This is a genomic window from Corynebacterium choanae, from assembly GCF_003813965.1.
Taxonomy (GTDB): Bacteria; Actinomycetota; Actinomycetes; order Mycobacteriales; family Mycobacteriaceae; genus Corynebacterium; species Corynebacterium choanae.
The window spans coordinates 1-230,686 of sequence record NZ_CP033896.1; the positions used below are offsets into that span (position 1 = coordinate 1).

Below are 230,686 nucleotides of genomic sequence, written 5' to 3' on the forward strand. Positions count from 1 at the left end.
GTGACTGACACCGCCACTTCACCGGAGCATGTGTGGAGCCAAGTCTTCACCGTGCTGTTGACGTCGCATCCCGGTGCGGCTTCGCTGTCAAATGAACAACATCGGGCGTTGGCCGATATCACCCCGGTGACGTTACTGCCCGACATCGCGGTGCTGCAGGTCACGAGCCAAGCGGCGAAAGAAGTAGTGGAGAAGTCCTTAAGTGAGGCGATTGCTGATGGTTTCGCCACCGTCACTGGGCAACGCTGCGCGATTGTGGTCTCCGTTCACACTGCTGCGGCTACACCTCCCCAACGTGGCGGGGCACCAACGGATGCAACTGGCGGGGATCATCCGGCGTCAACTAGCGGCACTCCCGCAGCAACTGGTGTCACTGGTGCAGCGGCAGCAGGGGAGGAACATTCCCCTGTTGAGTCAGGCACGGATGTGACACCAGAGACCAAACCGGCCGATGCGCAAGCGGCTTCGACAACTGATGATGCCGCCGCCATGAACTATCCACTGACCAACCTCATCAACGAGGTAAACCAGGCGGCGGCCAGTGGCGATACTGCGAAAGAAACCCAGCTGCGGGAAAAACTCGCCGAAGCCGAAGCAGCCCTTGCCAGCGGCAAACTGCCGATTGTCGACTTTTTGAAAATATATAAACGCCCACCGGGGGCGTTTGCTGATCCGGCTGTGGAAGCGGAAGCCGCCACTGTTACCTCACCGATCAGGCCGCAACCCGGGTGGGAAAAACCGACGAACACCACAACTGAGCCCCCGGCAGCCGACCCGCACACCCCGCTCACGCAGCCTGTTCCTGCCCCCGCCGCGGCAGCCCCCTCCACCGCGGGGGCGCGTCTGCCTAGGGAAACTGCCACCCGCAGCGGCGAAGGCATGCTCAAACCCGACGATCGCTACACCTTCGACACCTTCGTAAAAGGTCCGTCGAATAACTTCACCTGTGCAGCGGCGATTGCGGTGGCCGAACAGCCGGCAACCACCTACAATCCGCTGTTTATCTACGGGCCGTCAGGGTTAGGGAAAACCCATCTGCTGCGGGCAACAGGGACCTATGCCAAGTCGCTGAATCCGAAACTTCGCATCAAATACGTCTCCAGCGAAGAATTCACCAACGACTACATCAACTCCACCCGGGACGACCGGCAGGAATCCTTCAAACGCCGCTACCGGGAACTCGACATTCTCATGGTCGACGACATCCAATTCTTGGCCGGGAAAGAACTCACCCAGGAAGAGTTCTTCCACACCTTCAATTCGCTGTTTCTTGCCGACAAGCAGATCATTTTGACCTCTGACCGGGGACCGAAAGAACTCACCACATTGCATGATCGGCTCGTCACCCGCTTCCAACAAGGGCTGATCACCGATATTCAACCCCCAGACTTGGAAACCCGCATCGCTATCTTGTCGAAGAAAGCGCAGCTTGAACATATTCATGTGACCCGGGATGTGTTGGAATTTATCGCCCAGCATTTCAAATCATCGATCCGGGAACTCGAAGGGGCACTCATTCGGGTTTCGGCGGCAGCGTCGCTGAACAACGAGCCGCTGACGGTCGACAGCGCAAAACATGCACTCAGCCATATTCTTCCCGACGAAGCCGATATGCAGATCACCCCAGAGGTGATCTTGGAAGTCGCTGCCGAATATTTCAACCTGTCGACCGACGAGTTGACCGGACCGGGGCGCACGAAACGAGTCACTCATCCTCGCCAGTTGGCAATGTATTTGTGTCGGGAGCTCACCGACTTGTCGCTGCCCAGTATTGGCCGAGCATTCGGCGGCAGGGATCACACCACAGTGATGTATGCCGATCAGAAAATTCGGGAAAAGCTTGCCGCAAACCGGGACACGCTCGACGAGATTCAGCAGCTCACCCAGCAAATCAAACAGCAGGCACGCGGCTAACCTATCCGCCTGCGTCTCCTACTGGCAGCCCGCGCCGCTGCGCCACCTTAAACCCCGATAACGCCGAAGACCGCACATCGTGTTGTCTTCGGCGTTGCGCAATTTCTACGGATCTTGCCAATAACGATCACCGGCTTGCGGTAGTAATCCGGGCGCCTGCACGGTGAGTAACCGCCGACGGACAGCGACAAGGCCACTGCAGCTGCTAGGAGGCCGCCTTGGCACAGTTTGCGTATTTACCCAGGTCGCACTGTTTCGGGGGTGATGAGTAGGGGGATGTGGAGAAAAAAATTTTTTCTTCACCGCACGCTGCAACGACGTTATCCACAGGCTTATGCACAAGTGTGTAATTACAAGGATGTAATTCCGTCACACAGATCACAGGCGCCCCGGATGAGCTGGGGAAACATAATGTGCAAAACTTGTGGACAAGCGCCAAAATTCTGGGGATAACTACCACCCCTATTGTGGATAACCAGAAAGCCGGCCGGTCCATCCACAATTTTGCCGAATTTTCCACATGTTCTCCACACCGGAAATCACAGTCTAACTTCCTAGATAACCTGGGCTGATACGGTGAATTCACAGTTTGCACAGGACCTACTGTTATTACCAACGAAATCAATCAGTTCTCTTGGGTAAAAATGGGCACTGGGGAAGCAGATTTGCAGCCCCAGATGGCACAGAGACCGAGTTGCACCGGGCTGTTTTCACAGACGGTGATTGGCAGGTAGTTTTTTCTAGTGTCACAACAACCGGTTCGTGGCCGATAGCAAACACCGCAACCATCATGTGGTGTAGCGCCATCGCGGCCGTTGATGCTCACCTACCCTGGAGTAAGTGATCTCCTGCAGGGGATGGTGCACAGGTAACTGATTGGTCGTTAGTGGATGCTGAGAATGAAAAGGAGCGGTGGGAACAGCAATGGATGTTGATCAGATTGCGTTTGAGGTAGCAAATAGCGAACTTGCACAGGCGGTGAGTTGGGTTGCCCGTAAACTGCCGTCAAATCCAGCACAGCCGGTGCTCAAAGGCATTCGCATTGTTGCCGAAGATGATGTTTTAGAGATCTCCGGATATGACTACGAGGTCTCGAATCTGGTGCGGATCCCCGCTGATGTGGAATCCCCCGGCAAGATCGCACTTGCCGGTAAGTTGCTTTCCGATATCACGAGCAATTTGCCGAAGGAGACGGTGAAGTTCGACTGTGATGGTTCACTGATCACCGTGGATTGCGGTAGCGCCCACTTCGAGCTTCCAGCGATCCCTATCGATGATTATCCCGCGTTGCCAGTGCTGCCAGAGCCCACTGGTTCTGTTGATCCGCAAGGTTTTGCGTGGGCTATTCAACAGGTTGCAGTTGCTGCCAGCAACGACGATGCGCTGCCGATGCTCACCGGTATTTACATTGCGATCACCGGCGATGAGATGCTGCTGGCAACCACCGACCGGTTCCGGATGGCGGTCCGGAAACTTTCTTGGAATGCCCTCGATAAAACCCTCGACACGCAGCTGCTCGTACCGGCGAAAACCCTCCTTGATTCGTCGAAAACGTTAAGCTCTGCCTCCAGTGAAGATGTGGTGTTGGCTGTCAGCGACGCGGAACAAGGCCACCGGCTGCTCGGCCTGCAATCCGGTGATCGGAAAACCTCGACGCGGCTCATCGATGCGGAATATCCCAACTTCCGGCCACTGCTTCCGGAACGACACACTGCCACCGCAACTGTGGCAATTGATCAACTGCTGCAGGCGGTGAAACGGGTGTCGTTGGTTGCTGACTCAGCCGGCCAGATTCGGCTGCAGTTTACCGACGGTGAACTCATTATCAGTGCTGGTGGGGCGGATGCCGGAAAGGCACAGGAATCCATCCCGTGCGCATTTTTTGGCGACACAATTGTTACCGCTTTCCGCACCCAGTATCTTCGCGAAGGCCTGCAGGTTATGGCTTCCGATCGGGTATTTTTCGGATTCACCGAGCCACATCGTCCCGTGCTGCTTGCCCCCCAACCGGAGGAACTCCCCGAACAGACAGAAGATGGGTTCTTCCCCGCCCCGCAAACCGATTTCCAATATGTGCTGATGCCTGTTCGCACTAGCTAGTCGCCCAATGCTGCACACCCCTGGTCATTGGGGGCGGTGATGATGCATCATCCCGCCCCTGCCACCGGGGTCGTGGCGTGTTGCGCGCTTCATGCCCGCTGCGAACTTGCACGAATTGGTGAAGGATCTCCTCACAAATATGCGTATCACCCAGCTTGCCTTGCAGGATTTTCGTTCCTGGGACACGTTTTCCTGTGAACTGCCTGCAGGTGTCACTGTGTTTGTGGGACGCAACGGGCAGGGCAAGACCAATATTGTGGAAGCTGTCGGCTATCTTGCCCATTTGCAGTCGCATCGGGTGTCTCACGATGTGCCGCTGGTTCGGGAAGGCGCAACAGCGGCACGGATTAGTGGGGTCGTGCAACATGAAGGCCGGGAACTTACCGCCCATGTGCTGATTAAACCGAAGGGCAGTAATCTCGCGCAGATCAACCGCACCCGGCTCGATTCGCCCCGGCAGCTGCTCGGGGTGGTGCGCACCGTGTTGTTTGCCCCGGAAGATTTAGCACTTGTCAAAGGTGAACCAGCTATTCGTCGCAGCGCTATCGACGAGATCATTGCCACCCGTACCCCGCGGCTGGCAGGGGTGAAACATGACTATGACAAGATTCTGCGGCAACGAAACGCACTATTGAAATCAGTTGCCGCCCAGTCCCGACGCAGCTGGATGCATGATGAAACAACCGTCACCACTTTAGATGTGTGGGATAGCCAACTTGCGGCACTTGGCGCCCAGCTGATGGTGGCACGCACAGCAGTGTTGCACCAGTTGGGCGGTCTTGTGCATGCGGCGTATGCGTCGATCGCCCCAGAATCGCGTCCGGCTGGAATCCACTATGTGCCCAGTATTGCGACCACGTTGCAACAGTTCGGCAGTCCACATGCCACTTCCAACACGGATACAGCTGGGCTGCAGGAACTCTATGAGGCAGCCTTGTTGACCGCGCTTGGGCAGGCGCGCAGCAAAGAAATTGATCGAGGAATGACCCTTGTCGGCCCGCACCGCGACGATGTAGAGCTGTTGTTAGGCAGTCAGCCGGCAAAAGGGTTTGCCAGCCATGGGGAAACCTGGTCGATGGCGTTGGCGTTGCGGATGGCTACCGCCGAACTGTATCGCGGTGACGGGGTGAATCCGATTGTGATTTTAGATGATGTGTTTGCCGAACTTGATGCACGTCGTCGCACGCTGCTGGTCAATACGTTAAGCGATAGTGAGCAGGTGTTGATTACTGCGGCTGTGGGTGATGATCTGCCGCGTGAATTGGATGCTGCAGTTGCTGCAACGCATATGGTGAGCACTGTGTATAGTGCCGGCAGCCGGGTATCCCGCTTGGATGCACCTGCGGCAACTGGTGAGGCTGACGCTGCCCAGACGGTGAATGCTAGTGGGGATACCGATGCTGCGAGCAGGAGCAGCACAGCCAGGGACAACAATGACTCGGGGGAGGAATGACCGTGCAGAACTCTCGTGGCACCACACCTCACCCGCACAAGCGCAGTGCTCCCGCACAGTCCGCCACTGATGGCACCCGCTCTGCGGGGGGATCTGCTCGCCAAGAATCTGCTTCCGTGCAGGGGGAACATCACGATTTGGTCGATGGGGCGTTTGCTGCTGCCCGGTCTATGGCGAAAGCTCGCGGTGGACGACTGCCGTCACTGCGTTATCAGGGCACCCCAGCGAAAACCATTACCGGATTTGGGCACACCTATCAGCAGGAGCCGCGGCGGCTTGCTGCTGCTGATCCTCAGCAAGAACGCATTGCATCGATTCTTGCCGCTATGACAGAACCGGCAGGTGATGCGGCCAGCGGTAAAGACTCGGAGGAATCGTCCTCCGGCGGGAATCCTGTTACTGCCACTGTGTCTGCTGCAGATGATCGCATAACGGCAGTTGATGAGCCGGCAAATGGGGACGATGCTGCAACAGCGAAGGACACACCGCCGCTCGACGAGATAACCGTCGCGCAATATGTGCTGCACAATATGGGGGAAATCCCACCGTCGCTGCTGGAGTCGATCAGCCGCATTCAGCTGCATGCCACTGATGCCAGTGGGCGTCGCCGGAAACGCCACCAGGAACTGGAGAAACTCGGTGACGTGTTACAGCGGGAGATCGCTGATCGGGGATGGCGGCAAGGGATCTCGAGCGGGGTGATTATGGGTAATTGGCGCTCGATTGTTGGCGACACGATCGCTGATCACACAAAAGTCGAAATGATTAAAGAAACCACCTTGTTTCTGTCGACAGATTCGACAGCGTGGGCGACGAACCTGCGGCTCATGCAGCCGATGCTACTGCAACGTATCGCAGAAAAAATTGGCGACGGATATATTACGACGCTGCATATTTTCCCACCCCGCACCAGCGGTGGCTCGCGGCGTGGCCGCTGGCAGTCATCGAACACTCGCCGCCGCTAGCCGGGAAGCATAGAGCCAGTCACCGCTTTTATAACAATGTCTGCACGAAAGGGGTCGCAACAGATAATAGTTGGCGAGGTTGTTGGTGTTCACGAGGAATCGGGGTGGTTGCCCGGTTGGGGTGGTGGCAGTGGGGTTTGCCGGACAGAACAGTTCTCCATGGTGGATTCATTGCGGTGGTAAAGAAGGTGAGAACTAACAACCAGCGGGTGGCAGATCGTCTCTCTTGGCTTGCGCAGGGCTACCCAAGAAGAGTTTTCTGCAGGTTTTCTGCAGGGAAAGAAAGAGGCAGGTGGGTGTGCCCGTGTGGTGAGAAAACGCACTGCAAACAGTGTAAGATAGAGGGGAAAAACGTCTGCTTGCGACCCCAGGGACTACCCCTGGTTCTTTCTTTGCAGTGACCAGTCTTGCGACTCATCATGTTGTGGCAGGTCAGCTGGTAAAAAATGGTCTGCCTGGCAGCAAACCGCAGCAGCGGTGATTTGTTCGACATCGAAGATCCCAAGGAGCGTCGCCACTCGTGACCGCTACAGAGCACAAATATGACGGTAGTGCGATCACTATCCTGGAAGGGCTGGAAGCAGTCCGGAAACGCCCAGGTATGTATATCGGCTCAACCGGCGAAAAAGGTTTGCACCATCTGGTGTGGGAGGTTGTCGACAACTCCGTCGATGAGGCGATGGCAGGTTATGCCGACAAAGTTGATGTCACCCTGCTGGCTGACGGCGGTGTTCAGGTCGTTGACAATGGTCGTGGTATTCCTGTTGATCTGCACCCGTCAGGTCCGCCCACGATTCAGGTGGTCATGACCCAGCTGCACGCCGGTGGCAAATTCGACTCGGAATCCTATTCGGTTTCCGGTGGTTTGCACGGTGTGGGTATCTCGGTGGTTAACGCCTTGTCGACGAAGGTAGAAGCCGATGTGAAACGCGACGGCTATCACTGGATTCAAAACTTCACCAATGCAATCCCTGATCCGTTGATCCAGGGTGGGAAAGCTCGCGGCACCGGGACGACGATCCGGTTCTGGCCGGATGCGGAAATCTTCGAAACTGTCGATTTCAAATTTGATACGATTGCTCGCCGCCTGCAAGAGATGGCGTTCCTCAACAAGGGGCTCACGATTACCTTCACTGACCTGCGGGTGAGTGAGGAAGAAGCAGCGCTTGACGAGTTAGCAGAAAATGTTGACAAGGTGAGCTTGGAAGATGAACAAGCCGCTTTGGATGCTGCGGAAGCTACAGCTGATTCCGATGATGAGTCAGCTGAGCCGGCAGCGAAGGCCAAGCCGAAAGTGAAAAAGCGGGTCTTCCACTATCCGGACGGGTTGAAAGACTATGTCCGCAATATCAATAAGACGAAAACCCCGACGCATCCGACGATCATTGCTTTTGATGCTAAGGATGAGCACAACGAGCTCGAGATCGCGATGCAGTGGAACACCTCCTATTCGGAGTCGGTGCACACCTTCGCCAACACCATCAACACGATGGAGGGTGGCTCCCATGAGGAAGGGTTCCGGGCGGCAGTCACCTCGTTGATGAACCGCTATGCGCGGGAACACAAGCTGCTGAAAGATAAAGAACCGAACCTTACCGGTGATGACTGCCGGGAAGGGCTCGCAGCAGTGGTGTCTGTGCGGATCGCTGACCCACAGTTCGAAGGGCAGACGAAGACGAAGCTGGGCAACACTGAGGTGAAATCCTTTGTGCAGCGCAGCGTCAACGAGCAGCTTACGCACTGGATGGAAGCGAATCCGGCTGAGGCAAAAGAAATCATGAATAAGGCGATTTCTTCCTCTCATGCCCGGCAGGCGGCACGGAAAGCCCGCGAACTGGTGCGCCGGAAGTCGGCAACCAATCTTGGTGGATTGCCTGGTAAGTTGGCGGACTGCCGGTCGAAGGATCCGAAGAAGTCGGAGCTGTATCTTGTGGAGGGTGACTCTGCTGGTGGTACCGCAAAGTCGGGGCGTGATTCGCTGTATCAGGCGATTCTGCCGTTGCGCGGCAAGATCCTCAATGTGGAGAAAGCCCGACTGGATAAAGTGCTGAAAAACAATGAGGTGCAGGCGATTATTTCTGCCCTCGGCACCGGTATTCACGACGAGTTTGATATCAACAAGCTGCGGTATCACAAGATTGTGCTGATGGCCGATGCTGACGTCGACGGTCAACATATTGCTACGTTGCTGCTAACGCTGCTGTTTAGGTTTATGCCGCAGCTGGTCGACAATGGGCATGTGTATTTGGCGCAGCCGCCGCTATATAAGTTGAAGTGGCAGTCCGGTTTGCCTGGGTTTGCCTACTCGGATGCGGGTCGTGACCAGCAGCTGGAGGAAGGTCTGGCGCAGGGTCGGAAGATCAACAAGGACGACGGTATTCAGCGCTATAAGGGTCTGGGTGAGATGAGTGCGAAAGAGCTGTGGGAAACCACGCTCGACCCAGAGACCCGCACCTTGCGGCAGGTGACGATGGAAGATGCGAACGCCGCCGATGAGATTTTCTCGATTCTCATGGGTGATGACGTTGTTGCACGCCGCTCATTTATTACTCGTAACGCTAAGGATGTGCGGTTCCTCGACGTGTAATCGTCACCGCAGGTAGCGCGCAACCCCTATGCCGACACGGTGGTGTTGTGCGCCTGCGGTGTCACACCTGCAGGAATGCGTTGCTTGAATCCTGCGCACTCCATGTACACCCCAAGGAACAGTGGACTGGTAGTTTTTCGCCTATCAGCTGCTGTTTTTTGGGGTGTTGTGCTTGGTGCTGTCTTGGGCATCGGGGCAAAGTCACTGGCACTCGATGCCTCCCGGTGACTATCTGTCACTGGTCACAGTGGCGGCTGCTAGACCTGTGGCGCGTAGCGTTGCACGATCGCTGCCATCGGGCCTAGTGCTGGTTTCAATAGTGGGACTGCCCGGTTCCGCAGTGAGGCATAAAGTTTCGCTAGTGCTTTGTTGTTTATCCGGTCAGTGTGTTTATCGGCATGTGACAGCAGATAGTCGGCAACATTATCCGGGTCTTGTAACACATACGCGGAGAAGCTTTCCGCGGTGTTGTCTGCGGTGTAGGCATCCCACAGCGGCTGCATCGCATCAGCGAATTCGGGGATGACCGCTTGCACGCTGCGGTTGATGAGATTGGGGTCAGTTTTCTTCACTGCCCCGACGGTGGTTTTGATTGCGGTGCCGGTAAATCCCTTGTAGCCGGCGATCGTATCGTCGATGAGGGTAACAAGTTCGGCCGCAATCTTTGGTCGCTGTTTCGAGGTAAACGCTTCACGCAGGGTAGTCACAGCGTGTCAGTGTAGTTTATTGTTCCCGCACAAGTGGCGGGCACCGTTGTGGCTGGGACGAGTGCCTCCTGCCACGCGGGGGTGCTGTTGTAACTGTTTTATTCCAGGCAATACGGCAATGCGGCAGGTGGGGCAGTATTGCAGCAACCCTTGCCAAACGTTGCCTGAAGTTGGCGGCGGGGTTCGACAAGGGTTGCTGTTTTTGAGAATTTGCTGTCGTGATTCTTCCTCACACAGTCGATGACTCAGCGCACACGAGTGCCACATCAGCCACAGCTATTCACTGCAATCACAACAGTCACTTATGTTACACATTGTTGGAACACAGGCAAAGACTTTCCCGAAAAAGCAGCGGTTCACCTGCTATCCAGTGGGGGTATCACGGGCCGCAAAATCACTAGCCCGTCGTAGATATACTGCCGCGGCAAGCTTGGCAAACAAGGCATTGTCCTGCGACAACGGGGTAAGTTTGAGCAAAGTTTCTGCTAACGCGGCGGCAGCCTCGTCCGGGGTGGGAAACAGGGGCACACCATGTAATTTCGCCCCGCACACACTTGCCGCGGCCACCAGTGCCGCATGATCGACAATGCTGGCCGGGGTTTCAGCACAAAACACCTGCGCCACGCGGTATAGCTGGTCAGCGGGGAAATCCACCGCCGGTATTGCTGCACCCGCACGCGGCGTGGCAGCGATAAGCGGCAGCGGGGAGTGGTTTGTCATCTGGGACACCTCAACATCTCCTCGGCGGATACATGAAAAGTTGGAACTCCATCAAACGTCATTGTTGCCAGGAGATGCTGATTGCCCCGAACCTTCAGACCCGAACCTTCAGGCAGGTGCAACACCTGGGGAATCGGCCGATGAGTGACACCGGGATGGTGTTGCACCATCACCAAACATTGGCAACGACAATGGTGTTCAAATTGGCAACGACACCAGGGTTCTTTCAGCCCTAGTGCAGTGTGTTGCCTGTCCTAGTGCAGTGTGTTGCCTGCCCTAGGGCCGATGTTTCGCTTTGGCTTGGGTGATTGCTTGTTGGGTTTCCCGATAGTCGGCCAGCAGCTCATAGGCCAAATGATGCACTTCACTGTCAAGCAAGCTGCGTGCTGCAGCCGCCACAATGGCGCGCACCGCCGCATCATGTTTACTGCGGCCTTGCGCCGCAGCCAACAGCGTTAACGCCCGATCTTCTTCCGCGGAAAGCCGCAATGTCATGGCCACCAGCATTAATCCTTTCATCACCGTTGGACGAACGTGCTGCAGCTGGTTGCCGCGTTTTGTGGCGCCGTGTGCTGCCCCTGTTCGCCAATATGGTATCACTGTGATACCAAGCATCGTGGGGTAAAACGGTCAAATACGCCCTCAACGGCCCTGTAGCTGCCAAAGCGTGCCACAACCACGTAGAATAGTGACGTTGTGTGTGTACACACCACGCACATGGTGACACGGATCTGTAATTGACCACCTGATCGCAATATGCACCGGAAACAACATTGCTGCGGCTCTGGCTGTCAAGGTGCAAGGCAAAACCACAGTGCCGCGGACAGGCAGCATGCCGTGCGAAATACAACCTACCTGTGCAACATCAAATAACTCGTGTGCAAGTAGTCGCATCCTGTGCGGCGACTGCACAACGAACAAAAAGACATCCCAATTGGGAAGGAATAACAACCAGTGAGCGACGACATTCACGGCGGAGAAACCTTAACCGACCGTATTCAGCCGATTGATATCGCTGAAGAAATGCAGTCCAGCTATATCGACTATGCCATGTCGGTGATTGTTGGCCGTGCCCTTCCAGAGGTGCGTGACGGGCTGAAACCAGTGCACCGACGCATCCTCTATGCGATGTTTGACTCCGGCTATCGTCCGGATCGCTCCTATGTGAAGTCTTCCCGCCCAGTGGCAGACGCCATGGGTAAATTCCACCCGCACGGCGACTCGGCAATCTATGACACCCTGGTGCGTCTCGCGCAGCCATGGTCGATGCGGTATCCGCTCGTCGACGGACAAGGTAACTTTGGTTCCCCCGGTAATGACGCGGCGGCGGCGATGCGTTATACCGAGTGTCGTCTCACCCCGCTGGCGATGCAGATGGTGCGCGATATCCGCGAAGACACTGTCGATTTCCAGCCCAACTATGACGGGAAAAACCTCGAACCGGTAGTGTTACCGGCCCGGGTGCCCAACCTGCTGATGAACGGCTCCGGCGGTATTGCTGTCGGTATGGCGACCAATATTCCGCCACATAACCTGCGGGAACTGGGCGAAGCTATTTTCTGGCTGCTGGAAAACCCTGATGCGGAGCCAAAAGAAGCACTGGAAGCATGCATGGAACGTGTCCATGGACCAGACTTCCCAACCGCTGGGCTTATTGTTGGCGATTCAGGTATCAAGGACGCATACACCACCGGTCGTGGATCGATCCGGATGCGGGGTGTCACCGCCGTAGAGCAAGAAGGCTCCCGCCAGCAGATTGTTATCACCGAACTGCCATACCAGGTCAACCCGGATAACATGATCTCCTCGATCGCGGAACAGATCGAGTCAGGCAAACTTACCGGCATCTCTGATATTCAAAATGAGTCATCTGACCGTATCGGTATGCGGATCGTGATTTATCTCAAGCGGGATGCGGTACCGCGGGTGGTGCTCAATAACCTGTATAAGCATTCACAGCTGCAAACCTCTTTCGGTGCGAATATGCTCTCCATCGTCGATGGGGTGCCCCGCACGCTGCGGCTGGATCAGATGCTGCGCAACTATGTCAAGCATCAGATCGAAGTGATTGTGCGGCGTACCCGCTACCGGTTGCAGGAAGCGGAAAAGGAAGCCCATATTCTGCGTGGCCTGGTCAAAGCCCTCGACATGCTCGACGAGGTTATTGCTTTGATTCGGCGATCCTCGACACCGAATGTGGCACGCACCGGCTTGATGGAATTGCTTGATATCGACGAGATTCAAGCAGACGCCATTTTGGCGATGCAGCTGCGTCGCCTGGCGGCAATGGAGCGGCAAAAGATTATCGACCGCTTAGCTGAGATCGAAGCGGTTATTGCTGACTTGAATGACATTCTTGCCCGCGAAGAACGGCAGCGGGAAATCGTGCGCGACGAGCTGAAAGAGATCGTCGACAAATATGGTGATGATCGCCGCACAGAGATCATTGCCGCAACCGGCGATGTCACCGAAGAAGATCTCATCGCCCGGGAGAATGTGGTGGTCACCATCACCTCCACTGGCTATGCCAAGCGCACCAAAGTTGACGCGTACCGTTCCCAAAAACGCGGCGGGAAAGGGGTGCGTGGCGCTGAACTCAAACAAGACGATGTGGTGCGGCACTTCTTTGTCTGCTCGACCCACGACTGGATTTTGTTCTTCACCAACTATGGTCGGGTCTACCGGTTGAAAGCCTACGAATTGCCGGAAGCCTCCCGGACTGCCCGCGGTCAGCATGTCGCTAACCTGCTGAGCTTCCAACCAGGGGAAACCATTGCTCAGGTCATCCAGATTCAAAGCTACGACGATGCTGACTATTTGGTGCTTGCTACCGCCCAGGGCAAGGTGAAGAAGTCGAAGCTTACCGACTATGACTCTTCCCGCTCTGGTGGGTTGATCGCTATCAACTTGGCAGAGGATGATCGCCTCATCGGTGCGGCGTTAGCCAGTGCTGATGATGATCTGCTGCTGGTCTCTGATCAGGGGCAGGCGATTCGTTTCACCGCTTCTGATGAGGCGCTGCGTCCAATGGGTCGTGCCACCGCCGGTGTGCGCGGTATGCGCTTTAGGGGCGACGATCAGATGCTGGCCATGTGCGTGGTGCGTGAAGGCGGTTCGCTGCTGGTGGCTACCTCCGGTGGCTACGGTAAACGCACCAAGCTGGAAGAATATCCGACCAAGAACCGTGGCGGACTGGGGGTGGTGACCTTCAAATACACCCCGAAGCGCGGGAAACTTATCGGTGCACTCACCGTCGACGACGATGATCAGATCTTCGCGATTACCTCCGCAGGTGGGGTGATCCGCACCGAAGTTGGCCAGATTCGTCCCTCGTCCCGGCAGACTATGGGGGTGCGGCTCGTCAACCTGGAAAAGGGTGTGGAACTGCTGGCGATTGACCGGAATGTGGAAGAAGAAGGCGAAGAAACTGCCGAAGCCGTCGCGCACGGTGAACAGCCAGGTCGACAACGGGGCGCGGAGCAGACCGTTGACGACGCCGTAGAAACCATCACCCCGGCAACCGCAACAGAAAAGACGGACGCCTCCGGTGTGCCGATCGACGACAGTGGTCAAACACCTGAGGTACTCGAATCGACCGAGCATGGCACGAGTTTGCTCGACGAGGATGGCAATCTCGCCGATACTGACGACGAACAGGAATAACAACCTAAGTATCACCGCCTAGCGGATATGCCCATCAGTGAAGCATGTCCGCTAGGGGGACTGCTCCTGTTTCAGATCAGATGCTCGAAGTGGATATTTTTATCATCTACTCACAACACCTGCCGCGGCTAACACCACCGCGGCAGGTGTTTGCCGAAAGTGGCACCGCTTGTGCTGCGCTACGGTATCGGTTTTTGCGTCCAGTTTCCTTGTATCCGGCAACGACCCGGCTAGAGTAGATGTGACAGCCCCATCAACAAGGTGGTTTTGCCCGCAAGGTTTTCTGCAGCGGCAAGGAATCCCTCTGGTGGTTGCGGCTGGGGACACCGGTGGTGGGCAACCATCGACGGTTGTTGATACCCGCACAGGCAGCATTCCCTGGTGTCAGCTCAGCTGCCTTAATCGTTGGTTTACTCGTCAAGGAGCATTGTCGAATTATGCACACGCTGCGCAAGGTCGCTATTCACCGGATTTCGCCGCTGTCTGCGTTCCGCACCGGCTTAGCGCTGTCCCTGGCAGGTCTTGCTGCCTGGATTTTGTGCGTCATCATTTTGTATTTTGCCCTCGACTCGGCAGGAATCTGGGCCAAACTCAACGAAGTCATTGGTGGTGCCGGCGGCGATGAGATCGTCACCTTCGGTACCGTGTTGTCGATCGCCAGCCTGCTGGGGTCGCTTGCCGCCATTGTCACCACGGTGCTCGCACCGCTTATTGCGGTGATCTACAACGGTCTTGTGGAACTCTTTGGTGGAATCACACTGCACGTCGACATGCTGGACTAGCTGCGAACCACCGACAAGGTGATGATGCCGCGGATCCACCACACCACCGAACAGTGGGTAACCGACGCTGCCAGATGACTTCGGCAAAATTGCATCACTGCAGTTCAGGGCGGGTATTGCGGCGCCATGTTTTGCCGATTTGCCAAAGTTTACGGCGACACTGTAAAGTTTCTTCTCGTTCAAGGGGCCTATAGCTCAGGCGGTTAGAGCGCTTCGCTGATAACGAAGAGGTCGCAGGTTCGAATCCTGCTAGGCCCACCATGAATAGTATGGTACACTCCATAACGTTCATGATCTTGGGGCATTAGCTCAATTGGTAGAGCACCTGCTTTGCAAGCAGGAGGTCAGGAGTTCGATTCTCCTATGCTCCACAATCAGTCCCCTACCTGATAGCAGGTAGGGGACTTTTTCGTCCCCTGAACACTTCGCCACCAGTAAGTTCGGTTGCAAGGACACCAGGGGGACTTAGGGGTTTGGGGGACACAATGGGGGCGCTTCCAGCGTTCGTGGCACCTCGGGTGGCAAGACTTTCGTATCAGTGCAAAGCACACATCGGTATCACTTGCCGGGTGTGTGATTGCTGAGCTACTCCCTTCTACATATGCGCCATAGAGGCCTAGCCCTGCCTGGCGGGATCGAAAGTTGGCTCTAAGGTCTGCCAGTTGCGGATACTGGTGCACAGGTGGGTGTCTGCCCTGCCACATGGGTGGATTGCCGTTACAGTGGGGCTATGACTCACTCCGCCCCCGCATCAATTGTTGCCTGCGTCTATGCGGACACGGACTGCACTCGGATGGATCTGCAGCGCACCTTCGCCTCCCTGTTGAAACAAACCATTCCACCACACGGTGTCATCGTGTTCGCGGCTGAACGCTTGGACGGGGATTGTGAACGAATCATCCACGACACCGGTGGTGTTGCCTACTACTATCCGGGCATGGGAGGGGCACTTCCCAGCGATCTGGGGATATTGGTTGCCCAAGCGATCCGGCAAACCACAGCAGAGGTTGTGCTGATTATCGCGGCCGGTGCCGTCGCGAATCAGGAGCGAATCGCCCAACAACTCAGCCACTGGGAGTATCGGGAAGCACTCGGCAAACCGGTGGGGCTAATCGGGAGCGCCTACTATGAATTCCCAGCGGCAGTGGAATTTAGCGATCCCCTTGATCTGGTAGCACACAATCTTGGGGTGCGCTCATCGGCGGCAAGTGTTTCCGCCGCCCAGCTGGCCGCAGTCTCCGCGGAGCAGCTGACAAAACTCACCCATCCGGGCACCTGGTTGATCACCCCTGCCGGAATAAAGACACTCGTTGCGCTGCCACCTTCAGATTTTGCCGGCGAGTCGTTTCTTCACCTGTGGCATAAAGTAGCAACCCAGCTCGCGACAGCTACCGCAATGCACCATGTGGCGCAGCCATTGACCTGGATACCGGTAGTAACACGGCAAACCAAAAAGCTGCGCCACAAGCGCAGCAAAGCACAGGCGAAATCAAACCGATCAACCATCATGGTTGGGCAAAAAATAGCCAGGCGCCGGGCACTTGCTAGTGAGACTGCCACGCAGCAGGAAACGATCCAATCACCGGCTCGTGCATCAGGGCAGGAACCGTCCTTACCACCGCACCCCACTGGAAGCCGCCCTAACCCCTCCGAGCATGCCCGCCAATCGTCGTGGCTCAAGCGGCTATTGGGACGCTAACTCATATACCGATGCAGTAAGTATGTATATGCCAATGCAGGAAGTATGCCGCAGCCTGATCTGATGACTGCTGGTGCGGCATGTCGGGTGCGATTCCACGAAACCGGGTGACGGCGGATGATGGGTCAACATCAGTCACACCAGTTGGTTGCGACTATTGGCCGGGGGCCTGCGGCGCGTCAGCGGAAAGGAACCTCTGCGATTGTGCGCCGTAATTTTCTGGTGTGCAGCTTACCCGGTTTACTAGCCAGCTTCTCGACGGTCAACAATGCACAGGCAACATGGTCACGCTTGGACGAGGCATAAAAATTCTGCGCCTGGGCGGGAAGTTTCGGCACATTATGCAGCGGCAGATCACTCACTGACAACAACGTGCCATACGGCACCCGATAGCGGTAGCCATTGGCGGCCAACGTTGCCGACTCCATATCCACCGCCACCGCAGTTGAAGCAGTCAGTAACTTCCATAATTTCTCCGGGGTATGCCATTCCCAGTTGCGATCATCGGTGGAAAGCACCGTGCCGGTGCGCAGCAGTGACTGGCTGCTGCCAAAAACCTGTTGCACAGCTTTTTCCAGGGTGCGTTGAATCTCTGGGATGGCTGGAATCGGAATATCGCCGGAAAGATGATGATGCAAAATATGGTCATGCCGCTGATAGGCGTTGCCGAGGATCAAATCCCCAATGCGCATCCGTCCATCAAGTCCGGCACAGTGCCCAATCATGATCCAACATTCGGGGCGAAGCACAGCGACACAGTCGGTGATTGTTTTCGCATTTGACGGACCTACCCCAATATTGATCAGCGACACCCCGGTGCTGTCATTGGCAATAAGATCCACCCGTGGCATTTGCCGATTCGTGGCGGCAGCTGCCGTGACAGCAGCGATCGTCTCATCGGCGGGTGCATCGGCAGGAAACCGGGTGAGCACCTGCTCCCGGGTGAGGAGTTCCCCATTAGGCAGGCGCAGCCCCGTGTAGCGGGTGGTCGGGTCGGCAAGCCGGTCGAGCGCGAGATGCACAAACTGTTCTGTGTGCATCGCATAGTTAGTAAACAGCAAATAGTGTTGCAAATCTTCCACCGGATTGCCGGTGTAGTGCATGATCCGCTGTAATGCGATATCAACCCGGGCGGGTGAAAAATGAAACAGTGGCTTGTCGCCGTGGTGGAAGGCCTCCCAGCTGCCGTCGATAATGCCATCATCAACATCATCCAAACTTGGGTGAGCAATTGCAGCTTCCCCGGTGGCGGTTTGTTCCGCCCGCCAGGTAGTAATCCGATCAACCATGGTCGAATGCAGCGGCAGTGGTAAATATTCCACCGGGATCCGTTGCTGCGAGTTGGTGACAGTGACTGCCGCAGGATAGTTGTGCAGGAGATGGGTGAGCTGGTTGATGAAATATGGTGCAAGCAGCTGCGGGCGGCTGAGGATGGCTGTATAGCGCCCTGGTGCATCGACATAGCCATAGGGGGCGGTGCGATCAATTGGTCGCCAGCGGGTAATGGTGACGGTCAGCTGCGGATAGGTCACCTGCTGCCAGCGTGTACCAGCCTCCCCGCAGCTGAGGGTGGTGTCGTTGATAATAGCCTCGGCGGCGTCAACACTGCGCTGATAGCGGTCTTCCAATTCGGCGACAATAGCTGTGGCCTGAAGGCGGGCTTGGTCCCAGGTGAGTGGATGAGCTGGGGCATCCCAAGTCGCTGCTGAGGTGGCATGGTTTGCTGGCTGTGCACTGCGGTCGGATGGTGTGGGGGCTGTGCTGTGGGGGGTTATGTGCTGATTCATCTCCTCTTTGATGCTAGTAACAACTATCCGCAAAGCGATAGCAGATGTTGGCAAGATTTGGCCGGAAATTCACCTGCCGTTCGCCCAAGGTGGGCGAGCAATGTTGTGACCGTTGTGCCTTTGCCAGTGCAACCAGATGTGTGTTGCCTGAATGCAATAACGGGAAGGTTGCCAGAGCCACCAGGGGGAAAGGTGGGGCGGTGTGTGCACGGTGACTATATGAGCCTGCGGTCATCTACTAGCCATTGTTTGCGGTGCCTTTTATGATGAAGGTGCAGCACTGGATACTTCTGCACACCGCTTGACACTGTAGGCTTGGCTGCTAGTAGACACCCCTCGTTGTGAAACACAGCTGTGGCTACCCCGAAGAAGCATCAGCCTTGCAGGGTGGATGGTGGTGGGTGTTTCTCTCAACGACAATACGACAGATATGAAGGCAGATTCGATGGGCAGCAATCCCGATATTGTGGTGACATCCCCGAGCGATGGGCGGGTGGTCGGTACCCTGGCCGCACATGGTTTAGAGGATGTAGATATCGCGTTTCAGCGATCCCGCAAAGCCCAACAGCAGTGGGCGGAAGTCCCGGTGCGGCAGCGGGCAAAAATTGGGTTGCGGCTGCACGACTTGGTGATGGAAAACCAGTCCCGGCTGATGGATGTGATCCAGGCGGAAACTGGGAAGAACCGTTCGAGTGCCTTTGAAGAGATCCTCGACACTGCGAACACTGCCCGGCATTATGGTTTTTCGGCCCCGCGGATTTTGCGTGATCGTCGCGCCCGCGGGCCGATGCCGCTGCTCAATCGGACAGTGGTGCAACGCCGCCCGGTGGGGGTGGTCGGGGTGATCGCCCCATGGAATTATCCGTTGTCGTTTGCGGTCGCCGATGTGATTCCGGCACTTATTGCGGGCAACGGGGTGGTGCTGAAACCTGATGTGCACACCCCCCACACAGCACTTGCTGCCGGTGAGCTGCTGTTGAAGTCAGGTGTGCCGGATGGTCTGCTTCATGTGCTGCCAGGTATTGGTATTGAAGTGGGGCAGGCTATTGCCGCCCAATGTGACTATTTGATGTTTACTGGGTCGACGAAAACCGGCCGGATTTTGGGGCAAGTCGCCGGGGAGCGGCTCATCGGTTATACCGCGGAATTGTCCGGTAAGAATCCGATGATTGTGTTGCCGGATGCAGATATCGCTGAAGCATCCCGCGGTGCGCGGCATGCGGCGTTTTCCGCCTCGGGGCAGATGTGCATCTCCGCGGAGCGGATCTATGTGCACACCGATATTTATGACGAGTTCAAACGTAGGTTCCTCGCCGATGTGAAGCAAATGTCTGTCGGTATCGGTAAATCCTGGGAGATCGACATGGGTTCGCTGATTTCGGCGAACCACGTTGAGGAAGTCGACGGGGTTGTTCAAGATGCGGTGCAGCGCGGTGCCACGCTCCTTACCGGCGGGGTGCGGTTGAGCAATATCGGTCCGGCATTCTATGCCCCGACAGTGCTAGAAAATGTGCCGCATGATGCTATTTTGCGGACTGAAGAAGTTTTCGGTCCGGTGGTGTATTTGCAGCGGGTGACCTCTGTTGATGAGGCTGTTGAGCTGGCTAACGAGAGCGAATATGGCTTGAATGCTTCCGTGTTTGGTTCCCGGAAGCAGGCGCTTGCAGTGGCGCAGCGACTCAATAGTGGTTCGGTGTGTATCAACGACGGCTATGTGTCGGCGTGGGCTTCGGCTGATGCGCCGATGGGTGGATGGAAGCAAAGCGGTGTGGGGCGCCGCCACGGTGATCAAGGATTATTGTCCTTCACCGAAGCGCGCACTATCGCTGAGCAGCGGTTTATGCCGGCATTGGTGCACAAACCGGAAAACCTCACCGGCAGCACCTTTAGCACCGGGTTGTCGAAGTTGATGAAATACGGCAAATATGTGCTGCGCTAGGAGCAGTCACGTGCTGCTGTGCTAGGTGCACACCGGAAGGTGCACTACTGCCGCAGGAAGAACTCGAACACAGGAAGCGATCGCTGGCCGGCGACCGCTTCCTGTGTTGTTTTTGTGTCACCCTGTGCCGGGGAAGATGCGTAACATTGCCCGGCTGCGGGCAGATAGTTGAAGTATTCCCGCCTGCCCGTCCACATTTGCCTGTCGGGGTGGTACACCCACTGCGGTGTGGTGCAGCGAAAGCAAGCAGTGGCTTTTTCTCTTCACGGGGTACCTGCACGGTGCTGTTGCTCGTCACAACAACATTGTTTGCTGGCGCTATTGCTGCGGCCGCGCATAGTTGCTTTGTGTGGTGGATCGGTGCTGCTGTTTCGATGGGGTGTGGCGGGTATGTGTTTGTGCGCCGTGTCAGATGACAGGTTGCCACCCAGCCAAGTAAGGTGTAACACCATGAACATCCATCACATCAGTCACACCCGTCACACGGGTGTTGGGTCACTGGTCGGTCTGTCGGCACGGCCAGTTCGCTGGATACTCGCCGCGCTGCTCAGCGTCGCTGTGGTCGCCGGCCTGGTCACCCCCGCCCAGGCTGCCGGCAACCGGGACTGGCTACGCCCCGGCTGTGACTGGGATGTCCACGGCCACTGGATCCAAAAATGCTGGGTGTGGTCAAACGCACACCAGCGCAACATGCCAGTGCTCGTCCTTCCTGCGAAATACGGGGGCGACGGCGGCCTGTGGCTCCTCGACGGACTCGAAGCGCCAAAAGACGACAACTATTGGGCGCGCACCCCAGCAATGGACACCTTTATTGACGACAACGTCACCTTGGTGATGCCCGGTGGTGGGGGCGGCCAATTCTATGCCGACTGGGCAATGCCCGGCCAAGCAATCTCTTCCGGGGTATCCACGGAAGGCTCCGGCCAAATCCTGCCCGTCGAAGTCCACCTCTGGGAGACGTTCCTCACCGGGGAGCTGCCCCACTGGTTGCATCAACACTTCGGAGTCAACCCGCATCGCAACTCGATCGTGGGGATCTCCATGGGGGCGCTGCCAGCATTAACACTGGCAGCCCGCCACAAGGATCAATTCGTGCAAACCACCGCACTGAGCGGCTTCATCGACCCGCGGGTGTTCTCTAGCTTGCTCTATGTGGTGATGGTGCAGCTGACTGCTTCCCTGTTTGGCGGCGGACAAGTGTGGGAGCTCTACGGCTCCTCCGGGTTCTCCTCCAATATGGAGAAAATGGATCCCGTCGCCTCTATTCCGGCACTCCACGGCCTTGATGTCATGATCTATGCCGGTGATGGCACCTTACCTCCCGGGGATCACTATCCCGGCCCGACCGCTGTCGTGCAGTCCATTGTGGGGGAACGCCTCATCCGTATCGCCACCGACTCCTTCGTCGATAAAGCTCGCCGGCAAGGCGTGCCACTCGAATACTATCCATCCCGCGGGTTACATACCTGGGAACCATGGGTGCGCTTCCTCGCTGAACACAAGCACCGCTACTTGGAAAAAGTTGGCTAACCCAACAGCAACAACCGGCACAACAGCATAAATACGGCATCTGGCCACAGTCTCTTGTCGTATGACCTGCCAGGAGTGACAAGCAACAAAAGAAACGTGTGCATCCTCCACCCGCCGGTGATCGTCGCACCAAGGCACACTTCACAACTTAAAAAAACATCAGCGGCTGCCGCCTCAGCATCAAGTGCTTGGCCGGCAGCCGCTGTGTTGCTATGGTGCGGTATAACCCGCAGTCAAGGGTGCTATTTGCCTACAGCAGATTAGATAAAAACGCTTGGGTACGCTGCTGCTGCGGATGATCCAACACCTGCTCAGGTGGGCCTTGTTCCACCACCACACCGCCATCCATAAACACCACCGTGTCTGCTACTTCCCGGGCGAATCCCATCTCATGGGTGACAACGAGCATCGTCATACCATCCGCGGCAAGATTCCGCATCACAGCCAACACTTCACCCACCAGCTCTGGGTCGAGCGCGGAAGTCGGCTCGTCAAAGAGCATCAGCTTCGGTTCCATAGCGACTGCCCGGGCAATCGCCACTCGCTGCTGCTGCCCGCCAGAAAGCTGAGCAGGATAGGCATCGGCCTTGTGCGCTAAACCAACGAGATCCAACAGTTTGTGCGCATTGGCTTTCGCCGCTGCGACCGGCTGCTTCTTCACATGCACCGGGGCTTCAATAATGTTCTCCAGCACGGTGCGATGGGGGAAAAGATTAAAGTTTTGAAACACCATGCCAATATCGGCACGCTGCTTGGCAGCTTCCCGATCCGACACCTCATAGAGTGTCCCATTTTTCCGGGTATAGCCCATCAGCTCCCCGTCGACATACAGCTCGCCGCCACTGATTTTCTCAAGATGATTCACACACCGGAGAAACGTTGACTTCCCCGACCCGGAAGGGCCGATGAGGCAAGTCACTTCGCCCGGATTGACGGTTAATGTAATGCCGCGCAGCACAGTCAACTGACCGAAGCGTTTCTCAACATTACGGGCATCAATCATCGGGATAGTCGGATTGGTCATCGCTAAAACATCCTTGTCGCGAAATGGGTGGTGATCAGTTGGCGCACACTAGTGGGGGGAGGACACCTTCGAAGGTGCTGCCCGCAGGTGAGCAAAGAGGCAAGTCGGCGTTGTAATGCATTAGCTCGACACTTCCACATTGGCTGGGGGTTTCCCTTCAGCATCGGCGAGGGCAGCTAACTGCCGGGCGGTAAGCTGCCGGGTCGCCCCCCGGGAGAAATACTTCTCTAAATAGAACTGGCCCACCATGAGCACGCTCGTAATCGCCAAATACCATGTTGCCGCCACGAGCAGCAGCGGAATCGGCTCAAACAAACTATTGGCAATATCCATGCTGCGGCCAAACAATTCGCCAGTGTAAGGGATCGCCACCACCAGGGAAGTGGTCTTTAACATGCTGATGAGTTCATTGCCGGTCGGTGGAATAATAATGCGCATAGCCTGCGGCAGGACAGTGCGGCGCATCGTCTGCCACCAGCTCATCCCCAACGCTTTCGAAGCTTCAGTCTGTCCTTCGGGGACGGCCTGAATACCCGCGCGAACGATCTCAGCCATATAGGCTGATTCGTTTAATCCCAGCCCCAGGCCGGCAAGAATAAACGTATTCGACAACACCGACTCGAGGCTGATCTGGGTAAACCCGAGATTAATCGATTCATAGATCGCCCCCAGCAAACCCCAAAACACCAGCTGCACATAGACCGGGGTGCCGCGGAAAATCCACAAATAAGCCCACGAAACCATGCGCAGAATCGGATTCGGCGACATCCGCAACACTGCCAGGATTGCCCCCAAAACGACACCGATCACCATGGCGATGAGCGTCAGCGCAATGGTGTGCGTGGCAGCAGCTGCGACCCGGGTATCAAACAGATATTGCCGATAGGTTTCCCAGCCATAGGCCGGGTTTTTCGCGGCAGAGATAACAAAAAGCACCACGAGGATAAGCAGCACAATCGCACCGATCCAGCGGCCCGGATGCGGTTGCTGTTTTGCCTGGATAGTGGCGGAAACACCATCGTGAGGAGGGTTGTCAGTCATCGGAGAACACCAAGTCTTGTGAAACGAGTAGGAATGAAAAATACCGTGGGAATGGAAGATAAAAAACCAAGAAAGATACGGTGCAGCAGTTCATCTGCACCCAACAGCATCAGCCGTAACGCAGGAGCAATAACGACCACGTAGCAAGAAAGAACAAGGCGCATCATGCCGCAGACACCGCCCTGCTGGTGCGTGGTTGGGCACGTCCACACCTGGGAGTATGGCTATCGCAAACAGCTAGGTCAGGTTGCCTGCACATGCCCGCTAGCGGGGTGGCACCCCGTCGGTAGTGCCGTTAATGCGTGCTTCCGAAACCAGTCCTTCGCTGATACCCCAGGTTTGCAGGATGCGCGCATACTCCCCGGAAGCAATAAGCTCATCGAGTGCAGCAGCAAGAGCAGGGGCAAGCGGGGAATCCTTTTTCACCGGCCACCCATAGGGGGCAGCATCGAAAATTTCCCCGACAAGCTCAATTTTTCCCTCCGAGCGGGCAACCGCATAGGCGGCAACCGGCGAGTCGGCGGAAAACGCATCAGCACGACCCAAGATCAGCGCTGTGGCGGCTGCGTCGGAACTTTCATACGCAAGTTTCGTAATCGGCGGTTGCCCTGCGGCGACGCACGCTTCTGATTTGGCGGTCACATCGTCGGTGTCAGAGACTGTGGCGCGCTGCACCGCAACGGTTAACCCACACGCATGGTCCGGATCAACTGGCTGACCGGTGCGTGCCGCCCACTGAATACCGGCGGTTAAATAGTCGACAAAGTCAAAGGACTTGCGGCGTTCCTCATTGTCGGTAAACCCGCTCGCACCAAAGGTGACCGTACCAGCGTTGACGGCAGGCAGGATCATGGCAAAGTCTTGATCCTGAACGGAAAGCTCAAGACCCATCACCTTGGCAGCAGCCCGCGCCAAATCAATGTCGAAACCAATGATGGTGCCGGCAGAATCTTTAAACTCTGCGGGGGCAAACGGCGGATTCGTCCCAATAGAGACCACCCCTTGTGCCCGGATATCCTCCGGCACAAGATCAACCACCCGGGCAACAGGTGCCGGATTGGGTTCTTGCCATCCGTCGGGCACCCCATGTTCCTCATTGGTGACACACCCGGTTGCTGTAGCCACCGCGACAAGCCCCGCCCCGAGCAGGGCAAACCAGTGCCGCAGCTGTCGGCCGGGGGAAAAAGACGCTTCCATGGGGGTTAAGTTTACTAATACTTAAGTCACTTTTAAAAAACTTCATAAGGTGGGTTTCGCCGCACTGCGATTGACCCCAACCCGTGGGGAAGACGATTCGCCCCATAAACCCGCGACACGTGGCGCTGCAACGCTGGACAATACACAAGCAGGTGGCCGATGACCGGCAGAGGGGCGATCGGCAGATGGGTGATCGGCAGAGGTGGTGACCGGGTGTGTTGGCAGTCGACCTAGTCGTCGTGGCAGCAATCCCCGCAAGCAGGTGCTTTCGCCCCGGCCGGATCAAGCATCACCCGCATACCAGTGGTGGCACAACTGTCACCGGCAAAGGCTTCCCGCCCCTCACGCAAGGCTAAATAGGCGATACACAAGCCGGCAAGTGGATCAGCCCACCACCAACCCAGCCAGGTATTCAGGAGCAGCCCCACGAGCAGTGCCACTGAGAGATACCAGCACACCATAAGCTGACGGGAATCGGCGACCACTGCTGCCGAGTTGAGACGCCTCCCGGTGGTGCGCTCAACGGCGGCGATCGTGGGCATAATCACCACACTGGCGATCGCGATGATGATCCCTAACGTGCTGGGACGTGGCTGGGTCACAATGCTGAAGAGTACCGCCAACGATATGACTGCCACATAGGCGGCAAGCAGGAAGAACGCGATCCCGATACCACGTAACGCTTGCTGCTCGTAGCGCTCCGGATCTTTGCGGCTAAATTGCCAAGCCACCACCGCCGCGGAGGCGACTTCGACGACAGAATCGAGACCGAAGCCAACCAAAGCAGTAGAATCGGCGCGACCCCCTGCGATCAGCGAGATCACCGCCTCAGCGATGTTGTAGAGGATCGTGAACGCCACAATTAGCCGCACGCGCCGCTGGAGCGTCGTGCGCTCCTGTGCAGACAGTGCTGGAACAGCAGAACCATTCGACATGTCAGCTTCTCATCCTTATCCGCTCGTAAGTGGGACACAACTCGCACGTATTGGTGACGTGCAGTAGTGCCGATGACAGTCCGTTTATCACCGTAGCTTCGTGACGGTGACTATGTAACCGAGGCTTTGTGACGGTGGCTTTGTGACTGTGACTGCGGGTAGCAAAAGAGAAGTTAGCGCAGCACCACAGCCAGCATGGTGATGGTAATAATCGAACCGGCAACAAAGTTGTAGTACAAGAAGAACTGCCAGCCGCCCCTGGCCCTGCTACACTGCCGATCAGTAAGACCAATAAACCGCGCCGCGTTGAGCGCATAGGGGGTGATTGCTAAAGCGACAATCTGCGACGGCCACGGGCACAACGCCACAATGACCACAGCGAGCACGTACCACACGGTCGTAACCAGCGCAGTTTTCGCCGCCCCGAGCACGGTTGCAATAGAGGCAAGCCCCGCCGCCCGGTCACTGGTCACATCTTGAATAGCACCCAAGGCGTGGGATGCCATCCCCCAAAAGAAGAAACTCACCAACGCGGCAATAAACCAGCCGCCAAGCGGCTGACCTGTCATTGTCGCGCCCACTAGCGCAGGGGTGACAAAGTGCGCCGACGAGGTAATCGAATCAAGGAAGGGAATCTCTTTAAACCGCAGCCCCTTCATCGAATAGGCAACCACCATAAACGCACTGATCAATAGCCACACCGCGGAAGTTGCGGTACCCGCAAACAACAGCACGACAAGAAATGGCAGGGTGGTCACCCACGAGGCGCGCAACAAAAGCCGGTGAGCCGACTTCGGGATGACCGTGCCCTCAACGCCGCCTTTGCGCGGGTTGCGGATATCCGACTCGTAGTCGAACACATCATTGATGCCGTACATGGCGATGTTGTAGGGGATGAGGAAAAATACGGTCCCGATAACGAGTCGCCAATCAAACCCGCCGCCGCTGAGCAGATAGGCGGCGGCAAACGGAAACGCGGTATTCACCCAGCTAATTGGCCGCGATGCGCCGAGCACCAACAGCCACGGGTGGGTTACACGGGCGGAAGAAGCAACCATGAAGGCCACCACCTTTTCGGATTGTGCTGTGAGAACAAAGGGCAGACAAACAACGTCGCAGTGACGAGCCCACCCTACAGTTTGCGGGTCGGTGTAGCCGGACGACCAGTGTGCGGCCACAATGCGGGAACCACCAGGGCAACAGCAATCGAATAGGTGAGATCCTCAATCGGCATGAAGCCGATTGTGAGCCCACTATTGTTCGCTGGATGGTATCCGACCAGACCAGAGGCGATCATGAGATTGTCAAAGATCGTGGTCAGTACCACCAAAATGAGCATCACCAGGCCAGTGACCTGGCGATATCGGCGCCGCTGTAGGGGCACAAGGCGCCGGTAGCCGATAAGCCACACCGCTGCCGCAACGAGCAGGAAAGGCACACTAATGAGTAAATAGGTCATTGCACTACCCGTCCTGGCTGGGCGGAATCACTCCTGGTAGCAGGCGGATTGAGTTCATCCCAGGGAGTCACTAGCAGCCGCATCAGCCCGGTGAGGTTCAGCGTTAAATACGTGAGGAAGATCAAAAAGATCGGTTCCTCAAGGGGCATCTCGGGGAAGAGTTCAATGCCAGTCATATACGGCGAATCCCCGCGGAAGAACACCCCGGTGGCAATACCGGCAGCATCCCACAGCAGAAAACCTATGAGCATGCCACCGATGATTGCGGCTGCCCGTTTGGGGTGTTGAAAGAAGGTGAGCTTCCACCGGAAATCACACAGTCCCATTGCGAACAGCGAACCAACGAGCATCGCTAAATACCACAAGTGCATACGGTGGCTCCTTTCCGCTGAATGTGGCGCATCGACATGCAACGACACCCTACCCTCTCTTGAGCAACAGCAGGGTATCTGGTGCAGCTAGCTGCATTCCAATGCACCTTGCCTGTCCGCGGCGGCAGGGCGTTAGCGCAGCGGGCGCAGTGGTTCTTCTAACCGATCCGGGGTACGATCCCCGCGCAGCCGCTTCACCACATTTTCCGCAGAGATCAAACACATTGGAATACCCACCCCGGGAGCAGTCGTCGCACCCGCATAATACAAGTCATCGACCAGCGCCGATTGGTTCGTACCACGGAAAAACGCCGACTGGAACAGCGTGTGTGCAGGTCCAATCGACCCGCCGCGGAACGCGTGATATCGCTCGGCAAAGTCCGCAGGTCCTGCCGTATAGCGGGCAACAATACGATCCTGCAGATCGTCGATCCCACACCAGGTAGCAATCTGCTCAATTGCTGCATCAGCAATCGATTCCACCAGCGGCGACGGCTGATCAGAAAACGCCGAACCGCGGCCAAGATTCGGATCAGCTGGCACCGGGATAAGCACAAACAGATTCTCATGCCCAGCGGGAGCCACATCCGGATCCGACTTTGATGGACAGGAAATATAGATCGACTCGCTGCGTGGCAGCTTCCCGCCAGTCACCCGGTCATACACCACTTGAAAATCGTTATCCCAATCCCGGCTAAACAGCAACGTATGATGTGCCAGCTCCGGCAACTCACCCTTCACCCCGAGATACACCAGCACCGTTGAAGGACCTGGATCACGCTTGCCCCAAGTCCGCTCCGGATAGGTGCGTAAATCGCTAGGTAACAGTGCCGTTTCCGTGTGGTGTAAATCAGCACAAGAAACCACCGCGTCGGCGGTGATCGTCGTAACGGAACCATCCGGATTCCGTACCGTCACCCCGGTTGCTTTCGCAACTGGTCGCCGCAGATTTGCTTGCGGTCCTGGCAGGGCAGAGAGCACATTAGCGAGTTTTTGCACCGGTGCAGGGGTCGGTGCTGCTGTCGATTCGGTAGTAATCGCTAACACTTCCGTGTTGAGGAGAAACTCCGCCCCGCAATCCTGTGCCAGACGTTCCATCGACTCCATCACCGCAGTGAACCCACCCACCGGATAACGCACACCTTGGGTCAAATCAGCATGGCTCATCAGGTGATACAAGCTGGGAGCCTTCGACGGTTCGCTGGAAAGGAACACTGCCGGATAGGTGAGAATCTGCTGCAGTCGCACATCGGAGACAAACCGCTTCGCAAATGACTCCATCGACTCGGTGAGCAGCCGATAAAGTATTGGCGACTTCCGCACCACTTCGCTGGTCACAATCTCCCGCAGCGAGGTAAACGTGGTGTAGAGAAAACGCCGCACCGCAATGTCGTAGGCGTCAGCCGCCGAGGTGAGATATTCGTCAAGTTTTTGCCCGGCACCTGGTTCGATGGACTCGAACAACTCCACGGCAGCCTGTCGGCCGTGCGGCACATCAACCTTTGCGGCACCTTCCGGATACAGGCGATATGCCGGATCAAGCATTTTCAAATGCAACTGCTCATCGGTAGAGGTGCCCATCATGGCATAAAAATGATCGAACGCATCCGGCATGAGATACCAGGAAGGACCTGCATCCCAGCGGAACCCTTCCGCATCGTCTTTCGTCATGGAAAAAGCTCGGCCGCCCACCTTCTCAATTCGGTCAACAACGGTGACCTTGATGCCACTTTTTGCCAGCAGACAAGCCGTGGCCAGCCCAGCAGCACCAGCACCAATGACCACCACGGAAGAAGGAAGCGAAGCAGAGAAACGATTCGGCGTGCGCGCCATAGTGGAAAACCTCACCTAGAACTATGCAAAAAAGAAACGAACGAAACAGAACGAAGAATCATGCAAACACTGCTGGGGAGTATATGGTTCGCTGTGCAATACCCCGCGGCGATCGGCGCCAATAGCGGTAGCGGCGATCGTCAGCACTGCCCCTGAGGGTACACATCAGTTCGCCGTAGACCGCGGCACGCACACCAACAGCACCTGGGAATCTGCGCTATAAGCAGGATATTTATACAGACAGCCCGGTCACAGATGTGGGCAATCTCCTATTTCATCGCAGATGAACGAACCTGCTCGGCAACCGCATCAGGGAGCACCCCACGCTCCGCAAGACGCACCCACGGTGCCTGCTTGCGCCAATTCACCACAATGGTGTGCATCCCCCGGGCAAAGCGGCGCACAACCTGTTTGCTACCAACAAGTGCCCGGGCATCCATTGGCAACACCAAATCATGCTGCACCCACACCGTCTCATCGGGGCGAACTGCAAATGAGATATGCATATCTTCATGCACCTCGGTATCGGTGAAATCCACTTCGGTGGACACCCGTGTCCAAAACGCCCGCGTCAGACAATAGTTGGTGCCAAACAGCGGCTGATGGCCAAGGGCAAAGCCGACTGCTTTGCGATAGGCACCCATATAGGCGTTGGTCGCCAACTTTCCCCGCCACCCGGGCAGCAGAAACCTACCATCACCGGTTACCCCAACCACCGTGCGGCCGGCCGGATCAGCTGCCGCAGTCGCAGCAACGAAATCCCACGCCTGGTGCAGGCGTAACACAAAATCTGGTGCCGGCACCACATCGGTGTCGGTACGCAACAGCACATCGCCGGAGGCTGCATCAAAACCAGTCTTTGTGGCAAAAGTGATTCCCCGTCGCGGCTCGTTCACAACTGTTGCCCCGAAACGCTTCGCGACCTGCGCAGAATGATCAGTTGAGCCGTTATCAACCACGATGATTTCATCGGCAGGCACCTGCTGTTGAGCAAAGGCCTGCAAACAGGTTTCTAATAAGGCTGCATCGTTCAGGCAGGGGATAACGACCGATAGCCGACGGGACGGGGTGTAAGCGCAAGAAGTGGGCATAGAAAAAATCCTCGAAAAAACGGCTACGGCACAGCTATGCGTGACGCCGCGGGGAGTATGAGCAGGACGGATAAAACCTAGAAAAACCAGCACACCTAGAACAACAGCAACAAGCACGATCAACAGCGGTGCCAATAGTGCTGTGCTTTCCAGGGTACGGTGTTGGTCGTCCAGAGCAACCTTGCACCGGGGGCTAGCTGCCCGTACAGGACATTGCACCACTGCTCAATGCTTCGCCAAACTACTCAACTGAAACTAGTGCGACGACCACGAGAATCCGCCCCTGATAGGTAAGTGTTGCAATGATCACTAGAATCCGCCCCGCATATGCTGACAACGCGAAACCCCCGCAAGATTATTCTTGCGGGGGTTTCATATTGTGGGCGAAGGGGGACTTGAACCCCCACGTCCTATAAGGACACTGGCACCTGAAGCCAGCGCGTCTACCATTCCGCCACTCGCCCGAGGGGGAAACACGCTAATTTGTTTCAGCGATTTATGACTCTAGCACGCCAGCTTGCCTTCACTACAAATCGGCAGGTGAAAGGCGACATCGGAGCTGGCTTTCTTTTCTGCTGTGCCAGATACTGTGGCGGAAGTTCACTGTGGAACACGCCCTAAGGTGTTGGTTTTAGGTGCCGCGTGTGGAAATATCACCATACGTCTCTATGCTCTCGAAGTTTTTGTGGGCAAGATCGCCTGAGTCGCTTGCCACGGCACCGGCCTCTTATCTGCTGTCAGGAGGGCGTCGTCACGCAAAAGATATCTGCTCGTTGTGTTCAATTAGCAGCATGGGATGTCTTTCTTGGCTGCCGGTTATATCTTGATCGGTGTACTTGGCGCCTGCGGGTGAAGTTCCCACCTGACTTGCGGGCGCACTACCGCTTCGTGCGCTGTTGTTTTTGAAAGGAGTGACAGTCACCATGTCGCTAGGGGATAAATTCGCCCGCATTGATGATTCGTTACACAAGCTAGACGGGAAACTGCAGCGCGGTCTCAATAACTCGTTTGCGTTCTTCCTTGGGGGGAAGCTGGTTGCCAGCGAAATTGAGCAGACACTGCGCGGCGAGATGGAAGAAAACATCACGCAACAGCCGGGCACCCAAGTTGATGATGCAGTGGTTGATCAGGCACCAAATAGTTTCACTGCCCGGGTGAGTGGGAAAGATTTTGCCCACCTGTCGCAGGAAAACAGCAAACTACCAGCTAATGCAGCTGACATGCTCACCCGGTTTGCACGCTCCCAGGGGTGGCAGCTGCAAGGGCCGGTGACGGTCACCATTGTGGAAGATTCCTCGTTGCGCACCGGGCAGTTGAATTGTGCATCAGCGGTGATGTCATCACCAACCACACCGAGCAGCTATATTGCGGCCAACGGTGGTATGCCGGCGACAGTCGATAGTGACGCAGGGGCGTCAAAGGTGCCAATGGTCGAAACGGTGAAGACACCTGACTCAGCTGCAGGAGCATACCGGCCGCAGCCGCACAGGTCTCCTGATGCGCAACCCTATGTTGATTCGAGCTGGGGACAACCCGCTGCAGATCACAGCGCGGCAGGGGAGATGGGATCTACCACAGCAACTCCGCAAGAATCATCACCGGTAGCAGGCCAGCAGCATGCAGCATCGCCTACTCAACAGGATGTGAACTGGGATGAGTTTGCTGCCCTAACGGCCGGAACAGCAGGTGCCGCAGGTGGCTATGGGGTTGCTGCCGCGAATATGGATGCGAAAACAACAGCTTTCTCACGCACCGAAGAGTATTCCGAGCCGCACTATCAGCCACCAACTGTGACATTGCTGCTGCAGGATGGTTCTTCCCGCAGCTATCTGGTCATGGAAGGCTCAAATATTATCGGCCGTGGCAGCGATGCCGATTTCCGACTACCTGACACTGGTGTGTCTAGGCGGCATGCGGAAATTATCTGGGACGGTATCGATGCGGTGCTTGTCGATCTCCAGTCCACCAACGGCACCCTGGTCGGTGATGTTCCCATTGATAATTGGCTGCTTGCCGATGGTGACGTCATCACTATTGGGCATTCTTATATAGAGGTACGTATCACCGGCGGGCAACAGTAACAAATGTGTCGGAGGTGCGGACTTGGCACACCTTCTAGTGTTGTACGCGTCACAGCAAACAACCGATGGGGCTTCGCTGCGGTCTCATGACACTATGAACCTGTTGCCAGATTCGTAGTTGTTTACTCACCGTGGTGGGACTGTCTGCTGCTGCCGATGGGATGGAAGATGACAAAACCTGCCGGTTTGCTGCACAATGCTGCTTTTAACGTGGTGTGAGTGACAGGTGATTGCCAGCTGCAGTAATTCCGCCTGGCAGCGTAGCGTGCTTAACTGGAAGATAATTATGATCAACAGCGGCTATAGATACGTTTTCACCATCGTTTCGTGAAGCTGATCATCGCCCGCGAACGTGATGCGTGCACTTTCATCTACGTCAGTACCCCGTCGGAGAAGATATAACCCATGGAATCCAATATTGTGCTCGTCGGCCTGCGGATTGCGCTGCTTGTCGCACTGTGGCTCGTTGTGCTGCTCGTGGTGAAGTCCATGTATGTAGCGGTGCGCAGCGTTGATCCGGCTAGTGCTCGGCCGGTGAAAAAGCTGCGTGGACGGGACAAACAGCAGGCAACGTCGCTGCTGATTGTTTCCGGGCCGCGCACCAATATGGTGTTTGACATGTCCGGGTTATCGTCGTTGACGCTTGGTCGCGGGGCGGATTCCACCGTCGATTTGGGTGACGACTATGCGACGAAAACCCATGCACGGCTGTTTACTACTGCTGGTGGCTGGTATGTGGAGGATCTCGAATCCCGCAACGGCACGCTGGTGGGGGGTCGTAAGATTACTGAACCTGAACCAGTAGGTGTTGGCGACGACATCACTATTGGCCAGTCGATCGTGAGGTTGATGCCGTGAGTTTGCGTTTTGATTATGCGATTTGCTCCGATCGGGGTTTGGTACGCGGAAATAATGAGGATTCTGCCTATGCCGGGCCGCATCTTATCGCCTTAGCTGATGGGATGGGCGGTCATGCCGCTGGTGAAGTTGCCAGCCAGCTGATGATTAATAAGCTGCGGGTACTTGACGCCGATCCGGAAGATAATGACATGTTGGCGCTGCTGGGTAGCGTCGCTGATGACGGCTCCCGGGCGATTGCCCGACATGTGCGGGCAAATCCGCAAACCAACGGCATGGGGACGACGTTGACAGCGCTGATGTCTAATGGCAGCCAGCTGGGATTGATCCATGTGGGTGATTCCCGCGGATTCCGTCTGCGGGAAGGAAAACTCACCCAGATCACCGTCGATGACACGCTCGTGCAGCAAATGGTGCAGCGTGGCGAGATTCAACCGGAGGATGTGTCCACACATCCGCGGCGATCCCTGTTGTTGAAAGCCTATGACGGGCGGGCAGTTGAACCCCACCTGGAGACGATGACGCCCCAGGTTGGGGATCGGTATTTGTTGTGTTCCGATGGGCTCACCGACCCGGTGTCGGCATCCACCATTGAAGAAGCACTACACAATGCTGCCACCCCGCAGGCGGCCTGTGACCGGCTGGTGGAGTTAGCATTGCGCTCCGGTGGACCGGACAATGTCACCGTGGTTGTCGCCGATATTGTGGATGCGGACATCCCCGGCGACCATCCGCTGCCGGTGACCCCGGTAACAGCTGGTGCGTTAAATGCCGACGAACCTGAAAAAGCCCGGCCTGATACTGCGGCTGGGCGGGCTGCAGTGATGACTGCCGGTAACGCGGCAACCCCGGGTGCGGCGCCCGGCCGGACACCTGCCGCCGCCGCTACCACCGACGCCACAGCAGGCAGCCAGCCACAGCAGTTAACCGCCGGTTCAGACACAGCGAAACGACGTCGCCGCAGCTGGCCGATGATATTAGCACTGGTATTAGCGGTTGTGCTGCTTGGGGTGACTGCCACCGGCTGGTGGGTGAACACTCAGGTGAAAGACCAATATTTTGTCACCACCAACGACGATGGGGTGGTGATGGTGCAGCAAGGTGTGCAGCTATCCCTCTTCGGACACGACTTTTTTAGTCCATACCAGGCAACCTGTTTGGACGACAATGATCGAGTTTCCCTCACCGAAGTTGCAGCAGTGGAAAACAACACTCTTCTGCCGGAAGGGTGCGTACTTTTTACCCGCGATGATCTCCAGCCTGCCGACCGGGAGAAAATCGCTGGACTTACCGCCGGCACCTATGACGAAATCGTCGGCCAAGTGCAATGGCTCGCCTCCCGGGCACTGCCGCTGTGTGTGACCCGCACCGATGAGACGAACGCCGCTGCCGAAGACAAATCCGATAAAGCTGCTGCGGCAGACCAGTCGAAAACAGCGAGCACTTCCGCGTCGACCACGGCTACATCTTCCACCGCAACACCGTCAACCACTGCGGCAACAACCGCCAGTGACTCCTCCTCAGTTGCAGCGTCCACCTCGGCCACCTCTTCGTCATCGACGACAGCCCGTGGTCGGGATGGGGATCGCACCCAACCTGGGGTGGATTGTCGAAAGGCCGGTGACACGGTTCGATGAGTCTGTTGGAATGCTTGCGGGCACGCCGCACTGAAGCACTGCTGATGCTGGCAGGACTCGTCGTCGTCGCTTTAGCTCATGCCGCTGTTGCCGGCGCCACCACCGGTGCCACCTTCGCCCCAGAAACCTGGATTCCGATAGTGATCGCAGCAGTGGTTTGCGTAGTCATACACGTCTTTATCGCAGTGACCGCACCCACCGCCGATCAGGTGATTGTGCCCTGTGTGCTGCTCCTCAACGGGCTAGGCATTGTCATGATTGGGCGGCTTGACTATGCCCGACAACAAGCCGGTTCCGAACTTTCCCTCGCCCACAACCAGGTGAAACTCACCATTATTTCCCTTGTCGTTTTCGGTGCAGTGCTCCTGCTCGTCCGCGACCATCGGCGGCTGTCCCGCTACTCATATCTGCTCGGCGCAGCAGGACTGTTCCTGCTGGTGCTGCCGGTGATCTGGCCATTCGGTCGACCAGAAGCTGTGGAAGAAGCAAAAATCTGGATCAGCATCGGCAGCCTGTCTGTACAGCCAGGCGAATTCGCCAAAATTCTGCTCATCTTATTCTTTGCGAAACTCCTCGCCGACAAACGGCAACTATTTACCATCGCTGGCACGAAACGCTTCGGGATCATCTTTCCCCGCTGGCGGGACATCGCCCAGATCGTTGCTGTGTGGTTTATTGCCATGGGGGTAATGGCAGCAGAAAACGACTTCGGACCAGTCCTGCTGCTCTTTGGCACGGTGCTGCTCATGCTGTACATGGCAACATCACGCATCTCCTGGATCATGATCGGCGGTCTACTTATCGCCATTGGTGCGCCGATTCTGTATCTCATCTCGGCGAAAATCCAAACCCGTGTCGCCAACACGATCAACCCGCTCGCGGACTTCGACGGGGCAGGTTTCCAGCCCTCCCAGGCACTCTTCGCCTGGGCGGACGGGGACTCACCGGCACCGGTTTAGGACGTGGCTATCCACAACTCGTGCCAGTCGCCCACAGTGACTATATTTTGGCGGCCTTCGGTGAAGAGATCGGTCTGATCGGGGTAGCCGCATTAATCATGCTGTTTACCGTGATCGTCACCCGTGGCATGCAGATCGCCCTGGTCACACAGGATTCCTTCGGCAAACTTGCCGCCAGCGGCCTGGCAATGACCATGATGATCCAAATTTTTACCGTCGTTGCCGGGATCTCCTCCCTGCTGCCAATGACTGGTTTGACCACCCCGTTTATCTCCGCGGGTGGCTCCTCGTTGATGGCAAACTATATGCTCATCGCACTGCTGGTGCGGATTTCTGCCGCCTCCAATTTGGAACAGATCGCCGCCCCCGACCAACCGGCATCCCTGCCGGTTGCTGCCGCACAAGAGTTGGCTGCCGCCCGCGCCGGGGAGGTGCCGGCCTGATGAACCGATCAATAAGAGTTGTTGCCATCCTCGCGTTGCTGCTGCCGCTGGTGCTCATCGCCAATCTGACCCGAATCCAAGTGGTTGACCATACGGAACTCTCAACTGATGCACGCAATAAACGCGTCACCTATCAGCTGAAATCCACCGAACGTGGGATGATCACCGCCGGTGGGGAAGTGCTCGCGAAAAGCGTGCCAGGCGCCGACGGATTCTATCGCCGCGTCTATGGGGATGATCCGGCCGTTTTCGGTCCGGTTATCGGCTATGCATCAGATATTTATGGACTCTCCGGGGTAGAACAATCCCGCAACGCACAGCTTGCAGGCACCGATCTTGCAGTAAATATTTCCACGTTGACTCAGCTGTTTTCCGACGGACCTCACCGTGGCGCCAGTGTGGAATTAACGCTGGATCCAGCTACCCAGCGCACCGCCTATCAGGCGATGACTGAGCAAGGCTACACCGGGGGTGTGGTGGCGGTTCGCCCCTCCACCGGGGAGATCCTTGCGATGGTTTCCACGCCAAGTTTCAGCCCGGCGCCACTAGCCGATAATGACACTGCGGAAGGCTATTGGAATGAGCTGCTAGCACAAGATGATGCCGGCAAACCACTGCTGAACCATGCCACCCAAAACCCGCTGCCACCCGGGTCGACATTTAAAGTGATTACCACTGCGGCGGCGCTCACAGCCGGATTAATCAACCCGCAGTCACCGGTGACTGCCGCCCCACAGATCACCCTGCCTGGCACAAATGTCACCTTGGAAAACTATGGCGGCAGTGTGTGCGCTGGTGGCGGCACCACAACTGTGGCAGTGGCATTCGCCCAAAGCTGTAACACTGCATTCGCCGAAATCGGGGCGAATCTGTCGGCGGAAGATTTCGCCACAATGGCGCAAGGCTTCGGCACCACCGACGCCTACCAGCTGGCGGTACCTACCGCCGCTGGAACTATCGGCGACGTCCACGACGCTTCGGTGCGCGCCCAATCCGCTATCGGGCAACATGATGTCACCATGACTGTGTTAGAAAACGCGATGGTGGCAGCTACCGTCGCCAACGGGGGCGTGCGAATGGCGCCACAGTTGGTGTCCCGGGTAACCGGACCGAATTTAGAGGCAATCGCCACCGCCAGTCCGAAAGAACTTGCCACCCCTATTACGAAACCAGTCGCTGACCAGCTCACCGAACTGATGCGTGGCAGCGAACAGTATTCCGGCGGCCGGGCAGATATTGCTTCGAAAACAGGTACCGCCGAACATGGGGCAAACTCGCGGGAATCAGCGCCACACACTTGGTATATCGCGTTTATGCCCGACCGGGATGTGGCCGTCGCGGTACTCGTGGAAAACGGCGGCAACCTTGGCCAGGCCGCCACTGGGGCAACAGTTGCCGCCCCCATTGGTCGGCTGGTCCTTGATGCGGCGGCTGCCGCAGTTGCCCGGAAGGCAGGGCAGTAAACCATGCACATCCCTGACCCGAATCTGGATCCGGTTCGCGACTCCTTGCAGCAGCTTATCGGCGCCGACTATCAGCTGCAGCGGGTAATCGGCGAAGGCGGCATGTCGACGGTGTGGCTCGCCGACGATGTTGCCCATCAACGGCCGGTGGCATTGAAAATTTTGCGCACCGAATTCTCCTCCAACCACGAATTCCTCACTCGTTTCCGCAATGAGGCGCAAACCGCCCGCGAACTCAACTCGCCCCACATTGTGGCAACCTACGACTATCGGGAATTCACCGGCACCGGCGGCACCATATTTTGCTACATCGTAATGGAATATGTGCACGGCCAATCAGTAGCTGACCTTATCGCGCAGCGTGGCGCCCTGCCGGAAACTCTCGGGCTGCGGATTTTGCACCAGGCTGCTGACGGCCTCGGCGAAATTCATGCCCGCGGCCTGGTGCATCGCGACATCAAACCAGGCAATCTCCTCATCACCGATGACGGAATCGTGAAAATTACCGACTTCGGGATTGCGAAAGCCGCCGCCGCTGTACCGCTCACCCGCACCGGCATGGTTGTGGGAACCGCCCAATATGTTTCCCCCGAACAGGCGCAAGGCCACGATGTGGACTGTGCCAGCGACATTTACTCCCTCGGGGTGGTCGGCTATGAACTGCTCAGCGGTCAACGTCCCTTTGACGGGGATAGCCATGTGAGTGTGGCAATCGCCCACATCAACACCCCCACCCCGCAACTGCCGGCATCTGTGAGCACGAACACCCGGGAACTTGTCGGCATTGCGCTGCGCAAAGATCCGCACCGCCGCTACCGAAACGGTCAAGAATTCGCGCAGGCCATTGCGACAGTAGCCGCCGGGCGGCGTGCCCCCCAACCGGCACATGTGCCCCCCAGTCTGGGCACCGGTGCCGTCGATGACCATTCCAAGGTGGCCGGCATCGCCGCGTCACAACCTGGCCGGCAGTCCACCACCGCGCAGCGGCAGGGGAGCAAACCGCCGGCCACAGCAGCCACTTCTATTGGGCGGTCTGCACCGGGACGAGGTGCAACCACTGCCACGCACACAGGGCAGGCAGCTTCCCGTCCAGTAGCAGCATCTGCCACCGCCCGATCCGGTAAAGGCAAAATCATCGGCTTCGGGCTGGGCTTACTGGGCGTGTGTGCCCTAGGAATTGGGGTGGCAATCGCCTGGTATGCCAGCACTGAACAATCCACCCCACCGCTGCCATCAACCACCGTGGAACAGTCCCCTGCGTCAGAATCCGATCCTGCTAACGGCACTGCACCTGCGCCAGTAGCGCCAGTGGCACCGGTAGCACCAACCAATAGTGCGCCTACCAATCCTGCCAAACCGGCGGAACGCACCACCACTGTCACCGCCACCACTACCGTGTCCACCCCGGACGAGGACAACACTCGACCTGCGGTCACTGACGGCACAGGGCGGCCGGCAGAAAAACCTGCCACCAGCACACCCACTTCGTCGAAACCGCAACCACCGGCAGGTAATTCGAAACCCACCACCACCAATCCGCCCGCACAGCCAACCACGCAACCAGCTGACAAACCGGGTGCGGCTGACAGTGGTGCCAGCGGCACCACCACTGGTAGCGGCAATACCAGCGGTACCACTGGTGGTACCTCGACGGGAAAGCCCAGCGGCACTGATAGTGGCAGTACGAAACCCAGCAAAACCACCGCCGGGGAACAGTCCGCCGGAGACACCAACACCACCGGCAACGCTGCCGGAATCACCCCGCGCACAACCACCGGCACTATCGGAACCCGCGTTTCACGCGCCGAAAACTGTTCCGGTTCCAACAGCGGTGTGGCTGTGATCTCGCGGGTATTCCATCACACTGCTACTATTCCGGCAGGTTTATCCCCCGGTGGGGCAGCAAGCCTGTGTACGACACTGGGGCACCCCACAGCGATAAATTCCATCACTGTTGCAGCACCCCGTACGCTTAACCCAATTCCCACCATTCGACAGACTTCGTTAAAGGAGCGATGATGACCGCAGATCTTCTCGCCGACCGCTATGAGCTCGGCACGATCATCGGCACCGGCGGTATGTCGGATGTGTATGCCACCACCGATACGCTTCTCGGGCGTGAAGTGGCTGTCAAAATGATGCGAGCCAATCTCGCGCACGACACCACCTTCCGGGAACGATTCCGCCGAGAAGCACAAAACGCTGCCCGGCTCAACCATGGCGCAATCGTGCAGGTGTACGACACTGGCGAAACCGTCATCGGTGGGGTGACCGTACCCTACATTGTGATGGAACGGGTACATGGCCGCACCCTGCGGGAAATCGTTCGCCAAGACGGTCCACTCTCGCCACCAGAAGCTGCACGAATCCTTTTACCGGTGTGCGAAGCACTGCAGCATTCCCATGAGGCAGGCATTATTCACCGGGACGTGAAACCTGCCAACATCATGATCACCAACACTGGCGCGGTGAAAATCATGGACTTTGGTATTGCCCGGGCAATAGGGGATGCGGCCACATCGATGACGCAAACCTCTGCAGTGATTGGCACTGCACAATATCTTTCCCCGGAACAAGCCCGTGGAAAATCGGCTGATGCCCGCTCAGATGTGTACGCCTTGGGCTGTGTGCTCTACGAAACCGTCACCGCGAAACCTCCGTTTGAAGGGGAATCGCCGTTTGCTGTGGCCTTCCAACATGTGCAAGACAACCCACCGGCACCGTCGACATTAATCGCCGGCCTCACCCCCACAGAGGCAGTCAATATCGATGCAGTTGTGCTCACCGCGATGGCGAAAAATCCCGCTGATCGCTACCAGTCCGCGCGGGAATTCGCCCAAGATCTAGAATTGGTCAGCCGCAACGCGGTGAGCCATGCGGCGAAATCCCATCTGGTTACCCCCCCAACCGAATCGTTGGCCGACGGGGAACAAACCACTGTTATTCCTGCCTATAAGGATGATCAGCATGGTGAACCGGTCGCTCCGGTGGCGCCAGCACCGGTAGCTGCCACCGCACCACCGGTGTCCCCAACCCCGCCGCCACCGGCGAAGGCGCAACCAGCTCCCAGCCCGGAACATGCCGCAAATAACCAAGATTCGCAGCAGCGTTCCCGGCCAATCGCGTGGATGATTGTCGCAGCTGTGCTGGGGGTGGCAGTGATAGCTACCGGTGCAGTCTTTGTGTGGGACTATTTAGCGAAAGAAGACCAAATCAGTCAGCCCTCGACTGTTGCGGTGCCACAGCTCACCAACTCCTCCGAGATGGAAGCTACCGCCCAACTTGAGGCATTAGGGCTGAAAATCGAAACCCAGCTGGCAGCCAATCCGGAAATCCCCAAGGGATATGTGATTGATACCAACCCCGGTCCTGGTTCGAAGCTGCAGCGTGGCTCCACAGTGACATTGAATGTGTCCAGCGGTCAGGAAGAAACCGAGGTTCCAAATCTCACCGACCGCACCACGAAACAGGCCACTGAGTTGTTGGAGGCTGTCGGGTTAAAACTTGATACCCAAGTCAAGGAAGAATCCGACGACGAAATCGAAGAGGGAAGAATCATCACCCAACAGCCCCGCCCTGGCGACATGGCTCCGAAGGGCTCGAAGGTGACGATCACCGTATCGAAAGGTAAAAAAGCCGAACGGGTACCGGTAATTACCGGTCAGCAGTGGAGTTTGGCGCAAACCAATCTCACCGCCGCCGGCTTCACCCCAGAGGTTCGTTTCGTCGACGCCCCCCAGCCGGAAGGGGTGGTGGTGTCGTGTGCGAATGAAGGCCAAGAAATCCCGCACGGATCCACCGTCGTTGTTGAAGTGTCCCGTGGCAACATGATCACCATGCCTGACCTCACCGGGTTAAACCCTGGGCAAGCCCAGCAGGCTCTGCGTGCAGCCGGTTGGACTGCGCCCCCGACCTCGCTGACGGAAACCCCAGTGAAAACTGGATCACTAGTCGACTCTGGACTGGTACAAGGCCAAACCCCGGCACCTGGTGACAAACTCCTTGCCGATGCACTGGTCAATATTCAGGTTGCAAACTTTGATCCGCTTGCCGGGCTTATCAACTAGTGAGCGCAGCAATAGTAGCCAACCCCTGGTTGTTTGCTGACAACCATCCGCGAATCATCCCGGCTGCCAACAGTAACTTCACCAATGCTGCTGCGGCTGCGCCGGCACGGCTGCTTCACCACAGATATTTCGCTGATGGTGAGGCATTGTGCCGGGTGGCCTGCCGTGCATGGCTGGGGCTATCTGGCGGGTTGCTTCCAAGCCAGTCGGTGCGGAAATCCCACCGTGAAAGGTTTTTGTTTCTTCACCAGGCGCGGTAGGGTAGCGAATGTTTTTACATGCTCCGATGCGCCATCTACCACGACCGGCACAACCTTGATCGGTCTGGTGTGCCACCACTGCAGGATCCCCCGGCAGTGGTGTGTGCAAGTTGGCTGTATTGTTAGAGCACTACCGCACAATACCAATCATTCATATCGTCGGCGTGTTGGCATATCACCCTGCCAGGCCGACGAGTCATTGCAAGGAAACGCTATGCCAAAGTCAAAGGTCAACCGTTCGAGTATTCCCACCACCGGTTCGGTGAACCGTACCCCGGTGAAGATTAACTCTTCTGGCACCCCAATGTGGTACAAGGTGCTCATGTTCGGCTTTATGCTGCTCGGGTTGATGTGGCTGGTTGTGAACTATCTTGCCGGTCCGTCGATTCCATTCATGGCCGAATTAGCGCAGTGGAACTATGCGATCGGTTTCGCTTTCCTAATTGTTGGTCTGCTGATGACCATGGGTTGGCGTTAACCCGCTCACCGGTACACGCAATAGCTGTCGGCTGGGGCACATGGCTGCTGTCGGCCACAGCACCGGTGCCAAATAGCCCCCGGTTTGCGCCAGTAAGCAATTATCGACGCAGGCTTGTTGTGGAACGGTTTCCGGTATGGTGCTACACCGCACCGTCCCAATAGTGTGATGGCGGCTGCCAGCACACTTGCACCGGTGTGTGGGGGATACACGCCGCCTTGTGCAGAAACGCTGCAGCACCCACATATTGCTTCATGTCGGCACTGAATCCTGCCGCTATCAGGTGTTCCCCTGGTAGGTGATAGACCACCGGCGGCGGGGTCTGTGGCGGCCAGTCGGTTGAGAGCAGCACCGCATATGGGTGCTGACTGGTGACCAGGCTTCGACTGTCGATAAGCGCACTTGCCACATGGGGGCTATGTGTTGATGCCGGCAGCCGTGGCAACGCCGCGGTAAGACCGGCGGCCGCTACTTGTGCACGCCACTGTTCCAGCAGCGGATCAGGCTGTTGTTGTAGTTTCACCATGGTTTCAAACAGTGCCCACTGGTGTGCTGCTGTGGGGGTGGGGAATGCTTGCGGCAACACACTATCGATCCCTATCGGCTGGTTGCTCATCGCAACCGCAACAATCTCGTGGCAGGCGGTGGCTGTTACTGATATTCCCGCCAGCTGTGGCGCCCCATGTGGCTGGGCACAGCTGGGGCAGCGGCGGTCAACCGCTACCTGTTGTGGATCCTCGTCGCACAGCTTCCCGGCGAGCAGTCGCACCAATACACGACCTAGTAGTGCCCGGCCGCTGGCCGCTGTGCCGCCAAGACTTTGCACATAGCGGTGTTCTTCGCTGTTGACCAGCGTTGCCAGCGCAATATGTGCTGCCGAAAGTGTCACCGTGGTCAACCAAATAGTGGCAGGAGAAGTAGCAGACAGCGGCAGCATCGAGCTTCCTAGCGATGAAAATGTTAAAGATTGCGCTTACTCTACAGAACCGCGAACGCGCGATGTGTGCACCACATCAGCGACACCGCCCGCTGTGATCCCCCACAAAGGAGACAGTGACTTTTCAACAGAATACAGTAAGGCTACGCTATCTTTTGCATGTTGCATGCTGCACGATTCACTGCTCACCCTTTTTCTTCATCATTACGGGCAGTTAGTACCGCAGAAGAATAACCACAACTGCGCGACACCACGCGCCTGATATGCAGATTGGTGCACCACACGCACCCGGACGACAAGTGCCCAACCAACCACCCCACTTGCTCGTCAGGCTCTGGAGGATAAGGGTTTGTCTATTGATCTCAGCGCTGGCGGTTTGCTGCCACCAGTCGATCCAGCGGCAGGAACCCGCCCGGCACTCCTTGACGATGCCGGCAATAGTCTGAGCCACAGTGAACTTCGGGATCGCATCTATCAGCAGGCAACCATGTGGCAGGAAGCTGGTTTGTCCCCGGCGCAAGGCATGGTGCATCTGCCGTTTCGGATCACCATCGATCACATCATCAGCTACTATGCACTACGCGCATTAGGGATAGCGGTACTCATCACCGCCCCAGACCCCATCCACTATGCCGGGATTGTGACCCAATTCGTGCCCGCAGCAGTCATCGACGACTCCGGCACACTGCACTGGTCAGATACATTATCGGCCGGCACCGCAACACCGCTGCCGGAACACACTGCCACCATCCCACAGCCGGTAGCTACCCTGCCGGCTGCTGTGCATCCGGCAACCGCCTTACTGCTGTCGACCTCCGGGTCGACTGGGGCGAAAAAACTGGTTCGCCTTTCCACGGCGAATGTTGCCGCAAACACCCGCGACATTGTTGACGGGCTTAACCTTCGCCCCACCGACCGGGCAATCACCGCCCTACCGCTGCACTACTGTTTCGGGCTCAGCGTGCTGCACACACATCTCTATGTGGGTGGTTCGGTAGTGGTCAGCCAAGTCAGCATGGGGGATCATCTGCTGGTTGATCTCGTCCAACAGTATGCCGTCACCACCTTCGCTGTCGTGCCCCACATGCTTGACCTGGTGGAAGCCACCGGCGGCTGGACTGAACAGATGAGCCCTTTGCGGCTGATCTGCCAGGCCGGCGGCAAATTAAGCACCCCAAAAGTCACCTTGTGGGCGCAACGCGCCGCCGCCCAACACATCGATTTTCGCCCCATGTATGGGCAAACCGAAGCCACCGCACGCATGGCTATCATGCCCCAATCGGCAGCACTCACCGCACCGCAAGCTGCCGGACTTCCCGTCGGCAGCGGGAAATTCCGGATCGAAAACCCGGATAGTGACGGCATCGGGGAGCTTGTCTACAGCGGACCCAATGTGATGATGGGCTACGCCCTCACCGGGGAAGAACTCGCCCTAGGGCCGATGTTGGACACCCTGCACACCGGTGATCGTGGCTATCTTGACGAGCACGGATTTGTGGTGTTAGCCGGCCGCCGGGATGACTTCTTCAAAATCGCCGGTCTACGGATAGCCGCCGAACCTATAGCAGCAATGCTTGCCGAACATGGCGTCACCGCCCACATATTCGGCGACGACCGTGGCCTCGTAGTGCTGGCCAGTGCACAAACCTCCACCACCACCCTGGCTGCCGACACCATTGTGCAACTTGTTGGCGAACTCACCTCGCTGAGTGCCGCCCAAATCATGGCCGCATGGATACCCGCATTCCCACTGCTACCAAACGGCAAAATTGATCGTCGCCAACTCCAACACACCGCCAACCAGTACCTTGAGCGGCAACCATCCGCACAACCCACAGCAATTGCCACCCCGCAACAGTCTGCAACAGCAAACCATCCCGACCAATTAGCAGCTGAACTCGCCACAGTCTGTGCAGTGATCGGCACCGCTGTCGGCCGTGGCGTCATCGACCCTCGCCAATCATTTGTCCACAACGGGGGCACCTCCCTGTCCCAAGTCACCTGTTTTGCCCAACTGGCACAACATCTTGGACCGTTACCCCGCCGCTGGGCACAAACCCCCATCGATGAACTGCTCGCCACCATCCACGGCATGACCCTAGCCGACTACCGGCAAGCAATCACCACAGCACACGGCACACCGGATACATCGCAGCAAACGACAAGCCGCCGCGGGATCACTGCACACCAGGTGATCCCCCAGCAGGCGGCGGCACAGTCGAGTGCGGCGCGCCGGGGCTGGCGGCGACTGTCTGGTATCCCGGCCGCCAAGAGTGGCTCATCATCGCCCTGGGCATCAATTCCGGTGGATGTGTCGCTGCTGATTCGGGCAATTGCGGCGATCACTATTGTGGCGACCCATACGCGGGTGCTGCATTTGATGGGTGGGGCGCACAGTCTGTTAGTAGTTGCCGGTTTCAGTGCGGCACTGTTTGCGTTTTCCATACCGTCGGCCAGCATGCGGCTGCACACTGTGGGAAGGACACTGGCGCAGGTTGCGATCCCTACTGCGGTGATCGCAATCTTTGGCTGGTGGTTTGCAAACCAGTACAGTGTGGCAAATATTTTCCTCATCGACTGGTTGTGGCATCGCGATAACGGCAACGGGTCGTTGTGGTTTATCGAATCCTATTGCACCGTGCTGTTGGTGCTCGTGCTGCTGCTCGCCCACCGGGGAATCTATGCCTTGTATGCGCGGCAACCATTTTTGGTGAGCGCTGCTGCTACTGCTGGGGCTGTTGGGCTGCGGTATCTCGGATGGTGGTGGTTGTTACCGCATCATCACACCGCACCGTGGGCGGTGGCGTGGCTGGTAACCCTGGGGGTGACGATTCTGCACGCCCAGCAGCGATGGCAGCAGGCGATAGTGGTGGGTTTGTTTGCTGTCGGCGGCTCCGGTTTTTTCTTCTTCGACCATCAGCACACCTATGTGGCGGCGGTGGTGGCGGCGTTGCTGTGGCTGCCGCAAGTTCGTATTCCGCAGCTGCTGCTTCGCCCGGTTGCGGCAATCGCCAGCGCCAGCCTGTATATCTATCTGCTGCAGTTCACCGTGTTTAATTTCACCGGCAGTGACACACTGCGCATTGTCGGCTCAATCCTGCTCGGGATCGGGGTGCGGCATCTTGTGGATGCGATAACTCGCGTGTTCAAGGGCAAGACAGGAAACGCTACCCGGCAGCCCACCACTACCTAACCCCCAGCAGCCCGCCACTACCTAACCACCGGTAAGCTGCCAACACCGGCGGATAGGTGGTGGCGGCAGGGACGTTGCAGATTCCGCTTGGCGGCGGTGAAGTTCCAGGTGCCGCTAGGAGTTGGTGGCTGCTGGTGGATGCATCGTGATGGTGGTGTCGGCGAGTACTTCCGCATCAGCCATGTCGTGGGTGACGAGCATCGCTGTGACACCGGCATCCTCGATGAGGGAGCGAATATCGGCACGGACTTGGGCCCGCAGATCAGCATCCAGATTGGAAAATGGTTCGTCGAAAAGCAGCACATCGGGGGCGGGTGCAAGCGCCCGCGCCAGGGCGACACGCTGCTGTTGCCCCCCGGAGAGTTGATGCGGATAGCGGTCATCCATGCCGGCGAGTCCGACGAGTTCCAGCGTGTCACGAACGACAACCTGTTTGGTTCGCTTGTTGACTTTCCGCAGCCCATAGCCAACATTGGCGGCCACAGTCATATGCGGGAACAGGGCATAGTCTTGGAAGATAAAACCGACTTTCCGCCGTTCTGGGGCGATGAAATGATGTTCGTCAACCATGGTGGTGCCACCGATGGTGATGCTTCCCTGTTGGGGGCGTTCCAATCCGGCGATCAGCCGCAGCACGGTGGTTTTAGCGCAGCCGGAAGGACCTAACAGGGCGGTGCATTGCCCGGCTGGTGCGGTAAGGGAAAACCCGGCCAGTTGGGGGCTAGTCGACCCCGGATAGGCGAAGGTGATCCCTGATACAACAATATCGGTCACCGTGTGCTCCTTTGGATGGTTGAGTGATTGGGCAGTGTGCTGCTAGCTGCTGTGCGTCGGCGGTGATCCGTGGTGCTGTGCAAAAGGCGGCAGCGCATTGCTGCTGCCGCTGGGCACTGCATCGGCGGATGTACTGCTGAGGGGGGATCCTGTATTGGCTGTCGGCGGCTGCTGGTCACCGGTGGTGGTTTCCCGGGCCACTAGCAGCGCTACTGGGATACATGCCAGCGCGATAATCATCAGTGATGGCAGTGCCGATTCGGGGATCTGTTCATCGTTGGCGTATTGGAACACGGTGGTCGACAAGGTGGCGAAGTTAAACGGCCGCACGATAAGCACAATGGGCAGTTCTTTCACCATGTCGATAAACGCCAGCAGGAATGCGCCGATGGTTGCTGATCGCATCATCGGTAAATCCACTCGCCATAACGCCTGGGCGGGCGTGTCGCCGCTGGTGCGGGCGGCTTCATGGTAGCGGATGCCGATGCGTTCACAGCCTGATTCGATTGACTGCATCGACACTGCAAGATAGCGGATCACATAGGCGAGGACGATCACTGCCGGGGTGAGGGTCAGTGGCGCCCCGAAGGTGGTGCTGATCCACACCAGAAGGGAGACAATCGATAAGGCAATCACGGTGGAGGGGACTGAATATCCCATCACGGTGATGCGGGCGAGAAGGCGGGCGAGCCGGGATGGCCATAGGCGTTGATGTTGGGCGACAATCATCGCACAGATGGTGGCCACCAGTGCCCCGCAGCCGGCGACGATAACCGAGTTCGCTACCGCTGTCCAAATCCCGGTGAGGCGAATATTGTCCAGTGATAGCACCGCCCACCACAGCATTTGGGCGACTGGGATGATGAGCGACACAGCGAAGATAAGCCAGCAAAACCCGGGGATGAGGATTTTGCCGACGCCGTGGGGGCGGCTGCGCCGCAGCGGGGTAACCCGCGGGGAGGCGTAGGCGTAGGAGGCTCCGCCGCGGAGTGCTTTTTCCCCAACGGATACTAGGGTGACGACGACCAGTAGGATTGCGGCAAGTTTCAGGGCGGCTGCCATGTCGGTGAGCCCAAGCCAGGCTTTGAAAATGGCGGTGGTGAAAACTTGCAGCCCGAAATAGGACACCACCCCATAGTCGGAGAGCACTTCAAAGGCCATCAGCGTTGCCCCGGCGACCACCGCGTTCCGGGTGAGGGGGGCGATGACTTGCAGATAGGCGGTGGTTTTGCTGGCGCCAAGGACCCGGGCAGCCTCGAGGAGTTGTCCAGCTTGCCGGTCGAGGAAGGCGCGAACCACTAAATAAATATAGGGGTAAAGGAACAGGGTGAAGATAGCGATGGCACCACCCATGTTCTGTAGGTCAAGGAATCCGGGGGGCAGGGTAATACCCAGATGGTCGCGCAGAAACACCTGCAACGGACCGGTGTAGCCAGTCATCGACACATAGGTGTAGCCGGCAATATATGGCGGGATCGCTAAGGGAAGCACCAGCGCGAAGGAGAGGAATTTGCGGCCGGGAAATTCGTAGGCGGTCACAAACCAGGCCAGCAGGGAGGCGATGATAATTCCTGCGCTGAGCGAACCGACCAGCAGTATGGCGGTTTGTCGAATATAGTCGGCCAGCAAATAGTGTTGAATGTGTCGCCAGGTGTCGTTGACTGGGGTGAGAATCCCGGTGAGGATCCCGATCAGCGGCAGCATCATGGCGAGCACGATCACGATGCTGGCAATAAGCCACGGCATTTGGGCTTTGGAACGTGATGCCACAGATTTTCACCTGGTTTCTTCGGCTGTGGATGGGAAGCGACAACTCAGCGTGCCGTCGCTGCGAACTGCAGTTGTGGCCGGATGATCTAACCGGTGCTGCACCCTTGACGGCGACAAGGTTTGTATAGCCGACCCTAAATACTACTCGCTGGAGGAGGTGGTGTCTGCGGGTGGCGCGGAAAAACCGGCAGGAACGAGGCAATAATGACCGGCCCCAAGTGAGGCGGGTGCGCCCCGCTGTGTCTCATCGATGGATGATGGACAGGCCTTTGTGAGTGCACAAAATGCCGGGAAGTACCTGGATGGAGCGTTTCCACGGCGGTATTTCCCGGCATTGAGCTGTGTTGATAACGTTGACTGTGGTGCGGGGATGCCGCACTGGCCGATGAACGGTTACTTCCAGCCAACCTTGTCGAAGATGATGGTGGCTTCCGGCTTGTTGTTGCCGAAGGTGGCGAAGTCCAAGTCTTGGGTGGTGAACTTGCCCCAGGAAGCCTGCGGCTCAGGGAGGGTAACCTGCGGATTCAGTGGGAATTCGCCGTTTTCCTTAGCAATCTTTTCCTGTACTTCAGGGGAGGCCATAAATTCGAGGAATTTGATGGCGTTTTCCTTGTGCTTGGCGCCCTTGAGCAGTGCCCCATAGGACAGGTTCATGTGGGTGTTTTCCGGGAAGACAAGTCCAACTTTTTCGGTGACTTTGGCGTCTTCCGGATCGGAAGAGTTCGCCAGCCGTGCCCAATAGTAGGAGTTCATGATGGCAACATCACCTTCGCCGGCGGCAACAGCCTTAGCCTGGTCGATGTCGTTGCCTTTCGGCTCCCGGGCAAAGTTGTCCACAACGCCTTGTGCCCATTCAGTGGCTTTCTCTTCACCCCACAGGTCAATAAAGGAGGCGAGCAGTGCCTGGTTGTAGGACGAGGAAGAGGAGCGGGCAAGGACTTTACCCTTGAACTCTGGGGCAGTGATCGACTCGTAGGTCGTCAAGGTTGCCGGATCAACCGTGTCCTTGTTATACGCCAGGACGCGGGCACGAGCCATCAACCCCACCCAGTCGTCGCCGCGATACTTCGGATCGATGCTCGACTCGAGGGTCGGGGAGGTAGTTTCCTCGATGAGGTCGTTGTTTTTCAGCTGTGCGATCGACTCGGCGCCGACAGTGAGCAGCAGGTCAGCCGCAGGTGCTGCCTTTTCCCGGTTGATGCGCTCGATGAGTTCGTCGGATTTACCCTCGACAACATTGAGTTCAAGACCGGTCTTCTCCCGGAACATTTCGTAGAGCTCTTTGTCGACGTCATAGTGACGGCTGGTGTAAAGGTTCACGACATTGTCGCCGTCGCTGAAGGTGACAGCGTCTTCGGCGGTATCGGCAGCGTCGCTGGAACAAGCGACCAGTCCGAGAGCAAGGCAACTAGCGGCAGCGGTGGCAAGAAGTCGGCGCACGCGCACTCCTAACAGTTGGATGTGGATGGATTGCAACACCGGTAGTGGGCATAGCAGTAACCACAACAAGTCCTGCCATATCGCCATCCGATGAACTTTGCACAGCCTACCCAACTTAGGCAAACCTTGCATCATCGCGTGATAGTCATCACAAGTTGCTGTGGGTTTCCAGAAAAGAAAACACGCTGCATGCCCCGGCGGGGACTCTCCACAGTCACATCAGTCACATCCGTTACTTTATTCACAGGGTTCCACGGAAAATCGGGCACAGTTCACCGCATGGCGTGCCCCCATCCCCGCCCTGTGGAAGAGGTTATACCCAGGCCTGTGGAAACTTATGTTTATCCGAACACTTGTCCAGAAATCCTGCATATCAGCGCATTTTTTGCCACTGACTCATCCTCACTCCAGTGACTTACACGCCTGTAACTATCCACAGTTTCCACAACCGGTTGTGGAAAACCTCATCCTGTGGATAACTTCGCTAACGGCCGTGGAAAATTGTTGATAACTCCCCAAGATCTGTGGAATATCGGTGGAAAACTTTGCTCCGCACCCCACCGAACATTCCTCACAGCACCCCGCTAACCCCACCACAGCGGCACCCCACGCCAATGCGGGCACCCCGAAAAGAAACAGCACCCGCCCTAATCCAAGCCCCCTCGGTGCGGCAACCGCGGCAGCTAGCCAACACCTGGTGACAACCCGGATGGCCACCTCGGGGAAGCCCGACACGCTGCTAGACCCCACCTTTTGCCGAGTGCTTCCTCCCGGCAAGCAGCAAACCCGCAGCGGGTTACAGCATGGCCACTACAACCAAGCCAACCGCAATAGCGGTCTCGCCCAAGATCACCAACCAGGTGGTTTTCCAACTAGCCCCGAACGCAATCGCCGCCCCTAGCACCGCACCAAACGCCAACCCGCCAAGATGGCCAAAAAGCGATATTCCCGGCACGAGCAGTGTAAACCCCAAGTTAAGAACAATCAGCACCACCAGCGGTTTGATCTCAGCACGAGCCCGCAGTGACATTCCCACCGCAATCGCCATAAACGCATATAGCGCCCCGGATGCGCCAACAGTTGCCGACAACGGGTTTTCCCACACAATCACCGCCGCAGAACCCACCGCACCCATAAGAAACATTGCCGCCAGCATCCAGCGGCCGGTAAACCGCTCTAATTCACGGCCAAATAAATACAGCATCAATACATTCATCAATAGATGAGAAGGGCCATTGTGCAGCAGCGCATAGCCGACTACCCGGCCGATCCCGACAGGATGGCCGATCATGTCAGGGAGAAAAAGAATCCAACGATCAGCAATCCAGCTACTGCGCAGATTCGACACAAGCGAGCGTGACTCTAACGCCGTGACCAGATAAACCAGCACACACAGGCCGGCCAACACACTGCTCGCGGGCGCCTGCCGATAGAGGCGACGCAACGTGGACTGTTCCATAAAACACCAATGTCCTTCCAGCGACGAAGAAGAAAAAATCACCACACCCGCGGCTTTCCGCAACCGCACCATCGGTGACTTACGGAAATACACCTGCCCGGGGTTCTTTTCCATTTGTACACTTACCGGTTGCTCGCACTACAAGAGAAAACAGTAGCGAACACAATGCACAGACACCCCGCCGGTTGACGCACGTCGCGCCCCGGCGGGGTGTCAGGATTGAGCGAAGATTTACGCTTCGCGAAAATTATTCGGTGATCTCTACCGATTCAATCACGACCGGCTCCAGCGGACGATCCATCCGATCGGTCGGGGTCGTGGCGATAGCGTCAACCACCTGCTGGGAGGCAGCATCGGTGACTTCACCGAAAATAGTGTGCCGGTTGTTCAGGTGCGGGGTTGGTGCCACCGTGATGAAGAACTGGGAACCATTGGTGTTTGCACCAGCGTTCGCCATGGCCAACAGGTACGGACGATCAAACGACAGTTCCGGGTGGAACTCGTCATCAAACTGGTAGCCGGGGCCGCCAAAGCCCTTACCCAGCGGGTCGCCACCCTGAATCATGAAGCCATCAATTACCCGGTGGAAAATGACACCGTCATAGAACGGGCCTTCCATGTCACCCTTCGCATTCGGGGCATGATATTCCCGAGTGCCCTGTGCGAGGCCAACAAAGTTTGCCACCGTCGCCGGTGCATGGTTACCAAACAGGTCGATCGCGATATCGCCACGGTTAGTGTGCAGAATCGCGGTTGCGGTCTTGGAAGTCATACCCGCCATGCTAACCGAAAACTCCTGCCAGTGTTAGTTACGGCCACCTTGGTCAGCGCTGCCACAACCCCACCACCAACCGGGGTAAGCCAGCGGCAGGTGTGGCAACTGTTGTCTGCTCCAGGGGAGCCTGCTGCTGATCACTAGCCCCGATCAGCGGGAATACCAGGCTGTAGAAAATTTGAGTCGCAGGCCGTAGGAGCAATCTCGGGAACGTAACAAACTGATACCAAAGGGATGATGATTTCCCATTCGAGCTGCTCAAATAGATAGCGATGACATATGTTGCAGTGGCAGGACTACAGGTTGTCGGTTATTGTTTGAGACAACGCGTCCTGCGTCGGTTTCGCACGCGCAACTGCAGGACGCCTCACAAAAGGCGCGTGACTATTGAATGGCCATGCTGCGCCGTACATCCGCTGACACCAGCTTGTGCCGCACAGCTTTGGACAACAACGCAGGAGCAATCAACGTTGAATCCCTCAACCATCAAACTCGCCCTTAGCCTGGGTAAGAAGGCTTATGGCGCCCTCAAAGACACCAAAGAACAAAAAGCTAGCGAATTCTACGACGAAATTGAACAGCTGAAGAAGCACGCTGTTTCCGCAGGGGAGCAACTCTCTGACGACGCGCAAGACTTCGCGGCCGATGCCCATAAACAGGGCAAAGCACTGTCTCGGCAGGCTGCTCACCAGTCCCGCAGGGCAAAGAAGCAAGCTGCGAAAACCGCTGCTACTTCTGTAGCAACAGCGAAAGCCCTGGATAAGAAGGCCACCAAGAAAGCAAAGAAGGCGCGTGCCCGCGCCGAGAAAGCCTTGGCGAAGCGGAATAGCAGCAAAACCAACGGCCTATTTACCTTTATCTCTTGGGTCGTTGCCTTCCTCGGCCTTGGTGTTACCGCCTACTGGTGGGTAACCAAGAAGGAAGCCAACACCGTGCCAACCAACCCACCACGGGTGGAAGACCAGCACGGCTTTGCCGCACCGTCCGGTGCTGCTGCTCGCCCGGCCGCTCACACCACCAGCAGTGACGTTGTTGATCAGGTGAAAACTGCAGCCGCTGCAGCAGCCGACAAAGTTTCTGCGGTCGCCGATGAGGCGAAAGCAAAAGCCGCCGAACTCACCGACGAACTTGCTGATCGCTACGCTGACGCCAAAGACAAGGCTCAGGATCTTGCAGCTGATGTTGCCGACAAAGCCGACGAGTTGAAAGACCAGGCCGCGGACAAGGCAGCTGATCTGAAAGACAAGGCAGAAGACACTGCTGCTGATCTGAAAGATAAGGCCGATGATGTTGCCGATCAGGCAGCTGAGAAAGCCGCTGACCTGAAAGACACTGCCGAAGATAAGGCCGCTGAGGTGAAGGCTGCTGCGTCGAAGAAGGCTGATCAGGCTGCTGATAAGGCTGGTGAGCTGAAGGAGAAGGCTGAGGACAAGGCGAAGGACGTCAAAGACGCTGCCGAGGACAAGGCTGCTGAGGTGAAGGCTGCTGCGTCGAAGAAGGCTGATCAGGCTGCTGATAAGGCTGGTGAGCTGAAGGAGAAGGCTGAAGACAAGGCGAAGGACGTCAAAGACGCTGCCGAGGACAAGGCTGAAGAAGTCAAGGCTGCTGCGTCGAAGAAGGCTGATCAGGCTGCTGATAAGGCTGGTGAGCTGAAGGAGAAGGCTGAGGACAAGGCGAAGGACGTCAAAGACGCTGCCGAAGATAAGGCTGACGAAGTCAAGGCCACAGCTTCCAAGAAAGCCAACCAGGTCGCTAATAAAGCAAAAGAAGCTAAACCAGCTGCTAAAACCGGCAACCAGCAGTCACAGCGTGGCAAGAAAACTGGCCGGCAGACCACCACTAAGAAGCCTGCAACCACCGCCACTCCGCTGTACGCAGCTACCAAAAAAGCTGTCGACGCTCAGGTTGATCCAGTTACCCCAAAGAAAGACAACAAGGCAGGCGGCACCACCGACGACCTGCTGCGGGACTGGGTAGACGCCAAGACCGACGACAAAATCGTTGATCCGCAGAGCCGTCCAAAGCATGCGCTCGACGATGACAAATAATCCCTAGCAAGGTTTTTCCGGCTAGGCGAAACGCATAACGCCGCGACCACCAGAACATCCTGGTGGCCGCGGCGTTGCCGTATTTCAGTCGGCCAAGAAACCGCTTTTTCAAGGTTTGAAGCCCCTACAGGTTGCCCACAGGCTCACCGATCCTCTAGCTGAGTAGGGAAAATTGTCACCAAAAGCACGCTGGGCCGGCGACAACAGGTCGCGGTGCAACAATCGACTAGTGCTGGCCGACGATGGCCATTGCACCCACCCCGGTTACCCACAGCAGACAAAATGGGATGAGCAGCCACACGATTCCTAGCCACGGCTGCCAATACCGATCCTGCGCCCACTGCCGCCAAGTAATTGCACCCGCCCCCAGCATGCCCCCAAATGAGATAAGCCCCGGCAAAATTGGGAACAACAACTCATCTGTACGGGTACAAATCCAGGTTGAATAGCCTGAATCGCAAATAGGTCCGCCGTGGGATCGTGACAGCAAAGCGATAACCGCACCGGTAACTAGCGTAATGATCGGAATCATTGCCGCATACATGATGGCGTGCTTGACCGATCGACGATTATCTTCCAGTCGCAGCAATGGGTCTGCCTCCAAGTCGAGGCGGCTGGGTTTGCGTTTTGGTCGATCAAGTTTCGGATCAAAGGGGATTGTCGGATCAGCCGGCCGGGACAGATTGCGTTGCTCTGTCCACCGTGGCAGATGGCCGCCGAGCGGCGCTGGGCGGGATGGTGGCGTGTCCCCGCGCGGATCGCCGCCACGTAAACGTCGCAACACTGTTTCTTCATCTGCTGGTGAACCATTAGCTGCAGGCATGTCTGACGAACCAAAAGAATCCTGCGGATCCCGCGGTTGCGGGGAATCCTCTGCCGGTGACGTCGACATGGGCACATCCAATCTGGGGCGGACTTACAAACACAAAGCAGACTTGGTCGCCATTGTATGCCAGCCGTTGTGCTGCCGCTGTCGGCTTGCCACTTGCGACAGGAGGATTTTGCTATCAGCAACCCTTGATGAGGGGCATGATTGCCCGTGTGTGTGAGAGTGGGCGACCACATCAGTGGCGAACGCCATGCGACGCAGGAAACTGCTTCCTGCTTGGGTGGAGCGGCCACACCCAAGGCAGCACTGTCGACCCCACCGGAGCGAAGGTTGAAAGGGGAAATCACAAAACGAGTGAAGGAAATGACGTTTACGCCGTATTACCTTCACTCGAACTTCACTAAACCCTGAGACAAATGCCGCACGTGAGCAGCATGCAAACCTTAGGTTGCTTCCATCCCATAGCGTTCCGCAAGCGTCTCAATCAAGGGAACAAGCTCGGAGACTTCGTTGAGCTCGTCTTGATCCCAGTAAGAAAACAGCTGTGCGAGATAGCGGGTACGTTCCTCGCCGACACGCGCCAGTTCGGAGATGCCGAATTTCGTTAGCTGCACGCGAACCCCACGCCGATCTGAGGTGTCCCGGATACGTTCAATCAAACCGCGGTGCTCCAGCTGGTGCAGAGCATTCGACGCGGTGGGCATACGAATACCCTCTTGCCGAGCTACTTCCGAGATACGGGAAGCACCATGCTCTTGTAGCCGGGTCATGATGGTGATCTGCGGACCCGTGAGATCAGACTGTTCAGCCATGCGGAAGTACGTGACGTACAACTTCGTCAAAGCTGGGCGGATCCTGGCGGCAAGATCCTGAGGGTCGGCGGTCATACAATCCATCTAACGTCAGTATTGGTAGTTGATGCAACCTAACCATTATCCACCTCACGGGGCACTGCTTCCACTAGGGGGAGGAATTTGCGTCGAATTGCCCACAAATATGTTCCTATAGTGACACCATCACAGGGAAACTATGAGGTATTTCTCACCCGGCTGAAAAGGTGACATGGCGGGGGAGAACTTCCTCCGTCATTGCGGACGCTGCTGGAAGGCGCTACGAACAGAGTCGATAAGAAAACTGCCAGCTCGTCGCTAGCGAAACCGGAGAATAGTCAATTGCAATCCGGGTTTAGGGCTACCGGGAGGCGATTAGGAATATACCCCTTAGCTATTTTTAGCAGGTCTGCTGATTGTGTCTGTTCGGGCATGGATAAGCGGACGAAGAAAAATCCCCCACGGTGACTTTTCCGCCCATGTGGGGGTAATTGCGATCGGGGGTAACCATTGCGGCTGTGCAGACCTCATTATCCGAACCTGCCGGGGTGTGTCTGGTCGCTGTGGCTGACCAGATACACCGTCGCCAGCGCTGGACGCTCCCAGATTGTTTGGACGCGGGAAGAAGCACACCTACTTGCCCCACCCGCCGATTGGAATTGACTCGCCAAACAATGCGCTGAACTGCAGATACCAGCGTTTGCATTCGCAGGAACGGCAGCACCTGGCCGCAGAAGGCAGGCCGGTGATCTCCCAGCTGTATCAGTCAGGCTGATTCGTGATGCTGTTCAGTCACTGCAAAACACCGGTAACGGTTGGGTAGTTGTTGCAGGTTGCTGTAGTCTTTTCGGGCAGAACTGACCAGTGCGTATCGGGCGGAATCCCTGCCACTCAACGGATGCGCACATTCTGCGTACTATCAATAGGTAGCACCAGCAAGGTGTCGGCATTATCTCCTGCAAGCTTGTCCATTAGAGGGGCTGTTGTTTCACAGTGACTAGTTCAACGCCAGAAGAAAAAAGCCCACGGCGGCGGCGCGCCCGGAATCGCCACCGGCAGCATTCCAAGTGGCGGGTCGCGTTAGGCACCTTTGCAGCAGTGATGGCACTGGTGTTGGCACTGCCAATCATTCTGTTCACAGCAGCTTATATCGTCACCGATGTGCCTGAGCCGGAACAGCTCGTCACCAAACAGGTGTCGACAATCTATGCGGCTGACGATAGAACCGAATTGGCACGCATCGTCCCGCCGGAGGGCAACCGTGAAACGGTGAGCCTCGACAAGATACCCCACTCCCTTCAAGTGGCGGTGATGTCCGCCGAGGATCGCGAGTTTTACTCCAACCCAGGGTTTTCCATCTCCGGGTTTACCCGGGCCGTGCTGGGGAAGCTCACCGGTAATGATGCTGCCGGTGGTGGATCGACGATCACCCAGCAATATGTGAAGATTGCGGTTGTCGGCAACGAACACAGCATCCGCCGGAAGCTGCGGGAACTCGTGGTTTCCACGAAGATGACCCGCGAATGGACCAAAGACGAGATCCTGCAGGCATATCTCAACACCATCTACTTTGGCCGCAACTCTTATGGTGTGGCCGCGGCGGCGCAAGCCTTCTTCAACAAGCCACTCGGTGAGCTCACCCCCGCCGAATCGGCGGTACTTGCAGCGAGTATTCAGCGCCCCTCCCAGCTGGATCCGTGGGTAAACCGGGAAGAAGCCGAAGACCGCTGGAACTATGTGGTTGACGGCATGGTGAAAATGGGAGAGATCACCCAGGCGGAACGCGACGCCATGGTGTATCCAGAAGTCACCGACCCGGCGTTAAATGCTCCATATGTTGAAGCTGAAGGCACCAACGGGTTGATTAAAAACCAGGTGGTGAAAGAGCTTGCGCGCCTTGGTATCGACGAATCCGAAGTGGAGACAAAGGGGCTACGCATCGTCACCACGATCGATCCAAAGGTGCAAAACTCGGTGCTTGCAGCCATCGAAAACAACAAGCCAACCTGGGATGATCAGATTCGGCAAGCAGTGGTCAGTATTGATCCTCGCACCGGTGCAGTCAAGGGCTACTACGGCGGCCAGGATGCGGAAGGCTGGGACTTTGCTGACGGTCCACGCCCGACCGGTTCGACGTTTAAAATCTTTGGTCTGGCAGCCGGTTTGCAGCAGGGTATTCCGCTGACCCAATACTTCTCTTCCGCACCGGTGACCACCGGGTCGATTACGATCACGAACTCTGATGGTGAATCTTGCGGTGTGTGCTCAATTGCGCAGGCGCTGAAAATGTCGCTCAACACCTCGTTTGTGCGGTTAGGGAAGTCCCTCGAAAACGGTCCGAAAGATGTCGCCGACATGGCGCATGCCCTCGGCGTGGCACGGTCGCTGCCGTCGATCCCGCAAACCCTAACCGAACCGGGCAAGAACGAGCCGTATGAGGGCATTATTCTTGGCCAGTACGATTCGCGTCCTTTCGATATGGCGATTGCTCTTGGCACCCTGGCGAATGCCGGGGTGTGGCATCAGCCGCATTTTGTGCAACGGATTACTGATGCTGACGGCAATGTCGTCTATGAGCACACCCCATCCCCGGGGCAGCGGCGAGTCTCGGCGAATGTCGCCAATTCGGTGATGTACGCTATGGCGCCGATCGCCGCCTGGTCGAACGGAAACGTGCTGGCCGGTGGACGACCCTCTGCGGCGAAAACCGGAACGGTGCAGCTTGGTGACACCGGAGCGAACAAAGACGCCTGGATGATTGGTGCCACCCCGCAGTTGGCCACAGCCGTATGGGTAGGAACCGAATTAAATACCCCACTGACCAACAGTTGGGGTGGGTTGATGTACGGCGCAGGCATGCCCGCCACGATTTGGAAACAGACCATGGACGGCGCACTGGAAGGCGAACCGATCGAAACCTTCCCAGAGATTCAACCGTTGGGATACTCCAGTCCGAAACCGGCCTATAGTGACGGCACCGGCAACTGGGGATATAACTACAACAATGGCTACGGCGGCACCGCTTCGACCGCACAAGCAACCCCAACCGAAGAACCGGTAGCCCCAGCTGACCCGGTTCCTGCACCTGCTCCAGCAGTTCCTGCCGTACCCGAAGCGCCACAAGAAATTGAGATCCTGCCCGGGGTCAACATTCCAAATCCGCTTGCACCACCGCCACCACCGGCGGAAGTACCGGCAGAATAGTTGCAGTCCTCATTGTTGCGGATCGCCGACTAGCGCGGTGAACACTACCTAGCTGCGAAGGGGAAAGCAGCAGCCAATTTTTACCAACCGCATCAACACCTGTGCCGCGGTACAGATGTTGATGCGGTTACTGCATGTGGGGGCAGGTGTGAAGAATGCACAAAGCAAGTCCTACTTCCAGCCACGGCACCGGCGAGAGCAATTCGCCGACTTGCCACCAGCTGCGGTTGAGCGAACTACACTGAAGTGTTCACGCCTGCGCAAACCGCGGCATCGCAGCAGCAGGCAGTACCCCGGTGGGGCGCTTGCCGCGGCACCGCAGACAACCGTGGATTCGCCCTGTCACGACACTGACAGTGCTACTTGCCGCCCCATTACCCAACCGCTGGAGGATTTAGATGGTTAACCTCACCACCCTGCTTGGCATCGTCAGCATCGGGATTGGATTCTTCCTGTTTATGGGTTCGTTTCTGTGCTACTACTACGAAAAACCCCGGCAGGTCACCTGGACACTTTTCGGTGTGGCAATCGTATTTCTCACCGTCATTCCAGTCACGTTGGCCGTGTTCTTCGCCTCGGTGCCGTCGACCTACCAATAGGCGAGTACACCAACACTAAAACAAGGACGATAGCCATAGTTGGCATGCTGGCTGGGGCCAATGCCAACCAAAGACGCAGCCCCAATAAGGACGGCCAACTTCTGGGTTGACCTTGCTTTCCTGTCGAAATACCACTGGTGGGAACCATTCTCGGGGTGGGCAGAGTCAAAGCTGCTACATCAGGCATTGTTGCCCACACCTGTTCCCATTGCGGAGCGGCAACAACAGGCCCACACCTCGTATCTGAAACGGACAGGCTATACAGATTGCCTGCTGCGGGGGACAGATTTCGGGGATGGGTGCATTGACGTGGGAAAAGAATTCCCATTTCACCACTTGTGGTGTACATTGGTGGGGTTGCTTGACGCAACGACCCTCCTGCCGCGCTTACCGAAGACCGAGCGCGGCCGATTTTTCCAATTACTAGACCACAGGAGGTGATGAGGTCCGTGCGTCATTACGAACTCATGATCATTCTCGACCCCAACCAGGACGAGCGCACTGTAGCCCCGTCCCTGGACAAGTTCCTCGACGTCGTCCGCAAAGAAGGCGGCAAAGTCGACAAGGTTGACATCTGGGGCAAGCGCAAGCTGGCCTACCCGATCAACAAGAAAGATGACGGCATCTACGCTGTTCTCGATCTGACCTGCGAACCGGCAACGGTCCAGGAGCTTGATCGTCTGCTCAACCTCAACGACGGCGTGCTGCGCACGAAGGTTCTCCGCCGCGAGGCCTAAGTCGTTCTCGTCGTTCGGGTTGGCGAGCATCTCTGCCCGTCATCCCAACCCGCTAACTCCCAACAGACAGCAGTAATCGTTCCGATTACACACTGCTCTTGCCAGAGTTTCCGGTTTCTTGACTTCAACAGTTGCACACAGGAAGGCACCACAAATGGCTGGAGAAACTCCTATCACCGTGGTTGGCAATCTTGTCGCTGATCCAGAACTTCGCTACACCCCAAGTGGGGCTGCAGTGGCGAATTTTCGGATTGCCTCGGCATCACGTCGCTATGACTCCCAGACGAATACTTGGGTGGACGCGGACACGCTGTACTTGACGTGCAATGTGTGGCGCCAGGCCGCAGAAAATGTCGCGGAAACCTTGCATAAAGGTGTTCGCGTGATTGTCAGCGGTCGGTTAAAGCAGCGGAGCTACGAAACCCGCGAGGGTGACCGTCGCACAATCTACGAAGTGGAAGTCGACGAGGTCGGACCATCATTGCGCTATGCGAGTGCGGTCATTAACCGCAATCCGAGCCAAGGTGGCGGCGGTAATCAGGGTTATAACGGCGGCGGCCAATCCGGTGGATACAACGGTGGCAACCAGCAAAACAATTACGGCGGCGGCTATAACGGCGGAAATAAGCAACCTTCTCAAGGTGGCGGAAACCGTAACGATATGCCGGAAGCTGATCCTTGGGCTAATGCGCAAGAAGCTGGTGGCTACAACAACACCATGGATGAGCCTCCGTTCTAACACATCCGTAACCCAAACGACGAAAATCGAACATCAATGTGTGAGGGCAGCTGATAGCAGCTCTCCTTCTTGAAACGGTAAACCGTGTCCGCTGTGCGAACAGCGCTCAACTGATGCAAAGCGAAGGTGTCTGAGACGCTTCCAACTGATCGGTTGAACCCCAAGTCGTTGTTCGTACAAACTCGGTGGCCGGTACAGCCGAAGCAACACTTTTCCCAGCGTGGACAGTGGAATGTGGTCGCTGACTGGGATGTTCAACATCCTAAAAGCAGCGTTTTCACACTTCCTGATTCACCTGTAGTGGAGAAGACGGCTGTGCTGTGGGATCAACTACCGGGTGCGTGTACTTGCGCATTGCGTGAGCGGCGGCACGATTTTTCTTAACACATCACACACAGGAACTTAAACGAAAGGCAGGGATCATGAAGCTGATCCTCACCGCTGCCGTGGATAACCTCGGTGTCGAAGGCGACATCGTTGAGGTTAAGCCCGGTTACGGACGTAACTACCTGCTTCCGCGGGGCCTGGCTGTTGTAGCCACCAAGGGCTCCCAGAAGCACGCTGAAGAACTCATTCGGGCACGCCAGTCCAAGCTGGTTCGTGACCGTGACCACGCTCGTGAACTGAAAGAGCAGCTCGATGCGCTTGAGGGTGTTTCCATCACCGTCAAGACCTCTGAAAAGGGCAAGCTGTTCGGTTCTGTCATGGCTTCCGATGTTGCCAAGGCTATCGCCGAGGCTAACGGTCCGACCGTCGACTCCTCCATGATCAAGCTGGACAAGGGTCATGTGAAGACCACCGGTTCGTTCTCCGCACCGGTTGTCCTCGCCTCCGACATTGAAGCTGTCGTGAACTTCGAGGTTGTTGCTAGCAACGCAAAGTAATGCTTTGTGAAGCACCCGAAAAGCAGCTATCACGTTGATGCTGCAGCTCGGGTAACAACAGTCGGGATGCTAGTTCCAGGTGACGCTGGATCTGGTGGCCACACAACGCGCAATACTCGATGTTGTGCCAGGTATCGCACCGCAACAAATACCGTGTTGGTTTGACACCCAGCATGGCTGGTAAGCGGTGTGTACGCTGCAGGTGACGCTGTAGTTTGCGGCACAACTATCCAGATACTTGCATTGTTGTGGGTCTGCACCGTCCCGCCACGATATGCCACCGCGGAGGATGCCTGAATTGGCTATTCTTCGCAGATAAAGAAAATTTTCGCTTCGACAACAGCAAAAGATTCTTTAGAAACAATCTGCACACCGGCATTGCGCCAATGTTTCCTAGGGTGACTCCTAGGTAATGTTGCCGCAATGCCGGTTTTGTTTATGCCAGTGACCGTGCAGCAACGAAGCTGGCGCGACTAGACCCGGATTTTGGATCATGATCGACTTGATCTGGTGGTGTGAAGAAATCTTCTGCCGGGGGTTGGGGGATATGTCTAACCCGTGTTGGCCACCCCGGCTTTGCGTGCTGCTTTGCTGTATCCGCACTTGTCGGTCTGACGGTGACATTCCTGGCACCGGGTTGCGAAATGGCCAAAATGTGAACCAGGAAACGGTCACCGCAACGGGGGTAGTGGAAGGGTCTGGTTCAGTGAATAATACGCCATATTGGTGTCCCAGCGATCGCTGAGTAGCGGCGAAGTTGCCTTACAGGTTCATCTTCTGTTTACCGCAATAAACGGGGAAACACCCCGGAAAACTCACTGTGGACAACTATCAGCAACCTGTGGATAACTACTGTTGAAAGTGTTTTCAACGATACGCAAATCAATGCTCCTTACCGGGTGTAGAACGAGTGCTTGACCGTTTGAAGGTTGCCGGTCGGCTGACCAGTCATCTCCGAGATTAATGTTGCTTGACCTGCAAGAATAGAATCTTGCCCGCGGTGATGTGACGGGAAAATTCGCATTTACCCCGGTGAATGCTGACTGTCCACAGGGTTTCCACAACACTCCACAGCGTTTTCCACAACAGCCTGTGGATAACTCGTGGGATAGTTGTGGTGAATTGGTGGCTGTGTGCATGTTGAGCACACCACAGGTCGTCTGTTCGCTGCCCCGCAATGGTGCGTGGGAGAACTGCAGGCTGCCCGTGGTGGTGACACGCCGAAGGGAACCGGGCAGGGGGTAATGAACGTCAAACGCAGTGCAAAGGTTTACCCACCAGCTCACAGGTACGTGCAGTGGGAACACGGCTTTCTCCCTGATCGTGAAGGAGGAGCTCTACGCCGGATTCGTCAGATCCGGTAGGGTTATCTTTTGCCCCGCAGGCGCTGCCGGATGGATATTCCGCAACATCTCTGGCCGCGTCACTGCCGGTAACGCCTTGGCTAGACCACTGGGAAAGCACGACAGGAAAAGGAGTCTCATGGCGATGACACAGCCGTATGACCGCGGAGAGTTTGAAGCAACTGACTCCTATAGTGAAGCCCGCCTCGAACGACAGATGCCTTTCGATGATGAGGCTGAAAAAGGTGTCCTCGGGGCGATGCTGCTGAGCCAAGACGTCATTATCGACGTTATCGGGGAACTCACCGAAGACAGCTTCTATCGGATCAAGCATCAAATCATTTTCCGCACGATCATTGCGCTGTTCAGTGAGAACATCGAAGTTGATCCGGTGATCGTCAGCAACCGTCTGCAGCGGGACAATCAGCTAGAGCAGGCCGGCGGTGCCCCATATCTGCACACGCTCATTGACGCGGTACCAACCACTGCGAATGCACAGTATTACGCAAAAATCGTGCAGGAAAAGGCCCTCCTCCGCCAACTGGTGGGTGCCGGCACCAAAGTCGTACAAATGGGCTATGAGGGCATCGAAGGCACCGACGCGGAAACCGTGATCGACCTTGCGCAGCAGGAAGTCTTTGCGGTCGGCACCCGCGGCAAAAAAGAAGACTATGACGTTCTAGCGGACCTGCTGAATTCCACGATGGAAGAACTTGTCGCATTGGCGCAAACCGGTGGAAAAGCCAACGGTATCGCCACCGGGTTTGCTGACCTCGACAAGATCACCAACGGACTATCCGCCGGGCAGATGATTATTGTGGCTGCTCGCCCAGGTGTGGGTAAGTCGACGCTTGCAATGGACTTCATGCGATCTTGCTCGATTAAACAGGGGAAAGCCTCCGTGCTGTTCTCTTTGGAAATGAGCAAAAACGAGATTGTGCAGCGTATTTTAAGTGCGGAAGCACAAGTGCGACTGACTGATATGCGTGCCGGTCGACTCGATTCGGAAGCCTGGGAGAAACTTTCAACCACCATCGGCAAAATTGAAAAAGCGCCGATCTATATTTGTGACACCCCATCGATGACGATGATGGACATTCGGGCGAAAGCCCGCCGACTCGCACAGAAAGAACAACTGTCGCTGGTGGTAGTGGACTATATGCAGCTGCTGTCCTCGGGGAAGCGAGTTGAGTCGCGGCAGCAGGAAGTGAGTGAATTTTCCCGCCAGATGAAACTGCTGGCGAAAGAGCTGGAAGTGCCGGTGGTGGCGATCTCACAGCTGAACCGTGGCCCGGAATCCCGTACCGATAAACGCCCACAGCTTGCTGACCTTCGTGAATCTGGATCGCTGGAGCAGGATGCCGACATGGTGATGCTGCTGTACCGTCCAGATTCGCAGGATAAGGAAGACTCCCGCGCCGGTGAGGCAGACATTATTTTGGCGAAGCACCGTGGCGGTCCGATCGGAACCGTTGAAGTTGCCCACCAGCTGCACTACAGCCGTTTTGTCGATGTCGCCCGCGAACCCTAGCCCGATACACAGGTGGCTGAGAACTTTCGGGTGTTCGGCCAACTCACGCTGCACAAGACCACAGCAAGCAATCATGCTTGCCGGGGGAAGTTGGCAGGCCGCAGCAAAAAACAACACCCACCTTGGCGTCTCTTAACGAAGTATCATTTGGGCGCCATGATGGGTGCGTGTTCCACCGCACAGTTGTTCAGTGATGTCGGCCGGATGCCCGCAAGTAGACCGCTCCGAACAACGGTGCGGGCTAACGTTCTGGCAAGGTAAACCTTTTCAGCCGCAGCGAATTAGTCACCACAAAGATTGACGACAGTGCCATTGCGGCACCGGCCAGCATCGGATTGATCAATCCTAAAGCGGCAAGCGGGATAAGTGCCACGTTGTAGAAAAACGCCCAAAACAGGTTGGTTCGGATAGTTTTCACGGTGCGCCGGGCGAGCGCAATAGCAGTGACCGCATCGTGTAAATCATCACTCATCATGGTGATGTCACTAGCGGCGATTGCCACATCGGTGCCGGCACCCACCGCAAGACCCAAATCGGCGGCTGCTAGTGCTGCAGCATCATTGATCCCGTCGCCGGCCACAGCCACCTTCCGACCTTGCGCCTGCAACTCGGTGACTAATTCCGCCTTCCCGGTAGGGCTCACCGCAGGATGCACCTGCTTACTGGGGATACCGACCTGTTGCGCAATCGCATGGGCGGCATGAGGATTATCGCCGGTCACCATCAACGGGGTGAGCCCTTGAGCGGTTAACGCCGCAATCGACGAACGAGCTGACGGTTTCGGCACATCGTTGACCACCAGCACCATCACCGGGATGTCAGCAATACGCAACACCACCGGGGTGGCACCCTGCTCCCAGGCGGCTTCCACAGTGGATTGGAGCGGATCGGGGAGGGTTTTATCGGCGGCAGTAATCGACACAGCACTACCTTGGAAATCGCCGCGAATACCCACCCCGGGTTCGGCACTAATATTGTCAACAGTCAGCGAAGGTTCACTGCTGTTGGCAACTGCGGAAAGCACCGAAGTAACCGCAGCCGAACTGAGCGGATCCTGTCCGGTGGCAGTATTGGGGGAATGCGTGTCAGGCACCACGGCAGTGTCCATGGTGTCGTCATCGGCGACCGTAGCGGCAACAATTGCCTGCGCAATCGGATGCTCACTGGCCTGCTCGAGGGCTTGCGCGAGGCGTAAGGCTGCCCGCTGCGAAACACCTGGTGCGGTTGCCATGTGTACCACCGTCATATTGCCGGTGGTGATCGTGCCAGTTTTATCCAACACAATGGTGTCAATTGCTGCAGACTGTTCAATCGCCTGCGGACTAGAAATAAGAATCCCGAGTTCGGCGCCCCGGCCGGTGCCAACTAAGAGTGCTGTCGGAGTGGCAAGCCCCAACGCGCACGGGCAGGCGATCACCAACACTGCAACAGCTGCCGCAAACGCCGAAGCCGCATCATGGCCGGTCAACAGCCAGCCACCCAAGGTAACAGCCGCAACCACCAAGACGATCGGCACGAAAATCCCGGCAATCTTATCGACTAGCCGCTGTACCTTGGCCTTCTTCCCCAAAGCGGTAGTCACCAGCTTGGTGATCGCCGCCAACGTGGTGTCTTCCCCCACCCGGGTGACTTGCATCGTCAACCGGCCAGTGGTGTTGATTGCCCCGCCCGTCACCGGATCGCCAACAGTCACTTCCTGCGGCACAGACTCGCCGGTCAACAGTGCATTATCAACCGCCGAATGGCCGCTTGTCACAGTGCCATCCAACGGAATCGACTCGCCGGGGCGGACAAGCAACTCGGCCCCAACCGCAACCTGCTCAACCGGCACAGTCACAGTTTGCCCATCACGCAGCACCGTCGCTGTTTTCGCCTGCAGTCCGGCAAGCGCCTCCACCGCAGACGCGGAGGCACGTTTCGCTTTCGCCTCAAGATATTTGCCGAACAGCAGGAACACGATCACCATCGCTGCAGTGTCCAGGTAAATCTCTCCCAGCGGGCCGTGATGAGACGAAGCCGTGAGATGAAATTGCATCCGCATCCCGGGTTGGCCAGCGTCCCCAAAAAATAGGGTCACTATCGACCAAAGGAACGCCGCCGTAGTGCCCACACTCACCAACGTGTCCATGGTGAAGGAAAACGAGCGCAGATTTTTCACCGCTGCCCGGTGAAAATCCCATCCACCCCACAGCCACACCGGGCCGGTAAGGGCGAAACATAGCCACTGCCAGTTGTCGAATTGCAAAGCAGGAATCATCGACAACACCATCACCGGCAGCCCAAGCACCACACTGCCGATCAGACGCTGGCGCACCGTGCGTTCATGCTGTGCACGAGCCTGCGCGAGAGGATCTTCCCCCGCCTGTGCGGCACCGGTAGATGATTGCGCAGCAGTTGGGGTGTCACTGTCCCCGGACAGCACAAACGCCCCGTAACCCATGTTGGTGATGGTGTCGACAGCATCGCCAACGGTGGTTTCCCCACCGGCGAGAGTCACTTGCGCTGTTTCGGTCGCAAAGTTGACATTTGCCTCCACCCCGGGGAGTTTGTTGAGTTTTCGTTGAATCCGGGAGGAACACGACGTGCAGGTCATCCCGGTGATACCGATTTCGGCCGGGGCAGTAGCAACAGTTGAATCCGTCATCAGAAAAAGGACACCACCCGATGGATTGGGGAAAGAAAAGAGTTTTTCTGTAGATCGTTGCCGTTCGCAAGGTGAGATGCCGGGAGATAATTGATCCTGCCGGCGCACCGTTTCGAAAAAACAACAACCAGTGCCCCAGCACACCCCGGCGAAACCCCGGGAGAGAACAGTTGCGCTCCCGCTGCAAGCGGTAATCACAACTTGTTGTACTAGGTCACTGGTTGCCATAACGCGCAACGGTGGTGGTTTATGCCATCGGTGACGCAACAGATCGGAAAGTGTGTTTGGTAAACCATGCGAGCGCAACACGTCCGCTACTGCTGGTGGCCTTTACCAACATCCAGAGGCGGTCGATTAGGAGGCGACGGTGGCGTCAAATCCTGCTTCGTCGATAGCTGCCACAATCGGTTCAGTGGACAGGCCGTCACCATCAACGGTGACCTTCTTCGTGTCAAGATCAACCTGCACACCGGTCACACCATCGACAGCGCTCACTTCGCTGGTGATTGAATCCACACAGTGTTGGCAGGTCATAGCTGGTACATCAAATACAAGACTCATACTTTACGCATAGTAGAGCATCCGGCGATGTTCTTCGACCGGATGGTGGCGCGCCGGGCATTGTGCGCACCTTGCATCCGGGAAGTGGTGCATCGAATAGTCGCAGCAGCAGCGGGCGGTGAAAGCGGCATTGCCTGCTTGCTGCAGATGCTTGAGGTGGGCTGGTGGGCATTTGCTTGAGGTGGGCTGGTGGGCATTTGCTTGAGGTGGGCTGGTGGGCATTATTCCTGCTTTGGGGAATGAATTGTTCTCCGGTGGTGTTGTGGTAGGCGAAACGCTGCTTTGCTGCGCTGTCGTCAACAAGTCTGCTGCGGCAGGGGTTGTTGCAACGGTTGTGGTTGCAGCAGCGGCTAGTGAAGCAACATAAGTTTGCGTCCCATCCTGCTTGTTGTGGTTTCTTGGCTGTCTTCAGCAGGATGTGGTGCGGTATGAGCAACAATGTGAAGGGAAAGTTATGGCAACTATTGCATTGACGAAAGAAAACTTTGAACAAACCGTGCTTGCCGGTGGCACTGTGCTGGTGGACTGCTGGGCTGAGTGGTGCGGGCCGTGCCGTCGCTTCGGGCCGATTTTCGAAGAAGTTTCCGAAGACTTCACTGATGTGGTGTTCGGTAAGTTGGACACCGAGTCGAATCAGGAAATCGCCGCAGCTTTGAATATTTCTTCCATTCCGACGGTGATGGTGTTCCGGGATGGGATCATGGTGCATCGTTCCTCCGGTGTGATGGATAAACGGCAGCTTGCTGATCTGGTGACCCAGGCGCAGGCGCTGGACATGGATCAGGTGCGTCAACAGATTGAAGCCCAGCAGAATCCCCCGGAGAAAACCCAGCGGTTCTAGCAGGCTGGCCGGCAGTTTCCTTGAGTCGGATCTGGCTGTCATACTGTCGGCTATGCGTTTATCCATTTTGACCCGGTGGATGGTGCTCACCGGGGTGCTGCTCATTGTGCTGGCAACGTGTCTTGGTTTGCTTGTGCACTGGCAGGTCATTGTTGACGGCGATGGGGAAGTCCTGGAGGAGTTCGTCGAATCGCGGCGATCCTGGGGCACCCCCACCGTGCAATTGTTCACCAGTTTGTTTAACCCGCTAGCTGCGGTGATTGTTTCGCTGCTGGTGGGGATTGCCGCGACGCTACGGTTTCGACAGTGGCGGGTGTTTGCCTATATGGCTGCGGTGATGGTGCTTTCCACCGCGATCACCCAAGGGTTGAAGCATGCGTTTGTGCGGAACCGTCCAGCGGTGATGTGGCATCTCGTCGAGGAGACTGATTTTTCGTTCCCCTCGGGGCATTCGACAGCCGCGGTGGCGTTATCGTCTGCGGTGATTGTGGTGTGGGTGATGCTGTCGGCGAAGTGGAAACCGGTGGCGGTAGTGGCGGTTGCGGCGGCGGTGATCGCCATTGGGATTCCGGCGTCACGCCTCTATTTGGGGGTGCATTGGTTTACTGATACTGCCGCGGGGGCGATGGTTGGTTTGGGTACCGCATTGCTGGTCAGCCCGTTGCTGCCACGCACCGGGGTGATGGTTAGTCATTGGCCTAGCCGGCTGCGCAGGTGGATGACCGATAAGGGTAAACATGCCCGGCAGCTGCGCTAGCGGCAAGCATATTTCCGCCGAGGCGCATCGCCCCGTTGGGGTGTATGGGGTGGTGCTGTGAGCCGTGGTATCTGCTGCAGCGTTTGGCCGTGCAAGGTGTGCAGGCGGTGGCCTATAGTCGTCTGCTCGACTCTATTTGGTCTCTTGGCCTGCGGACTGGGGGTGTTAAGCAGTTCGCTGGCCGGGCGGCAATGCTTGCCCGGCCAAGATGTGGTTTTCGATATAGATAGCTCCCCACCAGTTGGACTGTGATTGTGTGAGTCCAGCTGGTGGGGAGCTGTGTTTTGGTGCTGCGGGGTTTTCCGATCACCTTAGGCGGTGAACTACCTCCTAGGGGTGGGGTTGTTAGCGCCGTCGGTTTGCCTGATTGAGAAATACTGCCCGGATTCCGCGGTGGAATCCGTCGCGCAGGTCGACCCGCTGTTTCTCGGTGAGGGTGTGCTGCCCGAGTCGATCGCAGCCGAATTGCAGCAGTGGTGCGTCGATTTCGTTGGGAAGTGGACCACCAGACAGTGTGTGTGCAATGTCGAGCTGTTCTGCTGTTGCCACATGGTGATACCAGGCGATGGCATATTGTTGGCCAACATCGTCGGCGTTTTGCTGCCCAGAATTGGCCCACACTTCGTCGGCGAGCGGAATGTAATGCCGGGTGGTGCGGCGCCGTCGTGCCATCATGCTGGGCAGTGGCACACTGGGTTTACTGCTGGTGTTTTCCGCAGCGGTTGGTGCTGGCGGTGGGGTGGTGTCCTGCCCGGAGTCGGTGTCTTGTGGGGGGCTGGTTGCGGTGTCCGGTTTAGGGTTCTGCGCGGCAGCCGCCACCGTTGCAGGGGTGGGTGTGCTGCTGGGAGCAGTCGTATTGTCCTGGCTGGTTTCCGTAGCGGCAGAGGGTTGTGCCCCGGTTGGGGTGACTGAACTGTAGGCGATCGGTGGATGGGAGTGAGCCGCCACCATCGCCGGGGTGGGGATGCTTCCCGGGGTTGGGGTTGCACTGCCTGCCGCAGAGTCGCTGGGAGTAGCTGGTGCGGGGTGGGCACCCGGGGTGGGTGTGCTGCTAGCAGGCACATCAGCCGGGGTGGCGGCCGCCGCCGGCGGCTGTTGTTGCGGGACGGCAGGTGCCGCTGGCATGGCCGGCGGGGCCGGGTAGGCCGTGTCGGATGCCGCAAGGGTTGCACCGTCAGACCCTTGCCGGCCGCTGCCTAACTCATCGGCATCGTCATCATCGTCGCTGGTAGCGGCGTTTTCCGCGGTGAGTTGGGTGTGATCGTCAATAATGGCTGACCAGTCAATCTCATCGTCGGCATGTTTCTTTCGCGCCGGCGGGGTGGTGCTGGTGGCTGCGGTGGCCGCGTTCGCTGTGGAAGATTCAGCCGGAGGATGCACCGGATTGCTAGCAGTTTGGGTGTTGTCTGCGGCAGTGGATGCTGCGGGCGCGTCACTGTCAGCAACCCCGGTTCCAGCATGAGGGAGATCCCCGCCAGCGGAATCATCGTCACTGGGGGCGGCGCTAGGGTCAGCTCCCAAATCAGTGGTGATCTGCGGGGACTGATCGGATGATGCTGCCTCAGCGGCGGAGGCTGGGGCGGTGGTATCCACCGGGGATGGTGTTGCCGATGGGGTGGTGGTGTCACTGCCTGAGGCGGCACCATCAGATAGTGCCGCTGATCCGGCTGCCGGATCAGTGAGGGATTCACCGGGCAGCACCCCAGCGTCACCGGCATCGTTTGCGTCAACAGCATCAGGTTCAGATGCGGTCTGTTCCCCGGATGACGCCACATGGTGACCGTCAGCGGGATCAACCGCAGCGGTAGTCGTCCCCGCCTCGCCATCAGCACTGGCACCATCAGCGGTCACCGCTGTGGTGGGATCTGTCGCGTCCGCATCCCCAGGGCGGGTCCGCACTACCGGCTGAATGGGACCTTCCAGCACCTGAATACGCATACATTCCGCGAAATCTTCCCGCGGATCCAAAATTGTGGTCGAATCGCACGCATGGCGCAGTGCCGACGACATGGAATCCCAGCCAAAGCCGTACAAGTGCACCCGCACGCCGCAGGCGGAAGCCTCAATCACGCCGGGCAGCATGTCCGCGTCGCCTGAGACCAGCACAATGTCACTGCATTGGCCGCGCACCCCGGCCAGCACCATATCGGCAACCAGCCGAGTATCCACCGCCTTCTGCGTTCGTCTATCACCCCACTCAATTAATTGACCGGTACGAAGTTGCACCCCGTCACAGGTGCGTAAAGCCCGCTGATAGCGATGCGGGCCAGAGTCGGGAATCCCGTCGTACCACAGCTGTCGTTGAATCGGCTGACCCAGCTGCTGCTGGATCATGCCACCTAACACATTGACTACCTCCGGCAGATCAATCTCTAATTGTGCTCGGGCACCGGTTTCCCACGAGTTGTAGAAGCTAGCGAGTAAATAAGAGGTGTCCACGTACACTTGCGTGCGTTCCAGCATGTCTTCACTATGTCCATTCCTAAATTATTAATGCGTTACGTTGCAGTCTTTATTTAATGAGTAATGCAAGTACTGCCCCACCGCGCAACAGTCACCAGCCAAAGCGGTAAGCCCCACGTATGGCGCCCACCTGCCAGCGGAACTGAAACAAGGCAGGTACTTATGACATGCTACCGCCTTCACCGCGCGCATACGATGCTCTCCCAAAGGGCGGGAATCTACCCGGCAGGAGGCTGCACACGACAGCGCAACAATATAAGGCCATCGCCGGGAGCCTGAACACGTCGAATATGGAGGACTAGCATGGGCATATGGCTGAACAACGAGGAAGCAGACTGCCATGTTTCATGGCCACCATTCCAGGGAACCTCATTGCTGCCACAATCCTGGTCACTATCATCGACCTGTACGTGCAACCCTGGCAGCTGGCGGATAAATTTCTGCTTGTCGTGCTGGCGAACTATCGCACCGGATATGTGCAGTATGGACAGCAACGACCAGACGTCACTGCACAGCAACCACGACTGCCTGCCCCACCAGCACACCCCATTGTGGAAGGCATGCTCGCCTATCCAATACTTGGCGCAATGGTGGCCTGCGTAAACTTCATCCGCTGGAATTTAGATGTCAGCGAAGCAGTCGCTCTCGGATTATTCGCAGCGCTCACAGCCCATGCATTCATGATTGGCACAAGCATGATCCCGCTTCGGCACAGTTGGACATTGCACGCCGTAAATGTTGTCGCGATAGCAATACTGTGCATGCCGATAGGCGAACCGATCTATCACGTCGCCGGGGCGGCCGTGTACTTATGCATCACCATGGCACTCGCCTGCCGATGGAATAAGCCAGGCACAGAAAACCTGCATCAGATCGCCCAGCGCGAATCGGGAGTGGACTCTATACAGAAAGACGGCTCACAAAAAGGGTGACTTGTCCTCTCGTTTGCACAGTGCTCGCACACCCCAGCGCAAGCAGAACGCTCGTGGAAGCTCAATCAATGCAAACTAGGTGTGAAAAAGTCTCCAAAAAACCTGGCCTGACCTGGCGATTTGTGAACGCTAGGTTACGTCTGTATCTTTATTTGAGTCAGCGCGACCGACAGCGCCCCTCAGAACAACAAGTTCTGATTGTGTGGCGATAGGAAAACGGCCCTGACAATCAAGCCGATGACAATGATCCAACGAGTTGGTTGGTGAAGTTGCTTCGTGCGCATGATGTGTGAGAACTCGATAGTGTGCCAATGTACTTCTATGTTTTATAGTGCCAGTGGCCTTAGTGTTCGGTGTTGTGCCGGACAGCTGTTGGTTGTTGGTGTGATCATGGATGCTTTCTTTGCTTTGGTGATGATCATGCTGGTGTAGACCGGGGATTTGCTAGTCCCTGAGTGTTGTTGTTGGTTCGTGGTGGACGATCATAGTGTTCACGTGGGAGCAATGATGATTAGCTGGATGATTGTTTTTATCCAATGGCATGAAAGTGTTGTTTGGTTGAAACATGGTTATGGTTGATTGTCATGTTTGATGTGGTGTGGCCTTCCTCGTCGGGAACCTGCTGCAGAATCCTGCCTGTGTTGCATGCATGGTTTATGTGTGTGGCGTATGGGTGGGTGCGTGATGGTTGATTTTCATCTATATTTTTTTCTATTTTTTGCAACAATTGTTGTTGCCATGGCAGCTCTGCTTGTTGATCGGGTTGGGGTTGTTGTGGTGGCTGGTTGTTTGTTTTTGCTAGTTTTAGGCTTTCCAGCCTTTGTGCCTTGATGGTTCAGTGTTTTGCTGATTGTTTTGGTTTTTTAATGGAGAGTTTGATCCTGGCTCAGGACGAACGCTGGCGGCGTGCTTAACACATGCAAGTCGAACGGAAAGGCCCTGCTTGCAGGGTACTCGAGTGGCGAACGGGTGAGTAACACGTGGGTGATCTGCCCCGCACTCCGGGATAAGCCTGGGAAACTGGGTCTAATACTGGATATTCACTGCCTTCTAGGTGGGTAGTGGAAAGTTTTTTCGGTGTGGGATGAGCCTGCGGCCTATCAGCTTGTTGGTGGGGTAATGGCCTACCAAGGCGGCGACGGGTAGCCGGCCTGAGAGGGTGTACGGCCACATTGGGACTGAGATACGGCCCAGACTCCTACGGGAGGCAGCAGTGGGGAATATTGCACAATGGGCGCAAGCCTGATGCAGCGACGCCGCGTGAGGGATGACGGCCTTCGGGTTGTAAACCTCTTTCGGCAGGGACGAAGCGTAAGTGACGGTACCTGCATAAGAAGCACCGGCTAACTACGTGCCAGCAGCCGCGGTAATACGTAGGGTGCGAGCGTTGTCCGGAATTACTGGGCGTAAAGAGCTCGTAGGTGGTTTGTCGCGTCGTCTGTGAAATTCCGGGGCTTAACTCCGGGCGTGCAGGCGATACGGGCATAACTTGAGTGCTGTAGGGGAGACTGGAATTCCTGGTGTAGCGGTGAAATGCGCAGATATCAGGAGGAACACCGATGGCGAAGGCAGGTCTCTGGGCAGTAACTGACGCTGAGGAGCGAAAGCATGGGTAGCGAACAGGATTAGATACCCTGGTAGTCCATGCTGTAAACGGTGGGCGCTAGGTGTGGGGGTCTTCCACGACTTCTGTGCCGTAGCTAACGCATTAAGCGCCCCGCCTGGGGAGTACGGCCGCAAGGCTAAAACTCAAAGGAATTGACGGGGGCCCGCACAAGCGGCGGAGCATGTGGATTAATTCGATGCAACGCGAAGAACCTTACCTGGGCTTGACATACACGAGATCGCTGCAGAGATGTAGTTTCCCTTGTGGTTCGTGTACAGGTGGTGCATGGTTGTCGTCAGCTCGTGTCGTGAGATGTTGGGTTAAGTCCCGCAACGAGCGCAACCCTTGTCTTATGTTGCCAGCACGTGATGGTGGGGACTCATGAGAGACTGCCGGGGTCAACTCGGAGGAAGGTGGGGATGACGTCAAATCATCATGCCCTTATGTCCAGGGCTTCACACATGCTACAATGGTCGGTACAGCGCGCTGCGAGCCTGTGAGGGTAAGCGAATCGCTTTGAAAGCCGGCCTCAGTTCGGATTGGGGTCTGCAACTCGACCCCATGAAGTCGGAGTCGCTAGTAATCGCAGATCAGCAACGCTGCGGTGAATACGTTCCCGGGCCTTGTACACACCGCCCGTCACGTCATGAAAGTTGGTAACACCCGAAGCCAGTGGCCTAACCGTTTTTGCGGGGGGAGCTGTCGAAGGTGGGATCGGCGATTGGGACGAAGTCGTAACAAGGTAGCCGTACCGGAAGGTGCGGCTGGATCACCTCCTTTCTAAGGAGCTTTTATTTTTTTGTGTTTATTTGAATCGGTGTGGACTACCGCTGCAACTGTCATGTTGGGTTGTGGTGTTGGTGTGATGGTCACTGTGTTGAGGCTTGAAGAAAGCGGTTGATGATGCTGGTGTGCTGCTGTAAACCTCGTGTTTGCGGTGGTGGTAAACAGTGTTGTGGTTGATCGGGTATGTTGGTGCGCTGTTGGGTGTCTCGGGTGTTATGCCCGTGGCATTGTTGGCATGCTTATACATGCTGCAACAGGATGCTGGTCTTGGTGGCTGGTGTGTGTTGTGGTGTGGGTGAGTGTGTGTGTTGTGTGTGAACTGTATAGTGGACGTAGAGCATCTTTATTTTTTGCGTCTATCAGTGCCTTTGAGCCAGACCGCTGCTGTGTTTGTTGGTGGTGTGGTGTGGGTGCTGGTAGTGATTGTTGATTCTTGTTTGTTTGTGTTCTGGTTTTTTAGGGCACACGGTGGATGCCTTGGCATGCTGAGCCGATGAAGGACGTGGGAGGCTGCGTTAAGCCTCGGGGAGTTGTCAACCGAGCGTTGATCCGAGGATGTCCGAATGGGGAAACCCGGCCATGGTTATGTGTGGTCACCTGCAACTGAAGACTTGTGTATAGGTTGTGTGGAGGTAACGCGGGGAAGTGAAACATCTCAGTACCCGTAGGAGAAGAAAACAAGAGTGATTCCGCTAGTAGTGGCGAGCGAACGTGGATTTTTGGCTAAACCGTGATTGTGTGTGATACCCGGCAGGGGTTGCATGATCCGGGGTTGTGGGGTTTATAACGTCTGTTATCTGCCGGTGACGGGTCTGTTGTTGGTGCTGTTAGTGGAAGTGGTGTGGAAACGCCTGCCGTAGAGGGTGAGAGTCCCGTACATGAAAGCAGTTGCCTGATGGATGGTTATTTGTCCCCGAGTAGCAGCGGGCTCGTGGAATCTGCTGTGAATCTGCCGGGACCACCCGGTAAGCCTGAATACTCAGTGTGACCGATAGCGGATTGAGTACCGTGAGGGAATGGTGAAAAGTACCCCGGGAGGGGAGTGAAAGAGTACCTGAAACCGTGTGTCTACAATCCGTCAGAGCCCTTTTGGGGTGATGGCGTGCCTTTTGAAGAATGAGCCTGCGAGTCAGCGGCATGTCGCGAGGTTAACCCGGTTTGTGGGGTAGTCGTAGCGAAAGCGAATACTAACGAGTGTGTTGTAGTGGCATGTCCTGGACCCGAAGCGGAGTGATCTACCCATGGCCAGTGTGAAGCAGCGGTAAGACGCTGTGGAGGCGCGAACCCACTTAGGTTGAAAACTGAGGGGATGAGTTGTGGGTAGGGGTGAAAGGCCAATCAAACTTCGTGATAGCTGGTTCTCCCCGAAATGCATTTAGGTGCAGCGCTACGCGTGTTTGCCGGAGGTAGAGCTACTGGTTGGTTTAGCGGGACTATCATCTTAGCGACATCAGCTAAACTCCGAATGCCGGTGAAACGGTTCGTGTAGTAGTGAGACTGCGGGGGATAAGCTTCGTAGTCGAGAGGGAAACAGCCCAGATCGCCGGTTAAGGCCCCTAAGAGTGTGCTAAGTGGAAAAGGATGTGGGATCGCCCAGACAGCCAGGAGGTTGGCTTAGAAGCAGCCATCCTTGAAAGAGTGCGTAATAGCTCACTGGTCGAGTGGTTCCGCGCCGACAATGTAGTGGGGCTCAAGCACACCGCCGAAACCGCGGCAGCAGCATCTTATGTAGGGTGTTGTTGGGTAGGGGAGCGTCGTATGCTGCGTTGAAGCTGCCGGGTGACCGTGTGGTGGAGTGTATACGAGTGAGAATGCAGGCATGAGTAGCGAATGACGGGTGGAAAACCCGTCCGCCGGATGATCAAGGGTTCCTGGGTGAAGCTTTAATCTTCCCAGGGTGAGTCGGGACCTAAGGCGAGGCCGACAGGCGTAGTCGATGGATAACGGGTTGATATTCCCGTACCCGTGTGTATGCGAAAAGTGGTGACGCGATGATACTAACTGCCCGTCGCATCCTTCACGTCAGTCTTTTTAGGCTGGTGGTTGTGGTGTGTTCGCGTAGGACCTGAGTTGTTGGTAGCCAAGTGATGGGGTGACGCAGAGTGGTAGCCGAGCCAACGGTTGGAAGTGTTGGTGTAAGCGTGCAGCCCGTGGGATAGGGAAATCCGTTCCACATTATATGGGTGAGGCGTGATGCAGACCCACATGTTGTGGGGGAGTCGGTGTGCCTGTGCTGTCGAGAAAAGCCTCTAGCGAGTGTATGCATGGCCCGTACCCCAAACCGACACAGGTGATCAGGTAGAAGATACTAAGGCGATCGAGAGAACTGTGGTTAAGGAACTCGGCAAAATGCCCCCGTAACTTCGGGAGAAGGGGGGCCGCTACGGGTGCCACTGCCTTGCGTGGTGGTTGCGTGTGGTGGCCGCAGAGAATAGAGGGAAGCGACTGTTTACTAAAAACACAGGTCCGTGCGAAGACGATAAGTCGATGTATACGGACTGACGCCTGCCCGGTGCTGGAAGGTTAAGAGGACCTGTTAGATCTGTTTGGGTCGAAGCGGAGAATTTAAGCCCCAGTAAACGGCGGTGGTAACTATAACCATCCTAAGGTAGCGAAATTCCTTGTCGGGTAAGTTCCGACCTGCACGAATGGCGTAACGACTTCCCTGCTGTCTCAACCACAGACTCGGCGAAATTGCAGTACGAGTAAAGATGCTCGTTACGCGCGGCAGGACGAAAAGACCCCGGGACCTTTACTATAGCTTGGTATTGGTGCTTGCTACGGTTTGTGTAGGATAGGTGGGAGATGTTGATCGCATGACGCTAGTTGTGTGGGAGTCGTAATGTGAAATACCACTCTGATCGTAGTGGGTATCTAACTTCGGCCCGTGATCCGGGTCAGGGACAGTGCCTGGTGGGTAGTTTAACTGGGGCGGTTGCCTCCTAAAGAGTAACGGAGGCGCCCAAAGGTTTCCTCAGCCTGGTCTGTAATCAGGTGGTGAGTGTAAGTGCACAAGGGAGCTTGACTGTGAGACTGACAGGTCGAGCAGGTACGAAAGTAGGGACTAGTGATCCGGCACCGGCTTGTGGAAGCGGTGTCGCTCAACGGATAAAAGGTACCCCGGGGATAACAGGCTGATCTTCCCCAAGAGTCCATATCGACGGGATGGTTTGGCACCTCGATGTCGGCTCGTCGCATCCTGGGGCTGGAGTAGGTCCCAAGGGTTGGGCTGTTCGCCCATTAAAGCGGCACGCGAGCTGGGTTTAGAACGTCGTGAGACAGTTCGGTCTCTATCCGCCGCGCGCGTTGAAACGTGAGGAAGGCTGTCCCTAGTACGAGAGGACCGGGACGGACGTACCTCTGGTGTGCCAGTTGTTTCGCCAGGAGCATTGCTGGTTGGCTACGTACGGGAGGGATAACCGCTGAAAGCATCTAAGCGGGAAGCCTGTTTCGAGATAACGTTTCGTTTGAGGTGTCCGGGAGATGACCGGGTTGATAGGCCAGGGTTGTAAGCGCTGTGAGGTGTTGAGATGACTGGTACTAATTCACCGATACCAAACACAACCACCCTTTTCCGGTGTTGTTTCACTGTTGATGGTGATGGCCGGGTTAGGGTGTTGCGAGGGTTGATGATCAACAGCCGTAAAAAACATCCCAAGGTTTTGGGTTGATGAGTGTTCTACGTCCACTGTGCGGTGTCACACACAGCACGGTCGAGCCAGCCTATTGGGTTGGTTTGATGGCTGATAATGGTGTTTATAATAGAGTTTGTCGGTGGCGATAGCGGTGGGGAAACGCCCGGTCCCGTTCCGATCCCGGAAGCTAAGCCTACCTGCGCTGATGGTACTGCACACGGGAGTGTGTGGGAGAGTAAGACACTGCCGACTTGTTTCGTAGAAGGGGTGTGTGTGTTGTTTGCTGGAAAGCAGACAGCATACACACTCCTTTCTTTTTTATGTGTGGTGTGTGGGGTGCTGTGTGTGGGGGTTTGAAGGGGTACAAGTGCAGCGGGTGGTACAGGTTTTTGCGGGGTCTATCTGTAGGGGGAGATTGTCGGGATGCTGGGGTGAACACCCATTAAATAGGTTGTTTATCACAGTCGGTTAGCATTACTTAAGTCTGGGGTTTTGTTAGGATATCCTTTGGTATTTCATGCCGCAGGTATCGTCGCGGCATGGATCGTTGATAACAAACCTTGAAGGGTAATCCTGATCTTATGAACCGTAACGTTGTATCGCTCGCCGCTGTTGCCGTGCTTACTGCCTCGCTCGTTGCCGCTTGTGGCTCCGATGACACAGAAGCAGCAAAGTCCACCGCGTCATCGGCATCGTCTTCTGTATCCTCCTCTGTATCGTCGGCTGCTTCGTCTGCTTCGAAGTCTGCTGATCAGTCAGTGACTGTTGTCGCCGATGGCAAAACCTGTACCTCATCGATCGACGAAGCACACACCGGTGTGGTCGCATTCGACTTCACCAACAATTCCGGTGAAACCGCTGAACTCTATGTGCTCGACAAAGACGGCCGTACCCTCGGCGAAGTTGCCAACGTTGGCGACAAAGAGTTCGGCAAACTCACCGTTGAATTCCGGGAAGCAGGCACCTACACGCTGCGGTGTAAACCGAGCGGGGCTGAGGCAGAGTTCGAAGTGGTCGGCGCCGACGTGGATGCTTCCGTCAACGAGGAACGGCAAGCAGCAGTAGACAGCTATGTCGGTTATGTTCGCGGTCAGGTATCCGAACAGCTCGGACTGGTAAATAAATTCAACTCCCTGATCCAGGCCGGTGACCTGGAAGGGGCGAAAGCGGTCTATGCCGCCACCCGGCAACCATGGGAACGCATCGAACCAGTTGCGGAAGCGCTGCCAAACGATCTTGATCCGCGCGTCGACGCCCGCGAAGCTGACCTCGAAGCCGGGGACGAATTCACTGGATTCCACAAGATTGAAAAAGATCTCTTCGAAACCGGTGCCATCACCGATGAGACGAAAGCCACCGCCACCCAGCTGGTAGCTGACGTGGAAGAGCTCAAAGCAGCAGTAGAAGATCCCAAATTCGCCACTGATCTCACCGTATTCCAGATCGCAGCCGGTGCACAGGAACTCCTCGACGAGATCGCTACCTCGAAGATCACCGGTGAAGAAGATATTTACTCCGGCACCGACCTGTGGGACTTCAAAGCCAACCTGGACGGTTCCCGGCAGGCGGTAGTGTCCCTGCAAGACCTTATCGCCCGCAATGACCACCAACTCCCAGGTGAACTCATGGCCGCCTTCGGCGCAGTGGAAGAAGAACTGTCGAAGTACCGGGAAAATGACGGCTTCGTCAACTATGCAACTGTCAGCGAAGAGCAGCGCAAAGAACTGTCCCACAAGCTTTCCGAACTCACCGAGCTTGTATCGAAGATCCAGGAAGTTTTGAACAAGTGAGTGTTTCCCGTCGCCAATTTCTTGCCGGCGCTGGTGTTTCTGTTGCCAGCGCGACCGCCGGGGCGGTAGTAGCATCGGCGGCAACCAAAAAAGCCAACCATAGTGTTGGTGATGGTTCCTTGTCGGCTGCTGGGGTCGGCGCGAACGATGCGCAGGTGCCTTTCGACGGTGCACATCAGGCTGGTATTACCACCGCCCAGCAGGATCATTATCAATGTATGGCTTTTGATGTGGTCACCGACTCCCGGGAAAAGCTGAGATCCCTGTTGGAAGTGTGGACGTCGATGGCACGTCGCATGACCGAAGGGAAAGAAGCAGTAGAAGGTGGCGCAGTCGATGTCGATGGTGTAGTCGTCCCTTCAGACACTGGTGATGCGTTCGATCTACCCCCAAGCCGGTTAACAATCACCATCGGGTTTGGACCATCACTATTTGATGATCGCTTCGGTCTGGCGGCGCAGCGACCGGCAGAACTTGTTGACCTCCCACATTTCTCGGGGGATCAGAAAGTTGAGGAAATCAGCGGCGGGGACATTATGCTGCAGGCCTGTGCCGACGACCCGCAGGTGGTATTTCACGCTATCCGGGTGTTGAAAAAAGCCGGCTCCGGGGTGGTGCGCACCCGCTGGACACAGCTGGGCTATGGGCGAACCTCGTCGACGTCGACAGCACAGGAAACTCCACGGAACCTGTTCGGGTTTAAAGACGGCACCAACAATCTGAAAGTGGAGGATGAGGCGCTCGTCAACGAGCATGTGTGGGTACAAGACGGGCCGGCGTGGTTCGACGGTGGCAGCTATATGATTACGCGGAAAATCCGCATGCTCATCGAGAACTGGGATCGGCAGATTCTGCACGACCAGGAGGAAACATTCGGCCGCTATAAAGGCTCGGGTGCACCGCTGGGTCGGGAAGATGAGTTTGACGAGCTGCCCCTTACTGAAACCGTCGATGGGGAGCCGGTGGTTCCCTTAGTGTCACATTCCCGGTTGGCGAATCCGCAAGAAAACAATGGGGCGCGGATGCTGCGACGCGGCTACAACTATATTGATGGGCTTTCTTCCTTCGGGGAGATGTCCGCCGGGTTGATGTTTGTCGCATTTGTGGCATCCCCGTCGCGGGATTTCATCCCGGTGCAGCGGCGCCTGTCGAAGGGTGACAAACTCAACGAGTATGTGCGCTACGAGTCGTCGTCGATTTTTGCCTGCCCGAAGGGTGTGTCCGGGGACGGCGACTATTGGGGCAAAGCGATGTTCACCGCCTCCTAGCGCAACCACAGCAGACCGTGTGCCGCGCCAGGCACAATCAGTCTTGGGTCTGCCATGGTTTTTGCCGTCGCAACTGTTGAACAACCCGCAACAGCACACCGGTCGCCGGTTCGCTGTTGCGGGTTGTTGTGTATTGTGCTCGAGATGCTGTTGTGTGCGGTGCGGGGTGAAAACTATTCCGCTTCGATCGCGGTAAGAAGATCTGTGTTGGCGGCCACCCGGGCGGGCAGGGCAGCAGCCCCAATACCGATAAGGATTGCTGCCGGCAGCATCCCAACAAGCAGTCGAGTATCGACGGCGATGGTGGTGATCCCTTCGCTGCTGAGAGTGGTAAGGAATCCGTAGCCGATCAGCAAACCAGCGGCGAGACCCACCAGTGCCCCATAGACGGCAATCACCACCGACTCGGTGTAGATCATTGTACGGATTTGGCGTCGTCCGGCACCAACAATGCGCAGCATCCCCAATTCGCTGCGGCGTTCAATCACTGACAAACCTAAGGTGTTGACGATGCCAAGGATTGCGGTGATCACTGCCAGGGTGAGCAGCCCGTAGAGCACCGCCAGCAAGGTGTTGACATTGCGTTCGGATTGGCTGGCAAATTCCTCCCGGGTGAGTACTTCCACGACCTGATATTCGTCGGCGGCCTGCTGCACGGTGCGGCGGGCCGCGGCACGACTGTCGGCGGTGGATTGCGGCGCTGTGATGAACAGGTTTTGGATAGCGAGATTATCCTCGCCGACGATCGCCCGGGCGGTGGTCTCGGCGATGATCGCCTCCCCAAGGCCGGTATTGACCGCATAGATGCCGACTACTGTGGCGGGATATTGATCGCCGCGTTCCCCGCCGATAGGCAGCATGTCACCGACGTGGGTGTTGGTGGCTTCGGCAAGCTGTTCGTCGATAATAATGCCGGCGTTATGCACCAAATCCAGGGTTCCGTCAACTGGTTGCAGCGCCAGGCCGCTGGCGCCGGGGGTGAAGTCGACGGCAGCCACATTCGTCGACTTGGGACGGCCGCCCGGCACTCCACGCGGGCTGCCGGCAACCGTCAAATAGGCGGTGCGAAGCACAGTAACATCCCCGAGTGCGGGGTCGTCAGCGAGCTGCGCTGCCAGGGGGGCGGGGATGGTTAGCTGGCTGGCGGTGGGGCCTTTCACCACCAGATCAGCGGTCACTGTCGTGTCAATCATCGAAGTTAGCGATGCTTTCATCGACGCGCCAAACATGCCAATAGTGGTAACCATCAACAGTCCCAGGGTGAGGGCGAACGCGGTGGAGGCATTCCGTTTCGGATAGCGGCGCGCATTCGCCGCCGCCAACTTCCCGGCCGCCCCTAAACCCCGGGCAAACAGCTGCGCAATAGCAGTGGTGGGGCGGGCGGCAAGCCCGGGTCCGGCCAGCCATAAACCAACAATCAGCAGGGCAGCCCCCGCCCCGGCAAGGGCTGCCCGGGCGGTGGCGGTGGCGGTGATCGTCACTGCCACCGGGGCAAGCAGAATAGTGGCGCCGGCGCTCAGCGCGAGCAGGCCACTCAACCATCGCCACGACACACCTGCTACTGGCTGTTCCACATGGACAGCACTCATCGCCGCAACCGGTGGGATCGCGCCGGCGCGGCGCGCCGGAACAAAACCAGCAATCATCGTCAACACTGTGCCAACCAGCAGCGGCGTGATAATCGCCGCAGGTGAAGCGACCAAACCGGTAGTGGGCAGACCCACCCCCACATAGGCCATGCCGAAAGACACAAATTTCACCAAACCAATCCCGCCGAGAATCCCCACCGCTGAACCCACCACGCCGATGGCAGTCGCCTCCACGGTGACAGCAGTGGTGATCTGACGGGAAGCAGCACCCACCGCGCGCAGCAGCGCAAATTCTTTCGTGCGCTGCGCCACAATCATGGCAAACGTGTTACTGATCAAAAACATGGCGACCAGCAGCGCAATACCGGCGAATGCCCACAGAAAATAGCGCACAAACGCTAACCCTTGCTGCAAAGAGGCGGTGGCCTGCTCGCTGAGCACCCGCCCTTCTAACACTGCAGCCTGCGGAAACTGTTCGCTGATCGTCGCCTCGACGGCGGCGATACGGGAAGCTGCCGCTGGGGTGCCGCGCTCGACGAAAGCTGTCTCATCCGCTGCGGATTGTGACACCTCGTCCTGCTTCGCCGGTGGCCAAGGCCACCAATCAGCCGCGCCTGTTGCGGCATGGTGCTGATTGCTGCCAGTCAACCCGGCAAGCGTGACCGATGCCAGCTGCACTTTGCCGTCCGTACCAAACCGCGCAACATAGTCATCTTCGGCAAACGCCACCCCCAGCCAGCCGCCAGTATCAGCACCGCGCGGCGACGCAAACGCCCCCACAATCGTCACATTCTCGGTGAAACTTGGGGCGATCACCACAATTTTGTCCCCCACAGCAAGCGAATTCCGCTGCAGGGCAGTCTCGTTGACCGCCACCTCGCCGCTTGCGGCCGGCACCCGGCCGGCAGTCAACTGCCCCGCCCCTAAAGCATCCCCCGCGGCAGTCATCGCCACCGCCTGCGACGGGGCGCCGCCAGTATCCAGCAAACCACCGCCCACCCGGGCAGCAACCACCGCCGACGGATCAGCAGTCACCGTCACCTTCGCAATCCGTGGATCATCCCGCAACGCCGCCACCGCCGCCGCATCCAAACCAGACGACCCCGGGCCGCCAGTGACCGCAATATCGACATCATCAAACAGTGACGACACAATTGCTGAAAACGAATCCTCCAACTGGGCGGTAAACATTGCCGAACCAGTCATAAACGCAGTCCCGATCGCCACCGACAGCAACGTCAGCAACAACCGCACCCGATGCGCCAACACACTGCGCCATCCGATGGTGCGCATCACGCGCCGGCCATGGCGCCACTGCGGCGGCGACACCACCCCAGTTCCATTCCCGTAGCTGTCGTCGCCCCGGCGGAACAACACTGCGCGCCGCCGCCCCACTAGCGCACCCCCAGCTGGGTGAGAGCCTGCACCACCGAATCATGGGTGGGATCAACCATGTCCCCCACAATATTGCCGTCGCTGAGCATCACCACCCGATCAGCCCATGCCGCAGTCGTCGGATCATGCGTCACAATCACCACCGTTTGCCCCAGCTCATCGACAGCAGTCCGCAAAATATTGAGCACCTCACGGGTCGCATTCGAATCCAAATTCCCGGTCGGCTCATCGCCAAACACAATCGCCGGACGGGCAATCAGCGCCCGTGCCACCGCCACCCGCTGCTGCTGGCCACCAGACAATTCACTCGGCCGGTGACCCAGCCGCTGCACAATACCCAGCCGGCGACAAATCGTGTCATACCATTGCGGATCCGGGGTTTTCCCCGCCAACGCCAACGGCAGCACAATATTCTCAGCCGCCGAAAGCGTGGGCACCAAGTTAAACGATTGAAACACAAACCCCAACCGGTCACGCCGCAGCCTGGTCAATGCCGCATCAGACAGTGCAGCCACATCAACATCACCGATCAACGCCTGCCCGCTCGTCAAACTGTCCAGCCCAGCCATACAGTGCATCAACGTTGACTTCCCCGACCCGGACGGTCCCATAATTGCGGTGAACTGGCCGGCGTAAAACTCGACATTTACCCCGTTGAGCGCTGTCACCGTTGCCGCGCCCGCACCATACTGCTTTGTTGCGTTCACTGCGCGGGCTGCCACCTTCGCTGCATCCACCGGCACGTTTGGCCACCTCACCTGTAAAAACCGTGGAATACCACGGTGGGAAACTTGGATCTTTGATAAAAACAACTACATCACCAGGCAGGCGCTGATAGCAACGCGCGCCCCTGGGTTGAAAACTCCACCCTACCCGGGCAACACCGGTCATGAGCTACCGGTGCTACACCCATCCCGCAGCGAGCAACACAAGCAGGTACCCACCGCTTTTTTCAGCGGGCATGGTAGAAGAAAAACCGCAGCGATACTACTCCAGCCAGTTGTAGTGAAACTCGCGGCGCTCACCAGTCACCGGATCGGTAAACGTCATCGCCGTGCACGCCAATCCCAGTCCCACCCCGATCGGGGAACCTGCCCGCAGCTGATCCCGGTGAATTACCGGATAAATCGGATCACCAACCAGCGGATATCCTAAGTCGCTGCAATGCCGCCGCAGCTGATGAGTTTTCCCCGTCAACGGATGCAAGTCGAGCACCAAGTAAGCAGTATCTGCTTGTAACGGCAAAAAGTTTGCCGCATGCTGCCGCTGCGTGGCGGACAGGGCAGAGACCGCAACGATCTCGGTGACCGCATTGACCGGCCCATCGCACACCTCTGTTTGGACTTCGCCATGAATTTTCACCAGCCGATTTTCCACAGTCCAAGGAACCGCTGGGAGCTGCTTCGCCGGCTCCGGGCACGCAGCCACCGCCTGATAGCGTTTATCAACCGCACAATCCCGGAACAGGTTTTGGTAGGCGCCACGATATTCCGGCTGATTGACACACACCACAATCCCCGCGGTGAGACGATCCAGCCGATGAATCGGCACCAAATCATCGTTGCCGGTAGTGCGTCTTCCCGCCACCACCAACGAACGGGTGATATATGACCCTTTGGGGGCGGTGACAATACCGTGTGGTTTCGCGAACACGGTGATCAACTCGTCGGCGAACAGTACCGGCAACGGCGGTATCACACTATCGTCATCGATTGGGATCCGATAGAAAAACACATCTTCACCAGGGGTGACAGGCATGTCAGGGGTGAATTTGCTGCCGTCGCGACGCACCACTTCCCCGGCGGTGAAACGGGCACGAAGGGCGGTGTCGTCATCGCTGTCGTGCCGCAGCCGCTGCCCTGCGATCACTAGCCTAAGATACTCCTCAGCGGTTAGCCCTTGCGCCTCTGCGGGGACTCGCACCCGCGACGGGTTGAGGCCACGTTTAATAGGTAGCGGAATCGCTGCTTTGCGGCGTCGTTTACCTGCCCGGGTGGGGTGTATTACAGTTTCACGCATGGACATCTCCGCGATTATCGCCCCTTTAACAGCATTCTTCCAAGACGGTATCGGCCGCATCATTGCACTGATTGCCGAAGTGTTCTACCAGTTGGCTTATCCATCGAATGCGGATGCGGCACATGTTGAAATCCCAACCGATGCTCTTGCTCACGACGCTTCCAGCGTTCCACCAGCAGATAAATAGTCATAGTGCGGCTTCGCGACGAGCCGAAGCAGCATCGTTAGAGTATGGCACAGGCAGCAGCGATTCAACGGATCATCCAGGATCGCCAGCAGGCTCATGTCAACAATAATGCCCACCACCATTGCCGCTAACCACACTTCCCGCCAGTGAAGCCTGTGCCGCTTGCAGGTTTCCCGCCACCCGGGCAGTGCTGGTTTTGCAATGGTGGTTTTTCCTGGGTGATGATGGTTCACGGGTGCGCAAGAAAGCCGGCCATGATCCCGCTGTTTCACGACGGCCGCCGATGACCAGGAGCGGATCGTGCACCCTTTTGGGATCAAGAAAATGCTGGTGCAAACACCTGCCCGGGGCAGTGATGCCCGCTAGATTAAACAGTGAGGGTACGCGTGTTCCCCATCCATCCGTAAGGCACGGGTGGGTTCGTTCAACACTCACAAAGTAGTCGCGCCTCGGCCTATCGTGCCGCAGCAACACCAGGTAGTTGCTGCAGGGGTGGCTGCCACAGCAGTGATCTGCCAGAGGATGGTGTTCCTGCAAGGATGAGTCAGGTTGAGCGATGCTACTGCCAACAAGGAGAATGACCATGGCTAACGCGACCATTGTTTGCGCTGTTGACGGCTCTCAGGCGGCGACAGCAGCAGTCCGGTGGGCGGCCAACGCTGCCGCGAAACGTGGCGATGTGCTGCGACTTGCCGCCAGCTACACCATGCCCCAGTTTTTGTATGCCGAAGGGATGGTGCCACCCCAGGAACTCTTCGACGAGCTGCAAACCGAAACCATGGAGCATATTGCCCAGGCGCGGGCTGTCGCCCAAGAGGTTGCACCCGAAATCAAAATAGGACACACCGTCGCTGAAGGTTCCCCGATCGACATGCTGTTAGAGATGAGCAAAGATGTCGCCATGATCGTAATGGGGTCGCGTGGACTCGGTGGACTGACTGGCATGGTGATGGGTTCAGTCTCGGCGGCGGTCGTCTCCCATGCGCACTGTCCCGTTGTTGTGGTGCGGGAAGATAATCCACTGGGGGAAGCAACCAAATATGGTCCGGTTGTTGTAGGGGTTGACGGCAGTGACGTCTCAGAAAAAGCAACCGCGTTCGCGTTCGCCGAAGCGAAAGCTCGCGGCTGCGGGGTAATTGCGGTGCACACCTGGATGGATATGCAAGTACAGGCCTCCATCGCAGGGCTTTCCGGGGCTGGTGAACAGTGGCATCTGGTGGAACAAGAACAGCTCGCCCTGCTTGGGGAACGACTCGCACCCTTTGAACAGCAATATCCGACCGTGCCTGTGGAGCGAATCATCACCCGGGATCGTCCAGTGCGGGCGTTAAGCGACGCCGCGCAGCAGGCACAGCTGCTCGTCGTTGGTTCCCATGGCCGCGGCGGGTTTACCGGCATGTTGCTGGGATCAACATCGCGGGCATTGCTGCAGTCGGCGCCCTGCCCCCTGATGGTGGTTCGTCACGACAGTCAAGTGTAGAAGTCACCTATTTTGCTCACCGATCCAGCAGCCAGCACGAGCCGGCTGCAGCTCGCGCCGCAAAGGTGCTACACCACCATGTCAGAGAATCATTGTCGTTAGTAACCGAATTGAGCCCAAAGAGTTACCGGAAACCGCTTCACCAGCTGTTTCCGCAAGACTACAGTTGTCCTTAGATACACATTCCAGTTGGTGGCGACGGTACTGTAATCGCCTGACCAGCAGAAACAAAGAACACGGGGTTGTGGAATGTGCAGGACGAACCGGCCGCTATTTGACAATGAGGTCGGTTCGTTCGATTATCTATTCCCACCTGAAGTCATCAACACTTCAACGACTTCAGCATTGTGACAGCAGAGGCACAGCGGCACTCCCGTCCAACAATCGGGTGCGACGCCGCCGCCACTGCTGGAAAGAACGAACAACAACGCAAAGGGCGTGATGAAATATGTTGGGACTCGGCATCATTGGCTGGATTATCATCGGTGGTCTGGCAGGCTGGATTGCCTCAAAGATCCAGGGAACTGACGCCCAGCAGGGAATCGGTTTGAACATCGTCGTTGGTGTGATCGGCGGTCTTATCGGCGGCATTATCCTGAAGTTCTTCAATGTCAACGTCGAAGGTGGTGGACTGATCTTCAGCTTCCTCACCTGCCTGCTTGGTGCAGTGATCCTGTTGGCGATCGTGAAAGCAGTCCGCAAGTAGCGACGGTTGTGTGGTGACAGGATAGCCCCGGTCACCGCACACCACATAAGCGAATATCATCAACCCCACGAACCCGGTAGCAGCCTGCCGCGTGCACTGTTTTCACTCCGCTGGAAACCCGATACGCATCAGCGGCAAGCACTGTGCAACACCCGGTGTGCGTGGGGTTTTCGCATGGCTCATACCCCGGTTGTTGGCATCAACCACCACCCGCCATACCCCAACATAGACCGATTGGTCTGTATTGGGCTACGATAAGAAGCATCGAGTGCGCCGCAACAGCAGCACCAGCGCGGTGCAGTGACCTGCGGCGCCACCTATAACCCCCACACTGCCCCCATGTTCACCGGCAGTGTCACCGAACAAGGGCAGGCAGCACACGGATTCTGCTGCCCAGCACAATCAATCGTTGCCCCGTGACTATCTATAAGGAGTGTGTGTCATCGCCGCTGCGTCAACGTCCTCATCACGGGCGAAAGGATCCCGTCGCCGGCAACGGCCGTCCTCCCGGGAGCGGTTGCTCGCATCGGCTACACATTTATTCACCACCGAAGGCATTCGCGTCATCGGCATCGACCGGATCCTTCGCGAAGCAGATGTGGCCAAAGCCTCCCTGTATTCCCTCTACGGCTCGAAGGATGCCCTCGTCATCGCCTATGTGCGGGCGTTAGATGAAAGCTGGCGAACTCGCTACGCTGAACGGATCAGCGACCTTTCCGACCCCAAGTCGAAAATATTAGCCATGTTCGACCAGGCAATCGCCGACCAGCCGGAAAGCGAATATCGCGGCTCCCACTTTCACAACGCCGCCAACGAATACCCCAAACCAGACACCGACTCCGAACGGGGCATTGTCGAAGCGGTACGCGAACATCGGCGCTGGCTGCTTGACACCCTCACCACCCTGCTCACCGAACTCAACGGCTATCCGGGGCTGACCCAGGCACGCCAACTACTTGTCCTGCTTGACGGTGGCTACGCCGGTTGTCGTATCGAACGCTCAACAATGCCGCTGGAAATCGCGAAAGAACTCGCAAAAAGCCTCCTCGGCGCGCCACCAGCAGACTATTGCATCTAGATCCGGGTAGCCGTTAGCAGGGCAGCGGCAAGCAGCAGCTGCCCACAAGTCACCCATGCACCCGCCAAGCACCCGTGGTGACGCCGTCCCACAGCCGATAAACACTGTCAGCTTCAGGCACCCCAACCAGCCTGCGCCTGCTAGTCGCGGGAACTATGGCCAGAAGACGGATACACCGGATAGCTGTCGATCCACTCGAATTCGAGCGACGGCTCGGCAGCTTCACGCAGCTGTGGCTCATCCGCTGCTGCTGTCGCTGCATCTTCGTCGCCAGCGGCGCGCCGGGGATCAGCAGGAACCGGCTCGCCGGCGAGTGCCGCATCAATTTTCGCCAACTCAAAGGCGACATCCTCTTCGTCAGGAATGAAACGTTCCTCGTTGAGCTCCCCATTTGCTAACACTAAACCGCGTTCGACGAGCTCCTGCGGCGGCCACTCTTGCTGTTCGCGTTTGGCCTGTTTCTGCAGGTGCGCCAACTTGTTTTTCTGCTTCTGCAGCTCTTTCGTGAGTTCACGGCGCCGCGCCCGAATCTTTGTCACCCGCACCAGATCCGGATCAATCGCTGTCATGGTGGCATCCCGGTCGGTGAGGATTCGGTGCTGAATCTCCCGGATCTTCCACGGCATCACCAGCTGTTGCAGGCGCCGCAGCCGCCGCCGGCGAGCAAACTGTTTCCGCAGTGTTGTTCGCCGCCGCACCTCGTGTTTGCGTTCCTCACGGAAGTGCACAAACTCGTCGGTAAACGGCATAATCCGGTCGAGATATTTATTCAGCACAATAAACTGGGTCATCGTCCACAGATTGTTGGCAAACCAGTACAGGGCAATCGCTGCTGGGGCAGGACCGTGCAACCCGAAATTTAATGTGAACACTGGCACCAGCGGCACAAAGAGTATAAGAATCCGATACGACCACACCGAAACGTTCGAATCATGGTCGAGAGTGATCCGGTTACGCCACACCGAATAGGCCATGTTGATAGTGGTGAAGGTGGCCGCCAAGATAAACAGCGGCAACAGCAGCCCGTGCACATCGTCATAGCTGGTTTGCAGATAGTCCAGCTGCTCTTGAGACATTGCGATATAGGCAACTGTCGGCACCTCATGCACTCGGGCTTGAATAAACCCTGAGACATCTTCGCTGGTGAGCATCCCAATAGGTGCATGATGGGCAGCCTCAAGGCCGTCTGCTGGCCGCGCCATCAGCAGCAACAGCCGGTACAGGCCGAGAAACACAGGCATTTGAATTAATGCTGGCCAGCAGCCTTTCGCCATCGAATAGTGATGCTCTTTGTAGAGTGCTTTGCGGGCGTCACTGACCTGTTTATCGGCTGTCGGATCGAAACTCATCCGGTTTGCCTGACTGAGCTCATGCAGCCGGGGGCGCAGATTCGTCATGATCCGGTTGTTTTTGTACTGCATGTAGGCAAGTGGGGCAATGAATCCACGAACAACCAAAATCAGCCCGAAAATGGAGCCGATCCACGCATGGGACTCGTCAAGTCCTAATCCATGATGCAGCCCGAGGAATACCAATTTCATGATCCCGGAAACCGGATAGATCACAGCATCCCAGATCATGACGGTGTTCCTTTCTTTCCATGCGGTAACGATCATCGACACCGCTGTTTGGCCGGTGCCAGGATTTTCACTGTTAGCAGTGTAAAACGTGGAACCTTCGGCAATGGTATCGAAGCCTGCTGCCGGGGGCTTGCTTATGGGCAATGATTGCACCGCTGATAGAGATCACTGTGTCGCCCATGTACGGGGTCGTTGATACGGGTCCATTATTTATTTGCGGGAGAATCGCTACAATGAGCGCCTATGGAAGACAACACCCCCATCGCTGCTGAACCCCGGCCAGCGCAGCGTCGCCGTAAGCCGAGCGTGATCGAGATCTTAGGGGAGATTCTCGTGACTGTTGGGGCAGTGATGCTGCTGTTCGGGTTTTATGAAGCCTATTGGACGAATCTGCAGGCTGCCCGCAACCAGGCTGAGGTGGAGGCACAGCTCACAGATTTGTGGGATGAGGGGACAAACACTAATCCGGGCGGGGATGATCTGGTGAATCGTCGCCAATTTCATGCCCCGGAGCTGGGTGAAGCGTTTGCCCGCATGTATATTCCGAAGTTTGGTGCCGACTGGCAGTTCGCGATTGTTGAAGGCACTGAAGATGCGGATCTTCTGAAAGGACCCGGCCGCTATGTGACCAGCCAAATGCCGGGTGAGGCGGGAAATTTTGCGATTGCCGGGCACCGGGTTGGCAAGGGTGCGCCGTTTAACGATCTTGGTAATCTGCAGGCTTGTGACACTGTGGTGGTGGAGACACGAACCGACTGGGAGATTTATAAAGTGTTGCCGGTAAGCGCGGATGGTAAACCGCGTGCCGAGGAAGCGGCGGCCTGTTTGAATGAGCATCAGGTGGAGGAAGTGACCGCCGGGAAATATCAGGATCTTGACGGCCGCTATATTACGACGCCCGGTAATTTTGGGGTGACCTATGCGGTGCCGAATGTGGAGCAAGCCCCCGCTGAGGATGATGAATCCTTGTTGACGATGACTACCTGTCATCCACAGTTTTCCAATAAAGAACGCATGATCATTCACGCGATGCTGACCCGCACTGAACCGAAGGTGCCTGGGCAGCGGCCCGCCGAAATGGAGGCAAAGTAGATGTATTCCTGGATGTGGTCGAAGTTGCCTGGTCAATGGCCGGTGAAACTGATTATTACCTTGATTATTGCGGTTGCAGTGTTTTTTCTGCTTATGGAAGTGGTGTTTCCATGGGTGTCGTCGATGATGCCCTATAACGAGGTTGCTGTGTAGCCGGTTTGTAAGGCTGCTGGCTCACAGGTTGTGGCCGTATTCCTGGCGAGTTGCCCGGAATACGGCCACTGCTGGTTACAGACCAAGATTTTCGATGACTTGCTCGGCGATGAGTTGTGGTTTCACGGACTGGTCTTGATTGCTAAACACTACGACGGCGGTCGTGTCTTTCGCCACGGCGTAGACGGAATGGCCGTCGCCGCCGAGACGGCCTCCTGTCCACCCAACTGGATCGTTGGCAGGGTTGGTGGTTTCGACTGGGGCAGCCCAGTCCACCACATCCATCGCCTCCCGCGGGGTGTTCATGTGGCGCACAATAATGGTGAGTTGGGGATCGTCGGGATAGGACCAGATGACGCAGGCTGGGGGGTCGAATCGGGTGTCGATTCCTTGGCCGGTGATGCGTTGACCGTTGGCGTCAGCGGCAAATTGGCTATCCAAATAGGGGCAGGGTTCTTGGGCTGCTTTGCCTTCCGGGATTGTGGGCATGGCATCAATTGGCAGGGTGACTGCTGGTTGGTCAGCGTCGACGGAGGTTGCGGTAGTAGTGGCTGGTGCTGGGGTGGGTGGTTCTTCGCTGCTGCAGGCTGCTGCGGTGACGGTGAGGGTGGCCAGTAGGATGGACAATAGTGTTCGGCGCATAACTAGTAAGCCTAGATCCCGTCGCCGGTGACTTCCTACCCGGCGGATGATTGGTGCCGTGTGGTGCCGGTGTGGTGAGTGGGTGTGAGAAGAGGAATGTGATGGCTGATGGTGTCCCTGCCGGCGATGGTGTTGCTTCGCCGTCGGAGCGTAATACTCGTAGCACTGCGCCGCGATCTGCTGCTGTAACCGCTGCCAGTGGGGAGGATTGTGTGGATTCCACAGTGCACGACACGAAAAAGCCGCAGGAGTCTTCGGCGCTGCCTGACGATGATGCGCTGCAGTCGCGGGGATGGGGGTCGCGAGTGTGGTGGCTGAAACAGAAACTGCAGGCGGCCGGCGATAAAGCGGTGAGCGGGGATGCGAGTGTCCGTCCACCGGCGGCGGCGCCTATTTCGGAAGCGGGGATTGTTGCCCGCCCGGGATGGCAGGCGATCACCCAAGGAATCCATATTCTTACCTATGGATTGTTGGCGGTGGTGGTGGCTACTGCTGCCCGCCGCAATATTGAGCTAGAGCTGCTCACCACCGGGGTGTGTATTGCGTTCGGATTGACCTATATGGCATGTGCTTCCCGCTACCATAAGCTGCCGCCGTGGCAGGCACAGCTGTGGGTTTTGGTGTTGTCGCTGCTGTGGGGGGCGTTGATTCCCCTCGAGCAGACCAGCCTGTATCTGGTGTTTCCGCTGTATTTTCTGTATTTGCGGGTGATGCCTGATTGGCGGGGAATTGCGGCGGTGATTGCTGCCACCTGTTTTAGTATTTTCAGCCAGTCGGGGCATTTAACTGCCGGAGCGATTCTTGGACCGACTGTTGCTGCCCTGGTGAGTATTGGGATTGATTATGCGTTTCGGACACTGTGGAAGGTTTCCGCGGAGCGGGAGGCACTGATCGGCGAGTTGATTGCTACCCGTAGCCAGTTGGCGGCGACGGAACGTGCCCAGGGTGTTGCCGCGGAGCGGCAGCGTATCGCCCACGAGATTCATGACACGCTGGCACAAGGTTTATCGTCGATTCAGATGCTGTTGTATGTTGCCGATCAGGAGCTTGCCCCGTTGCAGGAGCAGCTTCCGGCGGGGCAAGCTTTGACGCAGGCACGGGCGCGGATAGCGCAAGCCAAGCAGGTGGCGCACGATAATCTTGGGGAAGCGCGGGCGATGATTGCTGCCTTGCAGCCGGCGGCGTTGGCGAGCTCTTCGATAGCTGACGCGCTGCAGCGGGCTGCCGCCGGGGTGGTGGGGGTTGATGTGGGGATTGTGATCGACGGGGAACCACGTCCACTGCCGATGCGTGTAGAGGCGGCGCTGCTGCGCATTGCGCAGGGTGCACTTGGTAATGTTGCCACGCATAGTCAAGCGGAAAAAGCCCAGGTGACGTTGACATATTTGGATGACACAGTGCGTCTTGATGTGGTGGATAACGGGGTGGGTTTCGATCCGGCGAAGATTGCGGCACGTCCCGCCGGATTGGGGCATGTCGGATTGGCGGCGATGCGGCAACGTGCCCGTGAACAGCAGGGCAGTTTGACGGTGGAAGCCTCCCCGGGGCAAGGTTGTATGCTCAGCGTAGCCTTACCGGCGCCGACAGCCTAGGATGACTGTCAAGTGTGTAATCCGCATCTTCGATGGGATCGCGGCACGGTGGCTGGGCGGCAACCAGCCGTCACCTGTATCGCCCCGGCAGGGTGAACAGGACAGTGTCGCTGCTGCGTGTCACAGATAATGATCAATGCACCCCGGAGGGTGCTGTATGAGGACGAGGTTTCCCCGATGAGTATTCGAGTTTTGCTCGCCGACGACCACGAGATTGTGCGGTTAGGTCTGCGAGCTGTCCTCGAGGCAGCCGACGACATTACAGTGGTCGGGGAGGTGTCCTCTGCGGAAGATGCAATTGAGGCGGCGAAGGTCGGGGGAATCGACGTTATTTTGATGGATCTGCGGTTCGGTGCCGGCGCCGACGGGCAGCTGGTGTCGACCGGCGCTGATGCGACAGCAGCAATTAAAGCTACCGTCGATAACCCGCCGAATGTGTTGGTAGTGACAAACTATGACACCGACGCGGAGATCATCGGCGCAATTGAGGCGGGTGCGGTTGGTTATCTGCTGAAAGATGCGCCCCCGAGCGAGTTGCTGGCGGCGGTGCGTTCCGCGGCGGAAGGGGATTCGGCGTTAAGCCCGGTGGTTGCTAACCGGTTGATGACCCGGGTACGCACCCCACGCACCTCGCTGACACCCCGCGAACTTGAAGTGTTGACCCTGGTTGCGGCCGGCTCATCCAATCGGGATATTGGCAAAATGCTGTTTCTGTCCGAGGCGACAGTGAAATCCCATCTGGTGCATATCTACGACAAGCTGGGGGTGCGTTCCCGCACATCGGCGGTGGCCGCCGCCCGCGAACAAGGAGTGCTGTAAGCCGCAAAAACCAGCGAGACAGCAGACAACGGCTCGCACAAGGGTTTCGCTCGACAGGTTTGGCTACAAAGCCGAGACCTCGTCGATGCACCCTCTGCGAGCCGTTGCTCTTAGTTCACCGATGCAGTGATGTCCGCCGCACCAGGATTTTGCCGGGCTGCTGCACACACTGCAGGTGTCAGGTTAGCGATTATTCGCCAAATGGGGGTGTGCTTCGTCGAAGGCGCGCAACAGTTCATCGGAGAGCTTGCCACGGTCAGCCACATCCCAGCCGTTATCGCGTGCCCACTGGCGGCGAGCCTTGTTCAGCTCCCGGTCGGCTTGCGACGGGGCGGAACGGCGCTTGTTTTGCCGCTGTTGCTGCGGCACATAGATGGATGCCACCTCAATTAGACGGGCAAAAGTGTTGCGGACTTCTTGGGCACTAGCAGGCGACAAATCCAGCTGATAATGGGTCTCGTCGAGGGCGAAACGCAGCACCTGCAGATCCTGCTCGTCGATTGGTTCGCCGGTGAGGTCGTCGTAATAGCGGGTGATTTCTTTTCGTGCCATAAGGTCACGCCTTTCTTGCTCGATGTGGTTTGCAAGCAACAATGCACAATACTGCGGCTGCCCGTGAACGTGATTTGGCATTGCCCGCGGAGATTACCGCCCAGCAAGGGTGAGATGTGTTCCCCGATGCCCCTATTTATGTTCGCAATGCGCCAGGCTCAGCAGATGTGTTGCTGCACATCTTTACGCTCATGAATTTGTTAATTGACGCAAGAAGCATCATCTATTGAAACAGTAGCTGAAATCGGCAAATGGAACAACCATTATCTTTACCGGCGACGTATTCTTACGTTCTTCTTAAGGTTGTGGGGGTGTGATTGCTTGCTCCCACTGTTTTTCCAAAGCCGAATTTGCATCCTATTCCTGTGGACGAATTTGGCACGGCCAAATCCAATCCCGCTGTGTTTGAGCTGGGAAGATGCTGGAAGAATATGTGCACTTTACCGTGACAATTAAGAAAATCTGTCTGATCAATTCCCGTCTAGTGTGGTATTTCCGTTCTGTTTTACCCGGTAGTGGGAAACAGTGTGCAACATATCCCCAACCGTGGATGTGCGGGATGGTGGCGTGACCGCACATCCAGAGAGCAAGAAGCAGCCACCACAAAACGACTGCCCTTATCAGATGGCCGGATCAACGAATACGGTTAATCATGGCACACCCGATAAGGGCAGATGCAAAGATGGGAAAACCCGGGCAGAGGAACAGCCGTCAACGACTGTCCCCCGAATAGGGCAGGTGGAACGAGGCGTTCACCCGCCAAGTAACGCTATCCAGTGCTACTGGTGCGGATAGCGATCTTCCTCCAGTTTCCGGTGCACATCACCGGTAACAGTTTCAAGATCTTCGCTGATCGCCTGATGAATACGGTTGCGCTGCGTGGTACCCATCGAGTCGGCATTATTGGTGGCAGCGATGAGTTTATCGAGCCGGGAATCAATGTCCCGCTGGAAACCGCTCGGCAGCGGGGCGTTGTTCACCGTTTCCCGCAGCTGTTCAATACGCGCTTTTAACGGTGCACCCAAACCGGAATACTGTGCCAGCTTGTCGGCGGACACACCATGCCGGCTTGCTTCCTGCTTGACGAGCTGTTCCCGCGCCCAGGTGATACCCCGATACGCGAGCGGCAGCAGCAACGGCGCGAGCAGCCGTGCCGCACCAGTGTAGCGGCGCACCGTCTGTGCATTGAAGGAACCTGCCTTGAGCTGTTTGTAGGTTGCCTTCGCCATCCGCTCATTGTGCTTCTGCTTTGCCTTGAGATTCTTATGATGCTGCTTTTCCAACAGTTTGCGCTCTTTAGTGAGGAGCTTCTGCTGCCGCAGAGCAAGCTTGGTGCCTTCGCGCACTTCTGATTTGGCGTGCTGTTTCGCAGCTTTATACATTGCTTTGTTCTTCGCGCGGCGGGTGAGTAGTCGGCTGAAAAGCCCCATGAGATTCCTTCTATCTACCTGTTGACGGTGAAGCCGTATGGTGTTGTGCGCAACGAACAACACTGCCTTTTCGGAAAACCCAGATGGTTCATCCACCATCTGGTGCAGCAGGTGATATCCGCCGGCTGTGGAAGCGGTGCTCGTTGAGCTGATGTTTTCTCGCCAGTGTAGTCTACCGGGTGCAGATATCAGCCGCTTGCAGGGTGCTGCTGCCACCTTGCCGGGTGCAGGATTGAGGGGCGGCAAAAAAGCAAGAAACCTGACAGTCAATACCGGGGCATGAACACCCTCACCATCGTCACCCCGCCAGACGAAGGCCACCGATGAGGTCTGCCGCTGGATACAGCCGCAACGCTTCACTGTTGCTGGCATGATGAATTGACCCTCCAGGTATTGCTGCCCCGTGTTGGGGGCTGAACAGCCGAGATAGCAATAACTGGTGCAATGTCCCTTTGCGTCTACTGGTGTCCCTGGCATAGCATGAAAAATCACCCAGCAAAAAGACAACAAAACCCCGCTGAGAACTGAACAGGGGTTTCGTATTCTGCAGAATTAGATACATTGTGTACCCTTCCCGCCCTTTGCTGCCCCGTGATCTTGTGGGCTGTCGCTACGCTGTTCATCAACGAACCAGGTGGCCGCATGCGGCACCAACAGAGGCAACACTGCGCCGCGCGGGAAGAGCAGCCGCCGTTCGTGACGATGTGTTTGCGCTGCTACCCGACAAACCGGCACCCGGCGAGCCCGGTGCGTTTCGCCGAATAGATATCGATGCATGGCTAATTGCTGATGGTCTCGGGGAACCAGAGGTGTTGCCGGTGCACCTGCCAGGGGCACAAGGACACACCGCCACGCCAACCCCGATCCGGGAATCGGAAACAGCAACACCAAGTACGACAGAAACAGCCGAAACATTAGAAGAAGCAGCCACCCGCTGGTGGTTTGGGCAGGCCTACACCTTGGAAGCAATGGCCGCTGGGGCGACAATCATCACTGGTGCGCGGCTCAGCGTCACCGTTGACGGCCAAGAATTTCAACTAGCAATCGACGTCCTTGTAAAAAACGGGGACACCTATCTGCCTGTGCTGCTGTCCCAGCATCGGGTTGCCCGCCCCCACGCCGGGGCATCCCAGCTCCTCATCGGCACGAAACGGCTTGGACTTGCTGCACCAGTGCGGGGACCGTGGAAGATGAAACATCACGCCCACGACGGGTATCGCATCGCACTCGCTGGGCTGGCCTTAACCAGTCTCGGATTTACCTGCCCCCATGTGGCGGTCATCGGGCAAGACAAAACCCGGGCATTTCTCGTCAACCCGGTCGACTATGAACGCGCCCTCCACGGGGCGATTGCAGTAGCAATCCCGAACCATCCCCAACGCGTAAAACAATGCGCAAGCTGCCGCTTCTTCTTCGACTGTGGTCCGAAACTGCACCAGCTTGACGATATTTCACTGGTGCTTCCCGGACAGAAAGCCGCACCGTACCGGGAAGCAGGAATCACCACTGTTGACCAGCTGAGCCGCATCAACGACAGCAATGGTCGAAAAGCCCGCGCCTGGCAGCAGGGCATCACCGCGTATCTTCGAACAGATGCACAGCTGCCGCCACTACGGGACATCGAAATAGATGTCGATGTGGAAAGCTATCTTGATCGCGGCGCCTACCTGTGGGGCGCCTTTGACGGTCGTGAATATCGCAGCTTCCACACCTTCCAAGGATTAGGGCAACCCCACGAAGCTTCCGCCTTCGCCCAGTTTTGGGACTACATATCCACCACCATTACTACAGCAACCGCCGCCGGGAACACCGTTGGCGTGTACTGTTTTGCCGCAGGAGGGGAAAACCATTGGCTTCGCTCCCAGGCAGCCCGCTTCGGTGGAATCACTACCGCGGAAGGGCTCACCTGCCCGGATACGGCGACCATCGAGGAGTTTATCGCCTCACCATATTGGATTGACGTGTTCAGCCAAGTGAAACGCTGCCTCGATTCCCCGGAAGGATTGGGGCTGAAAATAGTTGCCCCACTGGCCGGATTCCACTGGGATAGCGACGACATTGATGGTGAACGCTCCCTGCACTACTATCGCATCGCCCGCGGCTTCATCACCGACCCGCAGCTCACCGCCGACGATGCCCAACAGCTACTCATTAGCTACAACCGGGGGGATGTGCGGGCAACAAGTGCGGTGCGGCATTGGTTGCATGCGGGCGCGCCGGGCATCCCCCATGAACAGCAGATTTAACTCCTTACATTGCTGCAGGGACGGCAATATTTGGCCTGCCGGTAACGATAAACAGCTGCAGAAATAGCGATCGCCGCCAGGGGATATCCCTGACGGCGATGAAAAGCCTGTTGTGGCAGCGCGGGTTATGGCGCAGTCACATTCCGTGCACGCTGCTGCCTTGTGAAAATCCTAGGAAGAACCGAACAGTCCGGAGCTACCCGAGGAGATCGTCTTGTTTTCCTCGATGAGGTTGCAGTACTCGGCCAGCCGCAGGTTGTGGTTGATGTACTGCTTGAGCTGCTTGTCTTGCTCTTCGGTCAGTGGCTTACCAACGGCCTCAATGTACTTTTCGCTGTACAGACGGCTGAACTGGTATGCAGTTTTGTTCAGCAAGCCAGCTTCGGCCATGTCGGCCTTAATTTGGGTGCAGTTAATCTTGTCGGTGGCGATTTCTGCCTGGGCGGCGGGGGCAACAATACCGGTTGCAACGGTGGCGCAAGCCGCAGCGATCATCAAAGCGCGTTTCATGCGCTCTCCTTTCACAATGTGTCGACGTCCTGGAATGGGCAGAGATCTGTCCGGTTTTTTTGAGAAAAACCCAGAATGTGAACACGATTTACACGATGTTGAGCTGTAAACACAGCAATGCAGCAGTATCTTACCTGCACACCCCTATGAGATCACAGCAGTCACTTGCGTAACAGACGTAAATGGGGGTGGAACAGATGCTGTACCACAGTCTTTGCCGGGTAACACCTGCATCCCCAGCGAAGGTTCATGCTCGCTGTGGAAATAATGATCGGCCGGATTGCTGCGGTATGTACCACACCAATCCAGCCGTTACCGCTCACAGGTCACTCGCAGGTGACCGTTGGGTTACTTTGCAGCGCCAGCGTACCGCTCGGCAACATCATCCCAGTTGATGACGTTCCACACAGCGGTGACATAGTCAGCCTTGACGTTCTTGTACTGCAGGTAGAAAGCATGCTCCCACATGTCGAGCATGAGCAGCGGGGTGAGGTTCACCGAGATGTTGCCCTGCTGATCGTAGAGCTGCTCGATAACGAGACGCTTACCAATGTGATCCCAGCCAAGCACTGCCCAACCGGAGCCCATGAGACCCAGTGCAGCAGCAGAGAAGTGTGCCTTGAACTTTTCAAAGGAACCAAAGTCACGGTTGATAGCTTCAGCAAGCTCGCCGGTTGGTTCACCGCCACCGTTCGGGCTTAAGTTCTGCCAGAAAATGGAGTGGTTGGTGTGGCCACCCAGGTTGAACGCGAGGGTGCGGGACAGGGCAGCAACTTCCTCGCCGATGGTGCCGTTTTCGCGTGCCTTCTCCAGGGCGGCAAGGGCAGCATTGGCGCCGTTGACATAGCCCGCATGGTGCTTGTCGTGGTGCAGCCGCATGATTTCGCCGGAGATATGTGGCTCGAGCGCATCGTAGTCGTAGGGCAGGTCAGGAAGTTCGTAAACAGCCATGATTACTGGAAGTCCTCTCATCGAGACTTGTCAAGATTTTGCTACGCAGTAAGTAGTTCGCACGCTGCAGGTTTTTTAATAGCGGTGCTATTTCAACCCGCAACGTGGTGCGTGACCGCCAACTATAGGTGCATTCGGGGCAAATTCCCACCCAATGCGAGGAAATTGTTATCAATCGGTGATTGCGGTCTATTGGTGACGAAGCCTACTTTGCGCAGCGCAGTGGCTATAAGCGGGTGTGTTGAAGGAAGGGGATGGGACAAGACTGTCGGGGGTACACACCGGTTTAGCAATGCCGATTGCTGGGAACAGGAGAGGGCGAGTGCGCGTTGCATTCGATGTGTCGCTCAGCCGGATCCACATTATGTTGGGGTTAGCTACCGGCTGAACCATAGTGTTGACAAACGTTGAAAGGTGGATGACGCACGTGGGATGGTTATTTGAACGGAATACACAGCCGGTGACTGCGGAAACAGCGCTGCACGGCGGCACACATCCCGTGCTCACCGACCCGCAGCCGCATGCGGTGCTAGGAACACCGATCACCGGACCTTGGGCTGCTACCCAGCGCAGCGTACTTATCGGCATGGGTTGCTATTGGGGTGCGGAGAAACTGTTTTGGAATCAGCCAGGGGTGCTGTCTACTTCCGTCGGGTTTGCAGGCGGATTCACCCCGCACCCCACCTATCGGGAAGTATGCACGGGGCGTACCGGTCACGCAGAGGTAGTCGAAGTGGTGTATGACCCGGCACAAACCACGTTGGCGCAATTGTTGGCGGTCGCGCTTGAGCAGCATGATCCCACCCAGCTCAATCGGCAAGGCAATGATGTCGGCACCCAGTATCGGTCGGCGATTTATACCACTGGGGAGGATGCAGCCGAAGATCTTCAGGTCGCCCAGCAGTTGGTGAAAACCTTCGGGGAGCGGCTGCAGGCGGCTGGCTTTGGGTTGATTACCACCGAGGTGCGCCAGTTGGCTGAGACGCCGGCTGGCGAATATTACCGTGCCGAAGATGAGCATCAGCAGTACCTGGCGAAGAATCCGGAAGGCTATTGTCCGGTGCACGCCACCGGGGTGCGCTGCTCCACCGATCCGACGGTGAACTAGTGGCATGCCGGGGTGGTTGGCTGCACCATCTGCATGGAAACGGACATAATCGGGCACGATCGGGCAGTTTTTGGCCAGCGTTATCCCAGCGAAGATGAGAAAAATGTCACCATTGGCAGTGTTCTTGGGGCAAGTTTCCGGATATTTTCCGCCCGCCGACCGTGGAGAAACTGCTGTTCAATGGGTAAATTCCCGTCACAACCAACGCTGCTAGTGAAGTAAGACACATTTCCTTTTGGGTGTTGGGTTTGTTTCCGAACAGGGCATAATAGGTGCCAAGACTCCAACCGTGGGCGCGGGGACACGTTGCTGCGGCAGGACTATCAGGTAGGCGACATCGTCATTGTCGCCGGCTTGCTGCAGCAGCATCGGCCACAGTCGCAATTATCGTTCCGTAACGATGAGCTTTGTAACAAAGACAAGCCCATGGACGAATCGGTGTGAAGGGAAAACGCCACATGAAGGTCAGTGCAGGAAACAAGGTTGTTCTTATCGGCGCCGGCGATGTCGGAATTGCCTACGCGTTCAGCTTGGTGAACCAGGGGTTCTGTGACCACCTGGCAATCATCGATATCGATGAAAAGAAGCTCGAAGGCAATGTCATGGACCTCAACCACGGTGTGGTGTGGGCACGCTCCCGGACGAAGGTCACCAAGGGCACCTACGCTGACTGTGAAGACGCCGCCATGGTTGTGCTGTGTGCAGGTGCCGCACAGAAGCCAGGCGAAACCCGTCTGCAGCTTGTCGACAAAAATATGCACATTCTCAAGGGCATTGTTGACCAGGTGATGGGCAACGGCTTCGACGGGATCTTCCTCGTTGCCTCCAACCCGGTGGACGTGCTGACCTATGCTGTGTGGAAGTACTCCGGTCTGCCGGCACACCGCGTCATCGGTTCCGGTACGATTCTCGACTCGGCTCGGTTCCGCTACATGCTCGGTGAGATGTATGAGGTTGCCCCGACTTCAGTACACGCTTACATCATCGGTGAACACGGCGACACCGAATTGCCGGTGCTCTCCTCGGCCACCATTGCAGGTGTGTCGATGCGCAAGCAGCTGGAGAAAGATCCGACGCTGGAAGCGAAGCTGGAAAAGATTTTCGAAGACACCCGCGACTCGGCGTACACCATCATCGACGCGAAGGGTTCCACCTCCTACGGTATCGGTATGGGGCTGGCCCGCATCACCCGTGCCATTATCCAAAACCAGGATGTGGCACTGCCGGTTTCTGCACTGCTGCGCGGCGAATATGGTCAGCAGGACATCTATATCGGCACCCCAGCGATTATCAACCGCAAGGGTATTCGTCGTGTCGTTGAGCTGGAACTCACCGAACACGAACAGGAACGTCTCCAAAAGTCTTGCGACACGCTGCGGGAAGTACAGTCGAAGTTCTTCTAACCACAGCTAAGGTTTGCAACGATCCTGGTGGTAGTCGCCGCCGGGTGCTGTAGCTTATGACACCACCTTTGTTCCGTGCAGGGTTGCCGCATTGAACACAGGTGGTGTTGCGCATTTCTTTGGCCGTATACCGCAGTGTGCGCAGTGCCTGTGGACTGTGCACCTGCCGGCGATTGTTAGGATGAATCACAACGGACATCGCCACCCAGGTGGGTAACTGACAAGGAGGCGCCCGGTGCGTCAAGCATTGCCGAAGATTGTGGCACACCGTGGTGACAGCGGTATCCACTGTGAGAATTCGCTGCAAGCCTTCGAGTCGGCGTTTGCTTCCGGGGCGGACGTTGTCGAATGTGATCTGCGGCTTAGCAGCGGCGGCACCCCGATCGTGTTTCACGATAAAACCGTTGACCGCATGACGCGGGCATCGGGTTTGGTCAGTGACCGCCGCTACCGGGATTTTTTGGCGCTTGAATATGCCGCGGATCCGACTGCCCAACCACTGGGGTTGGCGAGCCTGTTGGCGCTTGCCGCACAGTTCCCGGACACTGAAGTGTTCCTTGAAACAAAGTCGCATCCTTGGCAGGGCAGTGCGTTGGAAGAACGCATCGCCACAGTGGTGCACCGATCCGCTATTGATCCGGCCCGGTTGGCGGTGATCTCGTTTGATCCGCGTTCGCTGCGGACGATGCGCCGCCTTGCCCCGGCGGTACGCCGAGTGTTGCTGCGCCGGGACTGGTGGCCGGGACGCTGGCCGTTGCCTACTGCCGGCTGTGATCTGGCGGGGGTTGGCATGTCGAAAGAAACAATTGCGGATGGTAAAGCACCGTGGCCGACGGCCGGGCTGCGCTATGTATGGACTGCGAATACTGCTGAAGACCTCACCGCGGCATTGTCGGCCCCGGTGGATTATGTGGCCACGGATTATCCTGCTCGGGCGATGACGATCCGCCAGCAGCTGGCTGCACAAAACCTGGCGGAGCAGTTGCCGGAAAACCACTGCTGAACTGGTGGAGAGGCGTTGGTGCTGGCGGGGGAACCGAGTGGTGTGAGTGGGAACACTGCACCAGGTTGTGCGTTGCCATTTGCTGCGGCTGTCCAGGTGAGATGGCAAGAGTCGGCGGGTGGTTTCGCTGCACGGTGACCACTGGTGGTGGGGGAGTTTTTACCGCCAACGGTGGCCGGGTCATGGTGTTGCGGCACTTACCAGGTATATTTGAACAATTATGGCGAAAAAGAAGCGTAAAGAGTCCCTCCCCGAGGGTATGAGCCGCCGTCAGGCGAAACTAGCAGCCCGTGCCGCTGAGCGGGAAGCCCTGCAGCGGGATCCGCGTCCCTATGCGGGACTGGCAATGGAATGCGACCTGGTTGCGTTGCAGGAATTTGTGCCTTCCGCAGTAGCTTCCGTGCAGGTAGCCGGGGTAGATGAACCTGTGCATCTGTGCACGGTGCTGCCCGGGGCGATCGCCGCATTGGTGCGGGAAGAAGAAGACGGCGCTGGCCGGTATGTTGCCCTGCAGGTGCAGGCACACTCCCACAACCCGGGTCGTGACCTGGCATATGCCCTGAACTGGGTGAAAGATGCGACCCCTGGGCAGACCCTGTCCTCGACTGCTGCCGACGGCAGCCAGCCAGCATTAACTGAGCTGCTGGCAGCTGACCAGCAGCTGGCACCGGAAGCACACCAGGATTTCAACTGGTGGCTGCCGAAGGATGCTGATCCGCGTGCTGTTGCCAACCGTGGCCTGCAAGCTGCCAACGACTCCATCATTCCTTCCTACAAAGTGGAAGCGGATGTCGACGGTGTGTGCTGGTGGGTGGATGCCGGCGACAAGGCACACATCCGCTGGGTGCGAGCCGACCAGGAAGACGCCCTGCTTGCCGCATTGGCACGCATCGCAGCTGCCGGCAACCTCAACCTGGGTGACGGCACCAAGTTCGCTGGTGTGTTCCGTACCCACGGGATTCTGGTGCCAGTGTTCGACCTTGATCCGACTGTTGAACACCACACCTACAAGGATGCGTTGGAGCAGCTGAACCAGCTGTTGGCCAAGGAAGTCGCCAACGATGCGCAGCTGACCAGCGACGAACGCCGCCAGCTGGACAACATCAAGTCCCGTCAGGTGACTATCCGCTAACCCAAGGTTGCGCCGCGAACGAAGCCGCGCCCACAGCAGGTGTTGTGGGCGCGGCTTTAGTCATAGGTTTTCGGGGTGGGGCAGCCTACTGCGAATCGATGGCTACCAATTCGCCCCAAGTGAGTTAAACAACTCGTAGGCGGCTGGATCCTCCCAAGTCACCACACTGCCCACCTCGGTGTCGAGGAATGATCCGATGGGTACTGTTTCGGTTGCTGGCTGTTGTAGCAGTGCTTTAGCTGCGGGAAGCAGCTGCCACACATGGTCACCGGTGCCCAATGTCACACTGGCGGCGCCAGCTTTCATCAGCGGAATCAGCCGGAAGGGGTTGAGCCATACAGCTGGGCTGGCAATGGTATCGACTAGGGCGGCAATAAATGCCCGTTGATGTTCAACACGATCTAAGTCGCCGCGGGCAAAATTCCGGGAACGAACATAGCCTAGGGCGGCAGGGCCTGCTAGTGACTGGCAGCCGGCGGGCAAGTTAATGTTGGCCAGCGGATCATCGATCGGTTCTTCAAGACACATGGTGACCCCGCCGACAGCATCGACGATCGCTGCGAATCCGCCGAAACCGATCTCCATATAGTGGTCGATTCTAAGTCCTGTCGAGTTTTCCACGGTGGTGGCCAGCAGTTGCGGACCGCCGAAGGTAAACGCCGCATTGATCTTGTCGAATCCGTATCCGGGGATTTCCACATAGGAGTCCCGCGGAATACTCAACAGTGTTGCGGGGGTGCCACGCTCCAGGTGCAGCACCATGATGGTGTCGGTGCGGGTTGATCCAAGATCACCGCCGGTGCCCAGGGTTTGCACCTGCTGCTCGGTGAGGCCGGTGCGGGAATCTGAGCCGACCAGCAACCAGTTCGTGCCGCGGGTTTGACCGATATGCGGCGCCGGGCTGGCGGCAACCCGGTTGATTGAAGAGTCAACCGCCAACATTGCCGCCCCCAGAGCCAATACCGTCACCACAATGAGGGTGAGCAGTTTGGTGATACAGCCCCGCCCAGTGCGGCGGCGCCGCGGGCGGCGTTTTTCTGCTCGGCCAGTCGGCGCCGGTGGCACCGGTGGGGTGGCTGGCCTGCTGGGGGCAACTGGCTGTGCCTGCCGCCACCGCTGCGCGCTGCCCTGGTTAGTCGTCGGTGGTGTGGTGGGCAGCGGTAACGCCCGGGTGGCATTGTCCACCGGTGCGGGGGTGCCAAAGCCTGCCTGTGGGGCATGTGCCGCCCCAGTTTGCGGATAGCGGCGTTCATTCCCCGGCGAGCGTGGCGTACCGCGGCGGTACCCATCCGCGGATGGCTGATCAGGGGATTGTGGGCGAGCCGGGTGTTGGTTTCCCGACACAGGTGGCGTTGTCGCCGGTTTCCCGGGTGGGGGTGGCGGCACATTGCTGTGCCGACGACGAACTGGCCGCCCATAGCGATCCCGCAATATCCGCCCATAGCGGTCACGGTGATACTCGTCCCCAGCAGGAGGCTGCGGCCGCGAGGTGCCCTGCGAATTCATGCCACCATGATACTGCTGATACGAAAGTGACAGCAGGGGGCTGGAATCGCAGGTGGTGGAAACCGGTGGGCTACAAGCCGACAAACGACAGCTGACCGGAAAACAGCACCGGGCCGATAAACGCCACCACATCCAGCACGAAATGGGCAATCACCAGCGGCCACACCCGTCCTGTGCGAAGGAACACCCACCCAAACAGTAGCCCCATCGCCAGATTCCCAAACCCGGCACTAATCCCCTGATACAGGTGATAGCTGCCCCGTAACACTGCGCTGCACAGCACAATCCAGCCGGCATGCCAGCGCAGCTGTGCCAGCCGGGTACACAACCAGCCGACCACAACCATCTCTTCGGCAACCGCGGCCGCGGCCGCAGCCAACAGCAGCAGAGGGATCTCCGCGAAGGGGGAGGTTAGGGCTGAAGGGATAACCTGTTTCGTCCACCCGAATTGCAGACTCATCGCATACAACCCCAGCCCGGGAATCCCAACAATCGCAGCAAGCAGCACCCCCCATCCCACATCGGTGCGGTCACCCTGCCGCCACAACACACCATCCCGGGACAGCAGCAACCACGCCAACCCACCCCATGCCAACAGCGACACACTTGAGGTGAGTTGCAGCAAGACCTCCAACCAACCAACAGAAGACTGCGGAGTATGAATCACCACCTGCTGCTGATTCAACGGCACCGGGGCAAGCAGTGCACTGATCAGACGGGCCGCCGACCGCACCCCGGTGGTGGCGAACGTCACTGTAAGCACCACCGCCAACTCGGCGAACAGCAACCGCCGCAGAGGGGAATGAACCGGTGGAAGGTGGCGAACATACGCCCCAGCAGGAAGGCGCAACCAGGATGAGACAACATGCACAATCATCCAACGTTACTCCCCGCGTTGGGGAAGACCCCGGGTTACGTCGAGTGCGCCTGCTGATCGATCGCCTCCAGCAGTGCCGCGACACTCAACAGTGTCGACAGATTCGCGTGGATCGCCCCGAGTTGCACCCCGACAGGCAGCCCGTAGCCGGGCAGATGCTGGGGAATGTTGATAGCTGCATCACCAGTTAAATTAAACAACGTCGCCCACGGTGTCCAGCGGGTTTGCGCCAAGAAATCCTCCTGTGGCGGCAGCTGGGAAAACCGGCCAATCTGCGGCGGCGGCACTGCCAACGTGGGGGTGATCACCAGATCGCACCGCCAGTTCATTGCCACAAGAGCTCGGGTGTGCACAAACAGTTCTTTCGCGGTGGCCGCTTTGGCCGGTGGGCAAGCCCTACCCTCCTGCCGCAGCCAACCCACAATCGGCGAGGCCTCGCCGGAAATTGCTGTCGCCGACTGCTGTAACACTGTGGTAAACGCCGCAAACTGTGCCGGACCATACGGTTTTGGTAGCTGCACAATGCGATGGCCAGCCGCCCGTAACCGGCCTGCCGCCTGGACCACTGCCGCACGATGCGCCGGGTGAACTATCGGTCCGTCGTCCTCCAGCGGTGCCCCGTCGCCGTGCAACGCTGCCGTTGTCACCCCAATGGTCAGCTGTCGATCAATCCTGGTCAGTGGCACATTGTGCAAATATGCCGTGTCCGCCACATTGCGGGTAAGGAATCCTTGCGCAAGCGGTTTCGCAGTGGATGCATCATGCGGGGGTTTCAACCCCACCAGTCCGCACGCTGCTGCGGGCACCCGAATCGATCCACCTCCATCAGAGCCGTGCGCAAACGGGAGCACACCACGCGCCACAGCTGCCGCCGCCCCACCCGACGAGCCGCCCGGTGTGTGCCCAGGTAGCAGTGGATTATCGACCGCTGGCATGCCCACCGGTTCCGTGTAGGCGGTCATTCCCATCTCGGAAGTTTGGGTTTTCCCCACTACAACACAACCTGCGGCACGCAGCGCTGCAGCAAACGGATCAGAAGCCGATGGCATCGTAACCCGATGAGCTGAGCCGAATGCGGTGGGCATACCGGCTACATCCATGAGATCCTTCACCGCGGTCAGCTGGCCAAATAAGCGAGCCGATCGTGCACTCTGGGAGCTTTTCCTTAACCGATGTGCAGTGTCCAGTGCCGAATCAATTGCCAGGTGCGAAAATCCGTGCTGTGCGGGAGTGAGCTGCTCCAATGAGGCTGCACACTGCTCCACCGCGGCGACAAGAGTTTCGGGATGTTCACGGGCATCGCGTACTGCTGCGGCAAGCTGCGAACCTTTGAGATAGCTGGACACAACCCAGTAGCGTACCGGGTAGTCGCCACCAGCAGTGCCACCGCTATCATGATGGCAACCATCTTCAGTCAACGTCAACCATGCACCACATCGAGGAATCTGCGTTGTTGTGAAAGATACAGCAAGTGGATGGTGTCTCCCCGCTGTGGGTATTCCCCAGACTACTGTTGTCAGTGGGGCGTGGGTCGGAAGCTGTGAACAAGCCCATGCACCCCTTTCCAGCCGGTGCACCCGAACGAGCAGCCACCTAACTATTACAGTGGTCTGCATGACAACCGTGGCATATTTGGGACCGGCTGGAACATTCACCGAACAAGCGCTGCTGCAATTCGCGGCACGCGGCTGCTTCGGATCCGCCAACGACTTCACCACTCTGCCTGTTGACAGCCCCAATGCGGCGCTCGCCGCTGTCGCCGGCGGGCAGGCAACCCACGCGGTAGTGGCCATTGAAAACTCCGTCGACGGCGCGGTCACCAGCACGTTCGATGCTCTACACAATCATCCAACAGTGCAAATTATCGGCGAAACCGCCATCGACATTGCCTTCACCATCATGGCCAGGCAACCAATCGACCCTGCGACCATCACCACCTTCGCGACCCATCCGGTAGCACACCGACAAGTAGCCAGCTGGCTTGCGCAACACGCACCCAACGCCACCTTCCTCCCCGCAACATCAAACGCTGCCGCTGCACATTTGGTCGCCGAAGGCAAAGCCGACGCCGCCGCCGCCCCACCCCGCGCCGCCGAACTCACCGGCCTGGTCCCACTAGCAGAAGGTATCGCCGACGTGGCCGGGGCGCGCACCCGGTTCGTGCTCTGCACCACCGCAACAACCCCGGCGCCCCCAACCGCCCTCGACCGCACCAGTGTCGAATTTGTGCTACCCAACACCCCTGGTTCCCTCGTCGGTGCATTACAAGAATTCGCCACCCGCGGAGTCGACCTCACCTGTATCGAATCCCGCCCCACCAGGGAAAGCCTAGGCACCTATCGCTTCCACGCCGACCTCATTGGCCACATCACCGATCCGGAAGTTTCCGCTGCGTTAGCTGCGCTCTACAACCATTGCACCACGATTCGATTCCTTGGTTCGTGGAGCATCACCGAAGCCTCCCCAACCACCTCACGCACCCAGCCAAACCAGCAACAGCCCCAGCCCATCGACCACAACACACAAACCGGTGACCAGTGGGTCGCCTCATTACTGCAATAACCCCACAAGCCAGCTGCTGCACTATTACCTTGGACGAGACACACTCACAATTCCGGCGCTGGTAAGCAAACGCCGCCAATGAACCCCAAACATCTCACCAAATGGGATCTATTGCGGTGGTGCTGCACCAATGCGAAACAAGCCCCTCCAAAAGTGGGCAATGAACCTTATGGGATACTGTGTGTTCACTCATTAATGGGGGAGTTTCGGAACGTGATTCTGTATTCTGCAACCATTAGCCACCGCAGGTTGATAACGCCACGGCGAGCTTTTCAAGTGCCGTACGAACCGACCTAGCGCACGCCCCGTCCCCGATGTGTACAAAGGCGGTGGACTGCAGTGCCGATCGGCATGATGTTGGCAAACAATCACCGACTATGCGCACAACAGGTGTAGCGCAGTGGCGAGAATAGGAGCAGCAGTGGGATCGCGAATTATATTTCTCCGTCACGGGCAAACCGCGGCCAACATTAAGCGGGAACTCGATAGCCGCCCCCCAGGATCACCACTGACTGCGCATGGCCAGCAGCAGGCAACCGCTGCTGGCGAGGCACTTGCCCGACATCTGCAAGTTACTGAAGGTCAGCTGGGGCGGTTAGGCAAGATTGTCCATTCCACTGCTACACGCGCCCGACAAACCGCCAACCTCGCTGCAGAAAGTTTGGCCAACAGTGTCGGTCTGTCAGTCATACCTACTCCTCCGGAAGAGATCGCTGGCATCCACGAATTCTCGGCAGGAATCTATGAAGATTCCACCACTGAAGAGGCCTACCGCGCATATATTGGTGCCTTCCAAAGGATCATGCGTGGCGATGACTCTGCAGGAGTACCCGGCGGGGAAACCGGCGCCGAGTTCCTTGACCGATATCTCCCTGCACTTGAAACGCAATTCGACACCCTCGAGCCGGATCAGGACTTAGTAGTTGTCAGCCACGGCGCGGCGATCCGGATGATCACCGCGCGCGCCACAGGAACCGAACCACGGCATATGGTTGAAAACTATCTAGATAACTGCGACATCAGCATCGTTGAACCAGAAGGGCGGCCTTTCGGCCAATGGAATCTGCGATATTGGGTGAGTGACGAACTCCTTACTCAGCCGTGGATCAAACAGCGGTAGCCCCTTTTTGGGGGAGGGAAGGACTGAGATAGGGGTTCGCATGTGTTCGTTGGTGGTGGTCTGACAGCGACCTTCTCGTTAGCTGCAGGAACACAACAGCCCTACCTGGATATCGGCAGCTCACTCCCCACGCTGCCTCGCGATGTTACCTAACGGAGTTAGGAATTAGACTAGTTTCGTGGTGGAATGGTCTGAACAACCAGTCCAAATTAGGGTCTGTGACTTGTTCGCCTGTTGTGGACTGGAATCGAAGCGTTTGACCAAACGTGTTGCATAACCGGTTCTGTTGAACAATTATGTTTGTAGCTTGTTTTCAGCTATCTGCATACGCATTTCCCAAAGTTTTGAAAGGCTTGCACATGCACTCCATTCTTCGCACCGCCGTAGCCGGCGCTGCCGCACTTTCTCTGACCTTCGGCGCTATGTCCGTCGCTCAGGCTAACGAGGACTCCGATCAGGCGTCCCAGACCCAGACCCAGACCCAGTCTGATTCCAACTCCTCCAAGGACAACAACCCACTGGGCTCCCTGTCCTCCAAGAAGGACAACGATTCGGAACGTTCTGAGGCTTCCTCCAAGCTTGACTCCCTGTCTGGCAAAATTGGCTCCAAGCTTGATGCGCAGGATCCTGCCGACGGTACCGCACTGTTCGGTTCCAGCACCGCTGACTTCAATGAACAGCCAAAATGGGCAAAGGCTATGGCCATCACCACCTATGTTGGTGTAATCGGTTCATTCCTGGGTCTGGTTGTCTTCCCGGCATACAACTTCTTGGTTGCTAACAACATGCTTCCGGGCATGCCTCGCTAAGTCATCCATAGCTCCTTCACGAACCGAAAAGAGAGAAAATAATGCGTAAAATCCGCAATGCAGCCATCGTTGGGCTGACCGCCGTCTCCCTCGTTGCTGGTGGCATCAATGTTGCTTCCGCTGAGGTTCCTACCTGCGGCTACGAATTCTATCTGCCATCCGCACAGCCGACTGACGCTGAAGATGTCGATTTGGCTGACAGCTACTGCGAAACCCGCGAATTCGACCGCGACCTTCAGGACTACCTGAAGAATCCAGCAGACTCCTCGCCATTCGGCGCACGTTACAACGCTACTAAGGAAGTTCGCGGCGTGGACCTGCTCGGTCTCCACAAGAACTTCTCGCAGCAGCCAGTTTGGTCTCAGATTTGGTACGTTGTGACCGTTCTCGGTGTTATCGGCACCGTAATCGGCATCGGTGCACTGCCAGTGCTCAACACCCTGAAGGCTCAGGGCGTCATCATCTAATTGGTGACTGCTGCAGCAATAAGCAGCACAGTGTTTCACAACCACCTCAACGATGAGGCAATTGTGAAATAAGAGCTTGCACACCCGCTGTTACCTATGGCGTTAGCCTGGTCACAGCGGGTGTTTTGCTGTTTCAATCGCCATCCAGTTGCTCGGATACGCTCACTGACGCCGATTCTCGCAGACGGTGCACCAATCCGATGTACTTTCGGATTGTTGCTGGTTGAAGTGGGCAAGTTCAATCGCGCAGGGATGCCATCCGGATATTGTTCGAGTTTTTGGAAGGATAACCGGGGACGGTAAATCATAGATTGTTAAAAATTAAGATCCAATTGCAGTCGAATTACATGAATGTATTTTTCCTGGCTGGCAAAAATTTATTATTGGACAAGGTTTTCATAGACTGCTGCTAGCTGGTCGGCGGCGTTTCGCCAGGTACGCTGTGCTGCAAATTCCCGACATTGCGTAGCAAGCGACGCCCGTCGCCGCGGATCTGCCAAGGTGTATAGGGAGTCAGCCCAGGCAGACGGGGCATCTGGGGGGAGAAGTCCCAAAGTGTTGTGCAATGCTGCAGGTTGAATGCTGCGTAATGCAGGAAGATCACTGACCAGTGTGGGGATGCCCAAGGCTAGTGCGGCTAATGATTTGATGGGCGTAATCTCCCGGGTGACGTCGCTATCTATGCGGGGAACACAAAACACGTCACAGCAGCTGGTGTAATCTAACGCCACATCTGGGGATACTTTGCCCGGAAAGACACAACGATCGGCGATGCCGAGGCGTTGGCTCGTTGCAACGAGCGATGCACGGGCAGGACCATCGCCGACGATAAGCACCTGAAACGGGATCGTGAGCTTGTCTTTCAGTAGTGCTGCTGCGTGCAGCAGCGTGTCTAATCCTTCATAGTCAACGATTGCAGACACAGACCCGAACACATAGCTGTGTTCTTCCAATCCGAGTAGTCGCCGTTGAGCTCCTGTAGCTGGCTGGCGGGTGAGTAGTGCCTCGTCGATACTGTTACCGATGATATGAATGCGGTTGTCGGAAATACCCCGTTTGGCGAGTGTTTCCGCTTGTACTGCGGACAGGACAATGACCGCGTCGGCGGCGGCGGCGAGGCGTGTTTCTGCTGCTCGGAGCGCTTGATACTGCCAGCTTGCTGCCGCACGATCTGCCTCCGGCGCGGCAAATTGGGTTAGCCAGGTTTGCTCGCGCTGGCCGCGCATCTCATAGATAAATGGCAGCTCGAGTGCCCGTGCTACTGCCAGTGCAGGCAGGCCACGCTGATAGTCGGTGGTTGAGTGGATAATCTGCGCGCCAGTAGCTTGCGCCTGAAGGAGGAGTTCCTGTGCCTCACGTTGCATTCGACGCAGTGCACCGATCGGCTGGATGGGATGCTGTAACCGCTGATAGGTAATGGTTTGATAGGTGCGGGTGGATGCCTGTTCCCAGCTTCCAATTACCGCCGGATAGTTCAACCGGGTGACTGGGGTGACAATTGGCGGGGTTGGATTTTGCTGTAAAGCGGTCAGCAGTTGTTGACTGCGGATAGTGTAGCCGCTGTTTGTCACTGGAAGACTGCTGTTGAGCAGCATCAATACTCGTGGTGAAGTTGCCTGCTGTGGCGCGCCGTGAAAGGTCTGCTGCACACGGGTTTTCTGTATTTCGTTAAGCACCTGTTGGGGCGTGGCGGAGATTGCTTGGCGTTGCTGGCTGATGAGATAGCGCGACAACCAATGCGGGGTGCCTTGCAGTAGCCGGTGAGCGTGGTCGAGTTCCCCGAATTGTTCATGGATCCGGACTGCCTGCCGGTCGGTGAGCGGCACATCGGGGCGGGGGAGTCGGTGTGCGGCAAGCATGATGCTGGTGGCGAGCGGATTCGGCGGAGTAGTGGCAAGGATCGCCAAAATTGCGTCCGTTCGGTCGCTCAGCAGAAGCCCACATAACGCCAGCAGGTCACGCCACGTAAGTGGCTGATGCACGCTTCGTTGGTGACTTGTCACCGTGTCTTGCGTGACGGTAGATTGCGGGGTTGTTGCCGGGTCTTGGCGGGTGGCGTTTATCACGCGAGGGGAAATACTGGTGAGTGCGGCGGTGAGAGTGTTGCGTAAGGTGGGGGGTAGCCGGCGGGCAACGTTCGTTGCCGCCTGCCACGGGTCGCGTGCGACCTCGGCGACACCGTGGGTGAGTAGAGCGGTCGCATTGCTGCAGCGTGCTTTCGCGTTCATTGGCTGTGTCGTTTTCGGACTGCGGTGGTGATGCGGCGGACTGGCTGCACGAGTGGTTCGCTGATTCGCTGCAGCAGGTGCACAGGATGAAATGTTGCCTGCGCTTTTCGTGCTGTTCGCTGTGACAGGGGGGAGTGGGGTTGATGTTGGGCGTTCACCACCTTGCCGATGGCGTGTACCCAGCGGTCGGTGAGTTCTTCTAACGTGGAACCCTGTCGAAACCAGGCGTTGCCGCGCCCATCAACCGCAAGACGGGATCGATCCTGAGCAATGGCAACCCACAAGTCGGCGAGGGCTTGTGGATCCATTGGCGGCACTACATCGCCAATCTGGGATTCGGCCACAATTTGGGCGGCTTCCCCAGCTACTGCGGCGGTCACATGCTTTTCCGCCCACATGATCTCGAAGAGTTTCGAGGGGATGGTGTATTCCATTGGCCGCCAGTTTTGCAGGTGTACCAGCACGGTGTCCGCCCACTGATAGTTGCCCACCATCTCTTCGAACGGGATGCGACCGGTAAAGTCCACGTCAACGGCGAGTTTGTGGGCAAGCCGTTCTAATGCTTTGACGAACACACCGCCGCCGGTGATTCGTAATTCCACCTCGACACCCTGCTGTTTGGCTAACGCAACAGCTTCAATCGCATTGGTTAATCCTTGGGCACGCCCGACGGTGCCACCATAGAACACTCGCAGTGGTCCGAAGCCGCGTGCCGGATAGGCGTTACAGTTCGGAATCCCCGACCCGGCACGGTTTCGCACTGCAATAACATTAGGGTGGCCGCGGCGGGTGTGTTCGGCGGCAAGGGTACCGGTCGTGGTGATGAGGAGATCGGCGCGGCTGAGCACAAAGCGAAGTGCGCGACCCCCGGTGAGGAGCAATACATGGAAAAGGGCGCGTTTTGTTTTCGCCCACGGATTCATAGTGGGACGTTGGGGATCATTCCACTGGTCGATGTATTCCAAAATCTCAGGCCATGCATCGCGCAGTTCCACTACGAGCGGTAGCCGATGTAGTCGAGATAGTGCATAGGCGACAAACGCCGACGGTAGTGCCGGCACTGTGCAGACGATAACCTCAACCGGGTTGCCGGCCGCCCGGGCGTTGCGGATTGCCCGGCTGGCGGTGATGATTTGGCTGCACATGATGACAGCCTGATCTTGTACCCGGCTAACTATTGAGGCATCGTGGGGGCGGAAACGACAGCGATACACCGTGAAGTGGGGGGTGGATCTGTCGACGGCACCCGTTTGATTTCGAGGATCGTCGCTCATGAGCTGCCCACCGGGATAGTGAGGTGGCGGCACCACCGCTGTGATGTGATGTCCGGCGCGGGCAGCGTCACCCAGGATCCAGGCGAGTCGTCGTTGTACAACGCCTTGTTCAGGGTGCCAATATTGCGAAATCATCATCAGGTGCATAACTGTTCGGGGAGAGTGAAACCCAAAATCACCTGATTTCTGTGCTCTTTTTCATGCTGGATAGAAAACGAAAAACGGATATTCCGGCGCCGACCAATAACGGCGGTTCCGGCAGTTGTGGCCGTGTTTCGCAGGGGGCTGCATGATGTTGGAATCGACGAATTATTTCCTGCTGCCAAAAACTAATGTCGTTAACTTCACTGGTGAATATTACATGAGATCCCCACATCGCGGTGAAACTGTGGGCTTTGGGAAATATTGTCCTTGGTTGTCCCGTGTGGCGGCGGGATGATCGGTGAGAGTGAGGGGACATTCCAGCTGTCGCATCATTGTGGTGGCGAAAAGGAGCACACCCACTGGCAACGGCGGCGATCCGCCACTGCCAGTGGGTGTTGATTCTTTGCGTGTCGTGTTTTCCGGTGCTGGTTATCGGTAGTCGGCGGGGCGGGTGCTGCGGCTGGTGAACAGGATGCCAACAGCTGCGGCGAATACTGCGACCAGAATCGGCACGATGATGTAGCCGATGACGGCGCTGGGATCATCCGGTAGTGTCCACACGACTTGGCGGAAGGTGATGGCCTGCGCCGACCAGGTGCCAAGTATTGCCCCGCTGAGGATACCGATGATTGCGGCTGGTGCGGTGATAAGGACAGTTTCCGCCAAGGTGCTGAGCACATATTGTCGATGCAGCAAACCGATGCTGTGCAGTAATGCCTGATCGCGGCGCCGTTGTTGCACGCTGAGTAGCACCGTGTTGGTGACACCGACGGCGGCTATCAAGAGGGCGACAGCCGTCATTAAGTTTGCGATAGTGACAATTCGCTGCGCGGATTCGGTGATGCTTTCCCGGGCGGTGAACCGTTCCAGCAAGCTCACCGGGGTTGGTGACGTGCCAACGGCTGCTTTGATATTGGCCAGGGTGGGATTGTCGGCGGCCTGGTTAGCTTCCCCGGCAACCCGCACAAGCACTATCGGCACCCCACCTGTGTTGGCTTCTAGCTGCTGTGCGGCGGCAGTGATCTCCTCGGGGACACGGCGCGGCTGGATAACATCAAAGGGGATATCCGCGTAGCTGGTTGTGAGATCAAAAATGGTGAAGTCCCCCAGTTGGGCGGTGACTGTCGCGCCGTCGGCAAGCTGATCTCGCAGCGGACTCATTCGACCGATCAACACATCCGCATCGGCGATCGTTTGGTGACCGCGGGTCAGGGTATCGGCCTGGTCGACCCCGAGTACTAGCGCATCAACGGTGCTGGTGGTGGAAAGCTCTGGCAGCTGCACCCGCAGTTGCACCATCGGTGGCGTGGCCACAGCTTCCACCCCGGGATCGTTGCGCAGCGTATCAACGAGTGGCAGCGGCACCGGATCGCCGACCCCGGTAAGGGTCACATCCACATCGTGGGTGACAGCAGCGGTTTCCACCACTGCTGCTTTCAGCACATGTTGGCCGGCGGTGACAGCCGCAATGAGTACGCAGCCCAGCAGCATGATGGCACTCATCGCAGCGGCACGACCAATGCCTCGCCCAATATAGGCGCAGGTGAGTTTGGCGACGGCAAGGCCGCGCAGTGGGATGAGTTTGCCGGCAGTGGCCAGCAGGCTGACGATGATGGCACTAGCGATTAGCGTGACACCTGCGGCGAGCAGTGTTGCTGCCCCGATGGGGGCAATCACCCCATAGCTGCCGACCAGCCGTCGGGCGGTGGAATTCACCCCGGTTAACGTGCCGTCAATGGTGTGTTTCCACCACCAGCCGAGGACAATTGCAACAATTCCCGGTACCACAAGGGCAACCAGCCGCGGCAATAGCCGTGGCCGGTCGTCTGTGCTAAACAGGGCGGCAATCGGATCCTGCTTCATGGCGTTTCGCATCGCCGGCAACCCAGCAACCCAGGTCAACACCAGCACCGCGACGGCGATCGCCGCCCACACTGGCGGGGAAGCTGCATGGAATTGCAGCGGAAAATCCACTCCGATCACGTTGGCATGATCACTTGCTTGCGACCCCAGCCAGCGTCCCAGCGGCAGACCAAACAGTACGGCGGTGGCAGCAAGGACACACGACTCGATAGCGTGTGCAATATGGAGTTGACCTGCTGTCGCGCCGAGGGTGTGCAAGAGTGCAAACTCCCTGGTGCGTCCTAACGCAATCACCCCGAATGCGGAGGCAATCACCGCTAAGGCGGTTGCGGCAACCACCACAACAAATAGCCGCAACAGGAGGAAATAGCGTTCCCGTTTCGCTAAATATTTCTCGGTGAGTTTCTCAGCGACTGCCGAGTTTGTGGCGGCTTTCTCCACCGCGGGCAGCCCCCCACCGGTAAACGCTGCCGCCACATCTGTTGCTGCCGCCGGGCTGGTGGTGGCAGCACGTAATTCCCCGCGGGCAGTGGAACCAGCTAAATCCGCGACCAGCTGCGGGTTGCCGAAGAGGAAGTCTGTTCCAGAGAATTCTTCCACCCCGGAGCGTTCCACCCGGCCAACCACGGTCACAGGAATGAGCGGCTGCCCGTTGCTACCCCGCAACTCCCCTGTGGATCCCACCGGGATGCTGTTCGACGAGGTGGCTATCTCCCCGGGCTGGGTGGGCAGCTGCCCCTCCAATACCCGCCGCCACTGCAGTGGGCCTTCACTGATCGCCATCACCCGCACGGTGGCAAGCGGCTGCCCGGGTGGGGCGAAGTATGCGGTGACCTGTTCATCAAATGTTGCGGCAGTAACTGCCGGGATTTGTGACGCCTGCTCAAGCAGTGCAGCGGATTCTTCCCGGGAACCGGCAACTGTGGCTGTTACCCCGGCAGCAGGATAGGTGCGGCTAAACACGTCTCGCAGCGAATGCTGTACTGTCGCCGCAATATCCGCGGTTGCGGTAGTCAACGTCACCGCCGCCACAATCGCAAACCACACCGCCAAATAGCGGCCGGCACGATAGCGGAGCTGTCCAAGTGCAAAACGCAACATCGGCCTGTTACACCTCCCCGGCGAAGCGTGGTGGGTGCGGCAACGGTGCATCATTGCGCTGCGCACCTTCTACTATTCCCGCCGTCGAAGGGGTGGTGATCACCCCATCGACCATATGGATGGTTCGATCAGCAACCGCAGCAGCCTGCGGATCATGGGTGACCATAGCCACAGTCACGCCAAAGGTGTCCACAATCTCCCGGAACAGTCCAAGTACCGCTTCAGAGGTTCGTGAATCAAGATTGCCAGTCGGCTCGTCCGCTAGTAACACATCCGGCTGCGACAATAATGCCCGAGCAACAGCAACCCGTTGCCGCTGCCCACCGGATAATGCAGCCGGGGTATGGCGCAGTCGGTCACCCAACCCAAGCCGGGTAACAATATCGCTAAAACGCTGCTCATCAATCCGCTGGTGCGCAAGACGCATCGGTAGTCGAATGTTGTCCCGCACCGACAACACCGGAACAAGATTGAACTCTTGAAAAATCACACCAATACGGGTACGGCGCAATTTCGTACGCTCCGCATCGGAAAGGCTTGCCACATCAACAACCGATCCAGGATGGGCGGCGGAAGGATGCAGCAACACCGAACCCGAGTCAGGGGTGGCCAACCCGGCAAGCACATGCAGCAGCGTAGTTTTCCCTGAACCGGATGGCCCCATTAAAGCTGTCCATTGGCCGGCCGGAAGCTGCACGGAAACTTGCCGCAATGCTTGCACCGCATTGCTACCCCGGCCGAAAGTTTTCGACACGTCACTGGTCTCTAGGGCGAAAGCAGGGTGTGGCTGGGTCACTGCACCTATGTCCTTTACTGTTGGTGTTAACGTGGATCAGCGACACCCCCAAGCTGCGAAAACGTGGGCGTCGTAGAACCACCGGGAAGGCGATACACCGCGCTAGGGCGCACCCCACCTGGAAAACTGTACTGTTGCGAAACAGACACAACGCTGGTGCATTGCGTCTTTTCGCGCCGCAATATGCCCGGGTGGGATGGTGCCACTATGCAGACTCACTGCATCACCGCGACGTCAGACAATAGTCACAGCACGATACCAGGTCGCTGGTATCACTTTTGCATAGTTGGCGCGCCGGGCAAACCACACCCCAATGGGCGCGAAGTCATCACACCTCGGTGACGATCGCGGCGAGCCTACCTGCAATCCGTTGTGCGGTTTCCTTATCCGCTGCTTCGACCATGACACGGAACAGCTCTTCCGTACCGGAAGGGCGCAGCAACACCCGACCGGTGGAACCAAGCTCCGCTTCAGCCTCCGCAATACTTGCCTTCACCTGCGGGTCGTCCATAACCAACTGTTTATTGCTTACTGGCACATTAATCAGCACTTGTGGCAGCACCTTCATCGCAGAGGCCAGTTCGGCGATCGACGACTGGGTTTCCGCCATTCGAGCCATCAACATAAGACCCGTTAGTACGCCGTCCCCTGTTGTGGCGAAGTCGGAGATAATAATATGCCCAGACTGTTCACCGCCGAGCGAATAGCCACCTTCATTCATATCCGCCAGCACATAGCGGTCGCCTACCTGGGTGGCACGCAACGTAATACCCGCTTCCTCCATGGCGAGTTTCAACCCCAGATTACTCATCACTGTCGCAACCAGAGTGTTTTTGCGTAGCTCCCCGTTTTCCTGCATCCCTTTGGCGAGAATCGCCATTATCTGGTCGCCATCGACCTCGTTGCCGTTAGCATCCACCGCCAGGCAGCGATCAGCGTCGCCGTCATGAGCTAACCCAATATCGGCACCATGCTCGACTACAGCCTGCTTTATCTGCTCGATGTGGGTTGAGCCGCAGTTATCGTTGATGTTGTAGGCATTAGGCTCATTATGGATGGCAACAACCTCGGCACCCGCCATCGAATACGCCTGCGGGGCAGCGTTGAAAGCAGCACCATTAGCGCAGTCCACAACGACCTTGATGCCTGCTAGGGAAGTAGGTACTGCCCGCATCAAGTGTTTGAGATAGCGTTCTTCCGCATCATGTGCCTCCTCAATAACCCGGCCAATACCGTGTCCGGTGGGGCCAGTTTCGGTGAGGGAAGAAAGCGTTTGCTCAATTTCGTCTTCTAGCTCGTCGGGTAATTTCCGGCCGCCGGCAGAAAAGAACTTGATGCCGTTATCGGGCATCGGGTTATGCGATGCCGAGATCATCACACCCATGTCAGCACCGTATGCATCTGTCAGATATGCCACGGCAGGGGTGGGCAGCACGCCCACCCGCAGTACGTCCACTCCCTGGCTGGCCATACCAGCAGAAAGCGCTGCAGCCAGCATCTCGCCGGAAACCCGAGGATCACGGCCAACCACCGCCACCGGACGCCGTTTCGCTGTGCGCCGCTTGTGCGTCAACACATGCGCCGCAGCAGCGCCCAGCTTCAGTGCCAAAGTGGCCGTAAGTTGTTGGTTCGCCTTGCCGCGAACCCCGTCGGTGCCAAACAGTCGAGTCATAACCTTCTATTATGCCTGCCAAATCTGGTCGTGAGCTAATACGCGCGGTAGATGTGACGTTCAGCATCACTACCGCCAGGGATTCTGTGAATGCCGTTGCGCCAGATCTGTGCGCAAACTTGCGACTAGTTGTTACTCGTCCATAACGGTGCGAGTTTGTTATCAAACATTGTGAGTGCACTCGCAATCGCCATATGCATATCCAGGTACTGATAGGTGCCCAAGCGGCCACCAAAATACACTTGATTATCGGCTGTTTCCTGGTCAGCTAGGCGGCGATAAGCAGCTAGTTTTTCCCTATCTTCCGGAGTGTTGATCGGATAATATGGCTCATCTCCTTCCGCCGCGAATCGGGAATACTCCTTCATGATGACTGTCTTATCCTTGGGATAGACATCTGCCCGCTCCGGATGGAAATGTTTAAACTCGTGGATTCGGGTAAAGGGGACATCCGCATCGTTGTAGTTCATTACCGGGGTGCCTTGGAAGTCGCCAGTGTCCAGCACCTCTGTGGCGAAGTCCAGGGTGCGCCATCCCAGTTCGCCAGCCGCATAGTTGAAGTAGCGGTCAAGCGGGCCGGTGTACACCACCGGTGCTTCCGGAGATCGTTGACGAAGCGCTTCAGCAACATCGAACCAGTTGGTCTGTAAGACGACATCGATATTCGGATGATCCGCCATGCGGTTCAGCCACGCCGCATAGCCATCAACGGGCAGCCCTTCATAGGTGTCGTTGAAATAACGGTTATCAAAGTTGTATCGCACCGGCAGCCGAGTGATGTTGCCGGCGGGTAGATCCTTTGGATCGGTTTGCCACTGTTTCGCGGTGTAGTCACGAATAAACGCCTCGTATAGAGGTCGGCCGATAAGCGAAATTGCTTTTTCTTCCAAGTTGGTGGCCTGATCGGTGTCGATTTCTGCGGCCTGTTCTTGGATCAGGGCTTTCGCCTCATCGGGGCTATAGTAGCGACCGAAAAACTGGCTGATCAGCCCTAACCCCATGGGGAACTGATATGCCTGTCCCTTGTGTAGGGCAAACACCCGATGCTGGTAGTTGGTGAATGAAGTGAACTGGTTGACATAGTCCCACACTCGCTTGTTTGAAGTGTGAAAAAGGTGTGCCCCGTATTTGTGGATTTCAATCCCGGTTTCTGGTTCCTGCTCAGAATAGGCATTGCCGCCAAGATGGTTGCGTGCCTCGACGATCAGGACACGCTTGTTTAATTGGCTCGCTGCACGTTCGGCGACGGTGAGGCCGAATAAGCCACTGCCAACTACGAGAAGATCGTAGGTATCTGTAGGAAGCTCTGCTGGGGTGTGTTCACTCATGTGCCCCACAGTAGTCGGCACAGCAGTAGTTCTTTGGTGGCCATTCCGAGAAAGTGAGGAAAATATTGGTGATGGCATAGTTTTACTCCTTATGCTTTCTGCAATTGTTGAGTCGTTAGTGCTATTAAAATGCGCGGATCAACAGCGCGTTGTGGCCTGGTCGGTGATGCCCCGTTTCACTGTCCATCGCCATCCGCAGGATGCAGTTCTGGGATCCTGATCTTGTTTTTCCTCGCCTGTGTTGAGGTGGCCGGAGTCGGTGCAAAGTAGGTGTCAGTGCAATTTGCACCACTTTGCTACCCGTTTGACCTGCGGATATATCTATCACTATTAGTGATAGGGGTTGGTGTAATTGGGTTACTGGCGTTGCCGAGGTGGCGTATCCTCGTGGTCATCGACCACTCCATCTTGTCCTTTACCGGGGTTGTGGTTGCTGTCGTCACCTTCATCTCGGGTACGGCCACGTCCGGCACTGTCAGGATTCAGGTTTTCGAACATCGTCTGTTGACCCTGCTTTTGTGGCAAATTTGTCGTACCAGTATCGGTGGATATTGGCATTCGCAGCAGATCAGTGCCGTGAATATCGCCAATCACCTCAGCAATCGCAGCTGCCAGATCACCGCTGTGTTGCCAATACTCTCCCCATACTGTGATGGGATGCTCGCAAATTCCTAGCAGCTTCCGCAAGGACAACCATTGCTGGTCATTGTCGTTTGTAATCTCATCTGTGGCTGGAACGCTAGCTGCTGTGGGAGAGTAACTGGAGCTATGCGGCATGGAGGCGGAGTCGTCGTCGACATCTTCATCGCAAAGAGCATCAAGATCGATCGCAGAATCACCTGGAATCTCCACCGAAGGACGCTCTAGTTCGTACAACGGCGCATATACCCACACCATTGCATTGCTTTCCGGGTTGATTTTCACATCGTAGAACGCAAGTTGCGCGGTGATGAAGCGACAGATCCGCAGACGCAGCTCAATGAAATATTCCCCGATTAAATCATGTGGCATTTGATCGATACGCTGTTCCCGCCAGGGCTCAATCATGCCGATAGCGATACCAAGCTGCTGCAACATCACTGTGTCCGCAATGAGTTGCTGATCAGCGACACAGTTGCGGGGCTTGTTTTCCAACATGCTGCAATATGAGGATGAGGGAACAAGAGTGGCATAGCGGGTAAACAGTGCCGCCAAATCCGGGAATTTGATAGTGGGTGCCGGCGTAGTGACTGCGTGTGTTGTGCCAAGCGCAGATCCTGTTGTGCCACCAGTAGTCTGCGCTGCCCTAGTAGTTTCCGTGATCGTGCTGTTTGTCCCAGCTGCCCAAAGCGTGGACGGTGTGGATGAACGCGCATGAAAGTTGACCGTGTTATCGATGAGCGGTTTTCTACAGGCTAATTGTTGAATTGCGGTGCCAGGATTACGCCACTGCACCGTATTGGTGTACCAAAATGCGGTATGCATCTGGTCTGCCCGTTCGCTGTGGACATGCCAGGATGGTGCCTCACTGCAGGGAACGTCGCCTTTCGCATGAATCCGAGCAAGGATCGCGGTGGACGGCACCGCGAAGTTCGCTACCGCTTTGTCGCAGGTATTGCGTCCGCGTCGCCGGAACACCGGTCGCGGTGGATACAACGCAGATTTTGGGACATCCGCAATCGGTTCCGGAGTAACAGACAGAACCGGTGGCAGATGCCGGGTGTATCTGTGCACCTGTAAGGATGCCGCACCCTGCCAGCTGGCACGGGGAAACACCATCTTTGGGATGAAGTCTGACTCGGCAGAATCCGTGTTTAGGGACTGTCGTGCATTTGTGTCAAGAGTCGCTGATGTATTCCGGGTGAAGAGATACGAGGGTTCCCGAGTCGGGGTATTGAGATCGACAGCAGTGATTTCACTGGTAAGCCGGATTTTTGGGTCAGTGAGTTGCAATACGCCGTGATACCGTGCATTGGTTTGGACCATCGCATGGGCTAGCACCCGAAATTGTGGCTCAGTACTTGCTGCGAGTTGGTTGACCACGCTTAAGGGGAACACTGCGGTGCTTTTTGGGGTATCAAACATGACCGCTGGGGTGAGTGTGTCGCGGCGAGTGTGATCATGGGTCTCAAGCGACACTACTGTAGTGCCGTCAGCTGTGGTCGATCGGATCACAGACACTCCACCATCCTGTCCAGCATTGGCCTCAGCGAGTTCACTGATGCTGTCATTAACCGCGTTTTCATTGTCCGTATTGCTGCTGGTACGGGCGGCGAGTTCTTTGCCGAGATGTGCGGCCTGTGCGGGAATATAGTTGCTGTCTGCGAGATACCAGACCGGGATCATTCGACTCGCATTACGAGTGCAAAACACCTGATCCGCTGTATCGATAAGCCCATCTGGAAGGCTGGTGACAACTGGCGGAAGAACAGGTGATTGCGCAGGTGTTTTCTGCCAGTTGAGTTTCGGATGTTTACGGTCGGTAATGATGATTTCCTGACATGTTCCGAACAAAAACTGCAGCATCGTATTGTTATTGATCGGGGTGATCGTCAGCAGTTGCTGGGTGACTTCTGCGTGGCAGCCGGCACAAAGCGGAATCAAATTATCAATGTCGGTGCGTCCACCTTTTGACCAGGGAACAATGTGATGAAACTCCAGGTTCCTGGTGTTGTGGCACAGCGGCACCGCACAGGTATGGTTATACAGTGCGAGTAGCGCATTGACCTGTTTGGTGCGGGCAAGGCGATGCGCCCGGCCATAGTTGAGGACTTCCCCTTTGTTGTCGACACTGATGACTGTAAACGCATCTGCGTTTGCTAACAGATGGGCTTGATGATCTGGGTCAAGATAACGCTGGTGGGGCAGCGACAGTGTCACGCCAGATTGTTGCCGGTCGGGTAGCGCCAATGTCCACCGGTCGGTGTCGCCCTGGTTTTTCCTGCTGCGGCGGCCGTTCCGTTGGCGCTTTTTCACGCTGAAACGTGCAACATTTTCCGATTGCTGCGAATCGGCCTGTTTCGTCTCGCCTGCGGCGGCAGAATCGACCTTACCCTCGCTATTTTCAGGGGTGACATCTGCAGTATTGTGCAAAATGGCGGTCACCGTCGCGCCGGGTGTTTTCGTGGGCTGGTTTTCCCAGTGTGTGCCGATAAGAGCACGCACCACAACGCTGAATGCAGCATAGGTTAGCCGTGGATGAATCGGGCCGTGCGAAGAGAAATGGGTGCTACGCAAGTTGGTTAACCCTTCGCGTTGGCGAATTGCCTCAATCTCTTCGATGACTTCGGCAAATACGGGAGAAACCGCGGCTTGGTCACTGGTGGTAGACGCTGGATTGATGTCCGTGGCATCTTGTTTTGCGGAATCGAGGGTTACCGTCTGTGTAGTGGTGGTATTTTCCGCAGCACTGGACCGATCAGTGATTTCGCTGGTAGTGGCGCGCTTTTTGGAGTAACGAGCACGTTGTTGGGTTGTGGTTTTTCGTAATTGTTTGAGTCGGTTATGTTTCGCTTTGATAAGCGGCTCGGTGTGTTTCAGTACGGCTTGAAGTTGGGCACCAAGGATTGGATCGAGTACTCCTTTGATCGTTACCGCCCCAGTGTCGTCGGTGTCCATTGCAATCCAATAGTCCGTTTCTACCTTCTCCTTCGGATCAGGGTGCGCAAGACGTTGAACTGTTTTCCGGAATGTTTTTGCATTCATTCTGGTTGCGAAGCTCAGAAGCACCGGCTCGGTGATGGTGTCGATATAGGCAATCATCGTGGGCAGGTGGTCGGCACGTATCGTGCCGTTCAGCATTGCCTGGTAGGTATTTGGGTGTTCGACTAAAAAGCGACCGTAGCGGATCCGACGGGCGGCGGTCGCTTTAGTCAAGCCGTAAGTCTCTTCGAGGAACTTCACCATGTCACGTCGGCCACCGTGAAATTGGATACCGCGAATGGCCATGATGCCAATAATGAGAAGCCCGGTGGCGTGGGCGAATTGTTCGGTAGCTGACCACTTTGCGAGCTCGACGAGGAGTATTGAGTCACTAGCGGTGAGCAGCCGTTGGTAGCGGTCGGTCATGCTACCGTCACTTTTCCGATCTGGGTCGTTGACGGTGTCCATGGTGAAATCCCCCTGATGTTCCCCTGATGTGTGTGTTTCCCGGTTCGATCCGGTTGTTAATTAGAACAATAGATCGCATAAGGGGAGACTGGCAAGGGGGTAACTTTTCCGTTTGTGGATAACTGATTTACGGGTTGAGGCTTGTGGATAGCTGGGTCTGCGGTGGGATGTTTTGGGAAAGTATTGCTTCAGTGTGGCTGTGTGAATTTGTGTGCTTGAAGTGTGAAAGTCGGATTTACGCTAGTGTCTATCTCAAACTAGCGGACTGTTTTTGCAGGTCAGTGGCTTGTTGAAGTGGTGCAATTTGCACTGACAGCAACTTTTTGAGCCTAAATTGGCTCAATGCATCCACTGCACGAGTGCGACTCTAGGGGCCGCGAAGGGTAGAGGTGGTGGGGGTGGTCGAAGTTCAAGGTTGTGTCTTCACTGCTCACCTTGACTAGTTGGTGTGTGAACGTTTCTTTTTTTCCCCTTCAATTAGGGGGCGCGCAGCATTTGCGAGTATGGAGGTAGGGCAAGTGTTTGCTGTTGAAACGGCTGGTGTACTGGGCTGTTTGCTAGTTCCTCACTGGTGAATGCAGGAGTGCGGGAGGTGTCGGGTGGCGTCTTGGCGACTTTGCGTGTGGCCGTGGCAAGGGGGTGGGTGTGGGGCCTCAACGGCAATCACGTCTGCATCATGAATCACAACAGTCACGGCGTGTCACATGACAAACACTGTGCTACAGCCGTACCATAACCCTCAACTGTAACTTTAGGGTTGGTGTGTGGTGATGGCCGCACCGTAACCAGCACGAGGTAAATAAGGGAGACCACCGTGCCACAACGACGACGAATTACCACTTATCGCAAGCCGGTAACCGCCTGGGTGACCGCCGCCGCGGTTGCCTTCGCCGGTGGTGGGGTCATGGTGCTCGGCAATCATGAGCAATCCCAAGTAGCACTGGCCGGTGACAATGATCCACTGGTCGATGCTGTTCGGCTGGCGGCCGCCCCGTACACTGAAGGGCTTTCGGTCGCCCTGGAGCATCCACTGCTCAACGATCTGAAAGACGTGCTCGATACCTACGGGCTCCTTCCCGAAGATGCACCGCAAACCATCACTGAGTTCACCCGCGAAGAGCCATTCACCATGTTTGCGCTCACCTGGAAAGGTTCGCAGGATCTCAATACATTTGTGCGGGCACTCCAAGAGGACGGCACCTGGTCGCAGTGGTACGCCGCACCAACATTGAACCGACCTGACGGGCAGGACGCCGCAGGTGACACAAACGGCACTCAAATGATCTATTTGCCGGCGACTACCAAGGTGCAGGTTGCAACACAAGGTGTGGCACCAGCCACCGACGAACAGCCAACCACCGCGGTCGACGCGGGCCTCGCACCGGAGGAACTGACGCCAGCCCCAGCCGTCGAACCGGCAACAGATCTGCCGGTGGTACAAGCCCCACCAGTGGAGCTTCCAGAACCGGAACCGGCACAAGACGTCGTCATTCCACCGATCGGTGAAACACCCGCTGCGCCAGACTATGACATCTCCCAGGTGCCTGCTGTTGGCGAAGAAATATCACGCACCCCGCTTGGTCACCGCGTCGAGCAGGCCGAGCCAGTGTCGGAAGCACTGCCGCCGGCTAACCCCGCCGACATGGAAGCAATCTTCGTCTCTCTCGATCCGACCGCGATTGCCGCCTACGATCTTGCCGGCGTTGAAGACGATCTTAAAGGTATTCCACGGATTATCACCCGCCAAGGCTGGGCAGGTGCCGGTGCAACAAAGAAATGCAACCAGGTCGACGGCGAAGTCAACGCGATCGCTATCAACGCCACCGGCGGCTCCAATGAATACACCCCGGAAGATGTACCCGCCATGCTGCGTGCCATCTACGATTATCAAACCACCCAATTGGGCTGGTGCGACATTGGGGCGAACGCCTACGTTGACCAATTCGGCCGTATCTTTGAAGGTCGCGCCGGCGGTTTGACGAAAGCCGTGCGCGGACAACACACTGCAGGGTTTAACGAAAACACCTGGGGTGTCACCCTCATGGGGGACTTCGCCACCATTGCCCCATCCCAACAGGCAGTTGACGCCACCGCCGAACTAGCCGGCTGGCGCAGCCACGTCGCCGGATTCACCCCGGACGGATCCGACACCCACACCTCCGAAGGTAACTCGAAATATCCGGAAGGCACCACCGTTGTGCTGCCGAATATTTTCGCTTCCGCGGAAGCCACCGGTGTCGCCGACGGCACCCTTTCAGCTGACCTCCCCGAGATCCGGCGTAAAGCCAAAGCACACTATGATCAGATCGTCGGTGGCAGTTTCGACAGTCAAGCAAACAACCTGTTGCAAGAATTCCGCAAGAAGCAACAGCAGCTCAACGCGGCTAAGAAACTTACCGGCACGGTGAAAAACAATCCCTCCACAGCCGCCAATTCGTTGATCTCGGCGTTAGCCGGCTGGGACACCAAGGACGGATCGTCGCAGGCCACCACACTCGACAACACCCTATCCAAACCAGGCAACCAGCAGGTACTGCAAATTGTTGGCACCTTGGCAGCCGCAGCTGTCACCATGGCTCTTGCCCGCGGTGTTGTCCCTGAGCAGCTGCAAGGCGCCGGAAACAAGGAAGTAGCCCGCGGTGTGAAACTTGCCGACGTTCCAGTGCTCATCACCAAAGTTGTTGCCCTCGGCGGGGACACGAAATACTCACGCACCTGGAATCAGATCAACAGCACCTTCGGCCCAGTCTTGGGCAAAGTATTAGGTGCCGAAACCAAAGCAGTGCCGGCAAGCGCACAAAACTCGGAAATCTCCTACATCCCATTCGAACACGGGCTGATCGTCTCCTCCCCGGAGGCCGGCACCCACGGAATTTGGGGTGAAATCGGTAACGCCTGGGCGGCAGCCGGCTTCGACGCCAGCCCACTTGGCCTACCAATCAACGAAGAACACCTCACCGAAGAAGGCCTGATACGCACCGATTTCCAAGGCGGCTACATAACCTTCAACCCGGCAACCGGTGACACCGAAATACGGCTGCCCAACGGTGACCTGTACGATCCAGGCGCCTTACTGGCTAACATTGCCGACCAGCTGTTGCAAGAACTCACCCCGGCCGCCGCCCAGTAGCGGCACCGGGAAAAGAAAACACCACCACCGCTGACTTGATCCCCGCACAAGGGAACGCGTCAGCAGCGGTGGTGTTTTTCATTGATGAATCCGCAAATACCATCGGCGGAAGGCCTCGCCACCATGGACACGGTTGGTAGAGGAACAACAGAGCCCACACCGGTGTCCCGTGATTTCACCCTTATGAGCGGTGGGCGCGGGCAATCTTGTCAGTCGCTTTCATCAATGCCACCTGTGCCGGCTGTCGCAGCAGATGATAAATCCATTTACCTGCCGAACGCTTCCCCTCACCAGGGTTCACCAAATCGAGATACGCATGGTAAAAGTTTGCCGGCCACACAGCAAGTAGCAGAAGCTTGGCGGCCCGTGCAGCAGTTGCTGCGCTCCGGCGCGGCAACAGAGCCACCCCGATGAGAATCTCCGCAATCCCCGAACCATAGTTATACAACCGAGCAGATCCCGGCAGCTGCGGGGGCACAATCGACTCGACAGTAGTCGGCTTGGCGAAATGCAACACACCCATGCCAGCCAGTGCACAGCCAAAAACAGTCCGCCCCAGCCAGCGACCCCGGCTGCTGCAGCACTTAGATTTCACACAACATTGCTTCATAACTGCCCACTATGCCACATCGCTGAAGGCGATAGCCGCCGACCCCAAGCTATGCAATATCCCCCTTACGGGAACACAAGCCTGCCTACCGGGCCTGTTACGAATGGGTGTTGAGTTGTCGTTTCGTCAGTGTTGTGCCCTCCCGCATCATCCACACTGCCGGCACACCTGCCAGCAAGGCGATCACCCCAGCATAGTAGGCAGGGGTCAACGCATCCCCAGTAACTTCCGTTAACTGCGCAACAATCGCTGGAGTAAGGCCACCAAATAGCACCGTGGCAACGTTATAACCAACTGCCATACCCGAATAGCGGCCGTGTGCGTCAAACTGTTCCGGCACAGCTGCCGCCGCAACTGCCGACCAGGCTGCTGCCGGCAAGGCAAGCACAGCCACCGCAGCAGTGACCACCCCGATGCTGGGGGATCCGAGCAGTGCGTAGCCAGGGAGCACAATAAGCACCAGCACAGCCAACGTTGCACCAAACGTGCGCCGCCGCCCCCACACGTCAGAAAGCCACCCAATCAGCGGGGTGACCAGGATAGCTGCAAAAGCTGCAATGGTACCCATCCCTAACGCCAACTGACTATCACCCTGGCGAACCGTCTCAACATAGGTTGGCAGGTAGGTGATCGTAAGAAAATAACTAGCCGAACCCACCGTAGAGATAAAGAAACAAATCCACACGTTGCGCCGCTGGACGGTGAGCGCATGCTTTAGTGGTGTAGCTTCCTGCGGATCCGGTTTCTCTACCGGTGTTTCCACCATGTAGCGGCGCAACGGAATCATTCCCGCAGCTAACACCGCCCCGAGTGCAAACGGCAACCGCCAACCCCACTCGTGCAACCCGTCAGTACCCAACACTGCCGCAGTTAATGCCGCCGACCCGACCGCCAGCAGAGCCCCAACCTCCGAATTCGCGGCCGCCCACGAAGCGGCAAAGCCACGCCGATGCTGGCTCGCCGACTCCATGAGATACACCATAATTCCGGTATATTCCGCACCGACAGAGAATCCGGCCAGCGCCCGTAGACACAACACCCCAATACCGCCCCACACGCCAATCGACTCATAGCCTGGCATGAGCGCAATACCGGCCATTGCAATCGCCATCAGCCCCGCTGAGGCGATCAACGCAGTAGTGCGCCCCTTCGTGTCCCCGATATGGCCGAACACCACTGCGCCAAGAGGACGGAACAGAAACCCAACCGCTCCGGTTGCCAAGGTGACCAACAATGCGTAGCGACCATGGGGGAAAAACGTGTGGCTCAGCGAAGTTGCCAGGTAGAAAAAGAGCGAAAAATCAAACCATTCGATGACGGTGCCACTTGCGGCAATCAACATCGACCGTCGGCGGGCTTGTTGATCAGTTGCCATATACGACACTCTCCTCACAGCTGGTTGTCGTCGGTGCAGTCTGGCATGCAGTGGGCAGTTCGCTGAAGGATCCTTACCGGGGCCTTCGGGGAAAAGTGAAGGATCGACGGGAATCAACAATCTGGTTCGCCGGCTATAACCCCACCGCACACAGCAGGCACATTGCTGCCCACCCTACGTCAGCAAGCCAATGGTCGCACTTTTCAAACTAGTGCACGTTGGCCAATTACTATCCCCACACCCCATCGTGGCCGCCGACGTTATCGCCGCCGCGTCGCACTAAGGTAGCAGCCCAACAAACCCCAATATGCTGCGCGTTTTCCCATCTGCTCCGATGCGGCAAGCAGCCGGGAAGCAGTCTGCGGCAGGCCAGATATCCAACACAGTCAAGCAAACGAAGAAAATTCAGCACAAGTGCTGTTGATAGCTAGCAACGCGCGGCATCGTGTCGAAAAAACTCCATGCTGCTTAACACCGGTCATCCTTGTGGGAAGCAAACCTCTAAAACCTGCGCCACCCCATCATCGCTATTTCGGCCGGTCACCAAATCGGCTGCCGCCTGCGCCTGCTCGCACGCATTGCCCATCGCCACGCCAACACCGGCATACGTCAACATCGCCACATCATTCGGCATGTCCCCAAAAGCGATCGTGGCAGCTGGATCAAGCCCCAACGCCGAGACGACATCCTCTAGACCCTGGCGCTTATTCACCCCGGCCGCACTAATCTCTATTAGGCCGCTGTGGATCGAATAGGTCAGTTCGCACAGGTCGTCGCCGATCACGGTCGACAATGCCTCAAACATGTCCTGCGAAGACAACGCCGGCTGCCGGATTAACAGCTTCACCGCCGGGGCGCCCGCGATTACCGACTCGCTGACTACCGCATACTGCTGTGCCGGAACTTTCGGCAACACCACCGTGTCATTGCTGTCTTCCGCCTGGGATACACCTCGGGTAGACCTGTGCATGCCGCCATCTGGCTGATAGTCAGGGCCGGCAGCAATCATCGCAACCGCAGCGTCATCATGAATCGGGGCAGTAATCGGGGGAGACTTCACCGGATCGTCACTCCACACCGGTCGATAACCAGCAGTGACCAGAAACCCCCCATCAAGCCAATGATCCCCCGGATCCCCACCAAGTTCTACCGCGAAACTTAACCCTGCCGTGGGAAGTACCTGTTTCGCCTGATCAATAATAGTGGCAAGCACCTGCGGGGCAAGCCGATGCGACGCAACAATCGTCTCTTTGGCAGTATCAACGACCAGCGCCCCATTCGCACAAATCACATGCGGATGAAAATCAAGCTGCTCCAACACAGGTCGCATCCACCGGGTGGGTCGACCTGTCGCTAACACCACAGTCGCCCCAGCCTTACGGGCTGCCTGCAATGCCGCCCGGGTACGATCAGTGATCCGTTCCTGATCGTTGAGCAAAGTGCCATCCAAATCGCTAGCAACAAGCTGGGGTGTCGGCATTGCAGACAAATCCATCAGGGGTTTCTCCAGGGTTGGGGGTTAACTACACCGGCGCATTTGCGGCAGCTGGCAGCGCAACCAGCAACAGTGAACACGCAAACAGCGTGGCCACCGTTATCGCCGCAATAAGCGGCGCACATTGCGTTTCACTTTCGCCCACAATGTGCGCCCCTTCGGGGTGAGTTTCTCCATTGCGGAAGTCGCTTTCCGCTCAATGGTGCGGTTAAGCTTCTGTTCCTTCTTCTGCCGCCGCATCGCCAATTCTTTCTGATGCCGCACCCGTGCCTGTTCTGGGGTCGGGGCGGAACCACCATAGCGCTGCGGCAACCAATATGGCCGGTCATCAAATGGGCCATAAAGCTCGATATAGCGGCTGATTACCCGGTCGAGCATCTCCTCGAGGGTTTCATGCAGCAGCGCCGTGTCAGCTTCCGAGTCGCCAGACAGTTCCAGCGGTGGCCCAACTTCGATCATGATCGGAATACTGTGGCGACCGAAATGTTTCGGCTGTTCCTTCGTCCAAATCCGATGGGAACCAAACACAATCACCGGCAGAAGCGGCACCCCGGCCTGATCCGCAATCCGGGCTGCGCCAGTCTTTAACTCTTCCCGAATGAGGAAAGATCGCGAGATCGTCGACTCGGGGAAAATCCCCACCAGCTGCCCCTCTTTGAGGCGATCAACAGCCTCTTCTAACGAGCCGCGTCCTTGCGAACGATCCACACTAATGTGTTTCATAGCCCGCATCACAGGTCCGGTGATCTTATGCTGAAACACTTCCTTTTTCGCCATAAACCGAACAAGTCGTTTACCACGCAAATAGGCTGGAATACCCGCGAACACAAAATCAAAATAGCCAGTGTGGTTGATTGCCAGTAGCGCCCCGCCACTCGCTGGAATATGTTCCGCGCCGTCGACGGTGATCTGCAAATCTTGGGCGCGCATCACCGCCCGAACTGCGCGGGTCACCCCACTGTAGAACGTTTCGACCGCCTCGGAATGGTGAAGATCAACCTGCTGTAGGTCGGCAGGAACCCGGAACATTCCCTGCTGGTGATAGTCCGGGGTGTTCCGTCGAAGCATAACGAGGCTCTCCAATCGAAGCAGATGCGTGCCGAACCCTGCAGCCCTGGTAACAACGAGAGGATTGCGCAGATTCGATCATGGTGGTCAGCGGCGGTGCAGCGAAACGTATCGCAACAGCACACTAGTCTTCTCACTGGTAAGACAGCTGCTGTTGCAAGCGGTGACAGCAAACACTCACCGTCCAAGCCTACCTGGCGGCGGGATTGAACCACCATCGGACTGGCGGAAAACAGCGACCAGGTCACGATGGTGTGTGGTGATACCGCAGCGTGCAAGCGAAAAAACCGACAACAACCCGCACAACCTTATGCAACACATCCGACACTGCTGCTGCAAGCAGGCAGCAAAAACAAACGCCCCAAGCGGCTTTCCAGGAAGGAACAGTCATCTTGTGGGCGCTTGACTAATCACACGGCGCAGCAGAGCCGCGGAATGTTACTTGACCGGCTGCAGCACATCAGTGCCAACATATGGCTGTAACGCGGTAGGAACCCGCACACTGCCATCGGCCTGCTGATGGTTTTCCAAAATCGCAACTAGCCAACGGGTCGTCGCCAACGTGCCGTTGAGGGTGGCACACGGCTGGGTACGACCATCGTTGTCACGGTAGCGCACCTTCAATCGGCGAGCCTGGAAAGTGGTGCAGTTCGAAGTAGAGGTAAGCTCCCGATAGGTTTCCTGGGTGGGCACCCAAGCCTCTGTATCAAACTTGCGGGCAGCAGACGATCCTAGATCGCCGCCGGCGACATCAATCACCCGATAGGGCACTTCCACTGCGGCGAGCATATCTTTCTCCATTGCGAGGAGTTTTTCGTGCTCTGCAGCTGCCTCCTCCGGCTTGCACCAGGTGAACATCTCGACCTTGTCGAATTGGTGAACCCGCAAAATGCCGCGAGTGTCCTTGCCGTAGGAACCTGCTTCGCGGCGGAAACACGAAGACCAGCCGGCGTAGCGCAACGGTCCTTGAGCCAGGTCGATGATTTCCCCAGAATGGTAGCCGGCTAAGGCCACCTCGGAGGTGCCGACAAGATACAGATCGTCTTCTTCCAGGTGATAAATCTCGTCGGCATGCGAATCCAGGAACCCGGTGCCGCGCATCGTCTCCGGGCGCACCAACACTGGCGGCACCATCAAGGTAAACCCATGCTCAACAGCTTTCTTTGCCGCTAAATTCAGCATCGCCAGCTGCAGCAGTGCACCATTGCCGGTGAGATAATAAAAGCGCGCGCCCGAAACCTTCGTACCCCGTTCGGTGTCGATAAGCCCTAACGATTCGCCAAGTTCTAAATGGTCTTTCGGGGTGAAATCGAAGGTGGGGATCTCTCCGATCGTTTCCATCACAATGAAGTCTTCTTCCCCACCAGCAGGGGCACCTTCAACAATGTTGCCGATCGACATTTGCAGCTGAGCAACTAACGCCTCAGCTTCTTTCTGTTCGGCCTCTGCGGCCTTCACATCAGCTTTCAGCTGATTGGAGCCTGCGAGCAGTTTTGGCCGATCCTCAGGACTTGCTTGACCGATCTTTTTCCCGAATGTTTTCTGCTCATTGCGCAACGCATCAGCCCGCACAATCGCGGCGCGGCGCTGTTCGTCGGCGGCCAGTAACTTATCTACCAGCGCCGGATCTTCCCCGCGGGTGAGCTGCGACTGGCGGACAAGATCAGGATTTTCGCGTAACAGTTTCAGATCGATCATGGCGTCTACCTTACCCTGCACAGCCGCCGGTGAGATCACAGTTGCAGCCACACGATGGGGCAGCCTGGCATTTGGCCGATCAGTGGGGCAAAATGGGTGCCATTATGGGACGCAAACAAGTGTGGCGCTCAAGTGCCGTCGTCAACAGTGTGCTCGTCGTCGCGTTAGGGGCGGCGGCAGCAGTCGGCGCCTACGACTATGTGCGTGCCCAAGACACTGCACCTGCCACGGTCGCCGAAGGCACCCCGGGTAGTACCAGCACCACTGGATCAATCACCCCCACCCCGGTTGCCACCGCCCCCTCTTTCACCACTGCCCAGCCGGGTGACTGTGTGACCTGGGATGTGGACGACGCTGGAGTGATGAGCAACTTCCGCACTATTGACTGTGCTGTGGAACACCGATTTGAGGTGTCTGCCCGCACAGACCTGTCGGCGTTCCCCTCCAGCGAGTTCGGGCCAAAGTCGCAGCCGCCAAGTGTCACCCGGCAGGCGCAGCTCCGCGAACAGCTGTGCAAAAATCCCACCCTGGAATATGTGGGCGGCACGTTCGACCCGAATGGGCGCTATTCAATCTCCCTGATTCTGCCGCAGCCCACCTTTTGGGAGGCAGGCGACCGTACGATGCTGTGCGGGCTGCAAGCCCCCGACGATGATGGTTTCCCGCAAATAACCCGTGGTCGGGTGGTTGACCAAGATCAGTCCCGGGCAGCAGCAGTCGGCCAATGTATCTTCGTCGACCAGGCTAATGCGACCAAGATTGTCGACTGCGCGAATGATCACACGCTCGAAATCACGAAAGTCGTCGATCTGCGGGAACACTTCCCCGATCGAACCCCTTCCATTGAAGAGCAGGATGCGCTGCTGCGACCACTGTGCCAGCAGGCAGCGATCGACTATTTAGGTGGCGACGATCCGCTGTACTATTCCACCCTCGAATTCTTTTGGACAGTCGTACAACCCCGCTCTTGGGAAGGTGGGTCCCGCACCGCGAACTGTGCACTGGTGAAAAATGTTGACGGCGGGTTCGCCACCCTGCAGGGCAGCGCCACCGGCCCGTTCACCATCAACGGCAACCCGCCACCACCCCAGCCGGAACGTCGACCATTGCGCAACAATCCACCGGCCGGCGACACTCCACCAGCCCCACAGTAAGGTTTGCCGCAGCGTCCCGCCAAGGGAATCTGTCGCGACGACACAACGAAACCTGCAGGTCAATCCGGTGTGCCACACGAGTAGGGAATCGAGACCCATCCTTGCGGCGTTGGAAAGACAACAGCGAACCAGCGCAGCACAAGAGGTGAAATGGCGTGATTGAAGTATCCGACGAACGATTTGAAGAACTCGTCGACCTAGGTCTTGACCGGATACCTAGGCAATTTATTCAACGACTCGACAATGTTGCCATCCTTGTCGAAGACTGGAACCCAGAGTCGCCGTATGTCCTTGGCCTGTATCGGGGGGTGGCACTCCCGGAACGCACCAGCAACTTCTCCGGGCTGCCATCAACGATCACCCTGTATAAAGAAGCGTTGAAACGGCACTGCCGGACTGAAGAAGAACTCATCGAAGAAGTCGCCACCACTGTCGGCCACGAAATCGGACACCACTTCGGCTTCGACGATGAACAACTCCACAACTTGGGCTGGTAGAAAACCAGAAGTCCCACTACGCCACAGTTTTGCAGAAGGCAACCCGGTCAGAGTCAACCATTTTCAACCTTGCCCCTGCTGGTGGCAGCCATGTGCAAACCGTTGACTACACTGCAGGGTGCATCTGCCAGGTCTGTGTATCCATGCTGTTGACGTGGGGTGTGCGGTGGATTGGCGCGCCGGGATACGTAATGCTACCTCTGCCGCAGCCTGTGCCAAGTAAGGTTCAATGTAACAGCATTCTTGAAAGGAACTCCGAGATGTGTCGACCGGTGCAATGTCAGCAATGTGGGAACACCACCTGGGCGGGCTGCGGTAAGCACGCCGATCAGGTTATGGCGCAGGTGCCGCCGGCACAGCGGTGTACCTGTCCTGCCACCACCCCGCAGCCCAACACCACAGGGCTCATCGAGAAACTATTCGGAAAAACATCGAAGTAGCACCAGGTTCTTCATTTGCAGGTGAGGAACCTGGTGCCGTAGATGGTGTCGAGAACAATGACTACCAGCTTGAGGAAGAGCCGCCCCCGGAGAACCCGGAGGAAGAATATCCAGAGGTGAAACCGGAAGAGGAATTGGAACTCGTCGACCGGTGGTTGGCTTCGTAGGCGGAAGTATTCCAATCCTGTAACACAATGTATGGCACATAGTTACCGACCCGCCACGACTTGTCGCCCAGCTGCGGTTCGCTATAGCGGTGCGGATGCTTTGAACGATCCTTCGTCAAGTCGGTCAACTCGTTTTCAGCCCATTGCAGGAGATACTTGTAGCGGTCGACTAGTTCGATATATCGGTCAATGAATGATGGGTCATCGACAGCCTCCCGCAGGGAGGTGATTTCTTGCAGCAAGTCGGCGAGACGTCCTTTAAGTTCTTGACCGGATGATTCGCCAAGCGCTTTCGTAGCATCGTCGTAAAGATCGTTGACACGACGCAGCCGGGCACTGTTGTCGCCATTTTCAACGGCGAATAAATCATCAATCTGCTTCTTCGCGCGCCGCATCCGTTGCACAGTCGCTTCGCCGGCAGTGATGTCTGTTTTCACTTTGGCGAATGCTTTTGGATCATTGTTCGCGGGATCTAAGGTTGCTCCCGAACCGACAAATGCGTCGAGAGCCAGAAAATCGTCGCGCAGGTTTTCCCATTCGTGACGCAGACGATCATCCGCTAGCGCCGACTGCAGCGAATGTGCACGCACATCGAGCGAAGGTAGATCCATTGCTACTTCTGTAAATTCGCGCTGTAATTTGCCGAAGCGTTTCGCGAGTTTCGCATTGTTTTCGCGTCGTTTCCGCATCGAATACACCCCGGCGCCACCAACGCATAGCCCAATAAAGCCCAGGGATAAGAATCCAAGTATTCTGCCGGATCCATTGGTGGTGTTTTCCTCGCGCCGATTCGTGTCGGCGGCGGCCGTCAAGCCTTGGGTGAAGGCGAGTGCAAAGTTCGGATCACCGTTCGAGCGCAGTACGTCGCGTATTGCCCCGTGGATCGCTGCTTCCCGTCCAGGGCCGTAATAGTCCAGAGCGGTAAGCACATCATCCCCGCCGTACACACCGATCCGGCGGGGATCGAGGCCGATCGCGAAAATCAGCGATCCGGGCGCATATTTTTGCCGGTCTTGCGAGATCAACGTGTCGTTGGTGTGTTCCACATAGTCGCGGATCGTGTCGTTGAAGTTGTCGGCGTTGTCTGGGAACACGAGAAACGCCACCGTGTTGACCATTGCCGGTAAATCAGCGGTGGCAACAGTTTGTTGCAACAGGTCTTGATCAGCTGCGGAAAGATGCCCTGCCGGATCATAGATGGTGGTGGTGCGCACTGCTGTGGCGGGTGCCGCCTGTGCCACGATAAGCGGGGTCGCAGGCAGCGTGGATGCCGCGGCAGGAATACGGCTGTGTTGCACCACTGTGGTGGCGGCCCTGGTGTCTGCGGATGCGTTGGTGATCCCAATGCTGCTGCACAGCAGTAGAGCGCTGATCCCTGCGGCGGCGGCGAGTCGTCGCCCAACGGTAGCAGCAGTCAACGGGTGAGACACATGATGCGTGGCCTGGTTCATGTCGCCCCAGTGTAGTGAATGATCGCCGTCCAATGGCGGAATAATGCTGTTTTGGCGGCTACGGTGTTGGAGCCGCTGCCAGGAGGGGATACGCCATAGCGTGGATCGTGTTCTGCCCCGGGCAGAGCCTTGCTTGGGCAATGGCGGGGGAAGTCATCGGCACGGTTGAGTGTATTGGCGGTAGTGGGCTTCGCCGTCGATGGCATTACGATGGAGGGAAAGCTATGGCCACTGCCGGAGGTGGGGCTGTGACAGCCTGCTTGAAAAACCGGTGCGAAGTTTTGGTATGACGCTGGTTTGCGTCCGTACTGGACTGCGGCAGCTCAGGCTTAAGCTATACTTCATTGTTTTCCCCGATACGCTAGCGAAGAGGTCAAGGTGCCCACTACTGCCAGCTCAAACACAACTCACGCCGTGGAACGACTCCAACGGGTTATCATGCCCCGCCGTGGGGAACCGCATGATGTGCGCAGCCTGTATCTGTTGGAGGATCCATCACCCACAGGGCGGGTGAAATTCGACAGCCGCACTAGTGTGGCTGTGCCAGCCGGTTGCGAGTTGAGTTTTGAAACCTACTTCAATGCGTTTCCTGCCTCCTATTGGCGACGGTGGACACAGCTGCACGAGGTGGTGTTGAAGGTTGTTGTCGATGGTGAGCTGCGGGTTGATGTGTATCGGTCGAAAATTGACGGATCCCGCATTGCGGTTGACGGGGCAGTGGTCAGCGACGGGGCGATCGAATTTGTGGTGCCGTTGAAACCTTTCGAGGATGGCGGCTGGATTTGGTTTGATGTCACTGCTGACGCTGATGCAACCATTACGGAAGCTGGCTGGTATGCGACGGCAGCACCTGGTCCGCAGGTGATGCCGAATGGGTCAACGGTCGGACCGTTTGCCCCCCGGGTGACGGTGGGAATTCCCACGTTTAACCGTCCCGATGATGCGGTGAAAGCGTTGCAGGCGTTAAGTACCGATGAGGAAGTGTTCGCGGTAATTGACGCGGTGATTATGCCGGATCAGGGCACTAATCGGGTTGCTGATCATCCTGACTACGCGGCGGCTATTGCCCCATTTGGGGATCGGTTCTTCCCCTTTACGCAGGGGAATCTTGGTGGCTCGGGTGGCTATTCCCGCATCATGTATGAGGCGCTTGGTGGAGCCGATGGCACCGGCGCTGCCGGGCAGGCGGCCTCCCCATACATTCTGTATATGGATGACGATATTGCGATCGAACCTGATTCGGTGCTGCGCGCATTGCAGGTTGCCCGGTATGCTTCCACGCCGATGCTGGTCGGGGGACAGATGCTGAATCTGCAGGAACGCAGCCATCTGCATTCGATGGGGGAGGTGATCGATCGGGGAATGTTTATGTGGACTTCTGCCCCACATGTGCGCTACGACCACGATTTCGCGAAGTTCCCGCTGCGTTTCCAAGGAAACAAGGATGATAAGCCAACGGATCGGAATTCGAAGGATCTGCATCGGCGGATTGATGTTGACTATAACGGCTGGTGGATGTGCCTGATTCCGCGGATTGTGGCCGAGCAGATCGGCCAGCCGCTGCCGCTGTTTATCAAGTGGGATGATGCCGAATATGGTTTGCGGGCGGGTGCTGCCGGGTTCCCAACTGCCACCTGGCCGGGGATCGCGATTTGGCATATGGCCTGGTCGGATAAGGATGATGCGATTGACTGGCAGGCCTATTTCCATTTGCGGAATCGGTTGGTGGTTGCGGCGCTGTATCAGGATGGTGATGTCAAGGGGCTGGTGTCTTCTATTGAGAAGGCAACGCTGAAGCATTTGCTGTGTTTGGAATATTCGACGGTTGCTATCCAGTCGGAGGCAATCCGTGATTTTCTGCAAGGCCCGGATAATTTGTTCCGTGTGTTGGAGTCGTCGCTGCCGAAGGTGCAGGCGATGCGAAAGGAATATTCCGATGCGGTGGTGGTGCCTTCGGCGACTGTTTTCCCCGCACCGTCGGGTGCCCCAGGGGTGCCGACGAAAGATGTTGGTGGCCGGCTAGGGGTGCCGAAGAAGATATATCGGCTTGCCCGCGGGCTGGTGCATAGTTTCCGTCCGCATGATCCGGTGCATCATGAAGTTCCGCAGGCGCATTTCGCCCCGATTGAGGCGCGCTGGTTTAGTTTGTCGCGGGTTGATGGGGCGACGGTGACGACCGCTGACGGTACCGGGGTGGTGTATCGGAAACGTGACTTGGGTAAGGCTCGGGAGTTGTGGCGGGAGCAGGCGCAGCTTGTTGAAGAGTTGAAGGCTGCCTTCCCACAGTTGCAGGAGCAGTATCGGGCAGCGCATGATCAGTTAGTTTCACGTTCGGCTTGGAAGCAGGTTTTTGACGGTGAGTAGTTCTTCTTCGTTTGATTCGGCAGCAGGATCTGGCAGGCCACCGGCTTCGTCGATGCGTCGAACTGATCCGCATATGCATCGCCATGATCGGCAGGCTTTGCATGCGGAAACTTCCGGCTATACCCAGTTTGCGGGCTGTCCGGATGATGCGGGTAAACCAGCCCCGGCGGCGCCGGTTGCCGGTGATCCGTTGGGCGAAACCCGGCTGCTTGTTGCGTTACAGCAGGCGGTTATGGATCGGCCTGGTGTGTTGCCGGTTGCCCGTGGCATGTCCCATTTTGGGGAGCATGCTGTGGGCTGGTTGGCGTTGTGCGCATTGGGGGCGGTGGCTGATTCGAAGCGGCGGCAGTGCTGGTTAGGTTCGGCGGGGCTGGTGTTGGCTAGTCATGCTTCTTCGGTGGTGTTGAAGCGGATTGTGCGCCGTCGCCGTCCGCATGATCCGCAGGTGCGGGTTGGTGTTGCTACTCCGTCGAAATTGTCGTTTCCTTCTTCCCATGCCACATCGTCGACGACTGCGCTGCTGTGTTTGGCGGCGTTGACGGGGCAACAGTCGTTGCTTGTCGGGATTCCGTTGATGATGGCTTCGCGGATGGTTGTGGGTGTGCACTATCCCAGTGATGTCACAGCTGGCGCGCTGATTGGTGGGATGTGGGCGCTGGGGGTGAAGCGGTTCACCTGTCCGGCGGGCTAACGGTGCATGCCACGGCATGGTTGGGATGTGGGTTGGTTGCCTGCCGGATGCTGCTTTAGCATGTGTCAGGTTTTGTGAGGTCCACACCTTGTTACCGGTATGTTGATGCTGTCGCCTAAGGTGGTTTTGAGTGTTGCCGTATTGCGGCGCCACCAGATGGCCTGACAACAGGACGCTGAAAACTGCACCGGATGTGCCGTGGCTGGTTGCCTTGTTCCTTTTGCTTTTATAGCGGTGGAATGGTGGGTGACTGGTGAAGCTGGTGCACGGGTGAAGAAGATGTGAAGGATGCAGCCAATGACTAGCAGTGATGTGAATCTGCTCGGCAGCGAACCCCATACGCAGGGGATTGAACCGGCGACGAACAAGCGTCCGCCGAAGAATCTGCCTGATGCGATGATAAAAGCGCTGCGCCCCAAGCAGTGGGTGAAAAATGTGCTTGTTGTTGCGGCGCCGGCTGCGGCTGGCGGCGCGATTTTGGCGAACCCGTCCACGCTGCTTGATATTGCGCTGGCTTTTCTCGTGTTTTGTTTGGCTGCATCATCGATTTATTTGGTGAACGATGCCAAGGATGTGGAGGCTGACCGGGCGCATCCGACGAAACGGTTCCGGCCTATTGCTGCGGGTGTGTTGCCGGTCGGGCTTGCCTACGTGATGGCTGTGGTGCTCATTGTGGCCAGTTTAGCGCTGTCGCTGCTTGCTTCCGCCGGGGTGAATCTGGCGATTGTGGTGGCGGTCTATATTGTGTTGCAGCTTGGCTATTGTTTTGGGTGGAAGCATCAGCCGGTGATCGATATTGCTTTGGTGTCGTCGGGGTTCATGTTGCGCGCTATGGCTGGGGGTGTTGCCACCGATATTCACCTGTCCCAGTGGTTTTTGCTGGTGGCGGTGTTTGGGTCGCTGTTTATGGCGTCGGGTAAGCGCTATGCGGAGATTCTGTTGTCGCAATCGTCGGGGGCGAAGATTCGGAAGTCTTTGGAGGGCTATACGCCCACCTATCTGCGGTTCGTGTGGACGCTGTCGGCTACTGCGGTGGTGATTTCTTATGCGCTGTGGGGTTTTGATGTGTCGCAGGACCCGGCTGTGGTGGCCTCCGGGGCGGGGGTGTGGTATCAGATTTCGATGGTGCCGTTTACTGTGGCGATTTTGCGATATGCCGCGGATGTGGATCGTGGCGATGGTGGTGCCCCGGATGAGTTGGCGCTTTCGGATCGGACGTTGCAGCTGCTAGCAGTGTTGTGGATTGTGTGCATTGTGATTGCTGTGTATTTGTGGCCGCTGCTTGGTGTGTAATGCCTGCTGCCCGCATTGGGGGAGGTGGTGATTGCGGGGCGGCGGTTAGCGGTTCATAATAGAACAATCCCAATTCACATCTGTCACATCAGTCACAGTGGTTTCTGGTGTGCTGGGGCGATGCCTGCCCTTCCCGGAGCAGGCGAGTACCGCCGATGGGCTGTGAGAGCCACTGGTCTATGGCGTGTGCGCCTGCGGTGTCCCCGCAGGGGAACTGGCAGGTGTTGCGATGTGGGTTGGCCTGGATAATGTAACGTTTCTATCACGGCGCTCCGACGTTGGTGGTAGTACACTGTCGCCGGATACGGCGTTGTGGTGTGTCACCTGTGGTGCTAAGCGACTACGCTGAAGAAGTCGTGCCTTCCACGACCGATACTTTGACCATCCGGCATTGTCATTGTCCGGTGAATGAAAACCTCGCATCATGCACAGAAAGTAACAGGCGTTTATGAGTATGTTTGCCCGTGCCCGCACCGTCGGTAAACGATTTGCCCTTGCTGCCCTCAGCGTTGTGACTGCCGGCTCTTTGAGTCTGGCAGGTGTCACCGATGCGCAGGCACAAGGCAACCGGGAATGGCTTCGACCAGACGCCACCGGAACTTGTGAATGGTCGCAGGTGCAGCATTGGGTACAGCGCTGTGACGTGTTCTCCCCGGCAATGGGGCGCACCATTCCGGTGCTGGTGCAGCCTTCGAAGGCGGGCGGCAACGCCGGGTTGTATTTGCTCGACGGGATGCGCGCAGAGGACAACCAGTCCGGGTGGGCGCTCTACACCGATGCGGCAGCCCTGTACGAGGATTCCAATATTAACGTCATCATGCCGATTGGTGGGGCAGGATCCTTCTACACCGACTGGGAGGCGCCGGCAACCTATTTGTCGAGCGAATCCGCCGAGAATGCGTTGAGTTCATCGCTGTCTGGTTCGGTTGGCTCGTCGGCGCCTCATGCGCCGATCGTCTACAAATGGGAAACCTTTTTAACCGCGGAACTGCCCGGCTATTTGCAGCAGCACTTCGGGGTGGATCCGCAGCGCAACACAATTGCGGGGATCTCCATGGGTGGTACTGCGGCCATGAATCTGGCTGCCCGCCACCCTGGCCAGTTCAAGCAGGCGATGAGCTTTTCCGGGTATTTGACGATGACCGCCCCAGGGATGCAGTCCCTGCTGCGTGGTGCACTGTTGGCCTCCGGCGGATACAACGTCAACTCAATGTATGGCACAGTGCTCTCCCCGCGTCGTTTCGAGAATGACCCGTATTGGAATATGGAGGGGTTGCGCAACACTGACGTGTATGTTTCTGCGGCCTCCGGCTTCCCGGCACCATATGATCAGGGGCTGCCGGCTTTCAACAAGGTGGTGGGGTTCTCCCTCGAGCAGGTGGCTCGTTCTTCGACAGCCGCCTGGGAGATTAAGGCTCGCGCGATCGGGCTGAATCCGACGGTGGACTATATGCCGGCTGGCGTGCATAACTGGGGTATTTGGCAAGATCAGCTCCACAAGACGAAAGCCCGCGTTTTGAACTTCCACAACGCCTGGTAGGAAGTTGCACTGTCGCAGCTGCATTATTCTTTGTTAGCGCCACGCTCACTGTTACTTGGTGGGCGTGGCGTTTTGCGATGATCGGTGGGGTTGGTGGCCACGGCATATTCGGCTGTGTCGGGAAACAGGGATGGGGGCTGTTTCCACCCGGGGGAGGGTGGGGGAGAGAAGTTTTTACAATTTTCTTGCCATGTGTGGGTGTGTCTACTTTCCAATCACAAACCTTGAACCTACACTTGAGACAACGTGATAAATGTTATCCACTGTGATTGTTGTGACTGTGGTGTTTTTCCTGTTGGCGGGTATAACATTGCCTTCTGCCGCGCAGGAAAGATGATTCCGCAGGCTGCAGCAAAGCGGAAAGGACACCAACAACCAGCAGCAGCGCACAGCAGGCAACACCTACTGTGACTGATGCTGGAGCACTCACTGACCCATATCGTTGACCACCATAGGACAAAGAAGAGCAGCAACCGCTGCTCGTGGCCGCCGCGGCACCACTACAAGGCTGCACGTTGCAGGAGGGGAACCTGCAACGGTTTCGCCCCGCGGCAAGCTGGCGCTTTGGCCTGCGCAACGACAGTCATGCAGGTGCATGTTGGCGAAAAGCAAACCACAGTGCATAGCCATGCCACCGCGGCGCCGGCTTTTCAACTATGGCCGACGTCACCCGCGGGGATCAATCTTTATCAGACGCATGCCATCGGCACCCCGTGTGCGATAGAAACGAAAAAGGACCCAAACAGCTACCATGACCAACGCTTCTGCTTCAGCTTCCCGCCGTGCCTGGTTCCGTTCCCCGGCGTTCGTGCTGCCCGCGGCTCTCGCCGTGGTTGTGGCGCTGCCGATGTCTGTAACCCACTTCGCGGAAGCCGATCCGGCTGCCGACACCGCCACCCAAGTGCCGGGTAACCCGGCGGAGTCGCCAGCCGCCCCCGACCAGTCCCCCAATCCGGCCGCGGAAAATCTGCCGCCAGGGCCACCCCAGCCGGGTGGGCCTGCCACTACGCAAAAGCAGAACACGAACAATGATCTGTCCTCCGGGCTGTCTTCCGCGTTCGGCTCATCGTCGCCATTCAACTATCTTGAAGAGGGCGATGTCCCAGTTCGCACCCCAATCAAAACGGACTATCCTAAGATCGACGGGCTGCCCGACGGGGTGTCGGTGGTGCGTCAAGAATGGCTCTCCAGCCACCGGGTGGCACTCTTCCTGCAGTCCAAGGTGATGCCGGCGGAACCAATCCAGGTACAGCTGCTGCTTGCCCGCGACTGGTATTCGCACCCGAACCAAACCTTCCCCACCCTGTGGATGCTCGACGGGCTGCGCGCCACGGACGAAGACTCCGGCTGGACACTGCACACCAACATTGCCCAGTTCATGGCCGATAAGAACGTCACCGTTGTGCTACCGGTCGGCGGCACTGCTTCCTTCTACACTGACTGGGATAAGCCGGACAACGGTAAGCACTACATGTGGGAATCTTTCCTCACCAATGAACTGCCGGCAGTGCTCGCCAAGGGCTATCGGGCTAATGATGATCGAGCTATCGTCGGACTGTCCATGGGTGGGACTGCCGCGGTGAACCTTGCGGAACACCGCCCCGATCTGTTCAACTTTGTCGGCTCTTTCTCCGGATATTTGGACACCACCTCTGCCGGGATGGCGACCGCCATCGACCGGGCAGTCAACGAAGAAGGCTTCCACGCGGAAAACATGTGGGGGCCGGCCGGTTCCCAACGGTGGATTGACAACGATCCAAAACTTGGCATCGAAGCACTCCGCGGCAAAACGGTGTATGTTTCCGCAGGCTCCGGCCGGGACGACTTCGGCACCCCCGGCTCGGTTGCTGATGCGCAAGCCAACGAAGCCGGCAAAATGCTGGAAGTACTCTCCCGGATGACGAGCGAAACCTTCGCCCGTCGCGCCGACGCCATCCCTGATGTGCATCTGGTCACCCAATTCCGACCATCCGGTGTGCACGCCTGGCCATATTGGCAGTTTGAGATCACCCAAGCCTGGCCATATATCGCCGACTCGCTTGGCTTGGCGAAAGCCGACCGGGCAAGTGACTGTGAACCACAAGGTGCTATCGGTGAACTCACCGCCAGCGGCCTGTGGGGTGCCTGCATCAACAACGAATACGACGTCCCCGGTGGGAAAGCGCAAGACTTCCGCGGCGGGCAGGCATTCTGGTCGGCTGAAACCGGTGCCCATGTGCTCATCGGTCGGATCGGTGCCCGCTACAACGAACTTGGCGGACCTGCCAGCTGGCTGGGTTTCCCCACCACCGGGGAACTCGCCACCCCTGATGGTGTCGGCCGCTATGTGCACTTCACCGGCGGCTCCATCTACTGGACACCCACCACCGGTGCGTGGGAAGTACCAAAAGACATGTTCGACGCGTGGGGCACCAAGGGCTACGAGACCGGTGTGCTTGGCTATCCGGTCGCCGAACCGAAACTGCTGGAAGGCGCCTGGATTCAACAATTCCAAGGCGGCTATGTGATTCGGCGCGCCGACGACAAAGTGTTCGTCTCCCAAGGGTTGATTGCCCGCAAATACGGGGAGATGAAAGCCACCGCTTCGAAACTTGGTGCACCAACCTCCAATGAGATCGCTATCGGCGGCGGTGCTGTGCAACACTTCGAACACGGCCACATCTACTGGTCACCAGTCACCGGGGCACATGCCGTGTTTGACGGGGCAATCTTCGACCATTGGGGCACCACCGGCTTCGAGAAAGGCGACTTTGGTTGGCCAACCTCCGACCTGGAGCCAATCCCGGCCGGCGGCCTCAAACAAACCTTTGAACACGGGGTAATCTCGCAGGTCAACGGCAAGATTGTGGAACAGCGGCGACGCTAACCATCCCACCTTGTAGTCTCCCGCCCCTGATCGGCCATCACGCTGCCCAGTCACTACCCGTGAGGAAAATGACTGGGCTGCAGGTGATATCCGGCCAGGGGCGCTGGCACATAGCACCACCACCCACCGCACCAGGAATGTTCGCCATCTTTACTGATAGTCGCCGTGAACTGCCACGTTCGGCCGCAGTTCACAGCAACTTCCTGGTGTGGTATTACCCTGACACAACCATCTGCTCAGCTGCACCCCGTAGGCTGGCATCATTACCGCATTTGTGCCGCTGTGGGCAGTCCACTGCCACACACCACCAATGATGGAAGGGAACCTCGACAACCCATGAACCACCGTAATCTCCGCCGCGCCTCGGCTAGTATCGCCGGGCTTGTTGCCCTCACCCTGTTGGCCGCCGGCTGTTCCGACAGTGCGACCAGTGTCGACGACAAGGCCAGCTCCACGGTGGCACCCCTGCCCCGGGAAACAGTCAGCAGCAGCACCACCACCAGTGCACAGGGGCAACCGACCACCACAACCAGCACCAGCGACAAAGACATTCCTGCGGCCGCCCGGGTCACCACCCCGCGGCAGCGCGCCGAGGAAGACCAAGGTGCGAAAGAAGTCGGCACCGTCCCCACCCCAGGCCCTGCACGCACCAGCGCCGATGAAACCTATCTTGCCGCAATCGCTGACGCCGGGGTGAGCATCGACGGGATCGAAGACCAGCTCATCGGTGCTGCTGTCGAATACTGTCGGGCGCAAGCCGCCCGCGAACCAGACATTGCACTCCCTGCAGTCGCCGGTCAGCTTGTCACCCAAGAACGCACTACCCTCAATCCTGACCAGGCCGCCCAAGCAATCGCCTCCGCCGCTACTGCCGCCTACTGCCGAACCCCATGAAAAAACTCATCCCCGCACTCTTAGCGCTGCTCATCATTATCGTGATCGGTGTCGGTGTCATCCACTGGCTAGACAGCAACCGACAACCCGCCCCACCGCCGCCACCGGGGGAAACCAGTGCCGCCGAACAGCCCGGCCAACCCGACTGGTGTCCCACTGTGGAAATACTTGCCGTGCCCGGCACCTGGGAATCATCCCCCGAGGATGATCCATTCAACCCCGCATTCAACCCGAACGCGCTCCTGCTGCCGGTTACCCGCGAACTGCAGGCACAACATCCTGGCACAGCGGTGAAAGTATTCACCGTGCCGTACACGGCACAGTTTAAAAACATCGACTCCCTCGCCGAGATGTCCTACGACGACTCGCGCACCGAAGGCAGCAACCGGCTCACCGCAGAAATATTGGCCACCCACCGGGACTGTCCACTCACCGACTATGTGCTCATCGGATTCTCCCAAGGCGCAATCATCGCCGGTGACATGGCCAACACGATTGGCACCCAAGGCATCCCCATTCCGGCGGAACGCATCCGCGGGGTGGCACTGATTGCCGACGGCCGTCGCGAAGCCGCGATCGGCAACCACGTTGGCACCCCCGTCGGCGGTGTCGGCGCAGAGATCTCCTTAGAACCCTTAGGGGACGTAACCAAACTCGTCATGCCCGGGGCAACCATGCGCGGACCGCGCCCCGGCGGATTCGGTGTGCTCGACAACAAAGTTGTGGAAATCTGTGCCCCGGATGATCACATCTGTTCCGCACCGATTGACGCACAAGACGCAATCTTTAGGGCGAAACAGCTCATCGACAACTCTGGGGTACACGCCCAATACGGCACCAATATGGCCGTATTTGGCACCGTCACCACCACCCAATGGCTCATCGACTGGGCAAACCAGCTCATCGGCCAACCCCCGGCCGCACCCCCACCGCCGGCGGTAACCAGCGCACCGGTGACCAGTGTGCCCCCAATCGGCTAACCAGCCCGGGTGCCGCACCGCATCCGGACACGCTAAGCGCTAGAAAAAACACAACACAATAACTGCCAAGTTTCCCGGCCAGCCCTGCCCCATCTACCGGTGCAGCGCTGGCCGAAACTATTGCGTTCCCCTTCACCCACCATGGGAAACGACCCCCCACAGCAGGTCACCACCAGCCACGCAACGCACCCTGCCGCCACCTGGAAAACAGCCGGCAAAACGCCCCTACCAGTCAATACGGTGGTGTATGCACACAGTGGCCAGTTATCCTGGTCAGCACACAATTGTTGATACCCACTCACCCCGCGCGCACAGCAGTCATCCCGGACGCTAGGTGCACGAAAACACAAGGAACGAACACAACCCTATGAAACTTGCAGCGATCGTCTCCCACTTCACCGACGAACACGGCCGAATCGCCGTCCCTGACCATTTCAGTGTCGCCGGCATGTCCGAGATGCTATTCACCATGGCGCAGGCAGCAGGAAAGAGCGACGATATCGTCCTGCGGGGCTGGCGCTATGACAACAACCCGGCCGGGGAACACACCACCTACACCCGCGCAGAACTCAACACCCGCATCAAAGTGGTGGCCGCCCGCCTGCAGCAAACCACCCATATTGGTGCCCGCGTTGCGCTGCTGATGGGCAATTCCCCCGAATATATTGTCGGCTTCCTCGGGGCAATGTATGCCGGCATGACCCCGGTGCCGCTCTATGATCCCAACGAGCCTGGACACGCCGACCACCTGCAGGCAGTACTCGCCGACTGTGCACCACAAATCGTGCTCACCAACAGCCACAGTGCCGGTGCTGTACGGGCAGTATTTGCTGACCGTCCCGCCTCCCAGCGGCCCCGCATTCTCTCCGTCGACGCACTCCCCGACTCGCTCGCCGCCAACTGGGTCAGCCCCGAACACACCGAAGAAGGAAAACAGGCACTTGCCGGTCTTGCCGCCACCGGGCAGGCACTCGCCGATAGTGTCGCCTTCCTGCAATACACCTCCGGCTCCACCCGCAGCCCCGCAGGGGTACAAATCACCCACCGGTCACTCATCGTCAACGCGCTACAAATCTATGGGGCAGTACACCTGCAAGAACCACAGCGCATCGTTATGTGGCTGCCGCTCCACCACGACATGGGCATTGTGCTGGCTATGATCTTCGCCGTCATGGGGGAGCCCATCGATCTGCTCAGCCCCCGCGACTTCCTGCAACGACCCGCCCGCTACCTGTCGCTGCTCAGCAAAACCCGCGACGATGAACACATCTATACGGCAATGCCGAATTTCGCCCTCGAGATCTGTGCCCGCTACGGGCAACCCAGCGGGGAAACCACCCTCGACTTATCCCGGGTGCAAGGCATTTTCGTCGGCTCCGAACCCGTCACCCCGCTCGCCGTGGAACGGTTCACCACCACCTTTGCCCCCTGCGGACTGAACCCGGAAGCAGTGATGCCCGGCTACGGTCTTGCCGAAGCCACCCTGCTGGTTTCTGTGGTGCAAAAACCTGGCGGCACCCGGGTCTTCCACGCCGATCGGGCAGCGCTTGCGGCCGGCACTGTAGCAATCAAAACCACCGCCGACGACACCACCACACCACTGGTGTCCTGCGGCAACCAAGTCCAACCGATGGCACTGACCATTGTTGACCCCGACACCCGGGAAGAACTTCCCGAAGGCCGCATCGGGGAGATTTGGGTACATGGCCAAAACATGGCCAAAGGCTATCTTGATCGGGAGGAAGAAACCCGGGAAACCTTCCGGAACCGGCTCGCCAGCAAACTCGCCACCGGCTCCCGGGTCGCAGACACCCCCGACGACGACTATTGGATGGCCACCGGCGATTTGGGGGTGATTATTGACGACGAAATCATCATCACCGGACGGCGGAAAGACCTCATTGTTATCGCCGGCCGCAATCATTATCCGCAAGACATTGAATACACCGCCACCCAGGCAACACAGCATATTGCTGCCGGAATCGTCGCGGCATTCGCTGTCACCGGCGACAACACCGAACAGCTGGTGTTGATCGCCGAACGCGACCCGGAAGCCGACAAAGCTGGCGATGAGCAGGCCATCACCGACATTCGGGCAGCCGTAACCGCCCGCCACGGCATAGCCCCCAACACTATCCGCATCGTCGAACCGGGTGCCATCAAACGCTCCTCCAGCGGCAAAATTGCGCGCCGGGTCAACCGGCAAGCCTATCTCGATGGCCGCATCTAGCCCTCCACCAGCAGTCACACCTTGAGACCAGGTGGGCGCACACCGTGGACACAGCTCAGTGCGTCAGTGGGCAAGCAGCATGAGTGGGGCAACCTGGCATGCTGCTTGACCGCCGGCCGCTGACCACCCAACCAGCAGTAGGGTGGGAAGCACAGCCACAACCCAATGTGCAAAATAGTATCCCTCTGCCGCAGTGTGATGGATTATGTCGTAGGTTGCCAGCAGTATCCGAACACTGCAGAAAAACCCCGCCACAACCATCCTTGATCTGATGTTTTTTCGCAGCTCAACCGCATAAACTAGCCCCCAGTATGAGCTGCTGGGCGGCACCCTGCCACACAAGAATAGGGTGGGCTACACTCAATCGTGAGCAGCAAATGATGCGGGGATGCGCACAGCAGGACACTCATCCTGTGCTATTCGAAGCGCACCCGCCGTGCAGCGCTATCAAACATCTTGACTAGCACCCCGCAACGAGCACCACAGGAAACCTAACGACCGCGCGGAATACCGCGAAACCTCGACACAGAAGTGAAGTGACAATCAATATGGCCGCAGCGAATCCCGTGCAACAGTTTTTCACCGACACTGGACAAATCGTCGTCCCCGATCATCTGCACTTGGCAGGTGTCAGCGAGGCGCTCTTCCAAGCCGATGTGGCGGCCGGGAACGCCGACAAAGAAGTCATCATCTTTCACGACTATTCCACCAGCAGGGAGGGCACTCAGCGGCATGTCACCCGGGCGGAAGTCAACCGGCGGATCAAAGCAGTCGCTGCCCGCTTGCTGCAAACCTGTTCCCTGGGCGGGCATGCCGCCATTTTGATGGGCAACAGCCCCGAATATGTGTACGCCTGCTTGGGGGCACTCTATGCCGGCATGGTGCCAGTGCCGCTCTATGACCCTAATGAGCCAGGGCATGCCGAACATCTTGACAGTGTGCTCCACGACTCCACCCCGGCGGTAGTGCTAACCAACACGGTGTCCGCCCCCGCAGTTCGCACCTATTTTTCCCATCTGCCCGCGGCGAAACGACCCCGCATTCTTGCTGTTGACGCGCTTGCCGACAGTCTGGCTGACAGCTACACCTCCCCGCTGGAAAGTGAACAAGGCCAGCAGCTAGTCGCCCAACTTCAGCAGGCAGGGATCGCCCCGGCCGACACCACGGCAATGCTGCAATACACTTCCGGCTCTACGCGGCTTCCCGCCGGGGTGAAACTCACCCACCGGTCAATGTTTACTAATGCGCTGCAAATCTATGTTGCCGCCCAATTCAAATCCCCGCAGCGCATGGTGTCCTGGCTGCCAATGCACCACGACATGGGCATCATGCTGGCGGTAATGTTCACCATTTTCGGCATGCCGATGGACATCATGCAGCCGCGCGACTTTGTGCAGCAACCCAGCCGCTGGCTGCGCCAACTCGCCCGCCGGGCCGACGAGGACTACTCCTACACGGCAGTCCCGAACTTTGCCCTTGGCTTGGCGATTCGCTACGGTCTGCCGGCAATCGACGACGATCTCGACTTGTCCAGTGTCGACAATCTCATCCTGGGTGCGGAACCAGTACAACCTCAAGCATTGGAAGCGTTCGCTGACGCATTTGCCCCATATGGGTTCCAACGCAATGCCCTGCGCCCATCCTTCGGACAAACAGAAGCATCGCTGCTGCTTACCACTCCGCAAACATTGCAGCGGCCACGAATTGAGGCAGTTGATCGGGCAGCACTCACCGAAGACACCATCACGCTTGCGGCCGCTGATGCGGATCCGGCGACGGTGACCCATATTGTGTCCTGTGGTGAGCCGATCCCTGCCGAACATGTCATCATTGTTGATCCTGATACGCGTGAAGAACTCCCCGAAGGTCGGGTTGGTGCTATTTGGGGCTACGGCAACAATGTGGCCGGCGGATACTATCAGCGTGACGAGGAAACCGCGGACACCTTCGGTTGTGTGTTGGCGAAAAAACTCGACACGAACTCCCGTGCCGAAGGGGTGCCAGCGGATGCGAAATGGTTATCGACCGGGGATCGTGGCTGCATTCTTGACGGGGAGCTGTTTATCACCGGTCGCCAGAAAGAACTCATCATCATCGCTGGACGGAACCACTATCCGCTCGATATTGAATGGACTGCCACCCAGGCAACCAGCCATATTCGCCCGGCAAGTCTGGCTGCGTTCGCAATCCCCGGAGATGATGTTGAACAGCTTGTTGTTCTCGCGGAGCGTGAACCAGACGCTGATCCGGCGGGGGATGAAGCCGCAGTCGCGGCAATTGTTGCCGCAGTTACTGCCCGCCACGGGATCGTGCCGAAGGAAGTCAAGATTGTCGAACCGGACAGCATTCTGCGGTCGGCTTCGGCCAAGATCGCCCGGCGACGTGTGCAACAACAGTACATTGAACAGCAGCAGTAAACGGCGATACTCGGTGATCATTCCATTTGCCGGATGCACGGCAAAAGATCAGTAGCGGTTTCGTGACTGTAAACCCACTCGGGCGGTAGGGATACCTCGCTGCCCGAGTTGGTTATTTTTCGGGCTGTGACCGGACACCAACCGCACTATCTTGTCACCGTGCCAGGATGCACCATGTGCACCCGGCGACATCGTGGTAACCCAGCTGATCCTTGTAGCAACGGCGAAGGGCGTTGAATTGTCGTTTCCCGGTGAGCTTCTCACGATCGACAGCAGACTGATGATCCGCAATGACGCGATACCGCGGTGCTTCCTAGGGTGCATCTGGTTCTTGCAGGGCGCTCCAGGGGGTTACCGGTGCCAAAATGTTGAACCGGGGTGTGGTCTGAGTTGCGCAGCCACCATTTGGTAACGAATGTATTACAGCTCACGACTCATTAGGCGTAGTGTTGGTGCGTTGCACAGTCAGCGTGTGTGGTTGTGTATGCAGCAGCCGTCGCGTCGGTGGTCTGTGCTGATTGATTGGCCTGGAAGGCCTCGGTTCAGCTCGGTTCATCCCGGTCGCTTCGTGACAAGCGGTGGTGTTGCAATCGTGATCGACGCTGCTTGTTCGTTATTGTTGTTATATCTTGTCCAACGTTTATCAACCTGAATCCGCGTGCAGAAGCCAGTGTTTGTGTGCTGGCTTTCATTGCTATTTGTTTAGCAATGGCGGTAGGTGTCTGTGATTTTAGGAAAATTGGTGCCAGTGATGGATTCCGCTCATCAGCAGCCTGCTGATATGTCGACCAGTGAGCTTCGCGCGTGGCTTTCGTCGTGGGTGGCGCAGGCTACCGGACTTGACGAGGCGGCGATCGACGGCGATCAGCCGATGCAAAATTTGGGGTTGACGAGCCGTGACGCAGTGGTGCTCTCGGGGGAATTAGAGCATCTGCTGGGACGCCAATTAGATGCGACTGTCGCCTATGAGCATCCGTCGATTAACGCATTGGCAGACTTTTTAACTACTGCACCCTCTGCCGGCGGGGTATCGAAGCGGATGGCTGCCCAGTCAACGGTGACCCGGGACAGCCGCCCGGAGCAGCGCGATATCGCGATTGTTGGCATGGCTGCCCGATTCCCGCAGGCAGAGTCACTGGAGCAGATGTGGGACACACTAGTCGGCGGTGTTTCCGCGGTGGGGGATTTGCCGGCTGGCCGCTGGTCGGAATATGCCAACGATGCGGTGATGGCGGAAAAGTTAAAAGAAACCAACGTCACCGGCGGATATTTGTCGGATATTGCCTCGTTTGATGCGGCATTTTTTGGTCTTTCCCCGCTGGAAGCAGCCAACATGGATCCGCAGCAGCGTATCGCTTTGGAGCTTGCCTGGGAGGCCCTTGCTCATGCCCGGCTGGATGCAGCGGCGTTGAAGGGCAGCAATGTGGGGGTGTATGTCGGGTCGACGAATAACGACTATGGCATGTTGATTTCCGCGGATCCTGCCGAGGCGCATCCCTATGCGCTGACTGGTACCGCATCGTCGATTATCGCAAACCGGCTGTCGTATTTCTTTGATTTCACCGGCCCTTCGGTGGCAGTTGATACCGCCTGTTCGTCGTCGCTGGTGGCGATCCATCATGCGGTGCGGGCGTTGCGTGACGGGGACTGTGACACCGCCCTTGCCGGTGGGGTGAATATTCTTGCTTCCCCGTTTGTGACCACCGCGTTTGGCGAACTCGGGGTGATTAGCCCATCGGGGGCGATCCATGCGTTCTCTGATGATGCTGACGGGTTTGTGCGCGGGGATGGTGCCGGCCTGCTGGTGTTGAAACGGGTTGCTGACGCGCTAGCTGACGGTGATGAAATCTTCGCTGTGATTAAAGGCAGTGCGGTGAACTCTGATGGCCGTTCGAACGGTATCACCGCCCCGAAACCGGAGGCACAAGTCGATGTGCTTGCACGGGCATATGCTGACGCCGGTGTCGATCCGCAGCAGGTTGACTATGTGGAGGCGCACGGTACTGGCACACTCCTTGGCGACCCGATCGAGGCACGCGCCCTCGCTGAGGTGTTGGGGTCAGGCCGTGATGCGGCCAGCCCACTGTTGCTGGGCAGTGCGAAAACGAACTTTGGCCACACAGAAGCAGCCGCCGGATCGGCGGGGCTGATCAAAGTCGTCCTTGCGATGCAACACGGGGTGTTGCCGCCGTCGCTGCACTACACCGCCCCGAACCGGCATATTGATTTCGATGCCGGCCATTTAGAGGTGGTGGAGGATCCCCGCGAATGGCCGCAATATTCCGGGAAACCAGTTGCCGGTGTGTCCGGGTTTGGTTTCGGCGGCACCAACGCCCACGCGGTGGTCAGCGCCTTTGATCCGGCCGACTACACTGACCAGCCTCACACTGTGCAGGGGCAGCTCGCCGGCGGGGAGCGGGTGTATGTGCCGATCAGTGCCCATTTGCCGTCGCGCCGGGCTGATCAAGCAACGCAGCTGGCCGACCAGATTGCGGCGCTTGTCGAGGCGGGTAAGCCGGTTGATGTGTCTGCGATTGCGCGTTCATTGGCGCGCGCTAATCATGGCCGTTCCACGGCTGTGGTGGCAGCCACCACCCCAGCAGAGCTCGTCACCCGGCTGCGGGCACTCGCTGAGGGGAAGCGGGTCCCGGAGGTGATTACGCACGATGCACCGTCGGCGCGGGGAGTGGTGTTTGCTTACACCGGGTTTGGTTCGCAGCATCGTAAAATGGCGAAAGATCTCATGGCGATCTCTCCGCTGTTTGCGGCACGGATCGAAGAGCTCAACGCACTCATCGAGTTTGAATCCGGCTGGTCGCTGACTGCACTCATCGACGACGATGGGCAAACCTACAATACAGAGACTGCCCAGGTTGCGATTACCGCAATCCAAATCGCGTTGACTGACCTGCTGGCAAACCTTGGCGCGAAACCGGCTGCGGTGACTGCCATGTCGATGGGTGAGATTGCCGCCGCCTATGCCTGTGGGGGGTTGAGTGCGGAAGATGCGATGCGGGTTGCCTGCCACCGTGCCCGGCTCATGGGTGAGGGGGAAGCTTCGCTCAGCGACGATGAACAAGGTGCTATGGCTGTGGTGGAATTATCTGCCGACCAGCTTGCTGAACTTGTCGAACAGCATCCGCAATGTGCCGGGGTGGAACCGGCAGTGTATGCAGGTCCTGGCATGACCACTGTGGGCGGTCCTCGCCCGGCTGTGGTTGCTCTCGGGGAGATCCTTGAGGAACAGGGATCCTTCTTCCGGTTGCTTGATGTCAAGGGTGCCGGTCACACTTCGATGGTGGAGCCGTTGCTCGGGGAATTGGCTGCGGAAAGCGCCGGTATCACCCCGCAGCCGATCACTGTCCCGCTGTATTCCTCTGTGGATGAGCATCGCTGCTATCAGCCCGGAGAGACGGTGCACACGGTTGACTATTTCTTGCGCTGCACCCGCGGCCAGGTGTATTTCACCCAAGCCTGTGAGGATGTTTTTGGTGACGGTTTTGACTGTGTTGTCGAAATCTCCCCGAATCCGGTGGGGTTGATGGGTCTTGCCGGTACCGCGTTTGCTGTCGGTAAATTCGATGCCCAATTGTTGCCGTCGTTGAAGCGGAAAGTGGATCCGCGCGACAGCCTCACCGATGTGGTGACCCGCATGTGGGCGATGGGTCAGCCGGTGCAGCTGCGGCAGCTGCTCGGGGACGGTCCGCTGCAAGATTTACCGGTTGATCCGTTTAACCGGAACCGGTTCTGGACTGCTGCCCGGCCATCGTCGACTGCCACCCCGCCGCTGCCCGGCAGCCGGGTGCGGCTCCCCGACGGGTCGCTGGCGTTTTCCACATTGGCCGATTTTGTGCCGTCGACTGCGGCGATCTTAGAGGCTGCCGCCGAGGCCTACGGCCGCGGCGGGCAGGTGACCGCAGTGGAAGAACACGCCACCTTGCCTGCCACCGGGGAGATCACCACGGTGGTGAAGAAAACCATCGGCGGGATCACCATTGCGATGTATCACGTCGACGGCGATAATGTCACCTTCATCGCTGAAGCGTTCGCTGCCACCGGGGTGGCGCCAGCCACCCCGCAGCAGCCGGTACTCGACCCGGGTCTAGTCACCACCAATCCGGTGGCAACCGATGATGCTGCCGCCGCGCAGGCCACCGGCCTGCCGCCGGTGGAAACCCGGCTGTGGGATCCGGCCAGTGGGGAAACCGTCGAACAGCGACTCATGGCGATCGTGTCGGAATCGATGGGCTATGAGGTGGAAGACCTGCCTGCTGAACTGCCGCTCATCGATCTGGGTCTTGATTCGCTGATGGGTATGCGGATTAAAAACCGGGTGGAAAATGATTTCCAAATCCCTCCGCTGCAAGTCCAAGCCCTGCGCGACGCCTCTGTGCAAGACGTCATCGCCATGGTGGAAGAGCTTGTCGCGCAAAGCCGCAACAGCAACACTACCGCTGGCAGTGACACGCAAACCGATTCCGTCGAACACACAGCACACACCACGACAACACCCCAGCCAACGGTGCAGGGTACCTCCGAAACAACCGGCAAGCAGGACAGTGTGCCCACCGGCGACACTGACAAGCCCCGGGAACAGGCCGGTGTGGGGGTTGCGCCACGCGATGCCAGCGAACGGATGGTGTTCGGCACTATTGCCAGTATTTTAGGTAAAGCACCTGCCGGGGTGACCTCCCCGCTGGGGGATCTGACTGACGAGCAGGCCACCACCATCGCGGAGCGGCTACAAGAACGCTCCGGCGCTACCATTACCGCTGCTGACGTGCGGGACGCCGAATCGATCGAACCGCTAGCCAACATTGTGCGGGAAAGCTTCGAAACCGAAGTGGAAGGCAACATTCGTGTGCTGCGGGAACGCCCCGCAGGATCGACGAAACCTGCCGTCTTCCTTTTCCATCCCGCTGGCGGCTCATCGGTGGTCTACCAGCCGTTGACCCGTCGTCTTCCCGATGATGTTCCCGTCTACGGGGTGGAACGCCTCGAAGGAACCATCGACGAACGCGCCAAAGCCTATCTCGAGGAAATCGAAACCTACGCCCAAGGACACCCGGTGGTACTTGGCGGCTGGTCACTCGGTGGGGCACTCGCCTTTGAGGTCGCCCACCAGCTAGTAGACAGCAATGTGGACGTCGCCTATATTGCGCTGCTTGATACGGTTCGGCCGAAAAACCCGGCACCAAATACCATGGAAGAAACCAAGGCGCGTTGGCAGCGTTATGCGGCCTTCGCGAAGAAAACCTACGGTTTGGAATTCCCGGTTCCCTACGAACTGCTGGAAACAGCCGGCGAAGACGCCCTGCTCGACATGCTGGAAACCTTCCTCGCCACCACCGATGCCAGCGAACACGGTTTATCAGCCGGTGTTCTTGAACACCAGCGGGCAAGCTTCGTCGATAATAGGCTGCTTGCGAAGCTCGACCTCAACCGCTGGCAGGATGTTACCGCGCCGGTCATTCTTTACCGTGCGGAACGCATGCACGACGGGGCAGTCGAACTTGAACCGGCCTATGCTGATATTGCGGAAGACGGCGGCTGGAAAGCGCTTCGCCCCGAGCTTGAGATCGTCCACCTTAAGGGCGACCATCTTGCGGTTGTGGATGAACCCGCCATCGGTATTGTCGGCGTGTCCTTAACTGAAAAGATCGCCACGATCGACACATAACCACATAGAAACACAGCAAGCAGCTCCCAGTCCATCCGCTGGGAGCTGTTTGCATATGATCGCAAAACCCCACATCCCCTAACGCACCACAACGCGACAATCGTGTTTCGACTAATAAGCGGCACTTGCAGCTGGTCCCGCGTACACACCAGATCACAAGGGAGCGTTGTAAAAAATACGATCGCGAAAGCCTCATGATGGAGATCGACCCCGGGCAGAGCATCGAGTAGCTGACAACCCCAAGTGCGATGTTCGAACAAGGGGAGCAGGAACGCCGGTTGGGTGATCCCTGTGTGTGAAGATGGTTTTGCGTCAGTTCCTTGACGATTGCTGCAAAGCACCATGACCCAAGTAGGGCACCACAACAATGGTGTTTCCCCACTTGGGCACAGTGGCGCAGCGATCGCCCGTGGCGCGGATAAAAGAAACCCCGCTTGCGCGGGGATCACGCGTGGCGCGCTCGTTATGTCTCTAATACACAGGATCATCCCCAACGCATTGTTGAAAAGGTGGGGAACACGGTGAAGCAACGAGCCTCCACGCTGTACTGATCCTACCGAATAAGGACTAGATGTATGGTGTTCGGGCTGCAAAGGCGCGCGTGGTCAGCGCTGAATCACCTACCGAGCTTGAGTCGGCACCCGACCAGAGCCGGAGCCGGGAGGGGTGAATTGGGTCACTTTCGTCGTAGTTTCCTTGAATTTGAAGAACGGTCTAGTGATAATGAACGTGTAATAGAGACAAGCAACGGCATGGTCGCGCTCGACATGCAGCAAGCTCCCAAATCCAAATGAACGCTGAAGGAGGTGTGAGATCGTGGTTGATGTGCAGTCGTTCTGGGCAAAGTTTGCCCCAGCCACAGGGCAGTATCTGTCCCTGTTTCAACACGGGATCGACACCGCAAATCTCATGCCTCATGTGGCCAGCGTATTTGTGTCGACATCGACGATGCGTCAACTCGAGCAAGCCGTGGCACCTGCCTCGTTGCCGAAGCTGCTGACCACCCTGGGGTTTGCTCATGATTTAGGCAAAATTAGTCACTTCCAAGCGAAGGTTCCAGAGCTTGCGGCCCGGCTCGACTCGTCGTATCGGCTCGGTCATGTCAGTCAAGCTGATCATCGTGATGCGCCGCATGCAGCAGTGAGCGCACTCAGTTTTACCGACTGGCTCAAGGCTCGGGCGACGGTGAAGCTTGGTCGACAAGCGCGCCGCGGTTGGGAGCAGATTCTCGGCGGACATCACGGTGTCTTCCCGAATCCAGATCAGTTGTTAGCCACACGTCGAGTACTCGGTGTCCAGGCGCCGCAATGGGCGCAAGCACGGTTTGCTTACTTAGACGAGATGGCTGCCCATTTTGACATCACGCAAACTGATATCGATTCTTTCGCTCAGTTGACTTGGTCGCCTGACAAACAGGCTGTGCTGACGGGCTTGTTGATTGCTACCGACTGGATTGCTTCCGACGAGCAGTTGTTCCCGTATGACAATCTGCCTGAACAGGATCGTTTGGAGCGGGCGCTTTCGCGAATCGATATTGGACATCCGTGGCAACCGGAACGCTCAGCTGGATTAACCACGTTTGCAGACCAGTTCGACCTGCCCGCCACGGCAGAGATGAACGCGATGCAAACAGCCGTTGTGCAGATGGCATCTGATTGCGAAGCGCCGTCGTTGATCATTGTCGAGAGCGAGACTGGGAGCGGGAAAACAGAAGCTGCGTTGCTTGCCGCCCGGGAACTCGCGGCTAACCATGGCGCTAATGGCATCTTCTTTGCGCAACCTACCAGGGTGAATGCTGACGCAATGTTCCAGCGGGTGCGCGATTGGCTCGAGCGCAGTAATGCTTCATCAAGTTCAGTTGTGTCGATGCTGCTTGCGCACGGAAAGTCGGCGTTTAACGAGCAGTATGTCTCGCTCTTTCGGAACCGGTATTTCCAGGCGCAACCCCGGAGTATCTTTGATGAGCCAGGTACAGGCCTGCAGTCGGGTGGCATAACTATTGAAGCGCCCAAATGGGTGCGAGGACGCAAAACCGCGCTTTTGGGATCGGTGGTCGTAGGAACTATCGATCAGCTACTCTTTGCGGCTTTGAGTTCTAAACATCTCGTCCTGCGGCATCTTGGACTGGCAGGAAAAGTCGTGATCATCGATGAGGTGCATGCCGCCGATACCTGGATGAATACATATCTCACCAGAATGCTGTGGTGGCTGGGTGCGTATGGGGTCAATGTCATCGCCCTGTCGGCAACATTGCCGGTGGCGCAGCGCGACGCATTGTGCGGGGCTTATCTTGCTGGAGCTAAAGGGCTGCTTCAACAACCCACGGTGGCGACCCCGGTTCACGGCTATCCGCGGGTGACCAGTGTTTCCCGTGACTGTGATGTACCGAAAACTACAGTTATTCCACTGGCGGGCGCATCGAAAACCGTTTCCGTCAAATTCTTCGTTGGTGACCAGGATGATATTGCTGAGCATGTCATTGAACTGTCGCGCATCGGTGGCTGTATCGGCGTCATTTGCGACACGGTTGGTCGGGCGCAGCAGTTATATAGCCGCATCACGACAGATTCACGGGTGCTTGCTGATGGCACTCCAGTGCTCTTGCTGCATTCCCGATTTCTTGCTGATCAACGAGCATCAATCGAGACAACGATTGTTCAGAAGCTCGGCAGGGACGCGACTCAGCGGCCGAAGCGGTTGCTTGTGATCGCCACGCAAATCCTGGAGCAGGGTCTGGATTTAGACTTTGATGTGTTGGTCAGTGATCTTGCACCAACAGACCTTCTGCTGCAACGCATTGGTCGGCTGCATCGGCATCCCAGTAATCACGCCGTACGACCGGAAGCCTTCCGCACCCCCACGATCTTCATTACTGGTTTGCTGACGCCTACTTCTGTTGCGCAGCCCGGTGACATTGCACGGGGGATCGTCCAGGTATATCGCCGTTTGCCGCTTCTTCATACGCTAGCTACCTTGCACGAGCAGCTGAGCGCTAGCGGGGAAGTAGTGCAAATTCCAGAAGATGTTGAGCAGCTGATGTATCGAACCTATACAGCGCCGATCATTCCTGAAGGTTGGTCGAGCGCAGTCGAAAGAGCTTCCGCTGCGGAGCAGCGATTCGAGACTCGTCAAGCGATGGAATCGGCGAGATTCTGTATCGATCCACCCACTCAACCGCTTTCGACGTCGTTTAATCGACTCAATATCCCCGCGGATGAAGCAGCTGCAGGTGCACAAGTTCGCGACGCCGATGCCGCAGTCGAAGTGATCGTCGTGCGTCGACAGGCTGGCCGTATCTACGCCTTGGATCACGTCACTGAACTTGCAGATATTCCTCTCGATGAGGTGGCTGGCCTTACCGAGGAACACGCACGACGACTCGCTAGCTGCACTGTACGGCTGCCCGGCTGGATCGTCAGCGATGAGCTGCTTTACCAGCTCGAGTCTGATGGTCTGGAAAGTTGGCAGCAATCGGCGTGGTTGGCTGGTCAATTGCCCCTCATCCTCGATGAAGATTTCAGCAGCGTCCACGGTGCCATCATGTTCCGATACGACTATGCGCTTGGGTTACTGGTGGAGCGGATCAATCATGATGAGTAATAAATCACCACCGAGCGGGTACGGCAATCGGTGGCAAGGTGTGCGGCATCGACCAAGGCTGCCGCGCCAACTGCATAGCGCTCAGAGAATCATTGCCACCAAATCGACAACGACGGAATCAATCCAGAAAGGAGGGAGAGAAGAATGACGACGATGAATATCAGTGTTGAGCAAGCTGAACAACCCAAACCGTTCGACTTGCTTGAAAAACCGTGGATTCCTGTTCTTGATCTTGCAGGTCAAGAGCATGAAGTGAGCATCCGTACCCTTTTTGCGGATGCGCAGCGGTATCAACGATTGTCAGATCCATTAGAAACAGTAAACTTCGCGATTCTGCGAATGCTGCTTGCAATTTTCTATCGGGCGTATGCGAAAGAGCAATATGCGGACTTAGATACTGCGTTGGATTTGTGGCAGCAATTATGGGACGGGGACAGTCTTCTCACCCCAGAGGTAGCGAACTACCTTGATCAACACGCAGATCGCTTTGATCTGCGGCATCCAACCCATCCGTTTGGGCAGGTCGCAACGTTGACGACAGCTAAGGGTGAATACAAACCGGTTTCTATCATCTTGCCGGACGTCTCCGGGCTGTTTGCGTTGCGTAGCGCTGATTCACTCACCGCAGCCGAGGCTGCCAGGGCAGTAATCCACTGTCAGGCTTACGATTTTTCCGGGATCAAGTCAGGAGCAGTCGGTGACAAGCGGGTGAAGTCCGGACGCGGTTACCCTATCGGTATCGGCTGGTCGGGGTGGCTTGGCGGCATCACATTGCACGGAAGCAACCTCAAGCAAACACTGTTGTTGAACTTTGTGGCACACCGCCCTGAATTGTTGTCCCGTGAAGCTATCGACCGTGATCTCCCCTATTGGGAGCTTGATGACCTTAGCGCCGCTGCCAGGGAAGAAGCCAGGTTCAATCGGGCAAACCCTGAACGCACGCCGGCGTACGGACCGGTGGAGTTATTGTGCTGGCCGCAGCGCCGAATCCGCCTGTTCTGGGATGAGCAACAGGTTGAGGAGTTACTGATCTGCAACGGCGATCCGATTGGATACGCGGCTCAAGATGGTGTTGAGCTCATGACGGCTTGGCGGTACAGCGATCCTCAGTCGCGGAAGGCAAAGCGCTTGGTGTATATGCCTAAAGCTGCGACTGCGGGACGTGCACTGTGGCGATCGCTGGAAGGAATCTTGGTCACCAGCAAGCCCACCAGCGTGAAAACGAACTTCGCGGATGGCGGGCTTACTCCAAGTGTGAAACCAGCAAAGACCATTGAGTGGTTTGGCACCCTGTGGCGGGAAGACTGCCTTGATGAACAGCAGCTAGATCAGGTGCGCGTCGCTGAGGTTTCCATGGAATATGGGGCGCAAAGCTCGAGCTTTAGCAATATCATCACCGATTCGTTGGCAATCGGGGCAAAGCTCTATGACCCTCAGCGTGCAGATCTGCGGGATGCTGCCCGCAATGCTGTCGAACTTGTCGATGAATGCTTTGAAGCGCTGAAGCGGTTGAAGAAAAACATTCACTTCGCAGCTTCCGGTGATTGGGAAGTCGACACAGCAGATGTGGAAGATGAGTTCTATCATCTGGTTGATTCCCGCTATCGCAGTTGGCTGTTGAGCCTTACCGACTTTGCCACTGCTGAAGCGGCGCTCAACACCTGGAAAGACGAACTGCGCGACTTCGCCAGAGATATCGGCCGTCGGCAAATCAGTGGCTATGGACCCCACATTTGGGCTGGCCGCTGGTATGAGGCGCGAAAAACCAGGATTACTGCTGGTACAGCACTTCGTCGATACGAAAACATTATTGCATCATTGCTGGCATACTCCGCCGACAATGAAGAAAGGTCAGGGATGGAAGATGTCCCAACAACCTAGCAACGCGGCCGCATTGGTGAAAAACCATGTTGGAAGGCGCGTTTCCCAACTCCAGGCGGAGCTACTCGCTAATTCTTCTACCGCTCGCGCGAAGCTTGCCAATATGCGTCGATCGCAATCGTTGGTTGAGCTACAGCCGACCGTTGCCAACATCGCTTTCGCCGGGATACCTGAACAGCTAGTCGGTGTTCGCGACGAACTCAATTTTGCTGAGCGATCGATTGTGGCCGCGATAAATCTCTACGCGCGCCACCAACAATCGCAGGTACAGCCCATGCACGTTGCAGATATTCGCTTCGGGCAAGCGGTCCACACCTTAGCGGTGAGAAGCAATCTTTCAGATTTCGAAACCGGCCCCTTGGTTCGCCGATTCAATACTGCAGTGACTTCGCAATCGATGAACGAGCTGATGTGGCATTGCAAAGGGCTGATTAGCCAGATGCGCGCGGAACAAGTGCCGCTGGATTATGGCTTGCTTGCTGCCGATTTTTACCGATTCCATTTTGAATCTGGACAACAACAAGTGCGCCTCGCTTGGTCGCGCGACATGTATGCGCGTGCCCTTCCCACAGTTGACGCTGAACAACCAGCGCCGTAACGAAAAAACACTTACTCGAAGGAGTGATCATTATGACCACGTATGTGGACTTCCATATCCTGCAGCTTTTGCCACCATCGAACATCAACCGGGACGACACCGGCTCGCCGAAGTCGGCACGATTTGGTGGGGTAGAGCGGCATCGCGTATCCAGCCAAGCTTGGAAGCGAGCAACACGGCAGGAATTCGGCCGCTATCTTGACGAATCGCGGCTCGGTATTCGTACCAAGCAAGGGCCGAAGATTATCGCCGAACGCATCTGTGAGCTGCGGGAAGACTGCACCGCCGAAGATGCCTTTGAAGCCGCGAAAAAGATCGTGGCGCTCGGTGGAATCAAACTGGACAAGAAGAACCCGGATCAAACGGGCTATCTCATGTTTTATGCCCGTGAAGAGATTAATCATCTCGCCGAACTCGCGATCCAGCTGCTTGACGGTGAGGACGTGAAAAAGGCTCAGGTCCGTAAAGCCATCGATAATGCCCGCGCCGTGGATATTGCGCTGTTCGGGCGGATGATCGCGGACGCCCCGGAGCTCAACGTCGATGCTTCCTGTCAGGTGAAGCATGCGCTGTCGGTGCATCGCGCAACACCCGATTTTGATTACTACACTGCGATTGATGATGAGCTCGGTGCGGACGAGTCTGGTGCGGGCATGATCGGCACGATTGAGTTCGTATCCTCGGTACTCTACCGGTATGCCACAGTGTCGGTTGACAGCCTCGAGCAGAATTTAGGTGATCCCGCTGCGTCAGCTGAGGCGATTCGTGCTTTTGCTCAGGCGTTCACCTTGAGTATGCCGACCGGGAAGATGAATACCTTTGCCAATCGCACCCGTCCAGATTTCGTCTTGGTCGAAATCCGCGAAGACCAGCCAGTCGAGTTGGGTAGCTGCTTTGAAGATGCCGTTCCCGCCGATGGAAATACGATGCGGAACGCGGCACTGCGGCTGGCTCAGTATGCGATCGATGGCGATGCCCAGTTTGGCACGGCACCGGTGAAGTCGTTCTACATGGCACTTGATCGAGCTACCACTGGTGATTTGGAAGCAGTACTCGCCGAGCGGTCGGAAAAACTGAGTTTCCCGGAGCTCGTCGAGCGAATTGGTGCACATGTGTACCAGCCGGAGGCCTAATATGTCAGCCACATTGCTACTCAAGCTTGATGCACCAATGCAAGCGTGGGGTGCGGAGAGTCGTTTCGTGCGGCGTCAAACCCGCACTGAACCAACGAAAAGTGGCGTGGTGGGTTTGCTTGCAGCGGCGTTGGGGCGCTCCCGGGAGGCAGATATTTCCGATCTCGCAGCATTGCGGTTCGGAGTGCGAACCGACCAGATTGGCGCCATCGAGCGCTGTTTCCAAACCGAGGTCGACTGGCGAAGCGGTAAAGCAATGCCGCTCACGGAGCGGTTTTATCTCTCCGACTATAAATTTGTCGCCGGTGTGGAAGGGCCACGCGAGCAAATCGAGCTGCTTGCTCATGCGGTGAATCATCCGGTGTATCCGCTCTTTCTTGGACGGCGATCCTGTCCGCCAGGGAGCCGCATTGGCCTGCCAGTGGTGGAACATGATCTGCGCACCGCTCTGGCTACGACCCCGTGGACTGCTGCCCTGTGGTATCGCAAAAAACAGCGAACCTCGGTGCGGTTGACCATCGCGCTCGATGCGCAACCTGGTGCTGCCGAAGAATACTGTCGTGATCAACCGGTCAGTTTTCAACAGTCCAATCGTGTGTACCAGCTGCGTGGTATCACGCGCGAAGAAATTACGGTTGAAAATCCGGACGGATACACGCCAGCACAATCCCATGATCCCTTCGCGCTGCTAGGAGAACAATAATGTATTTTTCAGTAGTCGAGCTCAATCGACGACGGCGCGGTACACAGATGCTGCTCAGTTCTCCTGGAAAGCTGCATGGTGCCGTCATGGATGCGTTTCCGCGAGAAGCGATTGCGGGCAGGCGAGTGCTTTGGCGCGTCGATCACCTATCTGATCGCACTCTGCTCTACGTGGTGAGCCCGGTACGTCCGTCATTTGAACATATCCAGGAACAAGCTGGATGGCAGCACGCGGAGAGCTGGAAAATACGTTCCTACCAGCCGTTGCTCGATAGCTTGCAGGTTGGGAATCGCTACGCGTTTAGGCTGGCGGCTAATCCCACCCACACGGTGACGTTCCCGGACGGACGAAAAAAGAAGATTGGGCATGTAACCGCCAAACAGCAATTGCAATGGTTGCTTGATCGCGCGGAGACCATCGGTGTGAAGTTCCCGCAGTTAGAGGAATCCGTTCCGGCAGTTCGAGTCATTCGCCGAGATCATCACCAATTCAGGAAACAACACCACAAGGTCACGTTGCGAACTGCAGTGTTTGAAGGCGCCTTGGAAGTTTGTGATCCAGATCGGTTACGTCAAGCACTCACAACCGGTATCGGACGTGGGAAGGCGTATGGTGCCGGGCTGCTCACCTTGGCGCCACTTGCTGATAGCTGATGGCCAATATCAATATCTCACCTAAGGATTTGCTCCGTGTGGAAGATCGAATTTCCTTCGTCTATTTGGAGCATTGCACTATCGGTCGGGATGGGGGCGCGCTGACTGCTACCGATGACAGTGGGGTGACATATGTCCCAGTGTCAGCAGTCAGCGTGATCCTCTTAGGACCCGGTACACGGGTTACGCACCCGGCGATGACGGTGATCGGTGAATCTGGCTGTGCGGTGATGTGGGTAGGGGAATCGGGAACTCGTTATTACGCCCATGGGCGTGGTGTCGCTCGATCCTCTCGCCTTCTTATTCAGCAAGCTCGCTTGTGCAGTAACCGGAATCAACGACTTGCTGTAGCAAGAGCGATGTACGCCATGCGATTCCCTGAGGAAGATACTTCGTCGTTGACCATGCAGCAACTACGTGGGAAAGAAGGCGCGCGGGTAAGGAAAATCTATCGGCAATGCGCTACCGAGTACGACGTTGAGTGGCATGGTAGAGAATACGATCCACAAGACTTTGCCGGCGGTTCAATTGTGAACCAGGCGTTGTCGGCTGCCCATTGCTGTCTATACGGGCTGGTGCATGCAGTGATTGTTGGATTGGGTTGCGCGCCCGGGCTGGGATTCGTCCATTGCGGTCATGATCGAAGCTTTGTGTATGACATCGCTGATCTCTACAAAGCTCAGGTCACAATCCCCGTGGCATTTCGCATCGCTAAGCAGTTCGAGGATGTAATGGTGAACGAATCGGACCTCGGGCGTGCAGTGCGTTACGAATTACGCGATCAATTCCGGGATCGGCGTCTGGCCGAACAGATCGTCCACGACATCAAAACCTTGCTGTTAGCGGACGAAGTCTCGTCGGAAGACATTGCCACCGATAAAAACACTCTATGGGATGGTAAAACCGGCAGTATTGCCGGTGGTGTTAATTACGGGGACGGTTAAGAGACAGCAGATGATGACGTTGGTTGTTACAGCATGTCCTCAACGCTTGCGAGGTTTCCTTACCCGATGGTTGATGGAGATCGAACCCGGAGTCTATGTCGGTAAGGTGAACGCTCGGATTCGTGATGCTTTGTGGGATATCACCGTTGCAGAAATCGCAGGTGGGCGAGCCATCTTGGTGTATCCCGACTCCCGGAAGGAAGCGGGATTTGAGGTGCGAGTTCATCGCACTACTTGGGAGGTGGTCGACTACGAGGGGCTAGCGCTTATTCGACGTCCGAGTACAACGAAGAAACAAATAATGCGGTCGGGTTGGTCGAAAGCCTCCAAAATGCGAAGAGCACGGCGAAACCGGAGTAAGTGAAGAAAATATGCCACTTCTGTTATACTATTCCCAGGTTATTTACTGTGTTCCCCGCGCGAGCGGGGATGATCCCTGTCCGTATTTTCACGCAGCCGACGGCCACGGGTGTTCCCCGCGCGAGCGGGGATGATCCCCCGGTGGACTACATCAAGTTGCGGCTCGCCAAGGTGTTCCCCGCGCGAGCGGGGATGATCCACGTATCCCCCGCCTTACGATCACGAACACCTAGTGTTCCCCGCGCGAGCGGGGATGATCCCAGCAGGGAATCAGCTTTCCGCCGCCCCCGTTTGTGTTCCCCGCGCGAGCGGGGATGATCCTGAACCAGGCGACGTTAGAGATTGTGGAAAATGGTGTTCCCCGCGCGAGCGGGGATGATCCCGACAAGTGCAAAAGCACCTCGTTGCCGTTGTTGTGTTCCCCGCGCGAGCGGGGATGATCCCTGCTCACGCCCCCACCATCCAGGAATCGACGGGTGTTCCCCGCGCGAGCGGGGATGATCCCCATGAGAGAAAAGCATATCGAACAAGCCCTCAGTGTTCCCCGCGCGAGCGGGGATGATCCCCGCAAATATGGCTTCTTACCGCCCTCGGCAACGTGTTCCCCGCGCGAGCGGGGATGATCCCATCAACCTTGTCACCATCCAGGCTATTCATTTGTGTTCCCCGCGCGAGCGGGGATGATCCCGGCACGTCCGAGATCATCTCATCAGACACTTTGGTGTTCCCCGCGCGAGCGGGGATGATCCCACCGCCCCCTCATCGCGGGGGAACATTTTAAAGTGTTCCCCGCGCGAGCGGGAATGATCCGTACCCGCTTGTCGCGCCGCTCAAGCTCACGGCGTGTTCCCCGCGCGAGCGGGGATGATCCCGGCGCGTCCGAGATCATCTCGTCCGACACTTTGTGTTCCCCGAGCGAGCGGGGATGATCCCAGCCGCCACAACCCCAGCACCGTCATCACCAGGTGTTCCCCGCGCGAGCGGGGATGATCCCACCCGATCCGAATACTCCATACCAAAACATCCGTGTTCCCCGCGCGAGCGGGGATGATCCCGTCGATGATTTTGAGCACAATCTGGTGACGCTGTGTTCCCCGCGCGAGCGGGGATGATCCGCTGGTAAAGCGGCGCTGATCGCTACAGCCACCGTGTTCCCCGCGCGAGCGGGGATGATCCGGAACCACCCGCCATATCCATCGAAGAACTGGAGTGTTCCCCGCGCGAGCGGGGATGATCCCAAGCCCCTGAGCTGTACGAAGCCGGACGCGGCGTGTTCCCCGCGCGAGCGGGGATGATCCCTCGCCAGCGGTTTGGAGACCACGCTCATGCTGGTGTTCCCCGCGCGAGCGTGGATGATCCGCACACAGATTGGATAACCGCAGTAGCGGGCAAGTGTTCCCCGCGCGAGCGGGGATGATCCCACTTCTGGCACCTGGTCCAGGCCGACCAAACCGTGTTCCCCGCGCGAGCGGGGATGATCCCTCTGAAGTCACCTGCCGCTGGATACTCAACGTGTGTTCCCCGCGCGAGCGGGGATGATCCCCACGTGGTGGTGGGGGGTGACGTGCCTGGTGGGTGTTCCCCGCGCGAGCGGGGATGATCCCCGGCCACTGCACGACCATTGCCCAACGTGTTTAGTGCAAGCTTTTGTTGAGTCATGTTGCCCACCACACCTGAGCTACCCCTATCAGAAGGTGCCAGGCCATACTTGACAAACTCTTTCCCGCGTCGAGCGCCTAATCCACGCATTACAGCGAGAGACGAAAGAACCCCACTGATAGAGAACTGCATGAACGTTCTCGGTATCGTCTCACCCCAGCGGCTGCACAACTATCGAGGAAAACCGCAAACGCGCGAAGGAAGATCAATGGTGAGAATATCTATGCCTGCCATTGAAACTAATTATTGACCTCGCCCGGAAGGGAATATCTGGACGCCAGATCGCTGAGCGCCCCCGATATCTTCCGCAACCCTGACACGAAAAATGCCTCGCATAATCTTTTTCCCATTCGTAGCGACCGGGAGACGGTAAGTAAAAGAATTCGTCAAGACCTCGAATATTTAGCAGCTCGTCACCGATGTGGTTGTAGCCGACTAGCTGAGGTCATACCGAATTGTCGACTGACCGATCGGTACTGGAACGTTTGGTGCGGTGACTGCTACGTCTTTGTCCGGGGCACTGTTACATTTGCGAAGCGGAAGTCGATAGGTAGATAGGGCTACTCGATAGCAAGATAGGCGGCAGTTTGTTCGCTGTGTGGCAGCTGATGGCCGCGTGAGGTCGCTTGCTTGATGGTTTCGTTATAGGATCATGGCGGCGGTGTGTGCTCAAAACCCCAGGGGGAGTACCATTGCCTGTATCTGTTGGTGTGTGCCGCCGCCCGGCTTGTCACACACCGTTTATTGCTGTTGTTTTTCTTTTTGACTGATATGAAGCGCGAGGCGTAGAAACACGTGGAATCGACAACCGCTGGCAAGTTAGCTGATTTGCGGGCGCGGCTTGCGAAAGCTGCTGATCCCGGAAGTGAGCGGGCGCGGGCGAAGCGTGACCAGGAGGGGCGCTCAACCCCGCGGCAGCGCATTGCAGCGCTGCTTGATGCAGGTTCGTTTGTCGAGATCGGTGCTTTGGGTCGCACCCCTGATGAACCGGACGCCCCATACGGTGACGGTGTGGTGACCGGTTATGGTCGGATCGATGGTCGCCCGGTGGCAATTTATGCCCATGATAAGACAGTGTATGGCGGCAGCGTGGGGGAGGCCTTTGGTCGCAAAGTATGCGAAGTCATGGATATGGCGATCAAGGTGGGCTGTCCAGTCATCGGTATCCAGGATTCGGGTGGTGCCCGTATTCAGGATGCTGTGACCTCGCTTGCGATGTACTCCGAGATCGCTCGCCGGCAGCTGCCACTATCGGGTCGCAGCCCGCAGATTTCCATCATGTTGGGGAAATGTGCCGGTGGTGCAGTGTATGCCCCGGTCACAACAGACTTTGTGGTGGCGGTGGAAGACGCCGAAATGTATGTCACCGGTCCTGCCGTGATTAAGTCCGTCACCGGTGAAGAGATCACTTCTTACGAACTCGGTGGCGCCCCGCAGCAGATGCAAAACGGCAACGTGTCGCATGTTGCCGCCACTGAGCAGGAAGCGTTCGAGTATGTGCGGGATTTGCTCGACCAGCTGCCGACCTCCTGTTTCGAACAGCCGCCGGTGTTTGTCAGCCCTAGCGATGAGGAAACCGATCGGGATCGGGCATTAGATACGTTTATGCCCTCTGATTCCAATGCTGGCTATGACATGCATGATCTGCTGGAGCAGATTTTCGACGATGAGCATTTCTTGGAGATCCAGGAGGATTTCGCCCCGAATATGATCGTCGGGTTTACCCATATTGACGGCAAGTCGGTGGGGGTGATTGCGAATCAGCCGATTCAACTCGCGGGCTGTATTGATGCTGATGCGGCCGATAAAGCGGCTCGCTTTATTCGCATCTGTGATGCCTACAATATCCCTTTGGTCTTCGTTGTTGATACGCCTGGTTATCTCCCTGGTGTGAGCCAAGAAAAAGTGGGGCTTATCCACCGTGGCGCCAAGCTTGGTTTTGCCGTGGTTGAGGCTACCGTGCCGAAGGTGTCGCTTATTGTGCGGAAAGCCTACGGTGGCGCATATGCGGTGATGGGTTCGAAGAATTTGTCGGGTGATATCAACTTGGCTTGGCCGACCGCACAGGTTGCGGTGATGGGTGCTGCCGCTGCGGAAGCAACACTGTTTGCCAAGCGTTTAGAGGCAACTCCGGAAGCGCAGCGGCCGTTTATGCGTGAGATGCTGCTGAACTTCTACAACGAGAACATGACGAGCCCGTATGTGGCTGCTGAGCGTGGCTTTATCGATGCGATGATTGAACCGCGGGATACCCGGGTCGCGTTGCGGCAGGCGCTGCGTCAATTGGCGACGAAACAGGTCGAACCAGTAGCGAAGAAGCACACCATCATGCCGATGTAGGGCTGTGTGTGCTTCCTGAAGCGCGGTATGTCTCGCCCGCAGGACGCGGGGTGGTTCCGTTGGGCCGAGCAGTGTTCCTGCACCTGGCAGGTGGCTCTCCACCATTTAGGTGTGATCGGTGCCGGCTCATGCGCGGCGGGCTACGATAATGCCTTGTGAACAAGCTGCACAAGAATGCTGATCAGTCCACAGGTTCTGTCGTCGGTGACGGCTATGGGGATAACGTCACCGAGTCGATTTTGTCTGGGGCGACAATCAACCGTACTGGGCGTCCTTCCCGGCCGCCGTCACAGGTGCCCCCAGCAGGGCCGGTGTGGTTTGGTTCCACGATGGGTACAGGAATCTTATCGACGTTGCTGTTTAACCATCAGCATCATGTGGGGTTGTTTGCCCCGCTAAGTCTGGTGATGCTGGTGATCGGCTGGGTGCTGCTTGTGGGGCTGAGCGTGGCATTTGCGGTGCGCTGTGTGCGGAATCCGGCAATTATCCGCCCGGTGATTTGTGAGCCAACGATGTCGCCGGCTTGGGGGATGGTGGCGATGGGATATTTAGCGGTTGGATCCGCAACCTATACGGTGCTGCCTGCATTCTTTCCTGCCACACAGTCCATTGTTGATGACATTGATTTGGTGATGTGGCTTATCGGCACCACGCTGGGGGTGATTACGGCAATCGGCTTTGCGGCAGTGTTGATGCGCGGCAATGTTGGGGATCCAACTCCGGTGTGGGGGTTGCCGCTGGTCCCGCCAACCGTGTCGGCAACGACTGGGGCAATTCAGGTGCCTCATCTGCCAAACGTGACCGCACAGATCGTGATGCTCACGGTCTCGGTGGGGTGTTTCTTTGTGGCTTTGGCACTTGGTATGGCTGTGTTTATTGTTGCCTATGAGCATGCGTGGCGGCGGGCGCGGCTGCCGCTGGCGGCAAGTGCCGCTTCTTGTATTCCGCTTGGTATTGTTGGCCAGTCCACTGCCGCGGCACAGGCTTTGTCCAGCCAAGCACAGTTGTTGAGTATTCCGGCGATCCGGCCAGCCTTGCAGGAAATGGCGAATTATTACGGGGTGGTGGTGTTAACTCTGGGGGTGCCGCTGCTGGCGTGGGCAATCTATACCACGGTGCGTGGCTGGTATTTACGGATGCCGTTTAGCCCAGGGTGGTGGGCGACTACCTTCCCTATTGGCACCTTGTGTCTTGGGGCGCATCTGCTGGCCGGGGGCAGCGGCCATCCAGCGTGGGATTGGATCAGTTTCGTATTGTTGCTGCTGCTATGCACGACGTGGTCTATTAGTGCGCTGGCATCGGTATGGGCAGTCATTGCCCACCTGCGGCGGGAACAAGCAGCGTGAAAGCAGTAGGGGACGTTTACCACTTAGGCATTACATATTGCATTGCACGGTGGCAGATTCCTGTCCGCCGGAAGAATGTACAGCGTAGCTGTATCCTGCCCGGTTGTGGCGTTATCTATGAGGCGGGATTGCGGGGAGCTTTCTTGGCGAGCACTGCCCGGTAGCCGAGCAGCAGCACCCCGGAGACTGTTGAGGCGACAAGGATAAACGACCAGTGGGGAATAGCGCCGTGGCGCAGCCCCCAAATGGTGAGGCCGGTTGCCACAGTGACGAGCCACACGATGATCCCGGTTGGGGCGATTGCACTGGGGCGGAGTTTCGCGACGGCGATAATCACCCAACTGATGACCACGCCGAGCAGAAATGGCCAGGCGGTGTCTAGCCAGCCAGAGATGGAAAAACCCAAACTTGAGCGGTGCGCGAGCCGGGCAAGCAGGGCGAAGAGCAGGATGCTCACCACGTCGAGGGAGAACACGATGCGTGCCGGGTAGGGGTTGTTGTGGATCACAGTAGCCATGATGCTTGAAGAGCTTTCCTGCGTAGTTGGGTCAAAGCGGATGGAATGTACCTGGCTGATTGTATCGGTTTGCACCGGTGCTGTGGGCGGGGTCGGTGCCGCGGTACCATCCGACAATCCAGGTCAGTGCGATGCTGGATCCAGTTGTGTGGGGATTATGGTTTGTTGCTGCTATCGGTTGCTGGTTCGGTGCTGGTTGCAAAGGTGGAACGGGGGGAAGAATGATCGACTGCTGCTGGGGTGCGCAGCACGGCAAAAATGCCGATGAGGGACACTGCGCCGAATAGTGCGATGAGCACACTGTGCACTTGGGTCGGCAGGGTGACCGCGCTGAGCAGTAGGGCGATTCCTAAAGTGGCGGTAAAGACGATCGCTGCCCGCATGGTGTGTTTGCGGGGTGCTGGGGTGGTGTGTGGGGGGAATAGTTCGGGATGGATGCGGCGCATGCTGCGCCACCACACCCGGTCGGCGCGGGCGCTAATCATGATTAGGGCTAAGACGGCGATAGTGAAGCCGATTGCCACACCGGTGAGTGAGTTCATGGCAATGCTTATCGCGGCAAGTGTCATGCCGCTGGCGGTGACCAGCCGTTCGATGAGGTTCAAGCCCTTTGGCAGGGCGGCATAGGGGTTGTTTACCGGTGCGGGTACACCATCGTCGCCAAGAAAAGACATGAAGTTAGACTACCCTAACCATCAAGTAGGTGTTACAGTAGCCTTGCCTAAATTTTCATTGACGGATCATATGGGGTGTTGACTATGGTGTGTGCTCCTTCGCGGGCGTCCAAACAGCGACAGGTAAGCAACCAGTCGCGGCGTTTACTTGCGGCAACGGCGACAACACTCCTTGTCGCCGGCGGCGTGTTGTTGCCGATAGCAGGCGAAGGGGCTGTGGTTCCGGTGGCTGCGGCAGCTGACTGTTCTGATCCGTATCTTGCAATCTCCGGGGAAATGACTTGGGGCGTGAAGGAAAGTTTCCTGAAATATGTCACCGGTCCGATTGCGAAAGGCTCGTATTCGACCAGCGGGGCAGCAAAGCAAACCGCTACCGGGTTCAGTTTTCCGCTGAAGCAGTCGTATGTGGAATCCGGTGGGGACGAGGGTGTACTTGCCGGTAGCGGAACTGTGCAGTTCAGCGGCCATGGTGGCAAACTTGCCACTACCTTTACCGCCCCGATTATTACCTTCACCCGCGCCGATGAGGCGATGCTTTCCCTGGAGGTGACCTCCCAGGATCCGGAGGGTAAACCGGTTGCAGTTTCCGGTAAGCGAGTCGATTTTGCGACGGTTCGTTTTTCAGCACCGTTACAGGGCACCGGCAGCTATCAGGGTGAGGTTAGCCTCACTAGTGCGGGGGCTACGGCGTTTGCCGATTTCTACGAGCCAGGCACCCTGATGGATCCGCTTGTTATCGAGGTCACCGGCGCTGATTCCCGCTGCGGGAAACGTCCTACCGCCAGCAATAGTGGCGGGTCCACTGCGGCGAGTACGAAATATGATTTGGATACTGGTCATCCCGGTTTGGATGCGTTAGGTCTGCTCAACAGCTATCTTTCGGCCGGCAATAGTGCCATCGAGAACTCGCTGAAGATCGTTGACAATATTGACAAGATCACTGCCCGGCAGAATCCGCATCTGCGGCAACCTGGTGCTGCTAGTGGGGCATCGGCGCCAGGTGGCAGTGGGGCTGCAGTGCCTGAACAAGGATCGGCGGTCAGGCCCGGTCAGCCTGCAGCTGCCAGTGGCACCCCGCAGGTGGCGTCTGTTCCTGGCACATCATCGGGGAGCACTCAGCCAGGTGCTGCCCCGGCGGCAGTCCAATCTGGGGGCGGTGCCGATGGCCAGCAATGTCAGCAGGTTACCCAGTCGGCAATCGCCTGGGGGGTGAAAACTTCCTTCCGGTCTTATATCACCGGCTCGATTGCGAAGGGTTCCTGGTCGCTGTCAGGGGTCAGTGAGCGTGGTGGCGTGTTCCAATTCGCGGGCAGTGGTGGATCTTTTGATCCGGCACAGTCCAGCGGCACGCTGACGACCACTGGCGAGGTGCGGTTCAGCGGCCATGGGGGCATTTTGGATTTGCGGCTCAGTGATCCGGCGGTGGTGATTGCTGGTTCCACCGGGCAGCTTGTTGCCACAGTTTCCTCCCAAGATACTTCCGGGAATCCGCGGGACTATGGCCGGGTGGTGTTGGCGACCATCGCCGTCGATGAGCTGCAAACCAGCGATGATGCTGTCAGCGGCAGCGGGCAAGTGTATCTAACCGAAGTTGGTGCCCAAGCCTTCGGGGACTTTTATGAACCCGGCACCGCACTCGACCCGATTCGTTTCCAAGCCCGTCTGGGGGAGGGAAGTAGCTGTACGACCGGGGTGTTTACTGGTGCTGCCACAGGTGCGGCGGGCGGATCATCTGCTGGTGCCCTGCAGGCTGCTGCAGGTCGTAACAGTGGGACTGCTGCGACCACCGAAAGGTCTACAGTCGCCGCCGGTACGGCAGAGGGGCTCGATCTGCTTGACGGGCAGGAGGATGCATCCGGGACGGATGTGCGCACTGGTCGTGCATTTGGGCAGCGCGGCGACGGGAAGGTCACCTTCCACAGTGCCGACACCACCAACCCGCAGGGCAGCACAGCAGCTGCCGGTGCCGACACACTCACCGCTGCGTCTGTTCCCGGTCGGTTTAGTCCCTGGCAGTATGCGTTGATCACGATAGCGTTCGTGGTTGCTGCAGCAGCCTGTGTGGGAATGGCCCGGTTTGAACAGCTGCGCTAGGCCGTTCACCGTTGCACAGGCTTTGTAGATATCTCGAAGTTGACCCTGCTGGAACCTTGAGAACACCAGATTATGACTTCGGTGTTGTAGAGAATTAAAGAAGAGGAACCCTTTTCGTGTTTTGCCGCTTCCGTAACCGTGCGCATACTACTCGTTGCAAAATAACTGCCGGGATGTTCACTGCTGCTGCCCTGCTGCTGGCAGGGTGTGCTGAGTCTGGTGAACCTGGTGCGCAGTCGGCGGCGACGACTGCGTCGGCGCTGGCATCGGCCACCACCCTGCAGCCCAGTGCAGGGTTTGCTGCCGCGCTCGCCGAGTTCCAATCCACGGTGACCAAAGGGAACTATCCCACCAGTGGGGAAAGCAGCGCGAAACTTGTCGGTGATGTCACCCCTATTACTCCTGATCCGGCGGTCAGCCTGCCGGTGTCGCTCAATGATGCGGATGGCTATGAAGTCACTGTGACCGATATCAGCCGCATCCTGCCGCTTGATCTGTACGGTACAACCTCCCGCACATTAGCGGGTCTCGGCTTAGGCGAGCACATTATTGGTCGCAGTGTTTCCTCAACTGAGCCGCTGCTGCAGGACGTGCCGGTGGTGACCCAGGCCGGGCACAACATTAACGTTGAAGCGGTTCTCAATCTGCACCCCACCCTGGTGATCGTTGACCATTCCATCGGTCCTGCGGAAGCAATCGATCAGATCCGTGCCGCCGGGGTCACTGTGGTGGTTATCCAACCCAGTCGCACCATTGACAGTATCGGTGACGATATCCGCACCATCGCCGGGATTACGGGGGTCAATGAAGCCGGTGAGCAGCTTGCCCGCCGCGCCGAGGCGGAACGTGACGAAGCGATTGCCGCAATTAGTGCGGTCAGCCCCGCCACACCACTTGATTTAGCGTTCATCTATGCCCGGGGCACTGGTGGAGTGTTCTTTATCTTAGGCCCTGAGGCGGGCACCACCGACCTGTTTTCCGCAGTTGGTGCCCACGACACGGCGGCCGATGCAGGGTTGAACGATACCACTCCTGCGAATGCGGAAGCGTTGGTGAAGCTGAACCCGGAAGTCATTGTGATGATGAGTGCCGGACTTGAATCCACCGGTGGTGTGCCGGGGCTACTTGCCCGCCCGGGGATTGCCCAAACCACTGCCGGCCAGCAGCAGCGCATTGTCGCCATTCCTGATTCGCAAGCGTTAAGCTTCGGCCCGCAAACCGGGGAGATGCTCCTTGCCTTTGCCCAAGCGCTCTACGGGCCGCTCACCGATTCCTAATTTTCACCATGTTCTGGCATGCAGCCCATTGCGATGGTGACGGTGCCGGCAGCGACACGATTTGGAGTATTGCTCATGTCTCAACCGCCCCGGCCGCCCCCACAGGTGCGGCAGCGACGGACACCTGCGGGATGGCTGCGCGTCGCGTCATGCCCGTTGGCACAGATCACCAGTGCACCACTCGCTGCTTTGTAGCAAACAGCACAGAAGTCAGCTTCTTATCATCTCATCCGAAGGAACATTCCCTATGCGCACACCCCAGATTCGCCCCTTTACCCGGGCACTTGTGGCAGTAGCAACCGCAACTGCCCTGGCCACCAGCCTGGCGGCCACCCCTGCTGCCACCGCGGCGGAAGCTGCGACTTGCAGCGCGGAACAGCAAATCAGCAGCGTACAAGCTGCGAATTTTGTGTGGAATATTCGCGAGTCCTATGTCAACTACATCACCGGCCCTATCGCCCGGGGCAGCCTCACCGGCGAAGGTGACATCACGGTGACTGGGGAACGAAAAGACACCAAGATCGAATATCGTGCCACGAAAGCCGAACTCGACGGATCGAAACTGCAGCTTACTGTCGACGGTGCGATTCATGCACTCGGCCACAAGCAAGCCGACTCGGAGGATTGGATCCTTGACACCAAGCTCAGCAATCTGCGGCTGACCATTGACGGGGCAAACGCAGCACTGGTTGCCGATGTTGCCTCCCGCCCAATGGAAGACACCCATACCGCAAGCCCGGTTGAACAGCGCAAGGCAGTAACCCTGGTGACCTGGACGATGGATCGCCCCACCATTGATGGGGAGCAATTCACTATCAACTCCACCGGCGCCGGTGCCCTCACCGAAGAAGGTCGCTTCGCCTTCGGTAACTTCTACAAAGCAGGCGACGAGATGGCGCCGCTGGCAGTAGCGGCAGTGTTGCACAAAACCTGTCCTGCACCGGAGCAACCAGAACAGCCTGACACACCAGAAACCCCTGAGCAGCCGACAAATCCGAGCCAGCCAAGTAACCCGGAACAGCCGGCAGCCACCCCGCAGCTTGCTTACTCTGCACCACAGCTCACCGCCGACGGCACCCATGTGGTGACCGTCACCGGTACTGGTTTCACCAAGGAAGTGTTGGCATCCCGTCCGCCACTAGCTGGTAAAAACGCAGGCCTCTATATCGCCTTCGGTCGCTTCGCCGACGAGTGGAAGCCTTCTGCTGGGGCTGGTCGGGATGCCCGCCCAACCGCTGACGTGAAGTGGGCTGTGCACCAGGAAGACATGCAACTGGTCGGTGGGGCAGCCCGCGGCGCGGTTGAACTCACCCCTGCCGGCACCTTTACTGCGCAGCTGCAGGTGTCGAAAGAGGCCGCTGACAAGCTGGCAGACAGCGGCAACTATGGGATCTACACCTACGCCGGCGGCGGCGCTGTTGAACCATCCTGGGAGATGGCAATCCCGCTGCAGTTTGTGGACGCAACCCCGGAAACTCCCGCCCAGCCGGAGCAGCCACAAAACCAGCCAGAAACCTCTGACAATAGTGGTAACACCTCTGCTGACAAGCAGGAATCCTCTTCGAATGGTTACGCCGCAATTCTTGGCGTCCTGGGTCTTGCCGGGGTAGGTGCTCTGCTGGTGTGGATTATCAGCCAAACCCCATTCGCCGCCCAGATTCTCAACAATCTGCCACCACTGCCAGGGCTGCCCCGCTAGGGTCGCGGCAGTAGTTTTGAACCGTAAAGCCCTGGAACCGGGGCTGCACGCGGGAGAAAACTCGGCAGACAAACACACAGCACCACCACCTAACCTGGATTAGGTGGTGGTGCTGTGCTGTGCACAAAAATCTGATGGTGCTGCTGTTGTGGTTGTTTTCCGCGGCGGCAACAACGCCTCGTCGACGCCGCGAATATCGGCCTTGCGCCGTAGGAATTGCCGTCACTTCAGGCATTGTCATCGCATCCTGTGTGGGCACCCGTGATGCCATGCCTGCAAGGCTTCGGGGATGTTAGGCGCGCCAACCCATCAGGTGCGGCTACTAGTGAAGATCAGGGGTTTCACCTGGTGCCGCGGGGGTCGGGTACTGGGCGCCAAGCTCACTAAACAGTGCGAAGTTGTGGTGAAAAGCGCGGGTTGCTTCCGCCGCCATGTGATGGGTTTCCGCGTCGCTGAGGCGCTCCCCAAGGTCGCTGAGTGCCTCCCGGTAGCGATCCTTATATGGTTTGATTTTGCCGAGTTCAGAAAAATCATAGAACGACAATGCCTCGGCGGGCAGGGCGAGGTATTTCATCATACGCCGGGCAATAATCTGGCCGCCCGACAAGTCGCCAAGATAGCGGACATAGTGGTGCGCCAGCAGCCCCAGCAGATCATTGTTTGTGACACACGAATTGATACTGTCCACATAGGCGGCAGTCGCTGGCAGGGCGGTGATATTCGCCTGAGTTGCTCGAACACCGAGTGCTGCCAGGTCGTCGCGTAGACGCGAAGCCCTGTCGAGGCGACGATCACCAAGTGTGGCTAGCCGGGGGTCATCAGCAAAGTGATCAAGTGCTGTTTCCAACGCGGAATAGACCAGCAGTGACTGCTGCTGCAGGGCGATAAATGCTGCCACGGGCAGCCGCCCCTCGAGCAGGTCGGTCATAAAGGTGGAATGTTCCGCCTGATTATGGGCTTGCTGGGTGGAGCATTTCAACGATTCGGCAAGGGTCAGGGTGGGGGTGGTCATGGAAGGAACTCCTGTCGTAGTCACCGGGGACGGTGATGGGTGGATGGGGGAGGTGTGTGCGGCGGGGTGCCGCGGTTGGAATATGGGGAAAAAGGGTTGCCCAACACCTCCAACTTTTGTTTTATATGGATTAATACAGCTAAGGATGAATTGATGAGCAAAGCACACACATCAATCCGGGTAACGCAATAAACCAGGCCTGGTGAAAGGCTGATGCGTAAACAGATAGCGCTAGCCGCCCACGGGTGGCGCAGGCGCCTGCTGTGGCCGAATCACAATGTCGCCGGCATGCTCGTGGACAGCAACCGGCCACTGGTAGGCAGCGGATAAATGCTCTGCGGTACACACCGTTTGCGGGCTACCGATAGCTTTCACCGTGTGCTCAGCCAGCAAAATCAGCCGATCACAATGCCTCGCCGCGGCCGCTAAATCATGCATCACAATCAGCACCGCCTTGCCCTGCGCAGCCAAACTGCGCACTAATGCCATCGTCTTTTCACTATGGCCAATATCCATTGCCGCAGTCGGCTCGTCGAGCAGCAGCAGCCTGGTGTCCTGCGCAATCACCCGGGCAAATGCACACCGTGCACGTTCCCCACCGGACAATGTGGCAATGTCCCGATCCCGATAGTCAAGCAATTCAACCTGGCGCAACGCCTCATGCACGATCGAATCATCACCTGCCGGTTCATTCGGCCACGCGCTACGTCCCATGCGCACGACATCCTCGACGGTGTAGCTAAACGCCACCGAAGTGTCCTGCAGCATGACCGCCCGATGCTGCGCGGCGAGCCGATCACTCAACCCAGCCAGAGGCCGACCACCATAGCGGATGGCACCGGCCGCCGGTGCAATATCGCCACTCAATGCCGCGAGCAACGTGGATTTCCCCGCCCCATTCGGGCCAATCAAACCCACTACTTCACCGGGGGACAGGTGAAACGACACATCCTGCACAATAATGCGGCGACGCTTCGCAGGTCCTACCGCCACAGCAAGATCGGAAACCTCCAGCACCGCAGGAGCATCAAGCGAACTGACGCCCGCATCCGACTCAACTCCGGCGGCAGCCAGCGAAGGTGACCCTGCCACGGCAGCAGGGGTTTGGCTACAGGCTTGCCCTTGCTGAGGTGCTACGGCACCAGATTCCATCGCACCGACGGGGCGGCGTTTCCTCACCCAGTTTCGGGCAGCCATCAGCGCACCCCTCCCACAGCCAGATTCCGTCGCAGCAACCAGAAAAACACCGGACCGCCAACGATCGCGGTGAGCATCCCAATGGGAAGCTCCGCATAGGCGATCATGGTGCGCGCCAGCAAGTCAGCAGCAGTCACTAACACTGCCCCGCCCACCGCACTCAACGGCACCAGCCAGGTGTGAGTCGGTCCTAAGGCTTGCCGCAAAATATGCGGCACAATCAACCCGATAAAACCAATAATCCCCGCAAAGCTCACCGCTGCGGCGGCAAGCGCAGTCGCTAACGCCACCACGAGAGGGCGTAACCGGGTGACATGCACACCAGCATGGCGGGCGGCACGCTCCCCAAGGGCAAGCACATCAAGCTGCGGCGCTATCCAGCACGCAACTGCGCATCCTGCCACAATCGGGACAACCACGGCATACACCTGTTCCCACTTTGCGCCATTCAACGAGCCCATCTGCCAGAAAATAATCTGCTCCCGGGCAGTGGTAGAAGCAACAAAAATCAGAAAACTTATCAATGCGCCGCCGACCGCGTTAATCGCAATACCAGTCAAAATAAGGCTCGTGATCTTCACCGTGCCATCAGCTCGCGCCAGACGATACACCAGCCAAGTGGTGAACATGCCGGCGATAAACGCGCAACATGGAACCGTAGCAATTCCAAGAAACGTCCAACCAAAGACAATCGCTGCTGCTGCCCCCACCCCGGCGCCACTGGTCACCCCAATGACACCGGGCTCGGCTAGCGGGTTGGCGAGCAACCCCTGCAATACAGCACCAGCAACAGCCAACGCCGCACCAACCAGCATGCCAAGCACTACCCGCGGCAAACGAATAGTAAATAGCACACCATATGCAGTCGGATCACTTGCCGCATCACCGGTGAACATAACCCGGAATTGTTCGATAATCGCTGGCAGCGACAGTGTGTACTGGCCAATAGCAATATTGGCAATCATGCTGGCAAGAAGCCCAACAACAAGAAGGAGGGTTACCGCTAGCCGGCGTCGCTGCCGACGGTGGTGGTATTTCCGCGCCGACACAGAGGAGATGTCGGCAGCGGACTGATGCTTGGCAGGGGGATGCGTGGAAGACATTTAGCCTCGGGGGAGTAGGACAGTGAAGATCAGAGCAACAAGACTTGCCACAGCAAGTAATCCAGCGGCGAACGCGCCACCGACAGCACCGAAGATGGACGGGATTGAACTGCCAGAAGCCTGACCTGTCGGACGCTGCTCTGCGGGTTTCTTGTCACCGTCAGCCGCAGGGGAGGATTCGGTCGGGGTGTTTACCGCAGGCTTGTCTTCGTCTGGTGTCACATCAGCCGGTTGATCAGCCACGTCATCGGTAGCACTATTTTCATCCGAACCAGGCTGTTCTGGTTCGCCTGAAGGCTGTTCTGGCAAGGCCGGCGTTTCTGGTTCTTCGGTTGGCTGTTCTGGCTGGCCAACAGTGGTGCCATCAGCAGGCTGGTTCGCCGTATCAGCAGAGTCGCTGGCATCTGTGTTCCCCTCTGCCTCGTCGGGCTGAGTCGGCTGCGGTGCAGGATCATCAGCTTCTTCCGGCTGCGCCTCATCATCCTGACCGGCGGTGTCGGTGCTCTCAGAATCGCCCTCTTGCGGCCCATCATCGTTTCCAACGCCACCATTGTCCTGTGCTGCGTCGCCATCTGCAGGTGTTTCCACCACCGGTTCTTCCGGAGATTCTTCCGGAGTGTCCGGCTTTGATCCCGTAGAGGTATCAGCCGTTTCCGGGGTGTCCGGATCATCCGGGGTGGTAATAGGCGGAAGTTTTCCTTCCAATGATGACTCATCTTCCGCGGGCGGCTGCGTAGGTTCAACCTTCGTCAACTTGTTGACTTGCAGATATTCTTCCCAAGTGCTGTTATCCATCACAATGCCCAACACATAGATGGTGCCGGCATCAGCTTGCACCAGCGACCGGTACGGGCCGTCGGTATCCTTCGCGTTCGGAATCGCCACCGCACTTTCCACTGAATGGTCATCCAAGTTCACCCAGTGAATACTGGAATCACTTACCGCACTAATCAGCGCCGTGGAATCATCAACAATGTGCACCCCGGCGATCTCCCCGAGGGTCGAGTCATCAACAGTAATCGTGTCCGGGCCGTGCACTGATTGCAGGCTGCCGTCGGCATAGGTGTAACTCGCCACCTGACCATCCCGCCAACTGTCCGTGGCAAACACCACAGTGTTCCCAGTCATCTGCATAGACGATGGTCGCATCGCAGGAATTGCGTCACTACCAGCAAGATAGGTGACGCTGGCGGTTTTCGCGTCCTCATCGACGGTGATGCGCAGCGGCGGCACCCGGTGGCTTTCCTCATCGCTGACATACACACTCGACTGGGACAACAGCAGATAACTGCCATCGTCAGCAGAAACCAAGTCCCGCATAGAGGAGAAACTATAGTCTTCCCCAACCAGCGTTACGATCCAGGAAGCCTTCTGCTCATCGGGAACATGCGCCAATTCGTCAATGGTGGTTCGCGGATCAACAATCGGATACACGGCCGTTTCACGAACCGCATTGCCTCGCCCGGATACGACCTGCAGTTCAGCTGTAGCATTGCCGCGGTTGATCACAATGGCAGCCTGCCAGCCATCGGTGACAGCAGTTACCGTCAATGCAACGGGGCCTTGCCCCGAATACGGTGCAGACTCCGGGAGTGTCGCAAGTACAGCCGTCGAACCATCTGCAATCGACAGCACTTTCACCTCACGGCCGTCGACGAACACGACACCACCATCACCGGTAAGCCCAGCAAGCACATTCTTCCGCCCCTCCGCCACGGCTACCGTGTGCCGCTGCGCAAGGGTTTTCCCATCGAGCACCTCAATCGTGTCTTTACCAGCCACAATTACCGCATCATCGGCGGCGAACAGGCGCGCACCGTCAGCAGTCACCGAAGTACGCTGCTGCGCTGTAAGCTTCCACCCGGCTTCCCGGCCGGTAGAAGGTGCACCTTCACCAACATAGGAAAATGACAACGGTGCTAGCGCTTCACCAGCGTCATAAAACCCGGAGAATGCTTTCACCCCATCGGCAGCCAACATTGGCACAATATTGGTCCAGGTAGTGACCCCGTCTGTGGTCGCAACCGTTGCTGCTGACAGATCTAAATCAGCAACCCGGGCGCCCGTCTTTTCAAACACGTCGCCGGCCGGATACTGCTTCGAACGTACATCCATAGTGAGATACGCATCATCGTCGGTGATCACAATCTTCGGATTGACGAACGTCAGCTCCAGATCGCAGTTCCCGCGCGCCGGGGTTTGCCCATTGCAGTATTGGAAGAATTCCACCCGGCCACTAAACGCCGCTGTGGTGGTGTGTGTTGCTGAATCGTATCCTGCATCAGCAAGCGTAAATCGGTACGCATTTTCAGTGGTGTGTTCGTCAGCATCATCGCTGCTGAACAGCTTTGTTGCGCCACTATCGACAACAGTTGCTCCACCAACGTAGGAAACAAACGATGCACGCAATCCCCAATCCAGGCCAACAGCGGTCTGCGGGTTGGTGGAGGTGTGTGTGGTATCGGGATCAGCCTGCGCCGGTGTGATCAGCAGCGGCGGGCTAAACATGAGGCTGCAGGCAAGTGCAGCGGCAATAGTGCGGCTTCGGGTTGAACGGATAGCAGGGGGTTGCATTGAGCTCCTTGACGAGAGTGCGAACCTCCCGGACTGGTTTAGGTTCGCCTTACATAACTCGCATTACCCTACCCTAAGTTCCGTATGTGAGGAATGGATGGCGGGTTCGGTGCAATCCACGGGTGTGCCCCCTGCTTGGGGAAGCGTCCAAGCAAGGTAGATCACTGCGAGAAGCGTCGCTACCCGCCGCCTTTCCCTGCGTAGGACACGGCAAGTTGCTAAGCACGCGATGGTGGAAATTAGCTTTCTCAGCAGTATCAATGAGCAACTACCAGTCATTGGCTCATGTCGCATTGGCTGCACAACCCCACGGGCAATCGGGCGTGTGCACAGCATTAGTGATGGCGTTAAAACAGTTGGCAGGGATGGGATTTGCTGTCACATTAGGCTTAGGCTCCGCTGAAGGTTGCACAGATAAATCCACCACCCTGCTACCGCCCGATGTACCCCAAGATCCCACCTTGGCTATGTCCGCGCTGCTTCTCGTTCAACCGAAAGTGCAGCTGATGGATAAGCCGACAGCAGAGCAAACAACTGGACTCATTTCTGCGGTCAATGGGGCGTATTCGTAGTTGCGATGAAAACGACTAAGTAGAAATATGAAGACTCACATCGATATCGACCGCTGTAAACACGTTTACTGATGCAGTCAAGTCGGACATGGGTGAATCATTGAAATGGTTCTTTTGGGGTGTCTTTTTATGTGTACGGCATGATTCCGTGATTTGAACTATCGCTATTATTCGGAAGGTTCAACTTAGAAATGCGAGTAGCTCGCCTTAAGTTGCGAAGAAGATTACCTGTTTACAATATTCCGCTCGTGAAATGTGGCGGAGTTATCGATCGGCAAGATTTGCAACGTTTGCACTTTGGAGTGAATTAGTTCAACTACTTGTTCTATTTTTCATAATCCTGTTTTTGATGGGTTCTATGTGGCGTCTTTTTGTGCGGTTGTTCGTGCGGGACAACCAGATGGGGAGCGGGAGCGGTGGCGAGTCCGTCGAGGCGTGCACCTGTCTGACTGTTGGTGCAATTTGCGCTCATTGACAGACAGAATTCCGCAGTATGCTATCTCAATTAGGGGTGGTGTTTTCGCAGGTCAAGGTGCTATTCAAGTGGTGCAAATTGCACTGACACCCTACTTTCGACGGTTTTACGGTTGCGGCAAGCCATGTGCTGAAGGGTCGGTTCCGCAGGATTATGTGGGGATTGTCTTAGGAGTGGCTAGCTAGGGATTTGCATGGGTTGATGAGTTTGAGGTGCCGTTGGCGGGTTTTGAGGGAATATCTGGAAGGGCTGACAAGGTTCGCACCACAGTTCGCCATGCGAGTTGGGCAGTGTGCTTGCGGGGTTGCTTGAGGGTGTTGTTTCATGAATTATGCGGGTATCTATCTCTTATTGGGGTGGTGTTTTCGCAGGTCAGGACGGGTTTCAAATGGTGCAAATTGCACTGACACACCAATTTTGCCGGTTTTTCGTCGGATTGAGGTGTTTCCTTCCGGGGGCGTAACGGTCTGGCGGGGTGCGCGGGTCGCAGTTGGTGTGTCTGGTGGGGGATAGGCGTGGGTTGGTGGGATAACGAGTCTTTACCTTTTCTATACGTGGGGTGTGGTTGTGGCATGGGCATGATGTCGCTGGGTGATGATGTGGAAGGGGTGATCGTGTGTGTGACGGGGTTGCTTAGGGTGTCGTGTTGTGAATTATGCAGGTATCTATCTCTTATTAGGGTAGTGTTTCCGCAGGTTAGGGCGGGTTTCAAATGGTGCAAATTGCGCCGACACGCCAATTTCGCCATTTTTGGCCGTGTGTAGGGACAATTAGCTTTGGCTTGGTGGGCTGGAGTTGTGCGGTTGTCGGAGCGTCATCGATGGCGGGCTCCCTTCTGCTGCGCGTGACGGGCAAGCAAGTTGCGTGAACTAGATCCTCGCCTTGTATATATGTTCGTCGGGTGCGGGCGGTTGATCCTGAGGATTAGCGGGTTGGTGAAAGTGGCTAAATTGCATGCCCATCAAGTTTCTTCGACTACATTGCTCTCCGCAGAGCTGGGGTGATTTGATGACATGTTGGCGATTTGCAATCGTTGCAACATGTTGACCAAGCAGCTGAGGGCTTCACCCTAAAAGCGAATGGGTTGTAGTGTTTTTGACACCGGCGAGCATTATCGATCCTGGTGCATGTCTACTAGTTTGAAAAAGTGCATGTCCTTTGTGGGTGACATTGCCTTGCGTCGTTTGACTGTTTCATTGCTCGTTTGTTTAGCATGGCAAGTCGATGGCAGCAGCCTCTGCTATTCACGCTGTAACGCCAATATCGGCTAGTGGTTTGCCCGGTGTGCAGTTAAATGAGCATCCTGGTGATGATCGATGTTGGCTATCTCCTGCTCATCGATTTCCGTTGTTATTCATTCACTAGTAATGAAATTTTGCATTGTTGAGTATTGCGGCGTGAGGAATAGTCTGTTAAAGGGCTCGCAATTGTGTTCGGCTAAGTGTTGTGCCATCGGGAGGGTCACAGGGGTGCAAGAGTGGCTGGGGGTGTTGTGTCGCGCTGCTGCTAGTCGGTTTGGGTGGTTTCGACAAGGTTTGTTTTTGCGTACACCATCAGGTGAATGAGCCAGCCGGTGGCTGTGACTGCGAGGAAGCTTGTCATCCGATAGACAAACACTGCCCCGAGTGCACCGGCTGCAGTCATCCCGACCGCGACGAGGGCTGCGGTCATGACGGCTTCCACCGGCCCTAATCCCCCTGGGGTTGCTTGGACTGTTCCCGCGATTTTGCTGCTCACATAGGCAACGATGACTCCGGCAATGGTGGTGTGGGTGCTGTCAGCGTGGAGGGCAGGTAGCTGTCCGGTGACTGCACCGATGCATACTGATAGCGCCACAACGTCAAGGATCCAGTTGCCGAGGGAGAGCAGTCCTGCACTGATAAAGACTCGTTTAGAGAGTTCAACTGAGCCAAGCTGTCGGATTTGATTGGTAACTGTGTCAACATGCTGTAACCGGTCCTGTTTCCATAACCGATTCCACCAGCTTAAGAGGCGTCGCGCCCAGCGGATAAGGTGGCGTGGATGGTGGGTTGCCCACCATAGGGCGGCAAGCAGGCCGGTGAGGGTGAGCGTGGCGGGGATGATGGACCACAGTGGGATGGATGAGCCGAGGTTGGTAATTGACATCAGCCCCAGGCCGAGGAGCCAAATAGTGGACATTGCCCCGGAGAACACGATCTGCCAGGAGCAGAGTGCCACCGATGCGCCCCAGGAACGCATGGCGTTAAAGGACAGTACGGTGGCGATTGCTTGCCCGCCGGGCAGAGAGGTTGACCAGGCGTTCGCGGCAAATACGAGGGCGGTGGGTCGCCAGGGTGCGGGTCGTATCCCGCCGGCGGCAAGGAGGATCCGCATCACTTCACCCATGCACACCAGGGAAACACAGCTCAACAGGTAGCTCAGCAGCACCCCGGTTCGATCGGCGGCGGCAACTGCGGCAAGCCCTTGTTTGAGCATCGGTGCCCGATCGTTCAGAGCTATCGCTACGGCGGTGAACACGGCAAAGGGGGTGAGCCATTTCACCCACGGTTTCGCCCACCAGTGTTGCAGACAGGTGATCAGGCGGATGCCCCGGTGGCCGGTCGGGTCAGTTGATGGCCGGCTCACTGGTTCCCGCGCCTATTCCGGCGACGTCGCGCCACCCGGGATCCGTGGTGGTGAACTCGATCGCGTGGCCCGTCGACGGGTTGGAGTTTATCTTTCAGTTCAGCAAAACTCACCAGGTTGCCGTCGTCGGCGGTGGTGCGCCCACCGCGCTGCGCCACCGGCTCCTCAGCGGTGTGACTGCTGGTGGGGGTGTGGGCATCCCGGTTCGTGTTTTCGCTGTCGCTGACCGGCGTGACTCCTTTCGTCTCACCGGGATGATCCTGCTGCTCGGGGGAAGTGTGTTCAGATTGGGAGTGAGGGGTGAACGTTGCAGGTGACGCGGTTGTGCGCTGGTTGACCGCTTCCGGATGTGGCGGGGAAGTGATTGCATGCTCGTCACGCGGTGGAAGATGCCGAATCGGATACTGGCGCGGTGCCGCAGATGGTTGCTTTCGGATAGCGAAGTCATCAGCTGCGGCAGTGCTTTCGGTGGTGGACGCTGCTGGAGCAGAGGCTGTGGTTGCCGCAGCGACCGGCGGGGCGAGCTTGATATTCGCCGCCGGCGGTGTCACCTGCAGGGCAGGGGAGTGTTCCCCGTGGCCAAGATGTCTGCTGGCACGTTTCACCCAGCGGGGTGCCCACCAGTTGTCCTCCTGTAGCAGCTCCATGACCGCTGGCACGAGCAGCATGCGGATCACTGTCGCATCAAGCACCAGCGCCGCGATCATGCCGAAGGCGATGTATTTCATCATGACAATGTCGCTAAAACCAAACGCCCCACACACCACAATCATGATCAGTGCTGCCGCGGTAATAATCGATCCGGTATGTGCTGTGCCGTAGCGGATCGCCCGGCTAGTGGACATGCCACGCTGCCGAGCCTCCACCATTCGGGAAACCAAAAACACTTCATAGTCCGTCGACAACCCATAGACAATGCACACAATCAGTACCAGCACCGGGCTCATCAGTGGACCTGCAGTGTAGCCGAAGAGATCTGCCCCGAACCCGTCGACGAACATTGCCGTCAAAATCCCTAAGGTGGCCCCCAGGCCGAGGATCGTCATAATGATGGCTTTCGCTGGCAGGATCATCGATCCAAACGTCAACGACATGAGCAGGAAAGTAGCGATGACAATATAGATTGCCATCCATGGCAGTGTGTCAAACAGCGCCTCAATTGACTCGACTTCCAGTGCCGGGGTGCCACCAATATAGACCTTCGCGTCACCGGGCACATCCAATGCCCGCAGCTGGTCAATCACGGCTTTATTTTGTGTCCGGTCGGCAATCCCGGCACTTAACACCGTTGTTGCATCCTTGGTTTCCGAGGCGATCTTGAAGCGGCCGGTAAGCCCGGTCACCTGGTTGGCTTGCGCATAAATACTGGCAAGTTCGGTGTCGGTCGCATTGGTTACGACAAGTTTTACCGGGTCGGTGCGGAATTGTGGGAAGGTTGCATCAAAGCGTTCTTGCGCCTGGCGGGTGGCATGTGCCGGCGGCAGATAGGTTTCATTGATCCCCCCGAAAGAGACGCCGGCAAGCGGAATAGTCAACGCCAATAATCCACCAACGAGACCCACAGTGGTCAGGGTGGCGTGGCGTTGCGCAAACGCCGGAACCCGACCAAATATGCCCTGCTCCGGGTCGCGGGAGAAATCCTGCTTTCGAATCGTCAACGCATCAATGCGCCGCCCTAGCAAAGTGAACAAACACGGCAGTACGCACAGCGATAGCACCGCGGCAAGCCCCACGGCGCTGATCGCCCCGTAGGCGATCGATTTCAAAAATGCTTGCGGGAACAAGAACAGTCCCGACAGTGCGACCATTACCATGCCGGCGGAAAACACCACTGTTTTCCCTGCGGTGGCGGTGGTGGTGATCACTGCCTGGCGGGTATCAGCCCCGCGGCTGAGTTCCTCCCGGAACCGGGAGACCATAAATAGTCCATAGTCGATAGCCAGCCCCAGGCCGAGCAGAGTCACCACCGACTGAGCAAACACATTGACCTGGGTGACTGTTGCCAGCATCGACAACACCCCGAGCGAACCCAAAATGGAGAGCACCCCAACAATCAGCGGCATGCCGGCGGCGACAAGAGAGCCGAACACCAGCAGCAGTAACACCCCGACTGCGGGAAGTGCATATATCTCCGCCCGGTGAATATCGTCGGCCATCCCTTTATCGAGGGCATCAGCAATCGCCGTCGCACCGGCAATACGCACCTGTACGCCGCCGGCGAGATCGACCGTCGATCCGTCGGTGGCAACTTCTGGGGCGAGTGCCCGAAAGTCCCGCAAGGTTTGCTCCCCATCGCCACGTAAACCAATCGCGGCAAATGCGGTATCGCCCTCCGGGGAGATTAACTGCGGATTCAGCGCATCCGAATAGGAGACCACCTCAGCAACCTCATCAGGATGGGTGGCTTTGATTACCTCTAAGTAGGAGGCCATGGCGGTGCGGTTATCCGGATCGGCCATACTTTGCCCCGCGGGCGCAAAGAACATGACGATGACGTCGCCGGAATTGTCCCGGCCAAACGTGTCGAGTTCCAAGTTCTGTGCATAGGTTGAACCAGAATTCGGATCCACCCAACCTTCTTGGCTGAGTCGTTTGTCCAGCTGTGTTCCAGCCAGGAGATACACGCCGAGGATGATGCTCAGCACCACCACAGGCACCACTTTTGCGTGGCGGTATGCGAATGATCCCCACCGTCCAAACATCGTGTGTATCCCCTCTAGTGGATGGAAGTTTTCGACAAAGCGTTCATGTGCACAGTGGAAGTGGCACGTGAATAGGTGTTGTGATCTTACCGGCTGGTACCTGCGGGCAGGAAAGCTGAAACGTGCATGTGGAACAGGCCGTTGGTGTCGTCGGCAAACCCGCAGTTGAAAACAGGATGAGCAACCAACGCTGCATCCCACACGTCACAGCAGTAGCGTTATGTCACTAAACTTCACTATTTTAACACGCTCCCGGTGTTGCCCTGGGCGGGTGCGTGCCTTTTTTAGCATTGCTGCGGGAAACGGCGTTGGGCCGCGCGGCGTGGAAGGAATCGCAAGTACGAACCGTCGTGTGTGCTATCTCATATAACCCCGGCGAATCGCCCGAATGCGCAGCTCACAGCTGGGTGTGGTGCTAAAGAGAATCTTTCGCTTTATTCAGTAAGTAACCATCTTTTTCTTAACTACGTCTAAAGGGGGACGTGAGCTTGTCGTTCCACTAATGGGGACGCACAGGACTTGCGGGAAGCAGTAACTGTGCGCTGGGCACGGTTACATTGTCACTGCGCTGCCGTCATGGAGCATATGAGATTGGCAGCGCGAAAGAACTCCTAGGAGATTTTCATGCGTTCAATGAAGAAGGCAATCGCCGCAGCTGCAGTAGCGGGCGCCGTTGCACTCGGCGGGGTGACCCCGGCCACCGCGCAGTATGACGAAAATGTTTGGATCGAAAAATTCAAGCAAGCGACCAAACAATTGGAAAAACAGGAGTGCGGAACGGGCTGGTTAGCGAACAAAGAGCAGATCGACGCCTATAAGAAGGAACTTGCCGAGCAAAAGGCTCACCTTGAAGAGGTCATCAAGTTCTCCGGCGGCCACAATGAATTAAGCAAGGTAATTATTGAATACAATAAGGCAGTCGAGGCCAAGATTGACGAGTGCCAGAATCCGGTGACGAACATCGCCAGCAACCTGGGTTCGTCGAAGCTGACCCAGGGGTCGAGCGACAATGAAAATCAGGGTTCCAGCTCGAATAACGGCGGCGAGGAGAATGACAACAAGCCGCTGATTATCGTCGGTGTCCTCGTTGCACTGCTGGCACTTGCCGGTGGCGTCGTTGCAACCAACCCGCAGCTGATGGCACAGCTGCCACTGCCTCGCTAAGAACTCACCTAGCAGTTACCGTGACTGCGAGTAACACCTAGCCCGCGCAGAACAACTGCAGCACACTGCACAACCTTAGAGGGCGTGACGCCCAAAAAGGATGTTGTCCAGTGTGCTGCAGTTTTTCCTATGTTACTTCCGCAAACAGGACAGCGGGCGCAGTGGTGGCATCCAGCCACCCTGGTCGGGAAGCATCTCCAGCTGGATACGGGGCAACGGTTTTAAGAACACCCCGGGAATGTCCTCTAAGTCGACGAACTGCAGATTGTCTGCCGCTGTCGCCCAGGAGGCGTGCTCCCGGAAACCAATCACAGTCACCGGAATACCGGCGGCAGCGAGTTCATCCAGGATTTCTTTAAAGTTTTGCCCGTCGGCGCTCGCAACAACAACCCCGTCGAGCACATTTTGTTCAAAACGGCGTCGAATATGGGCAACCATATCCGGATCAACATCCGAGTCATCATGCAGCTTCGGCTTAGCAAACACCGAGAACCCGACGTTACGCAGTGCCTCCACCCAAGAGCGCAGCGCATCCTCGCTGCCGCGCAGCATGTTAGTAAACACAGTTGCTTCCGGAACAGGCGTGTGCCCGAGTTCAGCGGCACGCTGGTCGCAATAGTCAAGTAGCCACAGGCCAACTGCATCAAAGCGGGGACGGTTTACCGAACTTGGGCGGCCACCCAAAATTGCGCCCAACCCCATATCCACATTTGGGGCATCCCAAATGAGCAGAATCTCCCGATCACCCGGTGGTGGGAGGGGCTGGCTAGCGGTGACGGCAATGTCGCTGGTATCGGTATGTGCGGAAGTCATGTGCGATGCACTCAACCTTTATCTTTTACGTGAACTATGCGGTAAAGAAGCCCGTGTGCCAGGGGTGAAATCCTGGGCACGCGCGAAAAGTGAACAATGCAAGCAGGTGTTTTGCAGCACACCCAAGCTTGCGCAATCGCTTGCTGCCTTCCAAGCATAGTCATCGCAGGTGTGAGCCTTGACGGCACCCTCACTCACGGCTGGTTGAGCGGACTAGCCCCGCTTCCGCCACAAGTATTCCCGGATAACATGGTCTTTGTTTAAGCCTTTTCCCTCAAACTTGGTGATGAGCTGCCGGTCGGTGAGCTGTGGGCAGTCCTCCCACGGCCATCCCATATATTCCAAAGATGGTTCAACATTGACGAGCTCATCGATCCACTCGGCATAGTCGGCATGATCCGTTGCCACATGCAGCACCCCGCCGGGTCGTAACCGAGAGGCGAATAATCGCAACGGCCCTGATTGAATAATGCGCCGTTTGTGATGCTTCGCCTTTGGCCACGGATCCGGGAAGAACACGCGAATACCGGATAGTGATTCGGGGGCAATCATCCGATTGAGCACCTCAATCCCGTCACCGCGGATGAGGCGAATATTGTCCAAATTGCCGCGCACTGCTGCACCAAGCAGTTTCGCCAGGCCTGGTTTATACAGTTCCACAGCAATAACGTTGGTGTCTTGTTCAACGGCAGCCATTGCCGCTGTTGACGTGCCAGTACCTGAGCCGATCTCGACGATGGTTGGGGCGGTGCGACCGAACCACTGATCAACATCGATGCGTTCGTCGCTTAAGACCTTCCCGACACGCGGCCAATGCTCGACAAAGAGTCGCTGCTGGTTGTCGGTGAGTGTGCCACGGCGAAACGACACTGTGCCCAGGCGGGGATAGTCAAGACCATCATCGAAGGTGGATTGCAGTGGCCGTCCCGGTGGTAGTTCACCAACATTCGCGGCTGTTGCAGCAGATGGGGTATTCGTCGTCGATTGGGCATCGGCGGGGGCAGTGTCGTGGTCAGTCATGGCATATATTGTTTCATATCGGGCGCAAGAACCCCGTGTGTGAAAATCACCTGGCAGGATTCGTCGAAGTTACTCTGTGTCCGCAGTAAGCCCTACGCGTACTTGTAGCAGACGTGCGCGCCCAATATTCGCACAGGTTTGTACCCCACAAGTACTCCTACAAAGATTGCCACATACCACCTATGCAGCAACCTTGGTTTGGTGCCGCGGAAGCTTGCGTGGGTGGGCGGATCGGATCCTCGGAGCAGCAAGTATTCGCCTAAGCAAAGGATGCTGGGAGCTGCCCGTAGAGGAGAGAAGCCTTTTTCCATGAACGCACGCGCTATCCTGCTTGCCCTTGCCGGCTCTGTAAGTCTTGCTGCTGCTGGCTGTGCCGGAGAGCACCCGGCAGCAGTCGTTGAGACTGTGGTGTTGGAGACCGTCACCGTCACCCCTGCGGCGTCGACGGACCAGCAGGCCACTGCAACAATGGTGCATGATCCTGATCCGCTGGCGGAATTGCAGGACGCCTATGGTGCAGTGTTGAACAATCCCGGCATTGTTCCAATGCACCATCCCGATCCGAATGTTCGACCCGCCGGCAACTACAGCTACACGGTTGCTGATGTTGACGCCGATGGTCTCCCGGAGCTGCTCCTCCGCGTTGGTCGAAGTGATGAACGGCCGAATACTTGGAACATGGTCGCGATCGTGCGGGGCACCTCTACACCGGGGCAGTTGCAGTTTGCCGACAATATTCTGCTGGAAGGTAAGGCCGGTGCCGGCGGTAGTCGCATGCCGATGTTGCTTCCCGACGTCGGGAATCGTGGCGTATATCAAGTCTCTTATTATTGGCCGTATCCGGAAACCACGATTGAACAATTCGACATTGTTGATGGGGCGATCACGCTGCAAAACAAGTACCAGACATTTCTGCCTGAAGGGCTTCCCGCAGGAACCTGCCTGGCGCAATGGCGGCCGGTTAGCGATCTCACAGCGGTGGCCAACCTTAGCAACGGGGAATGTAACCACGCGTATTAATGGCCGGAGCCGCTACAGGCAGCCTGCATAACACGGCTCTGTTGTATTTGCGCCATCCCGTGAGGCCTGCACTGGGCTGCTATGCGGGCACCCTGGTGTCGGCCGTTTTCTGTGGTTCGGGTACACGGGGAATGTTGGCGCCGACTGCAGGAATTGAAATACAGTTGCGTGAAAGCGGGATGCTTCGAGCAGTATCGCGCAGTTTTTCCACCCGGAAAGGGGTAAAGGGTGGGGTAATCCGTTGTTACGCACACCTGGATGGGGCGGAAGTTGAGCAATCTCACAACGGCTACCGCACAGGGTACGCGTGCCTTTTCAATGGTCACCTCAATGCGGTAGTTTTTCCCTCGTCGCTTGGTATTTTCCCAGCTTAATGCGGACATGATTTATGGATCTGTCCTTATGGAATGACGTTTCCTGCTGTGGTGTGCGGCCTAGTACTGCGCAGTGGCGCGGGCTGGGAGTTGTTTTCGGGGAAAAAATTGCGGTGAAGCGGGGAATTTCTTTCTCGACCTCCTGCGCGGCTGACTTGCACGGTAATAGTCTGGTCAGTGAATCAGGGCCGCTGATTCGGGCGGCCTGTCGTCCCTTTTTGCTGCGTGGATCGCAGCGTGAAAAAGGTTGAACAGGAAGGGTTCTTGGATCATCATGAACACGCTTAGCACCAAACGACTGGTGAGCCTGCTGTCAGTGGCTGCACTGTCCACTGTGGGCCTGGCCGCCTGCGGCTCAGACGACACGGCAAAGGATGCAGTAGATACTGCCTCAAGCACCGTGTCGAGCGCTGCCAGCGAAGCCGCTCCTAGTGGGGATGCTGTCGCCATCGAGTATTGGCACCGTCTGCCGGACAAGGATGGCATGATCAAGGTTGCTGAGGCTGCCGACGAATTCAATGCCGCAAACCCGGATATTCAGGTCAAGACGGTGAAGTTCGAAGGTGACGCCACCGCCAGCTATGACAAGATTTCGGCGGCGATCAAGGCAGGTAACGCCCCATGTTTGGCACAGGCCTCCTATGATGGCCTGCCCGCCATGCTTATGCGCGGTGAACTCATGGATGTCACCGATCTTGCCAAGGAGTACCAAGATCACTACGGTGCCGGCCCGTGGGGTCAAGTCACCTTGGGTGGCAAAACCTATGGTCTGCCGCAGGACACCGGCCCGCTGGTCTACTACTACGACAAGGATGCCTTCGACGAGCTGGGGATCACCGCCCCAACCACCTGGGACGAATACTGGTCGAATGCTGAAAAGGCACAGGCTGCCGGCAAGTACACCTCCGCCTTCTTCAAGGATGAAGCCGGTGACTGGTATGCCGCATTAAACGCCGCCTACGGCGCACAATGGTTCGACATCGACGGTGACGCGTGGGCAGTTGACGTCAACGGACCTACCTCGCAAAAGGTGGCCGATGCGTGGCAAACCTCCATCAACTCCGGCACTACCCTGGTTGCTGATCGGTGGGGCGACCCGGCACCAACCGACACGGCACTGAAAGAAGGCACCCTCATCGGCTATATCGGTGCCGCTTGGGAAGCTGCTTTCAACCTTGATCCGCTAGGAAAAGAAGAGGCAAACTGGCAGGTAGCCCAAATGCCGGAACAGCAGTCCGGTCCATGGGGCGGCTCTGCACTCGTTGTCTTGAAGGGCTGCGAAGCACCAGAGGCCGCACTGAAATTCGCCGACTGGTACAACACCAACCTCAAGGCCATGGCCAGCCAGGGGCTCGTGCCGGCTGCCAAGGGCAAGGTGGAAACCCCAGAGGCCATTAAGAAGCTCTATGGCGGACAAGATGTCATGGCTGAGCTGACAAAGGCTGCTGACAATGCCAACCCGCGCTGGCTGTACAGCCCAACTTGGCCAACGGTGAAAGAAACCCTCATCGACAATGCGGGCAGCGGTATGCCGCTGCAGGCCAACATTGACGCGGCGCAAGCTGAGGCGATCACCTCACTGGAAGGTGCCGGCCTGCAGGTGAAGAAGTAGACCCACAACCTCTCGCACCGCGCACTGCGCAGGGGATAGCCCCGAACCCGGGCAGGATCAGCGCCCTGTTGATCCTGCCCGGTAGCACCCCACCCGCAAAAGCTGCACATCTGAGATATACAAAACAACACAGCAAGGGCGTTGTTGTCACCACCCACCGCGAAGTATCCCTATCCTTCCTCACCGGTGCCACGCCCCGCAGTCAACAACACCACCATCCGCACCACACACTCAACGACTGCACCACAGCACACACACGGATTTTTCCCAACGCAGGAGGGAAGGACTTTTCGTCGTGACCACCCCCACCACCGCACCACCCGCCCGGTCAAACGAGGCCTACATTCGTGCCCGCGCCCGGCGACGTGCCATGTACGGCTGGATTTTCCTCGCGCCGTTCGCTTTCTTATTCCTCATCGTTTTTATCGTCCCGATTTTCGTCTCCGCATACGAGGCCTTCTTCCAAATGAAAGTCTCCGGCGGCGGCGCTTACGGCGGCGGCGAACTCAGCCGCCAATTCGTCGGATTAGAAAACTTCCGCAATGCGGTCACCGCACCCAACTTTTGGCGCGGCATGGGGCGAGTGTTCCTCTTCGGGATCGTACAAATCCCGATCATGATCCTCATCGCCCTCGTCTTAGCGCTCGTACTTGATTCGGTCGCCGCCCGGCATCAAAAGCTGTACCGGCTGCTGTACTTCCTGCCCTACGCCATCCCCGGCATCATCGCCGCCATCATCTGGATCTATCTCTACACACCAGATGTGTCACCGATCTTCCAACTCTTCGGTATCAGCCCCAACCTGTTTGACCACAATGTGGTGTTGTGGTCGATGGCCAATGTCACCACCTGGACATACACCGGCTACAACATGCTGATCTTCTACTCTGCCCTGCAGTCCGTGCCCACGGAACTCTACGAGGCTGCCCGCATCGACGGCGCCAGCGAATGGCAGCTCAACACGAAAATCAAAATCCCCATGCTGTCCTCGGCAGTCCTGCTGACCGTCCTGCTGTCGATCATCGGCACCATTCAGCTATTTAACGAACCAGCCATGTTCCAAAAAGTCGCTGCCCTGCCATCGGACTACATGCCAATGCTCATGGCGCTCGCGATTAAGAACAACCAAGTCACAGTCGGCGGTGTATCCGGTGCCGGCCCTGCTGCCGCAGTATCCCTCGTGATGGCCATCATCGCCGGTGTTCTGGCGCTGCTCTACGCGCTTATTCAACGGAAGGTGGCACCAAGCAATGACTAGGGAAAACACGGCAACCCTGCCCGACGGGCGCACCTATACGCCATCGAAAGGCAATGTGCCCCAGTCGCTCAAACCGAAACCACTCACCACAGTCATCATCCGGGCTGCCCTGCTTATCGTGGCAATCTACTTTATGCTGCCGGTGTATTGGCTACTGATATCTGCGACAAAATCCGATAACGGGCTCACCGAATCCAACGGTTTCTGGTTCGCCCCCCAAACCGCGAACGGCCGCAACATTGGTGGCTTCCACCTGGTGGAAAACTATCAAGGGCTGATGGCCTATTCCGCCTCCCACGGCCACTATTGGCGGTGGGTCGGCAACTCAGTGCTGTACTCGGTATCCGCCGGGGTTATTGGGGTACTGGTATCAGTGATGGCCGGCTATGCGTTGAGCAAATTTAAATTCCGCGGCTCAGCTCTCGTCCAAGGCTGCATCATGGCCGGCCTGCTCATGCCGGTCGCGCTGCTCAGCGTGCCGCTGTATCTACTGTTCAGCGAATTTGGTCTGTTGAACAATCCGCTGGCTGTCATCATCCCCTCTGCAGTGTCCCCCTTCGGCGTGTTCCTTGCCCGGGTGTATGTGGAAGCCTCCGTGCCCGACGAGCTCTTAGAAGCAGCCCGCATCGACGGTGCCGGCGAATTCCGCATATTCTTCACCATGGTGCTGCGCCTACTCGCCCCCGCTATGGTGACCATTTTCCTCTTCATTTTCGTCGCCACCTGGAACAACTTCCTGCTGCCGTTGATCATGATGACCGACGAATCACAAAAACCAGTCACCGTCGCCCTCTACGGAATGCTGGCCTACTTCGACCCGGACAAGGGACAAGTACTCCTCGGGGCACTGATGGCTATCGCCCCGGTCGTAGTATTGTTCACCTTCCTGCAACGATTCTGGCAGTCCGGGTTGGCTGCCGGCTCAGTGAAGGGATAGCCACACCTGCGGCCAGTCGCCGGCACCCGACAGTGACCTGCCGGGATCCCGCCGGCGACTAGACCCTGGTCAGCAGAGTTGCTCGTCCCGCTTGGCGGCGCAATCCCCCTCCCGGGAACCCCGGATCACTGTATGGTGTTCACTGAAAAATCGACACCCCGCAAAGGTAACCATCAATGGCTTTCTTCCATCCTGACCAAACCGTATTCTACGGTGGGGACTACAACCCGGAACAATGGGATGATCCGGCAGTGTTAGCTGAAGACATTCGCCTCATGCAGGAGGCGAAAGTCAACTTGGTGACCCTTGGGGTGTTCGCTTGGGCGAAACTTGAACCCAGCCCCGGCCAGTATGAGATGCAGTGGCTCATCGACATTCTTGACCGGCTTCACGCTGCCGGAATCGCCGTCGATATGGCTACCGCCACCGCCTCCCCGCCGGCGTGGCTGGCACACAAATTCCCCGATTCGCTACCTGTTGACGCCCAAGGGCGACGTCTAAAATTCGGATCCCGTCAACAATATTGTCCCACCTCCCCGGCATATGCGAACCGTGCCCGAGCGCTCGTGGAACGGCTCGTCAGTGCCGTTGGTGAACATCCAGCCATTGTCATGTGGCATGTCAACAATGAATATGGCTGCCATGTGCATGAATGTTTCTGTCGGCGCTGCGCGGAAACATTCCAGCAATGGCTAGACGTCAAATACGACAACGATATTGATGCGTTAAACCAAACCTGGGGCACCGCATTTTGGTCGCAAACCTATTCCTCCTTCGACGAGATCCAACCCCCACATTTACTGCCTACCTTCGCCAACCCGGTGCAGGTGGTCGACTGGCGCCGCTTCTCTGACCATATGCTGCGGCTACTCTGCGCCCAAGAGTGTCTCGTGCTGCGGGAACAACTCTTTGAACCCCCAGTTATCACCACCAACTTCATGGGGCTGTTCCCCCATCTGGACTATTGGCTCTGGTCTGCAATGGTGGGGGTGGTCTCTGACGACTCCTATCCTGACCCGGCCAGTAGCGCTGCCGCAGCCCAGATCGCATTCGACAGCGACCTGATGCGCAGTCTCAAACAGCAGCCTTTCATCCTGATGGAACAAGCCCCTTCAGCGGTGCAGTGGCGCAGCGTCAACGCCCCGAAACCGCTCGGGGTGAACATGCTGTGGTCTATGCAGCGGATCGCACACGGTGCCGATGGGATTATGCACTTTCAATGGCGGCAATCGATTCGTGGGGCAGAAACCTTCCATTCGGCGATGCTGCCCCACGGCGGCACCAACACCCGTGTGTGGAAAGAAACCGTCGCCCTTGGTGCGGCTTTAGAAGAGCTTCCCGTTGTTCATGGCCGTATGCCGAAAGTATGCACCGCATTGCTGTTTTCGTGGGAAAGTGAATGGATTCGACAGTCCTGTGTCGGTCCGGTCGAACACGAATTCGGCAGTGCTGCCCGCAAATGGCATCGCACCCTCTTTGAGGCTGGCTACACCAGTGATTTCGTCAACCCGGATACGGTAACCGTCGACGAGCTGCGCCGCTATCTGCTTGTTGTAGTGCCAGAGCTATTCGCTATGGATCAGCGGCTCGCCGACACACTCCAGCAGGCCGCCGAAGCAGGTGTACAAATCATTATCGCCGGCCCATCCGGGGTAGTGGACAACAACGGGAAAGCACACAATGAACGCGACGGTTATCCATTGGCGTCACTCACCGGGGTGAAAGTCAACGAACCCTGGCCGACCTGTCTTAATGAACATGGAACAGCCCGCATTGTGGATAGCCCCTACGAGGCGCCCAATAGTCTCACCGACCGGATCACCGGCGGTAGTGACCTGATAGGTCCGCCGCTCGGCATTCACATTGAACTTCATCATCAACCCTTAAAAGAAGCCACCCTCGTCGACATTGGGCAAGACCCGGCCAGCGACAGCCGCTACGGCGGCACCACCTGGGCGGAATCCCTCAGCATTGACGCCGATGTCGAAGTATGGGCACGCTACGGGTATCAAGGGGTACTTGCCGGTGAACTCGGCGGACTCCCTGCCATCGTGCATCGCATCCACGGCGCCGGTGGCGTGACCTATGTCAGTTTCGACGCGAACGCCTGCTTTAGGGATGGGCTTTGCACCATGCTGCTCGACGCACAGCCTGGGGTGCGGGATGTGGAACAGGCCAAAGGGGTGGAACGGGTACGCCGCGGCAATGTCGAATTCCTCCTCAACCACGGTCGTGACCCGGTCTATATGGAGCTCATGTCTAGTGGTGCCCAAGCCGGCGCGCAGAAAGCTGTCGTCCCCCCGGTGAGCGCAGCCACCATCCATCTCAGCGCGGACGCAACCCCCATCATCACCACCTACCGGCACTTCGTCGATGATTCGTTCAACACGGAACGATTCTAGACATCAGCAAAGCTGCGCAACCACCGCAAAAACAACCCATCGACCACTCCTGCAGCGGCATAGCCGCAGCTAGTCCTGTGTGGCTTGCTGCGGGGTGCGTTACCGTGCCGGTGGTGGGGGCAGCAGGCGGGCAATCAGTGGGCCATATTGCACAGCAAACATGGCTAAAGTCACCAGCAGCGGCAGCAGCGACATCGGATCGGAAGAATTCGCCTGCCGTGAAGCACCGCTGAGATCATTGGTGACAACACCATTACCGCCAGTGGTGCCGGGGCGGGGATCATATTTCGGATTCCTCCCAATGTCGCCGGTGGGATCCGCGGTAAACGGTGTCACCGAATACTGCACACTATCGCCCCCGCCAAGGTCGATAGCAACCTGATACGCCGACTCGGCGTAGCTGGAACCATACCGGAAGGGGGCCTCAAAAATCAGGGTGCTGGCCGCATACGCCGACCGAGTCGCTGTTCGGTGGATCACCGTGCCGTCTGCACCGGTAATAGTTACCGGGAATGCTTTCCCGGCCGGCAAATTCGGCACATATATGCTCCAGGTGCGGAAATTTAGCAATTCCTGCGGGAAATATCCGGCTGCAGGCCACGCCACAATCTGGCCAGCATCATCTTGCTGATACACCCCGTTGCTTAACGTGTGTGCGGCAAGAAACGAATAATACGTCCCGTCGCTGCTCGGTGCCGAGGCCAGCCCATAGGCAGTCGCTGCAAGCCGCGGACTCAGCAGCTGCACCCGATGACCCGGATCAGGCAAATCGTCATCCGCAATTTTCACCTGCAGCAGCTGCGGCAAATTATTGGCATCACTCGCCGACGTAGAAAGCGTCGATGTTGACACCCCGCGGATCGCCTCGTCGGTGGCGCACAACCAGCTGCTATCCGGGGAATGGGTGAGCCTAAGTTCGCGGCCGCCACTGTGCAGATAGTCCACTGCATGCATCACCGCACCGGCCTGCTCGGCACGCCAAATCGAATCGGAGGAATCAATCAGGGTCACCGGGGAAGTGTGATTAAACGCCCGATAGGCGTTGTGGAGCGCCAACAGATTGCGAATAGTTGCCGCATCAAGCCGTTGTGGTTGCGGACATCCGGAGTCGGTGATCTCCTGGCCACGAGCCGGGTTACGGGTCATCACCGCCCGATACAATCCTGCCGCCTGCGCGCGACTATTCGTGGGAACCTGTCGATTGCCGGTGAGCTGCCCAAGCGGCACAGATTCCCGCGCCGGCCCCACCGGCACAATACCTTCTTCGGCAACCGCACCTGGCACAGCAATCGGCGCGGAACTCAGTGCTAGCGACATGATTGCAGCCACTACTACCCGTGGGGTTCGACGGATAAAGCGAGACACAGTTCCACCACTTTCGCAAGACAATTTCGTCGACCGCACACAATCGACATCCCGACTAGTCGCACTCACAATAGCAAAACAGAATGCCCCCTTTAGGTCGGCCAAGCCTCTCCGGGCAGCGACTGCCAGCAACTGGGGCTGGTGCACCGTCAGCTTTCGTGGTCGCTAATCGTGGCTTTATGCTCCCGCTGCTGTAACACATGGGTCACATAGGAGCGAACCGCCGTATCGATGCCCACATCCTCACCGGCAGCCTCCGAGATATACCAGCGATGCTCCAAAATCTCGTGGTAGAGCTGTGCTTCCTGATATTGGCGGCGGAATTTCTCCGGCACCAGCTCCAGGGTGGGGCGAAACGCTTCCAAAATCCACAGCCGGGCAACCGCCTGATTCAACTCGTCGCCCAACCCTTGCACGGATGCAAAGGTGCGCATATCGTCGATGAGCCGTTTCGCTTGTGCCTCCTGCACATCCAATCCGGTGAGATGCTTCACCTGTCGCTGATTATGGCCAGCATCCACCACCTTTGGACGCACCACAAACGCCTCATTGCCCGCATCGTGCACCATCGACATCTCCCCAATGTCGAAACCTAGCTCGGCTAGCCGATCAATCCGAGCAGTGAGCTTCCATCGCTGATCCAAGCCGATGGTCTCTTCACCGGTAAGTTCCTCCCACAGTTGTTCGTAGGATTCCACTACGGCACAGCCAATTTCGATGACATCTATCTCCGGATCCAGCAATCCGCCTGCCTGCAGATCCATCAATTCGCCAATAATATTGACCCGCGCCAGCTCTAGATCGTGGCTGCGCTGCCCGGCGGTGAGCTCATCGTGCAGCTCGCCGGTTTCCGCATCGACCAGATAGGCTGCGAAACCGTCGGCGTCTTTCCGAAATAGGGTGTTCGACAGCGACACATCTCCCCAAAAGAATCCCAGCAAATGAAGGCGCACCAGCAGCACCGCTAGCGCATCGATAAGACGATCCGCCATTGAAGGATCAATATCTTCGGCAAATAGTGCCCGGTAGGGCAGCGAAAATGGGAGATGCTTAGTGATCAGGCATGATAATAAAGGCTCCCCGCCGGGGGTGGTGCGGCCAGTGACCACCGCATAGGGACTCACCATAGGCGGGCCGAGTTTGCCCAAGCGAACCAGCATGTCGTATTCCCGCCAGGCGATCTTCTCCGGGGTTTCTTTAATTGCCACCACCTGGTCGCCAACATTGACAAATCGCACCGTGTGTCGGGAAATACCACGCGGCAATGCTGCTAATAGCCGCACAGGCCATTTCTCTAGGGGACGATCCCAGGGAAGATTCATCAACTGCGGGTCAGGGGAGGCAGCATTAATCGACAGCGGAGCCATAGCTTCTGTTGTACTCTCCAACATTGGCTGGGCGCATCTTGCTACCCCTGTCCGCGCCGACAACACCCACAGACACAGCAGTTCCTTAACTCCGCAGTTGGATGTGAAACTTCACAATCTTGGTGAGGTGCCGGTGAAGAACCTGCCGCTGCGACGCTTACAAAGCGGGACGAAAAAACGCTGTGGTTGACAACGGGACGTCGTCGACCACAGCGTACTATCTTGCGTTTCGCGCCACGGGGGCGCAGACGCTCAATGCTTAGCGGGGAACTGGAATATTCAGCTGAGCCGCCAGCGCAGGGTTGGAGATCACCGCGCCAGCCAGCCCTGCGAGCAGGGCAATGATGACGACAGCGCCGACAAGCCCCTGGTTGTCGGAGGAACCATTGTCGGTCTTATTGCCATTGGTGTCAGTGTTGAACCCTGGCAGGGAGGAACCATTGGTGTCCTTGGAAGAACCCAGTGCTTCAGAGACGGTCGGTTCGAGAACCTTGCACTCAATGAGGCGGGTTTTTAAGTTGTCATTGCCACGATCGGCGATCGTTTCAAGTTCCGCCTTGAGCTCTGGGCTGAAGATTGCGGCTGCAAACTTGTTGGTCACCAAATTCATGTCGGTTTCCCGCTGCTCGCGGAGACGTTCCCGGATTTCATCTTGTGACTTGTTGCCATAGATGTTTTTCAAGTTGGAGCATTTCTCATCGGCTTTTTTGTCAGCGATGGAGGTAGCGAATTCGATGATTTTCTTCTCTGCGAAGCCCCACTCTTTTGCCTGTGCCGGCATGGTGGTAGCGGTAAACATGAGGCTGGCACATACAGCACCAGTGAGGACTCGTTTGAAAGTTTGCATAGCAGCCACTGTATAACGAATTGACTAAATACGAAAGGAGTTCGACAGTTTTCTGTCCTACGGGGGGCTGCACACATGGTGCTGTTGTGTCGGATAGTCCCCGGAGTGCTTCTCACGCAGCGAGCAGAAAACGACGGAAGCCACCTTTCGCCTTGCTGCGGGACGCTGAGGCGGAAGGTGGCTGTAACCGAGTGAATAAAAGCGAGGCCGGTTTATGCGGGCAGGCGGCGGCCAGTTGCAGCAGAGAATTGATGCTGCTGGTCGGGGCGGATCCGTACGTGAATGGTGGCGCCGCGACCAGGGGCGGTTCGTGGAGGAACACGCACAATGATCTGGTTGCTGGTCTCTTCACTACCCGAACCGAGTGACACATCGGAAGCACCCGCCAAGGTGCCGTAGATGTATGCGTCAGAGCCGAGCTCTTCAACCAGGTCGATGGTTACCGGAATGGAAACGCCATCTTCTTCGCTGACCACGTCACAGGCTTCTGGGCGGAAGCCGATAACCACCTTGCCGTTGTCTTCTGGGGTCAGCGCTGCCACTGTGGCCGGGCTGAGTTCCACCCGGGCAGGGCCTAGCACTGCATGATTGCCTTCAACCGCGAAGGTGCCGATATTCATCGCCGGGGAACCGATAAAGCCGGCAACGAACACGTTCGCTGGTGCTTCATACATCTCCCGCGGGGTGCCGACCTGCTGCAGAATGCCATCTTTCAGCACCGCAATACGGTCACCCATGGTGAGCGCTTCCGTCTGGTCGTGGGTCACATACACGGTGGTGACACCCAGTTTGCGCTGCAAGGAAGCGATCTGGGTGCGGGTTTGCACACGCAGTTTCGCATCCAAGTTCGACAGCGGCTCGTCCATAAGGAATACCTGCGGTTTCCGCACAATGGCGCGCCCCATTGCCACACGCTGACGCTGACCACCGGAGAGTGCCTTCGGTTTGCGGTCAAGATACGGGGTGAGATCCAGGATTTGGGCGGCTTCTTCCACCCGCTGATTAATCTCATCCTTCGGGGTGCCGGCGATTTTCAGAGCAAACCCCATGTTCTCCCGAACCGTCATATGCGGATAGAGCGCATAGTTTTGGAAGACCATAGCAATGTCGCGGTCTTTCGGCTGCACGTCGGTGACGTCCCGGTCGCCGATTAAGATACGGCCCGAGTTGACGTCTTCCAAACCGGCGAGCATACGCAGCGATGTGGACTTACCGCAGCCGGACGGGCCGACCAGAACAAGGAATTCGCCGTCGGCGATGTGCAGATCGAGTTCGTCGACGGAAGGATGATCGGCACCGGGATAGATCCTGGTTGCCTTATCAAAAGTTACTGTTGCCATGGTGTTCCTCCACCGGCAGGTACGTGCCGGACGATCCGAGTGGAGTGTTTAGTGTGTGGGGCTTGCGCAATCGGCGGGTTTTGGTGAAACGGCCGACGCCAAAAGCCGTCCCTGACAAGAAACACTATGTGAATAGGTATGTGACTCCAGTCACCTTCAGGGCGACTGGGCGCACTGCGTTACATTGTTCCATATCTGACAGGTGCGAAGTTGTGATATCGCCCAATCGGGGGGTGGGTGTTGGGGGATGAAGCAAACATCGTTCCCTTGCCCGATCCGCAATACGGCGAACCTGGTTCTACAACGCCACTCCTGCTCAATCTTTCCTGGCGGTGGCACTAGCGCCGAGTATTGAAAGTGTGTAATAACACTAGAGAAAACGCTAAAATCCGCTGCTCCAGGGGGACGTTACGGGATAGGGCGATAAGCTGGCATAGGCTGTAGAAGGACCCGATCGGCAACTGACCGCGGCTGCGCGTGAGTGCACCGGGCGGGTGAACACACCCCGGGGAAGCGTCGAAACACAGTGCAATACCTTTTCACATCCGTTTGCCCTGTGAGATTTCAGACAATCCAGAAGTTGTCAGACGATCGTTGGATCAGTCGGCTTCTGCACCTGCTGCAAGCCTGCTCGATAGCGCCCTGCTGGGCTGCAGTGAGTCGTGGGAATTGCACCGATTCGACTTATGATACGAAGTGATCAGTCCGCAATTCAGTGCTCTCGAAACGGATGACACAAGCCCCAGGATGCCCGCATTTCGCACCGGGATGAGTCGGTGCCGGGAGCTGTCCAACCTGCCGATGATCGTATGCAAGCTTGGAATGGAGGGAACCTATGAATCGTCAACTGCGCCTCACCCGTCTGCTTGAACTCGTCACCGCGCAAGGCTTTGTCACCATCGACGATTTGGTCGACTCGCTGGAAGTGTCGGCGGCAACCGCACGGCGCGATGTGGAATATTTAGCGAATCAGCAGCTACTGACTCGCACCCGTGGTGGGGCGATGGCGAACGCCACCTCCGGGGAGATTCCGCTGGGAATGAAAGCGACGAAACGTTCCCGGGAGAAAAAAGCGATCGCAGCTGCTGTTGCCGCACAGGTGAAACCCGGTCAGGTCATTGCCTTAAATGGCGGCACCACAGCCACCGCCTGCGCATATGAGATCGGCATTGCTACCGCGGCGGAGGAAGCCTTCACCCGCACTCCGCTGACAGTGGTGACAAATGCGGTCAATATTGCCAACGACTTGGTGGTGCGACCGGGGGTTCGGCTGGTGGTGATCGGCGGAGTGGCGCGTGCCCAATCCTATGAGCTGATCGGTCCGCTCGCGGAACCAATGCTGCGCAACATCGACATTGACACGTTCTATATCGGGGCTGATGCGGTCGACCCGCAGCGGGGACTCTACACCCACAATGATGGGGAAGCAGCAATTAATTCCCGGCTGGTGCAAGCAGCCCGCCACACCGTTGCCATCACCGACTCGTCGAAGTTTACGACCAGTGCGTTCGCCCATATTTGCAATATCAGTCATCTGGCGGCGCTGATCACCGACAACGGAATTAGCGACGAGCAGTTGGCGGCGCTGCAGGAACGCACCGAAGTGCTGCTCGTCGACCCAGCAGCCAACAACAGCTAGCCCCGTCCTATGAGGCTGCGTTGCAGCACACGACTTCGAATCACCCCAGAGTTTTCGTTTTTGCGTGAAACTTCCCACTTTGCGCACTAAAGTGCAGATTATTGGTGGGTTTTCCTGATTATTCAGGGAAAACGCCAACACCACACCAGGAACCGCTGCATCTCTCTAGGGGCCTTCGACCATGTCGCAATTTCCGGCGAACAGACTCACTCTTCCGGTTCAACACGGCATCGATGACATACTGCACAAAATCACCGACCGACTGCACGCTGATGCGTGGCGCAACAGCGACGGCACCGAGCTCCCCGGGGAAGCGCACAGCGCCGACGTGGCGATCTACGCCACCTACTTTCCGGCGCGCGGCGACCAAGCCCATGCCCTAGCCCATCCGGAAGAAACCACCCGGATTTATCTCATGAGTCACCCGGTGACTGCGTTTGCATCCACCCTCACCATTGACATTATGGACGGCTATTTTGCGCAGCAGATAGCCCCCGACATCACCTGTGATCTGCGGCGCTACTGGCAGGTAATTGATCGCACCACCGGGGAGACAATCACCCCCGACGCTTGGCAAGTCACTAGTGTGCCACGCACCGATGCACATGATTTTCCAGATGACGATCCCCGCAGCCAACAGGTGACCGTCACCATCAGCGACACGCAGCCCACCCACGAATACACGGTGAACTTTCTTGCCTGGCAGTTGTGGGATTCCACCCAAATGTACAACTACATCACCAACGGCTGGCATCGTGATCCGACCCGGGAAAAGGAACGCCCCTACGACACCCGCTATCCGGCAACCCACATTCATCAGCGGGAACAGCTCGACCAGTGGCTGCGGGATAACCCGCACGTTGACGTGGTGCGGTTTACCACCTTCTTCTATCACTTCACCCTGGTTTTCGACGAAACAGGCAAGCAACGCTACGTCGACTGGTTCGGCTACACCACCACCGTGTCGCCGGCCGCACTGGAGGCTTTTGCTGCCGAATATGGTTATGAACTCGTGCCGGAAGATTTCATCGACGGCGGCTACTACAACAGTCCTTTTCGGCCGCCAAGGAAACGCTATCGGGATTGGATGGAGTTCACTGGCCGGTTTGTGTGCGACCGGATCGCGGAACTCACCGACATTGTGCATCAGCATGGCCGCACCGCGATGATGTTCTTAGGTGATAACTGGATCGGCACCGAACCATATGGGCCGAACTTTGCCAACTGCGGGATTGATGCGGTGGTCGGTTCGGTCGGTTCGGCAGCAACCTGCCGCATGATCAGCGACATTGAGCATGTGTCGTTGACCGAAGGGCGGTTTCTGCCCTATTTCTTCCCCGACGTGTTCAACCCCGATGGTGATCCAGTAGGGGAGGCGTGGACGTCGTGGCGGCAGGCGCGCCGGGCGATTATGCGGCATCCACTTGATCGGATGGGATACGGCGGATATTTAGATTTGGCGCTGAAAACCCCTGGTTTTGTGGAGGTGATGGAGGAGATCGTCACCGAATTTCGGGCGATTGCTGATGCTGGCACGGCTGAAGATCCGGCAACTACCGGGGTGACAGTGGCGGTGATCAATGCGTGGGGCAAGCTCCGCTCTTGGCAAACCCACATGGTGGCGCATGCTTTGCCGTACACCTTCACCGACGGCTATGTCGGTGTGCTGGAAGCTCTTGCCGGACTGCCGGTTGATGTGCGCTTTATCAGCTTCGACGAGGTCATCGAGTCGCAAGGGGCTGTGCTTGCCGATGTTGATGTGTTGATCAATGTTGGTGCCGCCGGGGAGGCGTTTAGCGGCGGTCCGGCGTGGGATGATCCTGTGCTTTGTGAACTGATTCGCCGATTTGTGGCTGCCGGCGGGGGGATTGTTGGTGTTGGTGAACCCACAGCCACCACCGGCTATGCGGATCGTTGTTTTGCTTTGTGTGACGTGTTTGGGGTGGATAAGGAACGCGGATTTTCCCTGTCCACTGATCGGCATTGGGAGTGTGTGCCTCCTGCGGCCACACTGGGCGTTGATGTGTCGCTCCTCGGTGAGCTACCAGATCATGGATCAATGATTGTGCCGGTGCGTGACAGCGTGGAATTGCTTGCGGTCGGCGACAACCGGGTGCTGTGTGCATCCCACCGCTATGGGCAAGGGCAGGCCTGGTATGTGCACAGTTTGCCCTATAGTCCTGGCCGTGCCCGGCTGCTGCTCGGCGTGCTCCACGCAGCAGCAGGTCGTCCACTGGGTGGGTGCGACTTGCCGCTGGCGGCCGATCCGGCAGTGGATGTTGCCGTCTATCCTGCCCAGCAGCGCATGCTGGTGGCGAACTCAACTGATCAGCCAGTAACCACGACGATTACCGGGGTTGGGGAGTCGCTGACATTGCCAGCACATGGCTCCCGGTGGCTGCCCTACCCGGCGGGGAAGTAGTCGAACACGTCAGCACATGTCCGGTGTGCGCCACCGGACTGGCTGGCTTTCCGACAGCCGGGGTTGCTGGCTACTTGACCCGTGACACGCCATCTGCTTGCGATGTTTCGGCTACGGGTTTTGCAAACACCAGCACCAGATTGCTGGTAAGAAACTCCCGAACAACAGGAATATGTACAACAGGCCACGCCCACCATGGATGGTAGCGCGGAAAGGCAGCAACGAGTTCGGTGCCGTTTCTCCTGGCATGTTTCGCGTAGCGCAGCCCGGCGGCGGCAGATACCGCAAATAACGACTGGCCGAACACATTCTTCGGTGGATGGCCGTGCCGCCGCTCATAGCGGCGGCGGGCAAACTCGCCGCCAATATAGTGCGGAATCAGCCCTGTTTCGTGGCCGCCGAACGGCCCTAGCCACACTGTGTAAGACAACACCATAAGCCCGCCGGGTTTCACCACCCGCAGCATTTCATCGGCCATCGCCCACGGGGTGGGGGTGTGTTCCACCACATTAGAGGAATACACCAGGTCAAAGCTGTTATCGGCGAAGGGCAGTGCCTCACCGCGGGCGCGGATACATGGGCTCGTCGGGCTGCCGGTGGCGGCCAGCTCCGCGTGGTCAGGTTCCACACTGTAGTAGCTTGCACCCCGATCGCTGAATGCTGCGGCAAACCAGCCCGGTCCGCCGCCGACGTCTAAAATCTTCAAACCCGCCAGCGGGTCACGGTTTTCGAAGTTGGCGGAGACAGAACCAGCACCTGCATTAGCAGCTGTTGCGAAGCGTGACATCCCCGCAGGATGATGCTTTTCCCACAGCAGAGAGAGCAGGGTTGCGGTGTCGTTAGCCAGCAGACGGTAAAACACTGCCGGTTGCTGCTGCTCAAGCGGGAAAGCGCGAAGCAGCCGCCAGCTGCGGGGCAAGCGGGCAAACTGTTGCATACGCGAACGCGGCAAAACCATGACAGCTCCTGACAGCACCAGTAACCAACACAACAGGCGGCCAAGGCTCATGTACACCACTGCGCAAGGACGGACAGGCAGGCTCGACACACCACTGCACGACACCCTACCAACAGCAGCAGTTAGACAGCTGCTACCAGTTGGAGGCTGCAACAACACTCACACAGTGCGGGCGCACAAGGAGGCTACTGCTGATTACCTTGGCCCACATTGACCGCCCACGTCACCCCAAACCGGTCAACGAGCTGGCCATAGGTGGCGCCCCAAAACTGTTGCTCAAACGCAATAGTGATGGTGGCACCTTCGCTAAGTTTGTGAAACACTGCGGTGCCATGGTCGACATCCGAACCCATCACACACAACGTCACCGCCCCCGGAGTGTCCCCACCAGGGGTGGCCCCATCGGATGCGAGCAGCAGCCAGCCGTCAGGGGTGTGCAGTTCACCGTGCATAATCCAGTCGGGTTGCACCTCATCCCCATGGTCGCCAGGCATATCGGCAAACCGTGCCAGGGTAAGATCCCCGCCGAGGGCTTGCTGATAAAACGTCAGCATCGCTTCCGCATCGCCGGCGCGGAAAATATATGGTGCAAGAAGATTTGACATTGTTCTAACCTAGCAGGACAAGGAGCTGAATTGGCTATTGTCCCAACCCGGTGGGGTGAGGCAACCAGTCGGCAAGTAGCCCCACACCGCAGCGACCCGTTAGGCTAGCTTGGCAATGAAAATCTTGGCACTGTGTTGGCGCGACCCCACTCACCCGCAGGGGGGTGGCTCTGAACGCTACCTGCACGAGGTTGCCCGCTATCTGCACATTCACGGCCATGAGGTGATCTATCGCAGTGCCGCGGTGGCCGGCCAACCGGCCACTACCCGCCGCGCCGGGGTGATCCATCACCGGTTTGGTGGAAAATACACCGTCTATATTCGGGCAGTCCTTGCCATGGTTGCCGGCCGCTTCGGTATCGGCCCCTACCGTGATGTTGACGCCGTCATCGACACCCAAAACGGCATCCCATTTTTCGCCCAGCTTGCCCTTGGTAAACCCACCATTGTGCTCACCCACCACTGCCACCAGCAGCAGTGGCCTGTTGCCGGACCGGTGTTAGCGCGTATCGGCTGGTGGCTAGAGTCACAAGTCTCCCCACGGGTGCACCGGCATACCCAATATGTGACCGTCTCCGCACCGTCCAAAGCAGAACTTGTCGCCCTCGGGGTGGATGCGCATCGTATCGCAATCATCCGCAACGGGGTTGACGTGTCCCGCATGGCTGAACAACTGCCGCTACCGGCTGTAGATGATCGTCCCCTGCAGCTGGTGTGTGTAGCCCGGCTGGTTCCCCATAAACAAATCGAAGACGCCCTGTGGGTGGTGCAGCAGCTTGCCACCCAGCAACCGGTGCAACTCACCGTTGTCGGTGAAGGCTGGTGGCATGAGCGGCTCTGTGCCGCCGCCGACGAACTCGGGGTTGCCCAGGTGGTGAGGTTTACCGGGTTTATCCCCGAGGCCGAGAAACACGCCATCTTGCAGGCCAGCGACGTGCATATTATGCCGTCGAAAAAAGAAGGCTGGGGGCTTGCCGTCACAGAGGCAGCAATGCACGCTGTGCCAACGGTCGGCTACCGCTACTCCGGGGGATTACAAGACTCGGTGATTGACGGCGAAACCGGGCTGCTTGTAGACACCCGCGAAGAACTCCTTGACGCGGTGCAAACACTTGCCGCTCACCCGGATTATCGGCACCGGCTCGGGGTTGCTGCCCGCAACCGTGCCCGCCAATTTTCTTGGGAAGAAACCGGGGCGCGCTTCCTTGCCCTTCTGCAGCGCACCGTCACCCGTTCAGGTCACCTGCTGTAGTGGTTCTTTCCCTTGAAGATCCCTGCACGATGCTGGTGACTTGGGGAAAGTAAAAATATATGCCAACTGCGGCAACAATAGCGATCATGCAAACTTCTTCCCGCAGTGCGCCAGGAGTCGGAAATATTGGCGCACGCGGCGGTTTCCGGCTGCTCGCTGTGGCACGTGATCTGCTTAGTTACCGCGACCCGGCTTGCACTGATGGCCACGGTCGCAGTCGGTTTCGGTGGCGCGATCGGCCAGTTCGGTATAGCCGCCGCCCAAGTGGTGTTTGTGGTTGTGCCAGCCGAAAGTTTCGCAGCAGTGTTTTTAGGACTTCATGTGGGGATGGTTGCAGTAAAAACTGCTCCCCGAACCAGCGCCGCACACCAGCCACTAGCAGCAGTCACAGCCGCGCAACTGGGTGGCGACGGCGGTATCGGCGCCGCCACTGAAGGAAAAGAATCCACCCGGGCAGCAGCAACCATGACCAGGTCAACACCCGGATTGTGACAAGTGTCGTGCGCTGCGGTTGGCACACTGGTTGCACCACAGTGTGTTGCTGGCCGTCCGGCGACCACACCGACCCCACCCCGGCACGAACAAGCTGCTCATGATCGCCGGTTGCTGCGGCCTGCCGCAGGGCATGCTGCTGCGGATTACCCCCAGAAACAATTCGCCCATCAACAATGAGCGTTTCGGCAGGGATTGCCCCAACTGCTTTGATTACCGGATTCACGAATTGGCGGCCGGAGACGGTGCGCACCAGATCAGTGTTGTCGTCAATAACCTGTCGGCACCCCGACTGGCTGCGGGCAGTGTCAAAGGCTGCCACCAACGCGGCATCATAGTGTGTCGTTGGCCGCAGCACTGCAATATCATGCACCATCCCCGGCACCGGAAACAGACACAACACCACCAGGAGAAGTTGGACGAGTCGTGCACCCGCGGTGCTGCTGTGAAACCAGGCTGCCACCCCAGCCAGCAGTGCGGGAAGTACTAGCAGTAAAAACTTTTGCGAATCCCGCACGATTCCCGCCGCCGGCACATGCAGCAGCAGCCAGCCGGTCACATCTGGTGCAACCAGTGGCAGCACTGTCAGCAGCACACCGGCGAGTGCTAGTAGCCGCAATGGTCGGGCAATATGTGACCATTGGCGAAACGCCAACACGGTCACCACAGCCGCGGCACACACCACCAGCACAGTTCGTGACGGCGGCACACTGGCCGCATTCCAAATACCCCCCAATCCGGCAAGACTTACCACCACCGACAGGGAGTGTTCCGCCCGCGGGGCAAACGCGGCAAGCTCCCCGAGCGGATCGCTACTTTTGACTGCCGCCGGCCGCAGCAGCAGCGGCACAGCCCACGGCAGCGCCGCCGTCAGCAGGAGCAGTGCAGCACCGACACCGTCCCGCAGGCGACCTGGCGTGGAAAACCCGCCACACGACAGCAGTACACATCCCATCCATAGCAGCACACACAACCATCCCGTTGGGGTGGCGGTTGCCAACCACACCAGTAGCAGCGCTACCACGCGGTGTTGTGCAAGCAGTGCCGCACTCGCCCCAATGAGCAGCCAGGCGGCAGCCACCAGTGACCAGTGACCTTGCAGCAGACGTTCCACCACCCAGCCATTGCAGCCACACAACAACATCACGGTTCCCACCGCCGCCACCTGCACCGGCAGCGGACGGGTGGCAGTAGTCCTCCAGGCAAACCAGGATGCACCCACAAGACCCGCCACAAGCGCTGCAGCAAGCCACAGGCGGGCAAGCACATCAGCAGGAATAATCGGCGACAACATTGCCAGCACTGCATCTTGCGGTACCGCCCGCGGCCAACTGCCATACCAGCCAAACACATCAGCAGTCAGCAGCATCCGCGGGGGAATCGACATGTCACGCCACAGCAGCGCCCCGGGGGCGGCAAAAGGGTACAGCACCAACGCAACCACCAGCCCACAGCCGGCAGCAGTAAGTATCCACCATCGGTGAGACGCCAGCAGATTCGGTCGCACATCAGGCTTCGACACCTGTCACCTCCTTGAGCGACAATGCGTTGTTGTGGGCGGCCAGCACAGTGACAATGAGGCCGACTTTGGAAAAATATGATGAACAATCAGATCAAGTAGCAACATCCCTGATGCTGGCGGTACTGCACCTGTACCTTCTTGACAATAGTGCAGCAGCCCTGGCCACCGGCTACGCTGGCTCTACAAGTCCGCTGTCAGCCACCGCAACTTAAATATTCTGTAAAAAAATCGACGTAGAGAACTGCCCGTGCACCGTCCACCACCAGCCCCCACCACCACAGACCGCCGCCCGTTTCTGCCGGCGGCTGAAGGGTTACGGGCTGTAGCCGCCACCGGGATTCTTATCACCCATGTGGCGTTTCAAACCGGGGTACCTGCCCACTCCTGGCAGGGGCGAATCCTTACCCGCTTCGATTTTTTCGTGCCCGTCTTTTTCGCCCTGTCCGCACTGCTGCTGTGGCGCCGCTACGGCAACCCGACCCCGCCCACCGCGGGGCAATGGCGCCGCTACACCCGCAGTCGCATCATCCGACTTTATCCGGTGTATCTGCTGCTTATCGGCATTGTCGTGTTATTTCACCAGCCGGCATTTCGCGTCGATCCACGCACCATTTTGGCAACTGGGGTATTCGCCCAACTTTATGTGCCCCACGGGCTTGCACCGGGTCTGACCCATCTGTGGTCACTGGCGGTGGAAGTAGCGTTCTATGTTGTGTTGCCGCTGGCTGCGATCCTGCTGCGCCGATGCTCCCACCCAGTGCGGATACGGATTCTGGTGGTGTTGGCGGCGCTAAGCCTCAGCTGGGGGCTGCTCACACCATTTGACGCAGTGGCGCATCGTTGGCAGCTGAATTGGCAACTGTTCCCACCGGCCTACACACCCTGGTTTATTGTGGGGATGCTTGCCGCCGAATACGAGACTGCCCCACCACGCTGGCTGGTTGTACTGTGTCGACGCCCTATCTGGCCGCTGCTTGTCGGGGTTGCGGCACTGGTGTGTGCAGCCACCCCAGTGGTGGCACCGCCCGGGTTAGCACATCCCACTGGGGCACAGTTTGCGGCGAAAATTTTCCTCGGCACAGTGTTTGCCGCCGCATGGGTGTGGCCGGTGGTGTTTACCCCAGCCACCAGCTGGTTTTACCGTTGGCTGTCCAGTGGGCTGCTGCTGTGGCTGGGATCAATCAGCTATGGGATCTTCCTCTATCATCTGCCGCTGCTGGAGCATCTTATGGCGTTGAGTGCTATCAGCCCATTTCATGGCAATACGCTGCTGATAGGAGCGGTCACCTGGATGGCTTCAGTGATTGTGGCCTATGCCAGCTACGAGTGGGTGGAGGATCCCCTTCGTCGACTCAGCGGCACTGTATCGACCAGTAAGCATGCACAGGCGATGAGCCCCACAGCGGTGACAAAGGGGGCATCACCGGCGTAAACCGGGGAAGTCCACGGGCCGTGGGCAAGCCACAGTCCACACACCAGCATTGCCAGGGTGGCCAGGAGTGCCCGGTTGATGATTCGGAAACTCGTCACCAGATAGACGGCCACCCCAATAAGCAGCCCAAGTAGGCCGCCGCAAAGCCACAGCAGCAGCGCCCACCAGCTGCCGCGAAGCATGTCGGCTAGCGCATTGCTTCGCTGTGTTCCGTGGTAGTACACAATCCGCGATTCGACACTTGGACTGCAGTCTTTCACCGGGGCTGCCAAATAGTCGGCCACGTCGCGCTGTAACGCCTGCACAGGGGAGGTAGTGGCTGTCGGCGGCGGGGTGGGGTGTGCGGTGGCCGGTGGGCGGGTGCGCCGGTGGCGCCAAATGATGATGCCGCATCCGCCGAGCACAATGAGCCACAGCATCAATCCAATAGCCAGCGCCAGCTGATAGAGCCGATTGGCTTCATGGTGCAGATCCACCGCCCCGGCAGTAGCGGCGGGAAGCAGTGCGGCGGCAAGCCCCCCTGCGCCAGGGAATGTGTCGACTAGTGTTTCCCCAGCCGTAGCTTGTAGCCCGCGTAAATATCCCCGCTGGGTAAACAAGATCCGCGCCTGGGAGGCGGCGGGAACGAGCAGTGATTCACGGCTGGAACCGGATACTGGGGTGAGCTGCGGTAGGGGAAGGTCGGTGGCGGTGAGGGTTACCCACGAGCCGGTGAACGTTACCGTGTGCGGCCCGGGGGAAAGCTGCAGCGGCTCACCACAGTCAAGTGGGGCGCCGTCAATAAGCATTCCGGTGCAGCGGTCACTGTCGGGCACATATTCCCGCGTGGCTGCCTGCACAAATTGTCGCGTCCGAATAAGGCTTCGATTGTTGACGGTTTGAAAAACCCACGCCAGCGGCTGATAGGAACCGGGAATGCTCACCGCATAGGTGACTGGATGGTCACCAACCACCAGGTCGGCAAGTGCAAGCTGGCCTTGTTCGGCAACCACAGTGACATGGGTGTGTTGTGGATCATCGGCCGGTAGCAGCAGGGTTGCTGTGGAAAAAGGTGCAATGGTGTTCACCGATTGTTGATCCCACAGGTTTGCCGGGATGGTGTTTGGAAACAACTGCCACGGATCTGGTGCATGATCGCGCACTATGGTGACCGCACTGCCGGCGGTGGTGATGGTGACCGGCACCATCGCTGTCGTGTTGCGCGGCAGCTGCTGGTTGTCGGCGGCAATATAGATTGTGGCTGCCTGCGGGGTGCCGGGTGCCGGACGATACACGGTTGTCGGATCGCCGTCAGTTAATGCCACAATGCCGCTGCCGGGGCGTGCCCCGCCGACAGCAGTCGCCGAACCTGCCGAACTGCTGGGGGTGATGCGGAATCCTTCCCGTACCACTTGGGCAGGATCGGCGGCGGAAGGATAATCATCAATCTGGTTGTTCACCTGCGATAATGCTGGGTCGGCGGCGATCTCCCCGGTGTGATCAACAACCCGGGCATAGTTGTGTGCGGCCGGTATGGGGGTGTCGGTGACGACAGTGCGCGGATTCGCTGCCAGCGGCAGGGAATCCGCGGGCAGATGTGCGGTTGCAGTACTTGGCACATAGCTGCTTTCCCCCAGCAGTGCGGTGACCAGGGCAAGCGCCTCCCCGGCGCCAACGAGTGGCACCACTGCGGCCGCGTCATATGCCGCAAGGTGCGCGACCGGGGTGGCGTGTAAGTCGAACACTTCCCACGCATCGAAAGTGTGCACAGGAATATTTGCAGAGTGCAGCTGCGCGGAGAGGGCGCGTGCCGCCCGGGCTTGGGCAGGGTCCGCTAGATCCTGCCGGATCACCACATGGCTGTAGCCCAATGCTTGCAGCATTGCCTGTTTGCGCTGCGGCGCTATAGTTTGTGCCGGGGTGGCCAGGATCGCATACAGCCCGTCCAGCATACGGATCGCCTCCGGGTTGACCAGCGGAATTGCATCCCGCACCACCCACGGGACTGCGAGGAGTGCCTGTAATGGTTCATCATTTGGATTACCCCATTGGAAGCGGGCAAACGGGGTAGCCGGATATAGCAAGGTGGCGCTGGTTGCCGCGCTCGGGGCAGTGTTAAGTAGCTCTGCGGTGCGCCCCACTGCGGCGGGGATTGTTCGCCAACCGCCGCTTGCCCCACTTTGCCCGGTCAGTATTGGGGCGCCGGCACAGGCCACCACTAACACCAGCAGGGCAGCAGCAGATTGTTGCCGCTGCCGGCGGCGCAGCCGAAAATTGCCCGTTTGCTGCACGATCAGCGCCGCATAGCCGATCCCCAGCGACAGCGGCACACGAATCAACACGTCAGCTTTGTGCAGATTCCGCAACGGGGCACCGGCCCCGTCAAGCAATGATTGCCACTGCGGACCGGCCGGTCCGTGGGCAGCCAACAGCAGCACCACCCCGCAGCTTGCTAACAACACCGCCCAGCTTCGCAGCAGCGCCATATGCTGCATGGTTTGCTGGCGGAGCGGGCGCGGCAGTGCCGCTACACGCCCCGAAATGGGAAGCCGTTTGGCGGCGATAAGCCCGGCAAGACCTATCGTCCAACAGACACTGGTGGCAACAATAGCTGCCGGCAGCAGCCGCTGGCGGGCGGCTGCCGGCCGGGAAAAGTCCACAAACGGTACCCAATGTGTGGTGCCGCGCAGCACCTCCACGGGGTTGAACCAGCGGGTAGTGACCGCCGCCGACTCAATAAACTCGGTAAACGGCGGACTGTAGCGCCCCAGAATGAAAAGCGGCACCAGCCACCACACGCTCACCAGCAGCACACCGGCTAGCCACCAGCAGGCAAGCCGCAACATCCGCCGCCGCGACATTCCTGCCTGGTTGCCCCCAAACATCCGCATGAGCAGCAACACACCAGCAGGCACATAAGCCCACAATGTCGCGGTCGCATTCACTGCCCCCACCATCGCCACCGCCACTAGTGACTGCGCAATCTCATAGCGTCCAAGCCGGCGATTGGCCAGCGGCAACACAATCCACGGGGCGACAGCTACCGGCCACGCCTCCGAAGAAATACTGCCCACTGTTGCCACCATTCGCGGTGCAGTCGCATAGGCCAACCCGGCCGCCCAACAACCCCACACTGGGCAGCCCGTCACCCGTCGACACAGCAACACCATGCCGGCAAACGCCACCCACAACACCAGCGCCCACCACAGGCGTTGCGCTATCCAATCCGGCAGCGGATCAGCGAACCAAAACCATGCGCCCTGCGGAAACAGATAGCCATACACTTGGTTTTGGATCTGCCCCAACGGAAACAGCGGCGAATCAAACTGCCATGCGCCACGCAAAAACTTTCCCGGTGCCGCCGTCAGATCATGTTTCGTGTCAGTTACCGTCACCCCAGGCCGGGTAAGCAGCATCAACACCACAAACCCAAACCCGTGGACAATAAGCATCGCCCGCAGCTGGAACTGCTCCCCGACAGGACGACGCACACCCCAGCCGCGGAGCAGCACCGCTACGCGGCTGCGCACACCGTTACCCACGAGTGTCTACCGCCTAGGAACCGTTAGGCAGGCGGTTCCGCGTCAAGACGGGAACCATATTCCGGGCCGCCCAGCAGCGGATCGGTAATAATCGTGTCAGTCTGCGCCGACAAATTATTGTCCTCACTCAGTGCTGCCACCCCCGCAACAGCACCAATTCCCACCACGAGACCGATAACCGCCGCAGCAAGTGCGGGACCAATCGTCCGCCGGGTGAGAGTATCCGACTCGAACGCCATCCCGTCCTCCTTGTGCGTCAGGCCTGCATAACGGCAACAACAATACAACATTCGGCCGACAAAAGCCGGCCAAGACTCACTGACCACCAGCATGTACGCACACCGACTTCACGGCAGAGAAACACGGCGATCGATCATCGCTTTCAATCTAGTGCCCGGCGGGCAAGCAACCCAAGTCGTAGCCAGTGGGCAAACCCGGTCACCCCAACCGGCGAGCGCGACCACACCCCACACCCGCAGCATATTCCCGCCGCCACACCGCGGCGGCTAACAGCAAAAAAACCTAGCGGGGCGAATGATCTGCTGGTGGCACAATCAGCACCGGCATACCCGCATTATGCAGCACATTTTCCGAAGTAGAAGAACTCAACAGTCCTTTTAATCCACCGCTGGACAGCCGGGTACCGGTCACGATCACATCCGCCTGCAGCGCATGGGCGGCATCCACAATCGCCGACCACGTCGACTGGGGTGACTCCACCACATGGGCGCCACACTCCACCCCCAATTCGGCGGCCACCGCAACCGCCTGCTGGCCGCAGGCCACCGCCTGCTGATAATTCGTGTCTGCCTCCGCGATCTCCCCGTGCAGATCCACCATAGCCACCCCGGGGGCGCCCACCGCCCGCATCGCCTGGTGGGTTAACGGTTCATAGGCGGTAACAATCTGCAGCAGCGCCTGCGGAAACAGTTTCGCGGCGTGCACCAAGGCACGCTGCGCTTCCGCGGAGCCGTCAAACGCAACAAGTACAACTGTGCTTTGCGAATCAGAAATAGTGATCACTTCCAACGTCACATTGATGGGAAAACCGGCACAAGCAGCAATCTTGCAGCGCCATAGAGTCGAAAGACGACAGCAACAGGAGAGCAAGTCGCACAACAGTCATGCCAGCATGTGGCCTAAGCCTAATCGATTACTGTCCGCTGTTTCAGTGCAATCTAGCAGATCGGGGTCGATACCCTGCCGGAAAGGAGGTGAAACACCTGCCGCCACACCTGCACTCTCCGATTGCTGTTGGGTAACAGTTCCCACCACCCGCCCGGCCGCAGCTATCTTTTCCCAACCAGGTAGGTGATAATAGGGGGCGCTTCACTCCACGGTTGATGTAACCGTGGACACACCACAGCCTCGAACCGTCGCGCAGTGGTGAAAAACAATGGCGAAACGATAATAGGTGCACCATCGGCAAGGTTGGGAAGGCTTGGCGTGCAAAACACGAAAACACTAGTCGCTGTCACTGTGGTGGCATTAGCACTTGCGGCGGTGTCCTACCCCGGCTGGTGGCACAACCCAACAGGCGACCATGCGGCGACTGCCCTCGCAGAAAACAATCATTCCCCCCAGACTCATCGGGTCGACGACCCGACCCCTTCCACCACCTCCGCCCAGCCGCCGGCGGCATCATCCCGCACCACCTCATCACCAACCGACGCAACCAAAGCCACTGGTGAACCGCACAATCCGGCAGCCCTCGTGGCCGCCCACACCGCCGCCAAGGTGGCACTGCACCAATCCACCCATCCCCCCATTGCCGTGTCGGCACTGGGCATCGGGCCACTATTAGGACCGCTTGCAGCATTTTCCTCGGCGGCAGAAATCCCGCTAGAACACGTCCCATATCCCCATGATCGGCGGGCACGAATCGCCTCCCTGATGATGGTCGGGGTGCGCGACTATGACGATGCACTATGGGCGCTGCAGCAAGGCGCCGGTGGAATCTTTATCGGTTCCTGGACTGATCCGCAGCTCCTCACCCAACAAGGACGAGACCTGCATGCATTAAAAAAGCAGGTCGGCCGTTCATTCCAGGTGTCTATCGACGCCGAAGGCGGCCGGGTCGCCCGACAGCCTGACATATTCGGCCAGCTTCCCAGCCCTCGCCAAATGGCCGCCACCATGACCCCGCAACAAGTGGAACAAGTCGCCTTCGAACTCGGTCAAAAACTGCACGACCGGGGGGTGACCGTCGACTTTGCGCCCGTCGTCGATATTGATGGCGGTCCTGCCGGTGGGGCGATCGGGGATCGTTCCTTCAGTGACGATCCGGTGATCGCCGGCCGCTACGCCACAGCATTCTCCCGCGGCCTGCAGCGCGCCGGGGTAATCCCGGTGGTGAAACATTTCCCTGGCCACGGTCGTGCCAGCGGGGATAGCCACACCGGCCAAGTGTTCACCCCACCGATTACTGACCTAAAGCAGCATGATCTCACCGCCTATAATCAGCCCCTTGCCGAAACTCAAGCACAGGTGATGGTTGGCCATGTCACAGCTACCGGCTTGAGCGACGGCAACACTCCTTCGACGGTCAACCCTGCAGTGTATGAGTTGCTGCGCCGCGGCGACTGGCAGGGTGGCGCCCCATATCATGGGGTGATTTTCACCGATGACCTGTCGGGGATGAAAGCTATCTCTGACTCCTTTACGCTTCCACAAGCAGTCCTTGGGGCGCTGCGCGCCGGGGCAGATATGCCGCTATGGATTGCGACGGAAGGACTCAATGAGGCAATCGACGCTGTTGATCGGGCGGTTGCTGATGGAAGTTACCCGGAACGCATGCTCAACCAGTCGGCAAGCCGGGTTGCCGCATTACCGCGATGGTAGAGAACAAGAATTCAGCTGACGCTGACCCCACCCCAGAATCCCCGGCAGCAGAGTCCGCCGACCAGCAAGCAGCTCCGCAATTCGCGCCGGAGGATTCCACCACCACCCCAGGAGATGCTCCGGCGGATTGTGTTGCATCGGCTGATACTGCGGATCCGGCACCGGGGCACACGAAGTTGCGGGATGCCCGCAACCGGGCTCGACAGGTTGGTCGGACACTGCATCCGCGGCACATTCCGCAGCTGCTCACCCACGATGATGATCCTCCACAGGCGGCGATCGCGCAACGGGTGATTCTCGGCATCGTGGCTCTGCTGGTCATTGTGTTTTTCGCGTTGTGGTTGCTGCTTTATACCTTGTCGGCGGGACGGGTACCGGCAGGAACCTATGTCGGCGAGATAGATATTTCTAGGCAGCGTCCTTCCCAGGCTATAGCCACCCTGGAGCAAGCCTATAAAGAGCAGGTGAAAGCACCAATCACTGTGCAAGCTGCGGATGCTAGTGTCACCGTCGACCCGGTGAGTGCAGGCATGCAGCCCAACTGGGAGGCGACTGTTCACGCCGCCGGCACCTCCCACGGCAATCCGCTGCGCACTATCAGTGTTGCTCTGTTTGATCGGCACCGGCACATACCGATCACCGTCGATACGCTCGATACGGAATTTTCTGCCACAACCCAATGGTTGAGTGAACGCCTCGACCGGGAACCTCGTGATGGGGCGGTGACTATTGCTCGCGGCAAACCACGCAAAGTGGATGCCCAAGTCGGTATTGATGTCACCCCTGAGGCTGCAGCTCAAGC

156 protein-coding genes, 3 tRNA genes, 3 rRNA genes, 2 pseudogenes and 1 CRISPR repeat array (1 of these 165 cut by a window edge) are annotated in these 230,686 nt (G+C 57.5%); of the genes and pseudogenes, 94 read left to right on the forward strand and 70 right to left on the reverse strand.

Going from position 1 to position 230,686, the window contains the following annotated elements; genetic code table 11:
• The first annotated feature begins 30 nt into the window (after nt 1–30).
• The 5 genes from dnaA (at nt 31) to gyrB (ending at nt 9,019) form a co-directional block, all read left to right on the forward strand.
• On the forward strand, nt 31–1,914 hold the full coding sequence (gene dnaA, locus CCHOA_RS00005) for a chromosomal replication initiator protein DnaA (RefSeq protein ID WP_221339805.1): 1,884 nt from the start codon (nt 31–33) through the stop codon (nt 1,912–1,914).
• A 924-nt stretch (nt 1,915–2,838) separates the two neighbouring features.
• Nucleotides 2,839–4,014, forward strand: coding sequence for a DNA polymerase III subunit beta (dnaN, locus tag CCHOA_RS00010; RefSeq protein ID WP_123925544.1), 1,176 nt, complete (start codon nt 2,839–2,841; stop codon nt 4,012–4,014).
• Between the two features lie 139 nt (nt 4,015–4,153).
• Nucleotides 4,154–5,467 carry a DNA replication/repair protein RecF gene (recF, locus tag CCHOA_RS00015; RefSeq protein ID WP_123925546.1) on the forward strand — a complete coding sequence of 438 codons (1,314 nt, stop codon included), beginning with the start codon at nt 4,154–4,156 and terminating at the stop codon, nt 5,465–5,467.
• Between the two features lie 2 nt (nt 5,468–5,469).
• Nucleotides 5,470–6,432: a DciA family protein gene (locus tag CCHOA_RS00020; protein ID WP_164472320.1), complete on the forward strand. Its 963-nt coding sequence runs from the start codon at nt 5,470–5,472 to the stop codon at nt 6,430–6,432.
• Between the two features lie 520 nt (nt 6,433–6,952).
• Nucleotides 6,953–9,019, forward strand: a complete 2,067-nt coding sequence (gene gyrB, locus CCHOA_RS00025) for a DNA topoisomerase (ATP-hydrolyzing) subunit B (RefSeq protein WP_123925549.1) — start codon at nt 6,953–6,955, stop codon at nt 9,017–9,019.
• A 257-nt stretch (nt 9,020–9,276) separates the two neighbouring features.
• Here the strand turns inward: gyrB and CCHOA_RS00030 are convergent, their stop codons facing one another.
• The 3 genes from CCHOA_RS00030 to CCHOA_RS00040 form a co-directional block, all read right to left on the reverse strand.
• Nucleotides 9,277–9,726, reverse strand: a complete 450-nt coding sequence (locus CCHOA_RS00030) for a DUF6918 family protein (protein ID WP_123925551.1) — start codon at nt 9,724–9,726, stop codon at nt 9,277–9,279.
• 363 nt (nt 9,727–10,089) lie between these two features.
• Entirely contained in the window at nt 10,090–10,446 is a 357-nt protein-coding gene (locus CCHOA_RS00035; protein WP_123925553.1) for a hypothetical protein, read from the reverse strand.
• A gap of 276 nt (nt 10,447–10,722) precedes the next feature.
• A complete protein-coding gene (locus CCHOA_RS00040) occupies nt 10,723–10,947 on the reverse strand; it encodes a CopG family transcriptional regulator (RefSeq protein WP_123925555.1) in 225 nt (74 codons plus the stop codon).
• 453 nt (nt 10,948–11,400) lie between these two features.
• Between CCHOA_RS00040 and gyrA the strand changes: the two genes are divergently transcribed.
• The 5 genes from gyrA to CCHOA_RS00065 all read left to right on the forward strand — a co-directional run bounded on the left by gyrA (nt 11,401) and on the right by CCHOA_RS00065 (nt 16,590).
• Nucleotides 11,401–14,109 carry a DNA gyrase subunit A gene (gene gyrA / locus CCHOA_RS00045; protein WP_123925557.1) on the forward strand — a complete coding sequence of 903 codons (2,709 nt, stop codon included), beginning with the start codon at nt 11,401–11,403 and terminating at the stop codon, nt 14,107–14,109.
• A gap of 437 nt (nt 14,110–14,546) precedes the next feature.
• Nucleotides 14,547–14,891 (forward strand): DUF3566 domain-containing protein, encoded by a 345-nt coding sequence (locus CCHOA_RS00050; RefSeq protein WP_123925559.1) that lies wholly within the window; start codon nt 14,547–14,549, stop codon nt 14,889–14,891.
• Between the two features lie 184 nt (nt 14,892–15,075).
• Nucleotides 15,076–15,152 (forward strand) — tRNA-Ile (locus tag CCHOA_RS00055).
• A 37-nt stretch (nt 15,153–15,189) separates the two neighbouring features.
• Nucleotides 15,190–15,262, forward strand: a tRNA-Ala gene (locus CCHOA_RS00060).
• A gap of 359 nt (nt 15,263–15,621) precedes the next feature.
• A complete protein-coding gene (locus CCHOA_RS00065; RefSeq protein WP_123925561.1) occupies nt 15,622–16,590 on the forward strand; it encodes a hypothetical protein in 969 nt (322 codons plus the stop codon).
• Between the two features lie 179 nt (nt 16,591–16,769).
• On the opposite strand, the gene amn is transcribed toward CCHOA_RS00065, so the two are convergent.
• Entirely contained in the window at nt 16,770–18,377 is a 1,608-nt protein-coding gene (gene amn, locus CCHOA_RS00070; RefSeq protein ID WP_123925563.1) for an AMP nucleosidase, read from the reverse strand.
• Nucleotides 18,378–18,774: 397 nt separating this feature from the next.
• Here amn and CCHOA_RS00075 point away from each other — a divergent pair, with 397 nt between their 5' ends.
• On the forward strand, nt 18,775–20,316 hold the full coding sequence (locus CCHOA_RS00075; protein WP_245992141.1) for a succinic semialdehyde dehydrogenase: 1,542 nt from the start codon (nt 18,775–18,777) through the stop codon (nt 20,314–20,316).
• A gap of 450 nt (nt 20,317–20,766) precedes the next feature.
• Entirely contained in the window at nt 20,767–21,846 is a 1,080-nt protein-coding gene (locus CCHOA_RS00080; RefSeq protein WP_164472321.1) for an alpha/beta hydrolase, read from the forward strand.
• Nucleotides 21,847–22,096: 250 nt separating this feature from the next.
• Here the strand turns inward: CCHOA_RS00080 and CCHOA_RS00085 are convergent, their stop codons facing one another.
• The 10 genes from CCHOA_RS00085 to CCHOA_RS00130 all read right to left on the reverse strand — a co-directional run bounded on the left by CCHOA_RS00085 (nt 22,097) and on the right by CCHOA_RS00130 (nt 31,261).
• The gene (locus tag CCHOA_RS00085) at nt 22,097–22,870 is read right to left on the reverse strand and encodes an amino acid ABC transporter ATP-binding protein (protein WP_123925568.1); all 774 of its coding nucleotides are present in this window, start codon (nt 22,868–22,870) and stop codon (nt 22,097–22,099) included.
• Nucleotides 22,871–22,990: 120 nt separating this feature from the next.
• Nucleotides 22,991–23,911, reverse strand: coding sequence for an amino acid ABC transporter permease (locus CCHOA_RS00090; protein WP_123925570.1), 921 nt, complete (start codon nt 23,909–23,911; stop codon nt 22,991–22,993).
• A gap of 264 nt (nt 23,912–24,175) precedes the next feature.
• Nucleotides 24,176–25,108: an ABC transporter substrate-binding protein gene (locus CCHOA_RS00095; RefSeq protein ID WP_123925572.1), complete on the reverse strand. Its 933-nt coding sequence runs from the start codon at nt 25,106–25,108 to the stop codon at nt 24,176–24,178.
• Between the two features lie 230 nt (nt 25,109–25,338).
• Nucleotides 25,339–26,043, reverse strand: coding sequence for a cation efflux transmembrane domain-containing protein (locus tag CCHOA_RS00100; RefSeq protein ID WP_123925574.1), 705 nt, complete (start codon nt 26,041–26,043; stop codon nt 25,339–25,341).
• Nucleotides 26,044–26,216: 173 nt separating this feature from the next.
• Nucleotides 26,217–27,101, reverse strand: a complete 885-nt coding sequence (locus CCHOA_RS00105; protein WP_123925576.1) for a prenyltransferase — start codon at nt 27,099–27,101, stop codon at nt 26,217–26,219.
• 74 nt (nt 27,102–27,175) lie between these two features.
• The gene (locus CCHOA_RS00110; protein ID WP_123925578.1) at nt 27,176–27,502 is read right to left on the reverse strand and encodes a lycopene cyclase domain-containing protein; all 327 of its coding nucleotides are present in this window, start codon (nt 27,500–27,502) and stop codon (nt 27,176–27,178) included.
• Entirely contained in the window at nt 27,499–27,873 is a 375-nt protein-coding gene (locus tag CCHOA_RS00115) for a lycopene cyclase domain-containing protein (protein ID WP_123925580.1), read from the reverse strand. The genes CCHOA_RS00110 and CCHOA_RS00115 overlap by 4 nt, the downstream gene beginning before the upstream one ends.
• 132 nt (nt 27,874–28,005) lie before the next feature.
• Entirely contained in the window at nt 28,006–29,706 is a 1,701-nt protein-coding gene (crtI, locus tag CCHOA_RS00120; protein ID WP_123925582.1) for a phytoene desaturase family protein, read from the reverse strand.
• Between the two features lie 269 nt (nt 29,707–29,975).
• Complete coding sequence (locus tag CCHOA_RS00125; protein ID WP_123925584.1) at nt 29,976–30,797, reverse strand: glycosyltransferase family 2 protein; 822 nt, start codon at nt 30,795–30,797, stop codon at nt 29,976–29,978.
• Between the two features lie 380 nt (nt 30,798–31,177).
• A tRNA-Leu gene (locus CCHOA_RS00130) sits at nt 31,178–31,261 on the reverse strand.
• 438 nt (nt 31,262–31,699) lie between these two features.
• Here CCHOA_RS00130 and CCHOA_RS00135 point away from each other — a divergent pair.
• From CCHOA_RS00135 to crgA, 8 genes and pseudogenes are all read left to right on the forward strand, one after another.
• The gene (locus CCHOA_RS00135; protein ID WP_245992142.1) at nt 31,700–32,878 is read left to right on the forward strand and encodes an FHA domain-containing protein; all 1,179 of its coding nucleotides are present in this window, start codon (nt 31,700–31,702) and stop codon (nt 32,876–32,878) included.
• 405 nt (nt 32,879–33,283) lie between these two features.
• Nucleotides 33,284–33,736, forward strand: coding sequence for an FHA domain-containing protein (locus CCHOA_RS00140; protein ID WP_123925588.1), 453 nt, complete (start codon nt 33,284–33,286; stop codon nt 33,734–33,736).
• A complete protein-coding gene (locus CCHOA_RS00145; protein ID WP_206425799.1) occupies nt 33,733–35,373 on the forward strand; it encodes a PP2C family protein-serine/threonine phosphatase in 1,641 nt (546 codons plus the stop codon). The genes CCHOA_RS00140 and CCHOA_RS00145 overlap by 4 nt, the downstream gene beginning before the upstream one ends.
• A pseudogene (locus CCHOA_RS00150) lies at nt 35,370–36,775 on the forward strand (FtsW/RodA/SpoVE family cell cycle protein). The gene CCHOA_RS00145 and the pseudogene CCHOA_RS00150 overlap by 4 nt, the downstream one beginning before the upstream one ends.
• Entirely contained in the window at nt 36,775–38,238 is a 1,464-nt protein-coding gene (locus CCHOA_RS00155; protein WP_123925590.1) for a penicillin-binding transpeptidase domain-containing protein, read from the forward strand. The pseudogene CCHOA_RS00150 and the gene CCHOA_RS00155 overlap by 1 nt, the downstream one beginning before the upstream one ends.
• Nucleotides 38,239–38,241: 3 nt before the next feature.
• A complete protein-coding gene (locus CCHOA_RS00160; protein ID WP_123925592.1) occupies nt 38,242–40,257 on the forward strand; it encodes a serine/threonine-protein kinase in 2,016 nt (671 codons plus the stop codon).
• The gene (gene pknB, locus CCHOA_RS00165; protein ID WP_123930503.1) at nt 40,257–42,305 is read left to right on the forward strand and encodes a Stk1 family PASTA domain-containing Ser/Thr kinase; all 2,049 of its coding nucleotides are present in this window, start codon (nt 40,257–40,259) and stop codon (nt 42,303–42,305) included. Before CCHOA_RS00160 ends, pknB begins: the two co-directional genes overlap by 1 nt.
• Nucleotides 42,306–42,779: 474 nt before the next feature.
• A complete protein-coding gene (crgA, locus tag CCHOA_RS00170; protein WP_123925595.1) occupies nt 42,780–43,043 on the forward strand; it encodes a cell division protein CrgA in 264 nt (87 codons plus the stop codon).
• Between the two features lie 142 nt (nt 43,044–43,185).
• Here crgA and CCHOA_RS00175 read toward each other — a convergent pair whose 3' ends face one another.
• A complete protein-coding gene (locus CCHOA_RS00175; protein WP_123925597.1) occupies nt 43,186–43,980 on the reverse strand; it encodes a hypothetical protein in 795 nt (264 codons plus the stop codon).
• A 349-nt stretch (nt 43,981–44,329) separates the two neighbouring features.
• Here CCHOA_RS00175 and CCHOA_RS00180 point away from each other — a divergent pair, with 349 nt between their 5' ends.
• Nucleotides 44,330–47,173, forward strand: coding sequence for an AMP-binding protein (locus CCHOA_RS00180; protein WP_164472322.1), 2,844 nt, complete (start codon nt 44,330–44,332; stop codon nt 47,171–47,173).
• A 114-nt stretch (nt 47,174–47,287) separates the two neighbouring features.
• Here the strand turns inward: CCHOA_RS00180 and CCHOA_RS00185 are convergent, their stop codons facing one another.
• The 5 genes from CCHOA_RS00185 to CCHOA_RS00205 form a co-directional block, all read right to left on the reverse strand.
• On the reverse strand, nt 47,288–47,947 hold the full coding sequence (locus CCHOA_RS00185) for an ABC transporter ATP-binding protein (protein ID WP_123925601.1): 660 nt from the start codon (nt 47,945–47,947) through the stop codon (nt 47,288–47,290).
• A 42-nt stretch (nt 47,948–47,989) separates the two neighbouring features.
• A complete protein-coding gene (locus tag CCHOA_RS00190; protein WP_245992143.1) occupies nt 47,990–49,717 on the reverse strand; it encodes an ABC transporter permease in 1,728 nt (575 codons plus the stop codon).
• Nucleotides 49,718–50,110: 393 nt separating this feature from the next.
• Nucleotides 50,111–51,157, reverse strand: a complete 1,047-nt coding sequence (locus CCHOA_RS00195; protein WP_206425800.1) for an extracellular solute-binding protein — start codon at nt 51,155–51,157, stop codon at nt 50,111–50,113.
• 796 nt (nt 51,158–51,953) lie between these two features.
• Nucleotides 51,954–52,730 carry a rhomboid family intramembrane serine protease gene (locus tag CCHOA_RS00200; RefSeq protein ID WP_123925605.1) on the reverse strand — a complete coding sequence of 259 codons (777 nt, stop codon included), beginning with the start codon at nt 52,728–52,730 and terminating at the stop codon, nt 51,954–51,956.
• Between the two features lie 133 nt (nt 52,731–52,863).
• On the reverse strand, nt 52,864–53,388 hold the full coding sequence (locus CCHOA_RS00205) for a peptidylprolyl isomerase (protein WP_123925607.1): 525 nt from the start codon (nt 53,386–53,388) through the stop codon (nt 52,864–52,866).
• A gap of 473 nt (nt 53,389–53,861) precedes the next feature.
• Here CCHOA_RS00205 and CCHOA_RS00210 point away from each other — a divergent pair, with 473 nt between their 5' ends.
• Nucleotides 53,862–55,439, forward strand: a complete 1,578-nt coding sequence (locus CCHOA_RS00210; RefSeq protein ID WP_123925609.1) for a hypothetical protein — start codon at nt 53,862–53,864, stop codon at nt 55,437–55,439.
• Between the two features lie 226 nt (nt 55,440–55,665).
• On the opposite strand, the gene CCHOA_RS10850 is transcribed toward CCHOA_RS00210, so the two are convergent.
• Both CCHOA_RS10850 and CCHOA_RS00220 read right to left on the reverse strand, forming a co-directional pair.
• On the reverse strand, nt 55,666–56,331 hold the full coding sequence (locus CCHOA_RS10850; RefSeq protein WP_245992144.1) for a hypothetical protein: 666 nt from the start codon (nt 56,329–56,331) through the stop codon (nt 55,666–55,668).
• Nucleotides 56,332–56,711: 380 nt separating this feature from the next.
• Nucleotides 56,712–57,155: a MarR family winged helix-turn-helix transcriptional regulator gene (locus CCHOA_RS00220; protein ID WP_123930512.1), complete on the reverse strand. Its 444-nt coding sequence runs from the start codon at nt 57,153–57,155 to the stop codon at nt 56,712–56,714.
• Nucleotides 57,156–58,091: 936 nt separating this feature from the next.
• On the opposite strand from CCHOA_RS00220, the gene CCHOA_RS00225 reads away from it, so the two are divergent.
• From CCHOA_RS00225 to dnaB, 6 genes are all read left to right on the forward strand, one after another.
• Nucleotides 58,092–60,302: a transglycosylase domain-containing protein gene (locus CCHOA_RS00225; protein WP_245992145.1), complete on the forward strand. Its 2,211-nt coding sequence runs from the start codon at nt 58,092–58,094 to the stop codon at nt 60,300–60,302.
• Nucleotides 60,303–60,700: 398 nt separating this feature from the next.
• Nucleotides 60,701–60,901, forward strand: coding sequence for a hypothetical protein (locus CCHOA_RS00230; RefSeq protein WP_123925611.1), 201 nt, complete (start codon nt 60,701–60,703; stop codon nt 60,899–60,901).
• Between the two features lie 440 nt (nt 60,902–61,341).
• Nucleotides 61,342–61,638: a 30S ribosomal protein S6 gene (rpsF, locus tag CCHOA_RS00235; RefSeq protein ID WP_123930519.1), complete on the forward strand. Its 297-nt coding sequence runs from the start codon at nt 61,342–61,344 to the stop codon at nt 61,636–61,638.
• Nucleotides 61,639–61,792: 154 nt separating this feature from the next.
• A complete protein-coding gene (locus tag CCHOA_RS00240) occupies nt 61,793–62,377 on the forward strand; it encodes a single-stranded DNA-binding protein (protein WP_123925613.1) in 585 nt (194 codons plus the stop codon).
• Nucleotides 62,378–62,799: 422 nt separating this feature from the next.
• Nucleotides 62,800–63,261: a 50S ribosomal protein L9 gene (gene rplI / locus CCHOA_RS00245; RefSeq protein WP_123925615.1), complete on the forward strand. Its 462-nt coding sequence runs from the start codon at nt 62,800–62,802 to the stop codon at nt 63,259–63,261.
• Nucleotides 63,262–64,743: 1,482 nt separating this feature from the next.
• Nucleotides 64,744–66,135 (forward strand): replicative DNA helicase, encoded by a 1,392-nt coding sequence (gene dnaB, locus CCHOA_RS00250; protein ID WP_123925617.1) that lies wholly within the window; start codon nt 64,744–64,746, stop codon nt 66,133–66,135.
• Nucleotides 66,136–66,376: 241 nt separating this feature from the next.
• Here dnaB and CCHOA_RS00255 read toward each other — a convergent pair whose 3' ends face one another.
• Entirely contained in the window at nt 66,377–68,779 is a 2,403-nt protein-coding gene (locus CCHOA_RS00255; protein WP_123925619.1) for a heavy metal translocating P-type ATPase, read from the reverse strand.
• Between the two features lie 354 nt (nt 68,780–69,133).
• Complete coding sequence (locus tag CCHOA_RS00260; RefSeq protein WP_123925621.1) at nt 69,134–69,340, reverse strand: heavy-metal-associated domain-containing protein; 207 nt, start codon at nt 69,338–69,340, stop codon at nt 69,134–69,136.
• Nucleotides 69,341–69,794: 454 nt separating this feature from the next.
• On the opposite strand from CCHOA_RS00260, the gene trxA reads away from it, so the two are divergent.
• Nucleotides 69,795–70,181, forward strand: a complete 387-nt coding sequence (gene trxA / locus CCHOA_RS00265) for a thioredoxin (RefSeq protein WP_123925623.1) — start codon at nt 69,795–69,797, stop codon at nt 70,179–70,181.
• 52 nt (nt 70,182–70,233) lie between these two features.
• Nucleotides 70,234–70,938: a phosphatase PAP2 family protein gene (locus CCHOA_RS00270; RefSeq protein WP_123925625.1), complete on the forward strand. Its 705-nt coding sequence runs from the start codon at nt 70,234–70,236 to the stop codon at nt 70,936–70,938.
• A gap of 1,893 nt (nt 70,939–72,831) precedes the next feature.
• Here CCHOA_RS00270 and CCHOA_RS00275 read toward each other — a convergent pair.
• Nucleotides 72,832–73,401: pseudogene (locus CCHOA_RS00275) on the reverse strand (NYN domain-containing protein); the annotation flags it as partial.
• A 311-nt stretch (nt 73,402–73,712) separates the two neighbouring features.
• Between CCHOA_RS00275 and CCHOA_RS00280 the strand changes: the two are divergent.
• From CCHOA_RS00280 to efeB, 6 genes are all read left to right on the forward strand, one after another.
• On the forward strand, nt 73,713–74,333 hold the full coding sequence (locus CCHOA_RS00280) for a hypothetical protein (protein ID WP_123925627.1): 621 nt from the start codon (nt 73,713–73,715) through the stop codon (nt 74,331–74,333).
• 863 nt (nt 74,334–75,196) lie between these two features.
• A 16S ribosomal RNA gene (locus CCHOA_RS00285) occupies nt 75,197–76,719 on the forward strand.
• Nucleotides 76,720–77,169: 450 nt separating this feature from the next.
• A 23S ribosomal RNA gene (locus CCHOA_RS00290) occupies nt 77,170–80,288 on the forward strand.
• 207 nt (nt 80,289–80,495) lie between these two features.
• Nucleotides 80,496–80,612 (forward strand): 5S ribosomal RNA (gene rrf, locus CCHOA_RS00295).
• The 16S, 23S and 5S rRNA genes sit together here, the layout of an rRNA operon.
• Before the next feature lie 329 nt (nt 80,613–80,941).
• Nucleotides 80,942–82,150, forward strand: a complete 1,209-nt coding sequence (gene efeO, locus CCHOA_RS00300) for an iron uptake system protein EfeO (RefSeq protein WP_123925629.1) — start codon at nt 80,942–80,944, stop codon at nt 82,148–82,150.
• Entirely contained in the window at nt 82,147–83,418 is a 1,272-nt protein-coding gene (gene efeB, locus CCHOA_RS00305) for an iron uptake transporter deferrochelatase/peroxidase subunit (protein ID WP_123925631.1), read from the forward strand. The genes efeO and efeB overlap by 4 nt, the downstream gene beginning before the upstream one ends.
• Nucleotides 83,419–83,591: 173 nt before the next feature.
• Here the strand turns inward: efeB and CCHOA_RS00310 are convergent, their stop codons facing one another.
• The 3 genes from CCHOA_RS00310 to CCHOA_RS00320 form a co-directional block, all read right to left on the reverse strand.
• Nucleotides 83,592–86,402, reverse strand: a complete 2,811-nt coding sequence (locus CCHOA_RS00310; RefSeq protein ID WP_123925633.1) for an ABC transporter permease — start codon at nt 86,400–86,402, stop codon at nt 83,592–83,594.
• Nucleotides 86,402–87,109, reverse strand: coding sequence for an ABC transporter ATP-binding protein (locus tag CCHOA_RS00315; protein WP_245992146.1), 708 nt, complete (start codon nt 87,107–87,109; stop codon nt 86,402–86,404). The genes CCHOA_RS00310 and CCHOA_RS00315 overlap by 1 nt, the downstream gene beginning before the upstream one ends.
• Before the next feature lie 280 nt (nt 87,110–87,389).
• Nucleotides 87,390–88,421: a pseudouridine synthase gene (locus CCHOA_RS00320; RefSeq protein WP_164472323.1), complete on the reverse strand. Its 1,032-nt coding sequence runs from the start codon at nt 88,419–88,421 to the stop codon at nt 87,390–87,392.
• On the opposite strand from CCHOA_RS00320, the gene CCHOA_RS00325 reads away from it, so the two are divergent.
• From CCHOA_RS00325 to CCHOA_RS00340, 4 genes are all read left to right on the forward strand, one after another.
• Entirely contained in the window at nt 88,420–88,608 is a 189-nt protein-coding gene (locus CCHOA_RS00325; protein WP_123925639.1) for a hypothetical protein, read from the forward strand. The two genes, CCHOA_RS00320 and CCHOA_RS00325, sit on opposite strands and share 2 nt — an antisense overlap.
• A 583-nt stretch (nt 88,609–89,191) precedes the next feature.
• Nucleotides 89,192–90,088: a universal stress protein gene (locus tag CCHOA_RS00330; RefSeq protein ID WP_123925641.1), complete on the forward strand. Its 897-nt coding sequence runs from the start codon at nt 89,192–89,194 to the stop codon at nt 90,086–90,088.
• 448 nt (nt 90,089–90,536) lie between these two features.
• Nucleotides 90,537–90,794, forward strand: a complete 258-nt coding sequence (locus CCHOA_RS00335) for a GlsB/YeaQ/YmgE family stress response membrane protein (protein ID WP_123925643.1) — start codon at nt 90,537–90,539, stop codon at nt 90,792–90,794.
• A gap of 442 nt (nt 90,795–91,236) precedes the next feature.
• On the forward strand, nt 91,237–91,872 hold the full coding sequence (locus CCHOA_RS00340; RefSeq protein WP_123930523.1) for a TetR/AcrR family transcriptional regulator: 636 nt from the start codon (nt 91,237–91,239) through the stop codon (nt 91,870–91,872).
• Nucleotides 91,873–92,012: 140 nt separating this feature from the next.
• Here CCHOA_RS00340 and yidC read toward each other — a convergent pair whose 3' ends face one another.
• Entirely contained in the window at nt 92,013–93,452 is a 1,440-nt protein-coding gene (gene yidC / locus CCHOA_RS00345) for a membrane protein insertase YidC (RefSeq protein WP_164472324.1), read from the reverse strand.
• A gap of 243 nt (nt 93,453–93,695) precedes the next feature.
• Here yidC and CCHOA_RS00350 point away from each other — a divergent pair, with 243 nt between their 5' ends.
• Together CCHOA_RS00350 and CCHOA_RS10585 are read left to right on the forward strand one after the other, a co-directional pair.
• A complete protein-coding gene (locus CCHOA_RS00350) occupies nt 93,696–94,544 on the forward strand; it encodes a class E sortase (RefSeq protein ID WP_123925647.1) in 849 nt (282 codons plus the stop codon).
• Nucleotides 94,545–94,697 carry a hypothetical protein gene (locus CCHOA_RS10585; protein ID WP_206425802.1) on the forward strand — a complete coding sequence of 51 codons (153 nt, stop codon included), beginning with the start codon at nt 94,545–94,547 and terminating at the stop codon, nt 94,695–94,697.
• Nucleotides 94,698–94,772: 75 nt separating this feature from the next.
• On the opposite strand, the gene CCHOA_RS00355 is transcribed toward CCHOA_RS10585, so the two are convergent.
• Entirely contained in the window at nt 94,773–95,339 is a 567-nt protein-coding gene (locus CCHOA_RS00355) for a DUF2020 domain-containing protein (protein ID WP_123925649.1), read from the reverse strand.
• A gap of 101 nt (nt 95,340–95,440) precedes the next feature.
• Here CCHOA_RS00355 and CCHOA_RS00360 point away from each other — a divergent pair, with 101 nt between their 5' ends.
• Together CCHOA_RS00360 and CCHOA_RS00365 are read left to right on the forward strand one after the other, a co-directional pair.
• Entirely contained in the window at nt 95,441–96,931 is a 1,491-nt protein-coding gene (locus tag CCHOA_RS00360) for a sensor histidine kinase (RefSeq protein ID WP_123925651.1), read from the forward strand.
• Between the two features lie 177 nt (nt 96,932–97,108).
• A complete protein-coding gene (locus CCHOA_RS00365; RefSeq protein ID WP_123925653.1) occupies nt 97,109–97,750 on the forward strand; it encodes a LuxR C-terminal-related transcriptional regulator in 642 nt (213 codons plus the stop codon).
• A 183-nt stretch (nt 97,751–97,933) separates the two neighbouring features.
• Here CCHOA_RS00365 and CCHOA_RS00370 read toward each other — a convergent pair whose 3' ends face one another.
• Entirely contained in the window at nt 97,934–98,302 is a 369-nt protein-coding gene (locus tag CCHOA_RS00370; protein WP_164472325.1) for a histone-like nucleoid-structuring protein Lsr2, read from the reverse strand.
• A 779-nt stretch (nt 98,303–99,081) separates the two neighbouring features.
• Entirely contained in the window at nt 99,082–99,732 is a 651-nt protein-coding gene (locus CCHOA_RS00375; protein WP_123925657.1) for a DUF6474 family protein, read from the reverse strand.
• A gap of 563 nt (nt 99,733–100,295) precedes the next feature.
• Here CCHOA_RS00375 and CCHOA_RS00380 point away from each other — a divergent pair.
• Nucleotides 100,296–101,978 (forward strand): TM0106 family RecB-like putative nuclease, encoded by a 1,683-nt coding sequence (locus CCHOA_RS00380; RefSeq protein WP_164472326.1) that lies wholly within the window; start codon nt 100,296–100,298, stop codon nt 101,976–101,978.
• A gap of 171 nt (nt 101,979–102,149) precedes the next feature.
• On the opposite strand, the gene CCHOA_RS00385 is transcribed toward CCHOA_RS00380, so the two are convergent.
• Complete coding sequence (locus CCHOA_RS00385) at nt 102,150–102,503, reverse strand: hypothetical protein (RefSeq protein ID WP_123925661.1); 354 nt, start codon at nt 102,501–102,503, stop codon at nt 102,150–102,152.
• Between the two features lie 333 nt (nt 102,504–102,836).
• Nucleotides 102,837–103,439, reverse strand: a complete 603-nt coding sequence (locus CCHOA_RS00390) for a superoxide dismutase (protein ID WP_123925663.1) — start codon at nt 103,437–103,439, stop codon at nt 102,837–102,839.
• 427 nt (nt 103,440–103,866) lie between these two features.
• Between CCHOA_RS00390 and msrA the strand changes: the two genes are divergently transcribed.
• The 5 genes from msrA to CCHOA_RS00415 all read left to right on the forward strand — a co-directional run bounded on the left by msrA (nt 103,867) and on the right by CCHOA_RS00415 (nt 108,085).
• Entirely contained in the window at nt 103,867–104,547 is a 681-nt protein-coding gene (gene msrA, locus CCHOA_RS00395) for a peptide-methionine (S)-S-oxide reductase MsrA (protein ID WP_123925665.1), read from the forward strand.
• A gap of 33 nt (nt 104,548–104,580) precedes the next feature.
• The gene (locus CCHOA_RS00400; protein WP_123925667.1) at nt 104,581–104,769 is read left to right on the forward strand and encodes a hypothetical protein; all 189 of its coding nucleotides are present in this window, start codon (nt 104,581–104,583) and stop codon (nt 104,767–104,769) included.
• Between the two features lie 236 nt (nt 104,770–105,005).
• A complete protein-coding gene (locus CCHOA_RS00405) occupies nt 105,006–105,950 on the forward strand; it encodes an L-lactate dehydrogenase (RefSeq protein ID WP_123925669.1) in 945 nt (314 codons plus the stop codon).
• Between the two features lie 235 nt (nt 105,951–106,185).
• Entirely contained in the window at nt 106,186–106,953 is a 768-nt protein-coding gene (locus tag CCHOA_RS00410) for a glycerophosphodiester phosphodiesterase (RefSeq protein WP_164472327.1), read from the forward strand.
• Nucleotides 106,954–107,173: 220 nt separating this feature from the next.
• Nucleotides 107,174–108,085 (forward strand): DUF5926 family protein, encoded by a 912-nt coding sequence (locus tag CCHOA_RS00415; protein WP_123925673.1) that lies wholly within the window; start codon nt 107,174–107,176, stop codon nt 108,083–108,085.
• Between the two features lie 102 nt (nt 108,086–108,187).
• On the opposite strand, the gene CCHOA_RS00420 is transcribed toward CCHOA_RS00415, so the two are convergent.
• From CCHOA_RS00420 to CCHOA_RS00430, 3 genes are all read right to left on the reverse strand, one after another.
• Nucleotides 108,188–109,591: an LCP family protein gene (locus CCHOA_RS00420; RefSeq protein ID WP_123925675.1), complete on the reverse strand. Its 1,404-nt coding sequence runs from the start codon at nt 109,589–109,591 to the stop codon at nt 108,188–108,190.
• 70 nt (nt 109,592–109,661) lie between these two features.
• The gene (locus CCHOA_RS00425; protein WP_123925677.1) at nt 109,662–110,468 is read right to left on the reverse strand and encodes a CPBP family intramembrane glutamic endopeptidase; all 807 of its coding nucleotides are present in this window, start codon (nt 110,466–110,468) and stop codon (nt 109,662–109,664) included.
• Between the two features lie 35 nt (nt 110,469–110,503).
• On the reverse strand, nt 110,504–111,892 hold the full coding sequence (locus CCHOA_RS00430; RefSeq protein WP_245992147.1) for an amidase: 1,389 nt from the start codon (nt 111,890–111,892) through the stop codon (nt 110,504–110,506).
• A 190-nt stretch (nt 111,893–112,082) separates the two neighbouring features.
• Here CCHOA_RS00430 and pheA point away from each other — a divergent pair, with 190 nt between their 5' ends.
• The 4 genes from pheA to CCHOA_RS00450 all read left to right on the forward strand — a co-directional run bounded on the left by pheA (nt 112,083) and on the right by CCHOA_RS00450 (nt 115,426).
• Nucleotides 112,083–113,030 carry a prephenate dehydratase gene (pheA, locus tag CCHOA_RS00435; protein ID WP_123925681.1) on the forward strand — a complete coding sequence of 316 codons (948 nt, stop codon included), beginning with the start codon at nt 112,083–112,085 and terminating at the stop codon, nt 113,028–113,030.
• A 421-nt stretch (nt 113,031–113,451) separates the two neighbouring features.
• Complete coding sequence (locus CCHOA_RS00440) at nt 113,452–114,150, forward strand: histidine phosphatase family protein (RefSeq protein ID WP_164472328.1); 699 nt, start codon at nt 113,452–113,454, stop codon at nt 114,148–114,150.
• 359 nt (nt 114,151–114,509) lie between these two features.
• A complete protein-coding gene (locus CCHOA_RS00445; RefSeq protein ID WP_123925685.1) occupies nt 114,510–114,959 on the forward strand; it encodes a hypothetical protein in 450 nt (149 codons plus the stop codon).
• A gap of 41 nt (nt 114,960–115,000) precedes the next feature.
• Nucleotides 115,001–115,426, forward strand: coding sequence for a hypothetical protein (locus CCHOA_RS00450; protein WP_123925687.1), 426 nt, complete (start codon nt 115,001–115,003; stop codon nt 115,424–115,426).
• A gap of 380 nt (nt 115,427–115,806) precedes the next feature.
• Here the strand turns inward: CCHOA_RS00450 and CCHOA_RS00455 are convergent, their stop codons facing one another.
• The 7 genes from CCHOA_RS00455 to CCHOA_RS00485 all read right to left on the reverse strand — a co-directional run bounded on the left by CCHOA_RS00455 (nt 115,807) and on the right by CCHOA_RS00485 (nt 129,879).
• Nucleotides 115,807–117,654, reverse strand: coding sequence for a glycosyltransferase family 4 protein (locus tag CCHOA_RS00455; protein WP_123925689.1), 1,848 nt, complete (start codon nt 117,652–117,654; stop codon nt 115,807–115,809).
• Nucleotides 117,651–119,066, reverse strand: a complete 1,416-nt coding sequence (locus CCHOA_RS00460; protein ID WP_164472329.1) for a glycosyltransferase family 4 protein — start codon at nt 119,064–119,066, stop codon at nt 117,651–117,653. The genes CCHOA_RS00455 and CCHOA_RS00460 overlap by 4 nt, the downstream gene beginning before the upstream one ends.
• Nucleotides 119,067–119,501: 435 nt before the next feature.
• The gene (locus tag CCHOA_RS00465) at nt 119,502–122,036 is read right to left on the reverse strand and encodes an FtsX-like permease family protein (RefSeq protein ID WP_164472330.1); all 2,535 of its coding nucleotides are present in this window, start codon (nt 122,034–122,036) and stop codon (nt 119,502–119,504) included.
• Nucleotides 122,037–122,043: 7 nt separating this feature from the next.
• Complete coding sequence (locus tag CCHOA_RS00470; protein WP_245992148.1) at nt 122,044–122,832, reverse strand: ABC transporter ATP-binding protein; 789 nt, start codon at nt 122,830–122,832, stop codon at nt 122,044–122,046.
• 328 nt (nt 122,833–123,160) lie between these two features.
• On the reverse strand, nt 123,161–124,504 hold the full coding sequence (gene glmM, locus CCHOA_RS00475; protein ID WP_123925698.1) for a phosphoglucosamine mutase: 1,344 nt from the start codon (nt 124,502–124,504) through the stop codon (nt 123,161–123,163).
• A gap of 125 nt (nt 124,505–124,629) precedes the next feature.
• Nucleotides 124,630–125,832 carry a UDP-galactopyranose mutase gene (gene glf / locus CCHOA_RS00480; RefSeq protein ID WP_123925700.1) on the reverse strand — a complete coding sequence of 401 codons (1,203 nt, stop codon included), beginning with the start codon at nt 125,830–125,832 and terminating at the stop codon, nt 124,630–124,632.
• Nucleotides 125,833–126,189: 357 nt separating this feature from the next.
• Nucleotides 126,190–129,879, reverse strand: coding sequence for an HNH endonuclease (locus CCHOA_RS00485; RefSeq protein WP_245992149.1), 3,690 nt, complete (start codon nt 129,877–129,879; stop codon nt 126,190–126,192).
• Nucleotides 129,880–130,735: 856 nt separating this feature from the next.
• Between CCHOA_RS00485 and CCHOA_RS00490 the strand changes: the two genes are divergently transcribed.
• Nucleotides 130,736–133,051: an N-acetylmuramoyl-L-alanine amidase gene (locus tag CCHOA_RS00490; RefSeq protein ID WP_123925702.1), complete on the forward strand. Its 2,316-nt coding sequence runs from the start codon at nt 130,736–130,738 to the stop codon at nt 133,049–133,051.
• A gap of 181 nt (nt 133,052–133,232) precedes the next feature.
• Here the strand turns inward: CCHOA_RS00490 and CCHOA_RS00495 are convergent, their stop codons facing one another.
• The 5 genes from CCHOA_RS00495 to serS all read right to left on the reverse strand — a co-directional run bounded on the left by CCHOA_RS00495 (nt 133,233) and on the right by serS (nt 139,297).
• Nucleotides 133,233–133,574, reverse strand: coding sequence for a DoxX family protein (locus CCHOA_RS00495; protein ID WP_123925704.1), 342 nt, complete (start codon nt 133,572–133,574; stop codon nt 133,233–133,235).
• Nucleotides 133,575–133,758: 184 nt separating this feature from the next.
• Nucleotides 133,759–135,036, reverse strand: a complete 1,278-nt coding sequence (locus tag CCHOA_RS00500) for an MFS transporter (RefSeq protein ID WP_123925706.1) — start codon at nt 135,034–135,036, stop codon at nt 133,759–133,761.
• Between the two features lie 478 nt (nt 135,037–135,514).
• On the reverse strand, nt 135,515–136,531 hold the full coding sequence (locus tag CCHOA_RS00505; RefSeq protein ID WP_123925708.1) for a Cof-type HAD-IIB family hydrolase: 1,017 nt from the start codon (nt 136,529–136,531) through the stop codon (nt 135,515–135,517).
• Nucleotides 136,532–136,630: 99 nt separating this feature from the next.
• Nucleotides 136,631–137,599 (reverse strand): lysophospholipid acyltransferase family protein, encoded by a 969-nt coding sequence (locus tag CCHOA_RS00510; protein ID WP_245992150.1) that lies wholly within the window; start codon nt 137,597–137,599, stop codon nt 136,631–136,633.
• Between the two features lie 438 nt (nt 137,600–138,037).
• Nucleotides 138,038–139,297 carry a serine--tRNA ligase gene (gene serS / locus CCHOA_RS00515; RefSeq protein WP_123925710.1) on the reverse strand — a complete coding sequence of 420 codons (1,260 nt, stop codon included), beginning with the start codon at nt 139,295–139,297 and terminating at the stop codon, nt 138,038–138,040.
• A gap of 104 nt (nt 139,298–139,401) precedes the next feature.
• Between serS and CCHOA_RS00520 the strand changes: the two genes are divergently transcribed.
• Both CCHOA_RS00520 and CCHOA_RS00525 read left to right on the forward strand, forming a co-directional pair.
• Entirely contained in the window at nt 139,402–140,451 is a 1,050-nt protein-coding gene (locus CCHOA_RS00520; protein ID WP_123930532.1) for a septum formation family protein, read from the forward strand.
• A 155-nt stretch (nt 140,452–140,606) separates the two neighbouring features.
• A complete protein-coding gene (locus CCHOA_RS00525) occupies nt 140,607–140,948 on the forward strand; it encodes a metallopeptidase family protein (protein ID WP_123925711.1) in 342 nt (113 codons plus the stop codon).
• 501 nt (nt 140,949–141,449) lie between these two features.
• Here CCHOA_RS00525 and CCHOA_RS00535 read toward each other — a convergent pair.
• Nucleotides 141,450–143,006, reverse strand: a complete 1,557-nt coding sequence (locus CCHOA_RS00535) for a DUF5129 domain-containing protein (RefSeq protein ID WP_123925715.1) — start codon at nt 143,004–143,006, stop codon at nt 141,450–141,452.
• Nucleotides 143,007–143,420: 414 nt separating this feature from the next.
• Between CCHOA_RS00535 and CCHOA_RS00540 the strand changes: the two genes are divergently transcribed.
• The 20 genes from CCHOA_RS00540 to CCHOA_RS00635 all read left to right on the forward strand — a co-directional run bounded on the left by CCHOA_RS00540 (nt 143,421) and on the right by CCHOA_RS00635 (nt 179,178).
• Nucleotides 143,421–145,370, forward strand: coding sequence for a glycosyltransferase (locus CCHOA_RS00540; protein ID WP_281273275.1), 1,950 nt, complete (start codon nt 143,421–143,423; stop codon nt 145,368–145,370).
• Between the two features lie 232 nt (nt 145,371–145,602).
• Complete coding sequence (locus CCHOA_RS00545) at nt 145,603–146,061, forward strand: phosphatase PAP2 family protein (protein WP_245992205.1); 459 nt, start codon at nt 145,603–145,605, stop codon at nt 146,059–146,061.
• 297 nt (nt 146,062–146,358) lie between these two features.
• Nucleotides 146,359–147,354, forward strand: coding sequence for a decaprenyl-phosphate phosphoribosyltransferase (locus CCHOA_RS00550; RefSeq protein ID WP_123925717.1), 996 nt, complete (start codon nt 146,359–146,361; stop codon nt 147,352–147,354).
• Nucleotides 147,355–147,802: 448 nt separating this feature from the next.
• On the forward strand, nt 147,803–148,894 hold the full coding sequence (locus CCHOA_RS00555; protein WP_123925719.1) for an alpha/beta hydrolase: 1,092 nt from the start codon (nt 147,803–147,805) through the stop codon (nt 148,892–148,894).
• Nucleotides 148,895–149,645: 751 nt separating this feature from the next.
• On the forward strand, nt 149,646–151,760 hold the full coding sequence (locus tag CCHOA_RS00560; RefSeq protein WP_245992151.1) for an alpha/beta hydrolase-fold protein: 2,115 nt from the start codon (nt 149,646–149,648) through the stop codon (nt 151,758–151,760).
• Between the two features lie 336 nt (nt 151,761–152,096).
• Nucleotides 152,097–152,654 carry a DUF732 domain-containing protein gene (locus CCHOA_RS00565; RefSeq protein WP_123925721.1) on the forward strand — a complete coding sequence of 186 codons (558 nt, stop codon included), beginning with the start codon at nt 152,097–152,099 and terminating at the stop codon, nt 152,652–152,654.
• Nucleotides 152,651–153,634: a cutinase family protein gene (locus tag CCHOA_RS00570; RefSeq protein ID WP_123925723.1), complete on the forward strand. Its 984-nt coding sequence runs from the start codon at nt 152,651–152,653 to the stop codon at nt 153,632–153,634. Before CCHOA_RS00565 ends, CCHOA_RS00570 begins: the two co-directional genes overlap by 4 nt.
• A gap of 367 nt (nt 153,635–154,001) precedes the next feature.
• Nucleotides 154,002–155,864, forward strand: coding sequence for a FadD32-like long-chain-fatty-acid--AMP ligase (locus CCHOA_RS00575; protein ID WP_123925725.1), 1,863 nt, complete (start codon nt 154,002–154,004; stop codon nt 155,862–155,864).
• Between the two features lie 548 nt (nt 155,865–156,412).
• Nucleotides 156,413–158,281 carry a FadD32-like long-chain-fatty-acid--AMP ligase gene (locus CCHOA_RS00580; protein WP_123930544.1) on the forward strand — a complete coding sequence of 623 codons (1,869 nt, stop codon included), beginning with the start codon at nt 156,413–156,415 and terminating at the stop codon, nt 158,279–158,281.
• Nucleotides 158,282–159,032: 751 nt separating this feature from the next.
• Nucleotides 159,033–163,961: a polyketide synthase Pks13 gene (pks13, locus tag CCHOA_RS00585; RefSeq protein ID WP_245992206.1), complete on the forward strand. Its 4,929-nt coding sequence runs from the start codon at nt 159,033–159,035 to the stop codon at nt 163,959–163,961.
• 816 nt (nt 163,962–164,777) lie between these two features.
• Nucleotides 164,778–167,561: a CRISPR-associated helicase Cas3' gene (gene cas3 / locus CCHOA_RS00590; RefSeq protein WP_123925727.1), complete on the forward strand. Its 2,784-nt coding sequence runs from the start codon at nt 164,778–164,780 to the stop codon at nt 167,559–167,561.
• Nucleotides 167,562–167,705: 144 nt separating this feature from the next.
• Complete coding sequence (gene casA, locus CCHOA_RS00595) at nt 167,706–169,442, forward strand: type I-E CRISPR-associated protein Cse1/CasA (protein WP_123925729.1); 1,737 nt, start codon at nt 167,706–167,708, stop codon at nt 169,440–169,442.
• Complete coding sequence (gene casB, locus CCHOA_RS00600; protein ID WP_164472331.1) at nt 169,426–170,040, forward strand: type I-E CRISPR-associated protein Cse2/CasB; 615 nt, start codon at nt 169,426–169,428, stop codon at nt 170,038–170,040. The genes casA and casB overlap by 17 nt, the downstream gene beginning before the upstream one ends.
• Before the next feature lie 32 nt (nt 170,041–170,072).
• On the forward strand, nt 170,073–171,173 hold the full coding sequence (cas7e, locus tag CCHOA_RS00605; protein ID WP_123925733.1) for a type I-E CRISPR-associated protein Cas7/Cse4/CasC: 1,101 nt from the start codon (nt 170,073–170,075) through the stop codon (nt 171,171–171,173).
• Between the two features lies 1 nt (nt 171,174).
• The gene (gene cas5e / locus CCHOA_RS00610; protein ID WP_123925735.1) at nt 171,175–171,876 is read left to right on the forward strand and encodes a type I-E CRISPR-associated protein Cas5/CasD; all 702 of its coding nucleotides are present in this window, start codon (nt 171,175–171,177) and stop codon (nt 171,874–171,876) included.
• The gene (gene cas6e / locus CCHOA_RS00615) at nt 171,876–172,529 is read left to right on the forward strand and encodes a type I-E CRISPR-associated protein Cas6/Cse3/CasE (protein WP_123925737.1); all 654 of its coding nucleotides are present in this window, start codon (nt 171,876–171,878) and stop codon (nt 172,527–172,529) included. The genes cas5e and cas6e overlap by 1 nt, the downstream gene beginning before the upstream one ends.
• Nucleotides 172,529–173,473 carry a type I-E CRISPR-associated endonuclease Cas1e gene (gene cas1e / locus CCHOA_RS00620; RefSeq protein WP_123925739.1) on the forward strand — a complete coding sequence of 315 codons (945 nt, stop codon included), beginning with the start codon at nt 172,529–172,531 and terminating at the stop codon, nt 173,471–173,473. Before cas6e ends, cas1e begins: the two co-directional genes overlap by 1 nt.
• Nucleotides 173,474–173,486: 13 nt before the next feature.
• Nucleotides 173,487–173,837 carry a type I-E CRISPR-associated endoribonuclease Cas2e gene (gene cas2e, locus CCHOA_RS00625; protein ID WP_342769449.1) on the forward strand — a complete coding sequence of 117 codons (351 nt, stop codon included), beginning with the start codon at nt 173,487–173,489 and terminating at the stop codon, nt 173,835–173,837.
• 44 nt (nt 173,838–173,881) lie between these two features.
• A CRISPR array of direct repeats spans nt 173,882–175,437; the repeat unit is 29 nt; unit sequence GTGTTCCCCGCGCGAGCGGGGATGATCCC.
• Nucleotides 175,438–176,287: 850 nt separating this feature from the next.
• Complete coding sequence (locus CCHOA_RS00630; protein ID WP_123925743.1) at nt 176,288–177,832, forward strand: acyl-CoA carboxylase subunit beta; 1,545 nt, start codon at nt 176,288–176,290, stop codon at nt 177,830–177,832.
• Nucleotides 177,833–177,987: 155 nt separating this feature from the next.
• A complete protein-coding gene (locus tag CCHOA_RS00635; RefSeq protein WP_206425803.1) occupies nt 177,988–179,178 on the forward strand; it encodes a TDT family transporter in 1,191 nt (396 codons plus the stop codon).
• A 115-nt stretch (nt 179,179–179,293) separates the two neighbouring features.
• Here CCHOA_RS00635 and CCHOA_RS00640 read toward each other — a convergent pair whose 3' ends face one another.
• Together CCHOA_RS00640 and CCHOA_RS00645 are read right to left on the reverse strand one after the other, a co-directional pair.
• A complete protein-coding gene (locus CCHOA_RS00640) occupies nt 179,294–179,695 on the reverse strand; it encodes a DUF3054 domain-containing protein (protein WP_123925745.1) in 402 nt (133 codons plus the stop codon).
• Nucleotides 179,696–179,850: 155 nt separating this feature from the next.
• Complete coding sequence (locus CCHOA_RS00645) at nt 179,851–180,369, reverse strand: hypothetical protein (protein WP_123925747.1); 519 nt, start codon at nt 180,367–180,369, stop codon at nt 179,851–179,853.
• Between the two features lie 84 nt (nt 180,370–180,453).
• Here CCHOA_RS00645 and CCHOA_RS00650 point away from each other — a divergent pair, with 84 nt between their 5' ends.
• From CCHOA_RS00650 to CCHOA_RS00660, 3 genes are all read left to right on the forward strand, one after another.
• Nucleotides 180,454–182,463, forward strand: a complete 2,010-nt coding sequence (locus CCHOA_RS00650; RefSeq protein ID WP_123925749.1) for an HtaA domain-containing protein — start codon at nt 180,454–180,456, stop codon at nt 182,461–182,463.
• Between the two features lie 173 nt (nt 182,464–182,636).
• Nucleotides 182,637–183,740, forward strand: coding sequence for a heme/hemin ABC transporter substrate-binding protein (locus CCHOA_RS00655; protein ID WP_123925751.1), 1,104 nt, complete (start codon nt 182,637–182,639; stop codon nt 183,738–183,740).
• 247 nt (nt 183,741–183,987) lie between these two features.
• The gene (locus CCHOA_RS00660; RefSeq protein WP_123925753.1) at nt 183,988–185,439 is read left to right on the forward strand and encodes an HtaA domain-containing protein; all 1,452 of its coding nucleotides are present in this window, start codon (nt 183,988–183,990) and stop codon (nt 185,437–185,439) included.
• Between the two features lie 322 nt (nt 185,440–185,761).
• Here CCHOA_RS00660 and CCHOA_RS00665 read toward each other — a convergent pair whose 3' ends face one another.
• The 4 genes from CCHOA_RS00665 to CCHOA_RS00680 all read right to left on the reverse strand — a co-directional run bounded on the left by CCHOA_RS00665 (nt 185,762) and on the right by CCHOA_RS00680 (nt 191,325).
• Nucleotides 185,762–186,451 carry a biliverdin-producing heme oxygenase gene (locus CCHOA_RS00665; protein WP_123925755.1) on the reverse strand — a complete coding sequence of 230 codons (690 nt, stop codon included), beginning with the start codon at nt 186,449–186,451 and terminating at the stop codon, nt 185,762–185,764.
• Nucleotides 186,452–186,682: 231 nt separating this feature from the next.
• The gene (locus tag CCHOA_RS00670; protein WP_245992153.1) at nt 186,683–187,648 is read right to left on the reverse strand and encodes a heme ABC transporter ATP-binding protein; all 966 of its coding nucleotides are present in this window, start codon (nt 187,646–187,648) and stop codon (nt 186,683–186,685) included.
• Entirely contained in the window at nt 187,648–188,613 is a 966-nt protein-coding gene (locus CCHOA_RS00675; protein ID WP_245992207.1) for a FecCD family ABC transporter permease, read from the reverse strand. Before CCHOA_RS00675 ends, CCHOA_RS00670 begins: the two co-directional genes overlap by 1 nt.
• Before the next feature lie 138 nt (nt 188,614–188,751).
• Nucleotides 188,752–191,325, reverse strand: a complete 2,574-nt coding sequence (locus CCHOA_RS00680) for an HtaA domain-containing protein (protein WP_123925759.1) — start codon at nt 191,323–191,325, stop codon at nt 188,752–188,754.
• A gap of 260 nt (nt 191,326–191,585) precedes the next feature.
• Between CCHOA_RS00680 and CCHOA_RS00685 the strand changes: the two genes are divergently transcribed.
• Nucleotides 191,586–191,897, forward strand: coding sequence for a hypothetical protein (locus tag CCHOA_RS00685; protein WP_123925761.1), 312 nt, complete (start codon nt 191,586–191,588; stop codon nt 191,895–191,897).
• Nucleotides 191,898–193,878: 1,981 nt separating this feature from the next.
• On the opposite strand, the gene CCHOA_RS00690 is transcribed toward CCHOA_RS00685, so the two are convergent.
• Both CCHOA_RS00690 and CCHOA_RS00695 read right to left on the reverse strand, forming a co-directional pair.
• Nucleotides 193,879–194,979 carry a lysylphosphatidylglycerol synthase transmembrane domain-containing protein gene (locus CCHOA_RS00690; RefSeq protein WP_245992154.1) on the reverse strand — a complete coding sequence of 367 codons (1,101 nt, stop codon included), beginning with the start codon at nt 194,977–194,979 and terminating at the stop codon, nt 193,879–193,881.
• Nucleotides 194,976–197,681, reverse strand: a complete 2,706-nt coding sequence (locus CCHOA_RS00695; RefSeq protein ID WP_123925763.1) for an MMPL family transporter — start codon at nt 197,679–197,681, stop codon at nt 194,976–194,978. Before CCHOA_RS00695 ends, CCHOA_RS00690 begins: the two co-directional genes overlap by 4 nt.
• A 624-nt stretch (nt 197,682–198,305) precedes the next feature.
• Here CCHOA_RS00695 and CCHOA_RS00700 point away from each other — a divergent pair.
• Nucleotides 198,306–198,845, forward strand: coding sequence for a hypothetical protein (locus tag CCHOA_RS00700; protein ID WP_123925765.1), 540 nt, complete (start codon nt 198,306–198,308; stop codon nt 198,843–198,845).
• Nucleotides 198,846–198,977: 132 nt separating this feature from the next.
• Here CCHOA_RS00700 and CCHOA_RS00705 read toward each other — a convergent pair whose 3' ends face one another.
• Nucleotides 198,978–199,658, reverse strand: a complete 681-nt coding sequence (locus CCHOA_RS00705) for an NYN domain-containing protein (protein WP_123925766.1) — start codon at nt 199,656–199,658, stop codon at nt 198,978–198,980.
• Nucleotides 199,659–199,871: 213 nt separating this feature from the next.
• Nucleotides 199,872–200,678 carry a tRNA (guanosine(46)-N7)-methyltransferase TrmB gene (gene trmB, locus CCHOA_RS00710; RefSeq protein WP_123925768.1) on the reverse strand — a complete coding sequence of 269 codons (807 nt, stop codon included), beginning with the start codon at nt 200,676–200,678 and terminating at the stop codon, nt 199,872–199,874.
• Between the two features lie 309 nt (nt 200,679–200,987).
• Between trmB and CCHOA_RS00715 the strand changes: the two genes are divergently transcribed.
• The 5 genes from CCHOA_RS00715 to CCHOA_RS00735 all read left to right on the forward strand — a co-directional run bounded on the left by CCHOA_RS00715 (nt 200,988) and on the right by CCHOA_RS00735 (nt 208,281).
• Nucleotides 200,988–201,698: a hypothetical protein gene (locus tag CCHOA_RS00715; RefSeq protein ID WP_123925770.1), complete on the forward strand. Its 711-nt coding sequence runs from the start codon at nt 200,988–200,990 to the stop codon at nt 201,696–201,698.
• Between the two features lie 648 nt (nt 201,699–202,346).
• On the forward strand, nt 202,347–203,684 hold the full coding sequence (locus CCHOA_RS00720) for an ABC transporter substrate-binding protein (protein WP_123925772.1): 1,338 nt from the start codon (nt 202,347–202,349) through the stop codon (nt 203,682–203,684).
• Nucleotides 203,685–203,979: 295 nt separating this feature from the next.
• A complete protein-coding gene (locus tag CCHOA_RS00725) occupies nt 203,980–204,942 on the forward strand; it encodes a carbohydrate ABC transporter permease (protein ID WP_206425804.1) in 963 nt (320 codons plus the stop codon).
• A complete protein-coding gene (locus tag CCHOA_RS00730) occupies nt 204,935–205,879 on the forward strand; it encodes a carbohydrate ABC transporter permease (protein ID WP_123925774.1) in 945 nt (314 codons plus the stop codon). The genes CCHOA_RS00725 and CCHOA_RS00730 overlap by 8 nt, the downstream gene beginning before the upstream one ends.
• A 176-nt stretch (nt 205,880–206,055) precedes the next feature.
• Nucleotides 206,056–208,281 (forward strand): beta-galactosidase, encoded by a 2,226-nt coding sequence (locus CCHOA_RS00735; protein ID WP_123925776.1) that lies wholly within the window; start codon nt 206,056–206,058, stop codon nt 208,279–208,281.
• 99 nt (nt 208,282–208,380) lie between these two features.
• Here the strand turns inward: CCHOA_RS00735 and CCHOA_RS00740 are convergent, their stop codons facing one another.
• The 4 genes from CCHOA_RS00740 to CCHOA_RS00755 form a co-directional block, all read right to left on the reverse strand.
• Entirely contained in the window at nt 208,381–209,646 is a 1,266-nt protein-coding gene (locus CCHOA_RS00740) for a hypothetical protein (RefSeq protein WP_123925778.1), read from the reverse strand.
• Between the two features lie 149 nt (nt 209,647–209,795).
• Complete coding sequence (locus tag CCHOA_RS00745) at nt 209,796–211,013, reverse strand: DUF4032 domain-containing protein (protein WP_123925780.1); 1,218 nt, start codon at nt 211,011–211,013, stop codon at nt 209,796–209,798.
• A 259-nt stretch (nt 211,014–211,272) separates the two neighbouring features.
• Nucleotides 211,273–211,860, reverse strand: a complete 588-nt coding sequence (locus tag CCHOA_RS00750) for a hypothetical protein (protein ID WP_123925782.1) — start codon at nt 211,858–211,860, stop codon at nt 211,273–211,275.
• 212 nt (nt 211,861–212,072) lie between these two features.
• Entirely contained in the window at nt 212,073–213,200 is a 1,128-nt protein-coding gene (locus CCHOA_RS00755) for an ABC transporter ATP-binding protein (protein WP_123925784.1), read from the reverse strand.
• Nucleotides 213,201–214,035: 835 nt separating this feature from the next.
• Between CCHOA_RS00755 and CCHOA_RS00760 the strand changes: the two genes are divergently transcribed.
• Together CCHOA_RS00760 and gnpA are read left to right on the forward strand one after the other, a co-directional pair.
• On the forward strand, nt 214,036–214,839 hold the full coding sequence (locus CCHOA_RS00760; RefSeq protein WP_123925786.1) for a DeoR/GlpR family DNA-binding transcription regulator: 804 nt from the start codon (nt 214,036–214,038) through the stop codon (nt 214,837–214,839).
• A gap of 181 nt (nt 214,840–215,020) precedes the next feature.
• Entirely contained in the window at nt 215,021–217,261 is a 2,241-nt protein-coding gene (gnpA, locus tag CCHOA_RS00765) for a 1,3-beta-galactosyl-N-acetylhexosamine phosphorylase (RefSeq protein WP_123925788.1), read from the forward strand.
• 70 nt (nt 217,262–217,331) lie between these two features.
• Here gnpA and CCHOA_RS00770 read toward each other — a convergent pair whose 3' ends face one another.
• Together CCHOA_RS00770 and CCHOA_RS00775 are read right to left on the reverse strand one after the other, a co-directional pair.
• Complete coding sequence (locus CCHOA_RS00770; protein ID WP_123925790.1) at nt 217,332–218,219, reverse strand: class I SAM-dependent methyltransferase; 888 nt, start codon at nt 218,217–218,219, stop codon at nt 217,332–217,334.
• A 185-nt stretch (nt 218,220–218,404) separates the two neighbouring features.
• Nucleotides 218,405–218,824 carry a VOC family protein gene (locus CCHOA_RS00775; protein ID WP_123925792.1) on the reverse strand — a complete coding sequence of 140 codons (420 nt, stop codon included), beginning with the start codon at nt 218,822–218,824 and terminating at the stop codon, nt 218,405–218,407.
• A 115-nt stretch (nt 218,825–218,939) separates the two neighbouring features.
• Here CCHOA_RS00775 and CCHOA_RS00780 point away from each other — a divergent pair, with 115 nt between their 5' ends.
• Nucleotides 218,940–220,076 carry a glycosyltransferase family 4 protein gene (locus CCHOA_RS00780; protein ID WP_123925794.1) on the forward strand — a complete coding sequence of 379 codons (1,137 nt, stop codon included), beginning with the start codon at nt 218,940–218,942 and terminating at the stop codon, nt 220,074–220,076.
• Nucleotides 220,077–220,461: 385 nt separating this feature from the next.
• Here the strand turns inward: CCHOA_RS00780 and CCHOA_RS00785 are convergent, their stop codons facing one another.
• Complete coding sequence (locus CCHOA_RS00785) at nt 220,462–222,090, reverse strand: MmpA family trehalose lipid delivery protein (RefSeq protein ID WP_123925796.1); 1,629 nt, start codon at nt 222,088–222,090, stop codon at nt 220,462–220,464.
• Between the two features lie 65 nt (nt 222,091–222,155).
• Here CCHOA_RS00785 and CCHOA_RS10590 point away from each other — a divergent pair, with 65 nt between their 5' ends.
• Both CCHOA_RS10590 and CCHOA_RS00790 read left to right on the forward strand, forming a co-directional pair.
• On the forward strand, nt 222,156–222,302 hold the full coding sequence (locus CCHOA_RS10590) for a hypothetical protein (RefSeq protein ID WP_164472332.1): 147 nt from the start codon (nt 222,156–222,158) through the stop codon (nt 222,300–222,302).
• Between the two features lie 35 nt (nt 222,303–222,337).
• Complete coding sequence (locus CCHOA_RS00790; protein ID WP_164472333.1) at nt 222,338–223,522, forward strand: acyltransferase family protein; 1,185 nt, start codon at nt 222,338–222,340, stop codon at nt 223,520–223,522.
• Here the strand turns inward: CCHOA_RS00790 and CCHOA_RS00795 are convergent.
• From CCHOA_RS00795 to CCHOA_RS00805, 3 genes are all read right to left on the reverse strand, one after another.
• Nucleotides 223,411–227,043: an alpha-(1->3)-arabinofuranosyltransferase domain-containing protein gene (locus CCHOA_RS00795; protein ID WP_123925800.1), complete on the reverse strand. Its 3,633-nt coding sequence runs from the start codon at nt 227,041–227,043 to the stop codon at nt 223,411–223,413. The genes CCHOA_RS00790 and CCHOA_RS00795 overlap by 112 nt on opposite strands.
• 23 nt (nt 227,044–227,066) lie before the next feature.
• Complete coding sequence (locus CCHOA_RS00800) at nt 227,067–227,282, reverse strand: DUF2613 domain-containing protein (RefSeq protein ID WP_123925802.1); 216 nt, start codon at nt 227,280–227,282, stop codon at nt 227,067–227,069.
• A 283-nt stretch (nt 227,283–227,565) separates the two neighbouring features.
• Nucleotides 227,566–228,066, reverse strand: a complete 501-nt coding sequence (locus tag CCHOA_RS00805; protein ID WP_245992155.1) for a universal stress protein — start codon at nt 228,064–228,066, stop codon at nt 227,566–227,568.
• A 423-nt stretch (nt 228,067–228,489) separates the two neighbouring features.
• On the opposite strand from CCHOA_RS00805, the gene CCHOA_RS00810 reads away from it, so the two are divergent.
• On the forward strand, nt 228,490–229,884 hold the full coding sequence (locus CCHOA_RS00810; protein WP_245992156.1) for a glycoside hydrolase family 3 N-terminal domain-containing protein: 1,395 nt from the start codon (nt 228,490–228,492) through the stop codon (nt 229,882–229,884).
• Nucleotides 229,878–230,686, forward strand: partial view of a VanW family protein gene (locus CCHOA_RS00815; RefSeq protein WP_123925804.1) — the start only. 1,186 nt of this gene lie beyond the right edge of the window; the window shows 809 of its 1,995 coding nt (coding positions 1–809); its start codon is at nt 229,878–229,880; its stop codon lies beyond the right edge, outside the window. The genes CCHOA_RS00810 and CCHOA_RS00815 overlap by 7 nt, the downstream gene beginning before the upstream one ends.

What these genes read in the sequence shown, in the direction of transcription:
- CCHOA_RS00270 (WP_123925625.1), top strand. Translation starts at nt 70,234, where the DNA reads ATGCGTTTATCCATTTTGACCCGGTGGATGGTGCTCACCGGGGTGCTG.
- glmM (WP_123925698.1), bottom strand. Translation starts at nt 124,504, where the DNA reads ATGACTCGACTGTTTGGCACCGACGGGGTTCGCGGCAAGGCGAACCAA.
- CCHOA_RS00510 (WP_245992150.1), bottom strand. Translation starts at nt 137,599, where the DNA reads ATGCTTCGACGGAACACCCCGGACTATCACCAGCAGGGAATGTTCCGG.
- CCHOA_RS00335 (WP_123925643.1), top strand. Translation starts at nt 90,537, where the DNA reads ATGTTGGGACTCGGCATCATTGGCTGGATTATCATCGGTGGTCTGGCA.
- yidC (WP_164472324.1), bottom strand. Translation starts at nt 93,452, where the DNA reads ATGATCTGGGATGCTGTGATCTATCCGGTTTCCGGGATCATGAAATTG.
- CCHOA_RS00650 (WP_123925749.1), top strand. Translation starts at nt 180,454, where the DNA reads ATGGTGTGTGCTCCTTCGCGGGCGTCCAAACAGCGACAGGTAAGCAAC.
- pks13 (WP_245992206.1), top strand. Translation starts at nt 159,033, where the DNA reads ATGGATTCCGCTCATCAGCAGCCTGCTGATATGTCGACCAGTGAGCTT.
- CCHOA_RS00445 (WP_123925685.1), top strand. Translation starts at nt 114,510, where the DNA reads ATGCACTCCATTCTTCGCACCGCCGTAGCCGGCGCTGCCGCACTTTCT.
- CCHOA_RS00460 (WP_164472329.1), bottom strand. Translation starts at nt 119,066, where the DNA reads ATGATGATTTCGCAATATTGGCACCCTGAACAAGGCGTTGTACAACGA.
- CCHOA_RS00360 (WP_123925651.1), top strand. Translation starts at nt 95,441, where the DNA reads ATGGCTGATGGTGTCCCTGCCGGCGATGGTGTTGCTTCGCCGTCGGAG.
- CCHOA_RS00110 (WP_123925578.1), bottom strand. Translation starts at nt 27,502, where the DNA reads ATGACCTATTTACTCATTAGTGTGCCTTTCCTGCTCGTTGCGGCAGCG.
- CCHOA_RS00520 (WP_123930532.1), top strand. Translation starts at nt 139,402, where the DNA reads ATGGGACGCAAACAAGTGTGGCGCTCAAGTGCCGTCGTCAACAGTGTG.
- CCHOA_RS00715 (WP_123925770.1), top strand. Translation starts at nt 200,988, where the DNA reads ATGAACGCACGCGCTATCCTGCTTGCCCTTGCCGGCTCTGTAAGTCTT.
- CCHOA_RS00375 (WP_123925657.1), bottom strand. Translation starts at nt 99,732, where the DNA reads ATGGGGCTTTTCAGCCGACTACTCACCCGCCGCGCGAAGAACAAAGCA.
- CCHOA_RS00355 (WP_123925649.1), bottom strand. Translation starts at nt 95,339, where the DNA reads ATGCGCCGAACACTATTGTCCATCCTACTGGCCACCCTCACCGTCACC.
- CCHOA_RS00645 (WP_123925747.1), bottom strand. Translation starts at nt 180,369, where the DNA reads ATGTCTTTTCTTGGCGACGATGGTGTACCCGCACCGGTAAACAACCCC.
- CCHOA_RS00680 (WP_123925759.1), bottom strand. Translation starts at nt 191,325, where the DNA reads ATGCAACCCCCTGCTATCCGTTCAACCCGAAGCCGCACTATTGCCGCT.
- dnaB (WP_123925617.1), top strand. Translation starts at nt 64,744, where the DNA reads ATGGCGATGACACAGCCGTATGACCGCGGAGAGTTTGAAGCAACTGAC.
- CCHOA_RS00065 (WP_123925561.1), top strand. Translation starts at nt 15,622, where the DNA reads ATGACTCACTCCGCCCCCGCATCAATTGTTGCCTGCGTCTATGCGGAC.
- CCHOA_RS00495 (WP_123925704.1), bottom strand. Translation starts at nt 133,574, where the DNA reads ATGGGTGTGTTGCATTTCGCCAAGCCGACTACTGTCGAGTCGATTGTG.
- CCHOA_RS00660 (WP_123925753.1), top strand. Translation starts at nt 183,988, where the DNA reads ATGCGCACACCCCAGATTCGCCCCTTTACCCGGGCACTTGTGGCAGTA.
- CCHOA_RS00755 (WP_123925784.1), bottom strand. Translation starts at nt 213,200, where the DNA reads ATGGCAACAGTAACTTTTGATAAGGCAACCAGGATCTATCCCGGTGCC.
- trmB (WP_123925768.1), bottom strand. Translation starts at nt 200,678, where the DNA reads ATGACTGACCACGACACTGCCCCCGCCGATGCCCAATCGACGACGAAT.
- CCHOA_RS00565 (WP_123925721.1), top strand. Translation starts at nt 152,097, where the DNA reads ATGAACCACCGTAATCTCCGCCGCGCCTCGGCTAGTATCGCCGGGCTT.
- casA (WP_123925729.1), top strand. Translation starts at nt 167,706, where the DNA reads ATGACGACGATGAATATCAGTGTTGAGCAAGCTGAACAACCCAAACCG.
- CCHOA_RS00080 (WP_164472321.1), top strand. Translation starts at nt 20,767, where the DNA reads ATGAACATCCATCACATCAGTCACACCCGTCACACGGGTGTTGGGTCA.
- CCHOA_RS00365 (WP_123925653.1), top strand. Translation starts at nt 97,109, where the DNA reads ATGAGTATTCGAGTTTTGCTCGCCGACGACCACGAGATTGTGCGGTTA.
- amn (WP_123925563.1), bottom strand. Translation starts at nt 18,377, where the DNA reads ATGAATCAGCACATAACCCCCCACAGCACAGCCCCCACACCATCCGAC.
- trxA (WP_123925623.1), top strand. Translation starts at nt 69,795, where the DNA reads ATGGCAACTATTGCATTGACGAAAGAAAACTTTGAACAAACCGTGCTT.
- CCHOA_RS00320 (WP_164472323.1), bottom strand. Translation starts at nt 88,421, where the DNA reads ATGCGTGAAACTGTAATACACCCCACCCGGGCAGGTAAACGACGCCGC.
- crgA (WP_123925595.1), top strand. Translation starts at nt 42,780, where the DNA reads ATGCCAAAGTCAAAGGTCAACCGTTCGAGTATTCCCACCACCGGTTCG.
- rplI (WP_123925615.1), top strand. Translation starts at nt 62,800, where the DNA reads ATGAAGCTGATCCTCACCGCTGCCGTGGATAACCTCGGTGTCGAAGGC.
- CCHOA_RS00255 (WP_123925619.1), bottom strand. Translation starts at nt 68,779, where the DNA reads ATGACGGATTCAACTGTTGCTACTGCCCCGGCCGAAATCGGTATCACC.
- rpsF (WP_123930519.1), top strand. Translation starts at nt 61,342, where the DNA reads ATGAGGTCCGTGCGTCATTACGAACTCATGATCATTCTCGACCCCAAC.
- CCHOA_RS00575 (WP_123925725.1), top strand. Translation starts at nt 154,002, where the DNA reads ATGAAACTTGCAGCGATCGTCTCCCACTTCACCGACGAACACGGCCGA.
- CCHOA_RS00695 (WP_123925763.1), bottom strand. Translation starts at nt 197,681, where the DNA reads ATGTTTGGACGGTGGGGATCATTCGCATACCGCCACGCAAAAGTGGTG.
- CCHOA_RS00125 (WP_123925584.1), bottom strand. Translation starts at nt 30,797, where the DNA reads ATGCCCACTTCTTGCGCTTACACCCCGTCCCGTCGGCTATCGGTCGTT.
- CCHOA_RS00280 (WP_123925627.1), top strand. Translation starts at nt 73,713, where the DNA reads ATGGCTGAACAACGAGGAAGCAGACTGCCATGTTTCATGGCCACCATT.
- CCHOA_RS00140 (WP_123925588.1), top strand. Translation starts at nt 33,284, where the DNA reads ATGGAATCCAATATTGTGCTCGTCGGCCTGCGGATTGCGCTGCTTGTC.
- CCHOA_RS00700 (WP_123925765.1), top strand. Translation starts at nt 198,306, where the DNA reads ATGCGTTCAATGAAGAAGGCAATCGCCGCAGCTGCAGTAGCGGGCGCC.
- CCHOA_RS00085 (WP_123925568.1), bottom strand. Translation starts at nt 22,870, where the DNA reads ATGACCAATCCGACTATCCCGATGATTGATGCCCGTAATGTTGAGAAA.
- CCHOA_RS00115 (WP_123925580.1), bottom strand. Translation starts at nt 27,873, where the DNA reads ATGCACTTGTGGTATTTAGCGATGCTCGTTGGTTCGCTGTTCGCAATG.
- CCHOA_RS00450 (WP_123925687.1), top strand. Translation starts at nt 115,001, where the DNA reads ATGCGTAAAATCCGCAATGCAGCCATCGTTGGGCTGACCGCCGTCTCC.
- CCHOA_RS00775 (WP_123925792.1), bottom strand. Translation starts at nt 218,824, where the DNA reads ATGTCAAATCTTCTTGCACCATATATTTTCCGCGCCGGCGATGCGGAA.
- CCHOA_RS00390 (WP_123925663.1), bottom strand. Translation starts at nt 103,439, where the DNA reads ATGGCTGTTTACGAACTTCCTGACCTGCCCTACGACTACGATGCGCTC.
- CCHOA_RS00330 (WP_123925641.1), top strand. Translation starts at nt 89,192, where the DNA reads ATGGCTAACGCGACCATTGTTTGCGCTGTTGACGGCTCTCAGGCGGCG.
- dnaN (WP_123925544.1), top strand. Translation starts at nt 2,839, where the DNA reads ATGGATGTTGATCAGATTGCGTTTGAGGTAGCAAATAGCGAACTTGCA.
- CCHOA_RS00465 (WP_164472330.1), bottom strand. Translation starts at nt 122,036, where the DNA reads ATGTTGCGTTTTGCACTTGGACAGCTCCGCTATCGTGCCGGCCGCTAT.
- CCHOA_RS00370 (WP_164472325.1), bottom strand. Translation starts at nt 98,302, where the DNA reads ATGGCACGAAAAGAAATCACCCGCTATTACGACGACCTCACCGGCGAA.
- CCHOA_RS00550 (WP_123925717.1), top strand. Translation starts at nt 146,359, where the DNA reads ATGACTAGCAGTGATGTGAATCTGCTCGGCAGCGAACCCCATACGCAG.
- CCHOA_RS00580 (WP_123930544.1), top strand. Translation starts at nt 156,413, where the DNA reads ATGGCCGCAGCGAATCCCGTGCAACAGTTTTTCACCGACACTGGACAA.
- CCHOA_RS00685 (WP_123925761.1), top strand. Translation starts at nt 191,586, where the DNA reads ATGAGCAACTACCAGTCATTGGCTCATGTCGCATTGGCTGCACAACCC.
- efeO (WP_123925629.1), top strand. Translation starts at nt 80,942, where the DNA reads ATGAACCGTAACGTTGTATCGCTCGCCGCTGTTGCCGTGCTTACTGCC.
- recF (WP_123925546.1), top strand. Translation starts at nt 4,154, where the DNA reads ATGCGTATCACCCAGCTTGCCTTGCAGGATTTTCGTTCCTGGGACACG.
- CCHOA_RS00505 (WP_123925708.1), bottom strand. Translation starts at nt 136,531, where the DNA reads ATGGATTTGTCTGCAATGCCGACACCCCAGCTTGTTGCTAGCGATTTG.
- CCHOA_RS00090 (WP_123925570.1), bottom strand. Translation starts at nt 23,911, where the DNA reads ATGACTGACAACCCTCCTCACGATGGTGTTTCCGCCACTATCCAGGCA.
- CCHOA_RS00425 (WP_123925677.1), bottom strand. Translation starts at nt 110,468, where the DNA reads ATGATTGTGCATGTTGTCTCATCCTGGTTGCGCCTTCCTGCTGGGGCG.
- CCHOA_RS00405 (WP_123925669.1), top strand. Translation starts at nt 105,006, where the DNA reads ATGAAGGTCAGTGCAGGAAACAAGGTTGTTCTTATCGGCGCCGGCGAT.
- CCHOA_RS00570 (WP_123925723.1), top strand. Translation starts at nt 152,651, where the DNA reads ATGAAAAAACTCATCCCCGCACTCTTAGCGCTGCTCATCATTATCGTG.
- CCHOA_RS00675 (WP_245992207.1), bottom strand. Translation starts at nt 188,613, where the DNA reads ATGATTGCCAATATTGCTATTGGCCAGTACACACTGTCGCTGCCAGCG.
- casB (WP_164472331.1), top strand. Translation starts at nt 169,426, where the DNA reads ATGTCCCAACAACCTAGCAACGCGGCCGCATTGGTGAAAAACCATGTT.
- cas1e (WP_123925739.1), top strand. Translation starts at nt 172,529, where the DNA reads ATGGCCAATATCAATATCTCACCTAAGGATTTGCTCCGTGTGGAAGAT.
- CCHOA_RS00400 (WP_123925667.1), top strand. Translation starts at nt 104,581, where the DNA reads ATGGAAACGGACATAATCGGGCACGATCGGGCAGTTTTTGGCCAGCGT.
- cas6e (WP_123925737.1), top strand. Translation starts at nt 171,876, where the DNA reads ATGTATTTTTCAGTAGTCGAGCTCAATCGACGACGGCGCGGTACACAG.
- CCHOA_RS00760 (WP_123925786.1), top strand. Translation starts at nt 214,036, where the DNA reads ATGAATCGTCAACTGCGCCTCACCCGTCTGCTTGAACTCGTCACCGCG.
- CCHOA_RS00050 (WP_123925559.1), top strand. Translation starts at nt 14,547, where the DNA reads ATGCACACGCTGCGCAAGGTCGCTATTCACCGGATTTCGCCGCTGTCT.
- cas2e (WP_342769449.1), top strand. Translation starts at nt 173,487, where the DNA reads ATGACGTTGGTTGTTACAGCATGTCCTCAACGCTTGCGAGGTTTCCTT.
- CCHOA_RS00035 (WP_123925553.1), bottom strand. Translation starts at nt 10,446, where the DNA reads ATGACAAACCACTCCCCGCTGCCGCTTATCGCTGCCACGCCGCGTGCG.
- serS (WP_123925710.1), bottom strand. Translation starts at nt 139,297, where the DNA reads ATGATCGATCTGAAACTGTTACGCGAAAATCCTGATCTTGTCCGCCAG.
- CCHOA_RS00800 (WP_123925802.1), bottom strand. Translation starts at nt 227,282, where the DNA reads ATGGCGTTCGAGTCGGATACTCTCACCCGGCGGACGATTGGTCCCGCA.
- CCHOA_RS00230 (WP_123925611.1), top strand. Translation starts at nt 60,701, where the DNA reads ATGGTTAACCTCACCACCCTGCTTGGCATCGTCAGCATCGGGATTGGA.
- pheA (WP_123925681.1), top strand. Translation starts at nt 112,083, where the DNA reads ATGACAACCGTGGCATATTTGGGACCGGCTGGAACATTCACCGAACAA.
- CCHOA_RS00095 (WP_123925572.1), bottom strand. Translation starts at nt 25,108, where the DNA reads ATGGAAGCGTCTTTTTCCCCCGGCCGACAGCTGCGGCACTGGTTTGCC.
- CCHOA_RS00455 (WP_123925689.1), bottom strand. Translation starts at nt 117,654, where the DNA reads ATGAACGCGAAAGCACGCTGCAGCAATGCGACCGCTCTACTCACCCAC.
- CCHOA_RS00770 (WP_123925790.1), bottom strand. Translation starts at nt 218,219, where the DNA reads ATGGTTTTGCCGCGTTCGCGTATGCAACAGTTTGCCCGCTTGCCCCGC.
- CCHOA_RS00240 (WP_123925613.1), top strand. Translation starts at nt 61,793, where the DNA reads ATGGCTGGAGAAACTCCTATCACCGTGGTTGGCAATCTTGTCGCTGAT.
- CCHOA_RS00670 (WP_245992153.1), bottom strand. Translation starts at nt 187,648, where the DNA reads ATGGCTGCCCGAAACTGGGTGAGGAAACGCCGCCCCGTCGGTGCGATG.
- crtI (WP_123925582.1), bottom strand. Translation starts at nt 29,706, where the DNA reads ATGGCGCGCACGCCGAATCGTTTCTCTGCTTCGCTTCCTTCTTCCGTG.
- CCHOA_RS00205 (WP_123925607.1), bottom strand. Translation starts at nt 53,388, where the DNA reads ATGACTTCCAAGACCGCAACCGCGATTCTGCACACTAACCGTGGCGAT.
- CCHOA_RS00415 (WP_123925673.1), top strand. Translation starts at nt 107,174, where the DNA reads ATGGCGAAAAAGAAGCGTAAAGAGTCCCTCCCCGAGGGTATGAGCCGC.
- CCHOA_RS00705 (WP_123925766.1), bottom strand. Translation starts at nt 199,658, where the DNA reads ATGACTTCCGCACATACCGATACCAGCGACATTGCCGTCACCGCTAGC.
- cas7e (WP_123925733.1), top strand. Translation starts at nt 170,073, where the DNA reads ATGACCACGTATGTGGACTTCCATATCCTGCAGCTTTTGCCACCATCG.
- CCHOA_RS00640 (WP_123925745.1), bottom strand. Translation starts at nt 179,695, where the DNA reads ATGGCTACTGTGATCCACAACAACCCCTACCCGGCACGCATCGTGTTC.
- CCHOA_RS00105 (WP_123925576.1), bottom strand. Translation starts at nt 27,101, where the DNA reads ATGGTTGCTTCTTCCGCCCGTGTAACCCACCCGTGGCTGTTGGTGCTC.
- CCHOA_RS00420 (WP_123925675.1), bottom strand. Translation starts at nt 109,591, where the DNA reads ATGAATTCGCAGGGCACCTCGCGGCCGCAGCCTCCTGCTGGGGACGAG.
- CCHOA_RS00155 (WP_123925590.1), top strand. Translation starts at nt 36,775, where the DNA reads ATGAACCGATCAATAAGAGTTGTTGCCATCCTCGCGTTGCTGCTGCCG.
- CCHOA_RS00780 (WP_123925794.1), top strand. Translation starts at nt 218,940, where the DNA reads ATGAAAATCTTGGCACTGTGTTGGCGCGACCCCACTCACCCGCAGGGG.
- CCHOA_RS10850 (WP_245992144.1), bottom strand. Translation starts at nt 56,331, where the DNA reads ATGTCGACGTCACCGGCAGAGGATTCCCCGCAACCGCGGGATCCGCAG.
- CCHOA_RS00555 (WP_123925719.1), top strand. Translation starts at nt 147,803, where the DNA reads ATGAGTATGTTTGCCCGTGCCCGCACCGTCGGTAAACGATTTGCCCTT.
- CCHOA_RS00730 (WP_123925774.1), top strand. Translation starts at nt 204,935, where the DNA reads ATGACTAGGGAAAACACGGCAACCCTGCCCGACGGGCGCACCTATACG.
- CCHOA_RS00160 (WP_123925592.1), top strand. Translation starts at nt 38,242, where the DNA reads ATGCACATCCCTGACCCGAATCTGGATCCGGTTCGCGACTCCTTGCAG.
- CCHOA_RS00545 (WP_245992205.1), top strand. Translation starts at nt 145,603, where the DNA reads ATGGATCGGCCTGGTGTGTTGCCGGTTGCCCGTGGCATGTCCCATTTT.
- CCHOA_RS00720 (WP_123925772.1), top strand. Translation starts at nt 202,347, where the DNA reads ATGAACACGCTTAGCACCAAACGACTGGTGAGCCTGCTGTCAGTGGCT.
- CCHOA_RS00350 (WP_123925647.1), top strand. Translation starts at nt 93,696, where the DNA reads ATGGAAGACAACACCCCCATCGCTGCTGAACCCCGGCCAGCGCAGCGT.
- CCHOA_RS00220 (WP_123930512.1), bottom strand. Translation starts at nt 57,155, where the DNA reads ATGACCGCCGACCCTCAGGATCTTGCCGCCAGGATCCGCCCAGCTTTG.
- CCHOA_RS00745 (WP_123925780.1), bottom strand. Translation starts at nt 211,013, where the DNA reads ATGGCTCCGCTGTCGATTAATGCTGCCTCCCCTGACCCGCAGTTGATG.
- CCHOA_RS00100 (WP_123925574.1), bottom strand. Translation starts at nt 26,043, where the DNA reads ATGTCGAATGGTTCTGCTGTTCCAGCACTGTCTGCACAGGAGCGCACG.
- glf (WP_123925700.1), bottom strand. Translation starts at nt 125,832, where the DNA reads ATGAGTGAACACACCCCAGCAGAGCTTCCTACAGATACCTACGATCTT.
- CCHOA_RS00485 (WP_245992149.1), bottom strand. Translation starts at nt 129,879, where the DNA reads ATGACCGACCGCTACCAACGGCTGCTCACCGCTAGTGACTCAATACTC.
- CCHOA_RS10585 (WP_206425802.1), top strand. Translation starts at nt 94,545, where the DNA reads ATGTATTCCTGGATGTGGTCGAAGTTGCCTGGTCAATGGCCGGTGAAA.
- CCHOA_RS00735 (WP_123925776.1), top strand. Translation starts at nt 206,056, where the DNA reads ATGGCTTTCTTCCATCCTGACCAAACCGTATTCTACGGTGGGGACTAC.
- CCHOA_RS00325 (WP_123925639.1), top strand. Translation starts at nt 88,420, where the DNA reads ATGGACATCTCCGCGATTATCGCCCCTTTAACAGCATTCTTCCAAGAC.
- CCHOA_RS00200 (WP_123925605.1), bottom strand. Translation starts at nt 52,730, where the DNA reads ATGGAAAAGAACCCCGGGCAGGTGTATTTCCGTAAGTCACCGATGGTG.
- CCHOA_RS00260 (WP_123925621.1), bottom strand. Translation starts at nt 69,340, where the DNA reads ATGAGTCTTGTATTTGATGTACCAGCTATGACCTGCCAACACTGTGTG.
- CCHOA_RS00560 (WP_245992151.1), top strand. Translation starts at nt 149,646, where the DNA reads ATGACCAACGCTTCTGCTTCAGCTTCCCGCCGTGCCTGGTTCCGTTCC.
- CCHOA_RS00535 (WP_123925715.1), bottom strand. Translation starts at nt 143,006, where the DNA reads ATGAACCAGGCCACGCATCATGTGTCTCACCCGTTGACTGCTGCTACC.
- gnpA (WP_123925788.1), top strand. Translation starts at nt 215,021, where the DNA reads ATGTCGCAATTTCCGGCGAACAGACTCACTCTTCCGGTTCAACACGGC.
- pknB (WP_123930503.1), top strand. Translation starts at nt 40,257, where the DNA reads ATGACCGCAGATCTTCTCGCCGACCGCTATGAGCTCGGCACGATCATC.
- CCHOA_RS00655 (WP_123925751.1), top strand. Translation starts at nt 182,637, where the DNA reads ATGTTCACTGCTGCTGCCCTGCTGCTGGCAGGGTGTGCTGAGTCTGGT.
- CCHOA_RS00500 (WP_123925706.1), bottom strand. Translation starts at nt 135,036, where the DNA reads ATGGCAACTGATCAACAAGCCCGCCGACGGTCGATGTTGATTGCCGCA.
- CCHOA_RS00665 (WP_123925755.1), bottom strand. Translation starts at nt 186,451, where the DNA reads ATGACCACCCCCACCCTGACCCTTGCCGAATCGTTGAAATGCTCCACC.
- CCHOA_RS00175 (WP_123925597.1), bottom strand. Translation starts at nt 43,980, where the DNA reads ATGCTGCCGCTGTCTGCTACTTCTCCTGCCACTATTTGGTTGACCACG.
- CCHOA_RS00750 (WP_123925782.1), bottom strand. Translation starts at nt 211,860, where the DNA reads ATGCAAACTTTCAAACGAGTCCTCACTGGTGCTGTATGTGCCAGCCTC.
- cas5e (WP_123925735.1), top strand. Translation starts at nt 171,175, where the DNA reads ATGTCAGCCACATTGCTACTCAAGCTTGATGCACCAATGCAAGCGTGG.